We start from the raw sequence: 230,686 nt of genomic DNA on the forward strand, positions 1-230,686 counted from the left end.
ATACCAAGGAACTCACTTTAAAGACCGTTCAACCACCAAAACCCACAAAGGTAAATGGATAAATTTACATCATTCCAATAAAACCTTTAAAAATAAAAAGAAATTATCTAAAAATAAATGAATAAATTTTATAAAAATTATTAAGAAAGTAGGAAATAATGTGGATTTTTTCAATATTTACAATAATTAGTAATTTTATATTAAATTACACTAAAGGATTTACCGCTGCTGAAATCATGGAAAGAAGATTGGATGGAATACAAACAACTCTATTTACAATATTAATCATTACTGGTTTTAAACCTATTTTTAAATTAATTAAAAATACAATTGTTTTTATTAAACAAACTATTATAAACATATTTTTTCCTAATAAAAAACTTCAAACTTTAGAAATCAAAAACACCAAACAAGAACATCAAGAACAATTATTACTTCAAAAACTAGAACAAATAAAAACTGCACAAGAAAAAACATTATCTCAAATAGAACAACAAAAACATAAAGTAGCCATTTGGCAATCTAAAAAAGAAAGAAAAAGATTGTTAAAATCACAAAAACACAACAACACCTCAATCGGAAAGGACAATGAAAATGACTGATTCAAATTTTACTATTGGCTTCATGACGGGCGCAGTTTTTGTTACCGTTTTATGTTTTATATTTAAACATCTATTTTTTAGTTTTCTTCAACTATTCAACCCTAACGACACTCATCCGTTCAAAAGAAGAATACAAGAATTACCAACCCCAAAACCAAACAATACAAACAATAGCCAACCCAAACCCCAAACCCCACAATCAACTCAAAACCAACAAAAACCCCACTCACAAACAAACAACCCAAATCATCCAAAAACCAACCATCCAACCCCTGGAAAATAAATAACAACCAAGACTCTCACCACGAGAGTCTTTTTTTTGTACCAATTCACACGAAAGGAGAAAACATGAAAACATTAACAAAAATATATCTTAGTTTTTTATCAATATTTGTTTTAATCCTTATTGTTTTATTTATTATCGGATTAACCAAATCACCATTCACAACCAACAATAACCAAAATACACCACCAAACACTCACACACACCACCACGAAGAGGCAAAACAAAATAACAAAGAACTAAACCCCAAAGAAAAAGAAGCACTTAGTGAAATCCAAACTCGTTTACAAGAATTAGAATTATTCAACCAAAAAAATATAGAAAAATCAAAAAAAATAAAAGAAGAAGACAACATTTTATCTCAACAAATTAATTCTAATTTAGCAAAAATCAACACTTTAAATCAAGAAATAAATACCCTGAAAAACCAATTAGAAGAAAAAACCAACCAATTAAATAACAAACAAACAAACTTAACTAATGATGAAAAAACAAAATTAGAAAATGATATAAACGCAATAAATCAAGAAATAACCAAAACAACCCAAAAACGAGATAAAATCAATGACGAAACCAAATCCCAAACTAAAAAACGAGTAGAAAACACACAATCACAATTAACTAATCAAAACAAAATCCAAACAACTAAATTAGAAATAGATAAAACCACCAACTTCAAAGATATTTATCAAAAAATAAACACCTTGCAACAATCAATTAATTACAATAACGCAAACAAAGAACAAATAAAAGAACTAATCACCCAACACCAAGATGACCCCCAAGAAATCCAAAACCTAAAAAGTTATGATTTATTCTTAGACGGACAATTAATCCAATTCGAAAAACAAATTAAACAACTAAAAAACGAAATTGAAATCATCCAAAACCCAAACACCCCAAAACTTGAAAAAAAGAAAGTCACATTCAAAGATGTATACGGAATGGAAAGGGAAAAAGAAGAATTAGAAGATTTAATTTATTATTTAAAAGATGATAACAACGATTTAGTTAACTATGACAAAATCAAACCCAAAGGGTACCTACTATACGGCCCTCCTGGAACAGGTAAAAGTTTTTTAATGAAAGCTTTATGTAATGAAACCGAAGCACATTTTATTGAATTTGAACCTTCTAAACTAGATAAGACTTACGTTGGTGAAGGCAATGAAGAATGGGAAAAAATTTGGAAAGAAGCAGAATCACATGGTAAAGCAATTATCTTTATCGATGAAATCAGTGGACTTGCTAATAGAGAAGACAAAAACACTAACAAAACAAGTCAAAATATAATTAATAATATATTAACTAAACTAGATGGATTTAACAGTAATAACAAAAAAATTGTCTTAATGGGGGCAACTAACTACCTTAATCAAATCGACAAAGCCCTAAGAAGTAGATTTAGCAAAGAAATCAAAATCGACTTAATCAAAGACCACGAAATTGAAGACTTCTTAAAATTCCTAATCACACCTTATCAAATTAGTTATCACACATATATACATTTAAATGATATCGCCAACAAATGTAAGGGTAAAAACTATTCAAATCGTGATTTAACAACTATCATCAACGAAGCATACAACAAAACTAATAAATATAAATCACAAAATAAAATTCATGAAGTAATGTTGCCTTCCGACCTAGATGAGGCAATAGACGTCAAACAAAATAAAAACAAAAACATGAACGATATCAAAAAACGCAGAAAAGAATGCGAAGAACAATATACAGCATGGAAACAAGGAATAATCAAATACCTAAAACCCCCAAAAGACCAAACAATGATTAAAAGAACTTACACCTTCTACGGCCTCTACGGCCTAGGACGCGGTCACCACCGCGAACACGAACCCGCCGACCTCGCCCTATTTGTAAAAAACCCATTTGACAAATGGTACGATGAGGGTATGCGAGTAGATGAGTTTGATGGTTTCTACACAAAAGAAAAACAAAATGATTCACAATTTGGTGGGGGCAATGGTGTTCGTATAGATCCATCAAATCATTACATAAAACTCAAATACGAAGGCCCCAAACACCTAATCGAAGAAGATAAAGACTTTTTCATGGATGAAGTAAACTGCACCTCAAACGAAAGAAGTCCTGAAGGCGTTTTGAAAAGCAAAACCTACTACCTACACTTCAACCCCAAACAAGGCTACATCACCCTATATACCCAAAAACACAACACAAAAGAAAATAAATAATTAGAAAGAGAGAAAATAATATGGCAAAAAAAATAATCATAATCAAAAAAACTAAAAAACAACAAACAACCAAAAAAACCACAAAAAATCAAAGAAAATTAACCCCAAAAACCACCAAAGCAACCATAATGAAAAAAACTTCAACAAGAATTACTAAATCAACCCCAAAAACTACAAAACCAATTAAACAACAAAGAACCGCACAACCTACTAAAATAATCGTTTCAACCCAACAAAAGCAAGATAATTGGTTTGTAAAAATAATCAAACCACTAAAAACTACAATCCTCATTTTATTACCACTCACACTAATTGTAGGTGGTATTTATTGGGTTCTTTTTAAATTCTTTCCTGAAATATTCTCCCAAATAAACGATTTTACAATCAATGCCGCTACCAAAACCAAATCGTTATACGATAAAATTACTCAACCAATTCGCGATTTTATCGAGTATATCCATAATAAAGCAACAGGCAATAATCAAAATCCTAATCAAACACCTTCACGCCAAAATAAATTAGGTTATTATCTCGCAACTACCCTGAGTATAATCGGTATTTGTTTGGGAATTGGTAAAATCGGTAATTGGTTAAAAGGTGGCACGAAAAAAGCTATCCGAAAAGGAACTAAAAAAATAATTCAAAAAAAAGCTACTTCCAAAATAGCGAATGTCGGTAGTAAAATATGTAAAATTGGTGGTAAAATTTTATTTTGGGTTTCTATAGCATCAACCGCTTATGAACTTTACCAATTTTATCAAGAAGGAACCCGAAATCCAAATCCACCTCAACAACTAGAAAATAAAAATAAAAACCCAAACACTCACACACACCGTCACGAAGAGGCAAACCAAACCACAAAAGATGAACCTCAAGAAAGAGAAACTCAAAAAAAAAAAAAACAGCCAAACCTCCTGAACTAAACAATAACGAACAAACTCCTCAACTAACTACACAACAACCAATTCATAAACAAAAAATAGAAAACAAGAGAAATGAATTAAATCCTGAAATGCAAAAACAAGTTGAGGAGTTAATCCAACAAGAAAAAGCAAAAACTCAACAATTAGAACAAGAAAAAAACTATCTAGAAGCTAATTTACAAGCTCAACAATTAGAAATGTTAAACATCAAAAATCAAAAAGATAACTTAGAAAATCAACTCACATCAAAAGAAAAAGAATTAGCAAACAATCAAGAATTAACAGAAGAAACCAAAAACAAATTACAACAAGAAATTAACGATATCCAAACTAATTTAAACCATCAAATTGAAAATACCCAAAACAAAAATAACGAAATCCAAAATTTACAAACCCAAAAAACTCAATTAGAAAATCAATTGTTTTCAAACAAACAAGATTTAGAAAAACTACAGCAAGAAATTAACCAAAAAGAAGAACAACTACACATCAAAGAACAACAATTAATCAGTCAAATTAACTTATCTAATGAAGAAAAACAACAACTAAATTCAGAAATTAACACCTTAAAAACTGATATTAACCAAGAAAAGGTTAATTTCGAAGCTCAACTAGCACTCAAAGAAGAAGAAATCAAACAATTAAAACAAAATGAAGATAAACTAAAACAACAATTAACCCAAAAACAAGAAGAAACCACAAACTTAAGAGAACAACATTTAAAAACTTTGGAAGAAATCCAAAAACAAATTGCAAATTACAAAAACATGGTTTCTGAACTTGAACAAGAAACCAAAAAACTAAAAGAACAAATTGCAAAAAACAATGAAAATACTAAACAATTACAAGAAAAATTATTAACTAAACAAACACAAATCAATAAAATTAACCAAGAATTAGTTAGTCTTTCAAATCAACAAATTTCTTTACAACAAGAATTAAATAATTTAACACAACTTTTTGATGAATGGGAAAAGAACTGTGAAATTAAAGCTAATGAAATAGCATCAAACCTAGATTTAAAAAATGTCAAAAGAGTTATTGACCAAAAAATATATTATTCTACCGAGCCTTTTACAGTTGAATTAAAACCATTCAACCCTTACCAACCCCAAAAAAACGAAAATAAACAAACAATAAATAGCCTAGAAATAAAAATTAACAATGTCAAGTATTACTATATTAAATTTTCTTTTTACTCTAATTTTTTCTGCATAAAAGACAAAGACCTAAATGAAATACACTGAATATACAATATCACAAAAAGTCCAACAGATTGGATGTTTCAATTTAGTCATAACGTAAGCGAAACTCTTCCACCAACTAAACTCAATAATTATAAATCCCTATTAGAACAAAAAAATAATGATTTATCTGAAATTAAAAAACAACTAACCAAAAAACAACAAGAATTAAATAAATATCAACAAGAATGCACTGATTTAATTATCAACCAAAAACCTGATGACACTCTACAACAAGAACTAAATAACAAAGAAACGCATATCAAAACCTTAAAAAACGAAATGCAACAACTAAAAATTAAAGAACAAGGATTTAGAAGTGAAATAGATACTTTGAAACTAGAAAACAAAAACCTAAAAGAAAAATACACTAACGATTTAAATAAAATCCAAGAACAACTAAACACATCTAAAACCGAAAACGAACAACTAGAAAAAGAAATCAAAGAAATTCAAGATGAATTAGTGAAAAACGGCAATGCAAACGAAGCATTAGTTAACCAATTAAATAATAAACAAACTCAAATTAAAGACTTAAAAGGCAAAATCAACATCTTAGAAGCTAACGAAATTCAACTACAAGAAATAATCAACCAAAAAGATGAAGAAATAGCAAAACTACAACAAACCATCCAAGAACAAGCAGAACAAATCATCAAACTAACCGCCGAAATTGAAACCAACATGAAAACCTTTAAACAACAAGCAATCAAAATCCAACAACTAGAAGGTGCAATCTCAGGACTTGAAGGCGCAAGCGGTTCATTAGGATTCGAAAACAAAGAACTACAACACGAAATCGAAAAACTAAAAGAGCAATTGAGAACCGAACAACTTGCTCACAAAGCAATGAAAAAGCAATTAGATGACCAAATCCTTAGATTAGAAGAAGACAAATCAACCCTAACCACCAAAGCCGACCAACTAAAAATCAAAACCTCCAAATGGGACAAAAGCGTAGAAAGAACAGGTGCAGTAGTAAACACAGTTATTTCAACGAAATCAGGAGCCATAATAGGAGCTTCATTGGGCTCTGCCATTTTACCTGGTGTCGGTACGATTATTGGCGGAGGCATAGGTGGTTTAATTAGTGGTGCCGCATCTGTTGCATCAAAATGGGACACATACAAACAATGGCTTGGATGGTAACAATAATGAATATTTTTTTGCATTATTGTTCTATTTATGTTAAAATAAAAGTAAGTTAAAAAAAGGAAATTTAAGATAGAATGGAATTATTTAAGATATTAACTATTGTATTTTTTTTGGGTATCATTTTTGGGTCAATCCCTTTATGGATTTGGTTTATTCAAAAACGAGAAAATACAAATAGGATTAAAAAAGTCAATATAAAGACGGGTTTGATTATTTATTATGTCATGATGTCTGTTTCAGTTTTTGGATTTGGAGTATTTTTATTTTTAGATAATAAATATGATATAATCAAATCAAAACCTAAAATCTACGAAATTCCCTCAACCAAAATAGAAACCCAAGAGGAGTGGTTTCAAACAAAAAGCGGTGCAAAATACACATATAATGAAAATAATTTACAAAAAAATAATAATAAAAGTTGGCTATTAACCGATATCGCGCAAGAAGGTGTTCCGATGATTAAAAGAACTTACACCTTCTACGGCCTCTACGGCCTAGGACGCGGTCACCACCGCGAACACGAACCCGCCGACCTCGCCCTATTTGTAAAAAACCCATTTGACAAATGGTACGATGAGGGTATGCGAGTAGATGAGTTTGATGGTTTCTACACAAAAGAAAAACAAAATGATTCACAATTTGGTGGGGGCAATGGTGTTCGTATAGATCCATCAAATCATTACATAAAACTCAAATACGAAGGCCCCAAACACCTACTCGAAGAAGATAAAGACTTTTTCATGGATGAAGTAAACTGCACCTCAAACGAAAGAAGTCCTGAAGGCGTTTTGAAAAGCAAAACCTACTACCTACACTTCAACCCCAAACAAGGCTACATCACCCTATATACCCAAAAACACAACACAAAAGAAAATAAATAAAAAACAGAAAAGAGAGAAAAATGTTAATTTTTAGATTAAAAAAACAATTATATTTATTAATAATAGTTCTATTTACTTTTTTAGGATTATTTTTTATCACCAATAATCATCAAGTAATGGCAATGGAAAAAAATAAACCCCTTCAAACGATTTATAACATTGAAACCAAAAATGTTAGAATAAATCCAAATAAACCCATAAAAATTAGTTATTATGTTAAAGATAAAAATTTATCATTAGAAGATATGGCGAAAAACATAAATATAATAAATAAATTAAAATAATCCCAATTAAAAAACAATTTAATATATATTTAATACAAATATTAACAACCCCCAAAACCAACAAATAAATCCAACCCAAGACTCTCATCACGAGAGTCTTTTTTTATACCCAACCTCAACCAAAGAACCTCAACAATGGTACCAACATCGCCAAAAATACATTAACGCCTCCGAAATAGTTAGCATCACGGGCAATGATAAATTTATAACCTTAGCCGCCCAATTAGTCCGTGACAAAATATTTAGAACTGCTTTTACCACCAACAAATACACCTAACATGGAAACAAAACCGAACCCTTAGCGTGTAGTTTCTTTGAAAAAACCACTAATCTAAAATTTCCCGATACCATCTTTACCGACGATAAAGTCCAAATGTTTCCATCCTCACTTGATGGATACAACTCAAAAACCAACACTTTATTAGAAATCAAATTCCCTTATGTTAACGAATTCAACACCACACCCCCATCTTGGAACGGCTTTTTTGCAAACAAAGAAGTCCCTAAAAACTACTGGGCTCAAGTTCAATGTCAACTCTACTGTAGCCAAGTTAAATTCGCTTATTTTTTAATTTATTTTAATGACACAAATTATCATGTAGTTCGCATTTACCAAGATAATAACTTCATTAATAAAATGATTAAAGACAGTAAAAAATATTTAGAATTACTACATAACACAAAAAAAGAATTATCACAAACAATTTATTTAAAACAATTAACCAAACTAAATCACAAATAAGACCTTCAAATTGAAGGTCTTTTTTTATACCCAAAATTAGATTAAAAGGAGAATTACAATGAAATTAATTATATTCGAAGGATTAGACGGTAGCGGAAAAACAGGTTTAATAAAAAGCGTTAAGCACGGATTAAAAAAACAAGGAAAAGAAGTAATCGTTATTCGCGGATTAGGAAGTTCTACAATTGGGGAATCCATACGCGAAACATTTTTAACGCATAACAAATTACACAATTTAACTAGATATTTTTTAAGTTTCGCCAATATGATTCAAACCCAAGAAGAACTCATCAAACCCCACTTAGAAACAAACAAAATCATTTTAGTTGACCGTTGGTTAGGCTCTAATTTCGCCTATCGCGTATATCCTAATCGAATTGATAAAAAATATTATTTTTTTAACAATTTAACTAAATTATTTATTAAACCAAATTTAACAGTTTATTTAAAAATCGACCCACAAACAGGGCTAAACCGCAAAGCAAATCAAACTAATCACACACTCGATGTTATTGAAACAAGCCCATTATCATATTTTTATCAAGTAGAAAAAGGTTTTCAAGAGTTTTTAAACAAAAAACTAGGTCCCCAAATTATTTTAAATGCAATGGAACCCAAAACTTGGAAATCCAACACAAAACAAATAATCAAAAAAATAGGAGAAATATCAAATGGAAATAATAATTAAGAAAAAATACCAAAACGGTAATCTATATATCCATTATAGCAACGGTAAAATCAAAACTATTAAAAAAGATGGCACCATTCGATGGCGTACTAAAAAAATAAATTTCAAAAACCCCAAAAGACTCTAACCAAGAGTCTTTTTTTTATTTAGAAAGGAATAATCAAATGAATCAATTAAATAATTTACATTTCAACAATATCAATGTTTTTAACCACCAATCTTTATGTGTTGACATCACCAAACTTATAATCCAACCCTCATTATTCAACCAACCATTTAATGAGTATATGACACAAACCCACAATCTCCTAAACGAATATCTCCAAAACAACCACTACAATTCACAAAGTCAAAAATCAATCCGTGGTAAAATCAATGAATATTTAATTTTGTTATATCTAAACAATAAAGGAATCACCCATTTATACCCCCAATCACATTTATTTTTTATACCTGACATTAAATTCGATTTGGTTTTATTCACTAAAACCAAACGAATAATGGCCTTCAATTTCAAAACCTGCCTCCGAGACCGTTATAAACAAGCCATGGTAGAAGGTCAACAATTAAAAAAACTAGATACACGCTTTGAATTCTATCTATTAACTAATAATGGAACGGAAACCCAAAGACTCAACAACAAAATAAATCAAGGAAAAGTCCAAGGTATAAACGAGGTAATTAATCTATTTTCCAATTCAGCCGATAAATTCTTACAAAACTTACTTACCAACGAATTCATCCCCTTTTCTAATATCAATATAATTAAAAAATAATAACCAAGGAGTAAAAAATGAATCAATTAACTAACGAACAACGCGCTTTACAACAATTAATAACTTATATCGAACAAGGCCAATGGGAAAAGTTGAACCTTTACTGTCAAATAATCAACCCCAAAACTCTGCTTAACCCTCAAAATACAAAAATATTTTCAGCTTTTAAATATTTGTTTTTAGAAAAACAAACAACTCATCCATTTGACAAAATTACTACCAAATCCGTTATTATCCAAGAATTACTAACATATCTACAAGCTAATTTCCCAAAAGATAAATTCACTTTGGAATCATTAAATTATTTGAATGATGATTTTAATAACCAAAACAACACTCATGTGTTAGACAACCTTAAACACACTTACACCCAAGAAAAACTATTTCAAAAATTAATAAAAATCATCAGCCCCACATACGAAAACCAAGACCCATACCACAAAAATTTATATTACCAAGAAATATTTGATAAATTAAGAAACTTTATCTCTTCAATCCCCCACAAATCTGATAAAACACTATTTAATCTAAACCAAATGGTCTCTTTACATCCTGAATTTTTTGACACCGACAACCAAGCAAAACAAAAAATCCAAGAAGAATATTACCGCTTATCGGAAACTTTTAAAGGACTTAACCAATCTACAAATGGATTTAAAAAAGGCCAAATAATAACTATTGGAGGCTATACTGGTTTAGGAAAAACAACTTTTGTTTACAATCTTCTTTTAGATATCGCCAAAACCAAACACCAAGAAAATTCTTGCTATCCTCATATGTTGGTTTTTTCTTATGAAATGACCTTAGAAGAAAATTTAAATCGTTTATTAGCCCACCAAACTCAAATTCCTCTAGATGTTATTTTAGATAAAAATTTTGAAGATACCAATATCACACCTCTCAAATACACGGAAAGGATGAAAATAGCAAAACAATTTTTCGCCAACATAAATTTATCATTTAGTTATGATAAAAGCAAAAATATTGATTATGTAATCGATTTAGTTTATCGCCTTCATTTTGAAAAACAAGTAGAAATTATCGTCATTGACCACCTTCAAATAACCAAAACTACAAATCACTTAGAAAACGACCGTCTAGCCATTGACGAAATTATGACTAAACTCAAACAATTAGCCATTGAATTAAACATTGTTATTGTCATTTTATCTCAATTTTCAAGAGATACATACAGCAATTACCAAGGTAAATCACCAGAAATAACAGCATTAAAAGGAAGTGGGGGAATTGAAACTAACTCCGATATCGTCTTAATGATGTCTGAATTCCAACCCAAACTATTCAAAGACAAAGAAAAACCCATAAATATATATAATTCAACCTTAGAAGAAATATATTCAGACTATAATGACAATGAAAATCAAAAAATAATCGAAGTATGTATCAAAAAAAATAGAAGTGGTACCAAAAAAACCTTAGTTTATCACTTTGAAATGACCACTCAAACCTTCCAAGAAATCGGTTATGTTTTGCCTTATAAAATAGAAACTTATTATTAATCAAAAAAACTAGGAGTTAAAATAAATGAATTATCAAGAAAAAATAAAACACATCCAAACTAATTTCCCTATGACTGTTTTATTAAAAAAACTAAACATTATACCCACAAACTTCAATACCAAATATCGTTTCCCTTGTCCCATCCATCAGGGACAAAACCCAACTTGTTGCCATTTAACTTCAGATAATAAAATTCATTGTTGGAAATGTTGTAAAGATTACGATATTATTGATGTTTATATGGAAATAAGAGGAATTAAAACCTTCAATAACGCTCTTGAAAAAATCAATAACTTTATGAAAAATCAAGAATTTAAAAACTTAATCCAACAACAAACTTCAACCCCTAATATTTCTTGCGAACCTTTTAAATATCAATTCCACCACAATAAAATCAACAACCCAATTGATGAAAAAGAAATTAACGCTACAAAAACACAATTATTTAAAGAAATATCACCTTTATTTAACCAAATTAGAGATTATTATCATTATTTATTAACCACTAACCGAAATAATGAATCTCACCTAGGATTAGAATATTTAACCCAAAAAAGAAAATTAACTCTAGAAACTATTAAAGAATTTAAACTAGGTTATGCCCCATTATCTGATAAACCTTTGTCCTTTCGTTTAGTAAATTATTGTAAAAAGCAAAATATCGATACAACAAAATTAATCGAATATGGTTTTATCAAAGATAAAACCAATCAACAAAATAAAACATATTATCACGATACTTTTCATGGTTCCATCATTATCCCCATTGAAAACGGATATAATAAAACATTTCATTTTTATCAAAATAACTTTCGCGAAGTTTCTTATTTCCAACCTAAATATAAATCACTCAATAATTTTAGTCAAACACCTACTTTTCATTTCAGTTATCGTTTTTTTGAAGCGTTACCTTCTATTAAACAAACGAAAACCATCATTATTCATGAAGGTTTTTTCGATGTCATTAGTTGTTGGCAAAACAATATTAAAAACGTTGTCGGTCTCATTTGTGTCACTCAACTACTTTCTAAATCACAAATAGAAATTCTAAAAAAAGAAAATATCAAAGTAATTATTGCCTTAGATAATGATGAAACAGGTCAAAAACGAAGTGAAGCCTTAGGAGAACAACTTAAAGAAGAAAATATTATTTACGAAATTAGACGTATTTTACCACCTTATGATAAAACTTGTAAAGATGTTGATGATTTATTACGCCAATTCGGAAAAGAAGCATATCAAAAATGTTTTTTAGACCCATACATTACTTATGAAGAGGCTAAAAATAAAATCATAGTCGATTTAGCTATTTATTTTTTTGGAAAAGACAAAGTAGAAATAATTGATTAAAATTATTGCTTTTTAACTAATATATTAAACCTTACATGTATAATAACATTAAAATACCCCCAAACACGCGCATATACCCTAAATTTTGCGATTTTATTTTTCGCAAATTTGGGGATTTTTATTTTTATAACAAAAAACCAAATAAAAAGGAGAAAAAAATGAAAAACGAAACAAATCAAGGAATCATTAGGGGCGGTTGGGAAACAAAATCAACACCTAACGACTTAGTTCAAATCAAAAACTTTTTACAAATATTAAAAGGAGAATTATTAAATATTACAATTGTTTCTCATTCTAAAAAGAAAAATTCCTATCAACAAGCAAACTACCGCCCAAAAAACCAAACTCTATTTGTAGACCCTCAAATCTTAGATGAAATGAAAAAGTATAGAATAGAAATAATCAAAACTCACTCTCCCGAAAATAATAATAATAATCAAACCCTAACCAACCCCATAACACCCCCAAAACACCAAAATAATACCCTTAAAACACAATTCCCTATCTTCCAAATTAATTATCTCAACGAACAAAAAGACTATATTAAAGAATTAATAAGTAAGATACCCATAGACAAACTAGACACTTTGAAATTATATAAATTAGATGACAAAAAAGTAGATAAATATAACAATCCTATAAAAACAAATTATAAAAAAGGATTAAATGTTATTTATTATCAATTGGAAGATTTAAAACACATCAAATTATTTTTAACCAAAAATAAACAAGGCTATCGGGTTAAAAAAATACATCCCATGTATAAATATATATCCAAAATCAAATAAACACTTCACTAACAGTTTTATAACACTTCACTAACAGTTTTATAACACTTCACTAACAGTTTTATAACACTTCACTAACAGTTTTATAACACTTCACTAACAGTTTTATAACACTTTCAATATCTAAAATACTTTAAAAAACCAACCTTTTTAAGGAGTGATATTTTATATATTATATCGATAATGATAATGATACTCGATATTTGATATTATCGTTGTATCTTTTATCTATCATTATTATTTTTCGATATATAAATAACTCCCTATTTTTCCTTTCCATTATAAATATAGTTGTTTAAAATTATCCAAACACAATACCCTAACGCGCTGAAGCGCTAATAACAATCATAAGTACACACAAACACAATAAAGAATAAATAAAAATCCCCCAGTTGCGCGCGACCCCCTTTTTTAAATAAATATAATCATTCAGAGTTATAATGGTTATGTATATGATATAAAAAAAGGAAACAATATTTAAATCATGAAAAAAATAGCTAAAATAATAGAAAAAGAAATCCACAAAAATAAATTATTACAAACTCTAATGAAAAAAAATCAAAAAACTGATAAAAAAACAGTTTTTGAATTAGTTAAACAATTTAATCAAAAACTAAATTTAACAACCATTTTAAAAACTATCCGAACAAAAAGAAGCACTTATTATTATTGGTTGAAAGTCGAAAATCAAATCAAAGCCAAAAAAGAAAAATATTTATTACAACAAAATCGCATTAAAGCTTTATGTTTACACGAACAATATTTTTACGGTCATCGTAAAATCACTGATTTATACCAAAAAACTTTTAATGAACTCATTACCAAGAAAAAAGTTTATACTATTATGAAAGAAAACGGTATTTTTTGTCGTTTAAGAATTAAAAAAAATAAATATAATTATAAAAATAATTTAAAAGCTAAATTAAAAGTAGTAGATAATTTAATTAATCAAGATTTTATATCAATAGCCCCTTTACAAAAACTCTTTACAGATATCACTTATTTCAAAACTCCACAAGGATTTTTATATTTTTCTTGTATTATTGATTCTTTTAACAACCAAATCATCGCTTCCCACACTTCAAAATATCAAAATAAAGAATTAGTTTTAAATACAATCAAAAAATTACCTCCATTAAAAGAACCTTGTATTATTCACTCAGACCAAGGAACAGTTTATCAATCACAAAAAGTCCAACAAACTTTAACGAAAAAAGGTTTTTTAATCAGTATGTCAAGAAAAGCAACTCCACGTGATAACGCCGTAATTGAAAACTTTTTCGGCCAAATGAAAACAATCTTACAACATCAACATCCTTTTTTATTTCAAAAATCAACCAAAAAAGTAAAAAAAATAATCAATTATTTCCCTAATTTTTGGAATAATCAATGGATTTTAGCTAAATTAAATTATTTATCTCCTTCTCAATATTGTCAAAATCTTATATAAATTATTTTTTAATTTATTTTAATGTTTAGCCTTGAAAAAGAGGTTACCTTTTTGCACATTTTTTGACCAAAATAACATAATTACGTAAAAAAATAATTATAATTTCATTTTCTTAACGGAATTTTAACTTTTTTTACTTAAATATATAGTGTAAGGTAAAATATTTAAAAAAAATATCTTTTTGAAACTAAAGAATTATCAAAAAAAGTTTATACACTTTTTTAAATAAAAACAATATTTCCTTAGTTTGAAAAGATATGAAATTATCTAATTATTTTTAAGTCTTAAAGAATAATTTTAGAGACAAAAGTTGTCTAAAAAAAACGTAACAGTGCAAATATACTCATAAAAAAAATTTAATTAAAATCTAAATATACAAAGGAAAGAAAAAATGTTCAAAAAACCATTAGCATTTGCTTTGCGTCCGTCAACAATAACTGATATCATTGGACAAAGTCATCTTATTAATGATCAAAATGGTATTATTTCGAGAATGTTAAAAAATAATTACGCTAGTTCTTTAATTTTTTATGGTGTTCCAGGTATTGGAAAAAGTAGCCTTGCCCAGGTATTAGCTAATGATTTACAAATTAAGTATGATATTTTTAATGCTGCAATTGATAAAAAATCTAAGTTAGAAAAAATTATTCAACAAGCATTAAATTTTAAAAAATTTATTCTTATTATAGAAGAAATCCATAGAATGAATAAAGATCGTCAAGATATTTTATTGCAATACTTAGAAAACGGTCATTTAATTATGTTTGCTTGCACTACTGAAAACCCATATTTTGTAATTAATCCGAGTATTCGTTCAAGAGTTAACATCATTAAATTAGAAAGAATTACGACCGAAGAAATGTTAACAGGATTAAATAAGTTAATCGTTAATAAAAAACTACCATTAAATATTCTACAAGATGCTTTATTATTGATTTGTCAATTGTCTAGTGGGGATTTACGTATTGCCATTAATATGTTAGAATTGTGTTTACATTTATATCCTGGAGAAGAAATTACAAAAAAAATTATTAAAAAAATTTCTTCATCAGCTAATTTAATAAATTTTAAAGATAACGATGAGCATCACAATTTAAAGTCAGCATTACAAAAATCTATTAGAGGTAGTGATGTTGATGCAGCTTTACATTATTTTGCAAGATTATTAGCAAGTGGTGATCATGAAGCGTTAATAAGAAGAATGTTAATTACCGCTTATGAAGATATTGGATTAGCTAATCCAATGATTATTATACATGTAAAAACAGCGATTGATGCTTTTCGTCAAATTGGATTACCAGAAGGACGTATTCCTTTAGGATTGGCAATTATTGAAATGTGTTTAAGCGAAAAATCAAATAGTGCTTATTTAGCATCTAATAAAGCTTATGAAGATGTTCTGCAAGGTAATGTTTTTAATATACCAAAACATTTACAAGATACTAGTTATAATTCAGCAAGTAAATTAGGTATTGGTTTTGATTATAAATATCCTCATAATTTTCCAAATAATTATGTTAATCAACAATATTTACCACAAGAAATAAAAGAATTGATTTATTATATACCTAAATTACACAGCGAGTATGAAAAAAAAATTAATAAAATACATGAAAAATTTAAACAAAATATATAATGTTTTAAAATTTTTTAATAATTCCGAACAAGGTTTCTGATTATAATGGTTATCTTTGGTAACAAAATTTACAAAAAAAGTTTTTAATTAGTATCTATCGTACTAGTTGTCTCAATTATAATTAGATGAACTAATATTAATTTAGCAATTTAAAATAGTATTTTCAAGAATTTAAACGTTTTTATAATCAAAAATGGTTAATTAAAAAAACTTAATTAACAAAACTCCTTAATTTTTTTAAAAAATCAAACTATTAATAATAAAATAAAGATTTAATTAAATAGATTATATTTTATCTATTTATAGTTATTAAATAAGCGCTTTAGCGCGCTAATCTTTTTGTTTAATATATAATAATCAATACTTGGTAAGGCAATTAATTTAAAAAATTAAAGTTGATTTGATGATTGAAATAAATTAAAAAAATAAAATTACCTAAAAAGAGGTTTCTATTATATCAATAAATAATAATGATATAAAAAAGGGAAACGATATTTAAATCATGAAAAAAATAGAAAAAATAATAGAAAAAGAAATCCACAAAAATAAATTATTACAAGCTCTAATGAAAAAAAATCAAAAAACTGATAAAAAAACAGTTTTTGAATTAGTTAAACAATTTAATCAAAAACTAAATTTAACAACCATTTTAAAAACTATCCGAACAAAAAGAAGCACTTATTATTATTGGTTGAAAGTCGAAAATCAAATCAAAGCCAAAAAAGAAAAATATTTATTACAACAAAATCGCATTAAAGCTTTATGTTTACACGAACAATATTTTTACGGTCATCGTAAAATCACTGATTTATACCAAAAAACTTTTAATGAACTCATTACCAAGAAAAAAGTTTATACTATTATGAAAGAAAACGGTATTTTTTGTCGTTTAAGAATTAAAAAAAATAAATATAATTATAAAAATAATTTAAAAGCTAAATTAAAAGTAGTAGATAATTTAATTAATCAAGATTTTATATCAATAGCCCCTTTACAAAAACTCTTTACAGATATCACTTATTTCAAAAATCCACAAGGATTTTTATATTTTTCTTGTATTATTGATTCTTTTAACAACCAAATCATCGCTTCCCACACTTCCAAATATCAAAATAAAGAATTAGTTTTAAATACAATCAAAAAATTACCTCCATTAAAAGAACCTTGTATTATTCACTCAGACCAAGGAACAGTTTATCAATCACAAAAAGTCCAACAAACTTTAACGAAAAAAGGTTTTTTAATCAGTATGTCGAGAAAAGCTACTCCACGTGATAACGCTGTAATTGAAAACTTTTTCGGCCAAATGAAAACTATCTTACAACATCAACATCCTTTTTTATTTCAAAAATTACCTGAAAAAGTTAAAAAAATAATCAATTATTTCCCTAAATTTTGGAACAATCAATGGATTTTAGCTAAATTAAATTATTCATCACCTTCTCAATATTGTCAAAATCTTATATAAATTATTTTTTAATTTATTTTAATGTTTAGCCTTGAAAAAGAGGTTACCTTTTTGCACATTTTTTTAATTAAAATAACATAATTATGTAAAAAAATAATTATAATTTCATTTTCTTACCACTTTTTTAACTTTTTTTACTTAAATATATAGTGTAAGGTAAAATATTTAAAAAAAATATCTTTTGAAACTAAAGAATTATCAAAAAAAGTTTATACACTTTTTTAAATAAAAACAATATTTCCTTAGTTTGAAAAGATATGAAATTATCTAATTATTTTTAAGTCTTAAAGAATAATTTTAGAGACAAAAGTTGTCTAAAAAAACGTAACAGTGCATGATTTCATTGCTTGCGCAACTCCAACAATAAAATCAGCAATCAACGAATTAATAAGAAAAAGCTATTCCCCTTCAATCACCCAAAAGAATCATAAATCTAATAACACTTCTTTTCAAAAAGAAAACCACACACGGCATTATCAAATTCCTAATCCTCATCAAATATATATTAAACAAGTTCATCATGAATTTTTATTAAATAAACTCAAAACCAAATTAAGCAAAAAGAAATTTAATATCATTAGATTAAGTTTTGGCATTCCTTAAGAAAAATGTTATTCATCTATTAAAATTGATTATAAAGTTTTAAAAAAATCTTTTGAATTGTTATTAAATTTGTATTATGAAAAATTAAATTATTATAATTTAATAACTTTGGATGTTTTATTAATTGAAACTAGTGATTTTATTGAATTTGTTGAAAGAAATAATGGTTTAATTTATAATCGTCCTGTTTTTATTGATGAATTTCAAGATTTAAATTATTTTTATTATTTTATAATAAAAGAACTTTTATTTAATAAACCAAATTTTTTATATTGTTTTGGTGATTATACTCAAAATATTTATAGTTCTTTTGGTTATAGTGAACGTATTTTGAAACTTTTTGTAAAAGATTTTATATCTCAAAAACATTTTTTAAATTTTAATTATCGTTCTAAAGGCATTAATATTGTTAAAGCAGCTAATGAATTAATTGATAATAAGGAATATTTACAATTATCTTTTAGTGAAAAAAAATATAGAGATTTTATAAATTTTTCTTTTTTTGATAATTTTTATCAACAAGTTAATTATTTGTGCGAAAAAATTAAAAAATCTTTAATTTATTCTACAACTGTTCTTTGCGGTAGTAATGGTAAATTACAAAAACTTAAACATGAGTTTGAAAAAACCAAATTCCTTTTACTATATCTGATAATAATAGTAAAGAAAATGAAATTGTTTTGTCAACGATACATTGATATAAAGGATATGAAAATGAATGTGTTTATTTAATTGGTTGGCAAAATCGAAATGAATCACAAGATAAAGTTTTAGAAAAAAAATTAATTTATACTGCAATAACTCGCGCTAAACATGATATTGAAATTTTAACTTTAAATGATTCTTCTATTTTTATAGATTATTTTTATTCTTTAATAAAAAAAGAATTAATTTCTGATAATTTTACAAAAGGATTAAATGATAAAATTTTTGATTTAGATTATTTAAAAATTTGTTTACCTAATTCAAAAGATATAGAAATTTATGATGAATTATCTACTACTATTAAAATTTATAATGAAAAAGTTAACCAATTAGAAAAAAACATAAAATTTAATCAAATTACTGAATCTTATTATAAGAAATGTTATTTAAAATTATGTGTTTTATTTAAGAAAATTTATAAAAATATTTATAAAGTACAAAAAAAAGATAATGGCTATTAGACTCGTTTAAAAAGGTTTAATTATTCTATGTTTGAACTTTTGGAACGAATTAAATGTTATAAAAAACATTTAAAAGAAAAAAAAGAAGAAAGGTATTTGTCATTAAGTGATGATGATTTGAAATTGGATTATTCTTTTAAAAAATAATTAAAAGAAATTAAACCAAAATCAAAAATTTTAAGGAATTATCGAGATTCTTCACAAAATGCTAAGGATAAACTTTTATATAATTTTAAAGATTCTAAAAAAATATCTTTTATTACTTTGACAGCTACTTATGATGATTTAAAAGGTAAAACTATAAAATATACTCATGAACCTGATATTATGGGGCAGGTAAGGAAACGTTTTATTCCGTTTAGTGATAAAAAATTATTTATCAAATTTATTTCAACAATTCTCTTAAAAATATTTGGTTTATTCCAAAATGCAAGATTTTCGTTATTTTTGGTCTTTGGAAACTACTAAATTAGGAGTTATTCATTATCATATTATTTTTAATATTGATGTTTTAAATTCTTTTGGTGTATATTCTCGTTATTTGTGTACTGATAAAGATTATGCTTTGGGTTTGAAAAACCAACCTATTAAAGGAAATAAGAGTATTTTTTATGATGATTATTTAATGCATAAAATAGATGAAAAAGGTAATATTAAAATACCTCAAAATTATTATGAGAAAAAGAATTTTAAAGTGTCAAAAATTACTTTGCTTTGGGCTAATGCTTATTCATCTGTTATGAATAAAAATAATATAAAACATTTATTTGAAAAAATTGAAATTAGTAAATGTAAAGTTTTTTATAAAGGCACTTTTGATAAAAAAGATTATGTTAATAAAGTTGTTTCATATGTTAGTAAATATTTTTCTAAAAATGATAAACAAATTGAATCAAATTCTAATAAAGGAATTGATTTTTATAGTCGTCATTTGTAAAGAAATAAGAAATAGAATTAAGTTCATTTCCGATGGTTAATTTTAATTTTTCTAATATATTTTAATGGAATATTAAACAAATAATTAATGATTTGTTTTTGGAAAAAATAAATAAAATTATTTATAAATTACAAAAACTTAAAAAACTTTAAATTATTGAAATTATTAATGCTATAATATAAGTAATAAGAAAAAGATTTTTTTTAAAAGAAGCAATATTTTGAAAAAAATCAGCAATCGCTTACAAAAAACCCCTTGAAAGAAAAAAGATAAAGATTATTACTTTGTTGTCGTGCATGGGTGGAAAATTCAGCATTTAAAAACGAAGATTTTCGCCTCCACTTCCACCCTGTCCTTAAAACTTTATCCATCTTCAAAGACAAACATAACAATAATAAAACCAAAGAAGTAGAAATGAAAAGAACAATCCCTGATTGGGAATAAAAAAATTAAAGGAGTTTTAATAAATAATGTTTGAATTTAAAAAACAATGTAAAATAATTTATTTTTTTTTAATAATTTTCTTAGGAATATCATTTATTTTTAGTAATAATAGAGTTATGGCAATGAATAATAATGAAGTTAGAAATATTAATGATTTATCGATTGAAGAAATAAAGAATAATATAAAAAATAAAATTGATGAAATTTTATCTCAAATTAAAAAATTATCTGATGAAATTTTACAATATGATCGACTTAATCTAAATACAATGAATTTAAAAAAGAAATTAAAATATCTAGATATAAAAATCAAAAAGTTTTATATACAAATTGGATTATGTAATACATTAATTGAAATAAATCAACAAATTTGGGATTTTTCATATAAAAGACAACAATTAATTATAAAAATAAATTCACCCGATAAAGAACATTTTGATATAGAAAATTGTAAACAAATAACAATTAAAGTTATTAAATTACAAAATAAACAAAAAGAATTAATAAAAAAATTAAAACATTAATTATTTAACAAGGCCCTCTTTGGGGTCTTTTTTTATTATCTCCAAACAACTTCAAAAAAAGAAACCTAAAACTATGTTCATAAAAAAAGATTATGTTACTTTGTAAAGGTGGTAAGATTTCTTTGATGAACATAATTTAGTTTTGCTTTCGTTTTAGATATTTTGTCAATAAAAAAAGACCATGAGGAAGGTCTTAATTAAAATAGTAAAATTTATATTAAATTATTTTTATTTATTTAGATTGTTTTGTAATATTTGTTCTAATATTAAAAGAATTTGATTTTTATCTTCTTTATCGCCATTCAACACAATCCATTTGGTTAAATTTTTAATATCGTTATTAATTAAATTTGAATATTTTTGTTTTGAATTTTCAACAAAATCTATTATTTGTTTTTCTATAACATTAATTGTATTCATCTTGTATGAAATTGATTCATTTTCATAATTAATCGCCATAACGGAATTATTATTAATAATTAAAAATAATTCTAAACTAATAAATAAAACGATTTTAAAAAATAATAAATTTGTTTTTAATTTAAACATTATATGAAATTTCCTTTGATATTAATAATAACAAATAAAATATATTTTAAATTATTTAACGTCTTCTAGGATTGTTTTGTTGATTTTGATCGTTTTGTTGCGCCATGGCGTTATGGACAATGATTTGCTGAGAAAGCGATACGACTACTTAATTCAATATTTTGTCTCACAAAATTGTTAATAACTTCTTCAGAAGAGTTATTATTTCTAGCATTAAAAATTTGTTGAACTATTCTAGTTTGTTGAAAATTTAAGTTTTGTAAAATACGAGCTTGATTTTGAAAATTAACATGATTATTATCATGTCCTTTATTTTTAGAATTGTTCTTTTTAGAACTTTCTGTTTTATCAACCGAATATATATTAGAATTGTTTTTTTGTTAAATCAATATATTGAAGATCATCATCTGATGGATTATTTTTTAACCTCTATTATTGAATTGATATTTTGTCGAGAACTTGATGTTTGGTTATCATGGTTTGTTGATACTTGATGATTATTTTTTCTTTTATTATATTTTTTGATTGCTGCTGTGATACAATTTTGTTTATGCAAAATTTCGGTTTTTTTCATTATTGAATTTGAAGTTTGTTAGTTCGTTTAGTATTGCAAATTCTGCTTGTACATATAAAGCATACTCTTCATCATTGACAATTTCGTTATTATTACTATTTTTATTTCTCATCGCCATAATATAATTATTACTAGTAATTAAAAATAATCCTACGAAAATTAATAAACAAAAATAAAATATTTTAAATTGTTTTTTGCTTTAAACATTAATTAAATCTCCTTTCAGTAATTTAATTATTTTCGTTTCGGTTAAGATAATAAAACCAATAATAGCTACCACAAGAAAAATAATTATTAAGAAAAACCATTTGATTATTTTTTTAATTTTAATCATAAGTTATTAATTTTTTCGAAGAATTTTTAATATACAGGTATTTTAAAATATTTAATTTTTTAATTAACCTTAAAACCATTTACGGAACCAAGTTCTTACAGATTTAACTTTATCATTTATTTTATCCCCTATTTTTTGGTTTATAGGTTGGAAAGAGCCTTTCTAGGTTTTTTGGTTTTTTTATGGTTTTTTGATTTGTTAATATTCTGTTTTTTTGGGTTGTTAATAAAATTTCTTGTTTTTTCAACTCGTTTTTTTAGTTACTTCATGGGCTTTTTGTTCGTCTTTTATTTGTTCTTTGAATTTGTTGATTTCATAACGGAGTTCGGCGTTTTCTTCGAGATATTTGCCAGAGGCGTTTTCTTAAAGCCTTAATGGTTCCTTCGAGAGCTTGAATATGTAGGTTTTGTTGGACCCATTTATCAATTTGTTGTTCTAATTCATCACTTAAACGATTAATTTCTTCAGCTTGTTGGTTAATGATTTGGTTTAGTTGGATGATTTATTTATCTTTTTGGGTGATTTTTTCTTGAAGGTAATAGTCTTTGTCTTCTTGTAAGAAGTGTTTAGGACCTTTGTATTTAACGATTAAGTTATTTCCGCCTGGACCTTTGTGTTTTTGTTTTTTGAAGTAGATGCAAAGAAATAATTGGCTGTTGTTTTGTTGATTGAAAATAGCATTATCAAATCCGTCTAAAGTGGTGCGGTCATAAGTTTTACCATCTTCATTCCAACGGCCAAAAGGGTTGGAGGTTTTTTTTGATGTAAATTAGTAGATTGGAAGGTTTAGTTTGAATTTCACGACGATTTTCGACCAGCTTTAATTCTTTTCTTAAACTTTCTTCTCAAGGGCCAAAACTAGTTTAGTATTTTGTAACAATATAATGGATTGTTTCTGAAATTTCTTCTTTTTCATTGTATTTATCTATGTAATCAATGTCAACGCCGTTTTTGAGATAATAAGTGTGAGAAATCTTTTTTCCAGTTTGAAGGCTATATTTGGATTCGTTGTCTATTTTGTTATTATCTTGGTAATAAATTATTTTTGTTATTTTTTGAGTATTATGATCAAGATATATGACACAAAATAAAGTTCCTTGTTGTGTAAAGTGTTTTATTTGTAGGCATTTTTTAGTTTGGGGGTTGTATTTTTCAATTAAATTAATAGTTTTTTGATCGGGGTAAAAAGTAGTTTTTTTGATTAAATTGTTTGTTATTGAACCGTATATATTTATTATTTGGGTATTTTCATTTGAGTTTATATCAATTAAATTATTTTTATTTTCATTTGGAGTTAATTTATTTTGATTAACTATTTCATTATTATTTGCTTTATTTTTTTGGATAATGGGATTTGGCATTTTAAATAATTCTTTTTTGTTAGTAAATATTTTATCTTTTTGTTTTTTATTATATAAAATAAAACCACTTAAAAATATTGTAATAACTATTAAAATAAGGCACAATATGTTAATCAATTGCCATTTATGCTTTTTTTGTTTTTGTTTGCTTTCTTTTTGGTCTTTTGTTTCTTTTTTTAAAAATTTCATAAAATTACTTTTCTTTTTTTGTGTTATAATTTGTCAAAACTCATTTACGCTAAAATTGCTAAATTGTAATTACTAAATCTTAAAATCAAAAGCACAAATCATAGATCACAAATAAGTACCCTTATTATACAACATATATTGTTATTTGCATCAATATTTTTAAAATTACTCAATATTTTGATATTTTAAAAGTTTTTATTTGCAAATTGTTAAGTTATCGACGCTTAATATACAATAAAAATAAAAGAAAGGGTTTTTATGTAAAAGTAATAATTCAACTATATATTAATTTACAAACTGGTTTGCATAAATTTTTGGTTTTATTTATTTGTTTTTCAAAATTAATAACATTATTGCAAAATAAAACTGGGTTCGTTTAATTCGTTTTGACAAAGTTTAATTAAATTAATACCATTGTCGTTTAAAATAGTTTTTTAGGTTTTAAAGTTTGAAATAATATCACACTTCCTAAAGAAGGGTTCATAATAGGTGTTGTTTCGCTGTTCCGTTTTTTTAGACAACTTTTGTCTTTAAAATTGTTCTTTAAAACTTAAAATTAAGTGATAATTTCATATCTTTTCAAACTAAGGAAATATTTTTTTAAAATTTCAAAAAGTTTCTAAAACTTTTAATAATTCATTAGTTTCAAAAGATATTTTTTTGTCATATTTTATCTTTACACTATATAGTTAGGTAAAAAAAGTTAAAAAAGTGGTAAGAAAATGAAATTATAATTATTTTTTTACGTAATTATGTTATTTTGATTAAAAAAATGCGCAAAAAGTAACCTTTTTCAAGGTTGAAAATTTGAAATAAAAAATTATTATCTAAAATTTTGACAATATTGAGAAGGTGATGAATAATTTAATTTAGCTAAAATCCATTGATTGTTCCAAAATTTGGGGAAATAATTGATTATTTTTTTAACTTTTTCAGGTGATTTTTGAAATAAAAAAGGATGTTGATGTTGTAAGATAGTTTTCATTTGGCCGAAAAAGTTTTCAATTACGGCGTTATCACGTGGAGTAGCTTTTCTTGACATACTAATAAAAAACCTTTTTTAGTTAGTGTTTGTTGGACTTTTTGTGATTGATAAACTGTGCCTTGGTCGGGATGGTGTTTAAAACTAATTCTTTATTTTGATGTTTGGAAGTGTGGGAAGCGATAATTTGGTTGTTGAAAGAATCAATAATACAAGAAAAATATAAAAATCCTTGGGGAGTTTTGAAATAAGTTATGTCGGTAAATAGTTTTTTCATGGGTTTAGTTGATATAAAGTCTTGATTAATTAAATTATCTACCACTTTTAATTTAGCTTTTAAATTATTTTTACAATAATATTTTATTTTTTTTAATTCTTAAACGATAAAAAATACCGTTTTCTTTCATAATAGTATAAATTTTTTTCTTGGTAATGTTTTCGTTAAAAGTTTTTTTGGTATAAATCAGTGATTTTACGATGACCGCAAAAATATTTTTCTTGCAAACATAAAGATTTAATGCGATTTTGTTGTACATAAGTATTTTTCTTTTTTTGGCTTTTATTTTATTTTCGACTTTCAACCAATAATAATAAGTGCTTCTTTTGGTTTTGATAGTTTTTAAAATGGTTGTTAAATTTAGTTTTTGATTAAATTGTTTAACTAATTCAAAAACAGTTTTTTATCAGTTTTTTGGTTTTTTCATTAGAGTTTGTAATAATTTATTTTTTTGTTTCTCTTTTTCTATTATTTTAGCTATTTTTTTCATGATTTAAATATTTTTTCATTTTTTTTATATCATATACATAACCATTATAACTCTGAATGATTATATTTATTTAAAAAAGGGGGTAGCGCGCAACTGGGGGATTTTTATTTTTCTTCTTCTTTTATTTATGTGTACTTATCACTTTTGATAAAAAAAATATGTTAATAAAGTTGTTTCATATATTAGTAAATATGTTTCTAAAAATGATAAACAAATTGAATCAAATTCTAATAAAGGAATTGATTTTTATAGTCGTCATTTGTTTGGATTTTCTCGTACATGTTTTTCTTGTCCTCAAGAATCTTTTTTAGCATTATTCCCTTATGATATAATTAAAGAAATAGAATTAAGTTCATTTCCAATTGTTAATTTTAATTTTTCTAATATATTTGAATGGAATATTAAAAAAATAATTAATGGAAGAAATATTAAAATTCCACATAATTTAACTTTATTGTTTAAATCTTATATGACTCCAAACCAAGTTCAAAATTCTAATTATTTTTTAGTTTAAATTTATCTAGTATTCAACCAAAAAATTATTTTCTTAATAAGAATTTTAAAAAATATTTTAAATTACAAAAACTTAAAAAAACTTTAAATTATTGAAATTATTAATGCTATAATATAAGTAATAAGAAAAAGATTTTTTTTAAAAGAAACAATATTTTGAAAAAACTCAGTAATCGCCTACAAAAATCCCTTGAAATATTTAATTTCCTTTGATTTTAGCAAAGTTTTAAAAAAACTGCTCGTAAAACAGAAAAACTCCTTAATTTTGGAGGAGCTGATGCTGAAAATATTTTAGCCAAAAACTATCAAATGAAACTTTGCAAATAGGAAAAGGTTCTGTTTCTGACCACAATATCGCTAAACATAACTTAAATAAATTCTCTCCTTATCCTTAAAAAGATTTTAATACCTTTTTACAAAAAAACAGAACATTTATTACAAAATAATAAAGATGCCTTAGATGAAATAGCATGTAAATTATTAATTAAAAAACTTTATCTCAAAAATATTTAGATGAAACTACTAAAAAATATTCTTTAAAAAATGTTATAATAAATAATATTTATAATTTTATAATAATCAAATGTTTGAAATAATACAAAACCCTTTTGTTGAGGGGATTCCTTTTTGAGTTATTATAATATTTTCGCATTTTTCACAACTAATATAAAAGTCAATATTTTTGAATAATCAAGTATTTTTAGTAGCTAAAATTAGTAAATTACTAAAAATTACCTTTTTCTCAAATTACAAAACAACAATAAAAATGAAAAAAAGTTAGCAAAAAATAACATAATATTAAAAAAAATGCTAAAATAAAATAGTAAGTATAATTTTTTTAGTTTTGTCATCTTTTATTTTGTTTGTTAAAGCGCCATTTCACTAAGCTTTCAAACAAATACAAAAAAAACTATCCTAAAAAATATTGGGAGGAAAAATATTAGCGAAAAATTAACCATTCATTAAACAAATATTTATAATAAAACAAATAATAATTGTAAATATTTTTACAAAAAATTTATTATTTGCAATTTCATTTACCTGCTATTTATGTTATCTACACTTTTTACTAATTTTACCAAAAGTATTTATTCCTTAATTCAAAAATAACTTTTTGACAATATTGACAATATTAAAATAAAAAAGCTAAAATTAAAAAAATAAATTAAAAAAGAAAGAATAGAAAAAGGTTTTTTAAATGAGCAACTATATCAACAAATTGCGCCAAAAAATTGGAAAAGACCCTTTATTTTCTCCTGGGGCTTCCGTTATTGTTTATGAAAATAATAAATATTTATTGCAATTCCGCAAAGATTTTAATGTTTGGGGGCTTCATGGTGGAGCAATGGAATTAGGAGAAACTGGAGCTGATGTTTGCGCAAGAGAACTAGAAGAAGAAACAGGTCTTAAAGCTTTAGAAATTCATCCCTTTCGTACCTATTGTGGAAAACATTTTGTTATCAATTATCCTAACGGAGATGTTGTCTATCCAGTTGTTATGGCTTTTTTAGTAACTAAAACACAAGGAAAATTAAGTCCACAAGATGATGAAGTTGCCGAACTAAAATGGTTTGATGAGGCCTCTTTGCCAATTGATGCTATGATGGAAATTGACAAAACCTTTTTAAAAGATTTTTTACAACACAAAAACCAAAACCAACCTAAAACATACAAAACCAAATTTTGTCAGGCAAAATGTTTTTTCTAAGAAAAAAATTAAAACACATTCCAAATTATTTAAAAATTATCTAGGTAGCATTTATTGTTCAAATTTTTAAAGCAATTTTTAAAATCACAAAATAAATTGTTTTAACTAAAAAGACTATCTAATGGCGGTAGTCTTTTTTTGCATTTTCTCATCGCGCACTTTTTGTTTTTTCAAACAACACCACCAAATCCACAAACAGCAAAAAATAATTAAATGATGTCCACAAATTAATAAATATATGTTAAAATAAATAATAATTGGATTATAAATAAGGGCTTTTGCTACCCAAAATATTGCCCAATTATTTTCATTTTTTCCTAAAATTGTTAATTTTTGTTTTTTCACTCAGGTTTTTGATAAAAATTAACATTATTTTATTTTCATTGCGTTTTCATTTTTTATTTTCATTTTTTAATATTGAACCAAAGCAAGAATTATTAAATACAAATTAACAACCCAAAAATTACAAATTCAAAAACTAAAAATATAAAGGATTAAAACGGTTATGTTTAATTTTTTAAAAAAAATATTTAATTCTTCCAAAAAAGCTTTAAGAAAAGCTAGAACTATAGCTAATAAAGTACAAAATTTAGAAGCCCAAATAGCTTTATTAGATGACAAAGATTTTGCTACAAAAACCGCAGAATTAAAAAAACTCTTTCAAGAAGGGAAAACCCTTAACCAACTGCTCCCCGAAGCCTATGCTCTTGCCAAAGAAGCTACCAAAAGAGTAACAGGACTTACTCCTTATTACGTTCAAATTTTGGGCGCTGTAATTTTGCACCAAGGAAATATTGCCGAGATGAAAACTGGAGAAGGAAAAACCCTTACTGCCATCATGCCTGCTTATCTTAATGCTTTAAGTGGTAACGCCGTTCACATTGTTACAGTCAACGAATACCTAGCTAAAAGAGAATTTGAAGGTAGCATCGGTGATGTTTTTCGCTTTTTGGGAATGACAGTAGGACTTAATACCAAAGACAAAGACCAAACACAAAAACAACAAGCCTATTTATGTGATGTTCTCTACACTACTAACAGTGAATTAGGTTTTGATTATTTAAGAGACAACATGGAAATTGAAGCTTCCAATTTGGTAATGAAACGCCCTTACAGCTACGCTATTGTTGATGAAGTAGACTCTATTTTAATTGATGAGGCAAGAACGCCTTTAATTATTTCTCAAAGTGTCAAAGAAACTAAAAATTTATACAAAGAAGCCCAACGTTTTGTTCGTACACTTAAAAACAGCCATTATCTTATTGAATTAGAAACTAAAACAATTGAACTTACAGAAGAAGGAATTACCAAAGCTGAAAACTTTTTTCAAATTGATAATTTATACAACATAGAACACGCCTCCTTGCTCCACCACGTCAAAAACGCCCTTAAAGCAGCTTTTACGATGCACAAAGACAAAGATTACTTAGTTGATTACAAAGATGGTCAAGTTCTAATTATTGATCAATTTACTGGACGCGCCTTGCCAGGACGACAATTTAGCGATGGTCTTCACCAAGCATTAGAAGCCAAAGAAGGGCTATTAATTAAAAAAGAAACTTCCATTGGAGCTACTATTACTTATCAAAATTTTTTCCGTCTTTATCAAAAATTGTCAGGGATGACAGGAACTGCCAAAACTGAAGAAGACGAATTTAGAGACATTTATAACATGGAAGTTATCGAAATCCCCACTAATGTTCCTATGATAAGAATTGATGAACCCGATTTTATTTTTGTTTCTTTAAAAGAAAAATACGATGCTTTAATTGAAGAATTAACTTCTCGTCACAAAAAAGGACAACCCATTTTAATTGGGACAACTACAGTAGAAGTTTCTGAAATTATTTCTAAAAAATTAAAAAAACATTCAATCAAACACGAAATTCTAAATGCCAAAAATCATTCTAAAGAAGCAGAAATTATTGCTAAGGCAGGACTTAAAAACGCAGTTACTATTGCTACTAATATGGCAGGACGTGGAACTGATATTCGTTTAGGCGAAGGTGTTAAAGAATTAGGCGGACTTTCTGTTTTAGGTACTGAAAGACATGAATCACGAAGAATTGACAATCAATTAAGAGGGCGCGCTGGACGTCAAGGAGATCCTGGTTATTCACGCTTTTTTATTTCTAGCGAAGACGAACTTGCCCAAAGATTTGGTGGCACTAGAATAGAAAAAATTATTTCTTTGCTCCAAAAAATAAGCGATTCTGAAACCAAAACTTCATCTAAAATGGTGACTAAATTTTTTACTAAAATACAAAAAAAAGTAGAATCTTCCAATTTTGACTATCGCAAATACCTCTTAAAATATGATGATATTTTACGTATTCAAAGAGAAATCATTTATAACCAAAGAAAAGAAATTTTAGTTAGTGATAAAGTAGAACAAATCGTTCAAGATTTAATGAAAAAGACCCTTAATAAAGCTATTTTTACACATTTTACCAATAAACCTAACAAATGTCAAACTCAAGCTTTAATTACTTTTTTAGAAAATAAATTTTTCCCTAAACAAACCTTTGATTTAGAAGAAGTACAAGAATTATGCAACAATCCCAAAACGAACTCTCTTGATTCTTTTCAACAATATTCATTTCAAAAAGTAAAAGATATTTTACAATCCCAAAAAGATTTTTTTGTAAAAGACCCTGAAAAAGCTCAATATTTTGCAAAAGGTCTTAAATGGATTACGTTAAAAATAATTGATAATTACTACCAACGCCACATCAATGACATGAGTTCTTTAAGGCAAGGAATTGGATTTGTAAGTTATGGACAACAAGATTCTTTCATTGAATATCAAAAAGAAGGACAAGTTTTATTCAATAACATGATTACAAAAATTGCAAACGACATTACTGCTACCATTTTAAAGTTTTCTTTTGCAGATAGTTTTCAAACGCCTCCCAAACAAAAAGTTTTTTTCAAAAATGATTCAAGTGATGATGAATCTTCTAAAAAAAGAAGAACTAGAAAAGTAAGAACTTCTAAAAAACCTTGGAATTAATTTATGGAAAAATATGAAATTAATCAAATTTTACAAAACTTGTACCAAAATCTCCAAGATTTAAAACAAGCACTTAATTTAAAAAAAACTAATCAAACAATCGAGAAATTAAATTGTGCCATGCAAAAAGAAGATTTTTGGCAAAACCCAAAAAAAGCTGTCACAATAAGCCAACAATTCAACGACTTGCAAGACAAAAAAAATACTTTAGAAATTTTAGAACAAAATTATTTAGATCTAGAAACTTTTTTTAACTTAAATGAAAGCCCAAATGAAGCTTCTGCTTTATTAGAAGAAGAACTAAAAAACCTTACTAAATCTGTTTTTGACTTCAAAATTAAAATTTTTTTGAATCAACCTTATGATATTAATAATGCTATTTTGTTATTTCATCCAGGAGCAGGAGGTACTGAATCACAAGATTGGTGCGAAATGCTTTTCCGTATGTATCAAAAATACGCTCAAAAAAAGAATTTTAAAACCGAAATTCTTGATTATCAACTAGGTGAAGGAGCGGGAGTTAAATCAGCTACTTTATTAATTAAAGGAACTTATGCTTATGGTTATCTAAAAGCGGAAAAAGGAGTTCATCGCTTGGTAAGAATTTCTCCTTTTGATTCTAATTCCAAAAGGCATACTTCTTTTGTAGCTTGTGATGTTTTACCGGAAATTAACGAAGAAATCAAAATTAATTTAAAAACAGAAGATTTGAAAATCGATGTTTTTAGAAGTAGTGGTGCAGGCGGACAACACGTAAATACTACAGATTCGGCAGTAAGAATAACTCATTTGCCAACAGGATTAGTAGTGGGTTGTCAAAACGAACGTAGTCAGATCAAAAACAAAGAAAAAGCTTTGCAAATGCTAAAAACTAAGTTATTTCAATTAGCATCAAAACAACAAAAAGAACAAAATGCTAAAAAATTTCAAAGTGATCAAAAAGAAAATGGTTGGGGTTCTCAAATTAGAAGTTATGTTTTTCACCCTTACAAAATGGTTAAAGATCACCGCACTAATCAAGAAATTTTTCAATTAGAACAAGTAATGGATGGAAACATCGACGAATTTATTAACGGATATTTAACTAAAATACCTATTAGTTCTTCTCATGAATAAAAAAAAAATACAAAGTTAATTGAAGTTTTTTAATCAATAACCCAATATTAAAAAAATAATTATAGGAAAAGCCAAGACAAAAAGACATTCCAAAGAATAAATATTTCCCCCAAAGACTTGTTTTGGTTTTTCTTTTTGGCTTTGTCTTGGAATGATTTTAATATTTTATTTTTTTTGAAAACAACAAAGCACACTATTTTCATCAAAATCACTCCCTTTATTATTTAATTGTTATTGATTTTTAAACATTTTTTAATGTACTGAAATATCTTTCACCTTAATTAAAATCTCCAAAAGATTTTATTTTTTAAGAATTCATCAAAAAACATTTTTTCCATCTTTTTTATCAAAAACACTTGACAATTCAGTTATTTTATGTGATAATATTTAAGATGAACTTTTTAATTTACGATTAATAAAAAAATAGAAAGTGGGTTTTTATTATGGCAATAAAAATGCGTTTACAACGTTTCGGAGTGCATAAAAGACCTTTTTACAGAGTAGTTGCAAGTGAATCTAAAAATGCTAGAGATGGTAAATTTTTAGAAATTTTAGGAACTTATGACACTATTTTAGATATTGTTGAATTAGACCACAACAAAGCACAAAAATGGTTATCAAATGGCGCTCAACCAACCAAAACAGTCAAAAAAGTATTTAAAAAAAGCAAATTTGTTGCAAAAAATAAAACTAAATTTGAAAAATAATTTTTTTTCAATTTCAAAAATAAATGAAAGTGCCTTTAACGGTTAAAAACTAAATTTTATGATTATTGAAATTATAACTATTTTTCCGTCTTTTTTTAAAAGTTTTTGTGAAACTTCCATTATTAAAAGAGCTTTAGAACAAAAAAAAGTTCAAATAAAAATTCATGATTTAAGAATTTATAGTTCAAATAAACATAATCAAGTAGATGATAGTGTTTATGGGGGAGGAGTTGGAATGTTGCTTTCTTTCCCTCCTTTTTTTGATTGTCTGCAAAAAATAAAAACCCCCCAAAGTAAAGTTATTTTATTATCTCCTCAAGGACAAATTTTTAATCAAATACATGCCACTAATTTTGCCCAAAAAGAAACTCATTTAATTATTTTATGCGGTAATTATGAAGGAGTTGATGCAAGAATATTGCAATATATTGATGCAGAAATTTCCATAGGTGATTATGTTTTGACAGGAGGAGAAATCGCTGCTACTGTTTTGGTTGATGCAATTACAAGACTGATTCCAGGAGTTATCAAAGAACAATCTTATCTTGAAGATTCCCATCAACAAGGCTTGCTTAAATATCCTCAATATACCCGCCCGCAAAATTATTTTAATCACGTAGTACCTACTATTTTGTTATCTGGAAACCATGCTAAAATAAGATCTTGGCGCCAAAAAGAAAGTTTAAAAAAAACTTTGCAAAAAAGACCTGATCTTTTGGAAAATAAAAAATTAACTTTAGAACAAACCAAACTTTTAAAAGAAATTAAACAAGAATTACAAAAATAATGCAAAAAATTATTTGTTTGAATTAAACAAAGGAGCAAAATTATGTCTCAATTAAAAGGACAAAATTTAATAGAATCAGTTAACCAACATCAACTTAAAGATGTCCCTTTTTTCAAACCTGGAGATACAGTTAAAGTATTGATCAAAATTGATGAAGGAAACCGCAAAAGGGTTCAAATTTTTGAAGGTTTAGTTATTAAACGTCAAGGAAGATTAGTTACAGAAACTTTTACTGTAAGAAAAATATTTGCTGGTGTAGGAATTGAATTAACTTTCCCAGTACATTCCCCTACTAACGAGAAAATAGAAGTAGTTAGTCGCGGTATCGTTCGTCGCGCGAAATTGCATTATGTTCGCAACCTTTCTTCTAAAGCTTCTCGCATTAAAGAACAAAGATAAAATGTCTTTTTATGAAGAATTAAAATGGCGTAATTTAATTAAAGATTGTAACAATGAAATACAAGTTAAAGAATTATTAGACAATAACCAAGTTAAGTTTTACTGTGGGTTTGATCCTACTTCTCATTCTTTAACAGTTGGTCATTTAATTCAAATAACAATGATTTTATTAATGCAAAGACAAGGGCATCTACCCGTTATTTTAGTTGGTGGGGCTACGGGTTTAATAGGAGACCCCAAAGAAACCGAAGAAAGAAAATTACTATCCTTAGAAAATTCATTGCAAAATGCTAAAAGTATTGAATCTCAACTCAAAACCATATTGTTAAACAAACAAGTAGAATTTGTTAATAATTATCAATGGCTTTCTCAAATAGATATCATTTCTTTTCTCAGAAACTACGGAAAATTTTTTAACATTAACTATATGCTTTCCAAACACGTAGTAGCCAAAAGGCTTGCTTCTGGTATCTCTTTTACTGAATTTTCTTATATGATTTTGCAATCTTTAGATTTTCATCATTTATACAAAAATCATAAAGTTAGATTACAATTAGGTGGTTCTGATCAATGGGGAAATATTACAAGCGGACTAGAAATAATTAGAAAATTAGAAAAAAAATCTGATGCCCTAGGAGTTAGTACTCCTCTTTTGTTAAATTCAGATGGCACTAAATTTGGAAAAAGTGAAAAAAGGGTTTTATGGTTAAATCCTTTAATGACTTCACCTTATGAAATTTATCAATATTTTTTAAATGTTTCTGATAAAGAAGTAATCAATTATTTAAAAATGCTTACTTTAATCCCCAAGAAAGGAATTTTGGAATTAGAAAAAAAAACCTTAGAAAATCCCCAAAAAAGATTAGCTCAAAAAGCTCTCACCCAAAGCATTATTAATTTAATTCATTCCTCAGATATTTTACAAGAATGTATAAAAACTAACCAAATTTTATTTTCTAATGCTAAAAAAGAATCTTTCCAAGAGAAAGATTTTATTTTATTGCAAAAAACTTTGTTTTGTCATTCTATAAAAGAAGATATTTTATTAGTTGATGCTTTAGTTCAAACAAAACTGGCAACTTCTAAAAGCGAAGCTCGTGAATTTATCAAAGACAACACAATTAAATTATTTAATCAAAAAATCAAATCCCTTGATTTTATAATAACAAAAGAAAACACTTTATTTGGTAAATATATCCTTTTAAAAAAAGGAAAAAAAAATAACGCTTTAATAGTCTTTTAATTATTAATAACTTTTTATTTATTTTATTAATTTATTTATAAAAAAAATATGTTTTAACAAATTAAGAGGTTTCCAAAATGCAAAATAATCCTTTTCGCTGTCTTTTCCCGATTTTCAAAACTAACCCTAAGCTTGTTTACTTTGATAATGCTGCTACTTCTTTAAAACCTCAAAAAGTAATAGATGAATTGACTAGATTTTATAACACAAACGGACTTAATACCAAATCTTTTGGAGTTTTGACTAATCAAAACACTTTACTAATTAACGAAACAAGAATTAAAACAGCTAATTTTATTAATGCTAAACCAGAAGAAATTATTTTTACCAAAGGAACTACTGATTCTTTAAATATATTATCTCAAAATTTAGGAGAAACCCTTCAAGAAGGTGATGAAATCATTACATCAGAATTAGAACATAATTCTTCTGTGCTTCCTTGGATTAAACAAGCTAAATTAAAAAAAGCAAAATTAATTTTTGTTCCCCTAAACGAACAAAATCAAATAACTGTAGAAAATTTTGCTAAGGTTTTAACAAGCAAAACTAAAATAGTTGTTTTAACTCATGTTTCTAATTTACTAGGGTACGAAACTCCCATTAAAGAAATAACAACTTTAGCTCACCAAAAAAACATTTTAGTTATTTTAGATGCTGCCCAATCATCAAGCCACCTACCCATAGACGTTAAATTTTTAGACGTAGATTTTTTAGCATTTTCATCACACAAATTATACGGTCCTTTTGGAATAGGGATTTTATTTGGTAAAAATCATTTATTAGAACAATTACAACCTACTTTATTTGGAGGCGTTTCAATTAAAGAATTTTCTTTAAAACATTTTTTACTCAACGAAGTTCCTAATAAATTCGAATCAGGAACTCCTAATATTTCAGGAATTCTTGCTTTCAAAAAAGCTTTAGAATTTGTGGAAGAAATTGGTTTTGAAAACATCCAAAAACATGAAAAAAAGATTTATCAAAATATAATGAAAGAATTAAAGCAAATTCCTAATATTACAATTTACAATCCCCAAAATTTTTCTAATATCATTACTTTTAACTTTAATCAAATTCATGCTCACGATGCAGAAGTTTTTTTATCTCAGGAAAATATTTATGTAAGAACTGGTAGATGTTGTGCCTTTTTAGCTACTCAAAAAATAAAACAAACAAGTATAATTAGGGTTTCTATAGGTATCCACAACAACCAAGAAGACGTTGGTATTTTAATTAAAAACTTAAAAAAAACGCAAACTTTCTTCTCCAAATTTAATATAAATAAATCAAGGCATTAAAATGTTAGAAATAAATAAATTATATCGTGATTTAATTATTAAACATTATCAAGAACCTCAAAATTGGGGGCTTTCTCAAGACCCTGATTTTATAAACATAACTAATAAAAATGTTTCTTGTGGTGATTCTATTTCGTTACAAATCAAAATCTTAAATTCAAAATTAATAGATATTAAATACGAAACTCAAGCTTGCGCTATTTGTTGTGCTTCAGCAAGTTTGATGTCTATAAATTTTAAAAATATAGAAATTTCAAAAATATTAGAAAAAATAAACCATTTTTTAGCTATGATTAATAATCAAATGTATGATGAAACTCAACTCGACAAAGAATTACTATTATTTAAACATTTTATTAATTTTCCTGGAAGAGTTACTTGTATAAGTCTTCCTTGGAAATCTTTACAAGAATTAATTAAAACACACAATAAAAAAAGTTATTAAATAAAAAAGACAACCTTTTTAAGGTTGTCTTTTTTATTTAATAAATATATAAATCAAAATCTCGAAATACCTAATTTTTTTCGCACCTGTTCGATTTTTTTCTCTGCAATCAAGGAAGCTTTTTGGGCTCCTTTATTTAAAATATCATCCAATTTTGCACTATTAATTAATTGATAAAATTTTTGTTGCAAAGGCACAACAAAATTAATTATTTCTTCACCAATTTTATCTTTAAAATCTTTATAATTACTTTTTTGAAAAAGTTTTTCACTTTCAAAAATACTAATTTGCTTTAAAGAAGCATAAATGGTTAAAAGATTGGAAATTCCAGATTTATTTTCCGGATCATATTTAATTATTTTTTGGGAATCTGTAACAGTTTGGGCAATTTTAATTTTAATTATTTGAGGATCATCTAAAAGTAAAATATAGCTTTTTGGATTTTCCGTATCACTTTTACTCATTTTTTTCAAAGGATTTTGCAAAGATTTTATTTTTGAACCCAAAGGATTAAAAAAAGGTTTCGGAACAACAAAAGTATTACCATATAAATTGTTAAATCTTGTAGCCAAAGTTTTAGTTAATTCTAAATGTTGTTTTTGATCTTTTCCGATAGGCACTAAATTTGCATCATACATCAAAATATCAGCTGCCATTAATGTGGGGTAAGTAAATAAAGAAGTTCTTATATTTTTTGAATTAATTTTGTTTTTTTCCTTATATTGAATCATTCTTTGTAGTTCAGAAAAATAAGAAGTGCATTCCAAGAGATAACACAAATAAGTATGTTGTGATACTTCAGATTGAACAAACAAATTTATTTTTTCAGGATCAAGTCCTGCTGCCAAATAAAGAGCTGCTATTTTTTTGATTTGTTTTTTAAGTTTTTGAGGTTCTTGATAAAAAGTAAGGGCATGCAAGTCAGCTATAAAAAGATAAAAATCAAAATTTTTTAAGTTTTTTTGTAAATATAATAAAGGTTTCAAAACTCCAATATAATTTCCTAAAGTAAGATCCCCTGTTGGTTTGATGCCTGACACTAATCTTTTATTTGGTATCAATTTTAGCACCTCCTTTTTGATTTTTTTGAAAAATGATTTATTATAGCAAAATCATCTTTAATATTTTTGTGGATTGAATCAAATTTATTTATTATTCGTTTTTTTATTTTCATTCATCTTCTAAAGATTCTAAAAGATTTTCTTGTTTTGCTTTGGCTAAAATAGTTTTGTTAATTTTAGAACGAGTTGCAAAATCCGCTTTAGTAAATGGTTTTTCTTGACGCGCCTCTACAATTTTATTAGCAGCAATCAAACCTAGACCATCAAGCGAAAGCAATGGCATCCTTAAAAATCCACCATCTTCTATTTTTAAAACACTAACATCTGATTTATTAAAATCAACAGTTAAAAATTTAAAACCACGATGTACCATTTCTTCGGCTATTTTTAAAGTATTGATTAAAGCTTCTTCTTTGGCTTTGATCTTTTTGCTTTTTTTTAATTCTGCAAGCTTATTTAACTTTTCTTTAATAATTTTTATATCGTTGCTAATCATTGTTTGGTGGTCGAATTGTTCTGTTCTTTTAGAAAAATAACCACTATAAAAAGCTAATGGTGCATGCATTTTAAACCATGCAATCCTCAAAGCCATAATAACATAAGCAGTGGCGTGCGCTTTAGGGAATAAATATTTAATTTTAGCTGCAGAATCAATGTACCAAGCTTCTACTTTGTCTTTCATTTCTTGTTTGTATTTTTTCCATGTTTGAAAATCATCTTGGGGTTTGCCTTTGCGTATAAATTCCATAATATCAAAAGCTTTTAAAGGATCAATCCCTTTTTCTTGTAGTTGTAACATAATATCATCACGGCAACCAATTATATCATCAAAAGAAATAGTTTTGTTTTTGTATTTTTCAAATTCGCCTGTTTTGTTGATAGCATCTCTGGCGTTTTGGTTCCAAACATCAGTTCCATGTGAAAGTCCTGAAATTTTTACTAAAGCAGCAAAATTAATTTTAATTGCTTTTTTTTGTGAATTTTGTTTAGTTGTTGTTAAATCTTTTAACATTTGTTTGACAAAAATAGTTCCAAATTCAGGAATACCCAAAGAATCAATAGTTATTTTGTTTCCTGAATTTACAGAAGAATTAATTTTGAACTCGTTGGAAAACAATTTATAAACTTCAGGATCATCTACAGGAATATCTTGGGCTCTTGTAAAAGGGAAATTCCCTGAATTTTCTTTAACATAATCCATCAAAAATTTAATCATCATAGGATCATCGTGTCCTAAAATATCTAATTTAAAAAGATTTTGCTCAAAAGAGTGATAATCAAAATGAGTAGTTTTCCAATTGGTGTCATTAGCTGGATATTGGACAGGAGTTACTTCATAAATGCTTCGATCAGGCGGTACAACAACAATTCCTCCTGGATGCTGGCCATTAGAACGTTTAACCCCTTGGATTTTGTTGGCAATTTGGGCTACTTTTTGTTTACGCCATTGTTTTTGTTTTTCTTCTACGAAACCCATTGTATAACCATAAGCGTTTCTTTGTGCAACAGTCTGGATGGTTCCTGCTCTAAAAGCGTGCTTTTCTCCTAATAATTCTTTAATGTAATTGTGGGCTTGGCTTTGGTAATCGCCTGCAAAATTTAGATCAATATCAGGAGTTTTATTGCCTTCAAAGCCTAGAAAAGTTTCAAAAGGAATATCATGGCCGTTTTTTTTGAATTGGGCGTTGCATTTGGGGCAAGGCATGTTTGGCAAATCATATCCCGAAAAAACATTATCAAGCTCTTTGTGGTATTTTTCCTCTTCTGGTTTGTAATATTGTTCTTTTTCTTGGGGTTTTTTTAATTGGACAATAGTGTAGTTGCATTGAGGGCAATAATAATGCGGTTTTAACGGATTTACTTCGGTAATTTCTAACATAGTCGCCACTAAAGAAGAACCAATTGAACCACGTGATCCTACTAAATAACCTTTTGCCAAAGAATTTTTAACTAATAAATGTGATAAATAATAAACAGGAGCAATATTTTGATTAGTTTTTTCGTTTTTTGTCTCTCCGATAATGCTTTTTAACTCTTGATCCAATCTTTTTTTAATTAAAGGGTGGGGGGGTGAACCGTACATTTGTTTAACTTTTGCATCAACTAAACGTTTAATTTCTTCTTTAATGCTTGGTATTTGTAAGTTTTTTTTGAAAGCATCATCTTTGAAAGAAAATAGTTCCGAAGAAAAAGATTTTATTTTTTCAATTTTGGAATTAAGCAAATGAGTATTTGAAATTACAATTTTATAAATCAAGTTTTCATCGTGTAAAAAAGCAAATGCATCTATCATTTCTTGGGTAGTTAAAAGGTGGTTTTCTGGTAAGTTTTTATTTTCGTATCTAGATAATTTGTGTAAGCCGCCTCCTACCATTTTGGCACTAATATAAATTTCACGATAATCTTTTTCCCAAGGATGAATATAATGAACGTCTCCGGTGGCAATTACTATTTTTGCTTGTTTTTGGGCTTCTGTTATGATTGTTTTGAGAGTAGTTTCAATTATTTGAATCCCGTTTTTACCTAAATCATGAATTAAATGTTTATAAGCTTGTGGAGGTTGTACTTCGATGTAATCATAAAAAGAAATAGCTCTTTGTAATTTGAAAATATTTTGATTGAGAGCTATTTCAAAAATATTGCTATTCATGCAACCACTACCTACTAAAAGACCTTGTCTTAAATTTGCTAAATTAGATTTTAAAACACGAGGTCTTTTGTTAAAATCTTTAGTTAAAGCGTTGCTTAAAAGTTCAAAAAGATTGCGATAACCCGTTTGGTTAGCCACTAAAATATTGATGTGATAAGGTCTTTCGTATTTGTGATCAATTTTTTCTTGTAATTCAAAAAAATTAATTACTTGTTCGTTTTTGGGATCTTTGGTTGGATCTGCTAATTGATCAATCATTTTGATAAAAATTTCTGATGTGGCAGTGGCATCCGCAAGTGCACGGTGATGGTCTTCTAATTTGACTTTGAAAACAGTTGCTAATCTTTTTAAAGAAAAATATTTTAATAAATTGCTGAAATAACGTTGAGACAATGCCATGGTATCAATAATAGGTTTTGGTTCTAAAGATATTTTTAGTTCTTTTGCTTTTTCTTTTAAAAAATCAACATCAAAAGAAGCGTTGTGAGCCACCAAAACACAGTCTTTGGCAAAAGCTAAAAATTGTGGCAAAACTTGGTCAATTGTTTGTTGTCCTTGAAGCATTTCATCCGTAATATTGGTAATATTTGTGATAGTTTTGGTTAGTTTTTGTTGCGGGTCAATAAATTTTTGGAACTCGCCTATTTTATTTCCGTTTTTGATTTTTATTCCAGCGATTTCAATAATTTTGTCACGAACATTAGATAATCCAGTAGTTTCCAAGTCAAAAACCACATAAGTAGCTTCTTTTAAAACAAAATCTTTTTCTAAATTATCTTCTTTTTGATTGGTGATATAAATAGGTTTTTCTTCAATAAAATCAACTTCCACTCCATAAATAGGTTTGATTTTTTTATTTTTGGAATGTTGGTTAATTTCAGGATAAGCATAAATGCCGTCATGATCTGTAAAAGCGATCGCTTCGTGTCCCCATGATTCTGCTATTTGTAAATATTCTTTGGCGCTGTTAATGGCGTCTAAATTAGACATTTTAGTATGAGTGTGAAATTCAATTCTTTTTTTGCCTCGAAAACCCAAGTCTTTGCGGATTAATGAAGGCGAAATTGAATCTGATTCTAAGGTTTCGTATTTTTCCATAATTAAATGAACATCGTCCCAAGCACTATAATTAATTCGAGCTGTGATTCTAAATAATTGTCCAGTTTGGTAATTGGATTTTAAAAATTGTTCTTTTTCATCTTTGGAAACTTTTTTTTGAATTAAAATAGCATCTTTATTTTCGATAGAAAAATCATTGCTGTTTTCTTCTATAACAAATTTTAAATAAGAATACTGAAAATTAATTTCTTTAATAGGGTGAGCTAAAAAACCTTCAACAATTACATAAGTATTGGGGTTTTGGCATTTTAATTCTTCAAGCTCTTGTTTATTTTTAGGAAGGTCTTTTATTTTTGTTTTTTTAGTTGTCATTTTAGAATTGCTATTATAAGCTCCTTTATTATAATTATATTTTTTTTGTTGGGGTGTTGTTTTTACTTGTTTTGTTTGTTCTGTTTGATAAGTTTGGTTTTCTTTGTTATTTAGATTTTTTTCTTGATTTTGTTCGTTGGAGTTGGTTTGATTATTTGGATTTTGTTGCGACTCTTCGATTTCAATATTTGTGGATTTTTTTCTATTTATATCAATTTTTCTATCTGTTGATAAGATAAATTCATTTTTAAAACCATAAAATTTAGAAAAAAAATCTTTAAGAATTCCTATTTTTTTGTTTAAACATTTAAATGCATTAGGATTTACAAAAATGATAAATTTGCCATTTTGAAAATTTACTTGGTGATTTTGAATTGCAAAATAATCTAAATCATGATATTTTTTTTTAAAACTGGCTTGGGTTATAATATATTTAAAATAACTTTCTGCCAAAGATTCTAGATAATCCCAATTTTCAAAATCGATGTGGTATTCAATTTGGGGTAAATTAGGTTTGTTTTCATCTTGTTTTTTCCATAAAATAGTTAATTCTTGGAGTAATTGTTCTAAAAAAAATTCTAAATCACAAATAAAAGGCAAATGTTTAAATGTGATTTGTAAAACCCATTTTGGTTTTTTTTGGCAAACTGATATTTTTTTTACTTGAGGATTTTGAAAATATTTTTTGCAAAAACCTTTTTTTTTGATAAAATGTTTAAATGAATGATTATACACAATAAATACCACCTAATAGTTGATCAGGAAAAGATCCTATAAATCAAAATTTTTTGTTTCAAATCGTTTTTTAAAAAATAAAACAAATAAAAATTACATGAAATTCATGTAATTTTTATTTGTTTTATTTTTTTTCATAGATGTAATTATAAATAAAAATAAATTAATGGTACTGATGGTCGGACTCGAACCGACATGAGTATTGCTCGCTTGATTTTGAGTCAAGTGCGTCTACCATTCCGCCACATCAGCTTTTGTTTTTTTTAAATGATAAAAATATCATACTTATATATTATATCAAGTTTTATTTTGATTTTTATTTTTTTTCATTAAAATCATAAACCAAAATAATATTTACACGTATGTGCCACCCAAAAAAGACCACATTAGCTAATGGCCTTTTATCAAGTTTAGTTGTTAAATCTTTGGAAAATTATTTATTTATAAATGATATTTTTATTAAATATTTTGTTTAATAAATTAGCAATACTAATGATGCTTAAATAAAAAAAAGATATCATCACAAAAGGAAGAATCGGATTAAAGGTAGAGCCCATATTGCTTTGCGCTTGCCAAGAAAGTTCGGTAATTCCTATAATGGCAAAAAAAGAACTATCTTTAATGTTTGTTATGAATTGTTGGACAATAAAAGGTACTGATCTTTTTAAAGTTTGAGGAAAGACAATAGAGAAAAAAACTTGCTTTTTTTTCATCCCCAAAGAATGAGCGGCTTCAATTTGTCCTTTATCTAAGAATTTAATATTTTGCATTAAAATTACAGTAATGTTTGCTAAAGAATTAATTACTAAAACAAAAAGCCCTGCATATAAACGTTTAATTTCAAAAAGATCTTTGCAAAGATAGCCAATACCATAAAAAACAAGCATTGCTTGGGCAGCTACAGGAATTCCTTTTAAAATAAAAAATAAAGTATCTAAAAAATAAGTTATTCCTTTATTAATGTTAGATATTATTTTATTATTGGATTGAGAGTTTTTAATTAAAATATATAAAGTTGCTAATAAAAAGCCAATAATAAGACTGTCAATGGCTAAAATTAAAGTAGTTTTGAGGCCTTCTAGATAAGATGGAAAAGTTTCTTTGATTTGATACCAAGTAGTATTTTTAGAAAGTATGTCTTTGTTGTTGCCAAAAACTCTTTTTAATCTTGTTTCTGATTCGCCTTCTAATGTTTTTATTTGATTGTCTATTTGGTTTTTTGTTTTAGTTGAAAAATGCCATCCAAATACTGAAAAATGTAACCATATTAAAAATATAGAACTAATTGATAATGTAATAATTTTGAATATTTTTATATTGTTTTCTTTTTGGAAAATATTTTTTAAAAATGAGTTTTTATTAATAAAATTAATGAAATTGTTCACTTCCTTTTCTATTCTTTTTCTTTTATTTTTTCAATTTGTTAATATTTTTTTCTAAAATTTTGCTTAAAAAACCAGTCATACTAATAATTATTAAATAAAAAAAAGATATCATCACAAAAGGAAGAATCGGATTAAAGGTAGAGCCCATATTGCTTTGAGCTTGCCAAGAAAGTTCGGTAATTCCTATAATGGCAAAAAAAGAACTATCCTTAATGTTTGTGATTAGTTGTTGGAAAATAAAAGGCACTGATCTTTTTAAAGTTTGAGGAAAGACAATAAAGAAAAAAACTTGCTTTTGATTCATCCCCAAAGAATGGGATGCCTCAATTTGTCCTTTATCTAAGAATTTAATATTTTGCATTAAAATCATTGTAATACTTGCTAAAGAATTTAGCATCAAAACAAAAATTCCTGCGTGTAAAGGATTTGAACTTCCTTTAAAAAGAAAGGTAATGCTGTAATAAATAAGCATTGCTTGAGCGGCTACAGGAATGCCCTTTAAGACAAAAAACAAAGTATTTATGGAAGTATTTATCATTTTTATTATAGCAACCATCAATAAATTATTTTTGTGAGAATCTAATTTAATATTTTTAATTAAAGTGCATACAATAGCTAATAAAAAACCAATAATAAGACTATCAATGGCTAAAATTAAAGTAGTTTTGAGTCCTTCTAGATAAGATGGAATGGTTTTTTGGGCTTGGATGAAAATGTTTTTTATTGGTAGTTCAATTGTTTCTTTGTTTTCATCAAAAACTTTATCTAGTCTTTCTTTTACTTGTTTTTCTATGTTTGTAATTTGTTTTTCTATTTTCTTTTGATCTTCTACATTAACTTCTTTGCTAGTTTCTTTTAATTCATGAATTTTTTTCTTTAAGTCTATGATGTCTTGGAATTCGCCTTTTTCATCTTTTTCAACTAAATTCAATTCTAACAACGCTTTATTTATGTCTTTTTGTAAATTTGTCATTCTTCTATCTTCATCATTTTTTTTAGGTAAAAATATTCCTAAACCTTGGGGACAAGTAGAATGTTCTAAGTTATCAGAATACACATCAAAATATGTCAAATCTTGATTTATTTCGCAAGCCCATCTAGCTAAACAATTATCTGTTATAAATATATCTGATTTTCCTTGTAAAACATCAGTAAAACATGCAGGCGAACTTGTTAATTCGTTATTTTTGATTACATATTCTTTTTCTTTATTGGTATCTGATTTGATTTTTTCAATTACTGGGATTGCGACAGTATTTAGAAATGTTATAAATTTAATGGGTTTTTCTTTTCCTAAAACTTTTAATTTTTGGCAAAATTCATTATAATTTATTTTTATTTCTTTGATATTTTTTTTGTTTTGTTTGTTTCTTAAATCATCAAATAAATCATCAAATCTTTTGTTGTTTTTTACTACCATGCTAGTTCCAGTTTGCATATAGGTTTTAGAAACATCGTATTTTTCTTTTCTTTTGTCTGTAATACTCAAAGACGAAACTGCGATGTCAATTGTTTCTTGCTCTAAGGCATTAAGAAGTCCTGCAAAATCAAAGACATGAAATTCTAATTCTAAATCTTTAAATTTGTCTATTTTTTTTAATTCTTCTGATATATTGTTTATTAAATCAATATCAAAACCTGCTATATATTCGCCATTTACAGCTTTTTGGGCTCCCTTATTTGGCTCTAAAACTTTAAAAACATTAGGAGCAGAATTGTTGTTAACTCCTACTTTTAAAATGATTTTCTTTTTAAAATGTTTTTTTATATGAAAATATCCAAATGTTGATAAATTCAACCATATTAAAAATAAAAAACTAATTAATAATATAGTAATTTTCAATATTTGGGTTTTATTGGTATTTTGGCAAATGTTTTTAAAAAAATGTTTTTTATTAATGAAAATAATCACTTCCTTCTTTTAATTATTGGGTCGTTGTCTGGTTTTTCTTTTTTAGTTTTTTAGTTTTGTGTTGATTTTTTTGTTTTTTCCAAACCAAAATATTTATTTGTAACAAAATAAAAAAAGTCTTTGCAGACTTTTCTTTGGGATTTAATTGTTTTATGATTTTTTTTTTTAAAAAAAATTACTACATATTTTCTAAAAAAGGAACTCCTAAAATTCTTAAACTTTCTTTAAGAGTAATAAAAACTGCTTGGATCAATAAAAGATTAGTGTTTGTAGTGGTCTTATCATCTGTTAAAATCTTTTCTTGTGAATATAAAAAGTTAACATTTTGAGTTATTTTTAACGTGTATCTTGCCAAAATGCTTGGCATATTGTCTTTTTGGGCTTTTTGCAAAATTAAAGGGAAATAGTCTAATAATTTTGCTAAAATAAAATAATGGCCTTTTTGATAAATGGTTTTGTCAATCAAGCTTATGTCTAGTTTTTCTTTTTTTAAAAGGGAATTTAGACGTGCTGCTGTGTATTGGAGATAAGGGCCTGTTTGTCCTTTGAATTGTAAAATAGTTTCTAAATTAAAATCAATATCTAGATGTCTATCGTTTTTAAGATCATTAAAAATGATGGCTCCTACAGCGATTTTTCGTGCATTTTGGTTGATATCTGATAAATGAGGATTTTTTTCTTCGATGATTTTTTTAGCTAAAATAGTAGCTTGATTAATTACTTCAATTAAGGTAGTAAATTTGTGATTTCTAGTAGAAATTTTTTTCCCATCCATCAAAACTAAACCAAAATTGATGTGTTTTATTTTGGTGTCGCAGTATCCCATTTTTTCAATTATTTGGGCTAATTGTTTAAAGTAAAGTTTTTGTTCGTTTCCTACAACATATAAAATATTTTGACAATTAAAAGTGTTGTAACGATATTTAAAAGTAGTTAGATCTCTTGTTAAATACAAGTTGCTTCCATTAGTTTTTTTCACTAAGCCAGGAGGTAAATTATCAAGTTCTATAAGTAAAACTTTGTCTTCTTCTTTTAAAAGCTTTTTTTGTTCTAATTCTTCAAAAAGATGAGCAATTTTGTCATTATAAAAAGATTCTCCCAAGTAAAAATCAAATGAAATCCCCAAAATATCATAAATTTTGCAAAATTCTTGTAAAGAAACTTCGCGGAACCATTTCCACAAATCGAGATATTTTTGGTTTTGTTGTTCTAATTGCAAAAAAGCAAAATTGGCTTGTTCGTTTAATTCAGGATTGGTTTTAGCTTTTTGATGAAAAAAAACATATAATTTTTGTAGTTCGTTAATTGGGTCTTTTAGTGTTTTTTCTTTATTACCCCATTTTTGATAAGCTACAATCATTTTGCCAAATTGGGTTCCCCAGTCTCCTAAGTGATTTATGCCCACTACCTTAAAACCTAATTTTTGATAAATATTTTTGAGAGCGTTTCCAATAACAGTAGAACGCAGATGACCAACAGAAAAGTTTTTAGCAATATTAGGAGAAGAATAATCAATGACTATGGTTTGATTTTGATTGGGCGAATTACCATAATTAGTTTGTAATTTGTTGATTTTAATTAATATTTTGTGAGCTAATGAAGCTCTTTTAAGTTTGATATTTAAAAAACCGTTTAAAAAAATTAAATCTTGAATTTCGTTTATTGCGACAATTTTTTTTTTTATATTTTCAAAAATAATATGAGGATTGGTTTTGATTTTTTTGGCATAAGCGAACAAAGGTAAAGAAAAATCAAATTTGTCATTTTCCGGTTGTTCTTGTAAAACTAATTCTTCTAATAAAACTTTTTGGATTGCATTTTGGATTTTGTTTTTGGTGGTTTGTAAAATCATGATTGCATTTCCTTTCTTTTTGGATTTTAAAATAAAAATTGATTCCTGAATGACGATAATAAATGATAAAATAATGAAATTATTAAAAACTTTTTTACTTAATTTTTTTCTTGTTATTTTTTTGATAAACATTTTTGATATTTTAAGATATATAAATATATTTTATAAAACTATTATAGCATTTTTTATATTTTGAAATTCCTAATTAAAATTAAAAAAACAACCCTTTAATTTGCAAAAGAGTTGTTAAATAATAAATTATTTTTTTAATTAGGAAAGCAAATATTTTATCTAGTTTTATTAAAGTTTAGTTAATATTTCTTAAAAAATCAACTTTTAAACCAAATTTTAATATTAAAATTAATAAAATAATACCAATAATTATTTTGATGATACTACGCAAAAAGAAAAAAAATAATCCAATGATGAAAGCAATAATTATCATTTGATAATTGGCACTTAATTCATTCCAAAAAGAAAATGTATTGCTTATAATTTGTTTTTTATCGATGATTTCAAAACCTCACTAATAATTGTTTTTTTTTTTTTTGATGTTTAACAATATTAAAATTCTAAAATAGTTTTAGAAAATATTTTAATAAACAATAAACACCAATATTAATTATAAGGGATTTTGGTTTTTTTTCAACTTGTTTTAATGATTGGGGTGTTTTTTAAAATAAATTTTTTAATTCAGGGTTAAAATTTTTGGTTTTAATCATTTCAATTTCATGTTTATAAGGTTCTTTTTCGTTGATATAGGGAGTTTCTAAAATTTTAGGGATACAAACAAAAGCGCGATGATAGATAATTTTGAGTAAAGTTTCAAAACCGATTTTGCCAAAACCGATGTTTTCGTGGCGGTCTTTGTGACTATTACATTCGTTTTTAGAGTCGTTAATATGAATTACAGAGACATTTTGAAAGCCTAAAATGGAATCTATCTTTTGGATAATTTCTTCTAAGTTTTCTTTTAAATCATAGCCAGCATCAAAAAGATGACAAGTATCAAGACAAAAAGAAACTCTTGTTTTGTTTTTAACTAGAGTTCTTATTTGTTGCAATTCTTCTAGTCTTTTACCAATTTCAGTTCCTTTCCCTGCCATAGTTTCTAAGGAAATTTGGGTTTTTAAATGTTTAGTTTTTGCAAAAATTAAATCAAGACTTTGAGCAATTAAACTAATTCCTTCTTGGGGATTTGTTTTGAGATAGTTTCCTGGATGCAAAACCATTTTATTAATTTTCATTGCTGCAAAACGTTCTAATTCTTGTGATAAAAAATCAATTGCAAAAGCTCTTTTAGTTTTGTCGGGATTAGCAAGATTTATAATATAAGGAGCGTGTCCTACCAAATTATTTAAAGATAAATTGTTGTTTTGGGCAATTTTTAAAGCTTCTTTAATTTTTAATTCTTCGGTTTTGCTTCTTATCGTATTTTGTGGAGCACCGCTATAAACCATCAAAGCATTAGCACCATAAGAAATGGCAGTTTGGATGGATCCTTGAAAATTATGTGGTTTTTTCATGGCAACATGGCTTCCTAAAAATAACATAATAAAAGCTCCTTATAGTTATTTTTTTAATTAAGTAATTTATTTTTTTGATGGCTTTTGTGATTTGTATTTGTTTTTTTGATTTAAATTTTATTTGAAAAAAAGTGCTTTTGTTTTTGGGGCTTGGTTTTCTTTTTGATTCTTTTTTTATAATTGGGTTTTACTTGTTTGCTTTTATTTTTTTTATTGTTATTGTTTTTTTCTTGGGCTTTTTTTTGGGTTTCATTTGGTGCTTCCAAATTGGAATCTTTGGTAAATTTGTTTTGTTTGAAATTTTTTTTTTGGTTAGTTTGGTTGTTTGTGATATTTTTATTTTTTTTATTTGGCTTATAAGCTTTGGTAGTTGTAACAATTTTTGAATTTTGATTTCTTATAAAACCACCTTTGCTTAAAGAGGATTTATGGAAAGTAATTCCTAATTGGATTAATTTATTAATTTTTTCTTTTTCTTTAATTTCTTGGGGATCGTACAAAACAATTATTTCACCTTTTTTTCCCATTCTTGATGTTCTACCACTTCTGTGAAAAAAAAATTCAAGGTGTGAAGGTAAGTTGTAATGGATGACACAAGAAGCATCAAAATCAATTCCTCTGGCTGCAAGATCTGATGCAATTACGTACTGATATTTTAATTTATGAATAGCTTTAAGGCTTTTTTTTCTTTGTTTGACTGATAAATCAGAGTTGTAATTAAGTAATTTGAGACTGTCATTTTGTAAAGTTTGAAATACTAATTCTTGTTCTTTTTTTTCATTGACAAATATGAGTGCTAAATAAGGATTAAGGACTTTGGTTAGATGAATTAAGGTCTGTATTTTACTTGTAGTTGTTTCTAATAAATAAAAAGTACGGTTAAGATTACTTTGATTATAAACATCAATAAAAGTAGATTTGCCAAAATAACGATTAATAAAAGGCTTTAATTGTTCGTTAAATGTAGCTGAAAATAATAAAATTTTGGCTTTAAGATGGCTAATTAAAGGGTCTAGTGAATTTAAAAATAATTCATCAAACATCATATCAGCTTCATCAAGGACTAAATAAGATACATATTTTAAGTTAATTTTTTTAAGTTTAAAAGCGTATTCTAATAACTTATCGGGAGTTGCAATGATTAATGGAGGTTGTTTTTTTTCAAAAGTGGTAATTGCTTTTTGTTTATCCATTCCTCTGTAAAGAATTTTGGTAAAATTAGTTTTTTCAATTTGTTTAAACATTTCCCATACTTGAAATACTAAATCATTGGTAGGTACTAAAATAATTGCTTGAGTAAATGTTTTTTGAAAATCAATTTTACTTAATATCGGTAAAAGATAAGCATGAGTTTTGCCTGTTCCTGTAGGAGCAATTCCTACCAGATTACCTGGTTTTTCAAATTGTGAAAAGACTTCTTTTTGGATGGGAGTTAAAGTTTGGAATTGAAGCTGTAATATTTTTTTTTGAATATAGTTTTGCAAGTTAAAAACCTCCTTAAATCATATATATTATATCAGTATTTTTGTAATTTAGAATTATTTTAGTAATAAAATAATTTTGTTGTAATAAATTGTTGAAAAAAACTTATTTCCAGTTAAAATATAAGTAAGTCTTTGACTTTATTATAAATTATAATGACGTATATTAAGGAAAGAAAATAGTGTAATGAAAACAAATAAAAATAATAAGAATAACATTAAAAAGAAAAAACAAAACAATAATGTTTTAAAACAAAGTAATAAATATAATAATAAAATTAAATTAATCAAAGATAATAAAAATGTTAAAACAAATAAAAAAGGTTTTAACTTTAGTTTTTCTAATTTATTAGCTTGGGTTGTTGTTGTTTGTTTGTGTATGAGTTCTGTAGCTTCTATTTTTTTATATTTTTTCAAATAAAGAAATAATTAAAATTTAATCTAAGATATAAAAAACTATTTTCATTAAAAAATAGTTTTTATCTTTATATAAGGGTTTTTTTAGTTATTATGTTTATTATTCTTTTAGTTCTTTTTCTAATGTTTCTTTTTCTTGGGGAGATAATTGATCTTATTTTTTTTATAACGATTTTTTGCATCTTTTTTGTCTCTTTTTGATCACGTATGTTCTATTTTGATTTTTTTTATTTCTTTTTCTAGATTGGATTTTACTCACCTTATTATTGTTATACCTTTTTTTACTTTATTTTGCTTCAAAAGGTTTTTTTTGAGTTTAGCTAAGTATCATCAAAACAACAACTACGATAGGCTCCTTAGTGGACCTGCAGATTCCAAAATAAAACAAAACAAAGAGAAAGTGAAGATTATTCGTATTCATACAGAATTGATAATAGCGAAGAAAATAAAGAAAAAATAAAAATTATGAAAGCAAGCGAAATAATACTTTATGCTGTTTAATTATTTCTTGCAAAATATTAGTTTTTCCAACTTTTCTTCTACAATAAATTTTTGTAACTATAAAAATTTTCTCCTTAATGAAAATTGCAAAACATACTTATTATTATAATGTTTTTTTAAAAAAATAACAAATAAACTTTGTTACAAATTAACTTTATTTTATTAATATATTTAACAATTCCCTATTTTCAATCTTTTTTTATCTGACAATTTTATTTAATTTTGACAACCAAAAACCTCATTATATTAAAAGAAAAGTAAGTTTTGTGGTAAAATTATATAGTAAATTTTTTGTTTTATAAAAATATAATTATTAATTTTTTTATAAAACAAAAAACTAAATTAACAACAAATACAAATAATAATTACAACTTAAAAACTCATTAAATAAATGATAAATTTTTGAAACAATAAATGAAATGAAGGTGCAAAATGAAAAAATTATCGTTTTTATTTTTATTTTTATTTTTTTATATTTTGGGGTCAATTCCTACAGGATTAGTTATCGGAAAATTGACGCAACAAAAAGATTTGCGCAACAAAGGTTCTGGCAATATTGGAGCAACTAATGCTTTTAGAGTTTTGGGGAAAAAATGGGGAATATTAGTATTTTTGTTAGATTTTTGCAAAGGATTTGTGCCACTTACAATTTTTTTGCATTTCTCAGAATTTTGGCCAACAGAACCATCCACACAAACTTTTTTACAACCTCATCTCACAATGAAAATATCTCTTTTGGCGATATCTCCTATTTTAGGACACATGTTTTCTTTATTCAATAAATTCAAAGGCGGCAAGGCAATTGCAACTTCGGTAGGCATTATCACTTCTTTTAATCCTTTGATTGGCATTTCTGGTATCATTTTTTTTGCTATTTTTTTAAGACTTTTTGGTTATGCTTCATTATCTTCAATTATGGCAAGCACTTTAGTTAATATTTTTTTATGGCTAAATTATTTGTATTGCGACAATTTTGGAACTTTGGTACCAATTCAAAACCAGATCCAAAAACCAGAATTATTTTACTTTTCGATCAATTTTGCTACCTTAATTATTATAGCTAAACATTATTCTAATATTTTACGCCTTATTAAAGGAACAGAAAATAAATTTAATTTCAAAAAATAAACAGCATCAACACAAAATATTTTGAAAAAAACAAACATCTAAATTAAAACCTAAAAAAACCAACTAAAAAACTCTCAACCAAAAACTACTTTTATTTATAAAAAGGTGCAAAGAAATGCAAAATTGTGATCCAATCAAACAAAAAATTAAATCATTGGTAAAACAACTCAACAAAGCCAATTACCAATACTATAATTTAAGTGATCCCGATTTAAGCGACCAACAATACGACGCTTTAATCAAAGAGCTAATCAATTTAGAAAACCACTATCCCCAATTTAAACTTCCTTATAGCCCCACTTTAAAAATCGGTGGTTTTGTAGAAAAAAAATTTAGCACCATTAAACACAAAACTCCAATGATGTCTTTGGCAAATGTTTTTAATATTGAAGAACTCAAAGCTTTTTATGACCGCATTGTCAAAAAAATTCCTACTTTTTCTTTGTTAACTGAATTAAAAATTGACGGCGTAGCGATAAGTTTAAAATATCAAAAAGGCATTTTAGTGCGAGCTTTAACAAGAGGAAACGGCATTTGGGGCGAAGATGTTACCAAAAACGCCCAGACTATCAAAACCATTCCTTTAAGATTAAATGAAGACCTTGATTTAGAAGTTAGAGGAGAAATTTATTTATCCCACCCTGATTTTGAAAAACTAAACGCCCAAAGAAAACAAGAAAACAAACCCCTTTTTTCCAATCCCAGAAATGCTGCTTCAGGAACTTTAAGACAACTTAATTCGGCAGTAGTGGCTAAAAGGAATCTATCTATTTTTGTTTATGGTATTGCAGATCCTTATTTGACCAAACCCACCCAAAAAGAGACTTTGGTTTTTTTAACTGCTTTAGGATTTGCCACAAACCCCCATCATTATTTCGTCTCTAATTTTGAAAATTTGCTTAGTGTAATTGAAAAATACAAATCCATTAAGGAGCAACTTACCTACGATACTGATGGCATTGTCATTAAAATTAACGAGCTTGTCTTTCATTCTTTAATAGGTGCCACTGCCAAAGCTCCCAGATGGGCAACTGCTTACAAATTTGCAACTATCACAAGCCAAAGCATAATTCAAAACATCATTTTTCAAGTGGGACGCACTGGTGTTATAACTCCAGTTTGTGAAATTATGCCTGTTATGGTAGATGGAAGTTTGGTCTCAAAAGTGTTTTTACACAATTATGACTACATTTGCAAAAAAGATATCAGAATAAAAGACCATGTCATAGTTCATAAAGCAGGCTCGGTTATTCCTGAAATTTTAGAAGTTATCAAAAGCAAAAGAACTGATTTGCAAAAACCCACTTTAATGATCGAAAAATGTCCTTCTTGTAAAACAATTTTAGAAAAACAACCAGGCGGAATTGATTATTTTTGCCTCAATCCAAATTGTCGCGAGCAAAAAATCCAAAAACTCATTCATTTTGTATCTAAAAATGCTATGGATATCAATGTTTTAGGAGAACAAACCATCATTACTTTTTTTGATAAAAATCTAATTACTAAACCTTCTGACCTTTATTTATTGAAAAACCACCAGCATATTTTACAAGAAATTTCAGGCTTTGGCGCTAAAAAAATTACTAACATTTTGGATGCAATCGAAGCAAGCAAGCAAAAGGGATTTGAAGATGTTTTGTTTGCTTTAGGCATCAAACATATTGGTAAAAAAGTCTCTCAAGTTTTGGCAAAATATTTTCAAACTATCGAAAATCTCCAACAATCCACATCAGACACAATTACTCAAATAAGAGAAATAGGAATCAAAATTGCTCAAAGCATCCAACAATATTTTTCCAATTCTTGTAATTTAGAAGAAGTCACCAAACTCAAAAAACTAGGAGTTTCTTTTCAAAGTACTAACTCCCAAAAACCAACTACCCAAAATATTTTTACCAACAAAAAAATTGTTTTAACAGGAACTCTACAAAAATATTCCCGCCTTCAAATCCAACAAATCTTAGAACAAATGGGAGCAATTATAACTAACAGTTTATCTTTGAAAACCAATTATTTAATAGTTGGCATCAATGCTGGTTCTAAATTAACCAAAGCCCAAAAACTCCAAATTCCTATTATCGAAGAAAAAGAATTACAACAAATTATAGAAAATAACCAAATTAAATCATAAAAAAATTACCGTTATTTTTCCCAAAACTCAAACCATAAAACAAATAAAAACAAATCCAAGAAGGTTCCAATGTCTTTTAACATTAAAATCAAAGAAGAAATTGCTTGTCAAAAATTCTTGCACATAGAAAATTTTTTTGAATTGACAGCTTTATTACATTTTGGCTGTGAATTAGAAAAAAACCACCAAAAAACTTTATTGTGGTTCCAAACCAAAAGCATCAAAATTGCTAGGCGTTTTCTGATTTTAATCAAAACTTTTTATCCTGATACTAACTCTTTTTTGATGACTAGCAAAGAATATAATTTACCGCATTTAAAAAGCATTCATGTAGGAATTGAAAAAGACATCCCCTTAATTTTAGAAAAACATCATTTTTTTACTCAAAATTCAAGCGTTTTTTTACCTTTGATCAAAAGCCAAAAATCCAAAAAAGCATTTTTAAGAGGTATTTTTTTATGCATAGGTTTTGTAAACGATCCTAAAAAAACTAATTATCATTTAGAATTTTTTCACAAAGACAGCAATAAAATTGAATTAATTAAAACGTTGATGCTTCATTTTGGTCTTAATGCCAAACAAATTAATCACAAAAAAGGTTTTTTAGTTTATTTAAAAGAATCTCAAATGATTATTGATTTCTTAAGGTTAATTGGCGCTTTGGAAATGGTTTTTCAGTACGAAAAAACAATAATTCAAAAAGACTTAAACCACATTATTAAATCCTCTATTAATTTTGAAATCTCAAATGAAAAAAAAATTCTTACTTCTGCCAATTTACAATTAAAACAAATTAATTTGATTGAAAAATACTTTCAAACCCCAAACCTCAAACCCAAAAATACAAATATAAAAAATCTCAAAAGCAAAAAACAACTTCCCAACCTTGAACCCAAATTATTGCAAATCATGTTATTAAGAAAAAAAAACCACGACGCAAGTTTGCAAGAATTAACTCAAAAATATTATCACAAACACAAGCAACAAATCACCAAATCAGGATTAAATTATTATTTTCAAAAAATCAAAAAAATAGCTTGTGAAATCGAAACTGCCCAAACTTTGGCACCATATAAGGAAAAAAAATGAATATGGAAAATATTGGCATAGATTTAGTTGAAATTAAAAAAATTAAAAAAATAGGTAAAGACATTTTAGCAGCAAGGATTTTATCCTCAGAAGAACACCAAATTTATCAAACCATACCAAATACCCAAAGCCAACTTACCTTTTTAGCAGGAAGATGGGCTTCTAAAGAAGCTCTTTTTAAAGCTTTTCAAAAACCCTCAAAAATCAATCCTACTTGCCAAAACTATTGCAACTGGTCTATTCTTAACGACAAAAACGGAGCTCCTTATGTGAAAAACAATACATGCGACACTTTTTCCAACCCCATTTTAATTTCCATCACTCACACTGATAATTACGCCTTAACTCTTGTTATTGTAAAAAAATTGCTACAATAGCGCTCCATAATCAAATTCGTTTTTTGATTATCCCTTGATTTTATTTATTTTGTGGGGTGTTTTTTAGGTATAATTAAAAAGTGTATAGTAAAAATAAACTTAAATAAAAAAAACAAAGAAAAAATCCAAAGGAGTTAATAACAAAAATATGAAAGTTATCGTTGTTGGTTGTACTCATGCAGGAACCGCTGCAGTAAAAACAATTAAAAAAAACAATCCCCAAGCTGATGTTGTTGTATATGAAAGAAACGATAATATCTCTTTTCTTTCTTGTGGAATTGCCTTGTATGTTGGAGGAGTTATCAAAGACAGTCTAGGGCTTTTTTATTCAAATCCTGATGAACTGGTAAGTATGGATGTTTGTACCAAACTTAAACATGAAGTATTAAAACTAGATTTTGACAAAAAAGAAGTTTTAGTTCAAAGTTTAGAAACCGGCAAACAGTTTAAAGAAAAATACGATAAATTAGTAATTGCTACTGGTTCTTGGCCTGTTATTCCTCCTATTAAAGGAATTGATTGTAAAAATGTTTTAATGTCTAAAAACTTTGATCATGCCAAAGATATTATTAATTACAGCAAAAATGTTAATAAAATCACAATAGTAGGTGCTGGCTATATCGGAATTGAATTAGCTGAATCATTCGCGGTACAAAAAAAAGAAGTAGTTTTAGTAGATGCAGAAGATAGAATTATGTTTAAATATTTAGACAAAGAATTTACAGATGTAGCTCAGAAAACCTTAACTGACCACGGAGTTACACTAGCATTAGGACAAAAAATAGCAGGATTCAAAACTAAAGATGGTTTAGTGACTCACGTAAAAACTGATAAAAACACCTTTGAGACCGAAATGGTAATTATGTGTATCAGTTTTAAACCTAACACCCAATTATTTGCTCATCATCTCGAAACATCCTTTAATGGTGCTTTAGTTGTTAACGAATATATGCAAACTTCAGACCCTGATGTTTATGCTTGTGGCGACTGTGTTAACGTTTATTACAATCCTACCCAAGAAGTAAAATATATGCCTTTAGCAACTAATGCTATCAGAATGGGAACACTTGTAGGACTTAATATTAAAAAACCTTGCATAAAATATTTAGGAACCCAAGGAACAAGCGGTATTAAAATTATTGATTTGAGCATTTCTTCAACAGGAATTACTGAAAATGTAGCTAAAAACTTAGGTAAAAACTATGGCACTGTTACAATCAAAGATGCTAACAGACCTGAATTTATGCCTGATTATGATGCTGTAATGTTAAAACTTGTTTTTGATAAAGACACTCGCAAAATTTTAGGAGGACAAATTGTTTCTCGCGTTGATTTAACTGAAAAAATGAATACTTTAAGTGTTTGTATACAAAACCAAATGACAGTAGAACAACTTGCTTTTGTTGACTTTTTCTTCCAACCCCATTTCAATAAACCTTGGGGATTGCTAAATTTAGCAGGACTTAAAGCTTTAGAAGTTAAGTCTCAATAACTATTACTCAAAATACCAAATGCGCGAAAAAATAAATTGGATAAAAAAACATAAAAGACAAAAAACATCGTTTGTTATAATTGTAGACAGTGTTCTTATTCCGTTTTATCACAATTCAAACCCCCATTCCAACACACTACCTCAAAAAATCTTTTCATCAACCATTAAAGGAGCAAACAAATGAACTTTACTCTACCTTCTATTCTTTATCATTATAACGCTTTAGAACCTTTTTTTGACACCCAAACTATGCAATTACACCATCTCAAACACCATCAAAAATACATTAACAACCTCAATGATGCTCTCCAAAAACACCCTCAACTAAATTTATCTTTGGAACAAATGCTAACTGATTTATCGTTAGTACCACAAGATATCAGACAAACAGTTAGAAACAATGGAGGCGGACATTTTAATCATTCTTTTTTTTGGACAATTTTAAAAGTAAATAATGGCAACACTCCTCAAGGATTATTAAAAGAAATGATTGTCTGTGAATTTGGTTCTTTAGAAACTTTCAAAGACAAATTTGCTAACACTGCTAAAACCATTTTTGGAAGTGGTTGGGCTTGGCTTGTATTAACCCCACAAAAAAAACTTTCAATTACTTTTACTCCTAATCAAGATGTAGTTCTAAACCAAGGAACTCCTCTTTTAGGCCTAGATGTTTGGGAGCATGCTTATTATTTAAGTTATCAAAATCGTAGAGTTGATTATATTGAAGCTTTTTTTAGTGTATTAAACTGGGAAAAAGTAAAAAATAACCTCACTCAAGCATTAAAATAATTTACCATGAAACGTCCTCCAAATAAAAAAGAATCGCGTTTATTACGAATTGAATTGATGAAATTATTATATCAATATGATTTTTACCAAAATAATTTGACTTTGTCACAAACAAATACCAATCCCATTTTTACTTTTTTTCAAAAAATTATTACTAAGCTTAAATTTATTGATGAAATTATTACCAAAAGTTTATATGATTATAAAATAAATCGCCTTAACAAAGTAGACAGAGCAATCATTCGCCTAGCTACTTATGAATTGTTAGAAACAAACATTTCTCACGCCATTATAATCGATGAGGCAATAGAAATTACCAAACAATTCTGCAATTTAAACGATGAAAAACAACATAAATTCAACAATAAATTATTAGATCAAATATATCGACAATTACAAATGTATAAAAAACTTATTACCTAATTGAATTTAAAAACTACCCAAATAATAAATAATTTTTTAAAGACCTTTCTAATTGAAAGGTCTTTTTTTATTTTTTTTTGATAGCGCATCTATAAATAATTATGAAAAATTCACAATAATTCTATACCAAAAATTAAAAACAAAAAACTTTAAAATAACAAGTTTATTAAAAATTCCTTTTTCTTTAGAAAGCATAATGAATGGCTAATTTTTATAATAATTTTTTTGATTTGATAACAATAGCAAAAACCAAACTTGCCAAACTAAAAAAATATAGATATCCTCCTTAAATCTTTTTAATTACAGAAACATTCAAAAAAATTTAGCTTGAGCAGTTAAAAAAAATAAATAAAATAATTTATTTAATATTCATTTAACCCTATTATTTTATTTTTTATTAAGGAAACAAATCTTTTGAATATTAAATTATTTAACCAAAAAAATAAATTAGTGTCTTTTTTATGTTTTATTTCATCAATAATACTAATATTATTATTATTATTAATATTAAGTTTACAAAAAAGACATTCAATCTGTAAACCATCAGAAAAAATACAATTAACTAATAACCAAAATCAAAACCCCAATCAACAAAATTTGGTCAAAACTTCTAATTTGGAAAAATCAAAATCACAAGAAACAAAACAAATTCAACCCCAAATTAAAAACCCCAAACAAATCATTGAAGAAAAAGACACACTACCTCTTTATATTCAAACAGTAAATGGCAAAAAACATTATCATTTTATATTACCTGATAGTGAATTTATGCAAGATGGCACTCTTAAAAATTCTGAAACCCATGTTTATATGGAAAATTTAAAACCTACTTTAATGCATCAAATGATCTGCAAAATACAACCTCAATATGATGGTTGGATAGCTTGTTTCCCTTCATTTAATGGACAAGATCTTTCAGGCGTTTTTTTATATAGCGTTATGACGGGAATCAAAACTCCTCCTTTGGATTTAGTAGGGATTTATTTTGAATCTCCTTTTGATAACTTTGATGTTGGTGATTGGAACAAATACACTTTAGATGATATTTTACAAATGAAAAATGAAAGCCAAAATATTTATTTTTTTTGGAGAACCCCAAAAATGACTAACATTTACAAAAAATATCATTTATTTAAACCAGGCAAGGAAAAATACCATCCTACATTTAATAAACCTAGAAGTCCTCAAAATTCCTTAATGCTTACCGAAGAATTTATAGATAAATTCATCCCAAATTCACCTTCAAAAAATCTCAAAGAAACCAAAAAATAAAATATTTAGTTAGTTCCAATACTTTTCAAAAACTTTCAAACTTGCCATATTTTCAAATTAAAAAAACAAATTAAGATCAACTTTAAGTTGGTCCTTTTTGCTACTTATTTATTCTTATTTTATAATTTTTGAGCCAAAATAAAATTTTGATTTAATTGAATTTTAACCATAGTTTATAATTTTAATAACTTTAAAATTACAAAAAAACTAATTTTGCACCTAGAACCTTTTTTTTTGTTATAATAACTTTTGAATTAGATATTAAATAATTTGGCTTTGCAATGATTTATAATTGTTATTTTAAAAAACTTAAGAAAGAATAAAACCACCTTAAAAACTAACTAAAACCAGCCAAATTATAAAGGAAACAAACAAAAATGAATATAGAACAATTAAAAGAAAGGCAAAAATGCATCCGCAATTTTTCCATTATCGCCCACATTGACCACGGCAAATCAACTCTAGCCGACCGTATTTTAGAATTTACAGGCACGATTGACAAAAGAATAATGAAAGAACAAATTTTGGATTCTATGGATTTAGAACGCGAGCGCGGAATTACTATTAAATTAAATGCCGTAGAAATTAACTACCAGTCCAAAGATGGCAAAAATTACATTATGCATTTGATTGACACACCGGGACACGTTGATTTTAGTTATGAAGTGTCACGTTCTTTGGCAGCTTGTGAAGGTGCTCTTTTAATTATTGATGCTTCCCAAGGCATTCAAGCCCAAACTCTTGCTAACGTTTATTTAGCTGTTGAAAACAATTTAACCCTTATTCCTGTTTTGAATAAAGTTGACTTGCCAAGCGCAGATGTGCCCAAAGTTAAAGAAGAAATTAAAGAAACTTTGGGACTTGACCCCGAAAAAGCCTTAATTGCAAGTGGAAAAACAGGGCTTGGAGTCATTGATATTTTAGAACAAATAGTAACTAGAATATCACCTCCTCAAGGAGACATTCAAAAACCTTTACAAGCCTTAATTTTTGATTCTTATTTTGATTCTTATAAAGGAGTTGTGCCTTCCATTAGAATCGTCAATGGCACAGTTAAAAAAGGCGATCAAATTCGTTTTATGGCAAGTAATAGTGTTTATGAAGTAGTTGAAGTAGGAGTTTATAATCCTAAACAAATTGTAAAAGATTTTTTGGCACCAGGTGATGTAGGATATATTACTGCTGCTATTAAAAGTATTAATCATGTAAGAGTTGGAGACACCATTACTTCGCAAACCAATCAAGCTTTGCTTCCTTTATTGGGATACAAACAAATGAATTCAGTAGTTTTTTGTGGACTTTATCCTGTCGAAACTAATAAATATGACATTCTCAAAGAAGCTTTGGAAAAACTAAAACTCAATGATTCTTCCTTAATTTTTGAGCCTGAAAGTTCTAATGCTTTGGGACTTGGTTTTAGAACTGGTTTTTTAGGACTTTTGCATATGGAAATTATTCAAGAAAGAATTAGTCGTGAATTTGGAGTAGAAGTAATTGCTACTGCTCCTTCTGTTATTTATCATGTTTATTCTACCAAAGGAGAAAAATTTTTAGTTGATAATCCCTCCAAACTACCATCCACTCAAATGATTGATCGCATTGAAGAACCCTTTATTAAAGCTACTATTATGTGTCCTGAAATCTATATTGGTAAAGTAATGAAGCTTTCCCAAAACAAAAGAGGAGCCCTTCAAAATATTGAATATATCGATAGTCAAAGAGTAATGATTAATTATTTACTACCTTTTTCAGAAATTATTTATAGTTATTTTGATAAGTTAAAATCATTAACCAAAGGCTATGCTTCTTTTGATTATGAAATAGATAAATATCGTGTTTCTAAATTACAAAAAATGGATATTTTATTAAATGGAGAAATTGTTGATGCTCTATCTTTAATTGTTCATCATGATTTTGCCTATGAAAGAGGAAAGGCTATTTGTGAGACTTTAAAAGAGTTTATTCCTAAACAAATGTTTGAAATCCCTATTCAAGCAGCTTTAGGAAAAAAAATTATTGCCAGACAAACTATCAAAGCTATGCGCAAAGATGTAACAGCTAAACTTTATGGAGGCGATGTTACGCGTAAAAAGAAATTATTAGAGAAGCAGAAAAAAGGCAAAAAGAAAATGAAAACATTAGGAAAAGTGCAATTACCTCAAAAAGCCTTTCTTGCTATTCTTGCTACTAAATAATTATTTGTTTCAAAGATATAAAAGAATATTTAAAAAACTCCTTTTAATATATAAGGAGTTTTTGTTTTATTTAATTGTTTTCATTTATTTTTGTTCTTTTTTTGGGGTATTTGTATTTTTTTTTTTTTTGGATTGGTTATTTTTACCATTGGGAGCTATTTGTGGGTTTTCAATATATTTTACTTAAAAAATTAATTGACTAAATGTTCTTCCTTTCATTACTATATACACCCTTTAACAAAACGAATAAAAAACAAATGGAAGAGATAAAAGCGAACATATTCAAAAAAATATTTCTACTATAATAAGAATTTTTTTATTAAGGGTATTTAATATGGTTTTTTTTAAAATGCTATCTATATGAAATGTAATAAATCCCCGAATATAACAAAATCACTAAAAAGAAAAAGAAATTAAAAATTATTTTTCATTTGAGTTTTCCAAAAATATATTTGACTTCCTACTTGTTTAACTAATTCTGGTTTAAAAATAATAAATTTGATTCCAAATATTTACTTGCATCTTTTCTTTTTATAATATTAATAATGATTTAAAAAATAAATATTTATATTATATACAGTTTTTTTAAAGTTAATATTTAATGATGAAACAGAATAAATGAATTAAAAAATGCTTATTTAAATGTTTCATGCTTTTATATGCTCCCCCTTATTGTGTTTTTATTATAATATATTTTTTATAAAAACAAACAAATTAAAATAATAATAATAAATATCATTTGGGAAATTTTTATATAATATGCTTAAAAATCTTAAAAAAATGATAAAATAAAAGAGATTTGCAAACAATATAAAGGAGAATATTATTTGATGTTAAATAAAGAAGATATTCAAAAAATTCTAAATTTATCTTTAGATGAAGGAGCTGATTTTGCAGAATTATTTTTTGAAAATACTTATTCTCACACTCTTAAAGTAATTGGCAAAGATGTAGTTTCTGCTGATACTTATAATACTTTTGGAGTAGGCATTCGATTATTAAAAGGCTTTGATGAAGTTTATGGCTACACTAATAAAACTGATTATCAAAATGTTTTATCCTTGCTTTTAAAATTAAAAAAAACTTTTCAAGGAAAAGCAAATAAAGTCATTGCCTTGCAAACCGAAAAACCTCTAAAAAATACTATCCAAAAACATTATAACAGTATGACTCAAGAACAAAAAGCCCAAAAATTACTTAAATTATCGGCTATTATTCAAAATTATGATCCTCAAATTATTCAATCCATAACCTCTTTAAGCCAAAAAGAACAACATGTTTTAATTGCTAATACTTTAGGCGTTTATCAAAATGACACACGTAGTTATATTAGATGTGGACTTGTAGGAGTGGCACAAAGAGGACAAGAAATGCAAGAAGCCTTTGAATCTCCTGGACGCGCAATGGGATTGGAATTCTTGGATTTAATTGATTTAGAAACAATTGCCAAACAAGTAGCGAAACAAGCAGTTGATTTGTTGGATGCTAAATCTTTAAAACCTCAAACTATGCCAATTATAATTAATAATGGTTTTGGAGGTGTTATTTTCCATGAGGCTTGCGGACACCCCCTTGAAGCTACTGCAGTTGCTAAAGGTCTTTCTCCTTTTTGTGACAAATTAAATCAAAAAGTTGCTTCCGAAGTTGTAACTGCTTATGATGATGGAACTATTCCGGGAGCTTGGGGAAGTATTAATTTTGATGATGAGGGCAACCCCACCCAAAAAAAACTTTTAATTGAAAAAGGCATCCTTAAAGATTATTTAATTGATTTTAGAAACGGACGCAAAATGAAGATGCAATCGAACGGTTCTTCTCGCAGACAATCTTATAAATACTCTCCTACTTCACGCATGAGTTCTACTTACATCGAAAAAGGCACAGAAACGCCCGAACAAATTATTGCAGATACTCCTTACGGTCTTTATGCCAAAAGTCTAGGTGGTGGCACAGTTGTACCTGCTACTGGCGAATTTAATTTTGTAGTTAACGAAGGCTATTTAATCGAAAATGGTAAATTAACAACCCATGTTAAAGGAGCAATGTTGGTTGGTCATGGATCAGATATTTTATTTAAAATTGACCGTGTTGCCAATGATTTAGTTTTAGGTCAAGGAATGTGTGGTTCTTGTTCTGGTTCTCTACCAGTTGATGTAGGACAGCCAACTATTAGAGTAAAAGAAATGATTGTAGGAGGAAATCAAAAATGATAAACGATTTAACAAAAACAACAAAACAACAAAACCAAACCATCCACACAAACCCTACTACTAACAATTATCAAAAGTGGTTAGAAAAAGGAATGCAACAAGGTTTTGAAGCATTAGAAATTGCAATTCATGAAACCCAAACTTTTAAACTATCTTTGGAAAAAGGCAAAATAGATGCTTGTGTTTGGAGCGATGTCGCTTCTGCAGTTATAAGGGGTATTTTTGTCAACAAAAAAACTTCTATTGCTTTAGAACATTTAACTGACAGCGCTTTTGATAATGCTTTTACAACCCTCAAAGAAAATTGCCAAACAATTACTTCCAAAGAACCTGCTCTTATTTTTGAAGGGTCTTCCAGTTATCCTGAAGTATTGGAAAATAACTTTGATTTTGGAAAAGTTCCATTAGAACAAAAACAAAATTTGTTGTTGCAGTTAGAAAAAATAATGTTGCAAAGCTCCTATTTTCAAGCTACTAACGGCATTGTTTATCAAGAAGTTTGTTATAAAAAAACATTGTTAAATTCCAAAGGACTCAATTTATCGCACAAAAACAGCTATGCTTATTTATATGCTTCTGCGGTTTTTCAAAAAGAAGGTGAAGTTGAAATTTATGGCAAAAGTGTTTTAGCTAAAGATTTTGTAACCTTTAATCCTGTTAAATTAGGTAACGAAATTGTTGAGATGGGCGAAAAAAAATTAGGATCTAAATCTTTGGTATCTCAAAAATATCCAGTTGTTTTTTCTAATGAAATGTTTGCAGACCTTTTGGAAAGTTTCAGCGATATTTTTACTGGAACAAGTGCTTATCGTAACTTAACTAAATTAAAAGATAAAGTTAATTGTTTAATTGCTTCTGAAAAAGTTAGCATTATTGAAGATCCTTTAAACGATGGGGCTTATTTTAAAGAAAAATTTGATGATGAGGGAGTAGCTTGCCAAACCAAACCAATTATTACTAAAGGAGTTTTTCAAGGATTTATTCATAACTTAAAAACTGCTCGTATTTTTAAACAAGCCCCGACTGGAAACAGTTTTGGTGGTAGCACTTCTATGATTAATTGTTATTTGGTTCCTGGCACAAAAAATTTTGCAGAAATGATTAAATCTATTCAAAATGGTATTTATATTACTGATTTAGTAGGGATGCATGCAGGAATTCAAACTGTTAGTGGAGATTTTAGTCTACAAGCTAGTGGTTTTAGAATTGAAAAAGGAAAAGTTACAACTCCTGTTAAAATGATTGTTGTTTCTGGTAATTTTTTTGATATTCTTAAAAATATAGAAACTATTGCTAATGATTTTGAATTTCAAACTTCAGGATTTGGTAGTTCTAGTGTTTTTGTGGGGGATTTAAATATTGGAGGAAAGTAATTTTCTTTGTATTCTTTTAGAATTCTTATCGAAAAAATAAATATTAAAATAATAATTTAAGTTTTCAAAACCTTTTAATTATTTATATAAAAAACACCATCTTAAAGATGGTGTTTTTTATATAAATAATTAAACAACAAACACTTGTGAAAAAACATCAGAAATATTTGATACAGGAATAATATTTAATTTATTTCTTACTTCTTCAGGAATATCTTCAATATCTTTTAAATTTTCTTGAGGAATAAAAATAGTGTCAAGACCGCTACGATTAGCAGCAATAGCTTTTTCTTTTAAACCTCCAATAGCTAAAATATTTCCTCGTAAAGTAATTTCTCCTGTCATTCCTAAACCTTTTTTAATATATTTTTGGGTAATTGCAGATACAAGGGAAGTAGCAATAGTAATTCCAGCTGAAGGACCGTCTTTAGGAATAGCTGCTTCTGGAAGATGAATGTGAAAGTCGTTTTCTGCAAAAATATTGGCATCTATTCCTAAATTTTGACAGTTAGCTTTGATGAAACTTAAAGCAGTATAAGCGCTTTCTTTGAGGACTTCTCCTAATTTACCTGTAAGGACTAATTGTCCTTTACCTTTATAATAAGTAACCTCTACTGGAAGTAAATCGCCTCCAAAATAAGTATAGGCAAGCCCGTTAGTAGAACCTATTTTTTCTTTTTGTTCATCTAAAAGATTTAGGTATTTTTCTTTACCTAAGTATTTAGTAACGTTTTTAGTAGTAATAATTACTTGTTCTTTTTTTTTAATTAAACATTCTTTAACTGTTTTTCTAGCTAGTTCTGCGAGGATTCTATCCAACTCTCTTACTCCTGCTTCTTTGGTGTAATGTCTAATTAAATAAAGGATAGTATCATTATCAATAACTAAATTTGTGTCAGTGATTCCATGGTTTTTAAGTTGTTTTTTTAAAAGATATTTGGAAGCTATGTTAATTTTGTCTTTTTCAGTGTAAGAGCTTACTTCGATAATTTCCATACGGTCTTTTAAAGCTTCTGGAACGTTATCAAGATAATTGGCAGTAGCAATAAACAATACTTGGGATAAATCAAATGGTTCGGATAAAAAATGATCCATAAAATTAATATTTTGTTGTGGGTCAAGTACTTCTAATAAAGCTGATGCAGGATCAAAGTTATAATTGGTTACTAGTTTGTCAATTTCGTCTAATAAAAAGACAGGATTAACTGTTTTGGCGTCCCTAATGCCTGCAAGAATGCGACCTGGCATAGCTCCAATATAAGTTCTTCTGTGACCTCTAATTTCTGACTCTTCCTTTAAACCACCTAAAGATTGTCTGACAAATTGGCGTCCTAAAGCTTTGGCAATAGAAGAGGCAAGTGAGGTTTTCCCCACTCCTGGAGGTCCTACAAGACATAAAATATTTTGAGGGTTTTTCTTAGTCATTATTTTGACTGCTGCATATTCTAAAATACGTTCTTTGACTTTTTGAAGTCCGTAATGCTGGTTGTTTAAGGATTTTTCAATGGCAACTAAATCATTTTCATCTTGGCTGGTTTTGCCCCAAGGTAATTCCAGTAAAAAATCAAGATAATTTTTAATTACAAAAGATTCTGCCATTAAAGATGATGTTTGATAACGTGATAATTCTTGTAAAGCTTTTTTTTTGATTTCAGGAGGTAAAGGAGTTTTTTTTATTTTATCGCGTAATTCTGCAATTTCTTCTTCTTTTTTGGCTTTGTCCCCTAATTCTAGTTGAATTGCTTTCATTTTTTCTCTTAAATAAAATTCTTTTTGGTTTTCATCAATACTTTGTTTTACTTTTTCATTGATTTTTTGTTCTAAATCGAGTCCTATAAGTAAACTTTGGATGTCTTGAAGAATGTAAAAAATTCTTTTATTAAGGTGAGATTCTTTAAGATATTTGTATTTATCTAAATCATCAATTTTTAAATTAAAGATAATGATATCAGTGATATTTTCTGTTTCTGGTTCTGTTTTGATGATATCTAAAAAATTATTGGTGTTTTGAACAAGCAATTGAAAAGGTTTGTCCATAATTTTTTCTATAACTAACTTAATTAAGGCTTTTTCTTCTTCGATGCTTCCATAAACGGTTTTGACTTTTTCGTATGAGACTTTTAAAAAAGGTTCTTTTTGCAAAAATTTATCAATTTTTACTCTTTGTAAAATACGAAATCTCACTTTAAAATCGCCATGAGGGATTTTTACTTTGGTAATTATTTGTGCCAATACACCGTAACGTTGAAGGTTAGTTAGTTTTGGTTTGTTGTGTGATAAACCTTTTTGAGTTAAAAGAATAACGAAAGAATTTGCGTTAGTTTCTGACTCTTTTAAAGCTTTTAAATAAGAATTGTCTGATACTTCGATACGAAAATCAACATTTGGAATAGGCATTATTTCGCTTATAACTACAACTGGGAGTTGTTCAGGAATTTCTTGAAAAATATCTTCAAATTCGCCAATAGAAAGATCTGATTTTAATTTTTTGCTTTTGGTTTTCATATATTTTCATCCTTTCGATATTTTTTTAACTTTTTTATTTTTAAATTGTGGAATGAATTTTTTTGGTGGTTTGATAAATTATTTTATTTAGTAACAACAACAGCTTTATTAATAACAAGGTCTAAGGCTTCATCCATCAAAAGAGAATGTTGTAAGTTTTTTTCAGGAAGGTTTTGTTTGATTTGATTAACTGGAACTTTGTAATGGTTACTTAAGTTTTTGTATTGTTGTTCGATTTTTTCTTTGGAAATAGTTAATTTTTCTTGAAAGGCAACTTGTTCTATAATAAGTCGGTATTGGAGGTTTTTTTGTGCTTGTTGGTTGAATTCTTTTTCCATTTTTTCATCACCAATACCTAAATATTGTTTGTATTGTTCCAAAGTTAAATTTTGTTGTTTTAATTGTTTTTCAAATTCTTTTTGGAGGTGAGTTTTTTCTTGGGAAATAATTTCCTGAGGAATTTGTAATTCGGAATTTTTAACTAATTGTTCTATTACTTGTTTTTTAATGTTTTCTTTTTCTTTGTGTTTTTTTTGATCTAAAAGAGTTTTTTTAGTATTGTTTTTTAATTCTTCTACGGTTGAAACATTGGCGAGTTTAAGTAATTTTACCAAATTGTCTGTTAATTGAGGTATTTTTTTAGTTTTGATTTGGTGTAGAGTTACTTTAAAAATAACTTTTTTATTAGCTAGTTTTTTTTGGTGGTAATCGCTTGGGAAAGTTATATTAATGTCTTTGTTTTGTCCTTGTTTCATCCCTAACATTTGGTCTTCAAAACCAGGTAAAAATTGACCAGAGCCAATTTTTAAACTAAAATTTTTGGCAGTGCCGCCTTCAAAAGGTTTTTCATCAACAAAACCTTCAAAATCAAAAACAGCAGTGTCTGTTAATTCTAAAGAATTGTTTTGGGTTTTGGATTCCAAAGTTGCTTGTTTTTCTAATAAGGAATTTATTTTTTCTTCCACTTCGCAATCTTTTACTTCGAGTTCGTCTTTTGTAATTTCTAACCCTAAATATTTTTTTAAAATAACTTTGGGTTTAACGATAAATTCCAATCCAAAAGTAAAATTTTGATTGTCTTTAAGTTTTTTTTCGTTTAAATCAATTACTTGAGGCATTCCCATGCTTTCAAAATCTTTTTTTTGTAGGATTTCTTGATATTTAGTTTGTACGATATTTTCTAATGCATCAGAGTATAAATTGTTTTTGCCGAAATGATTTTCAAAAATTTTTCTTGGAACGTGCCCTTTTCTAAAACCTTTAATTTCTACTTTTGATTTAATTTTTTCATAAGCGCTAGACAGTTGGGTTTCTAATTCCTTTGAAGAAACTTTAAAAAAATATTGTACTTTTTGATTGTTGATTTTTTTAATTTTCATTTTTAATACCTTTTCCTTTGTGTTTTTTTGGGATTTGTTTTATGTTTTAGGGTGTTTTTTATTTTGATTATGAAGCATTAATAAAAACTAAAAAATATTGTTTTTGGGTGTTGCAAATAGTTACAAATAATTATTAGTTTTTGTATTTATATATTAATTATATAAGCGAATTCCAATTAAATTATTATTCATTGTTTTTTGGGTTAATGGGTTTATTCAGATTATTTTTTTAGCTTTTTTAATTCATTTAACCTTTTTTATAAATATTTTGTGGTAGAAAAATAATTGTCATTTATAAACTTTGTAATTGTGTAAATTACTTTTCCCTTCCTACTATTTATTATACCATAATAACTAAATATTTCTTGGAATTATTAGTAATTTTTGCTTTCTGATTAAATGGTTTTTTGATGTGTTGCGATTTAAAATATTTTTTTTGTAGAATGCTAAAACATTTCCTAAAATTGTTTTGTTGGTGTGAGTTAAAAGTGGTTTTTTGCTTTTACCCATTTTGCAATTTTTTGATGGCCATAAAGTTTTTAAGATTTGTGAATTTTTTTTAAAATTGCTTTATCTAAATTAAAAATTTGTTTGCATTTTTGGATTTATTTTTTTTCATCAAGAATCTTCTTTAAATATTTACCAGTATAACTTTTTTCATTTTGACTTACTTGTTCTGGGGTTCCTGTTGCAACTACATATCCACCACAAGCTCCTCCTTCAGGACCTAAATCAATTATATAATCAGCGTTTTTAATTACATCTAAATTATGTTCAATTACAACAATAGTAGCTTTTTTATCTGTCATTTGATGTAGAACTTTAAGTAATTGTCTAACATCTTCTGAATGAAGTCCTGTGGTAGGTTCATCTAAAATATACAAAGCACCTGGAATAACTTTTTTGTGTAGTTCGCTTGCTAATTTAACTCGTTGGGCTTCTCCTCCAGATAAAGTTGGTGAGGACTGTCCTAATTTAATATAACCAAGCCCTACATTTTGTAAAATTTCTAATTGATGTTTAATTTTAGGATGATTTTGGAAAAATAAAACACCTTCTTCAACACTCATAGCAAGAATATCTGCAATATTTTTATCTTTGTATTTGATACTTAAAGTTTCTTTTTGATAACGAGTTCCTTTACAAGCTTCGCACATAACATAGACATCTGGTAAAAAATGCATAGATATTTTTTTGACTCCATCTCCACTACAAACCTCACATCTACCGCCTTTAACGTTAAAAGAAAAACGCCCTTTTTGATAACCTTTCATTTGGGCTTCTTTGGTTTTGGAGTAAAGTTCTCTAATTTCATCAAAAACACCAGTATAAGTAAGGGGATTGCTGCGAGGAGTTTTACCAATTGGGTCTTGTGAAATTTCAACTATTTTTTTGACTTTGTTAAAATCATTAACTAAATGACTAAAATCTTTTTGTTGGTTTTTATTTTTTTTGCTGTATTTTTTTTGTAAGCAATCAAGCAAAACATCATTTACTAAAGTAGATTTTCCCGAACCAGAAACGCCTGTAACTACAATTAATTGTTGCATAGGAAAGCAAACATTAATTGATTTAAGATTATTTTTGGAAGCTTTGGTTACTAAAATATGATCTTTATTACCTTTTCTTCTAATTTTGGGAACTTTAATTTGGATTTTTTTGGATAAATATTTTCCTGTAAGACTATTTTTGTTTTTCATTACTTCTTGGGGCGTTCCAAAAGCTTGTACTTTTCCTCCAAAAATACCTGCTTGAGGGCCAATATCAATTAAATAATCGGAAGCAAGCATTGTATCATGATCGTGTTCTACTACAATTAAAGAATTACCTAAATCTCGCATTTTTTTAAGTGATTTAATTAAAAGATCGTTGTCTTTTTGGTGCAATCCAATTGAAGGTTCATCAAGGACATAAAGCACTCCTGAAAGTTGGGAGCCAATTTGAGTAGCTAACCTAATTCTTTGTGATTCTCCTCCCGAAAGAGTTGTTACACTACGCGATAAAGAAAGGTATCCTAACCCAATTTCTTTTAAAAAAGTAAGACGATTAATAACTTCTTTGAGGGCTAAATTAATAATTTTTGTATCTTTTTTTGACAATTCTAAATTTTGGAAAAAAGCAAGGGTTTGTTCAATTGATAAATCAGTTATTTCATAAATATTTTTGTTATTGATTTTAAAAAGTAAAGCCCCTTGATTAAGTCTTTGTCCTTGACATTTTTTGCATTTTTTTTCCATCATATAATTAGAAAGCCATTTTTTGAGCCATTCGCTTGTTGTTTCTTCAAAACGTCTTTTAAGCATAGAAGCTATACCTTCAAAAAAATCACATTTAAGAGTTTTGGTGGTGGTATTTTTGGAAAAACGAGAAAAACACAAAGGAGGAGTTAAAGGTATTTGGTCAGGTGAACCATAAAGAATAATATTTAGTTTTTGGGGATCTATTTTTTTTAAAGGAACAGTCATATCAATTTGATAATGATTGCATACAGCTTTTAATTCTTGTTCTTTGCTAGCGAAATTATTATATTCATTATTGCTTTTAAAAATTAAAATGGCATCTTTATTTAATGGTTTTTCATAATCTAGAATCATATCACAATCAATTTCTGCTGTTTTTCCAATCCCTTTACAAATTTGGCAAGCTCCTAAAGGAGTATTAAATGAAAAAAGTCTTGATTCACGTAAAGGAATATCAAAATTAATACCTTCTAAATGATAATTGCAATTTAGTTTTAATATTTGACATTTTTTATTTTTATTATCATCCTTATTACTATCATTACTATTTTTACTTTTATAATCCATAATAAAAACTTTTCCTTGAGCTAAATTTAGAGCTTGCTCTAAGGCTTCAAAAAGACGAGTTTGATTATCTGAATTAACTTCAAAACGATCAATTACTACATAAATATTATGATATTGATTTTTTGTTAAAGAAGGAATATCGTCCATTAAATAAATAATATCATTAATTATTACTCTATTAAAACCATCTTTGGCAAGAGCTTCTAAGGTTTTTTGATGGGTTCCTTTTTTTCTTTCAATTATAGGAGCAAGGATTAAGACTAGTTGTTTGGGAAAAGTTTGATTAGTTTTATTAATCATTTGTTCGATGGTTTGTTTTTCTAAAACAATATTTTTTTCAGGATGAAAAGGAAATGCAATATTGGCATAAATTAATCTTAAATAATCATATATTTCTGTAATAGTTCCCACAGTAGAACGAGGATTATTAGAAGTTGTTTTTTGGTCAACGCTAATAGAAGGGCTCAAACCTTCAATACTATCTACATTAGGTTTTTCAAAACTACCTAAAAATTGTCTAGCATAAGCACTTAACGATTCTACATACCTTCTTTTTCCTTCTTGATATAAAGTATCGAAAGCTAAAGAAGATTTTCCAGAACCTGATAATCCTGTTATAATAACTAATTTATTTTTAGGAATATCAATATTAATATTTTTTAAATTATTTTGACGAGCCCCGCGGACTTTAATAAATTGATTTTTATTATTTTTCATTTTAATACCTTTATATTTAATATTAGCTTATATATATTTATTAAAATATAATTTCTTTGTTAATTATAACAAAAAATATTAGTAAAAATTAAAAAAAGATATGAAATTATTTTTTTTAGTCTTTGAAACAAAAAAAGACTAACCAATTCACCATAAAAACGATAACACACACTTTACTTTAAACCAAATGGCCTCTTTGCATCCTGAATTTTTTGATACCCGATCAACAATCAAAACAAAAAAGCCAAGAAGAATATTGCCGTTTATCAGAAACTTTTAAAAAGGACTCAACCAATCCACAAAAGGATTTAAAAAAGGTCAAATCATAACTATTGGGGGGTATACTGGATTAGGTAAAACAACTTTTTTCTACAATCTTCTTTTAGATATAGCAAAAACCAAACACAAAGAAAGTTCTCATTATCCTCATATTTTGGTATTTTCTTATGAAATGATCTTAGAAGAAAATTTAAATCGTTTATTATCCCACCAAACTCAAATTCCTCTAGATGTTATTTTAGAAAAATTTTTTGAAGATGCCAATATCAAACCTCTCAAATAAACAGAAATGATGAAAATAGCAAAACAATTTTTTGCCAACATAAATTTATCATTTAGTTATGATAAAAAGTAAAAATATTGATTATGTAATTGATTTAGTTTATCACCTTAATTTAGAAAAACAAGCAAAAATTATTGTCATTGACCGCCTTCAAATAACCAAAACCACAAATCACTTAGAAAATTACCGTCTATCCATTGATGAAATCATGACTAAATTAAAATAGCCATTGAATTAAACATTGTTATTATCATTTTATCTCAATTTTCAAGAGATACAGAAATAACAGCTTTAAAAGGAAGTGGTGGAATCGAAACTAACTCAGATATCGTCATTTTTATTAAACAATCAAAGGATATCATTTTATTATTAAAACAAAAAAGCGTCCGTCTTGTTCAATATCAATTTAATGATGTCTGAATTCCAACCCAAACTATCCAAAGACAAAGAAAAACCCATAAATATATATAATTCAACCTTAGAAGAACTATATTCAGACTATAATGACAATGAAAATCAAAAAATAATCGAAGTATGTATCAAAAAAAGAAGTGGTACCAAAAAAATCTTAATTTATCACTTTGAAATGATCACACAAACATTTAAAGAAATTGGTTATGTTTTGCCTTATCAAATGGAAACTTATTATTTAAACATAAGAGATGAGGTAAAAATAATAAGATAATGATTAATAAAGCTAAATTAAGCCACTTATTTTGATGATTAAAGAAATGATTACTGATATTAGTAAACCAATTATTTAATTTTGTTAACCAAGTATTAATTAGGTTCCACATGATTATTAGTTTTAGTAGTAGTTAGATATTGATAAAATTGAACCACTATTCCTTGCTTTAATCTTTTGATGCTTAATCGATAGGTAAAAAGATAGAATTTAATTAAATAATTAATAAAAATTAAAGGGATTAAAAAAATAAAGATAATGATGTTGCTAGATAAAGATGATAAGATTTTTTTAATGAACATATTTAATAGTTCCTTTCTTTTAACTTTTAAAATAAAAAAACTCTCTATAAGAGAGAGTCTTTTTTTTGTAATATAATTTTTTTTATTCTTTTAAATTTTTTAAATATTAAAATATTTTTTTATACAATGAATTAAAAATACCCATATAAGTAGTTGTTTTTTGATTTAATTCTTGTTGTAATTTATTTATATTATTTTGTTGATTTAAAAATTTTTCTTTTTCTTTTTGTAATTCTATATAGTTTAAGTTTAATTGTTGTTTTAATTTTTCATTTTCTAAATTAATATTTTGGTTTTTTTTGTTAATTTCTTCTAAATTGTTTATATCATTTTCTAGATTTAGAATAATTTTTTTTGTATTAAGATAAATATTTGTTTGGTTATTTATTTCTTTTTCTAATTTTAATTTTATTTCTTTAAATAAATTTAATTCAATATTTAATTTTTCTATTTCAATATTTTTCAATTTTATTTTTAATTGGTAAAATATTTCTTTATTTATAATATCTTTTTGAGTTTTAATTTGTGGATATAATGTTTTTGTTAACCAAAAAATATACATATTTTTTGCTCCATTGCCCATTTCATTTAGATCTTCTAAAGAATAAAATTCATCTTCATTAGATCTAATTCCGCTATCAAAAAAAACAAATAATAGATTATTAGGAGGTTCTTTGATACGCCAACAAAGATCATTTTCATTATTAGTGGTGCTATTATAACAAGGATAATCTAAAGTTAAATAACTAAATATTTGATCAATATTTTTATTTATAACATGAGAAACAATATCTTCTTTTTTTTGAATCCAAATATTATGAATTTTCATATTTAGATTGCATATTTTTTTATTTTCTATTGCCATCAATGGATGATGATTAACCAAAAACAACAATCCTAAGCTAATAAAGAATAAATTTATTCTACTAAATTGATTTTTTAATTTAAACATTAATTAATCTCCTTTTGATATTTATAATAAAAATAAAACATGCTTTAAATTATTTTAACGTCTTCTATGATTATTTGGTTGATTTTGGTTGATTTGTATTTTTAGATTTTATTGGTTTCGAGCAAAAATTTGTTGATTTATCATTTGAAGATTATTTCCTACAATATTTATTCTGTTTGAAATTAAAGAAATTCTGTTGAAACGTGTTTGAGATTATAAATTAGTATCATTAAAAACGTTAGTTAATTCTATTATTAAAGTATTTATTTCTTCTTCAAGTTGATGTTTTCTTGCGTCTAAATCTATACCAGGGAAAGCATGCAAACATTTAGTATTAAAAATTAAAAAAAATCCTAATAAAACAAATAAATAAATACTTATTATTTTAAATTGATTTTTTAATTTAATCATTAATTAAATTTCCTTTTGTTTTTATTCCTTTATATTTTAAAATATTGGAACTTGTTAAATTTTTATCACCAGTCAGTGCTGGTTCTTTTATTATTTTCAGCTTCTTGGGTTTTATCATAGTTGTGTTTATCTTTAAAGATTGATAAAGTTTTACGGATAGGATTGAAGTGGAGGTGAAAATCGGTTAATTTGAAGTTTTCATTGTGAACGAAAGCATCACCAAGGTAATAGTCTTTGTCTTCTTGTAAGAAATGTTTAGGGCCTTTGTATTTTAGGATTAAGTAGTTACCACCTGGGCCTTTGTGTTGTTTTTTTTCGAAGTTAATGTAAGAATATAATTGGCTGTCGGCTTTTGCGTCAAAAGATGCACTGTCGAAACCGTCTAAAGTAGTATGATTATAAGTATCGCCATCTTTATTCCATCGGTCGAAAGGATGGCGGTTTTTGATGAAGATAGCTAGGTTGGAAGGTTCGGGTTGGGTATTTAGACGATATGATATATTATCGTTATTAACAGATGATATTTTATTTTCATTAAGATATTTATGATCAATCTTGTCAAAGAAAATTTCACCATAAGTAGCCATACCGATATTTTCGAGTTCGTTTTTTAATTCAAGAATTTTAAAGGGATTGTTTTTACCTTTAATTTCTTAATCGATTTTTTGTTTTAATTTTGAGATTTGAGTTTCATTAATCTGTAATTGTTGGTGATAATAACCGATGCCATTAAGTCCATCGAAAGTATATTTAATTTGAATCATAGGAATGGTTCTGCCACGACTATCTGTTTCTTTCCCATTCTTTGAAGATAGCAGATTTAGTTTCTTGAAAGGTAGGAATTGGGTCTTTAGGGAGTTTGATGACTCCTGTTTCAGTTAAGATGATAAACCCAATAAAAGCTGCCACGATTAAAATAATTATTAATAAAAACCATTTGCTTATTTTTTTAATTTTGATCATGTTTATTAATTCCTTTGGAAGAATTTTCAATATATAGGTATTTTAACATATTTAACTTTTTAATTAACCTTAAAACCATTTACGAAACCAAGAAGTTACTTTATCGATTTTTTTGTTTACGTCGTCTTTAATTTTTGTAGTAAAAGGTTGGATTGAACCTTTCCAGGTTTTTTGTTTGTCTATGATTTCTTTGGTTTGGTTGTATTCTGCTGTTTTGTCGGTTAATTTATTCATATTATCTTTCAAAGTTTTTTTAGTTGCTTCATGGGTTTTTTTTGTTCGTCTTTTATTTGTTCTTTGAGTTTATTTATTTCATGACGGAGTTCAGCGTTTTCTTCGATATATTTACCTGAAGCGTTTTCTAAAGCTTTGATTGTTCCTTCAAGGGCTTGAATATGTAGGCCTTGTTGTACCCATTTATCGATTTGTTGTTCTAATTCGTCGCTTAAACGGTTTATTTCTTCAGCTTGTTGGTTAATGATTTGGTTTAATTGACTTATTTCTTGGTCTTTTTGAGTGATGATCGTTTGATATTCCTTTTCTTTTTGTTGAAATTCAGTGTTTAATTGGTTAATTTCATCTTGGAGGGTTTGTTTTTCTTGTGCGGATAGAGCTTGATTAGTTATTAATTCCTGGTTTTTAGTTTCGATTAAGGATTTTTGTTCTTGGAGTTGGTTTTGGAGATTTTCCATATTTTGATGTTGTTCGTTAATTTGTTCGATTAATTGATTAATTTGTTGGGTCTTTTCCGTGTTGAGAGTTTTTTCTTGGTGCAGATCAGTTTCTAGTTGATTAATCTTTTGATCTTGGGTAAAGATTTCCTTTTCTTTAGAACGGATTTTATCGGTTTGGTGATTGATTTCCTTTTGAAGTTCTTGTTTTTCTTGTTCCGATAGAGTTTTATTAATTTCTAGTTCTTGTTGTTTTTGATTTAAATCATGTTCTAAAATAGCTTTTTGGGTTTCTAAATTAAGACTATTTATTTTTGCTTGTTGGAGGTGAATTTCTAATAAGTTTTTGGCTTTGAGTAATTCTTCAGGAGTTTGTTGGTGAGTTTCGTTTACTTTGTTAGTTTCTTTTATTTCCTCACCAAGTGGTGGTGTTTGTTGGAGTTGTTCTTGTTGGAGATGTTTTGGTTCAGTTGTTGGTTTATTAACTGAACCATTATCAGGGATTGTTAAGGTTATCAGTTATACTTTCGTTAATTGTTGTATCTACGATGTCGTTAGTTTCTTGTGTTTCTTTTTTATTGTTTCTTCTTTAATTTCGTTATTATTAGTTAAAGTTGATTCTTCATTTTCGATAATAGTTGTATTTGGTGCTTGTAAAATGGGTGTTGGGGGATTTTCTATTTTATTAGTTAATTGTTGTGGTGGATTAGGAGTTTTCGTTTCTTCGTGATAAAATTGGTAAAGTTCGTAAGCAGTTGAAGCTAAAGAAACTCAAAATAAAGCTTTACTACCAATTTTAAGGATTTTACCACCGACATTCGCTATTTTAGAAGTAGCTTTTTTTGAATGATAGTTTTAGTTCCTTTTTTAATGGTTTTTTTCTTCCCACTTTTTAACCAATTACCGATTTTGCCTAATCCTAAACAAATGCCGATCACACTTAAAGTAGTCGCTAAATAATATCTAATTTCGTTTGTGGCGAAGGAATGTGATTAGGATCTTTATCATTACCTGTTAATTTATAATAGATATATTCGATAACTTTACGAATTGGTTGAGTAGTTTTATCGTATAACGATTTAGTTTTAGTCACAGCATCACTGGTAAAAGCGTTGATCTGGTCTAAAACTTCAGGGAAGAATTTGAAAAGTGTCCAATAAATTGCCCCTCCGATTAGGATAAATGGTAATAAAAACAAGATTATTTTTATAATTGATTTTAAGATTTTAAGAAACCAATTTTCTTTTTTAGTTTGTGTTTCGATAACTATTTTAGGAGGTTCGGTTATCGGTTTTCTTTTAGTAATGATTATTTTTCCCGTTGATTTTTTTGTATTTTTTTTTTGTTATTTTTTTATTCATAGTTTTTCTCTCTTTCTTTTAGTTTTAAAAGTTTTTTTAAAATAAAAAAAGACTCTATTTAGAGTCTTTTAATGTTGGTGAAATTATTTTTAATTATTATTTTGAGGTTTTACATGATGTTTATCTTTGAAGATGGATAAAGTTTTACGGATAGGATTGAAGTGGAGGTGGAAATGGGTTAATTTGAAGTTTTCATTGTGAACGAAAGCATCACCAAGGTAATAGTCTTTGTCTTCATCTAAGAAGTGTTTCGGGCCTTTGTATTTAAGGATTAGTTTGTTATCACCTGGGCCTTTGTGTTGTTTTTTTTCGAAGTTAATGTAAGAATATAATTGGCTGTCGGCTTTTGCGTCAAAAGATGCACTGTCGAAACCGTCTAAAGTAGTATGATTATAAGTATCGCCATCTTTATTCCATCGGTCGAAAGGATGGCGGTTTTTGATGAAGATAGCTAGGTTGGAAGGTTCGGGTTGGGTACTTATACGATTTTCACAAAGGTGTAATTCTTTTCTTAGTTTTTCTTCTCTAGTTTTTAATCTTTGCATTTTATTTTTAATATCAATGATTTCTTGGTTTTTGTCTTTGATTGTTTGTTCGTATTTTTCAGGATTTTGTTTTCTTGGTGGATTTGGGTTAATTTTTTTGTTGTATTTTCTAAATCAGTTTTAGTTTGAGAATGTTGTTGACGGTAATAGTTAATCCCGTTTAAACCATCAAAGGTGTAGTGACATTCTATCTTAGTTTCATCTTTGGATTTAGCTAAATATTGATTAATTCCTTGACTCCATTGATAATATTGATTTTCACAAGCTTCGCGGCGTTGTTTGGTTTGTTGATAATCAGGGTTAATTTTTAATTTAAGTTTTAAGGCTTCTTCCAGATCGGAAGGTAACATAACTGCGTGATTTAAAGAATTTTTAGTTTGCCATTTAGCGGTTTTTTGTAGGCTTCTTCAATGATTGTGGTTAAATCCCTATTTGATAATTTTTTGCCTTGACATAGTTGGGCGATATCTTTTAAAGCTAAAAAAGTATGATAACTAATTTGATAAGGGATAATGTTATGTTTTAAATAACCTTCAATTTCGCTATCTTTTAAATTACCCACATAGATTTCTTTACTAAAACGACTCCTTAAAGCACTATCAATTTTATCAAGGTTGTTAGTGGCGCCCATTAAGACAATTTTTTTATCAGAACGTTGAAATCCATCAAGTTTATCTAATAAAGTGTTGACAATATTGGCACTGACTGAGGAAGTATTTTTATCACTACGGTTAGGTAAACCATCGATTTCGTCAATAAAGATAATTGTTTTATCATTTTCTTCGGCTTCTTGCCAGATTTTTTCTAAGGCAGCTTTGCCTTCGCCAATGTATTTTTTGGTCTAATTTAGCAGGAATTAAGTTAATAAAGTGAACATTAGCCTCACCACATAAAGCTTTGATTAAAAAAAGTTTTACCTGTTCCTGGTGGTCCATATAAAAGATAGCCTTTCGGACGTATTTTATCAAAGTTAATCAAAGATTGATTGTTTTGAAAATAAGTTAATAAATCTTCTAATTCTTCTTTTTCATTTTCCATTCCACAAACGTCTTTAAAAGTAACTTTATGCTTAATATTTGCTAAAGGTTTATTAGCTTTTAAGAGATTTAATTGAGTGGTTAAATTAGTTTTTTGTTTGGTAAAATAAAGTTTTTGACCTGTTAAGAAAAGATTAAAAGCATTTAAATTTTTTAATTCGGTTTGATTTTTTTGGGTTTCTTTTTTAGTTTTTAATTCTTCGATATTTTTTTGATTAGCTTCGACATAATTAAGAGCTTGATTTAATTGAAAAATTTGTTGTTGGAGATTTTCTTGAGTTTGTAATTGGGTTTTTTCTTCAGCTAATTTTGCTAATTCTTCTTGTTTTTCTTTTTCATTTTGGTTTAAAGCTTTTCTTTGTTCGATTAAATTATTGACTAAGGTTTGTTGAGTTTGTTGTTGATTTTTCAGTTCCGTTAATTGTTGTTGTTTTTGGGTTTTGATCTCAAGGGATAAAGATGGATTGTCTTTTAATTCTTCTTGGCTATTTTTTATTTTTTGGATGATATCAGTGTAATTTTGAGTTTTCGTTTCGATTTGAGTTTTTAATTGTTGATCTTGCTGTTGGAGTTTTTGGATTTTTGTTTGTTGGTTAATGATTTGTTAATCAAATTCTTGTTGTTTAGTTGAATCCAGTTGGGGATGATTAGTTACTTTTCCAATTTTGTTGGGTGTTTGATTAGTTTGATAAAGTCCTATAATTAATAAAATAATTAACCCCAACAGAAGAAATCCTAAAAAACTGAGATAAATTTTGGTTTTTAATTTCATCATTTACCTCCTTTCTCTATGGATTAATTGTAATGTTCTTCGGCTGGCCGCCTAGTTCGCTCTGCTCGTCTTTGAATGCTTTTCTATTATCTAAAATTTATATATCCAGCAATTCTTAATTTATTTAAATCATATGAAGGGAAAAAAATTATTATTTGTAAAACACTAATATATCCCATAGTTCTCAATTCATACAAATTATATCCAAGATTTTCAAACTCTTCTATACTAATATATCCAGCATCTTTTAAATCTTGCAAACTATATCCAAAAGATATTAATTGTTCCAAAGTATATCCAGAAGCTTTTAAATCTTTTAAATTAAAAATACGAGATTCTAATAAATTTATTTCTAAACCTTTATCATTAATAAATAATTTCTTAAAATCCGAAATATTTTTATAAATTTTAGTTTTAAAATATTTAACTTTACCATTTTTATCTATTTCTTTAAATCTTTCTGCATTATCATCAAATTCTTCAATAGAATCATCAATATTTTTACGTTTCATTAATTTTGAATTAATAGGATTATATTCCATCTAAACGCCATCTGATAAAGTTTTTTTTAATTAATTTACCATGTAAACCGTACTCTTCAACATTATTATATTTATCAGTTTTTCAACAAAAGACCAACTTAAGAGTTAGCCTTAAAGAGTTTTTAAAAAATAAAAAATATTTTCTTAAACATTAATTAAATGGATTCATTAATTATTTATCGTTATTTAATAATATTATTATATTTTTTATAAATTTAAAGATTTTTATTTAAAATCTTTAAATAAAATAAGAAATTAAGTTTATTCTTTATAATTCACTCTATAAAATTTATATGTTTTATATAAAATAAAAATATTTAAAAAAAGTAAATTTATTATAGTTAATATTGTAAAGAAAAAAAATTTATTTTTGTGGGAATAATTTAGTTGATTTTTTTCTTCTTCTAATTCTAATTCTAATTCTTTTTCTTTAAATTTATCTGTTAAAGTTTTAATTGAATTATCTTTTGTTTTTAATTCTACTTTTGCTGTTATAAGTTGATTTTTTTCTTCTTCTAATTCTTCTTTTGCTGTTATAAGTTGATTTTTTTCTTCTTCTAATTCTAATTCTTTTTCTTTAAATTTATCTGTTAAAGTTTTAATTGAATTATCTTTTGTTTTTAATTCTTCTTTTGCTGTTATAAGTTGATTTTTTTCTTCTTCTAATTCTAATTCTTTTTCTTTTAATTTATCTGTTAAAGTTTTAATTGAATTATCTTTTGTTTTTAATTCTTCTTTTGCTGTTATAAGTTGATTTTTTTCTTCTTCTAATTCTTCTTTTGCTGTTATAAGTTGATTTTTTTTTTCTTCTAATTCTAATTCTTTTTCTTTTAATTTATCTGTTAAAGTTTTAATTGAATTATCTTTTGTTTTTAATTCTTCTTTTGCTGTTATAAGTTGATTTTTTTCTTCTTCTAATTCTTGTTTTGCTGTTATAAGTTGATTTTTTTTTTCTTCTAATTCTAATTCTTTTTCTTTAAATTTATCTGTTAAAGTTTTAATTGAATTATCTTTTGTTTTTAATTCTTCTTTTGCTGTTATAAGTTGATTTTTTTCTTCTTCTAATTCTTGTTTTGCTGTTATAAGTTGATTTTTTTTTTCTTCTAATTCTAATTCTTTTTCTTTTAATTTATCTGTTAAAGTTTTAATTGAATTATCTTTTGTTTTTAATTCTTCTTTTGCTGTTATAAGTTGATTTTTTTCTTCTTCTAATTCTTGTTTTGCTGTTATAAGTTGATTTTTTTTTTCTTCTAATTCTAATTCTTTTTCTTTAAATTTATCTGTTAAAGTTTTAATTGAATTATCTTTTGTTTTTAATTCTTCTTTTGCTGTTATAAGTTGATTTTTTTCTTCTTCTAATTCTTGTTTTGCTGTTATAAGTTGATTTTTTTTTTCTTCTAATTCTAATTCTTTTTCTTTAAATTTATCTGTTAAAGTTTTAATTGAATTATCTTTTGTTTTTAATTCTTCTTTTGCTGTTATAAGTTGATTTTTTTCTTCTTCTAATTCTTGTTTTGCTGTTATAAGTTGATTTTTTTTTTCTTCTAATTCTAATTCTTTTTCTTTAAATTTATCTGTTAAAGTTTTAATTGAATTATCTTTTGTTTTTAATTCTTCTTTTGCTGTTATAAGTTGATTTTTTTCTTCTTCTAATTCTTGTTTTGCTGTTATAAGTTGATTTTTTTTTTCTTCTAATTCTAATTCTTTTTCTTTAAATTTATCTGTTAAAGTTTTAATTGAATTATCTTTTGTTTTTAATTCTTCTTTTGCTGTTATAAGTTGATTTTTTTCTTCTTCTAATTCTTGTTTTGCTGTTATAAGTTGATTTTTTTTTTCTTCTAATTCTAATTCTTTTTCTTTTAATTTATCTGTTAAAGTTTTAATTGAATTATCTTTTGTTTTTAATTCTTCTTTTGCTGTTATAAGTTGATTTTTTTCTTCTTCTAATTCTTGTTTTGCTGTTATAAGTTGATTTTTTTCTTCTTCTAATTCTAATTCTTTTTCTTTTAATTTATCTGTTAAAGTTTTAATTGAATTATCTTTTGTTTTTAATTCTTGTTTTGCTGTTATAAGTTGATTTTTTTCTTCTTCTAATTCTAATTCTTTTTCTTTTAATTTATCTGTTAAAGTTTTAATTGAATTATCTTTTGTTTTTAATTCTTCTTTTGCTGTTATAAGTTGATTTTTTTCTTCTTCTAATTCTTGTTTTGCTGTTATAAGTTGATTTTTTTTTTCTTCTAATTCTAATTCTTTTTCTTTAAATTTATCTGTTAAAGTTTTAATTGAATTATCTTTTGTTTTTAATTCTTCTTTTGCTGTTATAAGTTGATTTTTTTCTTCTTCTAATTCTAATTCTTTTTCTTTTAATTTATCTGTTAAAGTTTTAATTGAATTATCTTTTGTTTTTAATTCTTGTTTTGCTGTTATAAGTTGATTTTTTTCTTCTTCTAATTCTAATTCTTTTTCTTTTAATTTATCTGTTAAAGTTTTAATTGAATTATCTTTTGTTTTTAATTCTTCTTTTGCTGTTATAAGTTGATTTTTTTCTTCTTCTAATTCTAATTCTTTTTCTTTTAATTTATCTGTTAAAGTTTTAATTGAATTATCTTTTGTTTTTAATTCTTGTTTTGCTGTTATAAGTTGATTTTTTTCTTCTTCTAATTCTAATTCTTTTTCTTTTAATTTATCTGTTAAAGTTTTAATTGAATTATCTTTTGTTTTTAATTCTTCTTTTGCTGTTATAAGTTGATTTTTTTCTTTTTCTAATTCTAATTCTTTTTCTTTTAATTTATCTGTTAAAGTTTTAATTGAATTATCTTTTGTTTTTAATTCTTCTTTTGCTGTTATAAGTTGATTTTTTTCTTCTTCTAATTCTAATTCTTTTTCTTTTAATTTATCTGTTAAAGTTTTAATTGAATTATCTTTTGTTTTTAATTCTTCTTTTGCTGTTATAAGTTGATTTTTTTCTTCTTCTAATTCTTCTTTTTTTTCTTTTAATTTATCTGTTAAAGTTTTAATTGAATTATTTTTTGTCATTAAATAATCCGTTAAATATTTCACCAAAAGATGTTTTTTGTATAATTGTTCATGTTTGTCTTTTAAAGCATTTATAACTGTTACAACTGCAGGTTCAGACATATATTTAGATAGTTTTAATTCTTCTATTGGATCATATTCTTCTAAAGGAATTATTGGTTTTTGACACGTTTTAGGATTTTGTTTTTCGCATTTTTCTTCTGTTTTTTTATTATATATATTTGGATTATATTCATTTTTGTAATTAATTTGTTGGATTTGTTTATGCATTTTATTTGTTTTTTGGAACTTTAATATTTTTTGTTTAGATAAACAATATGATATCCAAAAAAAGAAAATAAAAAAAAATATTATTGAAAATAAACAAAAAAATATTGAACAAAAATAATGCTTAATTTTATAAATATTTAACATGATGTATACTTTCTAAAGTGTTGTAATTATTATTTTTTAAATTATAAAAAATTCAATATTATTAAAAACTTCTTTGATTTGTTTTTTAGTTGTTTTTTAAAATGGGGATTTAATTTTCTGAACAAAGGGACAAATTTTTTTGTAAATAATGTAATTGATTATTATCTTTTATAAAGGTAATTATTATTTTTTAACCACCTAATTTATTATAATTAAATTTTTTTATTTTTTAATATTTTTTTTTAATATTTTTTTAAAAAATTTATTTTATATATAACACAAAACTAATTTTTGAGGACCTAATTAGTTTAGGTTTATTTTAGTTTATTTAATTTTCTGCTTAAAACAAAAAGAGTTTTATGTTTCGTCGATAATTACCTTTTTAGTAGGTATTTTTCTTTTTGAAATTATAAATAATATCTAAAACAATTTTTTGTTTCTTGTCAGCTCATTCATAGGATATATAAGGAGCTAAAAAAATGTTTTTAGAGAGGAATTGAATGTTAAGACAAAAATTATTTAAAGATTTTTTTAAAAATAAAAAGAATTTAGAAATTCGTAATCAATTAATCGAACTTCATTTGCCTTTATTAAAAAAACTAGCTTATCATTTTAAATATTACCCTAAAGTTTTAACTAAGGAGGATTTATATCAAGAAGGGATTTTAGGATTAATCAAAGCTCTAAATAATTACCAAGATTTAGGTTATGACTTTATCGCCTATGCAACACCAACAATAAAAAAAGCCACTCACCTTCAATTCCCCAAAAAACAAACAAACTACCGCCCAAAAACCAAACTCTATTTGTAGACCCTCAAATCTTAGATGAAATAAAAAAATATAGAATAGAAATAATCAAAAATCATCATTCCGAAGAACATAATAATATAACTCTAAACAAACACATAAAACCCAAAATAATACCCTTAAAAAAAACATTTCTCTATCTTCCCCAAATATAAATATCTCAACGAACAAAAAGACTGCATTAAAGAATTAATAAGTAAGATAACCATAGATAAACTAGACACTTTAAAATTATATAAATTAGATGCTAAAAAAGTAGATAAATATAACAATCCTATCAAAACAAACTATAAAAAAGGTTTAAATGTTATTTATTATCAATTGGAAGATTTAAAACACATCAAATTATTTTTAACCAAAAATAAACAGGGCTATCGGGTTAAAAAAATTAGGTCTGGTTATTTATCAAATTTTAATAAAAAATAAATAAACAATTTATTATTACCATCTTATTACCATTTGACCCCTTTAATTTCTTTGACAAAACCAAACATTTTTAAGGAGTGATATTTTATATATTATATCGATAATGATAATGATACTTGATATTTGATATTATCGTTGTATCTTTTAACTATCATTATTATTTTTCGATATATAAATAACTCCCTATTTTTCCTTTTCATTATTAAAAATAGTTGTTTAAAATTATCCAAACAAAATACCCTAACGCGCTGAAGCGCTAATGACAATTATAAGTACACATAAATAAAAAAAGAAGAAAACTAAAAATCCCCCAGTTGCGCGCGACCCCCTTTTTTAAATAAATATAATCATTCAGAGTTATAATGGTTATGTATATGATATAAAAAAAGGAAACAATATTTAAATCATGAAAAAAAAATAGCTAAAATAATAGAAAAATAGAAACAAAAAAATAAATTATTACAAACTCTAATGAAAAAAACCAAAAAACTGATAAAAAAACTGTTTTTGAATTAGTTAAACAATTTAATCAAAAACTAAATTTAACAACCATTTTAAAAACTATCAAAACCAAAAGAAGCACTTATTATTGGTTGAAAGTCGAAAATAAAATAAAAGCAAAAAAAGAAAAATACTTATTACAACAAAATCGCATTAAAGCTTTATGTTTACAAGAAAAATATTTTTGCGGTCATCGTAAAATCAATGATTTATACCAAAAAACTTTTAACGAAAACATTACCAAGAAAAAAATTTATACTATTATGAAAGAAAACGGTATTTTTTGTCGTTTAAGAATTAAAAAAAATAAATATTATTATAAAAATAATTTAAAAGCTAAATTAAAAGTGGTAGACAATTTAATTAATCAAGACTTTATATCAACTCAACCCATGCAAAAACTATTTACCGACATAACTTATTTCAACTCCCCAAGGATTTTTATATTTTTCTTGTATTATTGATTCTTTCAACAACCAAATTATCGCTTCCCACACTTCCAAACATCAAAATAAAGAATTAGTTTTAAACACCATCCAAAAATTACCTCTATTAAAAGAACCTTGTATTATTCACTCAGATAAAGGAACAGTTTATCAATCACAAAAAGTCCAACAAATTTTAACGAAAAAAAGGTTTTTTAATTAGCATATCGAGAAAAGCCACTCCTCGCGATAACGGTGTAATTGAAAACTTTTCCGGTCAAATGAAAACTATCTTACAACATCAACATCCTTTTTTATTTCAAAAATCACCTGAAAAAGTTAAAAAAATAATCAATTATTTCCCCAAATTTTGGAACAATCAATGGATTTTAGCTAAATTAAATTATTCATCACCTTCTCAATATTGTCAAAATTTTAGATAATAATTTTTTTATTTCAAATTTTCAACATTGAAAAAGGTTATCTTTTTGCGCATTTTTTAATCAAAATAACATAATTATGTAAAAAAATAATTATAATTCCATTTTCTTACCACTTTTTTAATTTTTTTTACCTAACTATATAGTGTAAAGATAAAATATGACAAAAAAATATCTTTTGAAACTAAAAGTTTTAGAAACTTTTTGAAATTTTAAAAAAATATTTCCTTAGTTTGAAAAGATATGAAATTATCTACTTAATTTTAAGTCTTAAAGAACAATTTTAAAGACAAAATTTGTCTAAAAAAACGGAACAGCGCAAGTGTCTAAACTTTTGGAACACCTCATCATTAAGAGAAGATTATCCTTCTTATAATGATGAAAATATTTTAACATAAATAATTTTTTAGTATTATTAGTAGCTACCAAAATTAAAGGTTTTTCTTTTTATCTTAATTTTTCAATTAAAATGGTAGTTTTGCCAGAACCAGCAAGGGGACTTTATAGGAGGGGTGTAATAGGTTAATTGTAATGTTCTTCGGCTGGCCTCCTAGTTCGCTCTTCTCGTCTTTGGATATGAATATAATATTATTAATGATTTATGATTTCTTTAATAGTTCCATCAGGGTTATAATAAATTTTATTAATTCTTTTACCTGTTTGGGAGTCGTTTTTCTCAATATAATTAATTGTTTTACCATCGGATTCAAATGTTGTTTCTTTAATTATTTTACCTGTTTGTTGATCGTATTCCTCAATATAATATATTGTTTTACCATCAGGTCTATAAATAGTTTTTGTAATTAATTTTCCTGTTTGTTGATCGTATTCCTCAATATAATATATTGTTTTACCATCGTAATAATCAATTTCGGACGGATATTTATAAAGTTTGGTTTTAAAAAATTTAACTTTACCGTTTTTATCTATTTCTTTAAACTTTTCTTCATTATCATCAAATTCTTCAATAGAATTATCAATATTTTTTCTTTTTACCATTTTATCATTAACTGGATTAAATTCAGTCCAAACGCCATCTGATAAAGTTTTTTTGATTAATTTACCATGTGAACCATACTCTTCAACATTATTATATTTATCAGTTTTTTTTAATAAAAAACCATTATTTTTATCATATTCAAAAATATTATTATCATTATCAATTTTTTTAACTAATTTATGAGTAAATAAATTATAATATTGTTTTTCTCCGTTACCTCTTATAAACTCATAAGGAACATTTTTTAAATGTTCGTTTTCTTCTTTAAGTTTTTTATTTTCAATATATATATCATTATTTAACTCTCTTGCTTTTTCTTTAATATCTACTTCTTGTAATTTACGTCTTTCTTCGGTTTCTAAAAAATATTCATAAGCAAGTCCACCTATCCAAAACACAAAAAAAAGGAATGTTCCAGTAGTAATTAAAAAAGGAATTATTTTATAATGTTTATTGCCTATTCTAAAACTTGACATTTTTAAATCTCTTTTTCTCTATTATCAAAAATAATTAAAGCATTTTTTTATCATTTTCAAATACCCATAAATATAGGAAATTAATAAAAAATGATAAAATGAAACTCAATATTATTATAACCTTTTTAAACAAAAATAAAAATAATTTTAAAACAATTGAAATAATATCTAATATTCTTAAAACAATTTTAAACAACAAATCACCTATTTTAATGAAAGAGTTTAAAACAAAATTTTTAATTTCTTTCAAAAAATAAATAACAGAGCCACCAACAGCAACACTAAAAATCATCTTTGCTATTTCTTTTATTTTCCCCCACATACTTTCACTAGGATCCATTAATTTTTGACCAGTAAGACTTGTTATATAACTTTTAATATATCCTATAATAGTATAAAAAACATCAATAAAAATTTTTAATATTTGCATTAAAAAATCAAAAAATGAACTAAATAATTTTAAAGGATAAATTAAAGTTGTCAAATGTTCCCATATAAAAATAAATATAGTTTTTATAATATTATAAATATTAATAAAATTAATATTCCAACCAACATTAAAACCAAATAAAAAAGATGATTTAGTAAGAAAAATATTATAAAATAAATCATATAATAAATAAAAAAAACTTTAAAATCAAAAGAAATTAAATATTTTAAAAAATTAAAATTAAAAATCATTTTCAGTATCATCAATAGATTCCGTAATTAAAGGATTTTTTATATTATTTAATTGTTTTTTTAATTTTAAATTCTCTTTTAAAATTTCATCTAATTTTTTATTATTATCTTTTTCATCAAAAATACCCTCAGAAAAATTAAGACCTCCATGTTGAGGTGTTCCAAAAGTTTAGACACTTTTTACTTTTTAAAAATTCTTTAAGGCTAACTATTAAGTTAGTCTTTTTTGTTTCAAGACTGAAAAATAATTTCATATCTTTTCTAAAAAAATGTTTTTAGAAAGGAATTGAATGTTAAGACAAAAATTATTTAAAGATTTTTTAAAAAATAAAAAGAATTTAGAAATTCGTAATCAATTAATCGAACTTCATTTACCTTTAGTAAAAAAAATAACTTATCATTTTAAATATTGCCCTAAAGTTTTAACTAAGGAGGATTTATATCAAGAAGGGATTTTAGGATTAATCAAAGCTCTAAATAATTACCAAGATTTAGGTTATGACTTTATCGCCTATGCAACACCAACAATAAAATCAGCAATCAATGAACTAATAAGAAAAAGCCATTCACCTTCAATTCCCCAAAAAACAACCAAACCAAACAATATCAGTTTTAAAGAAGAACAATACAAACAACCTAATTGGGATAAAATCCTTAATCCGCATCAATTATGGCTAAAACAAGTAAAACATGAATTATTAATAAAAAAACTAAAAACTAAACTAAGTAAAAATGAATTCAATGTTATTTGTTTAAATTTTGGTATCTCATTAGAAAACAACAACAAACCTAATCAACAACCCCTATCCAATCATGCAATCGCCCAAAAACTTAATTTAAAACTCTCACAAATTGAAGATTTAAAAGATAATGCAATTAGAAAACTAAACCCAAATTATAAAAATAAGGAGAAATAAAATGTTAAATAAAGTCCAATTAATCGGTAATATTGCGCTGTTCCGTTTTTTAATACAACTTTTGTCTCTAAAATTATTCTTTAAAACTTAAAATTAAGTGATAATTTCATATCTTTTCAAACTAACAAAGTATTTTCATTAGACGAAAAAAGTGTCTAATGTTTTTTATATAATTTGCTAGTTTCAAAAGATATTTATACTAATATTTTACCCCTTCACTATATAGTTAGGTAAAAAAAGTTAAAAAGTCGTCAACAAAATGAAAAGAAAATGATGTTTATTATTAATAAAAACATTTTATTGAAAAAAAGGCGCAAAAAAGATACCTTTTTAAAAGGTCTATTTTGAAAGCTATTTTTTTAATTGTTTTATCTTAAACTTTACGCATATTGGATAGGTGAAAGATAGTTTAATTTAGCTAAAATCCATTTTTTATTCCAAAAAGCAGGAAATTGGTTAATGATGGTTTTCATTTTTGTCATTGGATTTTGAAATAAAAAAGGATCGCGATAAAATAAAATACTTTTCATTTGGCCGAAAAAGTTCTCAATGACGGCGTTATCACGAGGGGCGGCTTTTCTCGGCATGATGATTAAAAAAACCCTTTTTTCGTTAAATTTTGTTGGACTTTTTGTGATTGGTAAACTGTTCCTTGATCTGAGTGAATAATACAAGGTTTTTTTAGTTTTGGCATTTTTTTGATAGTATTTAAAACTAAATTTTTATTTTGATGATTAGAAATATGAGAAGCGACTATTTGATTGTTAAAAGAGTCGATAATACATGAAAAATATAAAAAACCTTGTGGAGTTTTAAAATAAGTGATGTCGGTAAATAGTTTTTGCATCGGTTTATAAGTTTTAAAATCTTGATTAATTAAATTAGGAACTATTTTTAATTGAGATTTTAATTGTTGATAATGATATTTATTTTTTTGCTTCTTAAACGACAACAAATCCCTTTTTCTTTCATGATGAAATAAACTTTTTTCTTAGTGATGGGTTCATTAAAGATTTTTTGATATAAATGAGTGATTTTACGATGGCCAAATAAATATTCATGCATTTTACATAAAGATTCAATACGTTTTTGTTTTAAAAGATATTGTTCTTGTTTTATTTTAATTTTATGGTTAACTTTTAACCAATAATAATAAGTACTCCTTTTAGACTAAACTAACCAATTATGGGACTAAGAATCCATAATATTAATAAATGCCATCCAACATATACCTAAAAAATATTTCAATATTCAAACTTGACCTTCAATTGAAGGTCTTTTTTTTATATCAAAAATAACAAAAAACTAAAAAACTAACTAAAAGGAGAAAAATATGAAAAAAGAAATAAATCAAGGAATCATTAAGGGCGGTTGGGAAACAAAATCAACCCCCAACGACTTAGTTCAAATCAAAAACTTTTTACAAACATTAAAAGGAGAATTATTAAATATTACAATTGTTTCTCATTCTAAAAAGAAAAATTCCTATCAACAAACAAACTACCGCCCTAAAAACCAAACTCTATTTGTAGACCCTCAAATCTTAGATGAAATGAAAAAGTATAGAATAGAAATAATCAAAAATCACTCTTCCGAAAACGATAATAATCTAACCCTTACCAACCCAATAACACCCCCAAAACACCAAAATAATACCCTTAAAACACATTTCCCTATCTTCCAAATTAATTATCTTAACGAACAAAAAGATTATATTAAAGAATTAATAAGTAAGATAACCATAGACAAACTAGAAACTTTAAAATTATATAAATTAGATGCTAAAAAAGTAGATAAATATAACAATCCTATAAAAACAAATTATAAAAAAGGATTAAATGTTATTTATTATCAATCGGAAGATTTAAAACACATCAAATTATTTTTAACCAAAAATAAACAGGGCTATCGGGTTAAAAAAATACATCCCATGTATAAATATATATCTAAAATCAAATAAACACTTAACTAACAGTTTTATAACACTTCACTAACAGTTTTATAACACTTTCAATATTTAAAATTCTTTGACAAAACCAAACATTTTTAAGGAGTGATATTTTATATATTATATCGATAATGATAATGATACTCGATATTTGATATTATCGTTGTATCTTTTATCTATCATTATTATTTTTCGATATATAAATAACTCCCTATTTTTCCTTTACATTATTAAAAAGAGTTGTTAAAAATTATCCAAACACAATACCCTAACGCGCTGAAGCGCTAATAACAATCATAAGTACACATAAATAAAAGAAGAAGAAAAATAAAAATCCCCCAGTTGCGCGCTACCCCCTTTTTTAAATAAATATAATCATTCAGAGTTATAATGGTTATGTATATGATATAAAAAAAGGAAACAATATTTAAATCATGAAAAAAATAGCTAAAATAATAGAAAAAGAGAAACAAAAAAATAAATTATTACAAACTCTAATGAAAAAAAACCAAAAAACTGATAAAAAAACTGTTTTCGAATTAGTTAAACAATTTAATCAAAAACTAAATTTAACAACCATTTTAAAAACTATCAAAACCAAAAGAAGCACTTATTATTATTGGTTGAAAGTCAAAAATAAAATAAAAGCCAAAAAAAGAAAAATACTTATTACAACAAAATCGCATCAAAGCTTTATGTTTACAAGAAAAATATTTTTGCGGTCATCGTAAAATCACTGATTTATACCAAAAAACTTTTAACGAAAACATTACCAAGAAAAAAATTTATACTATTATGAAAGAAAACGGTATTTTTTGTCGTTTAAGAATTAAAAAAAATAAATATTATTATAAAAATAATTTAAAAGCTAAATTAAAAGTGGTAGACAATTTAATTAATCAAGACTTTATATCAACTAAACCCATGAAAAAACTATTTACCGACATAACTTATTTCAAAACTCCCCAAGGATTTTTATATTTTTCTTGTATTATTGATTCTTTCAACAACCAAATTATCGCTTCCCACACTTCCAAACATCAAAATAAAGAATTAGTTTTAAACACCATCCAAAAATTACCTCTATTAAAAGAACCTTGTATCATTCATTCCGACCAAGGCACAGTTTATCAATCACAAAAAGTCCAACAAACACTAATTAAAAAAGGTTTTTTAATCAGCATGTCGAGAAAAGCTACTCCACGTGATAACGCTGTAATTGAAAACTTTTTCGGCCAAATGAAAACTATCTTACAACATCAACATCCTTTTTTATTTCAAAAATCACCTGAAAAAGTTAAAAAAATAATCAATTATTTCCCTAAATTTTGGAACAATCAATGGATTTTAGCTAAATTAAATTATTCATCACCTTCTCAATATTGTCAAAATTTTAGATAATAATTTTTTTATTTCAAATTTTCAACCTTGAAAAAGGTTATCTTTTTGCGCATTTTTTTAATCAAAATAACATAATTACGCAAAAAAATAATTATGTTTTCATTTTCTTAACGGAATTTTAACTTTTTTTACCTAACTATATAGTGTAAAGATAAAAATATTTAATAAAAATATCTTTTGAAACTAATGAATTATTAAAAGTTTTAGAAACTTTTTGAAATTTAAAAAAAATATTTCCTTAGTTTGAAAAGATATGAAATTATCTACTTAATTTTAAGTCTTAAAGAACAATTTTAAAGACAAAATTTGTCTAAAAAAACGGAACAGCGCATTGATTTTAATCATGATTTGTTTGCCTCCTTTGGTTTTTAGTTTAATGACCTTGTAAGTTGTTGTGTGTTTGGGTAAAAGAAAAAGACCCTGGGAGAGGTCTTTTTTGTGAATATTATTTAATTTTATTTTAGCGTTTGGGTGTTATCGATTTAGGGGGTTATTTGGTTGATTAGGGTTGATGGGTTGTTGCCCGATAATTCTTAATCTATCATAAAGATTGTTTAGCTCTAAATATATCGCTCGGTTTCTGATATTTAATTCTAAGTTTGCAAAAGATCTTATTGGATTTAAACTCATTTGGTTGGATAACTGTTTTTTTTCTAAAGCTAATTCCAAAATTCTATTATTAATTTCTCTTATTTCATTTCTTATTTCATTATTGTTATTATCGTTATTCATCGCCATTAATTGTTGATTATTTATTATAAATAACAATCCTACAAAGATTATTAAACAAAGATAAATTATTTTACATTGAGTTGTTGATTTTAACATTAATTAAATCTCCTTTTATTTATATTTAATTAATATATTTAATTATTATTTAATGTTTTATTAGAATTATTCGATTGGCCTTGGAATGTTTTGGGTTTCTTGTGTTTGGGGGTTTATTGTATGATGTCTCGCATTTGAATCTGTTGCATTATCATATATATTTCCATATTTATCTTAACTATTTCCGTTCTAACATGACATAATCTTTCAATATTTACATTATTTCTTGGTTCTTGAGATAGTACTATTTCTTGTGACTTTAATTCATTTTTTCTTTCTTCTAATCGGATCTTTTGTGTTTCTAAAGTTATTCCAGGTAAAGCATACAAACATTTAGTATTAAAAATAAATAATAAACCTATAAAAGTAAATAAAAAAACACTTATTATTTGAAATTTATTTTTTAATTTAATCATTAATTATCACTCCTTTATTTTTAGAATCATTCTTTTTATAACTTTCTGGTTTATCAACCGAATATATATTAGAATTGTTTTTTGTTAAATTAATATATTGAAGATCGCCAGATAAATTATTATTATTTTCTGTTAAAGAATGTAAATTATTTTGAAAACTTTCTGGTCGATTATCATATGGCGTTGATAATTGATGATTATTTTTTCTTTTATTATATTTTTGAATTGCTTTTGTAATACAAGTTTGTTTATACAAAAGTTCTGATTTTTTTTCATTATTGAATTTGAAGTTTGTTAATTCGTTTTGTATTGAAAATTCTGCTTGTACATATAAGGCATATTCTTCATCATTGGAAATTTCATTATTATTGCTATTTTTATTTCCCATCGCCATAATATAATTATTACTAGTAATTAAAAATAATCCTAAACCAAAAAATACAAATATATTTAAGAATAATAAATGATGTTTAATTTTAAACATTAATAATGCTCCTTTTATTTTTAATCCCTCAGTTGAGGTGATTTAGTAGAGGGAATTGAAATTTTAATAATTGATGTTGATTATTCAACGTCTTCTGTTATTAGAGTTATTTAATTGATTGCGATTGTTTTCGTGAGGCATAGCATTATGTAAAATAATCTGTTGATTTGAGATACGTTGACTTAATTGTATATTTTGTCTTACAAGATTATTAATAATTTCTTTGGAAGCATTATTATTTCTAGCATTAAAAATTTGTTGGACTATTATAGCTTGTTCGCGATTCATTTCTTGTAAAATGCGCGCTTGAGTTTCAAAATTAGTGTTATGATGACCGTTATTTGGTGTTGCATTACCATTATGCATCGCCATTAATGGATTATTAAAAATAAATAATATTCCTATAAAAGTTATTAAACAAAGATAAATTATTTTAATTTTTTTTTGTAATTTAATCATTTTCAAATATAACTCCATTCTTAATTCGTATAAAATTATTTTTTAGAATCATCAGGTTGTTTTGAAGAAGAACCTTCTTCTTTTAAATTTTTCGTTTCCTCTTCGGCTTTTTGTTTTAATATTTCCATTAATTCAGGGTTTTCTAAAATTTTTATAATTTCATTATTTTTTTCAATTGAATATTCTTTAAATTCTTTATGTATTGTATAAAATCTTTTTATATCTTCTTTTTGTTTTTTGTTTTTTTCTTCTGATTTATTAATTTTCGGAATATCTCTTTTTTTATCACTAGATTCTTTTTTAGGTGAAGCTATTACTTGATTTATATTAATAAATAATAAACCTATAAATACAAATAAATAAATACTAATTATTTTAAATTGATTTTTTAGTTTTAACATTAATTAAATCTCCTTTTGTTTTACCCCTCATTTGGGTTGATTTCGTAGAGGGAGTTGAGAGAGGATAGGGCTGATTGTTTGTATTCTTTTAACCTTCTATCGAAAGATTTAATAGAATTATTTTTCAAGCCTTCAGCACCTTCGAGTTGGTTGGTTAAGGATTTTATTTTTATTTTATCAAATTCATCTTGGGGGTTAAGTTGGCTTATTTTTTTATTATAATCATCGCATTTTTGTTGATATTCGTTGATCCATTTTTGATGTTCATTTAAATAATCTAAACACTTTTTCCAACTGTTTTTAATTTTCTCAATTTCATTTTTTTCTTCTTCTGGGAGATTTAAGGTTAAAACTTCATTTTCGTTTTCTGATAAGATATAAGATTTAATTTGTTCATAATTCGTTTGAGTTATTTGAATTTTAGGTTTTGGTGGTTCTATGTCTCGTTTGGTTCTTGGTGGATGATTTATTTTTGGATTGTTATCTAATTCTTCATGAAAATTTGATAATGATTTCAGTTCTTGTTTGGTTTCGTAAAGACCTTCAAAAATTCCAATAATAAAAGAAATGACTAAAACGGTGATAATTAAAATAGCTATCCGATATTTTTTAAAAAAGTTCATCATTTCATAGCCTTTCCGATAATAGGAGTAATTGATATTATCTTTTAAAGAAATTAATTACTGCTATTATAACATTTTTATTGTTTTAATTTTAAAGAAAAAGTTTTTTTACGCTGGGATAGATATTAATTCAGGTATTTTGTTTTGATTAGTTTGTTTAATTCTTTTTTGGGTTCTTGTGTAGTTAGGGTTTTGAAGTTTTAGTTCTTCTTTGATTGTGTTTATTTCTTCGTCGATGGGTTCTAGTTTTATTTCTAGTTGTTCTTGTTGTATATTTTCTTGTTTCATTCGATTATTATATTCTTCTAGTTTTTTTTGGTAGTCTTTGTGGTCGGCGTCGATTTTGGCTAGGTCGCGGTCGATGTCTTTGGTATACATTTCTAAGGCTTCTTTGGTAATCATTGGGAGTGATTCTTTGTTTTCATTCGCTACTTCGTTGTACATATGCCATAAACGGTGCCCTTCGTGAAGAATTAAAGTGGCTTTCGTCATCCCTTGTGAGAATTTACGTGTAAAAGTAATCGATTTGCCTATGATTTTCATACCATATTTTGCAGGGATTAAGTCAGTTATTTTGTCAAAGGTTTTGAATCCCCATTTGATGATATTACCAGCCGATGCTTCGTTTTCTTTTTCATAGGTTTGCATTCGAATATGCATTGCTTGGTATTTTTCTTTTAGAGATTTATATAAATCTTGTTCTAATTTGATTTCAGCAATTTTTTGATTTACTTGGTTGATGTTTGTTTGAATGTCGTCGCGACGTTGTTCGACGGATTGGATTAAATTAAAATAAGATTTTTCATCAGCGTTTAATTCATTAAATCTTTTTTTAAATTATTTTTCAAGCCTTCAGCGCCTTCGAGTTGGTTAGTTAAGGATTTTTATTTTTATTTCTAATGTTCCTATTTGGCTTTTTATTTCGGTAATTTGTTTAACTAATGCAATCTTTTTGTCATAAAGGATATCTAATTTAGTGCGTAATTTTTCTTTTTCAGTTAAATCAGTCGATTCCGTGATTTGTTTTTCTGTTAGTTTTATTTCTTTTTCTTTGTTGGCTAATGCTTCTTCTTTTTGTTTTAGTTGTTCTTTTAAGACATTAATGTTATTTTCAGTTTCTTGTTTTTGAGTTTTGATTTCGTTAATCTTTGTTTCTGTTTGGTTTATTAATTCTTTGATTTTTTCTTTTTGTTCTTGGGTTATTTTTTGTTCTTCATAGAGTTTTTTTAATTCGACCTCTACTTTGGTTAATTCTTGTTCCCAATTATCTTTTAGTCCTTGGTAATTGTTGATGACTTCATCGTACTTATCAATGGCTTTATCAATTTCTTGGGCTAATTGGCCTGCGTATTTACTAGATGGTTCTTTTGGTTTATGAAAGAAACATAAGTAAATGAAACTTAAAATACCGATAATAATTAAAAAATAAGTTAAATAGCCTTTCCATGTATGGTTGTTGTATGTTGTTTGGTTGGTGGAAAGTTTTCTTTTAAAGAAAAGGACGATGCCAAAGATGGCGGAAGCCATTAAAAACCAAGTGAAATAAGATTTAAAGGTTAGATAAGTTTTAATTAAGTCTAAAGGTGTTTTCATAATTATTTACCTCCTTTCGCTTTAATTTCTTGTTCGATAGTGTTTAAAATGGTGTCATCTTGTGAGATTATCATTTTGTAAGCTTGTTTTAAATCTTCTTGATTGATTTCGTTTCTTCGTGTTTCTCCTTGGCCTCGGTTTTTAGCGAAGGTTGCTACTGTTGTTTTTAAGAGGTTTTCTAGAGTACGATTGGCTTTTTTAAATTGGTGGTTAACTGGTAACCTTTCTAAGGATTCATTGATAATATTGTATAAATATTTTTTCGCTTCTTCACTGTAAGGGTTTTTACGTTTGTTGATTAAGAATTCTAAAAAGGCTTTTCTTTCTTCTTTATTGCCTGGTTTAACTTCGATGTTATAAGTGAATCTTGATTTGATAGCTTCATCGATTTGGGCGATATGGTTTGTAGCGCCAATGATGAAAATTGGTTTGTCTTTGTTGTTTTCGAATGATGTCATTTCGGTTTTGAATTGGTTAACGATATTTGCATCTTCAGATCCAGGTTTTAAAGTGTTTATGGCTGTAAAGATAGTTTCACACTCGTCTAAGAAGATAATAGCTCCTTTTCCTTTTTGAGTTTCTTCACGTGCTTTGATGAATAATTCTGTTACCATTCTAGGACCTATTCCACAATATGTTTGTGAAAAAATAGCACTACTTACTTCAAAAAGGGGAGATTAGTTTCTTTAGCTAAAGCTCTGGCTAAGGTTGTTTTCCCAGTACCAGGAACTCCATACATTAAAATGCCTAAGGGCGAATCAACCTCACCAATATTGGTATAGTTTTCTTTATTGTTAAGGTAATCAATAAAACCTTCTACGGCTTGTTTTTCTTCTTTGAAACCGATTAATTGGTTGAAAGAAGGGAATTTTTGGTTGTTAGAAGGAGTAAATAATGATTCTTCTTGATTATTTAATTGTTTTAAATTAGTTTTTGTTTCTTCTTGTGATTCTTTATTTGTATTGGTAATTTGGTTTTGAATTATATCTTTGTTTTGTTGGAGTTTGTATTTCATTTCTTGGAGATTTTTATTTTGATTTTCTAATTTTTTATGATGGGTTATGAGATTTTTTTCAGTTTCTGTTAAAGTTTGATGATGAATCCAAACATAAGTACTTAAAAATAAGACCATAGATGTTATGATGATTATTATTAAATTAGTTGAATTTTCATTATTTGTTTTTGATAGTCATTTTAGTTCCTTTCTAACAAAAAAAAGACCAATTAATGATTGGTCTTTTGGATGTTTTATTATGATAAATTAGAGATTTTATTTTCGATTGTTTGACTTCCTCCGTCGAAGGCTTTTCCTTGGGAATCGACTAATTCGTAATCACAAATTAACTCTAATTGAGGGTTTTTATTAGTAATGATTTCTTTTTGTTCGATGCTAATTTGGATCTTAAGTGAACCAATGCCCTTATCATTTAATCTTATTTGTGGGCGTTTAGTATCATTGTAATCATTATTATCCACTTTTAAACCAACATTTAAATATTTTTCAGGATTGGTAAAAGTTTGAAGCGTGTCATATTTAGTTGATATTTTCAAATATAAAGGAACATTAATATCCATTCCGTCGGAGTTAAGAGTTGCTTCGTGTTCGATCGTAATTAAGTGATTATATTTTTGTTCGTTTAAGTTTGGAATGGGAATTGGTAAAAGGGTTTTATCTTCATTATTGCCGCCTGTTCGTTCAATAGTGAAAAAAGGAAGATTGTTCATTAATTGAATTTTTTCTTTTCTTTGTTTAGAAAAGTAATTAGTTAAAGCGAAAATGGATGTGGTAGTGAAAAAGATAGCGATAATAATTGTGATAATAGTTAATATTTTATTTTTGTTTTTTATTTTTTTATTCATATTATTTAGTTCCTCCTGGGATGAGAGATTTAATCAATTCAAGAGAATTATTAATTCCTGTTGTTAACCAGGGAATTTTATTATCGTAGTAAATAATAATGACTTGTAAAATAAAATGTAAAATGATCGTTATGTAAGCTATTTTTTTTAATAAATTGCGTTTTTTTATTGGGATAATAGTTATATTTTCTTGTTTGGGGTTAGTTATTGTTTTTATTTCTTGGTTTTGGTTTGTTTCGTGAGTATTGGGTTTTGTTTTTTCTTAATGATTTTATTCATATTTAATTTCTCCTTTGTTGGTTGATATTGGTTTATTCTAATGTTAAATCTTTTACTTTATCTTTAATGGTTTTAGATAATTTGAAAGAGACAACGGTTTTCGCAGAGATTTTGAGTTTTTTGCCTGTTTGGGGATTTCTACCAGTGTAGGCTTTACGAGTTTTTAAGATGAATTTACCTATTTTAGAGGATAAAATTACTTCTTCGTTGGAAGTAATGGATTCTATTAGGGTATGTTCGAATGAATGGTAAAATTCTTCTGTTTTTGAAATTGAGGTTTTATTTACCTCAGCTATGTTTTTAATTAATTCTTTTTTAGTCATATTTTTTTCTCCTTTTTGTTTGGTTTATTATTTTTTTTAGTTTTAGATTTTAATTTGCTGCGGTCTTTGAAGTAAGTACCGCGGGCGATTTCAGTAATGGCGTCGCTCATATGATTTTTTATTCTCCTTTCTGGTTTTCTTTTAAAAAGTTAAGATGTTTAATATCAATGTTCTTTTATTTTAAAATGGTAAATTATCAGTTTGAGATTTATTATCTAAAAAGATGACTTTATGTACGATCACTTTTGTATTTGTTTTCTTTTGGCCTTCGTTATTGGTATATTTTTGGATGGATAATGTTCCTTCGAGATAAATTTTCGATCCTTTATGTAAGTATTTATGAAAATTTTCAGCTTGGGTTCTAAAAACTACACAAGGAATATATTGAACTTTGTCTTTGGTTTGGTTAACAGCTAATTGAAAATCTATTTTTGTAATTTGTTCGTTATTACTGTTAATGTATTGTTTTTCGAGGTCATGTGTAATTCGACCGATTAATTGAATGTTGTTTAACATAATTTTATTTCTCTTTTCTTATTTTTTATTTTTTTAATAATTGGTAATAATGATTTCATGATTATTGTTTTTATTTGTCAAATTATGGCTAGTACTAGATTTGATACTTTGGAAGTAATAATTTTTAAATAATGCTCTAATTTCGGGAGTATCATAATTGGTGTATAACCATTTAACTCCTCTTTTATCAGCTTTTTCGAGACAGTTGAATAATTTAACTTGTTCAGTAAAACCAAAAACTCCTTTGTCAAAAGATGATATAGTGATGTTTTTGCCGTTGTAATAAGGTGGATCGATAAACAAAAAATCATCTTTCTTGGTGGCGGCAATTATTTTTTGATAATCAGTACATAACAAGACATGTTTATTTTTTTGAAAATGTTTTTGTAAGGAGAATAAATCATTTAAATTTAATAGGCTAGTTTTATATTTAGACTTATAACCAAAATTTGTATATAAGGATGTATTATCTTTGTATCTTAAAATGCCACGAAAACAATATTTACTTAAAATAAAGAAAAGCGATGCTTTGGTTGATCTATTTTTATTTTTAGTTAATAAATGATTATATTGGTTTAATAATGTTTTAAAAGCTTCTTTTTGTTGTTTTTGTTGTGATTTGGGATATTGATAAATAAAGTTTTCAAAAGCTAATGCTTTATTATAAAAATCTTGAGGATTATATAAAATACTTTTCCATATTTGGATGAGTTGTGTGTCATTATCGTTTAAAATGGCTTTTTTAGGCATTAAGGATAAATATAAAGCGCCGCTCCCTAAAAAAGGTTCGTAATAAGTTTTAAATTTTTTAGGAATTAAAGGTAAAAGATGTGGTAATAATTTCTTTTTACAACCAACCCAATTAATGAATTTTTGCATTTTTGTATTCCTTAATCCATAAATAAAATAAAAAGACAATATACGAAATAAGGCTTATCGTTGTGTTAGCTTTGATTCCTAAATTAAAATCAAAAAATAACGTCATAAGATTTGTAATTATAAAACCGATATAGGTTAAAGTTAAGATAATTAAAATATTTTTAGGTTTTAAGTTCATTGATATTTCCTTTCTTAATATAAAAAGACCTTATTCGGGTCTTTTTATTTTTTTAATTTATTGATGGCGATGTTTTTAATATTTTCTACTTGTCTTAAGGTTAAATTTAGTATTTGGGCTATTTCGTGATTAGAATAACTAGGTTGATAATCTTCGTTGATATTTCCTAAAGGAACTCCAAAATTTAATCTTATGACATTAAACTCCTTTTTACTTAATTTGGTTTTTTAGCTTTTTTAAAAAGAGTTCATGATGAATTTGTTTTAACCATAATTGATTAGGGTTAAGGATTTGATAATGCCATGTATGTTTTTCTTCTTGAAAAGAAGGATTATTGGTTTTATGAATCTTTTGAGGAACGGAAGGTGAATGACTTTTTCTTATTGATTCTCTGATGTCTGATTTGATAGTTGGCGTCGCATAAGCGATAAAGTCATAACCTAAATCTACATAATTATCTAAAGCCTTGATCAATCCTAAAACTCCTTCTTGGTATAAATCTTGTTTTTGAAGTACGCATGGATAATATTTAAATTTAGAAACTAGTTTTTTTACTAAGGGCAAATGTAAATCGATTAATTGATTACGAATTTCTAAATTCTTTTTATTTTTTAAAAAATCTTTAAATATTTTTTCTCTTAACATTTAATTCCTTTCTAAAAATATTTTTAGAAAAGATAGGAAATTATTTTTTAGTCTTTGAAAAGAAAAAAAGACTAACTTAATAGTTAGTCTTAAAGAATTTTTAAAAAGCAAAAAGTGTCTAAAGTTTTGGAACAGTTCATATCGCCCATAACCTAGAAAAACAACATATCAATAGCAACAACGAACAAATCCCAAAAATAGATTTCAATTTAGCAATTAACAACAAGGATAAAGTGCAATACATCCCTTGTGTAGTGTTTCGTAATCAAGCTGAAAACATGAGTATGTATTTACATAAAGGTTCAAAAATATATGCAGAAGGCGCATTATTAATCCCAAAATATACCACCAACGAAGGTAAAACACGAACCACCACCAAAGTAATTATCCAAAACGTCATCTTTTTAGACAACAAATCCAAATAATATTAATACAATTAAGTCCCCAAAAGGGACTTTTTTTATAAACCAAAAGGAGAAAAAAATATGAATAAAAAAGAATTAATTAAATCAATAGCTGAGGTAAATAAAACCTCAATAACCCAAACCGAAGAGTTTTACAATTCATTTGAGAATGCTCTAATTAAAGCAATTACATCAAATGAAGAAGTAGTTTTATCCTCTAAAATTGGCAAATTCATCTTAAAAACTAGAAAAGCCCACATAACACCCGAAACTAAATTCATCATCAATAAACAAACAGGAAAAAAACAGTCAAAAGAACTGGTAAAAATTTAAAAATACCTGCAAAAACGGTTGTTAGTTTTAAAATGTCAAAACCAATCAAAGACGAAGTCAAAAAACTTCAATTAAAATAAAAGGAGAAATAACATGAGCGACGCAATGACTGAAGCATACCGAGGAACTTACTTTAAAGACCGTTCAACTGCCAAAACTCCCAAAGGTAAATGGATAAATTTACATCATTTACATAAAACCTTTAAAAATAAAAAGAAATTATCTAAAAACAAATGAATAAAATTTATAAAAAATTATTAAGAAAGTAGGAAATAATGTGGATTTTTTCAATATTTGCAATAATTAGCAATTTTTTATTAAATTACACTAAAGGATTTACCACTGCTGAAATCATGGAAAGAAGATTGGATGGAATCCAAACAACTCTATTTACAATATTAATAGTTACTGGTTTTAAACCTATTTTCAAATTAATTACAAATATAATTGTTTTTATTAAAGAAACTATTTCTAATAAAAAACTTCAAACTTTAGAAATAAAAAACAACACACAATCGGAAAGGAAAATCAAAATGACTGATTCAAATTTTACTATTGGTTTTGTATCGGGGGCATTATTTGTTACTGGTTTATGTTTTGTATTTAAATATCTCTTTTTCAGTTTTCTTCAACTATTCAATCCCAACGATACTTACCCAATTATAATACAAGGTTCTTTTAATGGAGGTAATTTTTTGATGGTGTTTAAAACTAATTCTTTATTTTGATGTTTTGAAGTATGGGAAGCGATGATTTGTTTTTTAAAAGAATCAATAATACAAGAAAAATATAAAAATCCTTGGGGAGTTTTGAAATAAGTTATGTCGGTAAATAGTTTTTGTAAAGGGGCTGTTGATATAAAATCTTGAATATTGTAGGCGATTTTATAATTTTTGTTAGCGCTGAAGCGCGTTAGGGAATTGTGTTTGGTTAATTTTAAACAACTCTTTTAATAATGGAAGGAAATTTGGGAGTTATTTATATATCGAAAAATAATAATGATAGATAAAAGATACAACGATAATATCAAATATAGAGTATCATTATCATTATCGATATAATATATAAAATATCACTCCTTAAAAATTTTTGGGTTTGACAAAAAAATTAAAGGGGTCAAATGGTAATAAGATGGCAATAATAAATTGTTTATTTATTTTTTATTAAAATTTGATAAACAACCAGACATAATTTTTTTAACCCGATAGCCCTGTTTATTTTTGGTTAAAAATAATTTGATGTGTTTTGAATCTTCCAATTGATAATAAATAACATTTAATCCTTTTTTATAATTTGTTTTTATAGGATTGTTATATTTATCTACTTTTTTTGTCATCTAATTTATATAATTTTAAAGTGTCTAGTTTGTCTATAATTATCTTGCTTATTAATTCTTTAATGTAACTCTTAGAACTTTTAATATAACCTATAATAGGATGAAAAAAACATTAATAATAAAACCCATTAACCTGAAAAAATAAAATCAATTATTTTATCTATAAAATGAGAGATATAAAATAACCAAAATAAGAGCGCAAATAAAGAAGAAATATGTGATGACAAAATAAAAATAAGAATACAAAATAACAAAGATTTAAAAACAAAGATAATATTTTTATTAATAAATTCATATTTTTTCCTTTCGTAAAAAATGGTATAAAAAAAAGAACTTCTATTTGAAGGTCTTAGTTGTATTTTATTTTGCTTAATTGTTTTAAATAAGTTTTTTGTGATAATTCTTGTTTTACTTTGTGTAGTAATTATAAATATTTTTTTAACATCTGCAATCATTTTATTAATGAAGTTATTGTTTTGGTAAATTCGCACTACATGATAATTAGTGTCATTGAAATAAACCAAAAAAGTAAGTGAATTTAGTTTGACTACAATAGAGTTGACATTGAACTTGGGACCAGTAGTTGATGGGGCTTATTTGGTTTTAAAAAACCATTCCAAGATGTTGATATGGTGTTGTTTTCATTAACATAAGGGTATTTGATTTCTAATAAAGTGTTGGTTTTAGAGTTATATCCATCAAGTGAGGCTGAAAACATTTGGACTTTATCATCCGTAAAGATGTTGTCAGAGAATTTTAGTTCAATGGCTTTTTCAAATAAAATGAGTGATAAGGGTTCGGTTTTGTTTCTGTGTTCGGTTATTTGTTGCTTTTAAAAGTAGTGCCGAATATTTTATCATGGACTACTTGTTCTGACGATTTCGAGGTGCCATTGTGATGTTCTTTGGGTTAGGATGGTTTTTTGAATTTTTTTTGATTTTCCTTTTCATGTAAATTGTTAATAAAAAAAAGAATCTAATAAATAGAGTCTTAGTTGTTATTTATTCTGCTTAATTTTTTTAATCAAAATATTTCCCTTTAAAACAATTTAATTATGTTATTTGAGGTTTTTTTATAATTTAAATAAATTATGTAAAACGTTATTAAAGGGCAAAATAATGTGTAATAATACTTTTTAACAGTATTTTATGTTTTTAAAATTATGACCTTTACCAATTGAAAAATATTTATTAAATAAAAAAAACCCTAAAAAGGGCCTTGCTTTATGATTTAAAATTTATATTGTGAATTAAAATTTTTTTTTTGTATATTGGTTTTTGTAATATTGTTCGGATATTTATTGTCAATTTTTTAGCAATCTGTTTTTAATAAGAAAAACTAATAATTTTTATTTTTATGAATATCAAAATTTTTAAAAGTTTATTAAGTATAAAATTATTTACAAGTTATTTTTTTTCTTAATTTAATTTCTAAATCTATTTGTTCTAAAGTTATTTCATATAAATTTTTTTTAAGAGAAGATTTTTTGTCTTTTAAAAAAGATATTTGAAATTTTAAAAAACTTGAATTTCTTTCTGAAGTGTTAGGATTTTTCTTATTTCTAATTTCTAAATGAAATGATAATGTTTCTTCTAATCTAGCAATTTCTTTTAATATGGCATTTCTTTTTCTTGATAAATCATCTATTTGAGATCTTAAAAGCTCAATTTTTGTTTCTGAAGAATCAAATAATTTTTCCGAAGAATCTGTTTTTTTAATTTCTGAATAAACTTGACCAGCATAAACCAAATTAGATTTTTGAGAATAATTTATAAATATGAAAAGTAAAAATATCATAAATAAAAAAAATGAAGTATAGTGGACTTTTTTTAAATTTAAATTCATTTTTTGAATAAACTTTCTAATATAAATTTGCTATTTTTTGATTTTTATTTTTTTTAATTTAAAAATTCTTATATTTGTTAATTTTTTAAATAATAATCTTATTATTTAAATTTATTATTTTTATTGCTTGTTGATTGTTAAAAAAATTAAATAATTCCTAAAAAAGAAAATAAATCAACACCTATTATTTATCATCAGTCTCAGTTCAGAGTTAGTTCTTTTATTATTTTCAGATTCTTGAACTTTATCGTTGTTCTGTTTATCTTGAAAAAGAGATAAAGTTTTTCTTTTTGGGTTGAAGTGAAGGATTAAATAGTTACTACCTGGGACTTTGTGAATTTGTTTTTCTAAGCTTACATACAAATATAATTGACTATCATCTGCTCTATTGGCTATGGTCATATCATAAGTATCGCCATCTTCATGCCGCCTATCAAAAGGATGACGGTTTTTGACGAATGGGCGAGGTCGGTGGGTTTTTTTTGGATTTAGGAGGCGATCTTTTATGGTCATCAATTCAAAAGGTCCGATATTGGTTTTTTATCTGACTTTTGTTGATAATAACCGATTCCATTAAAGGTGTATTTGGCTTAAATCATGGTGCATTTTTTTATTAACTTCATACCATTCTTCAATGTTTTCGAATTTGGTTTTATTTAAAATAGGAATTTCTTCGCGGCGGCGATAATTTTTGTAGTCAAAGGTTTGAATAGGCTACTATAGATTTTTATTTGGGGAATTTATAGTTTTTTGAATTTCATCATATCTAATTCTTTTTTGTCTTCTAAAACTTATTTAGTTGCTTCATGGGCTTTTTGTTCGTCTTTGGTTTATTATTTGAGTTTATTGATTTCATGACGGAGTTCGGCGTTTTCTAAAGCTTTAATAATTCCTTCAAAAAGGGGGGTAGGTGATAACTTCTGATAATAAATAAGAAAATAAAGGATTAAAAATTATTTTAATTTAATAGTATTTTTTTCTTAGAAATATCTAATTTTTATTATAACATATTTTTGCATTTATAAAACATAAAAAAAAAAAAAATATACCTTTATCTTTCTTTTTTTAATAACAAAAATTGGATTAAACAGAATAAATGTTATATTTTATTTTTAAGGATTAATATAATTGATTAAAACAAATTAGAAAATGACCGTCTAGCAATTGATGAAATCATGACTAAATTAAAAAAATTAGCCATCGAATTAAACATTGTTATTATCATTTTATCTCAATTTTCAAGAGATACATACAGCAATTATCAAGGTAAATCAACAGAAATAACAGCTTTAAAAGGAAGTGGCGGAATTGAAACTAACTCAGATATCGTCTTAATGATGTCTGAATTCAAACCCAAACTATCCAAAGACAAAGAAAAGCCCATAAATATATATAATTCAACCTTAGAAGAACTATATTCAGACTATAATGACGATTAAAATCAAAAAATAATCGAAGTATGTATCAAAAAAAATAGAAGTGGTACCAAAAAAACCTTAATTTATCACTTTGAAATGACCACTCAAACCTTCCAAGAAATCGGTTATGTTTTACCTTATAAAATAGAAACTTATTATTAATCAAAAAAACTAGGAGTTAAAATAAATGAATTTTCAAGAAAAAATAAAAAATATTCAAATCAACTTCCCTATGTCAGTTTTATTAAAAAAATTAAATATAATACCACCAAAATTCAATCCCAAATATCGTTTTCCTTGTCCCATTCATCAAGGGATTTTTGTAGGCGATTACTGAGTTTTTTCAAAATATTGTTTCTTTTAAAAAAAATCTTTTTCTTATTATTTATATAATAGCATTAATAATTTCAATAATTTAAAGTTTTTTTAAGTTTTTGTAATTTATAAATAATTTTATTTATTTTTTTCCAACAACAAAAGCCGTCTAATAATTAGACAGCAAAATTAATTAAAAATATTTAATTTAAACTAATTTAATCAAATTAAATTAAGGAGAAAGTTGAAAACTTTGAATATAATTATTTTCAAGATATCTATACCAATATTGACATTCAACTTTATTTAATATTTTAATATCTTTTTTTTCATAATCTTTTTTAAGTTTTAATTTAAGTTTTTGTAATTTAAAATATTTTTTAAAATTCTTATTAAGAAAATAATTTTTTGGTTGAATACTAGATAAATTTAAACTAAAATAATTAGAATTTTGAACTTGGTTTGGAGTCATATAAGATTTAAACAATAAAGTTAAATTATGTGGAATTTTAATATTTCTTCCATTAATTATTTTTTTAATATTCCATTCAAATATATTAGAAAAAATAAAATTAACAATTGGAAATGAACTTAATTCTATTTCTTTAATTATATCGTAAGGAAATAATGCCAAAAAAGATTCTTGAGGACAAGAAAAACATGTGCGAGAAAATCCAAACAAATGACGACTATAAAAATCAATTCCTTTATTAGGATTTGATTCAATTTGTTTATCATTTTTAGAAACATATTTACTAACATATGAAACAACTTTATTAATATAATCTTTTTTATCAAAAGCGCCTTTATAAAAAACTTTACATTTACTAATTTCAATTTTTTCAAATATTATAGGCGATTAAAGAACCATTAAAAAAAATACCAACTTTTAAGTTGGTTTCCTTAAATAATTAATTTCAAAAATTTAATTGTTTGATTTCGTTTGTTGATAAGTTTTTCTGGTCTATTAATTTTTGTTCTTTGTTTTCTAATTCTATTTGTTTTTGTTCAATTTCAATTTTTAATTGATTTACATCTTTAATATTTGAAGCTAATTATTTTTCTAAAGTTGTTATTTTTTCTTTTGAAAAAATCAACTCATTATCTTTTTTTACTATTAATTCATTCTGGTTTGTAATATTATTTTTTATTACTTCGATTTCTGATTGTAATTTGTTTTTTTCTTCTTCGGATAAATCTTTAGTTTGTTGGAGTGTTATTTCTTTAGTTTTAAGTTGAGATTGTAATTCAATTATTTTTCCTTCAAGGGATAATTTTTCTAGTTGTTGAGCTTGAAGGTTAATGTTTAAATATCCCTTTTCGGTTTCTAAAATCTTTTGTTTTTCTCTTTCTTGTTGAATTATTTTTTCTATTTGTTGTTGAAGTTCAGGATTCCATAAACTTTTTGTATTTTTTTCTTTTTTGGTTTGAGTTTGGTTGTTGAGGGGTTTGTTTAGAATCCCTTAATTCAGTTGTTTTTTTAATTCTTTGGTTTTTTCTATTCTTTCATTAATTTTTTGTTCAATTTCTTTTGGGGTTTTTCCTTCTTGAGAAAGTTTTGTTGCATATTCTGTTAACTCTTTTTTTTAGTTTTGATTCTTCTGTTGCTTTGATAGCATCTAAATCATAAACTTCTACTAAATTTGGGGGTGGAGTTTTGGCTTTGGGTGTTGGTTTCGTTAAAATATCCAATCATTCAAATATAAATACCTGTTGCAATTAATATTGTTAAACCTATGCAAGGTCCTATAACTGGTATTCCAAGACAAGATAAACCCAAAATGAGGCCAAATGCAATAATAATACTATTAAATATGTAAGGAATTAGTTTCAAAGGAAATCCTAACCATTCTAAAAAATTCTTACAGCGTTCATTTATATAATGAGCAAAATCTTTGGTTTTTTCCCAAGCAGCTTTAGCCATTGGTCCAATTTTAGCTGCTGTTTCAGGGAAGAATTTAGAAATTATTAACCATATTGCCCCTCCAATTAGTGTGATTAGTAATAAAGTAAGGATTGGTTTTGTTATTTTTTTGATTATTTTTACAAACCAATTATCTTGTTTTTGTTGGGTTTCAACAATTATTTTTGGAGGTTTTGGATTGTTTTTGGTAATTTGTTTTGAAGGTTTTTTGATTATAGGTGATTTTGTAATTGTTTTTATTTGAGGTTGATTTATTTTTTGATTTTTTTATAGGTATTTTGGTTGGTTTTTGAGTTGGTGGTTGTTTAATAAGGGATTTTGTTTTGGGTTTTTTTACATTGGGTTTATTTGGTGGTTTTGGTTGGGATTTTTTTGTGATAATTATTTTTTTAGCCATATGATTTTACTCGCTTTCTTTATTTGTTTCATTTAATTTATTGATTATTTCTTTGTTTTCGTTATTTCTTTTAAATCTTTTTTCATTTTTTTCTAATTCATCAATTAATTTATCTAAATTTTTATTAATTTTATCAAATCTTTCTTGAAATTCATCAATAAAAACAGGACGATTATAAATTAAACCATTATTTATTTCAACAAATTCAATAAAATCACTAGTTTCAATTAATAAACCATCAAAAGTTATTAAATTATAATAATTTAATTTTTCATAATACAAATTTAATAACAATTCAAAAGATTTTTTTAAAAAGTAAAAAGTGTCTAAACTTTTGGAACACCTCAGGTTTTACAACCGAAACAACAAAAACAAGGTTTTAGAAATTTTGGAAGAAAATGATGCAGTTACTAAAGAAGTTGTAAAAGAAACTAAAGACAGAGTTAAATAACAAAATTTTTACTAAATCTTACACAACATATGAACTTTAAAAGAAAAATACGACCAAACATTTCAAAAATTACAAGAAAAAGAAAAAAAAGAAGATAAAACTAAAGACCAAAAAAAACAAGATAATAAATAAAAACTTTTAAACAATTATAATAATTAATAAATTAAACTAACTTAACTGGCTTTTTTCTTTTTTTATGTTATAATATTATTTAATAGCAATCATTAATCGCTTAATGATTGCTATTACAAAGAAGGAAAGGTGTATAACACGACAAATGAAAACAAATAATTTAAGTAAGAAGAGCAAATCTCTTTTAGTTTTTAGTTTATTATTTTTGGTTAGTTTATTTTTTATTTTTAATATTATTAATAGCAATATTATGGCAAATGGAGCAGATGAAGAAACTCCAAAAGATACAGCAGTTGATGATACATTATCAAAATTAGTTAATGAAGCAGTTGATGCGGAAGTATCTCAATGGGTTAAAGATGAAGATAAAGATGCAGTTACTAATAAAGTTGATAAAACTGAATTAGTAAATGATGCAAAAGTTTTACAACAAGTTAAAGATAAAGTTACAACTTTTGCAGCACAAGTTAAAAAAACTTTTGTTGAAAAAGAATTAAATCAAGTATTAAAAAGTTCAGAAGTTAAAACAACGTTTAAAACAAATGTAACAAAAAAAGTTAAAACTGCTATTAAAGTTTTATTTGATGAAAAAGTAGTTGCTTTATTGAAAGAAGATGAAGAAGAAGAAGTTAAAACTGCTATTAAAGGCAAAGCTCCAATTGTAGAAAACAAATTAACAAAAACTGTTGATGAATTAGCAAAAGAAGCTATTAAAGCTTTAGTTCAAGACAAAGCAGTTACTTTGCTTGATGCAAATACAGAAAAAACAGTTAAAGATGAAGTTAAATCTGAAGTTAAAGAAGTAACTCAAAAACTTGATAAAAAAGTTGCTGAATTAGCTCAAGAAGCTAAAACTGCAGGAACAGAAGATAAAGTTGCAAAAGATACAGTAGTTAATGATGTATTATCAAAATTAGTTAATGAAGCAGTTGATGCGGAAGTATCTCAATGGGTTAAAGATGAAGATAAAGATGCAGTTACTAATAAAGTTGATAAAACTGAATTAGTAAATGATGCAAAAGTTTTACAACAAGTTAAAGATAAAGTTACAACTTTTGCAGCACAAGTTAAAAAAACTTTTGTTGAAAAAGAATTAAATCAAGTATTAAAAAGTTCAGAAGTTAAAACAACGTTTAAAACAAATGTAACAAAAAAAGTTAAAACTGCTATTAAAGTTTTATTTGATGAAAAAGTAGTTGCTTTATTGAAAGAAGATGAAGAAGAAGAAGTTAAAACTGCTATTAAAGGCAAAGCTCCAATTGTAGAAAACAAATTAACAAAAACTGTTGATGAATTAGCAAAAGAAGCTATTAAAGCTTTAGTTCAAGACAAAGCAGTTACTTTGCTTGATGCAAATACAGAAAAAACAGTTAAAGATGAAGTTAAATCTGAAGTTAAAGAAGTAACTCAAAAACTTGATAAAAAAGTTGCTGAATTAGCTCAAGAAGCTAAAACTGCAGGAACAGAAGATAAAGTTGCAAAAGATACAGTAGTTAATGATGTATTATCAAAATTAGTTAATGAAGCAGTTGATGCGGAAGTATCTCAATGGGTTAAAGATGAAGATAAAGATGCAGTTACTAATAAAGTTGATAAAACTGAATTAGTAAATGATGCAAAAGTTTTACAACAAGTTAAAGATAAAGTTACAACTTTTGCAGCACAAGTTAAAAAAACTTTTGTTGAAAAAGAATTAAATCAAGTATTAAAAAGTTCAGAAGTTAAAACAACGTTTAAAACAAATGTAACAAAAAAAGTTAAAACTGCTATTAAAGTTTTATTTGATGAAAAAGTAGTTGCTTTATTGAAAGAAGATGAAGAAGAAGAAGTTAAAACTGCTATTAAAGGCAAAGCTCCAATTGTAGAAAACAAATTAACAAAAACTGTTGATGAATTAGCAAAAGAAGCTATTAAAGTTTTATTTGATGAAAAAGTAGTTGCTTTATTGAAAGAAGATGAAGAAGAAGAAGAAGTTAAAACTGCTATTAAAGGCAAAGCTCCAATTGTAGAAAACAAATTAACAAAAACTGTTGATGAATTAGCAAAAGAAGCTATTAAAGCTTTAGTTCAAGACAAAGCAGTTACTTTGCTTGATGCAAATACAGAAAAAACAGTTAAAGATGAAGTTAAATCTGAAGTTAAAGAAGTAACTCAAAAACTTGATAAAAAAGTTGCTGAATTAGCTCAAGAAGCTAAAACTGCAGGAACAGAAGATAAAGTTGCAAAAGATACAGTAGTTAATGATGTATTATCAAAATTAGTTAATGAAGCAGTTGATACGGAAGTATCTCAATGGGTTAAAGATGAAGATAAAGATGCAGTTACTAATAAAGTTGATAAAACAAAAATAACAGCTAAAGGCAAATTTGCAAATGTAACTCAAAAACTTGATAAAAAAGTTGCTGAATTAGCTCAAGAAGTTTTTAAAACATACAAAGATAAAACTAAATTACTAGTTGCATTAGGTGTTTTTTTAGCGCTTTTAGTTTTTGCAGCTTTTGTTCTTTATTTTATAAAAAAAAACAAAAAGCTAATTAAATAATTAAATATATTTTTAAACTAAAAAAACTACCTAAATTAGGTAGTTTTTTATTATATTTCACACATTTTTTGCATAATAACAAAAACGCCAACACGTTTTTTTAGACAATTTTAAAGACAAAAGTTGTCTAAAAAAACGGAACAGCGCAACTTTTTAGGCCAAATAAAGACTATCTTACAACATCAACATCCTTTTTTATTTCAAAAAACAAACAAAAAATATTAATTTTTATACTTTACAAACAAAACATATTATATTATAATATATATGTAAATATATATAATATTTGTGGAACTAAAAATTCCTAACCACTTTGATTACTAACACATCAATTTATACTCTATTTCTACCACTACTTCACATAGTGGCTTTTATTTTATATTTTTATCTAAAAATGTATTTAAAACATTAAATAACTTTTTTAAAAAACGAGTTAAAGCAGTAAACAATCCCAAATTTCAATCCTAGGGAGGATAAAAAATGAATGAAAACGAATAAAAATTAAACAAAACTATATTAGTACAAATAAAAACTTTTTAAAAGTGATTTATTTTAACTGGGGATTTGGTATTGCAATTAAAAATTTTCTAATTCACTCCCAAACTTTAGAAATCCCAATTATAGATAATTTTCCGGAAAAAGAAAAAGAATACAACAATATAGAACAATTTTTAAATAGACAAACAGCTGATTCGTTGTTTGAATTAACAATTTTATCCCACAAAGACCAAAAAACTAACTATGCATGGTCTTTACAATATCTTTATGTTCCACAAGATTTTTTGAACCAACTAAACACCTATTAACAACAATTTTTAAGAGCAAAATGGTACAAAACAAAAACCAACAAGTCCCACAAACTCAAACATACACTTCAACCCAAACAACTGCCAAACAACCAAAAAGACTAAATTAAAGATTTTTTAAAAGTAATTTCCCCTGGACAAACTAGAAATATTAAAATGAATAAAACCAAATGCCCAAACAAGTTAGATAAGTACGAAAACCCCACTAAAACTAATTTTAAAAAAAGGCTTAAATTTTTATTTACTTGGCAAATGACCTAGCCTATATTAAATAATTTCTAACCAAATACAAGTGGGGTTTGGGTTATAGGATTAAAACCAAAAGACAAAAAAAGAAAATGTATTTCTTATAAAAAAAATTACGGAATTTCAAATGAGTTTGTAGTTAAAAAAGAAAATAAAATATACTTATATTGACACAAATGGAAAAAATACTACAAATTAGCAATTAAAGCCCCTCAAAAAACTAAATTTGATGATTGTATAGTAATTAATTTTGTAGTAAAACTTAGTAAAATACAACAAAAAGGGTTTTAAAACCTTACAAATAAACTAAAAAAACCAATTTCACTTTTGAAAAGTTTCAAAAAATGTGTCAATTAATTTCTGAAAATATTTAAAAATAAAAAAAATTGCAAATTTGAAAAAAATAACTCTAATTTTATTAAAAAAACATTTTAAAAATCAAAAAAAGATAAAATTAGGGTTTATTAAAAAAGGGATAAACTACAAAATAGGCTATTTTTATCCTATTTTTGTCTAAAAAAACCATAAAAATAGTATATTTGATATATTAACATAACATTTTTCCTTTGATTTTATAACTATTTTTACATGATAATTTATTATAATTGAGTTTGGTTACCTTTTTTATAAAATTTAAGTATATTTTTATGTTTCAACTCATAATATATTTGATAATTTGAATTAAATTGGATTGGAGGAGTTTTTATGGATTTTTTAAAAATTAAAAGTGTGCGTCAATTTTGTGCAAATCATGAAATACAAAACAACATTTTAGAAGCAATTTTGGGTACAGTTTTCCAAGCACCCTCTGCTTTTAATTTACAACCATGGCGTTTTTTTGTTTTTAAAGGCGAAAAGAGTAAACAAAAAATAGCTCCTTTTTTATATGGTAACAAAACTCAATTAGAAACTTGTTCTGCTATGATTTTGTTGTGTTGCGATACTCAAAAAAATACCTTAGCTGAAAAAATTTATCAACAAGAATTTTTAAAAAAACAAATATCTGATACAACCAAATTACAAATAATTACAAAAATTGATGATTATTACAAACAAATTTCCCAATCAAAACTAAAAAATGAGTTATTTTTAGAAGGTGGTATCGGAGCGTTGCAATTGATGTTAGCTGCTAAAAAATATGGTTATGATGTTTGTCCTATGGGAGGGTTTAACGCAAAAAAAATCAATGAAGGACTAAATATTGATTTTCAATATTTGCCTGTATTGTTGGTTGCTATTGGGAAATCACAAGAAAAACCCAAAAATAAAGCTTTTCGAATGGATTGTAAAGATTTTATTTTTTGGATGTAGTTAAAATTGCAAAAAATAACTGTATTAAAACACTAAAAAATTAAAATATTCACAAAAATAACATTATGGCTGACTTAAAAAGTTGGTCTTTTTTTTATAAAAAGGCATTTTTTTATTTAATAAATAATTTAATAGTTAATTTCTATAAATTGAGGTATTTTTGCTGAATTAACTTGTTTGTATAAAACAGAAAAACATTGCAATTCTTGTTGCTTAGATAAAAAAGTATTTTGAACAATTTTATTAAGATAAAAAAAAAAAAAACAGCATGAGCCAAATCATTTTTAATATTTCTTTCATATTTCAAATAAAAACCTAGAAAAAGATTAGCAAAAAAAATCTCCTGTACCTGCAATATCAATGTTTTTTCTTTGTTATAGGACTGCACCAAATATTTTTTAGTATTTAGAAAACAATAGATTATATTCCTTAATATAATCTATTGTTTTGCTATCAGGATTATAATAAAATGTACGACTATAATCTTTAATTAAACAACATTTTTCATAATTTTTTTTAATAGTTCCATCATCTCTATAAATAATTTTTTTGATTTTTACAATTCTTTTTTTATTATTTAACTATTAATAAATAACCTTTTGAAGCAAAATAAACAGCAGCAGAATAACAAGACCTAATTTAGGTGAAAACCAATATTGAAAAAAATCCTAAAGTTAATTTATTTATTCTAAAAGATTTTTTACTGGAATAATAACGTCTGTAATTTCAAGCCATTTTAATCTCTTTTTTTTATTTTTTTTATAAATAGGGTGGCAATTTGTTCAATTATCACCTATTCTTTCAAGTCTTTTAGTTTTGATATTTTTTCATTATTATTTTAGTTTGAAAAAAATAAGTTTATTATCGCAAATGCTTTAAAAATTTTAAATAATTTCAAAATAATAATATTAATTTTGATATAATAAAGTTAATGAAAACAAACAAAAAAACAAATATTCCAAAAATCAACAAACAAAGCAAGAAAATAAATTTTTTTACAAAAAAATAAAATAAATAAAATGAAAAAAGCCAAATTCAAACCTGAAAAATAAAAACACTATTAAATTGGATAAAAAATCAAAAAAAACAATTCAATAAACGGAAGCAATTTAAAATGTCAATTCTTTTAGAAAAAATAAAAACTTTACCGCCCAATCCTGGTTGTTATCTTTTTAAAAACACAAAAGACACAATCATTTATGTTGGTAAAGCCAAAAATTTAAAAAAACGCGTCCAAAGTTATTTTACCAAAAGAAACAACTTAAAAACAGCGATGTTAATTGAAGAAACCCAAGACTTTTTCTACATTATTACTAACAACGAACAAGAAGCCTTAATTTTAGAAGCTAACTTAATCAAAACACACACTCCTAAATATAATTTCAAACTTTTGGATGACAAAACTTATCCTTATATTGAAATTACCAAAGAAAAACACCCACAATTAAAAATTTCACGATTCAAACAAATTCCTCCAGGAAAAATAATTTTTGGTCCTTATCCCAATCTTAAAAGCACCAAAGAAACCTTAAAATTGTTGCATCTTTTGTATCCTTTAAGGAGATGTCAGTTAGCATCAAAAAAACCGTGTCTTCATTTTCACATCAATCAATGCCTCGGCGCTTGTGCAGGAAAAACAATTAATTATAAGCCTAATATTGATGCAATTACTAAATTTTTAAAAGGCAATATCAAAGATATTTTAAAAAAATTACACCATTTAATGCAAAAAGCCAGCGAAAAAATGTTTTATGAAAAAGCCCAAGAATACCGCGACATTATTGATTCAATCAAACAGACCACAAAAAAACAACTTATCAGTAATCAAAAACTCAAAAATTGCGATATTTTTGCCTATGCATTTAATCAAGACCAAATAGCAATTCAAATTTTAAAAATTCGCCAAGGAAATATCGTTGATTCTTATCGGAGTGTTTTTTCATATGTTGGCTTTGTATGCGAAAATATTTTAACTTATCTTAATTGTTATTATCAAAAAAACATTAAACCAGATATAATTATTACAGGAAAAAACCAAGATGAAAATATTTTGCAACAAACGATAACTAACCAAACTTTATTGGAACAAATCTTGCAAACCAAAGTAAATATTTATCATAAGGGAGACAAAAAGAAACTTTTTTTACTAGCCTTAAAAAACGCCCAAAATGATTTATCTCACAATAATTTAATCTATCAATCCAAAGACCAAAAAATACAAGAAGCATTAAACAAATTGGCAATTATTTTTAATAAAGATATCAAAAGAATTGATGTTTTTGACAATTCTCAACTATTTGGAAAAGCCTTTGTGGCGGCAAGAATTGTGTTTAATCATTTTGAATTTGACAAAAAACTTTATCGAACTTTTCACATTAAAGGTGAATTACCTAACGAATATCAAGCTTTTGAAGAAACACTTACGCGTTGTTATAACAAAGGCAAGGAAGCTGAAAATGATGCAACAGATTTAATTTTGGTTGATGGCAGTTTAGTACAGCTAAGGCAAAGCCAAAAAACTTTAAAGAAACTGGGCTATGAAATTCCTTTAGGAGCATTGCAAAAAAATAACAAACATCAATTAACTCATCTTGTAACTTTTCAAGAAAAATTAATGTTGGAACAAGATCCTAATTTATTTCATTTTTTAAAAAGTTTAAGCGAAGAAGTCCATCGTTTCGCCGTTTCTTTTCACCGCAAAACCAAAAAAAAACTGGATTATAAAACCACTTTATCAAACATAAAAGGAGTTGGCGTTGTTAGAAAAAAAGCCATATTAAATCATTTTGAAAGTTTAGAAGCCATCAAAAAAGCTACTTTGCAAGATTTTCAAAAAATAGGAATTAATCAAAAATTGTTTTTGTTAATTAAAAAGAGTTTATAGAAGTGGGCAAATAAATATTCATTAAAAAAATATTAACAAAATTTTAGAACAACCATCTAAATATTTTGAAATTAAACCACAAAAATAACCAAAATCAAAAAAATGCAAGGAGCAACAAATGAGTTTAACAAATTTATTTAAATTGCAAAGTTCTTTAAAACCAAGTGGCGACCAACCTCAAGCAATTCAAAAATTAGTTAATAACTTTAAACAAGGTTTAAAAGAACAAATTCTTTTGGGAGCTACTGGCACTGGAAAAACTTTTACCATTGCAAATATTATTCAACATTTACAACAAAAAACTTTGGTTATTGCTCATAATAAAACATTAGCAGGACAGCTTTACAACGAATTAAAAGCCATGTTTCCCAACAATCGAGTAGAATATTTTATTTCTTATTATGATTACTACCAACCAGAAGCATATGTAGCATCAAGCGACACTTACATCGAAAAAGACTCCAAAATCAATGATGAAATTGATCAGTTGCGTCATAGTGCCGCAGGTTCGTTAATTAACCGAGATGATGTAATTGTAGTTGCTTCTGTTTCGTGCATTTATGGAGTAGGTGACCTTAAAGATTATCAAAAATCAACACTACATTTACAAATTGGAGATAAGTACGAAAGAAAAAATTTAATTAACAAGTTAATAGAATTAAAATACCAAAGAAACGAAATTAATTTTCAAAGAGGCACTTTTCGAGTAAGAGGCGACATTATAGAAATTATTGCTTCATCTAGCAAAGAAATTGGTATCCGCATTATTTTTTTTGGCAATGAAATTGAAAATATTCAAAATTTTTATGTTTTAAATGGCAAAGCAATTGCTAACCTTAAATTAATTACTCTTTTCCCTGCTAGTCTATATGCTACAAATAACCAAAAATTACAAGAAAGCATCAAAAGAATTCGCCAAGAATTAAAGGAACAAATTAATCATTTTGAAAAAACTAACCAACTTTTAGCAGCTCAAAAAATTAAAATGCGTACTTTACACGATTTAGAAATGTTAGAACAAATAGGCAATTGCAATGGTGTTGAAAATTATTCAAGACACTTGGCACTCAAAGGAAAAGGCGAGGCGCCATCCACTTTAATTGATTTTTTTGGAAATGATTTTTTAACCATTGTTGATGAATCTCATGTAACTATACCCCAAATTAAAGGAATGTATTTTGGTGATTTTTCTCGCAAAAACAACTTAGTAAATTTCGGTTTCAGACTACCAAGCGCCCTTGATAACAGACCTTTAAAATTCAATGAATTCCAAGAGAAAATGAATAAAGTTATCTATCTTTCAGCTACTCCTGGAGACTATGAATTAACTAAAAAAATCCCCATTGTAGAACAAATTATAAGACCTACTTTTGTTCTTGATCCAGAAATTGAAGTGAGACCCACCAACAACCAAATGGACGATCTTTACTTTGAAATTAAACACCAAACTAAAAACAATCAAAGAATTTTGATAACAACTTTAACTATTAATATGAGCGAAGACCTAACTACTTATTTAAAAAATTTAGGCATCAAAGTAGCTTATTTACATAGTGAAATTAAATCTTTGCAAAGACTTGAAATTTTAAAAGATCTAAGATTGGGAAAATACGATTGTTTGGTGGGAGTTAATCTTTTGAGAGAAGGACTTGACTTACCTGAAGTAGCTTTAGTAGCTATTTTGGATGCTGATAAACAAGGTTTTTTAAGAAACGAAAGAAGCCTTATCCAAACTATTGGAAGAGCAGCTAGAAACATTACAGGAAAAGCTATTATGTATGCTGATTGTATTTCTCCTGCTATGCAAATTGCCATTGAAGAAACTTATCGTAGAAGAAAAATCCAAAAACAATACAACGAAACAATGAAAGTAACACCAACTGCTCTTAACAAAACTATTTTAGAAACAATTTCAATAAAACAAAAAGAAAGGATCAAAAATGAAAAGGGTAAGAGTAAGGTGCAAAAAAAGTTGCAAATAAATACAAATATGACAGCTAAAAATAAAGAAATTAAACGTTTACAAAAAACGATGAAAGAAGCTGCCAAAGCCCTTGATTTTGAAAAAGCAGCTACATTAAGAGATTTGATTTTAGATTTGGAGAAAAAAGAAAAAAGATAACAATTAAAATAATAAAAAAGATGAGGTGTTCCAAAAGTTTAGACTAATATTTCTTATGATATCTTTAACTTTGCTTTAAATATCAATTGATGTCAGTTCATCTTTATTTTCAGCAATCATTAAACAAATAAATTTATGAGTTTTTTTAAAAAAGTTTCTTAGTTTTATTTCTTAAAAACAAATAATATTTATCAGACATAGGTCTCATATGTAATTTAATAAATTCTATTTTTTCTTGGATTTCTTTTTATTCATAACTAATATTAGCCAATAGTGTGAAGACATAATCTTAGAAAAAAACCTTGCCCGAAATCAGTAGTCTTAACAAAAAATAAATATTATCAAAAGCTTTAATTTGTTCTTTATTAAAAGTACCTCTTTTAATTGCATTAAATGTTTTAAGAACATGAAAAGATAAACTAATAAACTCTTTATTCATAGTTAAATCATTTAAATGTAGCATTGTTTGTTCTCCTTAAACACAAAACTACTCCTTTACTGAGATAGTTCACGGTAAAGGCGTTTTTTGGTATAATAAAGGGACACTTTTTAAATATTCGTTTTCTTCTTTAATTTTTTTATTTTCATTATATATATCGTTATTCAACTCTCTTGCTTTTGCTTTAATATCTACTTCTTGTAATTTACGTCTTTCTTCGGTTTCTAAATGATATTTATAAGCAAGCCTACCTATCTAAAACACAAAAAAGTAAAATAGCAGCAGTAATTAAAAAAGTAATTAAAAGATATTGACTATTATTAAATTTAATTATTTTCATAATTATTTTTTATATTCCTTTATAATTTTGTTTCATTTTAACAATGTAAAAAAAAGAAAAGCCAAAACTCAGCATTATTATAACATTTTTTAATAAAATAAACAATATTTAAGAATAATTAAATAATATCTAATATTCTTAAAACAATTTTAAATAATAAATTCCCTATTACAACAACAGTATTTAAAAGAACTACCAACAATTCTAAGAGCAATTACAGTAACACCAACTAAAACAGTTTTACCAACTTGTTTTGCTCCCTTCAATAAACCACCATTGGGATCTAAATCTTTGAGAATAAGAACATCAACACTCTGAGAAAGAAACTTTATAATAGGGGGGCATCATCTTTAAAAATCGTTAATATTTTCATTAAAAAATCAAACAATGAACTAAATAATTTTAAAGGATAAATTAAAATTGTTAATTTTTCCTATATAAAAAAAATTATTGTTTTTATCATATTAAAAATAATTAAAAAAATATTATTCCAACCAACACTAAAATCAAAAAAAAAGATGATTTAGTAAAAAAAATACTATAAAAAATAATATACAATAAATAAAAAAATCTTTAAAATTAAAGGAAATTAAATATTTTAAAATAATAAAACTAAAAATCATTTTCAGTATCATCAATATATTCCGCAATTAAAGGATTTTTTATATTATTTAATGCTTCTGCTGGGGTGGTTGTTAACAAAATCATATACGCATGGAAAGCTCTAAAACTTTGGTGGCAACAATAATGCAATTTTCTTTGCATTATTGTTTTTGTTTATGTTAAAATAATGATAAGTTAAAATAATAAAAAGGGGAGTATTTTCAATATGGAACTATTTTAAAATTAATAATTATAGTTTTTTTATTTCTTCTTTTTGTTATAATTTCTTTATGTTTTTATTTTTATCAAAAACAAACAAAATAAAAAGAGAATTACAAAAACTAATTTAAAATCAAATTCATTATATTAAAATAATTTTGGGTACGTTGGTAATTGGAATAATTGCTTTCATTTGGTATAATAAAAATCAATACAACCAACCAAAGTGATTCACATACAATTAAAAACAACAAAATAGAAACTGAAGATGAATGGTTTCAAAGCAAAAATCAACAAAGAGAAAGTAAAAGTTATTACGATTCAAAAACCTACTAACCTCCACTTCAACCCAGTCAAACAATGTATCAACTTTTATACTAAGAAATTTAACACTAAAGAAAATATAAATAAAAATTAGAAAAGAGAAAAAAATGTTAATTTTTAGATTTAAAAAACAATTATATTTATTTCAAATAGTTTTATTTACTTTTTTAGGATTATTTTTTATCACCAACAATCCTCAAGTAATGGCAACTTGTAATAATAATTCTGAAGGCAAATTAAAGAAAAATATCGATATTATAGAGGAAGCGGTAGATACATTAGAGGAAAATATTAAATTTTTTAACAAAAAAGGAATACAAATTAATTTAAACAAATTAACTAAATTGTTTTATAATGACAAAAAAAGGAATACATCGACCCAAAATATATCTTCAACTTCAAAACCTAATAAAAAGAAAAAATAATTTAATATAAAATTTTAATCCTTTAAATTAAGATCTTTCTTTATGCCCAATTTTAAAAAGGAGCAAGAAAATGCAAAATTTATTTTTTAAAAAAAATAAAAAGGATTAAAATAAAATGAAATTAAGAATTTGTGAACTTGTTATCAATGCTTATATAATTACCAAAGATAAAAATTATCAAACTTATATTTCATCCGGTAGTAATGATGTTTTATATGATTGCCAAGGTCAAGAATGTATTATTTTAGATTATTTGCGTTCTAATTGTTTAGGGTTTATCAGATTTATTTAAAATGTTAGATAATAATACTTCATCCTAATTTAAATCTAGTTATAAAATAAAGTTTTAGAATGTAAATTAAATTATTATTACTACCTTTAAAAGTATTGATAATTTCTTTGGGGTTATTTTTAAAAAAAGATTAAAGAATTATTCAATAAAAAAAGACGTTGTAAAATACTTATTATTTTAGATTCAAAATATATTTATTATAACGTTTGGAATTCAGTAGAAATGAAATATAATTTAATAGAAAAAAACCAATACTTTATTAAAACAATTTCAAATAAAAACTTTAAGTAAAAAAGAAACAAAAGAGTTTATTAAAAAAATAACTAATATAAACAACTTATAAAAAAATTATATTATTAATATATAGCAATATTAAAAGGAATCTATTAAAATGATAAAAACAAATAAATTAGTTAAAATTGGTTGTTTTTTTTGTATTCTTTTTCAATCAATTTTTTATTTTTTTTTAATATTTTTATTATCACAGCTTAAAATTTTATCTTTTTTAGGTTTTAAAAGGTATTATATAGAATTTTTATCATCAAAGTTTCAAATTTTATCTTTTTTAAATGTTAAAGTTTATGATATAGAAATTTTTGGAAAAAAATATTATTATGAATTAGAAAATAACTTATTTCATTCATATTTTTTAGAATTATTTTTTGGTTTATTTTTTTTATTAATTCCTTTTTCTATTTTTTTATATATAAGATTATTTAATTCAAAATCTAATAAATTTACAAAAAGATTTTGTGGTATATATGGTCTTATTTGGGGATTGTTTCCTGGCATTTTTATCTTGTTTGGAACCTATAAAAAAGAAAGCCGTTGGTTAGTTTATTATTAATATTTTTATTTATCTTTTCAAATAATTTTTTTGTTAAAATATAATTTTATTTACTTAGAATTTGATTTAAAGTTTATTTTTTTACATCTAAAAAAATGTTAAAATAATTAATGACTCTTATGTATACGTTTGTCCGAACTTGCGTATATGTAGGGTCATTTTTGTTATATTAAGCTCACATTAAAATATAAAAAAATAGTTATATAAATCAAAGTCCTACCAAAAACAACGTTTTATATAACTACCATGAAAGGATGCATTATTCATGCATAATTTTAATTTTAACATAAGCGCTTTTATTGATAAAATAAATGATTACGCTATCTTCATTATATCATTCCTTAAAACAACTTTCAACAATATAATTGCTATTAAAGATGTTGATTTTTCTTTTGGCAATATTTTAAATAGTTCAGGAATAATTATCAGTTTTGTTTCATCTATATTTTATATTTTAATCTTTATTACCTTTTTAGTTTTTATCGGTTCTATCTTTAATATTATAAAAACAATAATAAAATGGATTTTATTTCCATTTAAATTATTAATTATAGGTTTATGTAAATCAATTAAAAATATAATTTTTATAAAAATCAAAATCCACCCAGTTGCGCTCGAAGCCCTTTTTTAAAATAAATATAAATCATTTAGATTTATAATGGTTGATGCATGGTATATAAAAAGGAAAACAATATTTAATATTATAAAAAATTAAAAGAAATATTAAAACAAATAAAAAAATTATTAAAAACTCTAATGAAAAAAACAAAAAAATGATAAAAAAAACAGTTTTTGAATTGGTTAAACAATTCAATAAAATACTAAATTTAAAAAAACATTTTAAAAACTATCAAAATCAAAAGAAGCGATTATTATTATTGGTTTAAAGTCGAAAATAAAATAAAAGACAAAAAAAGAAAAATACTTATTACAACAAAATCGCATTAAAGCTTTATGTTTACACCAAAAATATTTTTACTGTCATCGTAAAATCACTGATTTATACCAAAAAACTTTTAACGAAAACATTACCAAGAAAAAAATTTATACTATTATGAAAGAAAACGGTATTTTTTGTCGTTTAAGAATTAAAAAAAATAAATGTTATTTTAAAAATAATTTAAAAACTAAATTAAAAGTAGTAGACAATTTAATAAATAAAGACTTTTTATCAACATCCCCTTTACAAAAATTATTAACCAATATTACTTATTTAAAAAACTCCCCAAGGATTTTTATATTTTTCTTGTATTGTTGATTCTTTTAACAACCAAATCATCTCTTACCAAACTTCAAAACATCAAAATAAAAAATTGGTTTTAAACGCCATCAAAAAAATACCTCCATTAAAAGAACCTTGTATTATTCATTCCGACCAAGGAACATTTTATCAATCGCAAAAAGTCCAACAAACACTAACTAAAAAAAGGTTTTTTAATCAGCATGTCAAGAAAAGATACTCCACATGATAACGGTGTAATTGAAAACTTTTTTGGTCAAATGAAAACTATCTTACAACATCAACATCCTTTTTTTATTTCAAAAATCAACCGAAAAAGTTAAAAAAATAATCAATTATTTCCATAAATTTTAGAACAATCAATGGTTTTTAGCTAAATTAAATTATTCATCACCAACTCAATATTCCCTAAATTTTAGATAATAATTTTTTTATTTCAAATTTTCAACCTTGAAAAAGGTTATCTTTTTACGCATTTTTTTAATCAAAATAACATAATTACGTAAAAAAATAATTATGTTTTCATTTTTTTAGGGGTTTTTTAACTTTTTTTTACTTAAATATATAGTGTAAGGTTAAAATATTTAAAAAAAATATTTCCTTAGTTTGAAAAGATATGAAATTATCTACTTATTTGGAAGTCTTAAAGAACAATTTTAGAGACAAAATTTGTTCTTTAGATTTAAGTTGGGATTGTAATTCAATTATTTTTCCTTCAAGGTATAATTTTTCTAGTTGTTGGGCTCGAAGGTTAATGTTTAAATATCCCTTTTCGGTTTCTAAAATCTTTTTGTTTTTATGTTTATTTGTTAAATTATTTTTTCTATTTGTTATTGAGAGGTTTGTTTAGAAACCCTTAATTCAGTTGTTTTTTTAATTCTTTGGTTAATTTTTTGTTTAATTTCTTCTGATGATTTTCCTTCTTGAGAAAGTTTTGCTGCATATTCTGTTAACTCTTTTTTTAGTTTTGCTTCTTCTGTTGCTTTAATAGCATCTAAATCATAAACTTCTACTAAATTTGGGGGTAGAGTTTTAGCTTTGGGGGGTGTTTTATCTGTTAATAAAACTGTTGCTAAAAAAGCAATAGCACTAAACAAAACTACTTTTCCTAAAAATGGTCCTATACCAGAGATGAAAAAACATGCACCTGCAAGTAGAAAACCGCCAATAAACCATAAAGCTTTTGAAACATTAGAAGAATATTTAGGATTAATACCTATTTTTTCTAACCATTCTTTAGTTTTATCATCTAAATTATGACATGTATCTTTGATAAAAACCCAAATTTTTGTAGCTCCTTCACCAAATTGGGCTGCTACTTCAGGGAAGAATTTAGAAATGATAAGCCATAATGCCCCACCGATTAGTATGATTGGTAATAAAATAATGATTGCAGTTATTGATGATTTAATAATTTTTACAAACCAATTAGCTTGCTTTTGTTGTGTTTCTACAATTATTTTTGTAGGTTGTAGATTGCTTTGGGCAATTTGTTTTGAAGGTTTTTTGATTATAGATGACTTTGTATTTTTTTTTCTTTGAGGTTGATTTATTTTTGATTTTTTTATATTGGGTTTAGTTGGTGGTTTAGATTGGGATTTTTTTGCCATATTATTTTTTACTCGCTTTCTTTATAGGTTTTATTTTGATTTATTATAATTTTCTCTAATTTATCTATATTTTCATTAATTTTTTAAAAATTGCTTTGAGGTTTCTTGTTTGAATTCAACTACTTTCTTTTCAACTCTATTGATGTTGTCTTTTAAATATTAACTTTTTGAATTGAAATGTTCTTTTAAATTATTATGATTAGCAAAATAAAAAGTAATACCCATGGAAATAAAAATACTGATTAATTAAAACAATATTTTAAAATATTGTTTTAATTCTTGCATTTTTTAAATTCTCCTTTATTTTAGTTATTTGCATTTTCTTTAGTATTAAATTTCTTAGTATAAAGGTTGATGCATTGTTGGACTGGGTTGAAGTGGAGGTAGTAGGTTTTACATATAGCATGATTATCTTCATCTTTTTTGTTTGTAGGACAATCAACTTCATCCATGAAAAAGTCTTCATCTTCTTCTAGGAGATATTTGGGGCCTTTGTAGTTGAGGTATATGTAGTAATTCGATGGGGATACAATAGGACTATGAGGGTAAAATTGTGAGTCTTTGTATTTGTTTTTTGTGTGGAAAAAATTGAAATATTGTCCTGGGGTGAATTCGAGACTTAGGATATGCCATTCATTGAATGGGGTTTTGCAGAATGTGGCGAGGTCAGTTGGTTCATATTCTTGGTGTTGACCTTTGCCTAGTCCATTTAGTCCATAGAAGATGTATTTTTTGTTTACTTGAGTATTATCTTTAGAGGGAGTTAAGTATTTTAATAATCCTTCCTTCCATTCTACATATTGTTCTTCACACTCTTTTCTTCTATTTTCTTTTTCAGTGTCAGAAAGTTTAATGTTTTGGAAAGTATTAATAGCTTCATCTAAGTCTGAAGGCAATATAACTTCGTGTTTAGGGTTTTTGCGTTTGTATTTTTTGGCTTTAATAAAAGCACTTTCAATTATTTTTTCTCTTAAATCTCTGGTAGAAATTGTTTTGCCTTTACATTTGTTAGCAATTTCTTTTAAATGAATATATGTTTGATAAATAATTTTATAATCAGTTACTAAAAATTGTAAAAAACCTTCAATTTCATCATCTTTTAATAAATCAATTTTAATTTCTTTGCTAAATCTACTTCTTAAAGCGCTATCAATTTTATCTAAATGATTGGTAGCTCCCATTAAGACAATTTTTTTATCGCTTCTTTTAAACCCATCTAATTTAGTTAATAAATTATTAACAATATTGATACTTGTTTTGTTAGATTGATTATCTTCCCGATTAGCTAGTCCACTAATTTCATCAATAAAGATAATGGTTTTTTTGTGTGATTCCGCTTCTTGCCATATTTTCTCTAATTCTTCATTACCTTCACCAACATAAGTCTTTTCAAATCTTGATGGTTCTAATACAATATAGTGTGTACCTAATTCATTACATAAAGCTTCAATCAAAAAACTTTTTCCTGTTCCTGGGGGTCCATATAGTAAATATCCTCTAGGAATTACTTTATCAAAATTAACCATATCAAAATCATCATCTTGAAAATATTCAATCAAATCTTCTAATTCTTCTTTTTCTTGTTTCAAACCATATATATCAGAAAACATAACTTTCTGTTTGGGGGAGTGATAAGAAATATTGTTTTGTAAAGATTTGATTTCTTCTTGTAATTGTTTAATTTGTTTGTCAAAATGTATTAATTGACCATCTAAGAACAAATCATAACTTTTTAATTTTTGAAATTCTTCAGTATTATCTTTGTTTTGAATCATTAAGTCTTTAATAATATTTTTATTAGCGTCATTCAAAGCCATTGTTTTTTGTAAACCTTGAATTTTTTTGGTAATAAATAAATTATTGTTATTTTTGATAATTCGGAAATTTGTTTCTTTGAATTGTTCTTTAGATTTTGATTTTGTAGTTAATAATTGTTTTTTTTGTTCTATTAATTCCAAAGTTTGTTTATGAATTGGTTCTTTTTTTTCCTTAATTTCTTGTATTTTTTTGTTTAAAGAAATAATTTCTTCTTGTAATTGGTGCTTTTCTTCTTCTTTTAAGTCTTTATTTTGGAGATTATTTTCTTTATCTTCTTTGGTGGTTGTTAATTTTTTAAGTTCAATATTAAAATCATTCATTAACTCTAAATTTAATTTAATTTGTTGAGTTAAATGTTCTATTTGTTGATTTCTTTGGTTATTTTCATTAATTTTAGCTTCGCTAGTTTTTTTTAACTCTTTGAGATATTTTGATATTTCTTCAAAAGATTTGTTTTGATTGGTTGACGGATGATTATTTTGAAATAAATTATTATTGTTATAATTTTTTAAAAAAAAACCATAAATCCATAAACCTAAAATGGCAAAACCACATACAACTAACAAATTTAAATAAATTTGTTTTAATTTCATATTAGTTCCTTTCTTTTATCTTTTTTTTATTCAACATCATAATATAAAGTACGATTTTGTACAGAACGTTTTTCATATAAATAAATTTTTTAAAAGATTTAATATGACTATTCGACCACGATATTCCTTATTGAATATAATTATAAAAAGGAAATTTTAAAACAAAATAATAATTACGAATATAAAAAGATTCTTCAATTTTTTGATTAATCGGGCAAACAGCTACAATTTTATCTTTTTGAATATCTTTAATAATTTATATTATCTATTTCTTTTGCTTTTATTGGAATGATTTTATCATAAAAATAATTATCTATTTTTTTAAATGAGGGTTTAAATACATAGTCTGTTGAATTAACAAGTTGGATAAAGTCATATTTTGGAGGTTTTTGAATAATATTTGCAAATCCAAATGCAATAAAAAAAACAAAGAAAACAAAGAAAGTTTTTTTTAATAAGTGTTAATGTAATCATTTATTTTATTAGATTTCTAAATTAGTTATTTGTTTTTCGGTATTTTATTCATATTTAAACCATGAAAAATCAAAAAAAGCACTTATTATTATTATTATTGGTTGAAAGTAGAAAATAAAATCAAAGCCAAAGAATAAAAAACACTTATTGCAAAAAAACGCATTCAATCTTTATGTTTACACGAATAATATTTTTGCGGTCATCGAAAAATCACTGATTTATACCAAAAAACTTTTAACAAAAAACATCACAAAGAAAAAAATTATACTATTATGAAAGAAAACTTTATTTTTTGTCGTTTAAGAATTAAAAAAAATAAATATTATTATAATAAAGAAAAGCTAAATTAAAAGTAGTAAGCAATTTATTCAAACAAGATTTTATATCAACAGCCCCTTTAAAAAAATTATTCAAGGATTTTTATATTTTTCTTGTATCATTGACTCTTTCAACAAACAAATAATCGCTTCCCACACTTCAAAAATCCAAAATAAACAATTATTTTTAAATAAAATCAAAAAAATACCTCCATTAAATAAACCTTGTATTATTCATTCCGACCAAGGCACAGTTTATCAATCACAAAAAGTCCAACAAAATTTAACGAAAAAAGGTTTTTTAATCATCATGCCGAGAAAAGCTACTCCACGTGATAACGCCGTAATTGAAAACTTTTTCGGCCAAATAAAAAATATCTTACAAAATCAACATCCTTTTTTATTTCAAAAATCAATCGAAAAAGTTTAAAAAATAATAAATTATTTCCCTAAATTTTGGAACAATCAATGGATTTTATCTAAATTATTCATCCCCTTCTCAATATTCCCAAAAAAACATATAAATTTATTTTTAATCATTAATTTATTTTAATATTTAGCCTTGGAAAAAGTTTTATTTTTGCGCATTTTTTCATCAAAATAACATAATTACGCAAAAAAATAATTATAATTTAATTTTCTTGGAGTAATTTGAACTTTTTTTACCTAACTATATAGTGTAAAGATAAAATATAACAAAAAAATATCTTTTGAAACTAATGAATTATTAAAAGGCTTAGAAACTTTTTGAAATTTAAAAAAATATTTCTTTAGTTTGAAAAGATATGCAATTATCTAATTAATTTTTTAGTCTTAAAGAGTAATTTTTAAATCAAAAAATGTCCAAAAAAAAACGAAACAGCGCATTTTTGATAGATTATGAAAATTTAATTTATTTGGCTTGGATAATCTTATATAATTCTTACAATTTCATTCCCCCATTAACAAGACATTGCCATTTTTTTATAACTATTCTCACTTAAATATTAAAATGTAGTATTCTTGTTCTCTTAAAAATGTTTCATGTTTTGATAAAATTAAATAATCATACTCTTTATTTTCCATTTTTTTGTTGGCTTGAAAATAATCTATATGAGGATAATTATTTAAAAAAAGTATGGTTAAAAACATAAATTAAATAACTAAGAAATGCAATATAAGTAACAATAAAAAAACATTTTAATTAGTTTTTTTATGAGACATTAATTTAATCATTAGTAAACCCTTCTTCTAAATTTTGTAGTTTTTGCAAAAAAGAAAACAACCATACTAGCTATAGCACAGTAAAGCTTACAAAAATTTTAGTTTTGTATTTGGTGAAAAAAATAGTTTGAAAAGTGTCTTTTAATAAAGCTACCGAAGTTTTGTCTTTTAAAACGTATTTAACTTTAACTATAGAGTATCTTCAATGAATTTTTTAAATTGTGCCTCAGTTAATGTTTTATTATTTTCTGGTTTTAATAAAACATTTTTTAATAAGCTTATTGTTTTGTTTCTTCTTCAAATAATTCTTTTGTAGACATTTCTTCTGTTTTATTGTTCATTTTCATCAAAAGTTACATCCCAAGTATCTTTATTAACCGAATCAACTTCACCAGAATCATTGTAAAATCTTTTTTTGTAATAATTGTTTGTCTTTTCATCTAATTCTAATAATTCAATTAATTTTTTTATTGTTTTTTGATATATTTTTTTTAAAAAACTTTTGAAAAAGTTTTTCATCTGTACCTGTTTCATATTCAAAATCAAAAGAGGGAATGGGTGATAACTTCTGATAATAACTAAAAAAAATAAAGGATTAAAAATTATTTTAATTTTAATTGTGCTTTTTTTCTTAGAAATAACTAATTTTTATTATTTAAAGAATTATTATAATATTTTTTTATATTAATGAAACAAAAAAAACTATAAGAAAAACCCTTATCAAAAAAAGGGTTTTTGCTGTTGTTTTTTGTTTTTTAACGTTAAAAAACAAAAAAAATAAAGTACAATATAAGTATAAAAAGTGAAAAATAAAGAAAAGTTTCAATTTTAATTCCCAAAGCAAAAATCAATAACTTTCAAATTATTTAGTAATTATCACCTATTCCTCTTTGAATAATTGATTTGCATTTTTTTATTACATCCATCCCATTTTTTTAAATTTTTTTAACAGCAATTTAAAAATAAAAAAACTTGCTATTAATTTCATTTTATCACAAAAGACAAGTTTTTTTGCTAACTAATATTTATATAATGAGCGTTTCCGTTGAATTTTGTATATTAAAAAAAGAGGCTTTTTTAAGCCTCTCAATAATTTTATTTAATTTATAGCATTTTTTTTGACTAAAATAAAATTTATAATACCTTAAAAGGGGATTTTATTATGATTTTGATTAAAATTAATCGTATCTGCGACCTAAAACCTTATTTTTATTACACACTAGAACAATACGTCCTTAATCATTTATTAAAGCAAAACCATGAAAAAACCTTCTTTTTTATTTGGAAAATCAAAGGAGTTGTAGTTGGCAAAAATCAAATAATTGAAAACGAAGTTAATTTAGATTATATCAAAGAACATAAAATTCCTTTATTTAGAAGACCTACTGGTGGGGGATGTGTTTATAACGACCCTCAAACTCCTCTTTTTAGCATCATTGCCAAAAAAGAAAAAAATTTCAGTTTTAAACCTTTTTTAGCTAAAATTGTTGTTGCATTACAAAAATTAGGACTTAATGTTGAATTTAGCGGCAGGAACGACATTTTACTAGAAGGCAAAAAAATTTCTGGAAATGCCTTTATGCAAAACAAAAATGGAATGGTAACTCACGGAACACTTCTTTATAATTGCGATTTTAAAACTATGATAAACACAATTACTCCAAACGACCAAAAATTAATTTCTAAAGGAATTGCAAGTGTACGTTCCAGAGTAACTAATCTTAAAGGCTATCTTCCAGATATGTCACAAGAAAAGTTAATGCAGTATTTAATTGAGGCTTTAACTGACCAAACTTATGTACTTAGCGATCAAGAAATAAAATTAATAGAAAAAGAATCTCTTCAATTTGCTTCTAATGAATTTTTATTTTTAACCCAACCCCATCACACGAAAATACTTAAAAAACGTTTTTCTTGGGGCGGATTAGAAATTTTTTTAGATATTAGATTTGGTTTAATTGAAAAAATGACTTTGATTGGAGATTTTTTTCACAAAGAAGATAATTTAGAACAATTTAGCAAACTTTTTGAAGGAATAACTTATCAAACTGAAAAACTACAAGAAGTTTTGAAAAAAACAAACATCAGTTTTTATATTTTGGATGCTACTAATGATGATTTTTTGAACTTACTTAAAGAAGGTATTTTAGAAGAAAAACTTAAAAATTTAATTTATTAGTAATTACTAAAATAATTCTAAATTTAAAAAAAATTTTATAGACTAGCAAAATAAAATATGGAAATAAAATCAAAGGTATATTTATGTTAAATAATCAAAAAAATGTTTTAAGAAAAATCATTGCCGTTTCTTTCTTGTTATTTTTGGCTTTTGTTTTGGAACTTCTTTCTCGTTATACTATTAATGCAGGAATCCCTTGCAATTATTCTTTTTTTCGAATTGAATTAATTTTTATCATTTTAATAGGTTATCTTTTTGGACCCAAATACGGATTTTGGGCTAGTTTATTTTATCTTTTAATTCATTATGTTTTAGAATTTTATTTTATGGAAATGTTATTAAACCATACACACCAAAATCATAATCACAGTCATCATCATAAAAATGAAAATGCAAGCAAATCCTTTATTTTCCTTTACAGATTTTTTCTTCCCTATTTTGTCTGCTCTTTTTCGGGTTTGTTTTATCGAAAAAACTTAAATCATCTCACCAAAAAAACACCTATTATAATAACTTTGGTGTTAATTAGTGTAGTTCAAATTACTTCAAGCATTTTATTTATTAATTTATTACAAGAAAACTTTACCAAAAAAACTTTTTTAAAGTGGTTCATGCAAAGCCCTTATTATTCTTGGTCGTTTAATCTTATTTATAGTTTTTCATCAGTTATTGTAAGCAATACTATTATAGGAGCTTTATTTTATTTAATTAATTTACGCCTTAAAGATAATATGGAATTTTTATATGGTTTTTCCAAGGAACATTAAATTTTAAAAAATCTTTTTTTAAAATCCCAACAAAATAATTTTTTTGTATAATATTTGTTTTTATTAATTTAATTACAATAATTTATAACCTTTTCTTTTATAAATTTCATCATGGAGCCTCTACTTAGTGTTTTTCAAATTTTTTAACAAAAACAAAATTATTATCTGCTTTATTTTTCCATTATTTTTAATTTTATTATTTTTAATTAGTCTAGAATTATCATATTTTTGGATAGAAAAAAATCAATTAAAAAACGCTTCTTTAATAAATATGTACGAAATGTTTGCAAAATTTAAAACAAACGAAATTAAAAAAATTAATTATACTTATAAAAGCCAATACAGCATTTGGACCAAAGAACATTATTTAATCCAAGCAGAAAGTTTTAATAATCAAAAATATTATTGTAAAATTACAGTCTCCAATTATGATTATTTAGTGCATGCTTTTTATTTATATAAAGATGTTTTGGTAGAAGCCAAAGAAAATATCCAATTTAATTTTTTAGAATTATATTTCAAATTTATAAGTTATTTTGTTTCTTTTATTTTTGGATGTTATATTTTAATTCATCTTAAACAAATGTTATCAAAAAAAATAAATAGATTTGATGCGAGCAATGGTTTTTCCAAAGACAAAATAACTTTTGCAGATGTAGCGGGTCTTGAAGAAGAAGAAAAAGAAATCCAAGAATTAGTTGATTTCTTAAAAGATCCTCAAAAATATCATAAAATGGGGTTTGCAATCCCTAAAGGAGTATTATTAGAAGGTCCTCCAGGAACAGGTAAAACATTACTTGCAAAAGCATTAGCTAATGAGGCAAAAGTCCCTTTTTATGCTGTATCTGGTTCTGAATTTGTCGAAATTTATGTAGGAGTTGGGGCTTCTAGAATAAGAGATTTATTTCAAAAAGCCAAAACTACTACTCCTTGCATTATTTTTATTGATGAAATAGATACTTTAGGAGCTAAAAGAAAAAACAATCCTATCATAGAATCACGCGAACACGACCAATCCTTAAACCAACTTTTATTAGAGATGGATGGTTTTTTTAAACTTTCACAAATCATCATTATTGCTGCTACTAATAGAATAGATATGCTAGATCCTGCTTTGATTCGTCCGGGTAGGTTTGACCGTAAAATCAAAATTAATTTACCTAATCTAAAAGCTAGAGAAGCTATTCTAAAAGTTCATGCAAAAAATAAAAATATTTCTTTGGATGTTGATTTTTACAAATTAGCTTTAATTACTGAAGGTGCATCAGGTGCCCAACTTGCAGCCATCCTAAATGAGGCTTTAATTTTGGCTATCAGAAATAACAAAGACCAAATTAATAAACTTTTTTTAGAACAAGCAATTAAACGAATATTAAAATAATATTATAAAAACACTAAAATATAAAAAAAGTTAACTGAGAAAATAAGTTAACTTTTTTTATTTTATTTATAAAATGATATTTTTTGTAGTATTAGTAGCAGCAAAAATAAAAACTTTGGTTGGTAAAATTGCACTAGAAACAAAAATTTGATTTTTAGTATCTTTAATTTCTTCTACACCATCTCCAATATTATGTTTTTCAAGTAAAAATGGCAAAAAGCGATATTCAACAAACCTAATCTTATTTTGTTTAATTACTGTGGCAAGATTTTTATTTAGTTCTTGCAATTTTTCTTGTGAAAAAATACTCAAAGGCAAAGTAGATACTATCCCTTTTATTTGGTCTAGCAAAATTTTTTGTTTTTTTAACAATTCAATAAAATCACAAGCATCTCCTTCGATAACTGTCAAATCTGGAAATTTATTTCTCAAAACATTACATAATTCTTTATCAAATTCCAAAGCGATAACATTTTTGACTCCAAACTTTTGTACTAAATATTTAGTAACATTACCGCTGCCCGCTCCTAATTCCAAAATTTTTTCACCTGTTTTTGAATCTAAGTCTTGTTTTTCTTCAAACACCAAATTACTTAATTGTTTAGCAATATCTTGTGATTCGGGGAAAAGAGAAGATCCCATTTGTTGAGGATGAAACACCAATTCTTTGGCATGATTCCAATCACTTGTTTCCCTAGTAATAACACAAATCAAAAATGCTCCCAACACTAAAAGTGCACTTTTATAAAAAGGATGAATTTTTATTTTTTGCACTCCTATTAAACCCATTGCCAAAAGAAAAAAAGAGACAAAAAGTTTAAAATAAGCTAATATTAAATGGTTTTGGTAATAAGGATTAATAAAATGCGATTTCAAATCCACTTTAAAACCAAAAATAATAGAAGATAACAAAAAGTAGCAAAAAGGATGAACAAAAACTATCCACACTTTTTTCCAATCCAAAAAAGTAATTGATCGTTTCCAAAAATAAAAACAATAAACCAAAGGAAAAAGGACATATTGCAAATAATAAGGAATAAGCTGTATTTGCCAATTTGCAGAAATAAAATACTGTCTGCGATCTTCAATAAAATCACAAAAAACCAAACTTATAATTAAAATATTTACCAAAGCAATAAAACTTAATATTTGATAAAATTTAGTATTTCTATATTTAGTTAAAGCAAGTATTGCAACTATCAAAATTAAAAAAATACTTTGTCTTGTGTAATGAAAAATATTTTTAAAATAAGCAAATAAGTCTAGATGCGTTTGCAAACAACTATCAAAAATCGCCCAAATTAAAGTTATTGAAGAAAAAAGCACTAACAATAACGAGCTTAAATTTTTTTTAATTTTAAAAAAATAAATTGAAAAAAATGAAGAATTAAAAATTTTGTAAAAAGATGTGATTTTCACTTTTGATACCTTTACTTTTTGTTTTTTTGTGTTATTATAATTATTTTTTTGGCTCAAAAAAGAAAAAAATTAAGTTAATAAAAAATATTAAATTAAAATTATTTTGTTATTTCAAAACAACAATTAAATTATATCATTTTTTAAAACAATCCTTTTTATAATTATAAACAATTAAAAAAAAATATTTTTAGCTTTTACAAAACCAAAATAAGTTAAAAATAAAGAAAAAATGCAAAAAAATAAAGAAAAGCCATAAAAAAATGTTAAAATTAAGTTTGATCGGTTTTCTAATTTTATATATTTTAGACATCAATTATATATTAAAAATCAAAATTAAATCAAAATATATTTTAATAAAACTAATTATTTTTTGGCATCATCAAAGACCAAATCAAAAACCAAATTAATATCAAATATCACCCCAATTTTCCCCAATTAAAGGAGTTTTAATAATGACATCTTTTGAAATTAGACAAATGTGGATCAAATTTTTTGCAAGCAAAAACCATCACATCGAAAAATCATTTTCTTTGATACCGCGAAACGAAGATAACTTATTGTGGGTTAATGCAGGCATTACCCCTTTAAAAAAATATTTTGATGGCACACAAACGCCTTCTTTTAGACGCATTACTAATGTGCAAAAATGCATTCGTACCAAAGACATCAAAAACGTAGGCAAAACATCACGACATCACACTTTTTTTGAAATGTTAGGCAATTTTTCTATCGGAAATTATTTTAAAAAAGAAGCTATCCATTACGCCTTTGAGTTGTTAACTTCGCCTAAATGGTTTGGTTTCCCATTAGAAAAACTCTACATCACGTATTTTTTTCAAGACCAAGATACTTATCAATATTGGCTTGACTTAGGAGTCAACAAAAACCACCTTATTCATTTAAAAGACAATTTTTGGCAAATAGGTCCTGGTCCTTCTGGTCCTTGCACCGAGATTTTTTTTGACAGAGGCAAAACTTTTGACCCTCGCAACAAAGAACTAATTATCGAAGATTTAGAGAACGACCGTTTTATCGAAATTTGGAATATTGTTTTTTCTCAATATAATTGTGACCCTAAATTACCTATCGAAAAATATCAAGAACTACCAAGCAAAAACATTGATACTGGGGCTGGTTTAGAACGTTTAGCCTGTATTTTACAAAACACCAAAACCAATTTTGAAACAGACCTTTTTTTTCCTTTAATAAAAGCTTTGGAAAAAATGACACAAATCACATACACAGGACAAGAAAGTTTTAAAATTATTGCAGATCACTTAAAAACTTTGGTTTTTGCAATCAATGACGGAGCAGTCCTCACTAACGAAAAAAGGGGCTATGTCTTAAAAAAATTATTACGAAGAGCTGCTAACGAAGGCAAAAAACTAGGTTTAGAAAAACCTTTTTTATATAAATTGGTTCCTCCAACAGTTGCGATGATGAAAGATTTTTACAAAGAACTATGCACCAACCAAGAAATGATTGCCAAAGTTTTATTGCAACAAGAAAATATTTTTGAAAAAACTCTCAAAACTGCGGAAAAAACTTTTTTACAACATCTCACCCAAAACACTTTATCAGGAAAAAACTTTTTCAAATTATACGACACTTACGGTATTCCCGAAAATTTAATTTTAGATTACGCTAAAAAGAAAAACATTACAACAGACTATCAAAAATTCCAAGAATTACTCCACGAACAACAAAATTTAAGCAAAAAAAACCAAACATCACAAACAAATATGAACAAACAAGAAGAAGCGTTTCTCCATTTTTTAACTCCCAGCGAATTTATAGGTTATACAAATTTTGCTTGTAAAACAAAAGTAATCAAAGTTTTTGATGAAGGAATAGTGCTTGAAAAAACACCTTTTTATGCTAATATGGGAGGACAAATAGAAGATGAAGGTTGGATTGACAACAACAAAGTTACCAAAATAACTAAACTACCAAACGGACAAATTTTGCACGAATTTAAAGGAAACTTTTGTGAAGGTCAAGAAGTTTATGCCTGCATTGACAAAACTAAACGCAAACAAATTTCTTATCATCACACAGCAACACATCTTTTGGAAGTAGTTTTGCAAAAACAATTAGGCAATCACATCAAAAAACAAGGTTCATCAGTAGGATTTAGCTCTTTGCGTTATGATTTTAATCATTTTGAAAAAATCACTCCCCAAACTTTATTACAAATAGAAAAAGAAGTAAACCAACTAATTCAAAAAAGAGTCCCAGTCAAAATTGAACAACTTTCAATCCAAGACGCCCAAAAAAAATACGCCACTCTTCTAGAACAAAATCAAAAAGCCAAATACAAAGACAAAGTAAGAATCGTAAATATTGATACTTTTTCAGTGGATTTATGCGGAGGAACACATGCCACAAACACTAAAGATTTAGAACATTTTACTATTTTGTCGTACGAAAGCATTAGCTCTGGCATCTACCGCATTGAGGCAGTTTGTAATAAAAATTGCCAAGAAAGTCTCAACGCCAAATTAGCTCCTTACCAGAACGAATTGCACCAATTAACTCAAAAAGCAAAATCCTTACAAACGCAAAACCTCGATTTTGAAATTAAAAAATTCCCTCCAATAACCAAAAGTTATCAAGATATTATCAATTATCAAAAACATATCAAAACACAACAACAAGCCTTAGTTCTTTTTGAAAAAAAAGTTTTAGAACATCATCAAAAAAAGATGATACAAGCAGAATCTAATTTTTTACCGCCACAAATTAACAAAAAAATGATGTTAACCATTAAAGAAGAAAAACCTTTAGAAGTTATCAAATTTTTTATGAATCATATTTTTTATAAATATCATTTAGAAGTTTTATTTTTATCTTATGTGCAACCTGAAAAAATTGTTTTTTTATGCCAAAGCAAAACTCTACATGCAGGCAATTTGATTAAAGAAGGTGTGTCCTTGGCTTGTGGTTCAGGCGGCGGAAATGCCAGTTTAGCTCAGGGTGGCACTAAAAAAACTCAAAATTTAGAAAAAATGCTTAATTTTGTAAAAAACAAATTAAAAATAAATTAAACTGTTAGAAAATTTTATAATAAAAATCCTCAAAGAAAAAATTCTAAAATTATTGAAAACCCTAAAATTCCTAAAAATTGTTAAAAGGTGTTTGAAATGACAAAAAACAACAAAATAAAAAAGGAAAAAAATTAAAGTGCAAAAAAAGTTAAAATTAAATATTTTTAAAACCCCAAACCCGATATTTTTCAATTATTTTGAACAATTATTAATAAAATTATTTGCCTCAAAATACAAAAAAATTGATAAAATGAAGTTGAGTCCAAACCAAGAAGAAAAGAATAATTTTTATCATTCAAACCATTTTTTAAAAAATGAGAATGTTTTATTATGTTAAACTGCCAAAATAATGCATCTTTGGGGTTGGATTTAGGTGAAAAAACTTTAGGAATTGCTTTATCACAAACAGGAATTATTGCCCAAAACCTCAAAACAATTTTTTTTGACACCCACAAATACGATCAATTGATTGCACCTTTACAAAAAATCATTTCTCAATATCAAATTAAAAAAATTATTTTGGGATACCCCAAACACATGAACAACGACATAGGAATTAAAGCCAAAATAAGTAATTATTTTAAAAAAACGCTAGAAAACAAGTTTGGTCAAGTAAAAGTAATTTTATGGGATGAACGATTATCTACCGTACAAGCAATCCAAATATTAAAAACCAATAACAAAAAAAAAGGCAAAATTTTACAAATGAAAGACGAAATTGCAGCATCCATCATTTTACAAAATTATCTCGATTATATTAAATTACACCCAAACAAAGAGAATTGAAATGTTTGATTTTGAAAAAGAAAAGCGCTTAAAAAAATTAAAAAAATACGCCCAAGAAAACAAAATCCCCATTATTCAAGACCAAGGATTAGCTTTGTTGCTTGATGTAATTTCACAAAACAAAATCAAAAATATTTTAGAAATCGGAACTGCCATTGGATATAGTGCTTTGGCTATGAGTTCTCTTACAACTAAAATTGATACCTTAGAAAGAGATTTTATAAATTATAATTTAGCTAAAAACTTTTTAAAAGAAACTCCTTATCACATAAATGTCATTTGGGCAGAGGCGTTAATTTATCCTACTTGCAATTTAAAAAACTATGATTTAATTTTTATTGACGCTGCCAAAGCCCAATATCAAAAGTTATTTTACAAATATGTTCCTTTACTCAAAAAACAAGGAATTATCATTTTTGATAACCTCAATTTAAGTTGTTTTAAAAAAGCAAAAACGACTAAAAATAATAAAGGGATTTTCAAAAAAATGCATATTTTTCAAACTTTTTTAACAAATCACCCAGATTTTACCACCACTTTTCAAGATGTAGGCGATGGGTTAATTATTTCTTATCTCAAAAAAAATTTAGTAATTTTGAAAAAACCACCAAAAAAATAAAAAAAGAAGGTCTTTTTTATGAATAATAAAATTTATGAACTTACCCAAACAGGAATAGAAAAATTAAAAAAAGAATTAACTTTTTTAAAAGAAGTTAAAAGAAAAGAAAATTTAGAAGCTTTAAAAGAAGCGCGCGAACAAGGGGATTTATCGGAAAACGCTGATTATGATGCTGCTAGAAACGAACAAGCTTTAATAGAACATCGCATTTCAGAAATCCAAAATATTTTAAAAAATGTCCGTGTAGTTAAAGTTTCCAAAGAAAGAGAAGTAAGTATTGGGAAAAAAGTATCTTTGGAGCTTTTACACACCAAACAACAACAAGAAATTGAATTAGTAAGCACCTTGGAAGCAGATCCCTTTACAAACAAAATTTCGATTGAATCTCCTTTGGGGCAAAACATCAAAGGGCATCAAATAGGAGATATTGTTTTTGTTACCAGCGAAACTGGAAACACTTTTAGAGTCAAAATTGTAGATGTCCAATAAAATGACTTGTCCCAACAAACTTTTCATACCTCAACACTATTTTCCTTGTGTCTTGCAAATTCCTTTTGGCTTGTTTCAAAAAAAAGGCATTAAAGCGTTAATTTTTGATCTAGACAACACTTTAATTGAATGCAACAAAAATATTCTAGATGAGCAAATTAAAACCTTTTTAACTAATTTATCTCTTGTTTTCAAAATTGTTATTCTTTCTAACGCCTCTAAAAAACGACTCCATAAAGTTTTAAAAAAAGATTTTACTTTTATATATTTGAATTTTTTAAACAAAAAACCATCCCCTAAAGCTTTTCAAAAAGCATGCCAACTTCTCAATTTAGAGCCCATACAAATGTTGATGATAGGAGACCAACTCCAAACAGATATAAAAGGAGCTAATCAAGCAGGTTTTTGTTCTTTGTTAGTGAAACCCCTAAATCGCCTTCAAGAAAGTGCGTTTACCAAATTCAATCGTTTTTATCGTGAAAAAAAGTTTTTAACTAATCTCAAAAAACAAGATTATCACCTTTGGAAAGAAAAATTTCAAGACTTTGAAGAAAAATGAAAATAATATATTTTTTGCACAAAATTCGTCAAGACATTATAACAAACCTTTATTACATATTCAAATTGCAGTTTTATTTCATAATTACAACAAAAACGATACCTTAGTACAACAAAAACCCCATCTTACTCAAGTCAATATCCAAAAATACAACAAAAAAAAAACCTACCATTTTTCGCGTTCTATCTGCTGAAAAAATATTAAAAAAAGAATTCGGCATCACAAATATCGCTATTCTTAATGCCATCAAAAAAAAACATTTTTGGAGTAATAAAAAATGAATTATTGCAATAAAATTATATTATTAAATGATAAATTAGAGCCTAAACGAAATTTTTTTCAAATAAAATATTTTCAAAAGCTAACTTACCTTAATCTTAATCAAGCTGTCTATAAACTTCTCAAAAGTAATTTTAATTATTTGAGTCAAAAAGGGTGCCCTTTAACTTTTAATTATCAAGAAATTTTATCCTCTTTAAAAAACTCCATCAAAAGAAAAATAGTTTCATGACAAAGACAACAATTATCATTGGAGGAAAATTCAAAGGGTGCAAAATCAAACTAGTACCATCACCCCAAACCAAAGCCACTAGCTCTTTGGTTAAAGAATCTCTCTTTAATACTTTGGGAAACTCAGTAAAAAACAAAATCTTTTTAGATTTATTTGCAGGCAATGGTTCTTATGGTTTTGAGGCTTTAAGCAGAGATGCTAAACAAGTCTATTTTGTTGATGCTTCCGTAAAAGCTTTTCAAACCTTAAAAGAAAATAACCAAAAATTAAAAATTAATTTGCAACAAAGCATTATTTTTTATGGTCATTTTATTAAAGCTTTAAAAAAATTCCAAAAAGCCAACTTGATTTTTGATTTTATTATTTTAGACCCTCCTTATTTTAAAGATTTTTATTTACCTGCTTTTGAATATTTGAACAAATTAACACATAAAAATAGCATTATTATTTGCGAATTACATCAAAAAATTGTTTTACCTACACAAATTAAAGAATTTGTTTTACAAAAAGAAAAACAATACGGTAATAAAAAAATCCAATTTTATCAAAAAATTTAGACTTTAATCAAGAAAAGAAAAAACAAAAAGGAGTTCAAAATGAACAATATTTGGTTATATATAAATCCAATTATAGGATTTTTATTAGGTGGAGCTTTCGGAGCTTTTTTAATGTTTCGTTGGTTTAAAAAACATTTACAAAAAAATCCTCCAATCAGTGAAAAACAAATCAAAGAAATGTTTCGTCAAATGGGACGTACCCCTTCTGAAAAACAAATTCGTCAAATTATGAACAGCATGAAACAAGGCAAATAAAATAATGTTTGAAAGTTTCCTTTTTACATTTATTTTTATTGTTTTTATTTGTCTTTTAGTTATTTTTATAATGAATTATTTTTATAGCAAAAATGTTAAAAACAAAATTATAAATTATTTATTGTCTTGTAGCAATTTAGAACAAGAAATATTAAAAAGTTTTTTGCAAAATCCTCATAAAACTTTTACCTTAACAAAAGATGCAAACATTACTAAAAATCTATTACAATTGAATATCATTTTTTTAAAAGAAATAGTTTCGGATGCTAAATATAATAATTATGTTTTTAACCCTTTAATAAAAAATATTATTCACAAAAATAAAGATTTAAAAAAAATTTACCATTAATAATATTTTTTAAATCATTTAAAATTTTTCAAGTTTATATAATAAAAAACACCTTTTATAACAAAAGGTGTTTTTTATTATATAAACTTGAAAAATTTTATTCTGTAATCAATTCATTGTAATTTACAACTTTAACAGAAACATTTTCATCAGCGCTAATTAAACGAGAAATAGGGCATCGTTTATGAGTTGCATTTGCAATTATTTCAGTTTGTTCCAACGTCATATCTTGGATTCCTAAAATAGCAGTAGGTTTGAAATAAAAACCTTTATCATCTTTTTGCATTTCTAAAGTTACTTTTACTTTTAAATCTTTATTTGTGTAATCTTGTTCTGCTAAAATCTTTTTGGAAGTTTTATAAAAACAAATTGCCCAACAAAGACAAAATAAATCAACAGGCCCTGATTGTTTGTTGCTTGGTTCTAAAGCTGAAACTAGTTTTTTAGTGATTCCTTCTTTTTCTTCAAAAAAACATAAATCATCTAAATGGGGATTAAAATAAGCAATTGTTTTAAAAATAATCATATTATAAACCTTTCTTTATTAAAAAAAATATTTCTTTTTTATGCATTTCTTTAAGCATCTATTTTATTATAACACCAAAATAAGTTAAAATATAATTATTTTAATTAAAACTAGAGTTAATAATATTTTGCACATCAATAGCTAATTGATGCATATTTGTATTGCAATAATTATCGTATTTTAAAGGAGGGTGAATAATTATTTCCACTACTTTTTTTTGCCAAAAGCGCTTATTTTTGATTTGACTGGCTCCTTTGATAGTTAAAGGCAAAATGGAAGCTTGACTTTTGCAAGCAATTTTGAAAGCCCCTCCTAAAAGTGGCATTGCTTGTTCATTATTTCTATCTTTAATACCTCCCTCAGGAAAAACTACCATCACCATACCATTTTTAACTTTGGGAACTGCATTTATTAAATTTTGGGCAGTTTTTCTGATTTCATCCCTTGAAATTACCATACAATCCAAAGACAAAAAAGCTAATTTTAAAAACCATGCAGTTCCAAAAAAACAATTAAAATTTTGTTTGGGAGAAAACGACAAAGTTCTCGGAATAACACTTGCAATAACAAAAGGATCAGTGTACGACTTGTGATTGGCATAAATAACAACGTTTTCTTTTGAAGGAATCAAATGGGGATTTTGAACTACTACTTTAATTCTTAAAAAACGGTTAACAAAACGCGACAAATTAAGAGAAACAAACCCTTTAAAATAATGGTTAGGAGGTAAAAAGGTCATCAAAACGAGACAAAAAACCAAAATTATAAACGTTATAAAAAAAGACAACAACAAACCAAAAATTAAATTAACTGGCAGTTTGTAGCAAAAAGAAAAATCAACTGGCATAGTTTTGGGAATTTGAAAAAAAACAAATGTAAACCAAATGGCAAAAAAAATAAAAGTCAACATTTGGGCGTATCTAATTTCTTTTGATAAATGGCAAAAATTAATTGTGGATGAATTTCTTTTTGGATTAATTGGTATTGTGATAAATCAATTTTGGGGAAAAAAACGTTTCCTTGATGTCTTTGTAAAATGTGTGTGATGTATAAAGTTGTTACCCAAGGTAAGGTTTGTTGATAGATTTTTCCTCCACCAATAATAAAAATTTCTTGGGCAACATCACTTTCCAAAAAAGATTGCAAATCAGAAACTACAGTAAAATTAGGCAATTCTAAATCATGCTTTAAAGAAGCTACATAAGTGTTTTTAAAATTAAAAGGCTTGTTTTTGAAATAACTTTTTAAAGATTTATAAGTTTCATACCCCATTAAAACATTTTTATTGAGGGTAATTTTTTTAAAATATTGTAAATCTTGGGGATAATGCCAAGGTAATTTGTTGTATTTGCCAATCAAATAATTGCCATCAAAGGCAGTAATTAAATTAATCATACAGCAATATCACCTTTCAAAATGCCATCACATTGATAATTTTTTAAAATAAAATCAATAAATTTAAAATCATCAATATTTTTAATGTCAGGATTTAAAATCATTTGAGGTAGTTTTTTAGGGGTTCTTTGAATTTGGGTCTGAACTTGTGTTATGTGATTGGAATAAATGTGGGCATCTCCTAAAGTGTGGATAAATTCGTAAGGTTGTAAGTTAGTTACTTGTGCTACCATCATAAGCAATAAAGAATAAGAAGCAATATTAAAAGGTATTCCCAAAAAAACATCTCCACTACGTTGATATAGTTGCAAGGAGAGTTTGCCTTGGTGAACGTAGAATTGAATTAAGACATGACAAGGCGGCAATGCCATTTGATTTAATAAGGAGGGATTCCAAGAATTAAGAATCAAACGCCTCGAATTGGGATTGGCTTTGATTTCAGAAATTAAAAATTTAATTTGATCAACGCCATTAAAATCGCGCCATTGTTTACCATAAACAGGACCTAAATTACCGTGTTTGGTGGCAAAAAGGGGATCATTTTTGATTTTTTTCACAAATTCTTTCAATGTTTCATTTTGAAAAAAATCTGATTGTTGATATTTTTGATAAGGCCATTCATTCCAAATATTAACATTATTTTGTACCAAATAAAAAATATTAGTATCCCCTTTTAAAAACCATAAAAGTTCGTGGATAATTGATCTAAGATTCATTTTTTTAGTAGTTAACAAAGGAAAACCTTCTTCAAGATTAAAACGCATTTGGTAACCAAAAACACTTTTGGTACCTGTATTAGTGCGGTCTTTTCTGAAACTGCCTTTTTGAAAAATAAAACGACATAAATCTAAATAAGTATTCATAATTTAAAACTCCTTGTTTTTTAATTGAACAAATGTTTGTTGTTTACAGGGACAAAAGATATAAAGCTTCTGTGTAAATGGCAGTTAAAGCAATTAATTGGTCAATTGAAATAGATTCATTTTTTTGATGAATTAAGGAAACTTCATCGACAAAAGTGGGTCCAAAAGGTACTAAATTAGGAGCACATTTAGCAAAAGAACCACCACCAACACACATAGGTTTGGAAAATAAATCATTAGTGTGTTTTTGATAAACTTTCAATAACGTTTGCATCAATTCACTTTTAGGATCAATATACATAATGGGATGATGAAGAGTAGTTTTGAGGCAAAAATGTTGATTATTGGCTGCTTTTCCTAATTGAAAAAGGATTTTTTCAAATGTAATTCCTTTAGGATATCTTAAATTAAGAGTGAAGAAGGTTTGATTATTTTCTAATTTTAAAACTCCAGAAAAACAAACTAAATTATAAGTTTCTTCATCAAAGTGATTAATGCCTAATTTTTTTCCATCCAGACTATCTAACAAATATTGGTCAAAAAAATCAACCAAATTATTTTTAATTCCCAATGATTTAAGGACTTTCATCAAATCATAAAGGGCATTTTCCCCTGTTTCAGGAGTCGAACCATGAGCAGAAATGCCATGCACTTCGATTTTTAACAAATCTCCTTGGGTTTCTAATGTGGCTTTGATATTTGTAGTTTGAACAAAATTATGGAATAAATCTAGGTAATTAGGATCAAATTTTAGAACTGCTTGTGCCAAATCAGGAACTACATTAGAGGCTTGTCCGCTTTGAATGCTTACAATTCTATTATCTAAAACTTCACCTTCAAAAGTCAAATCCCCAATTCCTTTTTCGCAATAAATAGCAGGAAAATGGCTGTCCGGAACAAAACCAGATACAGGTAATTCAGGAATTTGTTTAAAATAGTGTTTCATACAACGAAATCCAGTTTCTTCATCGACACCCAAAATTAATTTAATTCTTTTGGAAAGCGGTAAATTTAGTTCGTGCAATATTTTCAAAGCCCAGAAAGCTGCCATTGTAGGACCTTTATCGTCTTGTGTTCCTCTGCCATAAAGTGTGCCATCAACAATTAAAGCCTCATAAGGCGGATAGTACCAGCCGGTTCCTGCAGGAACAACATCCAAATGACCAATCATACCAACCCATTCTTTTTGGTCTCCGTATTCAATATGACCAGCGTATCCTTCCAAATTAAGGGTTTTAAAGCCGCTTTGGGATCCCAAATCAAGCATAAAATTAAGGGCTTGTTGGTTGCCTTTTCCAAAAGGAGCGCCTGTTCTATTAGGGTCAAAAGTAGTAAGTTCGGTGTTAATTTTTAATAATGTTTGCAAAGCCTCAATTAAGGCGTCTTTTCTTTTTAAAACCTCTTTTTTAAAATCAATCATTTTATAACCTCTTTTTTTATTATTTTTATTTTTTTTGGTAATTTTGTTAATTTTAATTTTTTGTTCGTTTTTTGTGTTGTTTTTTGTTTGTATATTTTATTGGAGGCACTTGCAAAATATAAAAACCAAAAATGTAAGCATAGATAAAGACATTTTTTATTAATAATTCTTTCATAACATCAATAATTTATCCACATAATAATCATATTTTTGCACGAAAATAAGGGAAAAAGGCATAAAGCAGAAAAACAAAAAATATTAATTCTACATTTATTTTTATATTTTATCTACACCCTAATACTTAAATTTTAACATTATTTTTAGCATTTAAAAAAAAGAAAAATATTTTTTTTATAAAAAAAAAGTGTTTCTTTTTCGTTTTGATTAAGTTATAATATTAGTGGATTTTAAAGGAATTCAAGAAATTTTAAAAAACCGCTAGTAATAAATTCGTTTAAAATTCTTTAGTTCATCTTAAAATTTTTGCATTTTACAAATTTGTGTATTTTGCAAAGATTAAGATATTAGAAAGAAAAATATAAAATCATTGAAAAATATTTACCAAAAACAACCTTGTTTAAAACAAAGGTTTATTTATTGTTTAAGTGCATTATTACTTTTGATCTTATTTGTAATAAGTTTTAATTGCACTTTAAAAGCTATTACAACAGAACCAATAGATATCAATACTATTGAAAAACATATAGGATCTTTTGAAAATACACCAAATGAAAAAAAAATAATTGAAAAATTTGCAAAAAATTACAAAAATAAAAGTGGTATTTCTATTGGAGAAGATTTAGAAGTTATTTCGATAATCAATAACAAAGCAATTATCAAAGCACAAGAAAATTCTAAAAAAATTAAAGGTCAAGTGGAAGTTATTTTTAATGTCAAAGAAGACCTAAATGATTTAATTAAAAATAAAGCTTTAGGGGAAATAGAATTAAGTAAAATGCACAGTGAGGCATTAGTTTCTAATGAGGATTTATTAAATGCAATCAAAGATAAAAATGATGGTTTAATAATTACAAAAGAAGATATTGATTTCCCTAAAAAAGATCGCGTAAAAGGTGTTATAACCATTCAAGCATTGGAAAAATCTCCTAAATATAAAGGAAAAGCTAAATTAAGTTATCAAATTAAAAAAATAAATAAAGAAGAGTTCATTGAAGAAATTAAAAAAAGTTATAATATTCCAATTGATTCATCCATAACAAAAAGTCAATTAGATGAAACAATTGAAAATGTAATTGCAGAAGAAATAGGAAGCCCAGATTCAACTAAAGAATTAGTTGTAAAAAGAGTTAAAGAAGCAGTAACGCTTTTATTAAGTGATAGCAATACTTTATCTGAAAAAATAACAACTTCTATGTCAAATGAAGAAGAGTTGCCAAATAACTCACAAACAATATTAACTCCTAAAATAACAAACGAAAAAACAGATAATAACGAAAATAAAAATTATGGATTTTATATTGTTATTGCTTCCATTATATTCATTTCAATCACTTTTTTAAGTTTGCTTTTTGTTATTTTTAAAAAAAGAAATATTCAATCATAATTAAAAAATATCAAAGAGGTTTATAACCTCTTTTTTATTTTATATTTATAAAAATATAAAAAATAAAATAGAAATGTTGGAAAAAAAGATAAGTGAAAATACCATCTTTTAAAAAAAACATAATTATTGCAATAATAATCTTTTCTATACTTTTAATAATGTTTGGTTGGTTAGGATGGCAAAATAACTTTTTTGCTTTAGAAGCTTCACAAAATTCTAATAAAAATACTTCTTTATCCTCCAAAAATTTTAATTATAATGATTTACAAGTTTTACCAAAAAAACAAAATGAAAAAATTGAAGAACAAGTTCCAGAAGCCAAAGAAAACAATTTAGATAATCCCAATCAAAAATCCCCAAAAACATTGTATCCACAAATAAAAGAAATTGAAGAAATAAAAGAACCACACAAATACAGACCAAAATCAACTCCCAAACCAAACCAAAACAACAGATCACAAACTATCAAAAAAAATCCTCATTTACAAAAAGCCAAAAATAAAAGAAAAATGATGCAAAAAAAACTAGTTTACCAAAATCAAAAAATTATAGATTTAAAAGAAAAAATCTTAATTTTGGAAAATGAAAAAAACAAACCCAAGGAACTAGAAAAACAATTTAGTGAACAAATTAAACCTCAATTAGAATCTCAAATCCAAGGAATGAATATTTATAATGTATATTTAGGAAAAAAAAGCGATAAAGATATGGCGTTAGGATGGTTACGAAAAAACTTTTCTAATCAACATTATCAAATTAACTTTTCTTATGGTTTGTATAATTCTCAAATTATCCAATCCACAGTTTTTTTTGATTCTCGCATCAAAGAACCACCACCCAAAAACCTTTTATTAGTTTATTTTGATGGAGGCACAAGAGATAAAGCTAATAATTGCTATTCTTTGGAGGCATTAAAAACTTTAGGTAATGGCGCTCAAAATATGTATATTCTTTGGCAAGATGAAAACCCTTTTAATGACAAAAACTTTATTCAAAACAACTTTTGCACTGACCTTATTTATGAAAAAGGCTCTTTTTTAGGTGGACCTTCTTATTTGAATGTCAAACATATTTCTTTAAAAAAAATTAATACTAATGAAATTATTGCCACTTTTCCTGTTGAATGTCAAATTGAAGTACCTTGTTCACTTGATGGACTAAATTTAGAGTTAAAATTTCCTTTTTATAATTACAAAACAGAAGGTTTGTTTTCGAATACTCATATCAAAAGTCTTAGAAAAATTAATGTATATTCTAAACACACAGGACAATCAAAAACACTTTATTACAAAATTTAAAAAAAACAGTAGATTGTAAATTCAATCTACTGTTTTTTAATATTTATTTAATTTGTTATTATTTAAAATAAATCTTCCCATCTTTAATAACAATACAATTACTAATTTGCTTTTGGGTAAGTTCTTCCAATTTGGTTTGTAATTTATTTTCAGAAACAAAAGGAAAAACACCAAAATTTAATAATAAACGACGAGCTTCTTGTTCAGTTTTAACTAAAGCCAAAACAGGGACGGATGGATGAAATTTAGAAACATTATAAGCATCTTCTAAATCATAAACAACAATTGCTTTAACAAAAGTGCGAAAAGCCAATTCAACAGCACTTAATAAAAGATTTTCTTTGAAGTTTTTAGGTTGATATACTTGTGATAAAGCTTGATAATTAACTACTTTTTCAGCTTGATAGTTAATTTTTTTCATATAAGTTACAGCTTCTACAGGATATTCACCTGAAGCACTTTCGCCTGATAACATAGTAAAGGTTGTACCTTCTTTAACTGCATTAAAAACATCAGAAGTTTCGGCTTTGGTTGGGCGTGGGTTTCTTTGCATGGATTCTAACATTTGAGTAGCTACTACAACTGGTTTACCGTATTCTAAACATTTATTAATAATACGCGTTTGGTAAAGCGGTACTAATTCACCATCAACTTCTATTCCTAAATCACCTCTTGCAACCATAATGCCGTCTGATTCTTGAATGATTTCTTCTAAATTATCAACACCTTCTTGATTTTCTATTTTAGAAATAATTTGGATGTTTGAATTTCCTTGTTCTTGTAAAATTTTTCTAATATCTTGGACATCTTGAGACTTTCTAACAAATGAAGCAGCAATATAATCAAAATCTTGTTGGGCAGCAAAAACAATATCTTGATAATCTTTAGGAGAAATAAAGTCCATTTCTAAATTAACTTTAGGAACATTTACACCTCTGCGAGATTTGATGGAGTGAGTATTTTTGGCTTTAGTAACTAATTGTTGTTTGGATTCATCTTTGCCTACAACTTCCAAAGATAAATATCCATCATCAATATTAATCATATCGCCAACTTTTAATTCATTGTATAAATTAGTATAACTAACTGAAAAAAGTTTAGCATTACCTAAAACTTCTGTCATAGATATTCTTACTTCAGAATCTTTTTGAATTGTTACTAAACCATCCAATTTGTGAGTTCTAATTTCAGGCCCTTTGGTATCTAACATAAGTCCTGTATGTTTGTCTAATTTATCGCTAATAGTTTTAATAGTTTTCATTAAAAGTTTAGTTTGTTCGTATTGAGCGTGAGAAAAATTAAATCTTGCTACATTCAAACCTGTTTGAATTAAAGCTTGTAAAATGTTTTTTTCATAAGAAGCAGGTCCTAAGGTACAAATTATTTTAGTTTTGTTCATGAATAGCTACATCCTTTTTTGGTTTTAAAAATATATAAAAATAATTGTCAAAATTAGTTAAATTAAAACATTATGACATATAAAAAAACTTAAATAAGAAATAAGCCAAAGTATAAATAATAGGTCCAATAATTCTAGTAGCAATCATAATGAAAGGTAATAAATTGTCTCTTTTACTTATTGACATTATTCCTAAATGTCCGGTTCCTCCTACACTTAAAGCACCTAAACCAGCTGTAAGAGATGTTTCAAAAGGATAAAAACCAAAAGCTTTAGAAAGAACAAAGGATATTAAAACAACTACCAATAAAGCAGTTAAAACCATAGTTAAAACAGGTATTTGTTTTATTCCTCCCATTAATTGTTGCCATTTAACTGTCATCCCTAAACCTGCTAAAATAGGAGTAGTGAAATTTTTAGATATTACTTGTCCTGCTTGAGAAATATGACTTTGATTTTCTTGTGATAATAAATTAAAAATTCTAATCAAAATTAAGAAAAGAATAAAATAAACTAACGATTCTAAATAAGCCCATAATAATTTATTTAAAAGACCACTTAAACTAAATAATACAAAAATCATTGTTAAACCCATGCCGATATTTTTATATTCTAAAGGAATTTTTTTCTCTGTTGGTTTGGGTGTAAGTTTATTATTTTTATATTCTAATTTTCCTTTGCCACTAAATTTAGTTTTATCAAAAACAACATACATTAAGCCAGCAAATAAAATACTTAAACATCTAGCCATAATTAAAGGCACTATAATTGCTGTTCTAATAGTTTTTTGATCTAATTGAGGAAAAGCTTCTTTATAAATGCCATTTGCAAAACCATTAATACCTAAATTGGTTCCCCCATTTGTTAACGGAACAGCTACATAAAAAATAGAGTCTAAAAACGAACCTTGAGTGCTAAATCCTTCTGGTTTTTGATAATTAAATAAATACCCCACAAAACCAACATTTAAAATAGCTATTAAACAAATGATTAATGTTAAAGGAAGAAACTTAGAAAGTGATCTTTTTAATAAATTTCTATCAACACTTAAAATACTTCCAGCAATAACACAAGTTATAAAAAAGTTAGCAAAATCAGATCCTAAATGATTATTTGGTGTTTTGGTACTGAAAAAATTTTCATTACATTTATCTGCTAAATCTTTCGGTATCCACCCTCTATAAACCAAATAAGAAGGAACAAAAATACAAAGCAAAAATCCTAATCCTATTTTATTTAAATAAGGGACACTATCACCAATAAAGTTAAGCCCGTATCCTAAGATAAAAATAATAAATAAAGGGGTTAAAAGAGGGTGATATAATTTTTTTATTCCCCATTCTTTAACTGCAAAAAGATGTAAAGCATAAACAACTACAAAAAAAAGAAACATTAAAGGGTGAAAACCAAAAATCTTTATTTGCTTGTCTTTTTTCATTATAAATTACTCCGATTCTTCACAAAAAATAAAATAACTAATAAATTCATAAATATGATGTAATATAAATAATTAATTTTATAAATGATTGATAAATTATTTTTTGTGATTTTTTTATTTTCAAAATTATTACCTAAATAATTAATTATGCATTCTTAAATAATAAAGTTAACAATCAAACTAGTTTTTTAATTAAACTATTTCCTGTCATTTCTTGAGGTTTTTTAATTTCCAATAAATCTAGCATTGTGGGCGCAACATCACATAAAGACCCTGGTTTTAAGACAACATTTTTATCTGTAACAATGAAAGGAACTAAATTAGTAGTATGAGCTGTGTGTGGATTCCCTTGGTTATCTTTCATTTTTTCGGCATTTCCATGATCTGCTACAATACAAGCTTTGCCTTTAACTGCAAAAATAGCGTTTAGAACTTCTTTAAGACAACTGTCTACTGTTTGAACCGCTTTAATAGTAGCATCTAAAAAACCAGTATGTCCTACCATATCAGGATTTGCAAAATTAAGAATTAAAGTATCGTATTTACGAGAAAAAATAGCAGTTTTAGCAGCGTTGGTAATTTCTAAAGCACTCATTTCGGGTTTAAGATCATAAGTTTTTACTTTGGGAGAAGGAATTAAGATTCTATCTGCATTTTTTAATTGTAGTTCCTTGCCACCATCAAAGAAAAAAGTTACATGAGGATATTTTTCAGTTTCCGAAATTCTTAGTTGGTGCATTCCTAAATTGGCAATTACTTCACCATAAATATTTTTTAAAGTTTTTTTTTCAAAAGCAACTACACTTTTAACTTGAACGTTGTATTGAGTCATTGTTACCAAAAAAAGATTATTTACTAATTTATTACCGCAAAAATTGGTTTTGCCCTCAGAACAAAAAGCATTAGTGGCACAAGGATTAGATAGAGCAGTTGCAAGACGCATAGCGCGGTCAGGACGAAAATTAACAAAAATAACTGCATCATTATCATCAATTAAACCATTTGGATCAGTAATGAAAGGAGTAATAAATTCATCTGTAATTCCTTGATTATAAAAATTTTGCATAGTTTTTTCTAATGACAAGGTAATAACAGGGGCTTGTTTGGATGTAAGCATATTATAGACTAAATTGATGCGGTCCCAATTATTATCACGGTCAAGAGCATAATATCTACCAGCAACAGAAGCAATATTAAAGCCGTAATCAAGAAGGTTTTTAATGTAATTAATGCCTGAATGAGTGCCTGTGTCTCTTCCATCAGTAAAAGCGTGTAAAAAGGTGTTGTTTGCTAAGTTATTTTCTTTTAATAAATCAAATAAAGCTTTAAAATGATCTAAATGAGAATGAATTCCTCCATCAGAGATAAGCCCTAAAAGATGAATTTTACTGTTATTTTTTTTAACATGTTCGATGGCTTGGAGAAATTGTTTGTTAGTAAAAAAAGTTTTATCACGAATAGCTTTATTAATTTGAGTAAGTGATTGATAAACAACTCTTCCTGCTCCTAAATTAAGGTGTCCTACTTCACTATTTCCCATTTGACCCTGGGGAAGGCCCACTTCTTCACCTGAGGCTTTAAGAGTGGTGTTGGGAAAGTTTTTTAAAAGATAATCTAGATAGGGAGTTTTTGCCAAATGAAAAGCGTTATTTTCTTTTTGGTCGGTTAAGCCTAAGCCATCTAAAATAATTAATCCTACAAATTTTTTAGTCATATTCCCAAACTCCTTACATCAAAAGACCATCTTAAACGATGGTCTTGTCAACAATAATGTTATTTTGTTTTTAGTTGGGATTTATTTTTTCAAATTATAAAAAGTTTTTAATCCTAAAAAGGGAGCTTCTACTAATTGGTCTTCAATTCTTAATAATTGATTGTATTTTGCAATACGATCAGTACGCGAACAAGAACCAGTTTTAATTTGACCCGAATTAGTAGCAACAGCTAAATCAGCAATAGTTGTGTCTTCAGTTTCGCCACTACGGTGAGAAATAACAGCGGTGTAAGAAGCTTTTTTTGCCATTTCAATTGTTTCTAGGGTTTCTGTTAGAGTTCCTATTTGATTTAATTTAATTAAAATAGAGTTTCCTATTTTGTTTTCAATTCCTTTAGCTAATTTTTGGGTGTTAGTAACAAATAGGTCGTCTCCTACTAATTGAATTTGGTTACCTAATTTTTGGGTTAAGTATTTCCATCCATCCCAATCATTTTCATCAAGTCCGTCTTCGATTGAAATAATTGGATATTTAGCAACTAAAGTTTCGTAATAATGAACTAATTCTTTGCTACTAAAAGATTTATTATTTTCAGATGCAAGAACGTATTTTTGAATTTTTTTATCATAAAACTCGGAAGCTGCAACGTCCATTCCTAAAAAAATATCTTTTCCTGGCTCGTATCCTGCACTTTTGATAGCTTCCAAAATGATTTGTAAGGCTTCTTCGTTAGAATTAAGGTCAGGTGCATATCCACCTTCGTCTCCTACTGTAGTTGGAAGCCCTTTTTGTTTTAAGATTTTTCCTAAATGGTGAAAAACTTCAGCCCCGTAACGTAAAGCTTCTTTAAAAGATGGTGCTCCAATTGGTAAAATCATAAACTCTTGAAAATCAACACTGTTAGAAGCGTGAGCTCCGCCGTTGATAACATTCATCATAGGAACTGGCATTTGTTTAGGCCAAACGCCTCCTACATATTGATAAAACTCAAGATTTAAGTAGTTAGCTGCAGCTTTAGCACAAGCCAAAGAAACACCTAAAATAGCGTTAGCACCTAAATTAGATTTGTTGGGAGTTCCGTCAACTTTAATTAATAATTTATCAATTAAAGTTTGTTCTAAGACAGAATAACCTTCTAATTCTGGTTGAATAACTTCAGTAACGTTTTTAACAGCTTGCAAAACACCTTTACCTAAAAATCTTTTGGCATCACAGTCTCTTAGTTCAACTGATTCGTGTTGTCCGGTAGAAGCTCCTGAAGGAACAATAGCTTTTCCAAACGCTCCTGATTCTGTATAAACTTCCACTTCTACTGTAGGGTTTCCTCTTGAATCTAGCACTTCGCGTGCTAAAATGCTTTCAATATATGGCATAATTAATACTCCTTTTTTAAATTAGTTTTTAATTATAAAATGAAAAATAAAATAAATTTTGTTTGTGGGACAAATATTTAAATTTACTAACCATAAATATTATAATGGTTTTTTGCTAAAAAATGTATTTTAATGTGTAATAAATGAATATTTTTGTAATAATTGCAATTATGGTTTTAATAAAGCAAACATTTTTTGTTTGTATATTTCTACTCCGTGTTGATTAAAAGGGTTAATTCCTAACAACAAACCTGACATTGCACAAGCTTTTTGGAAAAAATACGCTAAATATCCAAAATGATAGGCATCCAAAGTAGGAATGACAATTTCTAAATTAGGAACTTTTCCTTCAATGTGGGCTTGTCTAGTGGCTTGAAGAATTTTTTGATTAATTTGAGAATAAGTTTTTCCAGCTACATAATTAAGATTGTCAAGTTCATTTAGAATATGAGGAACAACACAATCATCTTTTATTGATGAAACATTTAAAACTGTTTCAAAAAGCATTTTGGTGCCTTCTTGGATAAATTGCCCTAAGGAATGCAGATCAGTAGAATTATTGGTGGCTCCTACAAAAAGCCCTTTTTCTTCTTTGCCCTCAGATTCAGCAAATAATTGTTTCCACCATTCAGAAAAAGAAAGGAGATTTGGTTCGTAACTTACCAATATTTCCATTTTTTTGTTTTGTTGGGTATGGAATAAATACCTTGCTAAAGCGTACTTATAGGCTTGATTTTGCAAAAGGTCTTCTTGAAAAGTATCGTGATAAGATTGCAAAGCACCTTTCATCATTGAGGCAACATCTAAATTAGCAAAAACAAAAGGAAGGATGCCTACGCTTGTAAAAACACTAAATCTTCCGCCCACAGAATCAGGAATAACAAATGTTTGATAACCTTCTTTAAGAGCTAAATTTAACAAAACGCCTTTTTGGCTGTCGGTAGTTACAAAAATACGATTTTTGGCAAGTTGTTTGCCATATTTTTCTTCTATTTCTTTTTTCAAGATTCTAAAAGCAAGTGCTGGTTCCAAAGTGGTGCCTGATTTTGAAATAACATTAATTGCCCAATTTTTGTTTTTAAGAAAATGGAGCAAATTAGTTAAGTAATTGCCTGATACTTGATGACCTGCAAAAAGAATTTCTGGCTTAGTTTTTTTAAAGGGTGTTTGCAAAAATTCAATTCCTGCTTTAGCTCCTAAATAAGAACCTCCAATTCCAATTACTACTAAAACATCTAAATTGGGGTGGAAATTTTTTAGTTGTTTCATTTTTTCAATTTCTTTAAAATCAAAATGTAAAGGTAGTTCTAACCAACCCAAATATTTTTCTTTTAGTTGTTTGTCTTGATGTAATTTTTGGTGTATGGACTTAATTTGAGGGGCATAAGTTTGGGTATGTTTGCGCCAATCTAAAAAATTATAAATCCCTTCAAGGTTTAATTTCAACATTGTGTAATTTTACTCCTTTTATTTTTTTTTATTTGGTGCTTTATTCTATTTTTATTAAATATTTTATTCTCATTTTATTTAAATATTTTAACATTTTTTAATATTGTATTAGTTTTTAATTAATAGTTTTGGTTTGTAAAGCATTATTTTTATTTTTCTTAAAACGTGGGATTTGGTTGGTTTTGTTTTGGCGCAAAAAAGAGTAAAATAAATAAGTGGTTGTAAAAAAGACAATAATATTGCTTCCAAAAGTACTTAAACCACATTGAGTAGCATCAGAAATTGAAACATCTAAATTTAATTGGGGTAATATATCATGCAAAAACCATAAAATAGTTATCCTTAAAACAACTCTTAAAAGATTAATTACAAAAATAAGATTAGCATTTTTTTTATAAGATACGACATAACCCATCATTAAAGAAGTCCATACAGAAAAAAACAAAGAAGTTTGTTCCCAATTGAGGATTTCTTTAAAGGATGTTATTTCTTTTTTGGTAAAATCTTTTTCGGGTTTTAAGACGCGCAATAATTGTTCACCACAAAATTGATTTATAAATACTCCAATAATTCCTATAATAAAAGTAATTACAACAATATTTTTAAAGATTTTAAAAGTTTTGCTATTACTTTGAAAAGTAACACTTTGAGATACTATAGCAGATTGACTATCTTCAAAAGAATTAGAAATAGCATAAAAAATACCATTAACCGCCATAACAAATCCAAAAATATCTACTAAGTTTTCTTGAGCTTTGGTAAAATAATTGTCCATCATATCAAGAATAATGAGTTTTCCAATTTCATAAGTAGATTTGGCAATAATTAATGTTCCTGCTAATTTAAGGATAGTTTTTACTGTGCGTTTAGAAAAGACTAGGTTTTTTAATTGCAACTTAAAAATATTTTTAGAACTAAACATACAATAAAAAGTTACCAAAGTAAGTAATAAATTAGCAATTAAATCAGATAGGGCTAAATCAATTAAATTAACTTGGTTTTGTTTGATTGCTTTAAAAGCAAAAGAAATACTAATTCTTGTAATGATAAGGCAAATATTAAGGATTAAAACAAATCTAGTTTTTTCCTTGGCGCGTTCCAATCCAATAAAAACTGCATTGATAGTAATAGCTACAAAAGTAATTAAAATAAGATAATAATATGTAAGTCCGTTTTGGCTACGATAACTTTTATTTAAAAATATATCTCCAAATGGAGCTGGCAAAAGGACACCTAAACCCAAAACCAATAAAAAGAATAAGGAAGAAATAATTGCCAATAAAAAAGCTAGGGTAGCATATTGTTTGGCTTTGGTAAAATTCTTTTTTTTATATTCTCTAGCTACTAAAATAACACCCGCTCCACCCAAAGCTATAGCAACACTTTGCAAAATTTTTTTAATTTGTGCCATATAAGAAATGGTTTTATCTAAATTGGTGCTGGAATTGGGTTCGTTTCCGATAATATAAAAATCAATAGATACAGATAATTGTTGAAATAACAAATAAATAGCAATGGGAAAAGTAAGAATAATTAAATTGATCCAAATAGGTCTTTTAAATGATTTAGGGGTTTGGTTGGTGGGTTTGGAAAAGTGTGGCACATGATTTTTTTCAGCAGACATAAATATACTCCGTTTTATTTTTTTTAGTATTTATATCAAAATCAATTGTGATTTATTTGGGGTTTCGAATTTGGAAGTACAAAAGTTAATTTTGATAAATAAAATATTTTATTCTACAATCATTTTACAACAATTTAGATACCACATTAAATAATTCATTTTTTTCATAAGTTTTTTCAAAAAGATCACCAAAAGTAGTGTAATGCAAATTAAGTCCACAAGTGCCAACAGCACAATTAAAAATGTTTTTTTGCAATAAAGAAACGGCATAACTTCCCATTCTAAAAGCAAGTAATAAGTCTTCTGCAGTTGGTTTACCACCTCTTTGAATGTGTCCTAAAACTTGGGCTCTAGTTTCAAAACCACTGTAATTTTCTACCTCTTTGGCTAAACTTAAAACATCAAAAATGTGTTCAGTGACAACTACAATAGCATGTCTTTTGTTTGCTTGGCGCAAATCTTTAATTTTTTGGCAAATAGTTTGTTGGGATAAAAGATTTTCGCGAGTAACAATAACGTCTACTCCTGCAGCAAGCCCACCAAATAAAGCCAAATCTCCTTTGTTGCGACCCATAACTTCAATAATACTGCATCGTTTGTGAGAAACAGAAGTATCGCGCAATTTTTCGATGGCATCTACAATATTATTGAGGGCAGTGCTAAATCCAATAGTAAAATCAGTGGTGTAAATATCATTGTCAATAGTTGCTGGCAGTCCTACGCATTTGATGCCAAGTTCGTTCAATTTGGATGCTCCTTTATAAGAGCCATCACCACCAATTACAACTAATTTATCAATTCCTAAAGTTTTTAAATTTTTTGCACATTGTTTGCGCACATCTAAATTATTTGGAAAATCTAAAAAACGCGCAGTTCCCAAAAAAGTACCTGATACGTTAAGAACGCGAGGAAATGTTTGAGGATTTAGGAGTTCAATTTGGTTATTAAAAAGCCCTAAATAACCATCTTTCACGCCGAAAACTTCAAATCCTTGTTTTGAACTTTCAAAAACTAAAGCACGAATAGCTGCATTCATTCCAGGAGCATCGCCACCTGAAGTTAACACAGCAATTTTTTTGTTTTCTTTTGTTTTTTGGTTTTTATTTTTCATTTTAAAATTAAGTCTCCTTTATTTTTTTAAATATTGTTTTATCATTTTTTTGGTAATTGTTTTTTAACAAAACCGCGTACGCGAGTTAAAATGAAAATAAATGAAATAAATAGGTTGTTAAATGTTAATAAGTAAAAAAATAGTATACTTGAAAAATTTCCAAAGTGTTTTAAAAAATAATAAAATATAATATGATTGGTTTGGTTTGGTTTTAAAATGGCTTTCTTTTATCTTTATCCAAAATATAAATTATTATTTTAAGTAAATTTTTGGGCATTTCAAAAACTAACTAATATTTTTTTATGAAAAAACTTTTTATGCTAGTCTTAGGATTTTTTGATTTATTAACAGCTACATTTAAATTGTATACGAATTAATCAAATATTGCAATTAAAACGTATTATTTTTATGCTTTTTGTAAAAATTTTGTGATATTTGGGTCTTTTTCGAAAAATAAAACTAAAATATTGCAAAAAAATATTTATTGTCTAAAAAAAGTTTGCAAAAAAATAATGAAGTTGATTTTTGGAATAATTTTATTAGCTTTTTGGGTTGGGGTTTCATTTTTTTAGTTGTTTTTTATCTTTAGGAGTAGCAAAAATATTAACACTTATTTTTTTATATGTTATACTTAAAGAGTAGTTAAGAAAACAATTTGCAGTTATTTTAGATTTAATAAGTATTTTTTTGTTATGTTTTTTCATTAAAGATGCTTGATAAAAGAAAACAAAAAAATTTAAACTAAATAATCCTAAAAATTTTTTTTGAAAATCTTTAAAAATCCTTAAATAACTGCCATTTGTTTTTTAAATTTATACTTTTTTTGCACAATAAATGCAATAAAAAATAAATATAATAATTTATCAATTTATTTCAATTAATTTTAAATCAAAAGGAAGGTTTTTTAAATAAATGACGAAAAACAAATTAATTAATAAAAAAGATAAAATAAGTAGGTTTGTTTTGGAGGGAAACTTATTAAAAGCTTTATGGATTATTTCTTTTCCTATTGTTGTTTTTAATGTTTTTAAAGCTTGTTTCGGTAGTGTTGATACTTTTTTTGCAGCTGGTCTACCAGAAGGAGTTCAAAGCTACATTCAATTTTCCAAATCTGCTCAAAGCATTGTAGAAGCAGTAGGGGTTTGTTTAGGGATTACAGGAGTTGCATTAATTTCACGCGAAGTGGGCAAAAACAAAAATATCAAATCTTTAAAAGCTCGTAAAATAGCATCTAGCGTTTTTGTTTTATTATTCGTAGTAAGTTTGATTGTAGCTTGTGTTATGATTGGTTTCTCAAGTCCTATTTGTGGTCTTTTTTTAAAAGAAAAATTAATTAACGGAGTGTCAATGCCAATCACAACAGAGGAAAAAAACCTTTGCATTAACGCTTTTAGATTACAAATGTTGGGAACTATTTTAGCCGCTATTAATGTTTTCTTTTTAGGAACTGAAAGAATTTTGGGAAAACTTAAAAAAATTTTGGTTCTAAACTGTATTATGATGGGTTTAAAAATTGGATTAAGCACTTTATGTTTTGGCATTAAAGGAATTGGTTTAGAAGCATTGTGTCCCAACGTTTTGGGGTTGCAAACAGCTTCATGTCTTGCTTATTTATCTATTACAATGGTTGCTTTTTTCACTCTTTTTAACAAAAAAAATCCTTTATTTTTAAGTTTAGGTGATTTTTCTTTTAAAACTTTTTTACAAGACAAAAAATTACTTAAAACTATTTTGAAATTAAGTATTACTTTAACATTAGGAAAATTTATTTATGAAGGCGGAAGAATGTTTACCTTATTTATGGTAGATAGCACATATGATAAACCATTTTTAGCTGGAACGCCTTTCGAATTTAAAGGTTTGGGCGGCTTAGGTGCAATTGGAGTTGCTGATAGCATCATTACTTTATTTGCTCAAATATCTTTTTCGTTAAAAGAAGGGCAATTAATGATTGTTTCTGAAAACTTAGGAAACAAAAATAACAAAAGAGCGATTAAAACTTTAATTCTTACCTCATTGTGTTGTTTTTTAGTATTTGCAGTTATGTATTTAATTTGTGCTCCTAAAGAATATTGGGGACTTGGTTTTGGTGATGATTTATGCTTATTTTTTAAAAATTTAGGTAAAGCAGAAAAAGACCAAATGACATTAAATATGTTGCATGAAAAAAACCCAGGATTTAAATCTTTTTTGTTAGGTGCTCTTTTAACAACTGGTCTATTAACTACACAATTAGAAGTTTTTTCTACTTTTTTAATTGCAGCTAAACAACCTAAATATGATTTATTTTTAAGTTTTGGTCGTGTTTTTCTTTTTAGAATACCTGCCCTTTATTTCTTTAGAAATGTTTGGCTTGGAAATGAAGAAAAAACAAGCATTAAAATAAATAATGCATATGGATTTGCCAATTTCAGTGCTAATTGCATTATGTTGATGTTTATGGTTTTTGTATGTGTTCGTTTTGTGTATAAATTAAAAAAAGAAAAGAAACCAAAAAATTTCAAATAAATTCATAAATCAAAAAAGACTATCAATTGATAGTCTTTTTTTGTTATATAAATGACTTGAAAATATTGCAAATAGTAAAATAAATTTTTTATTTTTTTAATGAAAAAAACTTTAATTTTTTTGAATTTTAACAATATTTTTGCATTCAGGAAAACGACTGCAACCTAAAAAATTACCATAGCGTCCTTTTTTAATGAGCAAAGGGGCGTTGCATAAATTACATTTTTGATCGGTTTTCATATCGGGATTTGTTTCCAAAGAGCTTGTTTTTTCTTTTAAAGAAACAATATTTTTGCATTCAGGAAAACGACTGCAACCTAAAAAATTACCATAGCGTCCTTTTTTAATGAGCAAAGGGGCGTTGCATAAATTACATTTTTGATCGGTTTCGATATCTTTTGTTTTTTCTAATTTTTGATCGGCTATTTGATAAAGTTGCTTAAAAGCATCATAAAATTCTTGCAATAATTCTTTTTTATTGACTAATCCTGAAGAGATTTTATCTAAATTTTCTTCCATTTTGGCAGTATATTTGACATCAATAATTTGTTTAAAAAACAATTCTAGGTTTTTAGTGGTCAAAATTCCTTGTTCTGTAGGAACAAAACGTTTTTCTACTAAATCAACATAGATTCTTTTTTTGAGAGTAAAAATGATTTGAGAATAAGTAGAAGGTCTTCCGATATTTAGTTTTTCTAAAGTTTTAATCAAAGTGGCTTCAGAAAAGCGTGATGGAGGATTAGTAAATTTTTGTAAATTTTGGATTTCTTGAGGCAAGTAAGTTTCATTTGATTTAAAAGAAGGAATAATTTTATCTTTGTCACCATCTTGCAAAAGTTTTTGATAGCCATCAAAAGTTTTTATCAAACTTTCAGTTAAAAAAAGATGGTTTGCAACTTCAAAAAAAACTTGAGTTTTTTGAAATATAGCAGGCGTCATTAAAGAAGCCAAAGTTCTTTGATAAATAAGTTTATAAAGTTTATTTTCGTATTTATCAAGATGAGGGGCTAAACTTTCGGGCGTTTTAGATAAATCAGTAGGTCTTATAGCTTCATGAGCATCTTGCGACTGGGGTGTTTTAGAATTTTTGTAAGTACCTAAATATTCTTCACCATATTGCTTTTTAATTAATTTTTGAGCATCTTTAACAAAAATGTCTGCAAGTCTTTGCGAATCTGTTCTCATATAAGTAATTAACCCTTTAGATTCGCCTAAAATATCAACTCCTTCATAAAGTTTTTGAGCAACTCTCATAACTTGATTAGAAGTCATATTTAGACTTTTAATGGCTTCTTGTTGAAGTGTAGATGTAATAAAGGGCGGTTTAGGGAATTTTTTGGTTTCTTGTTGTTTTAATTCTTTAACTAAAAAAGATTTGTCTTTGATTTGTTGGACAATTGTAAAAGCTTCTTGGGCTTTGATTTTTCCTTTGTAAGGATTTTGGTATTCCGCTTGAAAATCTTTAAAAAAAGCAGTAATAATATAGTATTCTTCAGGGACAAAAGCTTTTATTTTTTCTTCTAAATCAACAATTAATTTAAGGGCAACTGATTGCACCCTTCCTGCTGATTGCGATTTAAGTCTTCTTACCAAACGCGACAGTTTAAAACCAATGATGCGATCTAACATTCTACGAGTTTCTTGTGAAAAAACTAATAGTTCATTAATTTTTCGAGGTTGTTGCAAAGCTTTTAAGACTGCTTCTTTGGTAATTTCTCGAAAAACAATTCTATTGGTTTTTTGGGAATCTAAATTAAGAATTTGTGATAAATGCCAAGCAATTGCTTCTCCCTCGCGGTCAGGATCGGTTGCTAATAGAACCTCTTTGCCTTTAGTTTTTTGGATAAGAGTTTCTACAATGTTATCTTTTTCTTTAATAATGCTGTATTTAGGAATAAAGCCTTTTTCGATGTCAATTCCCATTCTGTCTTTGCCTTTTAGCGACAAATCTCTAATATGACCTTTGGAAGATAAAATTAAAAAATCATCATTTAAAAAACGGCTTAAAGTTTTGGTTTTAGTAGGAGATTCTACTATAATAACTTTTGATTTCATTTTTTGGGCTCCCTCTCAATAATAAAGATATGTTTGGTTTGGTAATTAATTGTTTTTCGTTTCTATTTTTTGGTTTGGTAGTTTGTTGGTTTTTTTATAAAAGTTTTTCAAAGAGGGATAAAACATCTAAGTCAAAATTTAATTTTCCTAAGTTACCTTGCCTTATTTCTTGCAATAACATTTGATAAACTCTAGATTGATCAACTTTTTGATTTTTATTACAAATATTTCTTTTTTGTCCGATAATATCAACTAAATTAGTGTTTGATAAGTCATTTTGGTTTAAATTGAAGCGTTTTTGTAAATTGCTGCCATAATGTTTTGTAAGATAGCAAAGTGCGTGAATGCCTAATTTTTCTAAAGGAAAAATGGAATCTTTAAAACAGCCTGCAAGCGCTAATGCCAAACTTATGCGAGGATCAGAAAAATTGTGCCATAAAACTCCTGGAGTATCCAAAAACTGGATATTGGGTTTAGCAATATCAATCCATTGAATGCGTTTGGTAGTGCCTGCTAAATTAGCTGTTTTTAAAACTTTTTTTTGTGCAAAGCTGTTAATTAAAGTTGATTTCCCAACATTGGGAGTTCCTACAATCATAGCTTTAATGTTAGGAGTTTGGGTTGCTATTCTTCTAGATTTAAAAAGGGAGTTCTTGGCTTTGATTGTTGTTAAAGCTTTTTGATATATTTCTTGAATTTTAGGGGATTTAATAGCATCAATTGTTAAAACAGGAATTTGTTTTTTGTTATAATTAGCGATAAAATTATTGATTTTGCAAGGATCAGTTAAAGAAAATTTATTTAGCAAAATAAGGATTGGTTTTTGGCGTTGGTTAATTAAAGAAAAAATTTGAGAATTGAGACTTGACAGAGGAATTCTTGCATCCAAAATTACTAAAACAATATCAACCAAAGATAAATTATTTTTAATTTGGTCAAAAGTTTTTTTCATATGACCAGGAAACCAATTAAATGTTTTCATTGTTAAACCTATTTCTTTTGTTAAGTAAATTACTCTTTTGCACTTTGATCTGAGTTTAATTTATAAATAGTATCAAAAACTTTTTGTAGATCTTTTTCAAGGTCTTCTTCAGTTTCAAAAATCTTTTTACTGTAAATTTTATAAACTTCTTCGCCTGTAATTGCAATCAAAGAAACTCCTATTTGATGATAAATTAGTTCTAAGGGTTTGTCAAAAATTATTTTTTTAAACCAATGAAAAGGATTTAAAAAATTTCTGATATTATTAAAAGTATTAGTTACTTTGGCAACTTTTTGATACTTTTGAATCATGTTTTTTTTAACAACCATTTCTCTAATTACAAAGATTCTTTTTAAAGTCATTTTGCGAAACATTCTCAAAATTTTGTTTTGGAATACTTTGTCAACTCTTTGATTTATGTAAAACATCAAAATAAGACTTTCATCAATGGTAAGTTCCAAATAGGGATATTTGGAGCTGGGATAAAATTGGCTTGAGATTTCTAAAATTAATTCTCGGATAGAAGTTATCAAAAAAATCCCAAAATTTCCTTTATCCTTTTTAATTTTAACTTTGAAATCTTTTTTCTTAGCTTCAATTAATTTAATTATTTCTTGTTGACTAACATCTGTTTTTTCTAGTCTATGAGCTGATAAAGTTTTTTTCACACTACGCAAAGAAAGAAGACAATAAGTAAAAGAGCTTAAAATAACACCAGAAAGAATGCCAATAAAGAAAGTGTTAAAAAAAGCAAATTGTTTTGTTATGTTGAAAAATTTTTCCCAAAAAGACACACTATCATTATCCTTTTTTCATTTTTTTTATAATTTTTATAAATGGATTCAAACATAAAACACTATATAAAGGCAAAATGTAGAAGGCATGAACTACCTATAATTATATAACAAACAAAGAAATTAAAAAACATAATTTATAAAAAATATAAGAAAAGGGTTCAAATGTTGTTGATAAAACAAAAAAGCAGTTTAAAAATGCAAAAAAATAAGGTTTTTTATTTATTGTTGTCTCTTGATAAATAAAGTCCTGTTTCAGTATTGATAATAATTTTTTCTCCAATATTGATAAAAAGAGGAACTTTAATTACTAAACCTGTTTCTAAAGTGGCATCTTTTAAAGAATTAGTTTTGGTATCTCCTTTGGCTCCAGGTTCGGTGTAAGCTACTTTAATAGAAATTTTTTCAGGTAAACTGATGCCTACAATTTCATCATTTTCATAAAAAATAATATCTACTAAAAGTCCTTCATAAAGATATTTAAGAAAATCTTTTAATTGATATTTGTTAATTTCTAATTGTTCGTAATTTTGAGTATTCATAAAGATATAATTATCTTCCAAAACATAAATCAATTGCATCTTAATTTTAGTAATTAAGGCAGGTTGCACTTTGATACCGGCGTTAAAAGTGTAGTCAATGACACTACCTGTTCTTAGGTTTCTTAATTTGGTTCTTACAAATGCAGAACCTTTACCAGGTTTAACATGTAAAAATTCTAGAATTTGATAAATTTGGTTGTTGAATTTAATAGTTTTTCCAGTTTTAAAATCGTTTGTATTAATCATATTTCTAATTACTTTCTTATTTTTTGGAATTGTTTTTTGTTGTTTTAATTAATTAATCGGTTTTTAAAAAATTATTAATAAGGCCAATAGTGGTTTTTTCTAAATCAGGGGATAAGGCGTCTAGAATCATGGGCTTAATTTGATTTTTAAACCAAGTTTTTTGGCGTTTGGCATATTGCATAGTTTTTTGAATAATTAAGGTTTTGGCTTGGTCTAAAGTTATTTTTCCTTCTAACAAAACTTTAATTTCGCGATAACCAATAATATTAAAATTGGCGTTTGGAAAAAAAGTTTGAATTTGGTTAACTTCTTCTATAAAACCTTTTTTTAACATTTGTTCCAATCTTAAAATAACTCTTTTTTTTAAAATTTGTCTATCAATATCAAGATAAAAAATTAGAGAAGAATATAGAGGATTGTGTTTTTTATTTTTTTGTGATCTTAAAGTGCCTGAAAGTAAATCTTGATAAGCGCTTAGGATGCGACGAGGATTTTTCAAATCTAGGTTCGCAATTAATTGAGGATCTTTTTTTTTAATAAAATCAACCATATTTTCTATTGCAGTCAAAGAAATAGGTGGCAAAAACAAAGATTTAGGAGTTAATTCATAATCAAAAAGAACTGATTTAAGATAAAGCCCGCTACCGCCCACAAATAAAGGAAGGGGCATTTCTTCGATTTTTTTGCGTGCATCTTTTTGAAAATAATAAATATTATAATTTGTTCCAGGGGTAAGAAAATCTAAAAGATGATGTTTAATTCCTTGGGCTTCTTCGATAGTTATTTTGGCAGTTCCAATATCGTATTTTTGATACATTTGAAGAGAATCGCAATTAATTATTTCTAAATTAAATTTTTTAGCTATTTTAATAGAAAGGCTTGTTTTTCCTGAAGCAGTAGGACCTGTAATAGCGATTACTTTTTTCATAATTTTCCTTTATAAGGGTAGAAGTGTTTTTAGGGGGGGTTATTAAATAATTAAAAAACCAGAATAAAATAAAAAAATGCAAAGTGTTGAAAAACAAAAAAAGTTTAAAGAAATACAGAAAATAATTTTGATTCTTTATCGCTTAGTTTTAATAAAACAAATTTTATTTCATTCTGATAAATTAATTTTTTCAATAGTTTTATTAGGTTTAAGAGTGACAAGTAAACCGTTTAATTGTCTTTTTCCTTCGGCATTAGGCCTTGAAACAACGCGATTCCCTAAAAAAGATTCAATTATAGGTTGTTTTTCTTTACCAATAACACCATCTTTGGCTCCTGTCATTCCTGCATCAGAAATATAAAGAGTGTTGTGAGGGAAAAGGCGTTCATCATTAGTTTGGACGTGGGTATGAGTGCCTACAATAGCATCAATTCTACCATCAAAATAATGAGTTAAAGCAATTTTTTCACTAGTAGCTTCGGCGTGAAAATCCAAAAAAGAAAAATCATATTTAGCTTTATTCTGTTCCAAAACATTATCAATAGTTTTGAAAGGGCAATACAATTTGGGGTTAATAAAAACACGCCCTAAAGCATTCATAACTAAAATTTTTTTATCTTCGCAATCAATAATTTTATAACCTTGTCCTAATTGTTGAGTGTCATTGATGGGACGAATTACATTTGATTTGTCAATAAAATTTTTGATTTGTTTATTTTTCCAAACATGGTTTCCCATAGTCATCAAATCAACACCTAATTTTTGTAATTTTTTATAAATTTTAAAACTTAAACCTTTACCATTATCAGCGTTTTCAGCATTAGCAATAATGAGATTAGGTTTATAAATTTCTTTTAAAAAACCCACTTTTTCGGCAAAATAACTAATTCCTGGGTTTCCGTAAATATCTCCAATAAACATTATTTTCATGAATTAATTATCTCCTTTGGTGGATTATAATTTAGCCATTTCCACAGCTCTGGTTTCTCTTAAAACAGTAACTTTGATAACACCATTGTAAATAATTTCTTTTTCAATTTGTTCTTTAATGGTGCGGGCAGTTTGGAAAATAAAATTGTCTGCGATTTTGTCTGGTTCAACGATAACACGAATTTCGCGGCCAGCTTGAATAGCATAAGATTTGGCAACTCCTTTTGTTGAATTGGCAATAGTTTCTAATTTGGTTAGTCTTTGAATGTAGTTTTCTACTGATTCTTTTCTGGCTCCTGGTCTAGCGGAAGATAAAGTGTCTGCTATTGCAACTAAAGCAGCGATAATTGATTGGGGTTCTTGATCTTCGTGATGAGAAGCAATAGCATCGATAACTTCTTTTTTTTCTTTGTATTTGGAAGCAATAGAAACACCAATTTCTACGTGGCTTCCTTCCATTTCGTGGTCTAGAGCTTTACCGATGTCATGAAAAAGCCCTGCTCTTCTTGCAAGAATTTCATTTTCGCCAATTTCAGAGGCAAGTTTACCAGCTAAAAAAGCTACTTCCAAAGAGTGTTTTAAAACATTTTGACTGTAACTAATGCGGAAGTGCAGTTTTCCCAAAATTTTAATTAAGTCAGGGTGAACTTCGCCTATTTTAGTAATAAAAGTAGCTTCTTCGCCCATTTCTTTAATAAAATTGTCTACTTCTATGGTTGAAGTTTCTAAGGCTTTTTCGATGCGAGAAGGGTGAATTCGTCCATCAGAGACCAAAAATTCTAAAGTTTTTTTGGCAATTTCTCTTCTAATGGGGTCAAAACTACTTAAAATAACGGTGCAAGGCGACTCATCAATAATTAAGTCTACTCCAGTTAAAACTTCCAAAGACTTAATATTTCTGCCTTGGCGTCCAATAATCCGTCCTTTCATATCTTCGTTAGGAATGTTGACAACGCTAATATTTTTTTCTCCTGTAATATCACCAGAATATTTTTGCATGGCTAAAACTAAAAGAGTTTTGGCTTTTTTGGATGCTTCGCTTTTGGCTTTTTCTTCTTCTTGTTTAATATATGACATCATTTCATAAGTGGTTTGGTCTCTTGTTTCTTTCATTATGATTTGTCTGGCTTGATCTTGTGTTAAGGAAGCTATTTTTTCTAATTGTTGTTTTTGGGTGTTTAAAATTGTTTCTTGTTCTTTGATTTGTTGTTCTAGGTTTTTTTTAGTGTGGCTAATTATTTGTTTTTCAGAATCTAAATGTTCTTCTCTTTTATTTAGACTCTCAGTTCTATTGTTAAGCAATTCTTCACGACGATTATTTTTGGATTCTAAATCAACAATTGTATTAGTTCTTTGTTCTAAATCCAGTTCTAATTTTTGTCTTAAAGAAGCTATTTCTATTTTGGCATTACGCATCATTTCTTGTTCGCGTTTTTGCAAATCTTTTTCTTTTTCTTTTAGTTTGTTATCAAATGCTTGTTTTTTTTCTTCTAATTTCTTTTGATTAAAAAAAGAATACAAAAAATAGCCGATAATTGATCCACAAATTAAAGCCAAGAAAAAAAGAGAACAACCCATTGTACAATGGTCTCGCCAAGAAGCATCTTTCATATCCTTGATACCTTTCTTTTCAGGAGGTTAACAAATATAAAATAATTGTTTTGCCTCTTTTTCTTTTTGAATTTAGTTTAATGATTTTTAATACAAAACAAAAAAATAGTGAAAATAGATGTTTTGATGCAATTTTATCATTAAAACGATAAATAAGTTTGGTTTTTTAAATATTGATAATTAATTTATAATTAATTTTGAATGGGGTGGGTTGAAAGTTTTATTATTTTTTTTAATTTTTTTCAGTACAAAATTTCATCACTAAATGAAAAAAATAAAAATGTATAAATTGGAGTTTTAAAAAAAATAATAAAGTTTGGTTTTGCAAAAAAATTCATCAAAAACCATGAAAAAATCAATGGTTTAGTGATGAATAGTGGTAAAAATAAAAAAACTTAAAAGCTAACCTTAAAAAGGTTAGCTTTTGTAATAAAAAATATTGAATTATTATATATTAGAAAAATATTTGAATTTTTTAATGTAATTAATAATCAAACTTTTTTTGGTAATTTTTTTTTAGTTTCCGTAAAGCTTTTGCTAAAAGCGCTTGATAATTTATCAGAAAAAGATTCTATTGATTTAGATACTTTCGGAGAATTAATAACTTTTTCAGCTATTTCTCCTGATTTTTCAATAAATAAATCTTTCCAAGTTTTTTTTTCTAAAATAGAAGGGGCTGAGTTTGGGTTTTGTGTTTCATCAGAAGATGATCCTTGAGGCGTTTCTTCTTCTAAAGAAAAAAATATAATAATAGGAATGGCAAGTAATATCAAAATAAAAACGCTAGTAATAATGATTTGCTTGGAAGTAAATTTAATAATAAAATGATATCCTTTGATTGTTTAATAAAAATTATGCAAAAAATTCAAATAAAGAATAATAATAAATAATACAAATTTGAATGCATAATTTTTTGAATTTTAATTTGAAAAATATAAATAATTTTAATAATTTAATTAATAAAATATATAAGATCCTAAAAAAAAAATTAGTATCCGTAGATATTATATAATAAATCAAAAAAATATTTGCAAAATAATGTTAAAAAGTGGTTAAAAATGATTTAAAAATCTATCTTTTCGTTTTTGGTGTTATTTTTGGAATTTTTATTTTCTTTTTTGCGAACTTCTAACAATTTTTGATAACGTTGGTCTAAGGTTTTTTCTTTTTTTTGAATATCTTCAATTACTTTGAGAACTTTTTCCAAAGCAGCTTTCAAATCACAAATAAAGACTTTGTCAAAATTTTTCATCGCTTGTAGCACATTTTCAATGCATTCAAGTTTTTCTTCGTTGTTTTGAACACTTTCAAAAATTTGAAAATAATAATCAACTGAATTAAGAATAGCAAGCAAAATAGAAGGGCTCGTAATGATAACATTGTGTTTAAAAGCATATGATATTATTTCAGGATCGCAATTAATTTGGGCAAAAATACTTTCAGAAGGAATAAACATAATGGCATAAGGGCAGTTGTCTTCTTTGCTGACGTATTTTTGAACTTCTTTAATTCTTTCTTTAACGTGAAATAAAAAACGATTCTTTAATTCTATTTGGTTGAAAGTAGCGTTAATATAGGATAGAAAGTCTGTGGTTGGGAACTTCGAATCAATAGGAATTTGAATAAATTTACCATATCCCTTACACATCACATCAACTTTAAGACGGTTACCGTTATTGTTTGTTTTTTTCATTAAATATTGTTTTTCAAAAACTAATTTATCTTTAAAATGAGAAATATTTTCCAAAATGCGTGCCAACAAAAATTCTCCGGCTTGTCCTGTTTTATCGTTTTGACACAATAATTTATGAATATTTTGCACTTCTTGAAAACCACTTGCATTTTGTTCTCTTAAAACTTTTAAAGAATTTTCCAGATTACTTGTTAAATGTTGACGAGTATCTTTAATTTCTTTAGTTAAAATGTCTTGACTTTGATGATTTAAATTGTTAATTTTGTCATCCAAACGACAAATAACCCTAGATTCTGACTCTAAAAAAGCTTGTTTAAAAAAATCTTTGATATTGACTTGCGTTTTTTTCGGTTTGGCAACAAAAAAATAAATAATGAAAGTTGCACCACCCAAAATAAGAATCAAAATAACGGATAAAATTAAGATTAATAAAATAATAATTTGATCTTGAGACATTTATTTTGTTATTCCTTTTTCTTTTTTTCTTTTTTAGTGTCTTTTAGTTTTTGAGTGCGTTAAAGTTGATATAAAAAATAAAAAAACAAAACAAAAATAAAAAAAGGATCATTATTGAGATTTGTTTTTTAAATATTTTTAATATTTATTTCTTATTTAGAAAAACAAATAACATAAATAAAATAAAAATGTTTGAAAATGTTTGTGGATAAGAAATAAATATTAAAAATAAATATCTAAGTGCTAAAAATTACTAAATTAAGGGAAATGATACAAAAAATAAAAGATAAAAACTGGCGTTTGAGAAGGGATTCGAACCCCCGACCGACGGCTTAGAAGGCCGTTGCTCTATCCAACTGAGCTACTCAAACAAACATACAACAAATATTATACTATAAAATCATTGTTTTTGACAAAAAAACAATTAAAGTAGTGAAAATAGTTTATTTATTTAAATTATAAAAGAAAAAACGATCCAAAGTCATTTAAATATCTATTAAATAAAAAAGTTTGCACAAACACAGAAAAAAAGTATATAATAATAATGTTGATTTTTAATTTCTAAATTAAAATAAAAAAATACAAAAGTTTTTTAAAATGTTTTCAATCAAAAAAATAATTAACGAAAGACAAGTATTTTTATCAAACAAAACTAAGGTAACCTTTTCAAACCTTATCATTCAACAATAAGATACGAATTTGGTCAGGTCTTGATTGAAGCAGCCATAAGTTATTTTTATTGTGTGGAAGATAGGGTTTGAAAAGGTTATTTTTTATAAAGACCCCAAAAAAGCAATTTTCAAAACAATAATTCAATGCATAAAATTAAAAAAAACAAAGGAAAAGAAACAAGCATATGAATTTTTCATTTTTTCAAAAAGAAAAAGATTTTAAATTATTAACTAATATTTACAACTCTTTACAAGGAAAACCATTTTTAAACCAAGAAACAACATTAAGAGGAAAAGAAATCAAAGTAGAATTTTATTATTTAGATCAAAGCAAATATTATAGTACTCTTTTTCAATCACGCCAATTTGCTGTTTGGACAGTTGATAAAGGAGTATGCCGACTTTTGGTTGAAAGAAAATATTACAAAAAATTTGGAGCTTTTTATCAAAAAGATATAAACGATATGTGGTTAGATTTTATATGGCAGATTTTCCAAAAAGAAGCTACTTTAATCAAAACAATAAAATTATTATTTGTGGCAGTTTTATTACCTATTTTATTAAATGTTTTTTTACTTAACGGACATTTTTCAGGTTGGGTAAGGGTTCCTGCTTTTTTTGTATTAATATCTTCTTGTTTTTCTATGAATTATTGGATGAAAAAACAACAAAAAAAATTACACATCTTTAGAGATCAAAAATTACAAGAAACATTAGAAAAAATCAAACAAAAATTAGGAAAAGAGCTTTACGAATCATTAAAAGAAAAACAAAAACAATTCAATCCTACTTTTGTTGAACCCAAATCCGATCAAAACCCCAATGAAGACAATACCGGAAGCAAAGACAACACAATAGATAAAATAAATGAATTAAATTAAACAAATGATAAATAAATGATTATAAAACCAAAAAAAAAAAAAACAATCAAGAAAGGTAATCAAATGATCTACGATAGCATTGTTATTGGAGCAGGACATGCAGGTATTGAATCTGCTTTAATATTGGCAAAAAAACATAATACTTTACTCATTACAGGCTCCTTAAAACAAGTTGCTTCCTTACCTTGCAATCCTTCTATCGGAGGTCCTGCCAAAGGTGTTGTAGTGCGTGAAATAGATGCTTTAGGCGGTATCATGGCAAAAGCTACAGATCTTGCACAAATTCAGATCAAAATGCTTAACTCTTCAAAAGGTCCTGCAGTAAGAGCTTTAAGAGCACAAATTGATAAATTAGAGTATCCTCAAATTATTTTAGAAATATTGCAAAACACTCCCAATTTAACTTTATTGGAAGGACTAGTAAACAACCTAATTATCCAAAAAAACCAAGTTCAAGGAGTCTGTCTTATTGACGGAAGAAAAATTAATGCCAAAACTGTCATTATCACTACAGGAACTTATTTAGCCAGCCAAATTTTAATTGGAGATACCAAAAAAGCCTCAGGACCTAATGGTGTTCCTACAACTTACGGTATCAGCACTCAATTAAAAGAAATAGGCTTCGAAGTCATTCGTTTAAAAACAGGAACCCCACCAAGAGTTAAAAAAAACAGCATTGATTATAGTCAAACCAAAATACAAATGGGAGACAATTTAGAACAAACATTTGGTTTTTTAACGCCCCAAACAACCAAAAGACCACAAGAACCTTGTTTTTTAACTCACACCAACCAAACCACCCACCAAGTTATCCGAAAACATTTAAACCAATCGGCTATGTATGGCGGTTATGTTGAAGGCATAGGGCCTCGTTATTGCCCTTCTATTGAAGATAAAGTAGTAAGATTTTGCGATAAAAACAGTCATCAAATTTTTATTGAACCAGAAAGTCTATATTTGAATGAAATGTATCTACAAGGACTTTCCACCAGCATGCCTCAACACGTTCAACATGAAATCCTTAAAACTATTCCAGGATTACAAAACGCCAAAATCACTAAATATGCTTATGCTATCGAATACGATGCTTTTAATCCCAACCAACTCAAACACAGTTTAGAGACTAAAAAAATACAAAATCTCTTTTTAGCAGGCCAAATGAACGGCACCAGCGGCTATGAAGAAGCTGCTTGTCAAGGGCTTATGGCAGGAATTAATGCATCTTTAAAACTCCAAAATAAACCTCCTTTTGTGTTAAAAAGAAACGAAGCCTATATTGGTGTTTTGATCGATGATTTGATTACTAAGGGTGCAAAAGAACCTTACCGTCTTTTGACATCACGCGCGGAATTTCGTTTGTTATTAAGACACGACAACGCCGATTTACGCCTCAAAGATTACGGATATCAACTAGGTTTAATTGATAAAAAAGATTATAACAGTTTTCAAAACAAAAAAGCCAAAATCAACCTTTTATTGGAAAAAAGTAAAAATTATGAAATTTTAGTCAATTCAGATAATCTATCTTATTTAAAACAACAAAACTCAGCTAGTCTCGGAGAAAAAACCACATTAGCGCAACTAATAAAAAGACCAGAATTAAATTTTTGCACTTTACAACATTTTTTACAAGAAAAAGCAGATAAAACCATTTATGAACAAGTAGAAATACAAATTAAGTACGAAGGTTATATTGCTAAAGCCCAAAAAGAAGCTCAAAAATTAGCAAGATTAGAACAAAAAAAAATTCCTAGCAAAATAAATTACGCAGATATTAAAAATTTATCAAAAGAAGCTAAAGAAAAACTTGATTTAATTAAACCCCAAACTTTAGGACAAGCCACAAGAATATTAGGAGTCAATCAAGTTGATATTTCGATTTTATTAGTTTATTTGGAAAAACATCATGCTTTACTTTGAATCATTAAAAGACAAATTTAAACTCAACAAAAAGCAATTAAACAAGTTTGTTTTTTACTATGAATTTTTAAAAAAAGAAAACCAAAAAATGAACCTTACTTCCCTGATATCTTTATCTGATGTTTGCTATAAACATTTTTATGATTCTTTAATTTTAAAAGAAATATTTGACTTTAATAATGTAACTAATCTTTGTGATGTTGGCTCGGGAGCTGGCTTTCCTAGCTTTCCTTTAAAAATTCTTTATCCTCATTTAAAAATTATAATCATAGAATCATCTTTAAAAAAAATCAATTTCTTGAAACAATTAGCAAGCCATTTGGAATTAGATAATGTATGTTTTTTTCACAAAAGAGTAGAACAACATGACATAGCCAAAAATGGAAGTTATGATTTTGTTGTTGCTCGCGCTTTGGCTAGATTAGAAATTATCTTAAAATGGTGTGTTCCTTTAGTAAAAAAAAGGGGTTATTTTATTGCTATGAAAGGCAAAAACTTTCAACAAGAATTAGAAGCTAGCAAAAAGATAATTAAGCAGATGAAAGTTAAATTAGTTAGCGCAAAAGTATTTGAATTACCAATGCAATTAGGAACAAGAACTAATTTATTATTCCAAACCGAATAAAAAAAGGTAATATAATAAAAAAAGATCACGAATATTCGTGATCTTTTTTATTTTCTTTCTTGGCCAAATAACCTTAACAAAATTAACATTATTCTTAAAAAAATTTCAATTAAAATTGTTGCAAAAGCCAAAGAAACTTGCCATTCATATTTTTTAGGCATTCCTTGTTTAATCATTTGTTCGGCGTAATCAAAATGAAATGCCAAAAACATAGACACAAATCCTAACATAATTAAACTAATAGGGAAGGTTAAAAAGCTATTGTAAATAATATTTTCAATTGTCCAAATGCCACATAAAGACAACACTAAACGAACTATATAAGAAACTATCAAAGCAAAAGAGCAATATAACATAATTTGTCTAAATCTATTTGTTACTTTTATAAATCCCTTATAATAAGCTTGGGACATCGCAACAAAAAGGATAAAGGTTGCAAAAATAGCCATAAAGGCAATTTCAACTAAATTGGCATAAACTAAATTTAGAAAAACAAAAAAAATTGATAAGATTATTCCTTCTATAAAAGAATAAATTAATCCACAAGCCTTAGAAATTTCAACTTTTTTTAACCCTGCAAAATAAATACCATAATTTAAAAATCCTAGCGTAATCATGGAAAAATAAATTGTATGAATATTTAGTTTTTTTAATATCACAGGTTTTAGAATTGGATAAAAAAACATTGAAGTGATTGCTGTAACACATAAAAGCAAAATTGTTTTTAAAGAAATTCCTTTACGAGTAGCAATGTTGTTATAAGTATTTTTTTCAAATAAAGAAAGAAAGTTATTTTTAATTTGGGTAAACGAATTATTTACTTTATTGGATTCCATTTAAACCACCTTTTTAAATTTTATTTATTATTAAAAATTAAATTTATTTTATTATTCTTATTATTTAAAAAAATATTTTCATCTTTTTTAAATTGCTTAATAAACAAGCACATATATATTTTACCTTTTTTTAAAATTAATTGGAAGGTATTTTGCTTTTTTATTGAAAAAAATAGTGTGTTTTTTGTTGGTGTTGCGAAATTTAATAATAAATAGCGTTTTTTTTGGCGCATAACTAATTTTTTTATGAATGTTTAAAAAATATCACATCATTAGGATAAAAAAGGGGGAAATACAAAAAAAGATAAAAAACCCACATTATGTGGGTTTTTATTTATTAATAAGGTTTCAGTATAGTGAATTTTTAGTTAAGAAGTTTGGAAACTGATCCTGCACCAACTGTTTTTCCACCTTCACGAATAGAAAATTTAGTTCCTTCTTCTATGGCAATTGGGTTGTTCAGGGTAACTACTAATTCAGCGTTGTCTCCTGGCATTACCATTTTTACATCACCTTGTAATTCAACTACTCCTGTAATATCTGTAGTACGGAAATAGAATTGAGGACGGTATTGAGAGAAAAAGGCAGTGTGACGTCCTCCTTCTTCTTTAGTTAAAACATAAACTTGAGCAATAAATTTAGAATGAGGTTTGACAGAACCTGGTTTAGCTAAAACTTGTCCACGTTGTACATCTTCACGGTTAATTCCGCGTAATAAAGCTCCAACGTTGTCACCTGCTTGAGCAAATTCTAGATCTTTTTTAAACATTTCTACTGCAGTTACAATAGTTTTTCTAGTTTCTTTAAGTCCTACGATTTCTACTTCATCACCAGCTTTTACTTGGCCTCTTTCTACTCTACCAGTAACAACAGTTCCTCTACCAGTAATAGTGAAAACATCTTCTACAGGCATTAAGAAAGGTTTGTCAACTTCACGCACTGGGTCTTCAATGTAGGTGTCTAGAGTTTCGATTAATTTATTTACTTGAGCAACGTAATGAGCATCACCTTCTAAAGCTTTTAATGCAGATCCTCTAATGACAGGGATGTCATCTCCTGGGAAATCGTATTGAGATAATAATTCGCGAACTTCCATTTCTACTAATTCTAAAATTTGTTCGTCTGGGGAAAGATCACATTTATTTAAGAAAACAACAATTTTTGGAACACCAACTTGGCGTGCTAATAAAATGTGTTCTCTAGTTTGAGGCATAACACTATCTGCACCAGAAACAACTAAAATAGCAGCATCCATTTGAGCAGCTCCAGTAATCATGTTTTTAACATAATCGGCGTGTCCAGGACAGTCAACATGAGCATAATGACGTTTTTCTGTTTCATATTCTACATGTGAAGTTTTAATAGTAATTCCACGTTCTCTTTCTTCAGGAGCATTATCAATTTGGTCATAAGCTCTACTTTTAGCCAAGCCACGAGCAGACAAAACTTGGGTAATAGCTGCTGTAAGAGTAGTTTTGCCGTGGTCTACATGTCCAATAGTACCCACATTTAAATGTGTTTTATTTCGTATAAATTTTTCATTAGCCATTTTTCAAAGGCCTCCTTTTTATTATGTTTTAAGGTTTGTTTTAATAAATAATATTTACCATTTAAATTTTAACTTATTTTTTGGCTTTTCACAACTATTTTGTAAAAAAAATGTTTTTTTGGTTTAAAGGTTGTCTAAGCGCGTTTTTTAATAATTTCTTCAGTAATACTTTTAGGAGCTTTTTCATATTTAGCAAATTGCATAATAAAAGTAGCTCTTCCTTGGGTATTGGATCGCAAAACAGTAGCATATCCAAACATTTCAGAAAGGGGCACAAACGCTCTAATAGCAACAGCGTTGGTGCGTGATTCTTGGTTTTCTAATCTACCTCTTCTAGAAGTTAAATCGCCAATAACATTTCCTACATAATCATTGGGAGTAACTACTTCCACGTCCATAATAGGTTCTAAAATAACTGGGTTACCTTTAGTTTTGGTTTCTTTTAATGCCATGGAAGCAGCAATTTTAAAAGCTATTTCGGAAGAATCGACATCATGGTAAGAACCATCAAATAAAGTTGCTTTAACATCAATAATTTGATATCCAGCTAAAATACCACCAGCAAGAGCTTCTTGAATTCCTTTTTGAACTGCAGGAACGTATTCACGAGGAACCACACCACCTACAATTTTATTAACGAATTCAAAACCTTTTCCTGGATTTGGTTCAAAACGCATCCACACGTGTCCGTATTGTCCGCGACCACCTGATTGACGAATGAATTTTCCTTCTGTCTCGGTTTCTTGGGTGATTGTTTCGCGGTATGCTACTTGAGGTTCTGTAACATTTGCTTGCACTTTGAATTCTCTTTTAAGGCGTTCAATAATGATATCTAAATGAAGTTCACCCATCCCAGCAATAATAGTTTGCCCGGTTTCATGATTGGAAAAAACCTTAAATGTAGGGTCTTCTTCAGCTAATTTTGCAAGGGCAATTCCCATTTTATCTTGATCAGCTTTAGTTTTTGGTTCTACTGCAATTTCAATTACTGGTTCTGGGAAATTCATTGATTCTAAGATGATGGTTTGTCCTTCTGATGCTAAAGTGTCTCCTGTAGTAGTTGCTTTTAATCCTACAACTGCTAAAATATCGCCTGTGTAGGCTTCTTTTACTTCTTCACGAGAATTAGCATGCATTTGTAATAAGCGTCCAAAACGTTCTTTGGTTCCTTTAGTGGTATTAGTTACGTAAGAGCCAGCTTTAACTGAACCTGAATAGATACGGAAAAAGGTTAATTTTCCTACATAAGGATCAGTCATCACTTTAAAAGCTAAAGCTGTGAAAGGTTCTTCATCTAATCCGGTGCGCACAATTTCTTGGTTGTCAGAATCAAATCCAACAATAGCTGCAACATCACAAGGAGCAGGAAGGTAGTCAACAACAGCGTCTAACATTTTAACAACACCCTTATTTTTGAAAGAAGAACCACAAAGAACTGGGAAAAAGGAAGCTTGTAAGGTTGCTTTTCTAATGGAATTTTTCAACATTTCAGAAGAGATTGGTTTTTCTTCTAAATAATAAATCATTAATTCTTCGTCTAGGGTAGATAAAGTTTCTATTAATTCTTTTCTTTTAGTTTGGGTAATTGATTCTAAATCGCTAGGAATAGAAACAACTTTTCCTGTTTCTTGGGAAGTGTTATCATATTCAAAAGCATTCATTTCTACTAGATCAATGATTCCATTAAAGTCATTTTCTGATCCAATTGGCCATTGAATAGCGCTTGCATGAACTCCTAAGCGTTGTTTAAGAGTTTCAATTGCATAAGCAAAATCAGCGCCTACTTTATCCATTTTGTTAACAAAAATAACTCTTGGAACTTTATATTCACTAGCTTGACGCCAAACAGTTTCAGTTTGTGGTTCTACTCCTGCTTGAGCATCAATAACTGTTACTGCGCCATCCAAAACTCTAAGAGAGCGCGAAACTTCCACCGTAAAATCAACATGTCCGGGAGTGTCAATAATATTGATACGGTGGTTTTTCCAAAAAGCAGTAGTAGCAGCAGAGGTAATAGTGATTCCTCTTTCTTGTTCTTGTTCCATCCAATCCATCTGAGAGGCGCCATCATGGGTTTCTCCGATTTTATGAATTTTTCCGGTGTGGAACAAAATTCTTTCTGTAGTGGTGGTTTTCCCTGCATCAATATGAGCAATAATGCCAATATTACGAGTTTTTTCTAATGAAAACTGACGTGCCATCTTTTTTATTCTCCTATAAGTTGCAATCACCAACGATAATGAGCAAAGGCTTTATTAGCTTCTGCCATGCGATGCGTTTCTTCTCTTTTTTTAACTGATACTCCGTTACCTAAAGAAGCGTCTACTATTTCTTTGGCAAGTCTTTCTTCCATTGTTTTTTCGTTGCGTTCTTTAGTGTATTTAACAAGCCATCTTAATCCTAAAGAATGGCGTCTTTCGGGACGAACTTCGGAAGGCACTTGGTAATTTTGACCACCCACACGACGCGTGCGTACTTCCAGAACAGGCATAATGTTGTTTAGGGCTTCATGAAAAACTTCAATAGGATCGCGGTTAGTAATTGTTTTGACTTGTTTTAAAGCTTGATAAAAAATAGTTTGAGCTTTGCCTTTTTTGCCATCTTCCATAATTGTGTTAATGGTTTTAGTAACTAATTTAGAATTGTAAATAGGATCTGGCTGTACATCTCTTTTTTTAATATGACCTTTGCGGGACACAAAAATTCACCTACTTTCTTTATTTTATTTATTTTTTTGGGTATTTTTGATTTATTCTTTTTAATTGTAATTATTTTTTTTCTTTAGGTAATTTAGAGCCGTACTTAGAACGACCCTGTTTGCGGTTAGCAACACCAGTAGCATCTAGAGCACCACGAACGATATGATAACGCACACCAGGAAGATCTTTTACGCGTCCACCGCGAACTAAAACAGAGCTATGTTCTTGTAATGAGTGTCCCACGCCTGGAATATAGGCAGTTACTTCAGAACCGTTACTTAGACGTACTCTTGCAAATTTACGTAAAGCTGAGTTAGGTTTTTTTGGGGTCATAGTAGTTACACGGAGACAAACTCCCATTTTTTGAGGAGAACTGTAATGTTTATTTTTTTTTTGCAAAACATTAAAACCGTAACTTAATGCAGGTGCTTTAGTTTTGGAAGTTTTACTGCTACGACGTTTTTTGATTAATTGAGAAACAGTAGACATTTTTTATTTCCTTTCTTTTTTTAATTTTGGTTGGTTTTTTTAGTAAGTTCAGAAGTGGTTGCAGGTTCTTTTGGATATTTAAATAAAGTAGTTTCTAAAATTCCTGTTCCTGCAGGAATTAAGCCACCAATAATAACATTTTCTTTAAGTCCGTAAAGATGGTCAGTTTTCCCTTTGATGGCAGCATCGATTAGAATTTTGGTAGTTTCTTGAAAAGATGCAGCTGAAAGTAAAGAATCACTTCTTAAAGAAGAACGCGTAATTCCTAAAATAATAGGGCGTCCCACCGCTAAACGTTTTTTTTCTTCTAACATTTTTAAATTAGCTTTTTTAAATTTATTAATAGTAATTTCTGTGCCAGGTAAAAGATGAGTATCACCTTCATCAATAATTAAAATTTGTTTAAACATTTGGTGAATAATAATTTCGATATGTTTGTCGCTGATATAAACATTTTGGGCGCGATAAACTTTTTGTACTTCTTCTAAGATGTATTTTTGAACCTCTGTTGTTCCTGCCACTCTTAAAAGTTCTTTTAGATCAACCGAACCAGAAGTTAGTTTTTGACCAGGATAAACAATGTTGTTTTTGCTTACTAAAATATCAACATTAGGTTCCAAAATATAACGGTGTTCTGTGTCAGGGTCATTTTCTTCTGTAATTACAATTTCTGGATTTTGGGAACGGATTTTATCAATTTTTTTGATTTTTCCTTTTAATTCACTAATTAGCGCTTTTCCTTTAGGTTTGCGTACTTCAAATAATTCTTCGATCCTTGGAAGACCTTGAGTAATATCTGAGGCAGAAGCAACTCCACCAGTATGGAAAGTTCTCATAGTTAATTGAGTTCCTGGTTCACCGATGGATTGAGCAGCAATAACACCAACAGCTTCGCCAATTTCTACTAATTTGTTAGTAGCTAGATTTACGCCATAGTCTTTGGCACAAATACCATATTCACAATTACAAGTTAAAATACTTCTAATAGGAACTTTTTTAATTTTGGCAGTAATAATTTCTTGTGCTTTAGACTCGATAATTAATTCATTACGCGCTACAATAAGGGTGTTGGTTTTGGGGTGACAAATGTCGCAACTAGCAAAGCGTCCCATAATGCGTTTTTTGAGAGATACAATTTCTTTGCCATCACTCATCATAGCTTCCACAATAAACCCGCGGTCACTATTACAGTCTTCTTTAATAACGACAATATCTTGAGTTACGTCAACTAAACGACGTGTTAGATAACCTGACTCAGCTGTTTTGAGGGCAGTATCAGTTGAACCTTTACGGGCGCCGTGAGTAGAGATAAAAAACTCAGAAACTTTCAGACCTTCTCGGAAAGAAGCTTTAACAGGGACTTCAATAATTTCACCTTTAGGGTTATTCATTAATCCTCTCATCCCTGCTAATTGAGTAAAGTTAGAAACACTACCACGCGCTCCACTTTCGCTCATCATAAAAATGTGGTTGTCTTGTTTGAATTCTTTCATCAAACCTTCTTGAATTTCATCACGAATAGTTTTCCATTCGTTAATTACTAAACGACGACGTTCGGCATCTGTTAAAAAACCATCTTTATGCCAAGTCTCAATTTGAATATTGCGGGTTTCTACTTCTTGTAACAATTCTTGTTTATTGGAGTAAGTATTGATGTCTGCAAATGAAACTGTAATTCCTGCAATGGTGGAATACTTGAAACCTAAGTTTTTGATATGATCTAGCATTTTAGAAGTTTCTGTAATTTTCATTTGTTTGAAAAAACATGCAATAATCATAGATAGGAATTTTTTGTTGAAAGGTTTGGGGGTGGGAAGTTTTTTTAAGAATTGTTTGGGGTTGGTTCCTGGGGGTAAAAAATAAGCATCAGGGGTTTTAACATCCAAATTAAACTGGGTTGGTTCATTAATGTAGGGGAAGCTTGGAGGCAAAATGTCATTAAAAATTAATTTTCCTAAAGTAGTCATTAAATATTTTTGACGTTGTTCTTCGGTAAATGATAAATTAATTGTTTGTGGTTTGATAAAAATTCTTGTATGAAGATGGATTTCTTTATTTTGATAAGCAGTTTTGGCTTCGTTGATATCAGCAAAAAAGGTTCCTTCATTACGATGTTTGAATTGGTGTTCTGCAGTTCTTTGGGCAGAATCATAACTGTTTATAGTACGATCTTTTTTTTCTTCAATCGTTAAATAGTAATTCCCTAAAACCATATCTTGTGAAGGAGTTACTACTGGATTACCATTTTTAGGGTCTAAAATATTGTTCGAAACAAGCATCAATAAGCGTGCTTCAGCCTGCGCTTCTAAAGAAAGAGGAACATAAATTGCCATCTGGTCGCCATCGAAATCGGCATTAAAGGCAGGCGTAACTAAAGGATGTAAGCGAATGGCTTTGCCGTCAATTAATTTAGGATCAAAAGCTTGAATTCCTAAACGGTGTAGCGTTGGGGCGCGGTTTAAAAGAACTGGGTGTTCTTTGACTACTTCTTCTAAGGCGTTCCAAACCTCTTCATTCATTTTTTCATAAATGGTGTTAGCGTTTTTTTTATCGATACCTTTGGTTTCTTGTAATTTTTTCAAAATGAAAGGTTTGAACAAAATAATTGCCATTTCACGAGGCACGCCGCATTGGTGCATTTCTAAATCAGGACCTACAATAATTACGGAGCGTCCCGAATAATCAACTCTTTTGCCTAAAAGATTTTGACGGAAACGCCCTTGTTTGCCACGTAGCATTTCGGATAAAGATTTAAGTGGACGGTTTTTTTCGACATTGTTAACGTTTTTTTTGCTAGTTTTGGTATTATCAAACAAAGCATCAACTGCTTCTTGTAGCATTCTTTTTTCGTTTTTAATGATTAAACGAGGAGCTTTTTGGAGCATTTGTTTTTTTAAACGATTGTTGCGATTAAGGATACGGCGGTAAAGATCGTTAACTTCAGTAGTGGCAAAACGACCACCATCTAAAGGAACCATCGGTCTTAATCCTGGAGGCAATACAGGAATAACATCCATTACCATCCATTCAGGTTTGTTGTCTGATTGATGAAAAGATTCGATGATTTCTAGTCTTTTAATGATGCTTTCTCTTTTTTGTTTGGAATTTTCCGATAAAGATTTGCGAAGGACTTTGATAGTTTTTTCTAAGTTGAGATTTTCTAGTAATTTTTTAACCGCTTCGGCACCTGTTAAAGCTACAAAAGTGTTTCCAAATTCATAAAGAGCTTCACTGTATTGGGTTTCTGTAATAATTTCTTTAGGTTTGAATTCAGTTTTTCCAGGATCAATTACAACGTAAGAAACATAATAAACTATTTCTTCTAATTGTTTAGTTTTGATATTTAAAAGAATAGCTAAACGGCTGGGAGAAGAATTAAGGTACCAAGTGTGAACGATTGGAGTTTGTAATTCAATGTGCCCCATTCTTTCACGACGCACTTTGGTTTCGGTAAATTCAACTCCACATTTGTTACAAAATTGACTTTTGATACTGACTTGTTTTTTAGAACAAGCACATTGGAAATCAACTACTGGGCCAAAAATCTTTTGACAAAATAATCCTGATATCTCTGGTTTATAGGTCCGATAGTTAATTGTTTCGTAGCTGGTAACCTCACCATAAGACCACTGTCTGATTTCTTCAGGAGCAGCTAAACGGATTTTAAAATAATCATAATCTCTACTACCGTATTCTTTATCAGATGAAATAGAAGGAAAATGATTATATAACTTAAATAGGTCGTTTAGTTTTTGAAAAGCAAGGGGATTGGTTTCAAATGATTTTGTAAGGACAGCCATTTTAGTTTGCAAAAGATCTTGAAAATCTTCCATTCCTAGTTCAGTAAGGATGTTAATAACAGCCTCACTCAAATCTAGATTTTGTAAATTGCGAGGTAAGGCAAAGTTTTTGAGGATAGGCAAAACCTCTAAAAAAGCTTCTTGCAGTAAAAGCCTCAACTCTTCTAAAGTAAAAGTGTTAAAATCCTCCAAAGTATTGATTCCAGAAAGTTTTAATTTTTCTAAAACTGGAGACGAAAGATTTAAAGTTTCTACTGAAGTAAATAATCTATTATCACTCATCTTTTAATTATAACCTTCCTTTTTGTAATCAATTAAGGATTTATTAACTTCATTTTCTTTAGTATCGGTTTTAATTAATTCTACGTACAATCCTAAAGATTGCAATTCTTTAATAAAAACTCGAAAACTTTCAGGAATACTTGGTTTAGGTAGTTGAGTTCCTTGAACGATGGCGCTATAAGTTTTATTTCTACCTACAATATCATCGCTTTTGACTGTTAAAATTTCTTGTAAGGTGTGAGCAGCTCCATAAGCATAAAGTGCCCATACTTCCATTTCACCGAAGCGTTGTCCACCGTTTTGAACTTTTCCTCCCATAGGTTGTTGGGTAACTAAAGTGTATGGTCCTACGTTTCTGGCGTGGAGTTTGTCATCTACCATGTGAGATAATTTAACCATATACATAACTCCTACAGAAATACGACTGTCATAAGGTTCGCCGGTGCGTCCGTCATATAAAACCATTTTGCCATCAGGTTCTAAATTGGCTTCTTTCATGATTTCTTTAAGGTCGTAGTCATTAACGCCATCAAAAACAGGAGTTGCCACTTTGATGCCTAATTTTTTGGCAGCCATTCCTAAATGGATTTCTAAAATTTGTCCAATGTTCATCCTACTAGGAACCCCTAAAGGATTTAACATGATGTCAATTGGAGTTCCGTCTGCCATATAAGGAAGATCTTCTTTAGGTAAAATACGAGAAATTACACCTTTGTTCCCGTGACGTCCTGCCATTTTATCGCCTTCGTTGATTTTACGTTTTTTAGCGATGAAAACACGGATGTTTTCGTTGACACCAGCAGGAAGAACATCACCATTTTTTCTGGAGAAATAATGAACACTTTGGACGATGCCTCCTTCACCAAAAGGAACTCTTAAAGAAGAGTCTTTATATTCGCGGGCTTTTTCACCGATTACGATTTGAATTAATTTTTCAGAAGGAGAAGGCTCGATATTTCCTTGAGGAGTGATTTTACCTACTAAAATATCGCCTTCTTTAACTTCAGAACCAGGAATAATAATTCCTCTTTCGTCAAGGTTTTTAATAGCATCAGCGCCCACGTTAGGGACTTCTCTAGTGATTTCTTCTTGACCGCTACCTTTTTTTAATTCTCTAGTTTGGACTTCATATTTATCAATGTGGATGGAAGTGTAGACATCGTGTTTGACTAATTCTTCTGACATAATGATGGCATCTTCATAGTTATAACCTTCCCAAGTCATAAAAGCCACTGTAACATTTCTGCCAAGTGCTAATTCGCCTTGAGATGTAGAAGGTCCACTTACTAAAATATCGCCTTCATTGATATGTTCTCCCAAAACTACAATCGGTTTTTGCAACACTAAAGTATCTTGATTGGATTTGGCAAAGTTGATGAGGGTGTATTCAGCTTGGTATTCTTTATGGTTGTTTTCGTATAAAACCTTGGCTTGGGTATAGGTAAATTCTTGGGTGGTATCGTAAAGGGTTTTACCATTTAATGAAACAGTTTGGTTGGGTTTTTTGGTGATAATTATTTTTTGAGCATCAACATAAGTAACAAACCCTGATTCACGGGCAATAATTAAACAACCTGAGTCTTTGGCAGCGCGATATTCAACACCTGTTCCTACAATAGGCGATTCAGGAATTAATAAAGGGACTGCTTGACGTTGCATATTAGCTCCCATTAAAGCTCTGGAAGCATCGTTGTGTTCTAAAAAGGGAATCGAAGAAGTTGCAACAGAGACAATTTGTTTAGGGGAAACGTCAGCATATGTTATTTGGTTTCTTTCGAAAATGCCTGTTTCGCCGTTGCTACGAGCAATTATTTTTTTATCTTGAAAAGAATTATTGGCATCCAAAACAAACCCAGCTGAGGCAATAATTTCTTCTTTTTCTTGGTCAGCTGTTAAATAGTCTATGTCCCGCGAAAGGGTAGTTTTTCCGTCTTGTTGCAAAACCTTAAAAAAAGGAGTTTGGATAAAACCGTACTTATTGACTTTGGCATAAGTGGAAAGGGATGTTATAAGTCCAATGGAAGGTCCTTCGGGAGTTTCGATGGGACATAATCTGCCGTAGTGGGAATTGTGCACGTCGCGAACTTCAATGCCTGCGCGGTCACGATTAATTCCTCCGATACCTAGAGCTGATACCCTTCTTTTTTGCGTCAATTCTGCTAAAGGATTGATTTGATCCATGAATTGTGATAAACGTGAGTTTGTGAAAAAAGTTTTGATTACACTCATTAAAAAAGTAAAATTAACTAGGTCACCTGGACCGTTAACTTCACCGAATTTGCTAGTAGAAATCATATCTTTGATATTTTTTTCAGCTCTGGTAAGACCAATTCGAAATTGGTTTTTTAACAATTCTCCAATTAATCTTAAACGACGATTACCTAAATGATCGATATCATCAACAGTGCCTACGTTTTCATAAAGATTCAAATAATAATTAATGCTTGCAATAACATCTGATAAAGTAATGTGTTTTTTGGTTTCTCTTTGGTCGTTTCCAATAAGTTTGACTTTGTTATATAACTTGCCTGATTCGTCTTTTGAAGTATAGACTTCTAAAATTTCGTTAAAAACTCCTTGACGGTCTGCTTCTTTTTGATAAATATCTTTAGTTCCTAAGAAAAATTTAGATACTTTTTCGTCAAGAGTGTGAATATTGTGCCTTAAATGATTGATAATATCGTCGTTAACTAAAGTATCTTTAGCTACTAAAACTTCACCAGTACGAGAGTTGATGATGTTAGTTTTGGTGAATAATTCATTTTTTTGAGGATATTTTTTATATGCTAAAATCTCTTCATCAGTTTCGTTTTCTAAATTGTGTTTAGCATCAAAGATTTCTTGAAGCAAAAAATGACGATTTTGTTTCAGGATTGCAATTTTTTCTTTGGTTAAAAGTTCATCTTGTGCAATCATTATTTCTTGGTTTTCAGGATTGACAAAATCACAAGCTAAATAAGTGTTTTCAGCTCGAGTAAGAACGTCTAGTTTTTTGTTAAATTTATATCTTCCAACTTTAGCCAGGTCGTATTTTTTTTGATCAAAAAGTCTTGTTCTGATGAAATCTCTGGCAGTGTCGACAGGAACTTTTTCGCCTTGACGGATTTTAGAATACAACTCTACCAAGGCGTTATCTGAGTCCATATCAGTTTCTTTATCAAAAACAGAATCAAGAATAGCACTTTTACCAAAAACATTTTCGATTGCTTCTTTGCTGTCAAATCCTAGAGCATAAATAAAATTAGACAAAGGGATTTTTTTGGAACGATCTAGTTTGGCATACAAAATTTCTTTAGAACCTTCTTCGTATTCGATCCAAGCACCACGTGAAGGAATTACTTGTCCAGAATAAATGGTTCTATTGAGTTTGATGTCAAAATTGCCTGCAAAATAAACACTAGCGGAACGTACAATTTGAGAAACTACTACTCTTTCAGTACCATTGATGATAAAAGTGCCAGTAGAAGTCATTAGAGGCAATTCAGTAAGCAAAATATTGCTTTGTTTAGTTTCGCCAGTTAAAACATTTTCTAAAGTAGTTTTGACAAATAATTGGGCAACATAACTTATATCTTTAATTTTAGTTTCTTCAATGCTATATTTTGGAGGCGTTAAAAAATAATCATCAAAGTGAATTTTTAAATCCCCATTGTAACTTTCAATAGGACAAAAATCCTGCAATAATTCTTTAATACCGTGTTTTAAAAACCAATCAAAAGATTGGTTTTGAATTTCAATTAAATTGGGCAAATCAACATCATAAATTGTTTTAGAATAATTACGACGTTGTGCTTTTTTGCCATATTTGACATTATGATAACCCATCTTATGCTCCTATAAATTATTAATTGGTAGTTTATTTTGCCAAAATTTTTATTTTTAATTGTGTCTTTGCAATTTTTTTTGGGGTTGAGGTATAAAAATAAAAACAATGCAAGACTAAAAAACCTGAGAAAACTCAGGTTTTTATATTACTTACAAGATAATAATTTATTGAAGTTCAACAACAGCTCCAGCTTGTTCTAACTTGTTTTTAATATCTTCTGCTAAAACTTTAGAGACATTTTCTTTTACTTTGGAACCAGGAACTTTAACAAAATTAGCAGCATCTAGCAAACCTAATCCCGTTACTTCGCGTACTGTTTTGATAACAGCAAGTTTCTTTTTTTCATCAAAACTTTTCATAACTACTGTGAATTCGGTTTTTTCTTCTACTTCAGCTGCATTATTTGCTCCAGGAGCTGCAACTGCTAAAGCAGTTGGGTCAATTCCAAAATCTTCTTTTAAACCATCTAATAATTCTTTAATCTCTAATAAAGACATTTCTTTTAAAGCTGATACAAAAGCTTCTTTCGTTAACTTAGCCATGTCAATCTCCTTTGTTATAATCTTTTCACTCATAAATTATTTGTTTATTGTTCGGGGTTTTCTTGTTCTTTTGTTTTTGCTAACATATTTAGGCCAATTGCTAAATATTGCAAAGGCGCAAACATTGAAATAGCTAAAAGCGTTAACATTTGTTCTTTTGAAGGCAAAGTAGCTAAGGTGTTTATTTCTTGCAAGGAGACAATTTTTTGTTCCACGACGCCAGAAACTATTTTAACTGCTTTGGTTTTTTTAGCAAAATTATAAATTGTTTTGATTGGTTCTAATAATTCTTGAGGACTAATAATTAAAGCTTTTGTTCCTTTTAAAAAGTTAACTAAATCAGCTTGTTTGGCATTAGCAACAGCTCTTTGCATGATGTTTTTGGGATATACTTTTACTTCGCAAGTAGATTTTTTTAACTCACGACGCAGTTGCATAAAAGAGCTTACCGGCAAACTTGAATATTCAAAAATAATAACTGTTTTAGCAGTGCTAATTTTTTCTTGCAAAACAGCAACTGAATCTATTTTTTTGGCTAACTGAGGTTTTATCATGATTATGCCCTTTCCTTCCTTCAAAATTTTTATCTTGATTATTGTGAAATTGTAACAGGGTCAATTTTAATACCTGGTGCCATAGTTGTTGAAATAGTAACACTTTTAATGTAAGTGCCTTTCACTGTACGAGGTTTAACAGCCATCAATTGAAGATATAAAGTTTTTAAGTTTTCTAGTAATTTTGCCTCATCAAAAGAAACCTTACCTAATATGGTATGAATATTACCACTTTTGTCTAGGCGGTATTCAATTTTACCATTTTTAATTTCTTTGACTGCTTGTAAAACATCATTTGTTACAGTGCCTGTTTTAGGGTTAGGCATTAGCCCTTTGGGTCCTAAAAGACGCCCTAATTTACTTAATTGTGGCATCATTTCAGGAGTAGCAACTAAGACATCAAAATCAAACCAGTTTTTGGCAATTTTATCAATTAAATCTTGATCGCCTACGTAATCGGCTTGAGCCTCTTGTGCTTGTTTTGCTTGTTCTCCTTTAGCAAGAACTGCTACTTTTAAGACTTTACCAGTGCCATGTGGCAAAACCAAGGCTCCTCTTAAATTTTGATCAACTTTTTTAAGATCTAAATTTAGATGAAAAGCGCATTCTACCGTAGCATCAAATTTAGCAACTTGAGTTTGTTTAGCTAAGCTAATAGCTTCTTGAAGCGGATATGTTTTTTTAACATCAAAAATTCGTAATGATGTTAAATATTTTTTGCCTCGTTTCATTGCAGTAATTCCTTTCACAAAACAACTTGATATTTTTTAGAAATTTTTTTTAATTTGAAATTTGAATAATTGGGGGTAAAAAATTATTTTAATCTTTTACTAAAATTCCCATATTGCGAGCTGTGCCTTCAATGATTTTGCAAGCTTTTTCAACGCAATAAGCATTTAGATCTGAAAGCTTTAAATTAGCAATTTCTTCTACTTGTTTGTGTGTTATAGTAGCTACTTTAGTTTGGCTTGCATTGGCAGAACCAGATTCAATTTTAGCAGCTTTTTTTAAAAGATCGCTTGCTGGAGGAGTTTTAGTTACAAAAGTAAATGTTCTGTCCTCATAAACAGAAATGATAACAGGGATAACGAAACCCATTTGATCTTTAGTTGTTTCGTTAAATTGGGAACAAAAAGAAGGAATATTAACTTGGGCTTGTCCTAAAGCAGGTCCTACTGGAGGAGCCGGATTAGCTTTTCCTGCAGGAATTTGTAATTTTACCGTTTTAACAACTTTTTTAGCCATAAAAAACCTTTCTTTGGAACGAGGACTTTAAATAAAAAACTTAATAATTTGAGTCGTTTATTCTTTGTTTGCGTTTCATTAAATTTAGAATATTGTTGATATTGTCACATAAAAAAATATGATAAAAATTTTTAGACAACTTATTTTAACATAAATTTTAAATATTTGTTAAAAAAATGTTAGAAATTGTGAAAAAAGTTAAAATATTTCTTTGAAGTCGTTGAAAGAAATTTCTACTGGAGTTGCTCTACCAAACAAATCTACTTCCAATATCATTTTTTCACGGTCTGCATCAATACTTGATACTTGCCCTATTTGACCCACAAAAGAACCAGAAATGATTTCTACTTTTTTGCCGATGAATTTTTTATAATCGGGTTTGTTGATGATACCCATTTTTAATAAAACGGGATTGATTTCGTTTTCAGATAAAGGAACTGGTTTAGAACCCATCCCGCTTGAACCTAAAAAACCAGTAATTCTCGGAGTGTTTCTGACAACAAACCAAGATCGGTCAGTAATCATCATTTGAATAAAAACGTATCCAGGATACATTTTACGCTCTTTTTTAACCTTTTTTCCATCCAAACGAGTTTCATAATATTCTTCTTTAGGAGACAAAACATTAGATACTAAATCACCTATGCCAATGCTTTCGACTCTTCTTAACAAATCATCTTTTACAACGTTTTCATAACCTGAATAAGTTTGGGCAATATACCATTTAAGGTGGCATGTGTTTTGGAATTCTTTTTCTTGCGCTTGTGTCTCTTTTATTTGTTTTTCCGCTTTATTCATTTTATTTGCTCAACAAATTTTTGATTTCGACACAAAATTTGGTTAATTTGCCAATAACATAAGAATCTATGGTATGAACAAAAAGGATTAAGAACAATGTGAAAAAAATAACTTGTAATGTGTTAAACAAAATTTGTTTTAAGGAAGGCCAGATAATGTTACAAATTTGCAAAAATGCATCTTTGAAAAAAGAAAATGAACCTATCGCGAAAATAAAAAAACTCAAAAGAACTAAAGCACAAGGAAATGTCCAATGCATAGTTTCAAAATGTTTTGTTTGCCATAATTGTCCACAAAGAGCAAGAGACAAAATAGAAGTGATAATTAGTAAAATATTGAGCCAACTATATTCTCTTTTGATTACTTCTAATAACTGATTTTTTTTGTTTTCGCTTACTATTTTAATTCCCATAAAGTTAAAAAACTCCTTTACTTGGTTTCTTGATGCAAAGTGTGTTTGTCGCAATAAGAGCAATATTTTTTTAAAGTTAAACGTTTTGAGTTTTGATTTGCTCGTGGTTTGGTGTTGTAATTTCGGTTTAAACACAAAACACAAACTAAAATATTTTTTTTCAAAAAAATAGCTCCTTTTATGTTAGAAAGTTTAAAAAAATTAATTTAATTTTCAAAACATCTTTTTTTATTATATCATAAATCAGTGTTTTTATGAAAAAAATAAAATACAAAAATTGCTTTGTGCAAAAAATTATACCGCAAAAAGAAAATATTTGGAATATTGGATGAAAGATGTTAAGAAAACTAAAAGCAAACCCAAATTAGATTAATGATTAACTGCTTAAAAAAATAAGTTATTGATTGGTTTGCTTTTTGGAGAGGGGCTAAGGGTTAATTATCACCAAAAATAAAAGTGGAGTAGATCATTAGTGCAGCAGCAACACTTACATTTAAAGAATTGATTTTTCCATACATAGGAATTTTAACCAACAAATCACATTGCTTTTTTAATAAATGTCTAATGCCCGTTCCTTCGTTACCAACAATAATGCCCAAGGAACTGTTTTTAGGGATTTGGTGAAAGGATTGGGAAGAATTGCTATCGGTGCCAACGATTAAGACTTGATTTTTTTTCAGTTTTAAAATGGTTTGATGCAAATTGGTAACTAAAAAAACTTTAGTGTATTCCAAAGCACCACAAGAAATTTTGGCAACTGTAGAATTGAGTGGGACTTGATTTTTTTTACTCATAATAACACCATCCAAAGCACAAGCTTCAACAGTTCTTAAAATCGCTCCTAAGTTATGAGGGTCATTAATTGCGTCTAAAATTAAGAATTTTTGGAATTTAGTAGAATCTAGATAAGTGTCTAGATCGTAAAAAGTGTAATCACAAACATTGGCAGCGATTCCTTGATGGGTTTTTTGTTTGGTTAGATCATATAAAAACTTTTTGTCAACTAATTGATAAGCGATATTGTGCTTTTGCAAAAACATTATAAAAAGATGGTCTTTAATTTTTTCATCTAAATATAGTTGATAAATTTTTCTCTGAGCTTTAATTGCTTCTTTGATGGGGTTTTTTCCGTAAATAATCATATTAATTATTTGTTTTCTTTCGATTTTGTAGTTTTTGTTGGGCGTGTCTTTTGAGAGATTTGGGTTATGATAAGGGATAAAATGATGATTAAAACTAATAAAAATTTTTCAAGATTACCAAATTGCGACATTTCTTCAAAAACATCCAAAATAAATGAAGCTGTAGTAAATCCCGTTAACATTGCTAAAAATAAAAGTAATTTAGTTAGATTCAAAGGTTTAGAAATTCTAAATAAAACAATAAATAAAATGAAAGTGGAGAGTAAAATTACAAAATTAGAAACTATTTCTAATTGTTTGAAATCGGGAGAGTGGGTTGATGTAAAACCAATTTGCAAACCAAAAGTTAAGACATAACTAATAAAAGCTAGACTTGCATAAGGAAAGGCTTTTTTGAGATTATTAAGTAAAAAGTTTTCACTGATAATTTCGTTATTTTTTTCAAAAGATAAAAAAAGCGAAGGAATGCCAATTGACCAATAGTCCATGACAAATTGCAATTTCAAAGGGGATAACGGATAGTAGCAAGGAAGCCTTAAAAAATTAAAGAAAATAACAGCAATTGCAAGCATAAAAGCAATAATAGTTTTGGTAAAAAACAAAATAGAGATTTTATCTAAATTGTTAATAATTCTTCTACCTTCAAAAACTACTTTAGGCATGGAAGAAAAATTAGAATCCATCAAAACTAAATTAGCAATATTACAAGTAGCTTGGCTACCTGATGCCATTGCAATGGAAAGATCGGCTTCTTTTAGGGCTAAAATATCATTTACACCATCGCCTGTCATGGCAACTTTTTGTCCTGTTTGTTTAAAAGTTTGAATTAAGATTTTTTTTTGTTGGGGTGAAGTTCTTCCAAAAACATTGTATTGAGTAGCTATTTGGATGACTTCTTGATCAGAAAGCCCTTCTAAACTGATGGTTTTATAAGCATCAATAATACCTACTCTTTGAGCTATTTGAGAAACTGCAACATGATTATCACCAGAAATTACTTTAACACAAACGCCATTTTTCTGAAAAAAATCAATGGTAGTGACTGCGTCTTTTTTAATGGTATCTTCAATGATAATTAAAGCTAAAGGGATGCATGGTATGTCATGTAATTTTTGGTGTTTACAATTTATTTGAGAAATACAAGGCTCAGCGCTTTTAGCTAATAAAAGTACTCGATAACCTAATTGGGTATGAGTTTCAAAATCTTTTTTAATAAGATGAAAATTGTTTTTTAAAATAAATTCAGGTGCGCCCAAAAAAATGGTTCCTAAATTTTTAAACTCAACTGCACTATATTTTCTTGCGCTGGAAAAAGGAAGGCTTTGGGAGATTTGATAAAGGGTTGAAGGAGCAAAAGTGTTGGGGCTAAATTTGTTTATTAAAGCATTATAAGTGCTATTAGAAGTGGGACAAGCAGATAAAAAAGAGTTCATTAATTTAGCAAAATCAAATTCTTTAGGGTGATAAGGAATAACTTTTTTAACTTGCATAGTACCATCAGTAATAGTTCCTGTTTTGTCGAGGCATAAAGTGTTTATTTGAGCTAACATTTCGATTCCAAATAGATTTTGGGCATAAGTTTTTTGTTTTGCTAAACGTACAAAACCTACTGCCAAAGAAATGTTGGTCAGCAAAAAAAGCCCCAAAGGAAGCATTGCTATCATCATGCCACACAAACCTAGTAAGGAATTTTGCCTGAAATCTGATATTTTATTATTTTCTTTATTAAAAGCAAAAAAGGCTAAAATAATAGCAAAAAGTGTGACAAAAATAATGATTGTTTTGATTAACGAAGATAAACTTTGCATCAAAGGAGTGATCGGTTTTTTGTATTTTTTAGCTTCTTGAGAAACTTTTTCAATATACATATCACTTCCTACGGCTACAATTTCGGCATAACTTTGACCTGATACCACGTAGCTACCAGAATATAAAAAATCGTTTTCTTTTTTAACAACTAATTTAGATTCACCAGTTAGAAGCGATTCGTTAACTTCTAAAACACCCGATTTTACCTTGGCATCAGCTACAATTTGTTCGCCTGCTTCCAAAAATAAAAGATCTTCTAAAACCAAATCAGAAGAAAAAACTTTTTCTTTTTGGCTATTTCTTATTACTTGGGAATAGCTTTTCATCAACAAAGATACTTTGTCAAGAGTTATTTTAGCTTTAATTTCTTGAATAACGCTAATAAAAAAATTGGTTAAAGAAACTACTAAAAAAAATAAATGTTCATATTGTTCTATGAAAATAATGATTAATGCTACAATTAAAATCAACAAATTAAGATAATTTAAGAAATTACTAAATAAGATATCTTTAATGCTTTTAGAATTTTTATAGTTAGAAGCATTAACTTGACCCGCATTTTTTTTTTGTTCTACTTGCTTGTTAGTTAGCCCTTTAAGGTTTTTTTTTGTTGCGATATTGGGATTATTTAAAGATTCATTCATGCACAAACCACCACACTTTTCTTAAATAATATCGGCATTTTTAATAAATTAATGCGTATTGGTAATAATTTTTGAAAGCAAAACTAAGAGTTTTTTTCTTGTGTTTTTTTGGGCAAAAGCAAAAAATCAATTCTTCCGCGTTCGTTGATTTTGGTGCATTTAACCAAAACTGTTTCACCTATTTTTAAAACATCGGTGATTTTTTGAAATTTCATTTTATTAACGTGGATAAGCCCTTCGATTCCTGGACAAACTTGTGCCACAGCTCCAATCATTTTTCCTTGTTTATCACTTAAAAAACGTAAAATAGAGGCTTGATAGCAAGTGCCTACTTGAATTTCTTGGATTAAACTTTCAATAAAAGCGACTGTTTTTTTAACTGTTTCTAAGTTGGAATGCATTACAAAAACGCGTCCGTCTTGTTCAATATCAATTTTTACACCATCATGAGATTCAATAATTTGATTGATGATTTTGCCACCACTTCCGATAATATCACGAATTTTTTCTGGTTTTATTTGCATCATACAAACTTTAGGGGCGTACTTTGAAACTTCTAAACGAGGTTGAGAAATTGTTTGGTTCATTTGTTCTAAAATATGAAGGCGTCCTTTTTTGGCTTGTAAAAAAGCTTCTTGCAAAATTTTAAAAGGGATCCCTTGGATTTTAAGATCCATTTGTAAAGCAGTAATTCCTTTGTTGGTACCTGCTATTTTTAAATCCATGTCTCCAACGTGGTCTTCTAAACCTTGGATATCACTTAAAATAACGTATTTATTGGTTTCTTGGTCAAAAACTAATCCTACTGAAATTCCTGCAACGGCTTTTTTTAAAGGAACCCCTGATGCCATTAATGCCAAAGAAGAAGAGCAAACAGTGGCTTGAGAAGAAGAACCGTTAGATTCTAGAATTTCAGAAACTACTCTAATAGTGTAGGGAAAATCTTTTTCTTCGGGCAAAACTTGAGATATGGCTTTTTCGGCAAGAGTGCCGTGTCCGATTTCTCGTCTGCTAGGAGCAGTATAACGACCAACTGCACCAACTGAAAAAGGAGGAAAGTTATAATGAAGCATAAAACGTTTATTTTGTTCGTCACTTAGACCGTCAATAATTTTGCTTTCTGATAAACAGCCCAAGGTCACTGCAGCAAGGCTTTGAGTTTTTCCTCTGGTAAACAAAGCAGAACCATGAGCGCGGGGCAACAAATCAATTTGGGATTCGAGGGTTCTTATTTCTTCTAATTCTCTTTTATCTGGTCGTATTTTTTCTTGTAAAATTAAAGAACGCATTTCTTGTTTGGATAATTTTTGAAATAAGTTTTCTGTTATTTGTAAATGTTTTTTGTGGGCTTCGTAATCAAAAACAGTAATAGCGTCAATAGTTTTGAAAAAAGGAGTTTGTTTGGCTTGGTCTAGGATTTGTTCTTTTAATTGTTGTAAATCATTTTTGCTATTGCAACTTAAAATAGCTTGTTTAACTTGGGAATGGTTTTTAGCAAAAAAGGATTGTTGTTGAATTTGTTCAGTTTGATGCAAGGTTTTTGTCATTTTGACAGGTGCAAATTGTTGCTTGATATTTTCTTGAAATAAGCACAGTTTTTTAATGTATTGGTGTGCAAAATTAATGGCTTCTAAAAAGTCTTGTTCGCTAACTTCATTGGCGTGTGCTTCTATCATAGTAACGTTGTGTTTGGTGCCTGCAACAATCAAATGTAGAGTAGAATTGGCAAGTTGTTGCAAAGTGGGATTGATGATAAATTCATTGTTGATTTTTCCTACATAAACTCCAGAAATGGCTTCAAAAAAGGGTATTTCAGAAATCAATAAAGAAAGAGAGCTTCCAAGCATAGAGGCAAGTTCGCTTTTAAAATCAGGGTCTAAGCTTAAAACTGTATTAATTACTTGAACTTCTTGTTGAAAATAATCAGGGAATAATGGGCGTAATGAACGGTCAATGAGGCGTGAAGTGAGGATTTCGTGGTCGTTGGAACGCCCTTCGCGGCGTAAAAAACTGCCAGGAATTTTTCCAGCAGCGTATAATTTTTCTTGATAAATAACAGTAAGAGGTAAAAAATCAAGATTATTGGGTTTACGACTAAAAACCATAGTTGTAAGAACCACTGTATCTTGGTAGCGCACTAAAATAGAAGAATCAACGTTTCTGGCGTAAGTTCCTATTTCAACTTGAAAAGAATCTTTTAAATTAGTAGTTTCAAAAACTTTTTTTAACACTTGAGATACTCCTTTAAGTAACTTGGTTGGGGTGACAATTTTGGATGTGATAAAAAAATATATAAAAATAAAAAGCTAGAGTTTGAATTGATTTCAACAAACTAGCTTAATAATTAGATAATTATTTTAATTTTAAGTGATATTTATAAAAAATCAATTTAAAATTATTTTCTTAAAAAAAGAGAATTTTGTTAAAAAAATAAGTCAATTATTGATTGTAAAATTGACTTAATAAATTAGAAAATACTAATTTAAAAAATGGGTTTCAAGGACAAAAGAAAAAACACAACAAAAGATGGCGCCCACGCTAGGACTCGAACCTAGGACCCTCTGATTAACAGTCAGATGCTCTAACCAACTGAGCTACGTAGGCAAATTTTTGGTAGAGGATGAGGGACTTGAACCCCCGACATTCTGCTTGTAAGGCAGACGCTCTCCCAACTGAGCTAATCCTCTTTTTTATTCTTTTTTATAAAGCAAACCTTGGCACTCCCTATCTTCGCTCAATAAAGAACTATTGTCAGTACTAAGGACTTAACTGCTGTGTTCGGGATGGGAACAGGTGTTGCCCCTTAGTTTTATGCACCAAGGATCTTTCAAAACTAGATAAACGTTGGTATTTAAAAAATCAAAGTCAATGGGTCTATTAGTACTAGTCAGCTGAAAAGATCACTCTTCTTACACCTCTAGCCTATCAACCTGATAGTCTTTCAGGGACCTCATAGGGAAATCTCATCTTAAGGGGGGCTTCACACTTAGATGCTTTCAGTGTTTATCCCTTCTATACATAGCTACTCAGCTGTGGCTCTGGCGAACCAACTGAAACACCAGCGGTATATCCATCCCGGTCTTCTCATACTAGGGACAGTTCCTTTCAAATTTCCAACGCCCACGACGGATAGAGACCGAACTGTCTCACGACGTTCTGAACCCAGCTCGCGTTCCGCTTTAATGGGCGAACAGCCCAACCCTTGGAACCTTCTCCAGCTCCAGGATGCGATGAGCCGACATCGAGGTGCCAAACCGCTTCGTCGCTGTGAACGCTTGGAAGCGATAAGCCTGTTATCCCCAGGGTAGCTTTTATCCGTTGAGTCACGGCCCTTCCATTCGGTACCGTAAGATCACTAAGTCCGACTTTCGTCCCTGCTCGACTTGTAAGTCTTGCAGTCAAGCTCCCTTATGCCTTTATGCTCTACAAATGATTTCCAACCATTTTGAGGGAACCTTCGAACGCCTCCGTTACTCTTTAGGAGGCGACCGCCCCAGTCAAACTGCCCACCAAACACTGTCCCTCACATTACACATGTGCAGGTTAGAAACTAAAAATAACAAGGGTGGTATCCCAAGGACAACTCCAGAAAAACTAGCGTTTTTCTCTCACAGTTTCCCACCTATCCTGTACATCTTATTTCCAATTTCAATATTAAGTTGCAGTAAAGCTCCATGGGGTCTTTTCGTCCTGTCGCGGGTAACCGGCATTTTCACCGGTAATTTGATTTCACCGAGGCTCTTGTTGAGACAGCGCCCAAATCGTTATGCCTTTCGTGCGGGTCGGAACTTACCCGACAAGGAATTTCGCTACCTTAGGACCGTTATAGTTACGGCCGCCGTTTACTGGGACTTCAATTCAATGCTTTGTTGCCTGACATCTCCTTTTAATCTTCCAGCACCGGGCAGGCATCAGCCCCTATACATCACCTTACGGTTTAGCAGAGACCTATGTTTTTGATAAACAGTCGCTTGGGCCTATTCTCTGCGGCTTTTAGTTTTAATAAAAGCTCTCCTTATCCCTAAGTTACGGAGTAATTTTGCCGAGTTCCTTAACAAGAGTTTGCTCGCGCGTCTTAGTATACTCTACCTACCCACCTGTGTCGGTTTGCGGTACGGGTAGTTAATCAATTAGCCCTAGAAGTTTTTCTTGAAAGTATGACATCAATCACTTTACTTTCAAACCTTATCTTTTAAATGAGAAAACGGATTTGCCTGTCTTCTCAGACTTAGTTTTTCTGCCCCAATCCAATAAGGGGGGTGTTTAGCCTGCTTTGTCCCTCCATCAGTTGATTAACTAGTGCAGGAATCTCAGCCTGCTTGCCATCGATTACGGATTTCTCCCTCACCTTAGGACCCGACTAACCCAGGGAGGACGAACCTGGCCCTGGAAACCTTGGGTTTTTGACGGATAGGATTCTCACCTATCTTTTCGTTACTTACACCGGCATTCTCACTTCTGACCTCTCCACCACTGCTTCCGCTATGGCTTCACTGATGTCAGAACGCTTCCCCTACCATTCAAATAACTAAGAAGTCATTTGAATCCGTAGCTTCGGTATGATGTTTTAGCCCCGGTACATTTTCGGCGCAGAGTCATTCGACTAGTGAGCTATTACGCACTCTTTAAAGGATGGCTGCTTCTAAGCCAACCTCCTAGTTGTTTAAACGTCTTCACTTCCTTTGCCACTTAACATCAATTTTGGGACCTTAGCTGACGGTCTGGGCTCTTTCCCTTTTGACCATGGACCTTATCACCCACAGTCTGACTGCTGATTTTATTTGGTAACATTCGGAGTTTGATTGAGTTCGGTACCCCGAGGTGGAGCCCTTACTCATTCAGTGCTCTACCTTCACCAAATTACTAAATCAACGCTAGCCCTAAAGCTATTTCGGGGAGAACCAGCTATCTCTGAGTTCGATTGGAATTTCACCCCTAGCCACAAGTCATCCAAACACTTTTCAACGTGTCCTGGTTCGGTCCTCCATTTAGTTTTACCTAAACTTCAACCTGCTCATGGCTAGCTCACTTCAGTTTCGGGTCTATGACATGCAACTAAACGCCCTATTAAGACTCGCTTTCGCTACGGCTCCGTTCCTTAAAACTTAACCTTGCTCCATATCATAACTCGCCGGTTCATTCTGCAAAAGGCAAGCCATCACACATTAACGTGCTTTGACTAATTGTAGGCACACAGTTTCAGGATCTATTTCACTCCCCTTTCGGGGTTCTTTTCACCTTTCCCTCACGGTACTAGTTCACTATCGGTCACTAAGAAGTATTTAGCCTTAGGAGATGGTCCTCCCATCTTCCGACAAGATTTCTCGTGTCTCGCCGTACTTATTGATACCCTAGATTTTAACTTACGTTTACGGGACTGTCACCTTCTTTGGTGCTTCTTTCCAAAAGCTTCTACTTCGTTAAAATTTTATAACTACAAATGATATCAGGCTGTTCTGGGTTCGCTCGTCACTACTACCAGAATCGTTATTACTTTCTTTTCCTGCGGTTACTTAGATATTTCAGTTCGCCGCGTTTCCTTTCTTCTAACAAGATAAATCGGATTAGAAGAATATTACATCTTCAATGTAATGGGTTTTCCCATTCGGAGACCCACGGATCTTCACTTATTTACAGCTTCCCGTGGCGTTTCGCCGTTAATTGCGTCCTTCATCGGCTCTTAGTGCCAAGGCATCCGCTGTGCGCCCTTAGTTCCTTTGATTTTTTAACCTTCGTTTATCTACTTTTCAAAGAGCTTTTTTAAGATTTTGCCTATTTTTGGTTATGGTGGGCCTAAATGGACTTGAACCACCGACCTCACACTTATCAGGCGTGTGCTCTAACCAACTGAGCTATAGGCCCTTAATCTTAAAAAGATTTAAATGTTGCAAATAAAATTTGCAAGGAATTTAAAATGAAAAACTTTCTTAAGTCTCTCAAAACTGAAGATGATAATTGTTTCCTTAGAAAGGAGGTGATCCATCCCCACCTTCCGGTAGGGATACCTTGTTACGACTTAACCCCAATCATCGACCCTACCTTAGACGGTTCCCTCTTCTTGCGAAGTTAGGCCACCGGTTTTGGGTATTGCCAACTTTCGTGGTTTGACGGGCGGTGTGTACAAACCCCGAGAACGTATTCACCGCGACATGCTGATTCGCGATTACTAGCGATTCCAACTTCATGAAGTCGAGTTGCAGACTTCAATCCGAACTGAGACTGTTTTTTTGAGATTCGCCAAAAACTTGCGTTTCAGCTACCCTTTGTAACAGCCATTGTATCACGTTTGTAGCCCAGGTCATAAGGGGCATGATGATTTGACGTCGTCCCCACCTTCCTCCAATTTATCACTGGCAGTCTTGCTAAAGTCCCCACCATTACGTGCTGGCAACTAACAATAAGGGTTGCGCTCGTTGCGGGACTTAACCCAACATCTCACGACACGAGCTGACGACAACCATGCACCACCTGTGCAACTGATAACCTCCACTGTGTTTCTACAGCTTTGCAGAAGCATGTCAAGACCTGGTGAGGTTTTTCGGGTACCTTCGAATTAAACAACATGATCCACCGCTTGTGCGGAGTCCCGTCAATTCCTTTAAGTTTCATACTTGCGTACGTACTACTCAGGCGGAGTACTTAATGTGTTAACTTCAACACTGGTTTTACCCAACGTTTAGTACTCATCGTTTACGGCGTGGACTACCAGGGTATCTAATCCTGTTTGCTCCCCACGCTTTCGTGCCTCAGCGTCAGTAAAGACCCAGCAAGCCGCCTTCGCTACTGGTGTTCCTCCATATATTTACGCATTTTACCACTACACATGGAATTCCACTTGCCTCTATCTTACTCTAGCTAAACAGTTTTTATAGCATCACAATGTTGAGCATTGCACTTAGACCATAAACTTATTTAACAGCCTACGCACCCTTTACGCCCAATAATTCCGGATAACGCTTGCCCCCTATGTATTACCGCGGCTGCTGGCACATAGTTAGCCGGGGCTTATTCATTAGGTACCGTCAGAATGATTTTTCCATCATTTATTCTTCCCTAATAAAAGAACTTTACGTACCGAAATACTTCATCGTTCACGCGGCGTTGCTCGGTCAGAGTTTCCTCCATTGCCGAAAATTCCCTACTGCTGCCTCCCGTAGGAGTTTGGGCCGTGTCTCAGTCCCAATGTGGCCGTTCAACCTCTCAGCCCGGCTACACATCATAGTCTTGGTAGGCCTTTACCCCACCAACTAACTAATGTGACGCAAGCTCCTCCCTAAGCATACCTATTAATAGGTCTTTTAAAAACAAGAAGATGCCTTCTTGTCTACTATCCAGTCTTAGCAGTCGTTTCCAACTGTTATCCTCGTCTTAGGGGTAGATTGCTTACGCGTTACTCACCCGTTCGCCACTAAAGTTTAATTGATTAAACTTCCGTTCGACTTGCATGTATTAGGCACGCCGCCAGCGTTAATCCTGAGCCAGGATCAAACTCTTCGTATGTTACAAAATTGATTCATCAAAAATTGCTTTTTGGTGTCAATTTTAAGGTGTTAAAAAAATAATTGAAAATATTCGTTAATTATCATCTTCAGTTTTCAAAGATTAAAAAAATTAATGGTGAAGGGAGGTGGATTCGAACCACCGTACCTTACGGAACAGTTTTACAGACTGCTGCGTTTAGCCGCTTCGCTATCCCTCCTAAATTGCTTAACAATTTCAAATTTATTTACCTTAGATATTATAGCACATATAAAAATGAAAAGCAAGCTTTTTTGTTTTTTTTTAAAATTTTTAATTTGGGTTGTCATTTTTGATAGGAATTTGGGGTTGGATAATGGCGTTTAAAATAGTTTTTTTACAAATAAATATTTTTTATTTTGTAAAAAAAATTATCTTAACTAAATATGAAAAAATATAAAGATATTATTTGTTTTTTTACTTAGTTTGTTTTTTTGACTTGTTGGAAGCATCAATGAAGACAAAAGTTTTTATAAATTGTTTTGTTTTAATGCAAAATATTTTTTTTGTATTTTTTTTCTAGTGAGCAAAGTTTGGAAAATAGTATAGGTATTCCCAACAATCCAATATAAAGACAATATTGGGTTAGAACGCGAGAAAAACACCATCATTAAAATCATAAAAACACTCATAATTTTAATGCTTTTTTCTGATTGTTTAGCTTTTTGTTTTTGTTCTGAAGTCAAATGATAAGAAGGAGTTTTTAAATAATCTGGTTTTTTAAAACTAATTTTATTCAAAATAAACATCGTTGCTCCAACTAAAAAAGAAAGCAAAAAGATAACAAAAGCGTTGTTGGGATTAGAAGGTTTTAAATTAATTAATCCTAAAAAGGGCTTTTCAATTAATTTATCAGTTGCAAAAATACCTCCAGGAATAATAAAACGACTTAGGGTTTGATTAATTGCAATAAATAAGGGAAGTTGTAAGAAAGATAGCAAAAAACCCCAAAAAGAAAAATTATTTTTGCGATAAACTTTTAAAATTTCTAACTGCATTTTTTGAGCAGAAGCAAGATCTTTTTTGATAGCATATTTTTGCTTTACTTTTTCAATTTCGGACTGAATTAAGCTCATATTCATACTCAAAGTACTTGTTTTAGTATAAATAGGCCAAGTTAAAGTACGGATGAAAACGGTAGCCAAAACGATTCCTAATCCTAAGTTTCCAAAAAACATACCAGAAGCACCATAAACTAAGAAAGTTGAGAAAAAATATAAAAAAGAACCAATTGAAATTATTAAAATATTCCAAAAATAACCAAAGAGACTCCATTCCAGCCTAGAAGTAAATTGAATTGGCACTGAAAAATTGGTTATAAAAAGTTTTCTAGGCATTAAACGGCCATTATTAAATCTAACATTAATTTTAGATAAAACATTATTTGAAGTGTTTTTGATATTTTCTGCATAATCATCTTCTAATTTTATATTTTCTAAAGAAACCGAAATAAGTTTATTAGACGAATCAATTTTTTGAAACTCTAATGCGTCTCTTAATTCTTTTTTTTGATATTTATTGTTTTCAATATAATCATCATTAGTGCCTGCAGCAACTGTTAAAAAATCCTTCATTAATTTATTTTTGAATTCGGTTGTTTCTTTATCAGTTTTAAAAGTTAAAAAATATTCTTCTTTATTATCTAATTTAGAAAAATTAAATTCATCTTTTAATTTAGGATCTGGTTTTTTTATTAAACTAAAAAAATATTTTGCTTCTTTTTTTTTAGCTAACATGCCTTTAAATTCGTCTTGCGTAGATATTTGAATTTCTTTCTTTTTGTCATTGATGACATAAACTACAAAAATATCAGCATAATCAGATAATAGCTTAGAAGAATCAACAGGATCAAAATATTTTTTATGTTTTTCGCTATTTTTAAAAACAACAACTTTGTCTAAAACTTCTATTTTTTCAGGCTTTGGAGGAGTAAGGAGCCAAAAAAATAACCCGAATAGAAAAATTGTTAAAAATAAAAAAAAATTTTTTGAAGAATGATTTCTAACATCCATTTTAATTAACTCCTTATTTTAGTTATTTGAAAGTAATATGCGAGTTTTGGTAGCGAATTGAAAAAAGAAAGTTTTTAATTGTTTAAAAGTTAGGGTTTTGGCTGGAGCTTTAATAACAATAACAAAACACATTTTGGGGTTAAGGCAAGGAGAAAAACTACTAATAATCGCTCTTAAACGACGTTTGATTAAATTTCTTTCGTGGGCTTTTCCATATTTTTTGCCAACACTTAAAGCAAATTTAAAATGAGGAAAGGTAGTTTGTTTGACATAATAAATAATAAAAAAAGAGTTTCCGTATCTTTTTTTAGATTTAAAAACAGGGGTGATTTCGTTTTCTTTTTTAAGAATATATTTTCTTTTCATCTTATTAATGATCCTAAAATTCTTAACTTTTATATTCAAAACATCAATTAACCATTTTAAAAAATATAAATTCCATAATTATTAATGGCGCAATAACAATAAAAAGAAATTTATCAAAAAAACACCGAAAAAGCGGTGTTTATTTTTGGTTTGAATATAATCAAAATCAAGTTAGTTTTATTTTAAACTGTTATTTGCAAACGTCCTTTAGCTCTTCTTCTAGCAAGAACTTTGCATCCTCCAACAGTTGACATTCTAGCTCTAAAACCATGAGTTCTTTTTCTTTTGATTTTGCTAGGTTGATATGTTCGTTTCATAAAAAAACCTCTTTTCTATTTAACACACTTTCCTAATTATAGCTTTTTTAATATGAAATGTCAAGTCTAAAAGTTTTGAATAATTAAAAAGTAGTGGTTGTGGGGGGTAAAAAATGTAAAAATTAAAATATTTATAAAAAGAAAGAAAACATTTGGATAAATGATTTTTAATAAGCTCTAGCAAATAAAACAGTTTGAAGGGCTTTTTTGTTAGTAACAGGGCAATTAGCAGTAATTAAATTAGTTTCTAAAATAACTCTTGCAGTAGCTCCTGTTTCTTGTTTAATTTGCAATTCGGCATCAGTTCCTGAAATGCTCATCGCTACATAACCGCCTTGTTTGAGGTAAGTTTTAAATTCTTCATAAGTAGTAGCTTGTTTGCGATTTTGTTCTAAATGTTGCAGTGCTTTTTGATACATGTTGTTGTGCATGGTTTCAAATAATTGCGGGATTTGAGATGGAAAATCTTTAATTTTGATATTTTGTTTGGCGAAGTTATATCTTTGAAAAATAGTAACTTCATCATTTTCTAAACCACGTTTACCAATTTCTATACGTAAAGGAACACCTTTAAGCTCATATTGACTAAATTTCCAACCAGCAGTTTTGTCTTGTAGATCAAGATGAACGCGATAGTTTTTTTGAAGGATGGAAAAAAGATTTTCGGATACTTGTTTTACCGACTCATCTTGAGTTTGCAAAGGAATAATTACAATTTGCATAGGAGCAACATAAGGCGGCAGAACTAGTCCTTCATCATCGCTGTGAACCATAATTAAAGCTCCAATTAAACGTGTAGAAACACCCCAAGATGTTTGATGGGCATATTTTTTTTGATTGTCGCAATCTTGAAATTGTATTTGAAACGATTTAGCAAAAATAATACCTAAGTAATGAGAAGTCCCTGCTTGAAGAGCTTGTCCGTCATGCATTAACGCTTCGATAGAATAAGTGATTAGGGCTCCAGCAAATTTTTCTGTTTCGGTTTTTTTGCCACACACAAAAGGAAGAGCTAAAAGGTCTTTACCTAACTTTTGATAAATATCAAGGATGGATAAAGTTTGTTGCATCGCTTCTTGTTCGGTGGCATGCACAGTGTGTCCTTCTTGCCACAAAAACTCTTTACCTCTTAAAAAAGGTTTAGTTGTTTTTTCCCAACGAACCACATTGCACCATTGATTATATAACTTAGGTAAATCACGATAAGAAGTGATTGTTTTAGAATAATATTGCGAAAATAAAATCTCTGAAGTAGGACGAATTACTAGTTTTTCGGATAAGTTTTTTTTGCCTGTAGTTGTTATCATTGCTGCTTCTGGAGAAAATCCTTGAATATGTTCTTTTTCTTTGTGAAATAGTTTTTCTGGAAAAACTAACGGAAAATAAACATTTTGATGCCCTGTTTTTTGCAAAGTACAATTAAGATGTTTTTGAATATTTTCCCACAAAGCATAACCATAAGGAAGATATATAATAAACCCTTTTGCCTCAGAATAAGCTATTAATTCAGCTTTGAGACAAATATCTGTATACCATTTTCCAAAATCAGATAAGCGAGTAGCAACTGTTTTAACTCGTTTCATTGTCTTCATTTTTAATTACCTTTGTTTAGTTATAATATATTATAAATATTTAAATTAAATGTATGATTTTTGTTGGTTTTTAAAAAACAAACTATAAGCAAAAATATTATAACATGAAAAAATAATAAAAAATAAATATTTAAAAGTATAATGATGGTTTGTAAATGGAGGTCTTTTGAAAATATTTATTTTTTAAAGAATATAACAATTCTTTTATTTCAATTTATAATAATGTTGTTGTAGTTTGGAAACGAAAAGAAATAATTGTAGGTGGAATTAGAATTTGGCAATCCGTAATAAAAAAAGGGGGGACAAAAGTTTTTTATTGATTAAAAAATGTCAAATATCTATTAAAAAAGAAAGGATAAAAAAAATAAATTTAAAATGGCGGAGTAGAAGGGATTCGAACCCTTGAACCGATTTCTCGGACTACGTCCTTAGCAGGGACGCCTCTTATAGCCACTTGAGTACTACTCCTAAATTATATAAAAAATAATAAATAGATGAATATAAACAAATATAAAAAGTAAAAATAAAAGGAGGTTTGATGAAAAAATAGTAATTGCAATTTGTTAAAAAATATCAAAAAAAGTGTATTAAAAAAATGGAGGCCCTGAACGGATTTGAACCGTTGATCAAGCTTTTGCAGAGCCATGCCTTACCACTTGGCTACAGGGCCAAACATCGCTTTAATGCGATTTGTTTGTAATTAAATTAATGAGTGACAAATGTCTTTGACTTCTTTAGGGATATGTTTTGATAAATTAAGAGCTCCTTCTTGAGTGATTAAAATGATTAAAAGGTTGTCTTAAATTATTGCCCCAAACCCTAAAAATCTTTTAATATAGACCTGGTTAGGCATTAATTGCGCTGTTTTGTTCATATAACACATATATAATTGCAAACGTCATGAATATCTAATCTTAAATGATGTCATAAGTCGTGATAGCAATATTGATGGATTTTTTCGTCTTATTTAAGTAAATACAGTTCTTTTAATCCTTGTAAAATAAAATATCTTTACCACATCAGTTTAATTGCGCAAAAGTGTGATGCGGTTTATCCCAAGCAATGATTTCTTTATTAGCTTTAAGAACTAAATTGTCCGCTTATAAAAATAACAACGAGCAATATAAGAGTAATAAAATTATTATAAGTAACATCAATATCAAATAATAAAAAGGTCATTGGGTTTTTAATTGGCATTTAGGTTTATTATAATGCAAAATTAACGTATTTTCTCCTTAAGCAGCAATGATTTCAAAGGTTTTTTAAGTTTGGTTATTTTCCAAAAATAATGGAAAAGAGAGGCTATTTGATATCCACACATTACAGTTTTTAATTTTTTAAAATAATTAAGGATTTGATGATTGATATCTAGCAGATATTATAAATTTTTAAAAAGGTTATAAAGAAGCAATTTTTTGATAATATTATAAAGCCTAACTTGCTTTTTGGTATAAGGTTTTTTTGGATAGGCCAAAATAAAAACCCTCTAAAGAATCAATAAAAGAAACACCTTTGAGATATCGAAGAAAAATCATAAAAACTCAAAATATCTACATCCCACAAGGTTTTAATAGGGTCATTTTATTCTAAAAATAAAAAAGTATGAGATAAATTATGTGTTTTTACCAAAAATAAAATGGTTTTTGGTTAGTTAATTCCTGTCGAATAATAAAAATTATGATCGAATTCAAAAGGAAAAGCTTGACCACAACTCTTAGTAATTGCTTTTCCAGAATAAAAAAGAATAGCGTCGTTTGGTTTAATTTTTAGTATGAAATTATTTCTATTTTGCAAAAACATAAAAAAACGTTTTCCCCTTTTTAAGATAGAAAGGAGCAAATAAGTTCATAAAGCAAACGTAAAAATGTTTAATATTAAAAAAATTAATATTAAAAAAAGAAGGCAAAAAATTGTTTTATTTTTTTTCTCTATGTAGAGTGTTAGTTCTAGAAAAAGGACAGTATTTTTTTAATTCTAAACGTCCTGGAGTCTTTTTTTTATTTTTATCAGTATGATAATTTTCTCTTTTGCACTCTGTGCAAACTAATTTTACTAAATCACGCATGTTAATTTTCTCCTAACTAATTAAGCAATATAGTACTATTATATCAAATTTTTTGATAAATAATAAAGAGTTTTTAAAATTATTATTATTTAGTTTTTTTATAATTAGTAGTAGTTTTTTTATTAAGTAAACGTTTTTTAATCCATAAAAGAGTATAAGTCATCAAAACTGTAAAGACAAAAAGGCAAGAAAAGACCAAACAAACAAATTCATAACCTGAATAAACAAAACGATAACGTTTATGATGACGATTTTCATTATCTTCTAACTTTTTGGCATTTGCAGGATTATTTAATTTTTGTTTAAAAGGAGAAAAGAAAACATAAGGAAACATTTTAAAAGGATCTCTTTTAGCTGCTTGTTTTTCTGAAATTATAATTGGTTTATCTTTTTGCAGATCTTGAAAATAATCTTGCATAGAAAAAAAGCCAAATAAACTAAAAAAGGTCATATAAAGCAAGGGATGAATAAAAGCTATCCACATTTTTTTATAAGGAATAGCATAAGAATTGACTTTAAAATAAAAATATAGATAACATAAGGGAGATAAGGTGTGATGCAAATGAGAAAGAAAAAAAGAAAGACTAAATTTAGGTTCATAAAAATGTCTACCTTTATCAATTAAAGTGTGAAAAATTAAACCTGTCATCAAAGCACTAACTAAACATGCAAAAACTAAATAATGATAACATTTTTTTTGTCTTAATTTGGTAAAAAATAAAGCATAAACAATTAATAAAAATAAATTAACTTGATGGGTAAAATACCAAAATGTTTTGATAAAAGTGTGGTGTCCAGGATAATAACCGTATTCGTAATCTAAAATGTTGTCTTCTTTTCCTGTGGATTCAAAATCAATTTCAGGCATAAAAGTAGGAGCTTTGTACTTATATTGCCAATAACTTTGTCCTTTATTAACACATTCTTTAAAATCATGAAAAAAAACAAGCATTAAAGTACAAATAGACAACATTAAAAAAAGAAAAACAACATTGGTCTTTTTAAAATAATTTATTAAAACAATTTTTTTAAATCTTAATTTTCTTTTCATATTGTTCCTTTTTGGTTTAACATTTAAATATTCAAAAATGCAATTAAAATAATGGATAATGGAAATAAATTATAAACTGAATTAATGATAAATTATTGCTGATGAGATTGATTTTTAGAAACAATAGGTTGAATAATGTTTTGATTTAAGGATTGAAGAAAAGGATATTTTTCTTCTCTCATTCTTTTAAATAACAAGTAAATAAAACCCCTTTGATAATCAATGCGAGTAATAACCGCTATTTGGGTTTCGTTTTGAACTTTGGCGCGAGTTCCTATTAAATAATTTTTAGCTATGGGTTGCAAAATCACTAACCTACTTCCTTATCGGTTCACTTTATCAAAAATTGTAAATAAAAAAACAAACTAACTAGTTTGTTTTTTTATTTTAAAATATTAAAAAAATTAATAATAAAGATTTTATTCAATAAAAAGATCTTTAAAAGTTTGCTAAATTTGAAAGTAGGAACCTTTTTAGCTGGAATGTAAATAGTTTTACCAGTTCTTGGATTTTTTCCTTCGCGAGCATTTCTGTATTTTGCTCCAAAGGTGCCAAAACCTGTTAAAGTAACTTTTTTATATTCTTCGGTTTCTTCAAAAGTTTGATAAATAAGTTCAATAAAGTTATTAAGAAATTTATTAGCTTCTTTTTTAGTAATACCATTTTTTTCAGCTAATTTTCTTAAAAATTTTAATTTGTTCATTTTTTGCCTCCTTTTCTTTTTATTTACGTACTTATTATAACATCAAAAAAAATAATTTACAAGCGAAAACCAACAATCATTTGCAATTATTTTCGTTTTATTCTTGATTGGTTTCGGGGACGTTTGCAAAATTGAATGGTAAAAAATAATTTAGAATTCGCTTTTGTAAGGTCTTTGAATTAAAGTTGCAAAAACAGTGTCAAAAGGTTTGGATTCAAAAATTAATTGATAAGAGGCTTGAATAATGGGAAGATCTAAATTATGTTTTAATTGCAATTGATAAAAAGCATTAAGAGTTTGGAATCCTTCGACGGTTTGCAAAGAAGAGTCAATAATTTGTTGATAAGGAATTCCTGCAGCAATTTTGGCGCCAGCATTAAAATTTCTGGAATATTTGCTAAAAGCAGTCACAATTAAATCACCTAATCCTGGAAGTCCCAAAACAGTTTGGGGGTTTCCTTGATAAAAAGTAACTAACCTCGACATTTCTAAAATACCACGGCTCATCAAAGCTGCTTGAGAATTAATTCCAAAGTCCTTGGCTACTAAAATACCATTAATGAGGGCTAAAATATTTTTAAAAGCACTGCAAATTTCATTTCCTACCAAATCAGAAGAAGTATATACTTTCAAATAATTAGGGCAAGAAAATAATTTTTGAATTTCCAAGGAAAAAACGGGATTGGAAGAAGCTGCAGTCAGCAGAGTTAATTTACGCAAAATAACTTCTTCGGCATGCGATGGGCCCATTAAGGAAGCAAAATTAGCTAAAAGAGGAGCAGGAATAACTTGTTTGACAATTTCAGAAACACGCAAAAAAGTTAAAGGTTCAATGCCTTTGGAAACATTGACAAACGATTTAGGATTAGTTAACATAAGGGTAATTTTTTTTAGAAGATGACGCATGAATTTCATAGGAACTGCCAAAACTATCAAATCAGAATATTCAAGGGTTTGTTTAAGGCAAGAAACTGCTTTGACATTTAATAACGGAGTATTAAAAATAGGGTGTTTTCCTTGATTTATTTTTTCCACATAAGAAAGGTTGGTGTCATAGAGTAAAACTTGATTGTTGTTATCAGTTAAAACTTGTGCCAAAGTAGATCCCCAAGCACCACTGCCAATAATAGTAATTTTCATAAAATATAGCTTCTTTCTTTTAATCAAAATAGCAAAAAGAGTAATGAAAAAAATTATAGAAAAAAGAAAAAAGGTTTTTTGATAATTAAAAATAAGGTTGAATTTTCTTCAACCACTTATAATTAAATCACAAAGTAAGAACAAATAATAAAATACTTTCAAATAAAATGCAAAAAGAAGGTGGGAGGGGGGTTCAAAATAGTTTTAAAAATTAGACTTTTTTTTATGAAAAATAATTTTAAGGGGCGTTCCTTCTAAATCAAGGTTTTTTCTAAATTGATTTTTTAAAAATCTTTCATAAGAAAAATGAATATATTTAGGGTCATTAACAAAACAAAGAAATTCAGGAGCTTTAGTTTTAGTTTGAAAAATATATTGAAACTTAGCTTTTTTTTGATTAAAGAAAGTGGGGGGTGTAATAAGAGTTGCTTCTTGCAAAATATCGTTTAAAAGACTAGTACTAAACTGACTTTTATAATTGTTAAAAACTCGTTTTAAAATAGCAAAAATTTGAGTAAGACGACTTTTTTTCAAAGCTGATAAGAAAATAACAGGCGCATAAGATAAAAAAACAAATTCTTGACGAATTTTTTGCTCAAAGTTCTTTAGGGTATTTGTATCTTTTTCTAACAAATCCCATTTATTGACAATAATAATGCAAGCTTTGTAATTTTCTAAAATAAACCCTGCAATATTTTTATCTTGTTCTAAAATACCTTCTTTAGCATCTAGAACTAAACAAGCAATATCTGCTTTTTCCAAAGCACCTAAAGCACGCAAAAAGCTGTATTTGTCTTCTTGTTCATAAATTTTACCTCTTTTTTTAATACCTGCAGTATCAATAATTTGGTATTTTTGCCCATCATTTTCAAAAAAAGTATCAACAGCATCGGTGGTAGTTCCTGCCATATCAGAGACAATCATTCTTTGGGATGCTAAAAGAGAATTAGTAAGAGTTGATTTGCCAACATTGGGGCGTCCCACAACACAAAATTTAATAATTTTGTTTTCTTCTTTTTCTTGGTTTTGTTTTTGTTCTGGTTCTAACAGTTGTTTTTCTGGGATTTCATAATTCGATTCAAAAAGCGAACTTTGCAAAGATTTATCTGTTGGAAGTGCTTCTAAAAAGGAAGAATCAGAAGTTAAAGAAGCATCACGCAAAAGAAAAACAATTTTATCTAACAAATCACCTATACCAACGCCATGTTGAGTACTAATTGCAAAAGGAGTATCGAATCCAAGAGCATAAAATTCATAAGTATTGAATAATAAATTGTGGTTGTCAATTTTATTGACTGCCAAAATAACTGGTTTTTTTGTTTTATACAAAAGTTTAGCTAAATAACTATCATTTTGAGTAAGTCCTATTTGACCGTCAACTACAAAAACAATTACATCAGCTTCATCAACTGCAAGTTGGGCTTGTATTTTAATTTGTTCCAAAAAGGGAGTTGATTTAATTTCGATACCACCCGTATCAATAACGCCAAATGTTTTAGTAAGCCAATGGGCAGTAGCATAAATACGGTCCCGAGTAATGCCTTTTTTTTGATGAGTAATAGCGTGTCTTTTTCCAATAATGCGGTTAAACAAACTTGATTTGCCGACATTAGGACGACCCACAATAGCAATTTTAAAAGACATTTAAGCTCTCCTTTTTTTTTCAATTAAGGTAGTAATTTTGGCAATTAATTCATCAATTGATAATTCGGTAGTATCTAGCAAAATGGCATCTAAAGCTTTAGACAAGGGTGCAAGATGGCGATGATAGTCTTTATGATCGCGTTCCTTGAGTTGTTTCATAATTTGAGTAATATCTGTGATTTTGCCGTTTTGGGCATCTTCTTGTTGTTTTCTCAAAGCTCTTTTAGTAATGTTGGCAGTAAGAAAAATTTTTAAATTAGCATCTGGCATTACAACTGTTCCAATATCTCTTCCATCCATAATTAAATTAGGAGTATTGGCGCAAATTTCTTTTTGCAATTTCAATAATTTAGTTCTTACACCAGGAATCAAAGCTACAGAAGAGACATGTTTTTCGACATCCAAAGACTTAATTTTTAAAGAAACATCTTCTTGATTAAGAAAAATTTTATTACAAGAATAAGAAAGATTGATTTTGTCTAAAATTTGATTAAGGCTTTTTTCATTATGCCATGAAACTTCATTTTCTAACAAATATAAAGTTAGCGCCCGAAACATTGCTCCGGTATCAATGTGATTCCAACCTAATTTTTGGGACAACTTTTTACTAATAGTACTTTTGCCCGACCCTGCCGGACCATCAATGGCGATTTTAAAACTTCGCATATGCATATATAACTAACTCCTTATAGCGATCTTAAATTTACTTAAAATTAATTAGGTATTTGAGTAGTTAAGGTTTTTAATTTTTTAATTTCATGAATTTTTAAAGGGCGATAAGCACCTATTGTGAGATTTTCAATAGTTAAAAAAGAATAACGATAACGCTTTAACTTTAAAACTTGATATCCTAAAGCTTGCATCATTTTGCGAACTTGCCTGTTTTTTCCTTCAGTTATTACCAGCTTTAACCAAGTAGAAGGTTTAGGCATATAAGAAATTTTCAAAATATCAATTTCTTTACAAACAGCCAAATATTTTTTATCAATGATAATTCCTTTGCAGAATGTGGAAAGGTCTTTTTTTTGCAAACAAGCATTAATTTTAACATGATATTCTTTAGGAATACAAAAGGAAGGATGGGTTAATTTTTGAGTAAGATCGCCGTCATTAGTAATTAAAAGAAGCCCTGTAGTATTAAAATCAAGGCGCCCTATCGGATATAATCTTTGTATACTTGCTTCTTCAATTAAATCCAAAACAGTAGGGCGATTTTTTTTATCTTTGGCAGTGGAAAGAAATCCATTAGGCTTGTTGAGCAAAAAATAAGAATAAGTGGCTTTGGTGATCGGTTTGTCATCCAAAGTTATAATGTCGCTGGAAGATACTTTGGTTCCTAATTCAGAAATAATTTTGCCATTGACTTTAATGCGTTTTTCCAAAATTAAAATTTCTGCTTTTCTTCTAGATGCGACGTTTGCATAAGCCAAAACTTTTTGTAATCTTTGCATTATTTTCCAATTCTTCCTTGTTTAATTTTGTATTTGCGTATTTAAAACGCATTATTAAAATATTGTTAAAAAATGTTTTTTGTTTTTCTAATAGTTAAAAATATTGTGGATTAAAAAAAATAACGCGGATAGTATTTATTTTCATCCAAGATATCATAATAAGCAACAAAATTTTTATTACTATCTTTAACTATAAAAGGTTTTTGGGTAATTATTTGTCTTTGGTCTAAATAAGTGCCGTTTTTTACTAACTTAATTAAATAATCATTTAAAATAAGTTCATCATAAGAAGCAAAAAAAATACTATCCAAAATCAAATCATTGAGTTCTAAATTTTCAATAGTTTTAGCATTTTGTAATAAATGAGTGCCAATTGCAGTTCTTTGCAAACGAAGAAGAGCTCCATAAGTATTTAATTGCAAAGCTAGATCACGAGCAAGACTTCTAATATAAGTTCCTTTGGAAACATGTACCAAAAAATCTACTTGGTCGTGACAAAACAAAGATTTTTTTTCAAAATGATGAATAAAAACTTCTCTTGGAGGTATATCTACAACTTGATTTTGGCGTGCTAAACGATACATTTTTTGACCTTTAATTTTGACTGCTGAAAACATAGGAGGTATTTGCCAATACTTTTTTTGATGAAAAGATGCAAAACTTGTTTGGATAGCAAAATCATTTAAAGGGATATTTTTAGTATCCAACAATTTACCTTTCACATCCAAAGTATCATAATGTTTATTAAAAAGAAAGGTTCCTTGATAAGTTTTTGAAAGTTTATCGAACAAAAAAGCCAGTTTAGTGGCTTTACCCACACAAACAATTAAAAGTCCTGAGGCTAAAGGATCAAGCGTTCCTGTGTGTCCTACTTTGTCAAAATGAAATTTTTTTTTAATTTGAAAAACTACATCATGTGATGTCATCTTTTCTGGCTTGTTGACTAAAAAAAAACCGTTCATAACGTTTGATTTTGCTTTCGTTTTGTGGTAAAATTATTTATAAGAATGTAAAAATTTAAGCAAGTCTTCTTTATTTAGAAATCCGCTATGTCTTGCTAATTCTTTTTTATTTTTGTACAAAATAAGGGTGGGGAACCCAGAAACGTCTTTTTCTAATGCTAATTGTCTAAAAAAATCAACGTCTACTTTGTAAAAAAGAATGTCTTGTTCTAAAGTGCAAACTTCTTCCAAAACAGGCAATAATCTTTGACATGGAGGGCACCATGTAGCAAAAAAATCAACAACTACCAATTGTGGGGTAGCAGTTATGGTCTCAAAATCTTGTCCTTGATAATTCATTAAATTACTCATCATATTTAAAACTCCTTTTGTTTTTTTGGTATTTGGATTTTGGCATACACCAATTTATTATAATTTAAAAAAATGTTAATTAATAAGGATATGTTTTAGTTATTTTAATTTTTTAAAAAATGAAAAAATGATTTTTTTATGCATCATATTTTTTTTGGAACTTTGTTCGTTTGAGAATTGTTTTATAATGCGTTTAATATTGATGCAAACATAAAGCAAAAACGCAAATGAAGACAAAGGAAAGGATTATTTTAATTAATAATTTTATACAATCAAAATATTTTTCTTCTTGGATAACAAAAACTTTGTATTTAAGAGAAGCTATTTTTTGTTACAAAATGTTTTGCGAAATGGGTTTTAGTTTGCAATAAAAAGTGGTTACGTTGCAGGTTTGAATGGTTAAATTTTAATTTCTTTCATATCTTTTATTTGTTTGCTTTGTAAAAATTCTTTGATTCTTTGATTAAAGGTTAGTTTAATTTCACTAAAGTTTTGGAATAATAAAAACATTTTTTTAAAATATCTCTTTTTAAATCTTCTTTATAATTAACCGATATCGAATTGTAACTAAAAAAACGTGTTAGTTCTTGGGATTTGTGAAAAGCCTCAACAAAATCAGAACAAGCTTTATCAATAATTATTTCGCAAATCACTTATTTAGCAGCTTTTCCTGCTAAAAAAACGATAATTTCTTAGATTAAAGTTTCTTTTAATAAAATATTAGGATTTTGTTCTTTGGAAAATAAAGTAAATAATTTTATCCGAAGAGTGTGGAATCAAAGAAACTGAACTTAAAAAAAGAGTGTTTTTGACTTAGCTGATAATTATTTTAGCAGCTTCATTAGTAGCAATAATTTCTTTTTCTTTTTTTTCTGCTTGCAGCATCAGCTATATTTTTGCCTTTAGCAAATAATTCTAAAATAGCTTTTTGTGCTTTAAGGTCAGGTAGTAAAATATTAACTACATAATTAAAACGTCCTGGACGAAGCAAGGCATAGTCTAGAGCTTCTACTCTGTTAGTAGCAACTATCACAATGAAAGTATTTTCATTATCTCCGGATTTAAATACCATCCATTTGATGTTGTTTCCTTTTTCTTGTTGGCTAAAATCGTTTCTATCAATAACAAAAGAATCAATTTCATCAATAAAAAATAATGCTTGTTTTATGGGTTTTTATTTTTCCAAACAAATATCTTACTTTTTTTAGCACCATCCCCACGAATTCTTTGCAAAAAATCAGTAAAAATAAAAGCATAAAAGGACGCATCTGATTCGCCCGCCAGTACTTTGCAAGCAAGGTTTTTTCCTGTTCCTGGAGGACTGTGATAATAATATAATTCCTTTGTGAATTTTGACTACTGCTTAAAAGTTCTTTTTTAAAAAATATAATTATTGTAGCCATAACCATTCTTCGAGAAATTAAATTAATTATGAATCTATTATTAAATGTGAACATATAAATGTAATAATATAAAAAAAGAAGCATCAAAATAAATTAAGTCCAAACTCATTAAAATAAATAAAATTATTGTGTGTTAATAATTTAATTATATAGGCAAAATCTCATCAATTTCCAAGCGATTAAATAAAATATGATAATTGTCTAATTTTTGACTTGGAAGAATCCCGAAAGTATCTAAGCTTTTAAAAGTAATATCCGAGGCTTTGAGTTGAGTTAAAATTTTATTAGCTGTTTGAGGTAAAAAAGGTTGTAATAAAACCCCTAAAAACCTTAAAGCTTCTACCAAAGAATATAGTGTGTGGTCTAATAGTTGTTGTTTTTCAGGATTTTTAAATAAATTCCAAGGCTCTACTAAATCAATGTATTTATTAGCAAAACGAGCCAAATTAATAATTTTTTTAAGGGCATCTCCCACTTTGTAATCTTGCATTTTGAGACGAACTGAAGGAAGAGTTGCTAAAGTTTGTTTGGATAAATCAAATTTAGGGTCTAAATTAGATGTAATTAAAGTTTTAGATAAATTATTTTGACGATAAATTTTTATCATCCCAAAAACTCTATGAACTAAGTTTCCCAAAACATTAGCTAGATCACTATTGTGCCTTTCTACTAACAATTCATAAGTGATATTACCATCTTGAGCATAAGGAATTTCTGATAGAACAAAATAACGAATGGAATCCACCGGAAAATGCTTTAACAAATCATCAACGTACAAAACGTTACCTTTAGATTTAGACATTTTATTTTTATCAAATAAAATCCATGGATGGGTTAAAAACTGTTTGGGCAGCGAAATTTCAAGTGCCATCAATAAAATAGGCCAGTAAATGAGATGAAACCTTAAAATATCTTTACCAATGACATGCATATCGCAGGGCCAATATCGATTAAACTGGCTATTTTCAGATGTAGGATTGTAGCCTAGTCCGGTTAGATAATTGCTTAGAGCATCAATCCAAACATAAATCACGTGTTTGGGATCAAAAGGAACGCGAATGCCCCACTTAAAAGAAGTTCTAGAAACAGACAAATCTGATAATGGTTCTTTTAATAAATTTAACAGCTCTTTTCTTTGGGCATCAGGTTTAATCAAGGAGGGGTTGTTTTCTAAATATTTCAATAAATGGGATTGGTATTTGGAAATCTTAAAAAAATAAGTTTCTTCACTGATTAAAATAGGAATTTCACCATTAGAAGTTTTTCCATCAATTAAATCTTTGGGAGCCACATAAGATTCTTCAGAAACTGAATAAAGTCCTTGATATTTTCCTAAATAAATATCTCCTTTTTTCCATAACTTGTCAAAGATGGCTTGAACTGTTTGTTTATGGTTAGGGTTGGTAGTTTTGACAAATTTATCATAACTTACTTGCATTAAATCATAAATTCTTTTTATTTCCAAAGATATTTGGTCTACATATTCTTGTGGATTTTTACCTTGTTGCAAAGATTTAGCAGCAATTTTTTGTCCGTGTTCATCGGTTCCTGTTTGAAAAAAAACATCAAATCCTTCTAGGCGTTTAAAACGAGCAATGGCATCAGCTAAAATGCATTCGTAAACGTTGCCAATGTGTGGAATGCCAGAAGCATAGGCAATCGCTGTGGAAAGAAAAAATTTAGGTTTTTGTTTTTGGGTTGTTTTCATAAAAACTCCTTAAATAAATGGTGGCAAAAAATATTTTTAATTATGGGTTGTTAGAAAAAATCTGCATGTGGTTTGAAAAATCAAATCAAGATTGGTTTTTTTTGATTTTGTATTGGCGATAAATTTCTTTTTTGGTAATGTTTCTTTCTTGAGCAACTTTGCTAAAAGCCTCTTTTTCGTTAAAGCCTAATTTGAGGTAAAAAAGAACGTGATCGTTTATGCTTAGAACAAGCAAATGTTCGTTGGGATTGGGATTGCCTGCAACAACAATGACATATTCTCCCTTATTAATTAAATCAAGTTCTAAAATAGAGTCAAGATTACCATTGATAATGGTTTCAAATTTTTTAGTCAGTTCACGTGCTAAAGAAATTTTTCTATTACCATATAATTTGTTTATTAAAAGTAAAGTCTTTTTAATTCTATGAGGAGATTCATAAATAACAAGGCTTTCGGAGGTATTTTTATATTGGAGTAAATATTTTTTCAAAGCTTGAGACAAACGAGGTAAAAAAGCCAAAAAGATAAAAGGTGAAGGGATAGCAGAAGTCATAAAAGCAGTTAAAAAAGCAGATACTCCTGGGATTGCTACCACATTAAAACCATGTTTTTGCACTTCACAAACTAAAGAAAAACCAGGATCGCTAATAAGAGGAGTGCCCGCATCGCTAATTAAGGCGATATTTTTTCCTTGTGATAAAAGTTCTAAAATTTGAGGTAACCTTCTTGTTTGATTGTGTTCATAATAAGAAAGTAGAGGTTTTTGGATTTGGTAAGTGTGTAAAAGTTTTTTGGCTCTTCTAGTATCTTCTGCTAAAATTAAAAAAACTTCTTTTAAAGTATAAAGCGCTCTTAAGGTGATATCTTCTGAATTACCTATGGGAGTTGCTACTAAATATAAAATAGGCTTAGCATTGCGAAAACTTTGTTGTTGAAATAACATATTTTTTTACCTTATTTGTTGGGTTTTGGTGTTTACAAAATTTTATATTGCTTTAATATAGGGGGGTTGTAAATTTGTAAAGATTTAAAATGAAAGTCTTTGAGCTTCTAATTGAATTAACAAAGCCATTAAAAGATTTTCTTGATTAGATAATATATATTGTTTTTTGTAAATTTGATGAATAATTTTTAAAATATCGAAAGCAGTTGTAAGGGGTAAAGTTTGATAATATTTTCGATATTCTGGATTTGTTAAAATTTGTGTTTTGGAAAAATAAATGGGTAACTGGTTTTTGGGTATTTTTTCATATAACACATCAGAAAAAAAATGTAATAACGCTGATAAAAAATCATTTAAAAAATGAGGAAAAGAAGTAAGTTTTGCAAACACAGGAGAGGCAAAAACCGCTAATTTTAATGAAATTGTTTTTGGAAATTGAATAAGAAAATCCAAAAAAAACTGTTTAAAATTTTGATAATAATCGCTGGCAATGAATAAATCCATTTGATCGGGATTTTTATTTATTAAATTGCTTAAGTAAAAATCAAAAACATCTATTTGGGGTTTAGCTTTGGGGTCTAAATTTTGTGTTTTTGCATCCACGGCATCAAAGATATTAATAATTTGACAGCGAGAAACTATGGTTGGTAAAACTTTTTCTAAATTATTGGTTAATAAAAAACCTATAGTGTTGTTGGAAGGATTTTCAAAAAAATGCAATAAACTATTGGAAGTTTGGGTAGTTATTTTTTCTATTTCTTCGATTACATAAATTCTTTGGGTTCCGAATAAAGAAGTTTTCAAAAAGTTTTTTTGAAATTGCAAAATTTGTTCTTTGGTAAAAAGATGGTTTTGTTTGGTCAAATAATAAAAATTGGGGTATTGCGAATTAAGTAAGGTATCTTTTGACAAAAGATAAGGGTCATGGGGTTTAAAAATGCGATAGGCAAGTTCTAAAACAAATTCTTTTTGTTGGGAAAGGGTGGATCCAACAACTAAATAAAGATGGGCGAGTTTTTTATTTTGGATAATTTGATTAAATTTGGTTAACAAAGATTGGATTTTTTTCATAAATCTATTTGGAAGACTTCTTTGAGTTTTTGTTCAATGATGTTATAAATCTTTTCCAAGGACTTACTTGCATCAATTAAAAAAATTCTTTTTTGTTGGTCTTTTTGATAAAGGTCAAGATAACCTTTGCGTACTTTTTTATGAAAAGATAATTTTTGTAAATCAAATGAATTAATTTCTTTAGGTCTAAATTGTTTGACTCTTTGAATTCCTATTTTAGGATCTAAATCTAGATAAAAAGTAATGTTGGGCATATAATTTAAAGCCAAATTATTAATATTTAAAACAAAATCTTTACTTAAACCACGAGCATAAACTTGATAAGCTATAGTAGAATCCAAATAACGATCACAAATAACTATTTTATTTTGTTGTAAGGCAGGAATAATTAATTTGCTTAAATGTTCTGCTCTATCTGCTGCAAATAACAAAGCCTCAGTGTGAAAATCTATTTGTTTATTATAAGAATGCAACAAAATATTTCTAATTACTTCATTAAATAAACCACCACCAGGTTCTTTGGTTAAAACACACGAATATTTTTTACTTAATTTTTCAAATAAATAACTTGAATGGGTGGTTTTTCCGGTGCCTTCACAACCTTCAAAAGAAATAAACATTTAGTATAAATTCTCCTTTTTGTGTATTTTTATTTATTGTCACAAAATCAATAAAAAATTTTTTTTAAAACTAAGGCTTTGGCAGGAGCCAAAAGGGTGGCTTTTTTAGTTTTGTTACCTAATAACATCGCTTGAAATTGTTCCAAAGAAAATTTATTTTTACCAATTTCAATTAAACTTCCCACCAAAAAACGAATCATATATTTTAAAAAACCATTACCATGAAAAACTAAAATATATTTGTGTACAGTTTCTTTGAGAGAAGCTTGAAAAATTGTTTTAGAAAAATTTTTAGGCTGGGTCTCACTAGTAAAAGCAAAAAAATTATGAGTGCCTTCGATAAATTTTAGGGCTTTAGTGATTTTGACAAAATCAAACTTGTCAGCAAAAATTTGAAAATGATGGTTAAAAGCATTAAGGGGTTTTTTAGAAAAAACATATTGATAAATTTTTGATTTCGCTGAATAACGAGCATGAAAATTAGGAGTGGCAAAATGCATTTGTCTAACTCTAATATCAGGAGGCAAAAGATAATTAAGAGTTTTTTGGAAATGTTTAGGTTTTAGAGAAAAAGTGGTTTGGAAATGGAGGGTTTGTCCTTGAGAATGGACTCCTTTATCGGTTCTACTAGCTGCAAAAGTGGGGATGTTTTGATGGGTCATTTTTTTTAAAGCTTTTTCAAAAGTTTGTTGCACGGTTTTTTTTTGAGGTTGTTTTTGATATCCACAATAAAAAGTACCATCATAGCTTAAAATTAATTTATAAAAAAAGTGTTGCAAAAATGCCTCCTTGTGTAACTACAAAATATTTTTAAAAAATTTAAAAATGTAAAATAAGGAACGAAGAAAAAGGTGTTAATATTAAAAAACCTCCTTAATCCTTAAGATAAGAAGGTTTTGATAATTGAAGCTTTTTGTGAAAGAAACTAAAAATGCTCGGTTAATTGTTGTTAAACAAAAGCGATAATTGCCATTGGAGCACTATCACCACGACGAGGAACAGTTTTAATAACTCTAGTGTATCCACCTTGACGATCAAGATATTTAGAGGAGATATTTTTAAATAGTTTTTGTAAAACTGTAGTGTCATCGTTGATTTTTTCATCAAAAAGATGTCTTTTGGCTTGGCGTCTAGTATGCAAAGTATTTTTTTTAGATAAAGTAACCATTTTATCAGCTAATTTTTGTAATTCCTTAGCTTTAGATTCAGTTGTCATAATTTTTTCTTGCACAATTAAATCAGTCATTAAAGTTCTTAACAAAGCTCTTCTTTGAGATTTATTGCGTCCTAATTTGCTAAAAGGCATAAAATTTATCTGTCCTTTCTATTTTCTAATGTGTTTTTTAGTTTTAATGTTTGTCTTTGTCTTCTTCAACGCTATGATGCAAAGCTTCTTTGAGGTAATCGTTGAATTCTAAACCATATTCTAAAAATTTATCTTTTAATTCTTGGAAAGATTTTCGTCCTAGGCTTTTCAGTTTGACAACTTCTTTTTCACTTAATTTCACTAAAGAAGCAACTGTATCAATCCCTGCTCTTTTAAGACTGTTGAAAAGTCTTACAGATAAATCTAATTGTTCAATTTCTAAATCTAGCACGTAATTATGGGCTTCTTTTTTAGATTCAGAAACAAATTCTACATGAGCAGGTTTTTGGCTTAATTCTACTAAAACATTGAAATGATCTACTAAAATGCTAGCTGCAGTTGCTAAAGCTTCTTTAGCTAAAAGAGCGC

189 protein-coding genes, 8 tRNA genes, 3 rRNA genes, 1 other RNA gene and 20 pseudogenes (2 of these 221 running past the window's edge) are annotated in these 230,686 nt (G+C 27.4%); 89 read left to right on the forward strand and 132 right to left on the reverse strand.

The features are described from left to right. The 23 genes and pseudogenes from AYWB_RS04045 to AYWB_RS03665 form a co-directional block, all read left to right on the forward strand. Positions 1-121, forward strand: the 3' portion of a protein-coding gene (locus AYWB_RS04045) for a hypothetical protein (protein ID WP_187321650.1). Its footprint begins 23 nt before the window's first position; 121 of the gene's 144 nt are visible here — the last part of the coding sequence; its start codon lies off the left edge, out of view; it ends in the stop codon at positions 119-121. 37 nt (positions 122-158) lie between these two features. Beyond that, positions 159-602 carry a hypothetical protein gene (locus AYWB_RS01340; RefSeq protein WP_011412554.1) on the forward strand — a complete coding sequence of 148 codons (444 nt, stop codon included), beginning with the start codon at positions 159-161 and terminating at the stop codon, positions 600-602. Continuing rightward, positions 595-885, forward strand: a complete 291-nt coding sequence (locus AYWB_RS03910; protein WP_156956356.1) for a hypothetical protein — start codon at positions 595-597, stop codon at positions 883-885. Before AYWB_RS01340 ends, AYWB_RS03910 begins: the two co-directional genes overlap by 8 nt. A gap of 65 nt (positions 886-950) precedes the next feature. After that, on the forward strand, positions 951-3,098 hold the full coding sequence (locus AYWB_RS01350) for an ATP-binding protein (protein WP_011412556.1): 2,148 nt from the start codon (positions 951-953) through the stop codon (positions 3,096-3,098). 20 nt (positions 3,099-3,118) lie between these two features. Next, positions 3,119-4,021: a hypothetical protein gene (locus tag AYWB_RS01355; RefSeq protein ID WP_011412557.1), complete on the forward strand. Its 903-nt coding sequence runs from the start codon at positions 3,119-3,121 to the stop codon at positions 4,019-4,021. 89 nt (positions 4,022-4,110) lie between these two features. Next, positions 4,111-6,414: pseudogene (locus AYWB_RS04515) on the forward strand (hypothetical protein). An 80-nt stretch (positions 6,415-6,494) separates the two neighbouring features. Continuing rightward, a complete protein-coding gene (locus AYWB_RS01370; RefSeq protein ID WP_011412560.1) occupies positions 6,495-7,301 on the forward strand; it encodes a hypothetical protein in 807 nt (268 codons plus the stop codon). 20 nt (positions 7,302-7,321) lie between these two features. Then, positions 7,322-7,585: an SVM family protein gene (locus AYWB_RS01375; RefSeq protein ID WP_011412561.1), complete on the forward strand. Its 264-nt coding sequence runs from the start codon at positions 7,322-7,324 to the stop codon at positions 7,583-7,585. A 105-nt stretch (positions 7,586-7,690) separates the two neighbouring features. Further along, positions 7,691-8,327: pseudogene (locus AYWB_RS04520) on the forward strand (lambda-exonuclease family protein). Between the two features lie 58 nt (positions 8,328-8,385). Beyond that, positions 8,386-9,015 carry a dTMP kinase gene (tmk, locus tag AYWB_RS01385; protein WP_011412563.1) on the forward strand — a complete coding sequence of 210 codons (630 nt, stop codon included), beginning with the start codon at positions 8,386-8,388 and terminating at the stop codon, positions 9,013-9,015. After that, on the forward strand, positions 8,999-9,142 hold the full coding sequence (locus AYWB_RS04050) for a hypothetical protein (RefSeq protein WP_187321651.1): 144 nt from the start codon (positions 8,999-9,001) through the stop codon (positions 9,140-9,142). The genes tmk (AYWB_RS01385) and AYWB_RS04050 overlap by 17 nt, the downstream gene beginning before the upstream one ends. Before the next feature lie 37 nt (positions 9,143-9,179). Next, positions 9,180-9,791 (forward strand): hypothetical protein, encoded by a 612-nt coding sequence (locus tag AYWB_RS01390; RefSeq protein ID WP_011412564.1) that lies wholly within the window; start codon positions 9,180-9,182, stop codon positions 9,789-9,791. 17 nt (positions 9,792-9,808) lie between these two features. Further along, on the forward strand, positions 9,809-11,311 hold the full coding sequence (locus AYWB_RS01395) for a replicative DNA helicase (protein WP_011412565.1): 1,503 nt from the start codon (positions 9,809-9,811) through the stop codon (positions 11,309-11,311). A gap of 25 nt (positions 11,312-11,336) precedes the next feature. Continuing rightward, a complete protein-coding gene (locus AYWB_RS01400) occupies positions 11,337-12,662 on the forward strand; it encodes a toprim domain-containing protein (RefSeq protein ID WP_011412566.1) in 1,326 nt (441 codons plus the stop codon). 158 nt (positions 12,663-12,820) lie between these two features. After that, complete coding sequence (locus AYWB_RS01405; RefSeq protein WP_041639824.1) at positions 12,821-13,450, forward strand: hypothetical protein; 630 nt, start codon at positions 12,821-12,823, stop codon at positions 13,448-13,450. Between the two features lie 484 nt (positions 13,451-13,934). After that, positions 13,935-14,900 (forward strand): IS3 family transposase, encoded by a 966-nt coding sequence (locus AYWB_RS01410; RefSeq protein WP_011412568.1) that lies wholly within the window; start codon positions 13,935-13,937, stop codon positions 14,898-14,900. Between the two features lie 391 nt (positions 14,901-15,291). Then, positions 15,292-16,536: a replication-associated recombination protein A gene (locus AYWB_RS01415; protein WP_011412569.1), complete on the forward strand. Its 1,245-nt coding sequence runs from the start codon at positions 15,292-15,294 to the stop codon at positions 16,534-16,536. A gap of 502 nt (positions 16,537-17,038) precedes the next feature. Beyond that, a complete protein-coding gene (locus AYWB_RS01420; protein ID WP_011412570.1) occupies positions 17,039-18,004 on the forward strand; it encodes an IS3 family transposase in 966 nt (321 codons plus the stop codon). Positions 18,005-18,337: 333 nt separating this feature from the next. Next, positions 18,338-18,604: pseudogene (locus AYWB_RS04250) on the forward strand (sigma-70 family RNA polymerase sigma factor); the annotation flags it as partial. A 60-nt stretch (positions 18,605-18,664) separates the two neighbouring features. Continuing rightward, positions 18,665-19,339 carry a UvrD-helicase domain-containing protein gene (locus AYWB_RS04255; RefSeq protein WP_011412572.1) on the forward strand — a complete coding sequence of 225 codons (675 nt, stop codon included), beginning with the start codon at positions 18,665-18,667 and terminating at the stop codon, positions 19,337-19,339. An 861-nt stretch (positions 19,340-20,200) separates the two neighbouring features. Continuing rightward, positions 20,201-20,710 (forward strand): hypothetical protein, encoded by a 510-nt coding sequence (locus AYWB_RS04260; protein ID WP_011412574.1) that lies wholly within the window; start codon positions 20,201-20,203, stop codon positions 20,708-20,710. 300 nt (positions 20,711-21,010) lie between these two features. Further along, positions 21,011-21,154, forward strand: coding sequence for a hypothetical protein (locus AYWB_RS03915; RefSeq protein ID WP_160122694.1), 144 nt, complete (start codon positions 21,011-21,013; stop codon positions 21,152-21,154). Positions 21,155-21,180: 26 nt separating this feature from the next. Beyond that, the gene (locus tag AYWB_RS03665) at positions 21,181-21,678 is read left to right on the forward strand and encodes an SVM family protein (RefSeq protein ID WP_011412575.1); all 498 of its coding nucleotides are present in this window, start codon (positions 21,181-21,183) and stop codon (positions 21,676-21,678) included. A 228-nt stretch (positions 21,679-21,906) separates the two neighbouring features. Here AYWB_RS03665 and AYWB_RS01440 read toward each other — a convergent pair whose 3' ends face one another. The 5 genes and pseudogenes from AYWB_RS01440 to AYWB_RS03675 all read right to left on the reverse strand — a co-directional run bounded on the left by AYWB_RS01440 (position 21,907) and on the right by AYWB_RS03675 (position 26,434). Next, positions 21,907-22,227: an SVM family protein gene (locus AYWB_RS01440; RefSeq protein WP_011412576.1), complete on the reverse strand. Its 321-nt coding sequence runs from the start codon at positions 22,225-22,227 to the stop codon at positions 21,907-21,909. A 548-nt stretch (positions 22,228-22,775) separates the two neighbouring features. Next, positions 22,776-22,919: a hypothetical protein gene (locus AYWB_RS04265; protein ID WP_238374424.1), complete on the reverse strand. Its 144-nt coding sequence runs from the start codon at positions 22,917-22,919 to the stop codon at positions 22,776-22,778. Positions 22,920-23,000: 81 nt separating this feature from the next. Then, positions 23,001-23,135 carry a hypothetical protein gene (locus tag AYWB_RS04400; protein ID WP_274376787.1) on the reverse strand — a complete coding sequence of 45 codons (135 nt, stop codon included), beginning with the start codon at positions 23,133-23,135 and terminating at the stop codon, positions 23,001-23,003. Between the two features lie 863 nt (positions 23,136-23,998). Further along, on the reverse strand, positions 23,999-24,685 hold the full coding sequence (locus AYWB_RS01450) for a DUF2963 domain-containing protein (RefSeq protein WP_011412578.1): 687 nt from the start codon (positions 24,683-24,685) through the stop codon (positions 23,999-24,001). Between the two features lie 823 nt (positions 24,686-25,508). Beyond that, positions 25,509-26,434: pseudogene (locus AYWB_RS03675) on the reverse strand (IS3 family transposase). A 259-nt stretch (positions 26,435-26,693) separates the two neighbouring features. Here AYWB_RS03675 and AYWB_RS04270 point away from each other — a divergent pair. The 10 genes from AYWB_RS04270 to sufU all read left to right on the forward strand — a co-directional run bounded on the left by AYWB_RS04270 (position 26,694) and on the right by sufU (position 37,663). Continuing rightward, on the forward strand, positions 26,694-26,948 hold the full coding sequence (locus AYWB_RS04270) for a hypothetical protein (protein ID WP_011412582.1): 255 nt from the start codon (positions 26,694-26,696) through the stop codon (positions 26,946-26,948). A 1,197-nt stretch (positions 26,949-28,145) separates the two neighbouring features. Then, positions 28,146-28,655: an NUDIX hydrolase gene (locus tag AYWB_RS01475; RefSeq protein ID WP_011412583.1), complete on the forward strand. Its 510-nt coding sequence runs from the start codon at positions 28,146-28,148 to the stop codon at positions 28,653-28,655. A 505-nt stretch (positions 28,656-29,160) separates the two neighbouring features. Further along, positions 29,161-31,668, forward strand: a complete 2,508-nt coding sequence (gene secA, locus AYWB_RS01485) for a preprotein translocase subunit SecA (RefSeq protein ID WP_011412585.1) — start codon at positions 29,161-29,163, stop codon at positions 31,666-31,668. Positions 31,669-31,671: 3 nt separating this feature from the next. Beyond that, positions 31,672-32,784, forward strand: coding sequence for a peptide chain release factor 2 (gene prfB / locus AYWB_RS01490; protein WP_011412586.1), 1,113 nt, complete (start codon positions 31,672-31,674; stop codon positions 32,782-32,784). A gap of 443 nt (positions 32,785-33,227) precedes the next feature. Continuing rightward, positions 33,228-33,491, forward strand: coding sequence for a 30S ribosomal protein S16 (rpsP, locus tag AYWB_RS01495; RefSeq protein WP_011412587.1), 264 nt, complete (start codon positions 33,228-33,230; stop codon positions 33,489-33,491). 58 nt (positions 33,492-33,549) lie between these two features. Next, positions 33,550-34,278 (forward strand): tRNA (guanosine(37)-N1)-methyltransferase TrmD, encoded by a 729-nt coding sequence (trmD, locus tag AYWB_RS01500; protein WP_011412588.1) that lies wholly within the window; start codon positions 33,550-33,552, stop codon positions 34,276-34,278. A gap of 42 nt (positions 34,279-34,320) precedes the next feature. Further along, entirely contained in the window at positions 34,321-34,677 is a 357-nt protein-coding gene (gene rplS, locus AYWB_RS01505; RefSeq protein ID WP_011412589.1) for a 50S ribosomal protein L19, read from the forward strand. A 1-nt stretch (position 34,678) separates the two neighbouring features. Beyond that, positions 34,679-35,920 carry a tyrosine--tRNA ligase gene (tyrS, locus tag AYWB_RS01510; protein WP_041639831.1) on the forward strand — a complete coding sequence of 414 codons (1,242 nt, stop codon included), beginning with the start codon at positions 34,679-34,681 and terminating at the stop codon, positions 35,918-35,920. Positions 35,921-35,997: 77 nt separating this feature from the next. Then, the gene (locus AYWB_RS01515; protein ID WP_011412591.1) at positions 35,998-37,218 is read left to right on the forward strand and encodes an aminotransferase class V-fold PLP-dependent enzyme; all 1,221 of its coding nucleotides are present in this window, start codon (positions 35,998-36,000) and stop codon (positions 37,216-37,218) included. Between the two features lies 1 nt (position 37,219). Next, positions 37,220-37,663, forward strand: coding sequence for a Fe-S cluster assembly sulfur transfer protein SufU (gene sufU, locus AYWB_RS01520; protein ID WP_011412592.1), 444 nt, complete (start codon positions 37,220-37,222; stop codon positions 37,661-37,663). A gap of 53 nt (positions 37,664-37,716) precedes the next feature. Here sufU and trpS read toward each other — a convergent pair whose 3' ends face one another. The 8 genes from trpS to AYWB_RS01560 form a co-directional block, all read right to left on the reverse strand. Beyond that, the gene (gene trpS, locus AYWB_RS01525) at positions 37,717-38,721 is read right to left on the reverse strand and encodes a tryptophan--tRNA ligase (protein ID WP_041640005.1); all 1,005 of its coding nucleotides are present in this window, start codon (positions 38,719-38,721) and stop codon (positions 37,717-37,719) included. Between the two features lie 112 nt (positions 38,722-38,833). Next, a complete protein-coding gene (locus AYWB_RS01530; protein ID WP_238374425.1) occupies positions 38,834-43,540 on the reverse strand; it encodes a PolC-type DNA polymerase III in 4,707 nt (1,568 codons plus the stop codon). 167 nt (positions 43,541-43,707) lie between these two features. Then, positions 43,708-43,792: transfer RNA gene (locus tag AYWB_RS01535), tRNA-Leu, on the reverse strand. 185 nt (positions 43,793-43,977) lie between these two features. Continuing rightward, on the reverse strand, positions 43,978-44,925 hold the full coding sequence (locus tag AYWB_RS01540; RefSeq protein WP_011412595.1) for an ABC transporter permease subunit: 948 nt from the start codon (positions 44,923-44,925) through the stop codon (positions 43,978-43,980). 22 nt (positions 44,926-44,947) lie between these two features. Continuing rightward, positions 44,948-46,837: an ABC transporter substrate-binding protein/permease gene (locus AYWB_RS01545; RefSeq protein WP_011412596.1), complete on the reverse strand. Its 1,890-nt coding sequence runs from the start codon at positions 46,835-46,837 to the stop codon at positions 44,948-44,950. Positions 46,838-47,015: 178 nt separating this feature from the next. Further along, a complete protein-coding gene (argS, locus tag AYWB_RS01550; protein WP_041639833.1) occupies positions 47,016-48,689 on the reverse strand; it encodes an arginine--tRNA ligase in 1,674 nt (557 codons plus the stop codon). 674 nt (positions 48,690-49,363) lie between these two features. Continuing rightward, a complete protein-coding gene (locus tag AYWB_RS01555; RefSeq protein ID WP_011412598.1) occupies positions 49,364-50,242 on the reverse strand; it encodes a deoxyribonuclease IV in 879 nt (292 codons plus the stop codon). An 83-nt stretch (positions 50,243-50,325) separates the two neighbouring features. Beyond that, positions 50,326-51,699, reverse strand: coding sequence for a DEAD/DEAH box helicase (locus tag AYWB_RS01560; protein ID WP_011412599.1), 1,374 nt, complete (start codon positions 51,697-51,699; stop codon positions 50,326-50,328). A gap of 184 nt (positions 51,700-51,883) precedes the next feature. Here AYWB_RS01560 and AYWB_RS01565 point away from each other — a divergent pair, with 184 nt between their 5' ends. The 12 genes from AYWB_RS01565 (at position 51,884) to AYWB_RS01620 (ending at position 67,093) form a co-directional block, all read left to right on the forward strand. Next, entirely contained in the window at positions 51,884-52,117 is a 234-nt protein-coding gene (locus AYWB_RS01565; RefSeq protein WP_041639835.1) for a hypothetical protein, read from the forward strand. 929 nt (positions 52,118-53,046) lie between these two features. Further along, positions 53,047-53,742 (forward strand): glycerol-3-phosphate 1-O-acyltransferase PlsY, encoded by a 696-nt coding sequence (plsY, locus tag AYWB_RS01570; protein ID WP_011412601.1) that lies wholly within the window; start codon positions 53,047-53,049, stop codon positions 53,740-53,742. Between the two features lie 115 nt (positions 53,743-53,857). Next, positions 53,858-55,873 carry an NAD-dependent DNA ligase LigA gene (gene ligA, locus AYWB_RS01575; protein WP_011412602.1) on the forward strand — a complete coding sequence of 672 codons (2,016 nt, stop codon included), beginning with the start codon at positions 53,858-53,860 and terminating at the stop codon, positions 55,871-55,873. Positions 55,874-55,942: 69 nt separating this feature from the next. Continuing rightward, positions 55,943-56,962, forward strand: a complete 1,020-nt coding sequence (gene whiA, locus AYWB_RS01580; protein ID WP_011412603.1) for a DNA-binding protein WhiA — start codon at positions 55,943-55,945, stop codon at positions 56,960-56,962. 2 nt (positions 56,963-56,964) lie between these two features. Beyond that, positions 56,965-57,339, forward strand: coding sequence for a holo-ACP synthase (acpS, locus tag AYWB_RS01585; RefSeq protein ID WP_041640010.1), 375 nt, complete (start codon positions 56,965-56,967; stop codon positions 57,337-57,339). Between the two features lie 148 nt (positions 57,340-57,487). Next, the gene (locus AYWB_RS01590) at positions 57,488-58,831 is read left to right on the forward strand and encodes an FAD-dependent oxidoreductase (protein WP_011412605.1); all 1,344 of its coding nucleotides are present in this window, start codon (positions 57,488-57,490) and stop codon (positions 58,829-58,831) included. A 180-nt stretch (positions 58,832-59,011) separates the two neighbouring features. Continuing rightward, on the forward strand, positions 59,012-59,620 hold the full coding sequence (locus AYWB_RS01595; protein WP_011412607.1) for a superoxide dismutase: 609 nt from the start codon (positions 59,012-59,014) through the stop codon (positions 59,618-59,620). Between the two features lie 6 nt (positions 59,621-59,626). Then, positions 59,627-60,043, forward strand: coding sequence for a transcription antitermination factor NusB (locus AYWB_RS01600; protein WP_011412608.1), 417 nt, complete (start codon positions 59,627-59,629; stop codon positions 60,041-60,043). Between the two features lie 414 nt (positions 60,044-60,457). Beyond that, positions 60,458-61,315, forward strand: coding sequence for a hypothetical protein (locus tag AYWB_RS01605; protein WP_011412610.1), 858 nt, complete (start codon positions 60,458-60,460; stop codon positions 61,313-61,315). A gap of 377 nt (positions 61,316-61,692) precedes the next feature. Beyond that, positions 61,693-63,510, forward strand: coding sequence for a translation elongation factor 4 (gene lepA / locus AYWB_RS01610; protein WP_011412611.1), 1,818 nt, complete (start codon positions 61,693-61,695; stop codon positions 63,508-63,510). An 830-nt stretch (positions 63,511-64,340) separates the two neighbouring features. Then, on the forward strand, positions 64,341-65,720 hold the full coding sequence (locus AYWB_RS01615) for a TldD/PmbA family protein (RefSeq protein WP_041639838.1): 1,380 nt from the start codon (positions 64,341-64,343) through the stop codon (positions 65,718-65,720). After that, complete coding sequence (locus tag AYWB_RS01620; RefSeq protein ID WP_011412613.1) at positions 65,717-67,093, forward strand: TldD/PmbA family protein; 1,377 nt, start codon at positions 65,717-65,719, stop codon at positions 67,091-67,093. Before AYWB_RS01615 ends, AYWB_RS01620 begins: the two co-directional genes overlap by 4 nt. A gap of 129 nt (positions 67,094-67,222) precedes the next feature. Here the strand turns inward: AYWB_RS01620 and lon are convergent, their stop codons facing one another. From lon to uvrA, 3 genes are all read right to left on the reverse strand, one after another. Further along, positions 67,223-69,598, reverse strand: a complete 2,376-nt coding sequence (lon, locus tag AYWB_RS01625; protein WP_011412614.1) for an endopeptidase La — start codon at positions 69,596-69,598, stop codon at positions 67,223-67,225. An 83-nt stretch (positions 69,599-69,681) separates the two neighbouring features. After that, complete coding sequence (tig, locus tag AYWB_RS01630; protein WP_011412615.1) at positions 69,682-70,977, reverse strand: trigger factor; 1,296 nt, start codon at positions 70,975-70,977, stop codon at positions 69,682-69,684. A gap of 605 nt (positions 70,978-71,582) precedes the next feature. Next, positions 71,583-74,501, reverse strand: a complete 2,919-nt coding sequence (uvrA, locus tag AYWB_RS01635) for an excinuclease ABC subunit UvrA (RefSeq protein WP_011412617.1) — start codon at positions 74,499-74,501, stop codon at positions 71,583-71,585. 145 nt (positions 74,502-74,646) lie between these two features. Between uvrA and AYWB_RS04275 the strand changes: the two are divergent. Further along, a pseudogene (locus tag AYWB_RS04275) lies at positions 74,647-75,748 on the forward strand (DnaB-like helicase C-terminal domain-containing protein); the annotation flags it as partial. A gap of 95 nt (positions 75,749-75,843) precedes the next feature. Here AYWB_RS04275 and AYWB_RS01645 read toward each other — a convergent pair. The 7 genes from AYWB_RS01645 to AYWB_RS01670 all read right to left on the reverse strand — a co-directional run bounded on the left by AYWB_RS01645 (position 75,844) and on the right by AYWB_RS01670 (position 79,068). Next, positions 75,844-76,050, reverse strand: a complete 207-nt coding sequence (locus tag AYWB_RS01645) for a hypothetical protein (RefSeq protein ID WP_041639841.1) — start codon at positions 76,048-76,050, stop codon at positions 75,844-75,846. A gap of 106 nt (positions 76,051-76,156) precedes the next feature. After that, positions 76,157-77,002: an SVM family protein gene (locus tag AYWB_RS01650; protein WP_011412620.1), complete on the reverse strand. Its 846-nt coding sequence runs from the start codon at positions 77,000-77,002 to the stop codon at positions 76,157-76,159. Positions 77,003-77,215: 213 nt separating this feature from the next. Next, entirely contained in the window at positions 77,216-77,413 is a 198-nt protein-coding gene (locus AYWB_RS01655) for an SVM family protein (protein ID WP_011412621.1), read from the reverse strand. 65 nt (positions 77,414-77,478) lie between these two features. Next, positions 77,479-78,000: a hypothetical protein gene (locus AYWB_RS01660; protein ID WP_011412622.1), complete on the reverse strand. Its 522-nt coding sequence runs from the start codon at positions 77,998-78,000 to the stop codon at positions 77,479-77,481. Between the two features lie 196 nt (positions 78,001-78,196). Continuing rightward, on the reverse strand, positions 78,197-78,376 hold the full coding sequence (locus AYWB_RS01665; protein WP_041639843.1) for a hypothetical protein: 180 nt from the start codon (positions 78,374-78,376) through the stop codon (positions 78,197-78,199). A gap of 69 nt (positions 78,377-78,445) precedes the next feature. Then, the gene (locus AYWB_RS04280) at positions 78,446-78,610 is read right to left on the reverse strand and encodes a hypothetical protein (protein WP_238374400.1); all 165 of its coding nucleotides are present in this window, start codon (positions 78,608-78,610) and stop codon (positions 78,446-78,448) included. An 8-nt stretch (positions 78,611-78,618) separates the two neighbouring features. Then, entirely contained in the window at positions 78,619-79,068 is a 450-nt protein-coding gene (locus AYWB_RS01670) for a hypothetical protein (RefSeq protein ID WP_011412625.1), read from the reverse strand. Between the two features lie 373 nt (positions 79,069-79,441). Between AYWB_RS01670 and AYWB_RS04525 the strand changes: the two genes are divergently transcribed. Next, positions 79,442-79,777, forward strand: coding sequence for a hypothetical protein (locus AYWB_RS04525; protein WP_011412626.1), 336 nt, complete (start codon positions 79,442-79,444; stop codon positions 79,775-79,777). A gap of 222 nt (positions 79,778-79,999) precedes the next feature. Here AYWB_RS04525 and AYWB_RS04530 read toward each other — a convergent pair whose 3' ends face one another. From AYWB_RS04530 to AYWB_RS01695, 4 genes and pseudogenes are all read right to left on the reverse strand, one after another. Then, a complete protein-coding gene (locus tag AYWB_RS04530) occupies positions 80,000-80,245 on the reverse strand; it encodes a hypothetical protein (RefSeq protein WP_011412627.1) in 246 nt (81 codons plus the stop codon). 252 nt (positions 80,246-80,497) lie between these two features. Next, a pseudogene (locus tag AYWB_RS04535) lies at positions 80,498-82,762 on the reverse strand (AAA family ATPase). Between the two features lie 86 nt (positions 82,763-82,848). Beyond that, positions 82,849-83,386: pseudogene (locus tag AYWB_RS01690) on the reverse strand (hypothetical protein); the annotation flags it as partial. Positions 83,387-83,565: 179 nt separating this feature from the next. After that, positions 83,566-86,610, reverse strand: coding sequence for a hypothetical protein (locus tag AYWB_RS01695; RefSeq protein ID WP_160122696.1), 3,045 nt, complete (start codon positions 86,608-86,610; stop codon positions 83,566-83,568). Between the two features lie 644 nt (positions 86,611-87,254). Between AYWB_RS01695 and AYWB_RS04540 the strand changes: the two are divergent. Next, positions 87,255-87,989: pseudogene (locus tag AYWB_RS04540) on the forward strand (sigma-70 family RNA polymerase sigma factor). Positions 87,990-88,460: 471 nt separating this feature from the next. After that, positions 88,461-89,358: pseudogene (locus tag AYWB_RS03700) on the forward strand (IS3 family transposase). A 588-nt stretch (positions 89,359-89,946) separates the two neighbouring features. Here the strand turns inward: AYWB_RS03700 and AYWB_RS01715 are convergent. Further along, positions 89,947-90,831 carry a DUF2963 domain-containing protein gene (locus AYWB_RS01715; RefSeq protein WP_011412638.1) on the reverse strand — a complete coding sequence of 295 codons (885 nt, stop codon included), beginning with the start codon at positions 90,829-90,831 and terminating at the stop codon, positions 89,947-89,949. 34 nt (positions 90,832-90,865) lie between these two features. Then, the gene (locus tag AYWB_RS03940) at positions 90,866-91,315 is read right to left on the reverse strand and encodes a hypothetical protein (protein WP_011412639.1); all 450 of its coding nucleotides are present in this window, start codon (positions 91,313-91,315) and stop codon (positions 90,866-90,868) included. Positions 91,316-91,802: 487 nt separating this feature from the next. On the opposite strand from AYWB_RS03940, the gene AYWB_RS01725 reads away from it, so the two are divergent. Beyond that, the gene (locus AYWB_RS01725) at positions 91,803-92,429 is read left to right on the forward strand and encodes a sigma-70 family RNA polymerase sigma factor (RefSeq protein WP_011412640.1); all 627 of its coding nucleotides are present in this window, start codon (positions 91,803-91,805) and stop codon (positions 92,427-92,429) included. A gap of 380 nt (positions 92,430-92,809) precedes the next feature. Here the strand turns inward: AYWB_RS01725 and AYWB_RS01735 are convergent. Then, positions 92,810-93,596, reverse strand: a pseudogene (locus AYWB_RS01735) (IS3 family transposase); the annotation flags it as partial. A gap of 166 nt (positions 93,597-93,762) precedes the next feature. On the opposite strand from AYWB_RS01735, the gene AYWB_RS01740 reads away from it, so the two are divergent. Together AYWB_RS01740 and AYWB_RS01745 are read left to right on the forward strand one after the other, a co-directional pair. Continuing rightward, positions 93,763-94,389, forward strand: coding sequence for a hypothetical protein (locus AYWB_RS01740; protein ID WP_011412644.1), 627 nt, complete (start codon positions 93,763-93,765; stop codon positions 94,387-94,389). 422 nt (positions 94,390-94,811) lie between these two features. After that, positions 94,812-95,778 (forward strand): annotated as a pseudogene (locus AYWB_RS01745) (IS3 family transposase). A gap of 474 nt (positions 95,779-96,252) precedes the next feature. On the opposite strand, the gene AYWB_RS01750 reads toward AYWB_RS01745, so the two are convergent. The 14 genes and pseudogenes from AYWB_RS01750 to AYWB_RS01815 all read right to left on the reverse strand — a co-directional run bounded on the left by AYWB_RS01750 (position 96,253) and on the right by AYWB_RS01815 (position 105,262). After that, a complete protein-coding gene (locus tag AYWB_RS01750; RefSeq protein ID WP_011412647.1) occupies positions 96,253-96,606 on the reverse strand; it encodes an SVM family protein in 354 nt (117 codons plus the stop codon). 113 nt (positions 96,607-96,719) lie between these two features. After that, positions 96,720-97,022 (reverse strand): SVM family protein, encoded by a 303-nt coding sequence (locus tag AYWB_RS01755; protein ID WP_011412648.1) that lies wholly within the window; start codon positions 97,020-97,022, stop codon positions 96,720-96,722. Beyond that, positions 97,015-97,506 carry an SVM family protein gene (locus tag AYWB_RS01760; protein ID WP_011412649.1) on the reverse strand — a complete coding sequence of 164 codons (492 nt, stop codon included), beginning with the start codon at positions 97,504-97,506 and terminating at the stop codon, positions 97,015-97,017. Before AYWB_RS01760 ends, AYWB_RS01755 begins: the two co-directional genes overlap by 8 nt. A gap of 84 nt (positions 97,507-97,590) precedes the next feature. Continuing rightward, the gene (locus AYWB_RS01765) at positions 97,591-97,965 is read right to left on the reverse strand and encodes an SVM family protein (RefSeq protein ID WP_041639848.1); all 375 of its coding nucleotides are present in this window, start codon (positions 97,963-97,965) and stop codon (positions 97,591-97,593) included. Between the two features lie 35 nt (positions 97,966-98,000). Next, positions 98,001-98,366 (reverse strand): SVM family protein, encoded by a 366-nt coding sequence (locus AYWB_RS01770; RefSeq protein ID WP_011412651.1) that lies wholly within the window; start codon positions 98,364-98,366, stop codon positions 98,001-98,003. Positions 98,367-98,386: 20 nt separating this feature from the next. Next, a complete protein-coding gene (locus AYWB_RS01775) occupies positions 98,387-98,989 on the reverse strand; it encodes a hypothetical protein (RefSeq protein ID WP_238374402.1) in 603 nt (200 codons plus the stop codon). A 108-nt stretch (positions 98,990-99,097) separates the two neighbouring features. Continuing rightward, positions 99,098-99,649 carry a hypothetical protein gene (locus tag AYWB_RS04460; RefSeq protein ID WP_011412653.1) on the reverse strand — a complete coding sequence of 184 codons (552 nt, stop codon included), beginning with the start codon at positions 99,647-99,649 and terminating at the stop codon, positions 99,098-99,100. Positions 99,650-99,859: 210 nt separating this feature from the next. Beyond that, positions 99,860-100,582 carry a hypothetical protein gene (locus AYWB_RS04465; protein WP_011412654.1) on the reverse strand — a complete coding sequence of 241 codons (723 nt, stop codon included), beginning with the start codon at positions 100,580-100,582 and terminating at the stop codon, positions 99,860-99,862. Between the two features lie 2 nt (positions 100,583-100,584). After that, positions 100,585-101,714, reverse strand: a pseudogene (locus AYWB_RS01785) (AAA family ATPase). Between the two features lie 119 nt (positions 101,715-101,833). Continuing rightward, positions 101,834-102,442 (reverse strand): hypothetical protein, encoded by a 609-nt coding sequence (locus tag AYWB_RS01790; RefSeq protein ID WP_011412657.1) that lies wholly within the window; start codon positions 102,440-102,442, stop codon positions 101,834-101,836. A 311-nt stretch (positions 102,443-102,753) separates the two neighbouring features. Beyond that, on the reverse strand, positions 102,754-103,044 hold the full coding sequence (locus AYWB_RS01795; RefSeq protein WP_011412658.1) for an HU family DNA-binding protein: 291 nt from the start codon (positions 103,042-103,044) through the stop codon (positions 102,754-102,756). A gap of 180 nt (positions 103,045-103,224) precedes the next feature. Then, positions 103,225-103,560 carry a single-stranded DNA-binding protein gene (locus tag AYWB_RS01800; protein WP_011412659.1) on the reverse strand — a complete coding sequence of 112 codons (336 nt, stop codon included), beginning with the start codon at positions 103,558-103,560 and terminating at the stop codon, positions 103,225-103,227. A gap of 33 nt (positions 103,561-103,593) precedes the next feature. After that, positions 103,594-104,439, reverse strand: coding sequence for a DNA adenine methylase (locus AYWB_RS01805; protein WP_187321644.1), 846 nt, complete (start codon positions 104,437-104,439; stop codon positions 103,594-103,596). A 222-nt stretch (positions 104,440-104,661) separates the two neighbouring features. Further along, positions 104,662-105,262: pseudogene (locus tag AYWB_RS01815) on the reverse strand (sigma-70 family RNA polymerase sigma factor). Positions 105,263-105,402: 140 nt separating this feature from the next. Here AYWB_RS01815 and AYWB_RS01820 point away from each other — a divergent pair. The 4 genes and pseudogenes from AYWB_RS01820 (at position 105,403) to AYWB_RS04310 (ending at position 106,727) form a co-directional block, all read left to right on the forward strand. Beyond that, a complete protein-coding gene (locus tag AYWB_RS01820) occupies positions 105,403-105,687 on the forward strand; it encodes a single-stranded DNA-binding protein (protein ID WP_041639852.1) in 285 nt (94 codons plus the stop codon). Positions 105,688-105,747: 60 nt separating this feature from the next. Next, positions 105,748-106,079: pseudogene (locus AYWB_RS01825) on the forward strand (HU family DNA-binding protein). 13 nt (positions 106,080-106,092) lie between these two features. Next, positions 106,093-106,236 (forward strand): hypothetical protein, encoded by a 144-nt coding sequence (locus AYWB_RS04065; RefSeq protein ID WP_187321645.1) that lies wholly within the window; start codon positions 106,093-106,095, stop codon positions 106,234-106,236. 38 nt (positions 106,237-106,274) lie between these two features. After that, entirely contained in the window at positions 106,275-106,727 is a 453-nt protein-coding gene (locus tag AYWB_RS04310) for a hypothetical protein (protein WP_011412664.1), read from the forward strand. Here AYWB_RS04310 and AYWB_RS04315 read toward each other — a convergent pair. From AYWB_RS04315 to AYWB_RS01850, 4 genes and pseudogenes are all read right to left on the reverse strand, one after another. Next, positions 106,661-106,873, reverse strand: a pseudogene (locus tag AYWB_RS04315) (DDE-type integrase/transposase/recombinase); the annotation flags it as partial. The gene AYWB_RS04310 and the pseudogene AYWB_RS04315 sit on opposite strands and share 67 nt — an antisense overlap. A gap of 279 nt (positions 106,874-107,152) precedes the next feature. Beyond that, a pseudogene (locus AYWB_RS01835) lies at positions 107,153-107,408 on the reverse strand (phase variable surface lipoprotein); the annotation flags it as partial. A gap of 1,322 nt (positions 107,409-108,730) precedes the next feature. Further along, positions 108,731-109,180: a hypothetical protein gene (locus AYWB_RS01845; protein WP_011412668.1), complete on the reverse strand. Its 450-nt coding sequence runs from the start codon at positions 109,178-109,180 to the stop codon at positions 108,731-108,733. A gap of 174 nt (positions 109,181-109,354) precedes the next feature. Next, positions 109,355-109,693, reverse strand: coding sequence for a hypothetical protein (locus tag AYWB_RS01850; protein WP_049749268.1), 339 nt, complete (start codon positions 109,691-109,693; stop codon positions 109,355-109,357). A gap of 623 nt (positions 109,694-110,316) precedes the next feature. Between AYWB_RS01850 and AYWB_RS03720 the strand changes: the two are divergent. Both AYWB_RS03720 and AYWB_RS03945 read left to right on the forward strand, forming a co-directional pair. After that, a pseudogene (locus AYWB_RS03720) lies at positions 110,317-110,760 on the forward strand (DnaB-like helicase C-terminal domain-containing protein); the annotation flags it as partial. Positions 110,761-110,785: 25 nt separating this feature from the next. Then, positions 110,786-110,935, forward strand: coding sequence for a hypothetical protein (locus AYWB_RS03945; RefSeq protein WP_160122698.1), 150 nt, complete (start codon positions 110,786-110,788; stop codon positions 110,933-110,935). A gap of 210 nt (positions 110,936-111,145) precedes the next feature. On the opposite strand, the gene AYWB_RS01860 is transcribed toward AYWB_RS03945, so the two are convergent. The 5 genes from AYWB_RS01860 to AYWB_RS01875 all read right to left on the reverse strand — a co-directional run bounded on the left by AYWB_RS01860 (position 111,146) and on the right by AYWB_RS01875 (position 113,528). Next, complete coding sequence (locus tag AYWB_RS01860; RefSeq protein ID WP_011412671.1) at positions 111,146-111,595, reverse strand: hypothetical protein; 450 nt, start codon at positions 111,593-111,595, stop codon at positions 111,146-111,148. 839 nt (positions 111,596-112,434) lie between these two features. After that, positions 112,435-112,605, reverse strand: coding sequence for a hypothetical protein (locus AYWB_RS03950; protein ID WP_011412672.1), 171 nt, complete (start codon positions 112,603-112,605; stop codon positions 112,435-112,437). Positions 112,606-112,609: 4 nt separating this feature from the next. After that, a complete protein-coding gene (locus AYWB_RS01865) occupies positions 112,610-112,837 on the reverse strand; it encodes a hypothetical protein (protein WP_011412673.1) in 228 nt (75 codons plus the stop codon). 151 nt (positions 112,838-112,988) lie between these two features. Then, positions 112,989-113,234, reverse strand: coding sequence for a hypothetical protein (locus AYWB_RS01870; protein WP_011412674.1), 246 nt, complete (start codon positions 113,232-113,234; stop codon positions 112,989-112,991). Positions 113,235-113,240: 6 nt separating this feature from the next. After that, positions 113,241-113,528, reverse strand: coding sequence for a hypothetical protein (locus tag AYWB_RS01875; protein WP_011412675.1), 288 nt, complete (start codon positions 113,526-113,528; stop codon positions 113,241-113,243). Between the two features lie 28 nt (positions 113,529-113,556). On the opposite strand from AYWB_RS01875, the gene AYWB_RS04405 reads away from it, so the two are divergent. From AYWB_RS04405 to AYWB_RS01890, 4 genes are all read left to right on the forward strand, one after another. After that, on the forward strand, positions 113,557-113,685 hold the full coding sequence (locus AYWB_RS04405) for a hypothetical protein (protein ID WP_274376781.1): 129 nt from the start codon (positions 113,557-113,559) through the stop codon (positions 113,683-113,685). A 277-nt stretch (positions 113,686-113,962) separates the two neighbouring features. Next, a complete protein-coding gene (locus AYWB_RS01880; protein WP_041639857.1) occupies positions 113,963-116,359 on the forward strand; it encodes a hypothetical protein in 2,397 nt (798 codons plus the stop codon). 542 nt (positions 116,360-116,901) lie between these two features. Further along, on the forward strand, positions 116,902-117,165 hold the full coding sequence (locus tag AYWB_RS01885) for a hypothetical protein (RefSeq protein ID WP_011412677.1): 264 nt from the start codon (positions 116,902-116,904) through the stop codon (positions 117,163-117,165). Between the two features lie 951 nt (positions 117,166-118,116). After that, positions 118,117-118,722, forward strand: a complete 606-nt coding sequence (locus AYWB_RS01890; protein WP_011412678.1) for a nitroreductase family protein — start codon at positions 118,117-118,119, stop codon at positions 118,720-118,722. Positions 118,723-119,120: 398 nt separating this feature from the next. Here the strand turns inward: AYWB_RS01890 and AYWB_RS04545 are convergent, their stop codons facing one another. Beyond that, positions 119,121-119,285: a DUF2963 domain-containing protein gene (locus AYWB_RS04545; protein WP_425303928.1), complete on the reverse strand. Its 165-nt coding sequence runs from the start codon at positions 119,283-119,285 to the stop codon at positions 119,121-119,123. Between the two features lie 551 nt (positions 119,286-119,836). Between AYWB_RS04545 and uvrC the strand changes: the two genes are divergently transcribed. Beyond that, on the forward strand, positions 119,837-121,606 hold the full coding sequence (gene uvrC / locus AYWB_RS01895; protein ID WP_011412679.1) for an excinuclease ABC subunit UvrC: 1,770 nt from the start codon (positions 119,837-119,839) through the stop codon (positions 121,604-121,606). A gap of 118 nt (positions 121,607-121,724) precedes the next feature. Further along, positions 121,725-123,728: an excinuclease ABC subunit UvrB gene (gene uvrB, locus AYWB_RS01900; protein ID WP_011412680.1), complete on the forward strand. Its 2,004-nt coding sequence runs from the start codon at positions 121,725-121,727 to the stop codon at positions 123,726-123,728. A 289-nt stretch (positions 123,729-124,017) separates the two neighbouring features. Here uvrB and AYWB_RS03955 read toward each other — a convergent pair whose 3' ends face one another. Continuing rightward, positions 124,018-124,191: a hypothetical protein gene (locus AYWB_RS03955; RefSeq protein ID WP_160122700.1), complete on the reverse strand. Its 174-nt coding sequence runs from the start codon at positions 124,189-124,191 to the stop codon at positions 124,018-124,020. Between the two features lie 928 nt (positions 124,192-125,119). Next, complete coding sequence (locus AYWB_RS03960; protein WP_011412681.1) at positions 125,120-125,272, reverse strand: hypothetical protein; 153 nt, start codon at positions 125,270-125,272, stop codon at positions 125,120-125,122. Between the two features lie 325 nt (positions 125,273-125,597). Between AYWB_RS03960 and AYWB_RS03965 the strand changes: the two genes are divergently transcribed. From AYWB_RS03965 to AYWB_RS03735, 4 genes and pseudogenes are all read left to right on the forward strand, one after another. Beyond that, positions 125,598-125,747, forward strand: coding sequence for a hypothetical protein (locus AYWB_RS03965; protein WP_160122702.1), 150 nt, complete (start codon positions 125,598-125,600; stop codon positions 125,745-125,747). Positions 125,748-125,760: 13 nt separating this feature from the next. Beyond that, positions 125,761-126,078, forward strand: a complete 318-nt coding sequence (locus AYWB_RS01910) for an SVM family protein (RefSeq protein WP_011412683.1) — start codon at positions 125,761-125,763, stop codon at positions 126,076-126,078. Between the two features lie 1,404 nt (positions 126,079-127,482). Continuing rightward, positions 127,483-127,848, forward strand: a complete 366-nt coding sequence (locus AYWB_RS01925) for a hypothetical protein (RefSeq protein WP_011412686.1) — start codon at positions 127,483-127,485, stop codon at positions 127,846-127,848. Between the two features lie 142 nt (positions 127,849-127,990). Next, a pseudogene (locus AYWB_RS03735) lies at positions 127,991-128,880 on the forward strand (IS3 family transposase). Positions 128,881-129,287: 407 nt separating this feature from the next. Here AYWB_RS03735 and AYWB_RS01940 read toward each other — a convergent pair. Together AYWB_RS01940 and AYWB_RS01945 are read right to left on the reverse strand one after the other, a co-directional pair. Then, on the reverse strand, positions 129,288-130,067 hold the full coding sequence (locus tag AYWB_RS01940; protein ID WP_011412689.1) for a hypothetical protein: 780 nt from the start codon (positions 130,065-130,067) through the stop codon (positions 129,288-129,290). A 305-nt stretch (positions 130,068-130,372) separates the two neighbouring features. Then, on the reverse strand, positions 130,373-132,478 hold the full coding sequence (locus AYWB_RS01945) for an AAA family ATPase (protein WP_011412690.1): 2,106 nt from the start codon (positions 132,476-132,478) through the stop codon (positions 130,373-130,375). Between the two features lie 539 nt (positions 132,479-133,017). On the opposite strand from AYWB_RS01945, the pseudogene AYWB_RS03750 reads away from it, so the two are divergent. Beyond that, a pseudogene (locus AYWB_RS03750) lies at positions 133,018-133,793 on the forward strand (transposase); the annotation flags it as partial. 1,009 nt (positions 133,794-134,802) lie between these two features. Here the strand turns inward: AYWB_RS03750 and AYWB_RS01955 are convergent. Next, positions 134,803-135,006, reverse strand: coding sequence for a hypothetical protein (locus AYWB_RS01955; RefSeq protein ID WP_160122704.1), 204 nt, complete (start codon positions 135,004-135,006; stop codon positions 134,803-134,805). A gap of 628 nt (positions 135,007-135,634) precedes the next feature. Between AYWB_RS01955 and AYWB_RS01960 the strand changes: the two genes are divergently transcribed. The 3 genes from AYWB_RS01960 to AYWB_RS01970 all read left to right on the forward strand — a co-directional run bounded on the left by AYWB_RS01960 (position 135,635) and on the right by AYWB_RS01970 (position 138,799). After that, on the forward strand, positions 135,635-136,651 hold the full coding sequence (locus AYWB_RS01960) for a lipoate--protein ligase (protein WP_011412693.1): 1,017 nt from the start codon (positions 135,635-135,637) through the stop codon (positions 136,649-136,651). Between the two features lie 83 nt (positions 136,652-136,734). Beyond that, entirely contained in the window at positions 136,735-137,418 is a 684-nt protein-coding gene (locus tag AYWB_RS01965; RefSeq protein WP_011412694.1) for an ECF transporter S component, read from the forward strand. Positions 137,419-137,545: 127 nt separating this feature from the next. After that, positions 137,546-138,799, forward strand: coding sequence for an AAA family ATPase (locus tag AYWB_RS01970; RefSeq protein WP_011412695.1), 1,254 nt, complete (start codon positions 137,546-137,548; stop codon positions 138,797-138,799). 66 nt (positions 138,800-138,865) lie between these two features. Here AYWB_RS01970 and AYWB_RS01975 read toward each other — a convergent pair whose 3' ends face one another. Further along, positions 138,866-140,125 carry a methyltransferase domain-containing protein gene (locus tag AYWB_RS01975; RefSeq protein ID WP_238374403.1) on the reverse strand — a complete coding sequence of 420 codons (1,260 nt, stop codon included), beginning with the start codon at positions 140,123-140,125 and terminating at the stop codon, positions 138,866-138,868. Positions 140,126-140,670: 545 nt separating this feature from the next. On the opposite strand from AYWB_RS01975, the gene alaS reads away from it, so the two are divergent. The 10 genes from alaS (at position 140,671) to AYWB_RS02025 (ending at position 147,390) form a co-directional block, all read left to right on the forward strand. Next, the gene (gene alaS, locus AYWB_RS01980; RefSeq protein ID WP_011412697.1) at positions 140,671-143,265 is read left to right on the forward strand and encodes an alanine--tRNA ligase; all 2,595 of its coding nucleotides are present in this window, start codon (positions 140,671-140,673) and stop codon (positions 143,263-143,265) included. A 330-nt stretch (positions 143,266-143,595) separates the two neighbouring features. After that, on the forward strand, positions 143,596-144,051 hold the full coding sequence (ruvX, locus tag AYWB_RS01990; protein WP_011412699.1) for a Holliday junction resolvase RuvX: 456 nt from the start codon (positions 143,596-143,598) through the stop codon (positions 144,049-144,051). Position 144,052: 1 nt separating this feature from the next. Continuing rightward, a complete protein-coding gene (locus AYWB_RS01995; protein ID WP_011412700.1) occupies positions 144,053-144,670 on the forward strand; it encodes an O-methyltransferase in 618 nt (205 codons plus the stop codon). Positions 144,671-144,688: 18 nt separating this feature from the next. Beyond that, positions 144,689-145,159, forward strand: coding sequence for a transcription elongation factor GreA (greA, locus tag AYWB_RS02000; RefSeq protein ID WP_011412701.1), 471 nt, complete (start codon positions 144,689-144,691; stop codon positions 145,157-145,159). Beyond that, the gene (locus tag AYWB_RS02005) at positions 145,149-145,718 is read left to right on the forward strand and encodes a YqeG family HAD IIIA-type phosphatase (RefSeq protein ID WP_011412702.1); all 570 of its coding nucleotides are present in this window, start codon (positions 145,149-145,151) and stop codon (positions 145,716-145,718) included. Before greA ends, AYWB_RS02005 begins: the two co-directional genes overlap by 11 nt. Further along, positions 145,705-145,911, forward strand: a complete 207-nt coding sequence (locus AYWB_RS03455) for a hypothetical protein (protein ID WP_011412703.1) — start codon at positions 145,705-145,707, stop codon at positions 145,909-145,911. Before AYWB_RS02005 ends, AYWB_RS03455 begins: the two co-directional genes overlap by 14 nt. Positions 145,912-145,995: 84 nt before the next feature. Next, positions 145,996-146,229 (forward strand): hypothetical protein, encoded by a 234-nt coding sequence (locus tag AYWB_RS03460; protein WP_011412704.1) that lies wholly within the window; start codon positions 145,996-145,998, stop codon positions 146,227-146,229. Beyond that, positions 146,226-146,786 carry a 16S rRNA (guanine(966)-N(2))-methyltransferase RsmD gene (rsmD, locus tag AYWB_RS02015; protein WP_011412705.1) on the forward strand — a complete coding sequence of 187 codons (561 nt, stop codon included), beginning with the start codon at positions 146,226-146,228 and terminating at the stop codon, positions 146,784-146,786. Before AYWB_RS03460 ends, rsmD begins: the two co-directional genes overlap by 4 nt. A 39-nt stretch (positions 146,787-146,825) precedes the next feature. After that, positions 146,826-147,041: a YneF family protein gene (locus AYWB_RS02020; RefSeq protein WP_011412706.1), complete on the forward strand. Its 216-nt coding sequence runs from the start codon at positions 146,826-146,828 to the stop codon at positions 147,039-147,041. A gap of 4 nt (positions 147,042-147,045) precedes the next feature. After that, positions 147,046-147,390: a super-infection exclusion protein B gene (locus AYWB_RS02025; protein ID WP_011412707.1), complete on the forward strand. Its 345-nt coding sequence runs from the start codon at positions 147,046-147,048 to the stop codon at positions 147,388-147,390. A 97-nt stretch (positions 147,391-147,487) separates the two neighbouring features. On the opposite strand, the gene AYWB_RS02030 is transcribed toward AYWB_RS02025, so the two are convergent. The 5 genes from AYWB_RS02030 to pepV form a co-directional block, all read right to left on the reverse strand. Next, a complete protein-coding gene (locus tag AYWB_RS02030; protein ID WP_011412708.1) occupies positions 147,488-147,916 on the reverse strand; it encodes an OsmC family protein in 429 nt (142 codons plus the stop codon). A 100-nt stretch (positions 147,917-148,016) separates the two neighbouring features. Continuing rightward, the gene (locus AYWB_RS02035) at positions 148,017-148,826 is read right to left on the reverse strand and encodes a lysophospholipid acyltransferase family protein (RefSeq protein ID WP_011412709.1); all 810 of its coding nucleotides are present in this window, start codon (positions 148,824-148,826) and stop codon (positions 148,017-148,019) included. Then, positions 148,820-149,311 (reverse strand): dihydrofolate reductase, encoded by a 492-nt coding sequence (locus AYWB_RS02040; protein ID WP_011412710.1) that lies wholly within the window; start codon positions 149,309-149,311, stop codon positions 148,820-148,822. The genes AYWB_RS02035 and AYWB_RS02040 overlap by 7 nt, the downstream gene beginning before the upstream one ends. After that, positions 149,308-150,174, reverse strand: a complete 867-nt coding sequence (locus tag AYWB_RS02045; RefSeq protein WP_011412711.1) for a thymidylate synthase — start codon at positions 150,172-150,174, stop codon at positions 149,308-149,310. Before AYWB_RS02045 ends, AYWB_RS02040 begins: the two co-directional genes overlap by 4 nt. Positions 150,175-150,217: 43 nt before the next feature. Continuing rightward, positions 150,218-151,594, reverse strand: a complete 1,377-nt coding sequence (gene pepV / locus AYWB_RS02050; protein WP_011412712.1) for a dipeptidase PepV — start codon at positions 151,592-151,594, stop codon at positions 150,218-150,220. A gap of 547 nt (positions 151,595-152,141) precedes the next feature. On the opposite strand from pepV, the gene AYWB_RS02055 reads away from it, so the two are divergent. Further along, complete coding sequence (locus AYWB_RS02055) at positions 152,142-153,158, forward strand: hypothetical protein (RefSeq protein WP_011412713.1); 1,017 nt, start codon at positions 152,142-152,144, stop codon at positions 153,156-153,158. Positions 153,159-153,250: 92 nt separating this feature from the next. After that, positions 153,251-154,456, forward strand: coding sequence for a hypothetical protein (locus tag AYWB_RS02060; RefSeq protein ID WP_011412714.1), 1,206 nt, complete (start codon positions 153,251-153,253; stop codon positions 154,454-154,456). A 58-nt stretch (positions 154,457-154,514) separates the two neighbouring features. On the opposite strand, the gene pyk is transcribed toward AYWB_RS02060, so the two are convergent. The 7 genes from pyk to AYWB_RS02095 form a co-directional block, all read right to left on the reverse strand. Beyond that, positions 154,515-155,855 (reverse strand): pyruvate kinase, encoded by a 1,341-nt coding sequence (pyk, locus tag AYWB_RS02065; RefSeq protein WP_011412715.1) that lies wholly within the window; start codon positions 155,853-155,855, stop codon positions 154,515-154,517. A 70-nt stretch (positions 155,856-155,925) separates the two neighbouring features. Further along, positions 155,926-157,293, reverse strand: coding sequence for a 2-hydroxycarboxylate transporter family protein (locus tag AYWB_RS02070; RefSeq protein WP_011412716.1), 1,368 nt, complete (start codon positions 157,291-157,293; stop codon positions 155,926-155,928). A gap of 175 nt (positions 157,294-157,468) precedes the next feature. Beyond that, a complete protein-coding gene (gene gpmI / locus AYWB_RS02075) occupies positions 157,469-159,007 on the reverse strand; it encodes a 2,3-bisphosphoglycerate-independent phosphoglycerate mutase (RefSeq protein WP_011412717.1) in 1,539 nt (512 codons plus the stop codon). 81 nt (positions 159,008-159,088) lie between these two features. Next, positions 159,089-160,381: a phosphopyruvate hydratase gene (eno, locus tag AYWB_RS02080; RefSeq protein ID WP_011412718.1), complete on the reverse strand. Its 1,293-nt coding sequence runs from the start codon at positions 160,379-160,381 to the stop codon at positions 159,089-159,091. A 168-nt stretch (positions 160,382-160,549) separates the two neighbouring features. Next, positions 160,550-161,830, reverse strand: coding sequence for a glucose-6-phosphate isomerase (locus AYWB_RS02085; protein ID WP_011412719.1), 1,281 nt, complete (start codon positions 161,828-161,830; stop codon positions 160,550-160,552). A gap of 115 nt (positions 161,831-161,945) precedes the next feature. Beyond that, positions 161,946-163,454 carry an MATE family efflux transporter gene (locus tag AYWB_RS02090; RefSeq protein ID WP_011412720.1) on the reverse strand — a complete coding sequence of 503 codons (1,509 nt, stop codon included), beginning with the start codon at positions 163,452-163,454 and terminating at the stop codon, positions 161,946-161,948. Positions 163,455-163,578: 124 nt separating this feature from the next. Then, entirely contained in the window at positions 163,579-164,565 is a 987-nt protein-coding gene (locus tag AYWB_RS02095) for an ATP-dependent 6-phosphofructokinase (RefSeq protein WP_011412721.1), read from the reverse strand. 912 nt (positions 164,566-165,477) lie between these two features. On the opposite strand from AYWB_RS02095, the gene AYWB_RS02100 reads away from it, so the two are divergent. Further along, positions 165,478-167,073: a multidrug transporter gene (locus tag AYWB_RS02100; protein WP_011412722.1), complete on the forward strand. Its 1,596-nt coding sequence runs from the start codon at positions 165,478-165,480 to the stop codon at positions 167,071-167,073. A gap of 111 nt (positions 167,074-167,184) precedes the next feature. Here the strand turns inward: AYWB_RS02100 and topA are convergent, their stop codons facing one another. The 10 genes from topA to AYWB_RS02150 form a co-directional block, all read right to left on the reverse strand. After that, on the reverse strand, positions 167,185-169,128 hold the full coding sequence (gene topA / locus AYWB_RS02105) for a type I DNA topoisomerase (RefSeq protein ID WP_011412723.1): 1,944 nt from the start codon (positions 169,126-169,128) through the stop codon (positions 167,185-167,187). A gap of 94 nt (positions 169,129-169,222) precedes the next feature. Beyond that, entirely contained in the window at positions 169,223-170,110 is an 888-nt protein-coding gene (ylqF, locus tag AYWB_RS02110) for a ribosome biogenesis GTPase YlqF (RefSeq protein WP_011412724.1), read from the reverse strand. A 29-nt stretch (positions 170,111-170,139) separates the two neighbouring features. Beyond that, positions 170,140-170,904 carry a hypothetical protein gene (locus AYWB_RS02115; RefSeq protein WP_011412725.1) on the reverse strand — a complete coding sequence of 255 codons (765 nt, stop codon included), beginning with the start codon at positions 170,902-170,904 and terminating at the stop codon, positions 170,140-170,142. 218 nt (positions 170,905-171,122) lie between these two features. Then, on the reverse strand, positions 171,123-171,692 hold the full coding sequence (efp, locus tag AYWB_RS02120; RefSeq protein WP_011412726.1) for an elongation factor P: 570 nt from the start codon (positions 171,690-171,692) through the stop codon (positions 171,123-171,125). Positions 171,693-171,744: 52 nt separating this feature from the next. Beyond that, positions 171,745-172,620, reverse strand: coding sequence for a tRNA (adenosine(37)-N6)-dimethylallyltransferase MiaA (miaA, locus tag AYWB_RS02125; RefSeq protein ID WP_011412727.1), 876 nt, complete (start codon positions 172,618-172,620; stop codon positions 171,745-171,747). Between the two features lie 168 nt (positions 172,621-172,788). Beyond that, positions 172,789-173,550 (reverse strand): TIGR00282 family metallophosphoesterase, encoded by a 762-nt coding sequence (locus AYWB_RS02130; protein ID WP_011412728.1) that lies wholly within the window; start codon positions 173,548-173,550, stop codon positions 172,789-172,791. Positions 173,551-173,574: 24 nt separating this feature from the next. After that, on the reverse strand, positions 173,575-175,161 hold the full coding sequence (rny, locus tag AYWB_RS02135; protein ID WP_011412729.1) for a ribonuclease Y: 1,587 nt from the start codon (positions 175,159-175,161) through the stop codon (positions 173,575-173,577). Between the two features lie 491 nt (positions 175,162-175,652). After that, the gene (locus AYWB_RS02140) at positions 175,653-175,934 is read right to left on the reverse strand and encodes a hypothetical protein (RefSeq protein ID WP_011412730.1); all 282 of its coding nucleotides are present in this window, start codon (positions 175,932-175,934) and stop codon (positions 175,653-175,655) included. Positions 175,935-176,224: 290 nt separating this feature from the next. After that, complete coding sequence (locus tag AYWB_RS02145) at positions 176,225-177,310, reverse strand: DNA recombination protein RmuC (protein WP_011412731.1); 1,086 nt, start codon at positions 177,308-177,310, stop codon at positions 176,225-176,227. Positions 177,311-177,604: 294 nt separating this feature from the next. After that, positions 177,605-177,681: transfer RNA gene (locus AYWB_RS02150), tRNA-Arg, on the reverse strand. Positions 177,682-177,979: 298 nt separating this feature from the next. Here AYWB_RS02150 and ffs point away from each other — a divergent pair. The 4 genes from ffs (at position 177,980) to rsmG (ending at position 181,407) form a co-directional block, all read left to right on the forward strand. Continuing rightward, positions 177,980-178,071: signal recognition particle sRNA small type (ffs, locus tag AYWB_RS03755), an RNA gene on the forward strand. Positions 178,072-178,166: 95 nt separating this feature from the next. Next, the gene (locus tag AYWB_RS02155; protein ID WP_011412733.1) at positions 178,167-178,862 is read left to right on the forward strand and encodes a hypothetical protein; all 696 of its coding nucleotides are present in this window, start codon (positions 178,167-178,169) and stop codon (positions 178,860-178,862) included. A gap of 63 nt (positions 178,863-178,925) precedes the next feature. Further along, positions 178,926-180,782, forward strand: coding sequence for a tRNA uridine-5-carboxymethylaminomethyl(34) synthesis enzyme MnmG (gene mnmG / locus AYWB_RS02160; protein ID WP_041640020.1), 1,857 nt, complete (start codon positions 178,926-178,928; stop codon positions 180,780-180,782). Continuing rightward, positions 180,769-181,407: a 16S rRNA (guanine(527)-N(7))-methyltransferase RsmG gene (rsmG, locus tag AYWB_RS02165; RefSeq protein WP_011412735.1), complete on the forward strand. Its 639-nt coding sequence runs from the start codon at positions 180,769-180,771 to the stop codon at positions 181,405-181,407. Before mnmG ends, rsmG begins: the two co-directional genes overlap by 14 nt. Positions 181,408-181,454: 47 nt before the next feature. On the opposite strand, the gene AYWB_RS02170 is transcribed toward rsmG, so the two are convergent. The 50 genes and pseudogenes from AYWB_RS02170 to AYWB_RS02425 all read right to left on the reverse strand — a co-directional run. Beyond that, complete coding sequence (locus tag AYWB_RS02170; protein WP_011412736.1) at positions 181,455-182,243, reverse strand: Bax inhibitor-1/YccA family membrane protein; 789 nt, start codon at positions 182,241-182,243, stop codon at positions 181,455-181,457. A gap of 364 nt (positions 182,244-182,607) precedes the next feature. Further along, complete coding sequence (gene tuf, locus AYWB_RS02180) at positions 182,608-183,792, reverse strand: elongation factor Tu (protein WP_011412737.1); 1,185 nt, start codon at positions 183,790-183,792, stop codon at positions 182,608-182,610. Between the two features lie 134 nt (positions 183,793-183,926). Then, the gene (fusA, locus tag AYWB_RS02185) at positions 183,927-185,993 is read right to left on the reverse strand and encodes an elongation factor G (protein ID WP_041639868.1); all 2,067 of its coding nucleotides are present in this window, start codon (positions 185,991-185,993) and stop codon (positions 183,927-183,929) included. Positions 185,994-186,019: 26 nt separating this feature from the next. Continuing rightward, entirely contained in the window at positions 186,020-186,490 is a 471-nt protein-coding gene (rpsG, locus tag AYWB_RS02190) for a 30S ribosomal protein S7 (protein WP_011412739.1), read from the reverse strand. Between the two features lie 70 nt (positions 186,491-186,560). Then, the gene (gene rpsL, locus AYWB_RS02195) at positions 186,561-186,980 is read right to left on the reverse strand and encodes a 30S ribosomal protein S12 (protein WP_011412740.1); all 420 of its coding nucleotides are present in this window, start codon (positions 186,978-186,980) and stop codon (positions 186,561-186,563) included. A gap of 20 nt (positions 186,981-187,000) precedes the next feature. Further along, on the reverse strand, positions 187,001-191,062 hold the full coding sequence (rpoC, locus tag AYWB_RS02200; protein ID WP_011412741.1) for a DNA-directed RNA polymerase subunit beta': 4,062 nt from the start codon (positions 191,060-191,062) through the stop codon (positions 187,001-187,003). Between the two features lie 3 nt (positions 191,063-191,065). Next, positions 191,066-194,887 (reverse strand): DNA-directed RNA polymerase subunit beta, encoded by a 3,822-nt coding sequence (locus AYWB_RS02205; protein WP_011412742.1) that lies wholly within the window; start codon positions 194,885-194,887, stop codon positions 191,066-191,068. A gap of 165 nt (positions 194,888-195,052) precedes the next feature. Further along, a complete protein-coding gene (rplL, locus tag AYWB_RS02210) occupies positions 195,053-195,430 on the reverse strand; it encodes a 50S ribosomal protein L7/L12 (protein WP_041639870.1) in 378 nt (125 codons plus the stop codon). Positions 195,431-195,474: 44 nt separating this feature from the next. Then, the gene (gene rplJ / locus AYWB_RS02215; RefSeq protein WP_041639872.1) at positions 195,475-195,984 is read right to left on the reverse strand and encodes a 50S ribosomal protein L10; all 510 of its coding nucleotides are present in this window, start codon (positions 195,982-195,984) and stop codon (positions 195,475-195,477) included. Positions 195,985-196,022: 38 nt separating this feature from the next. Continuing rightward, entirely contained in the window at positions 196,023-196,715 is a 693-nt protein-coding gene (gene rplA, locus AYWB_RS02220) for a 50S ribosomal protein L1 (RefSeq protein WP_011412745.1), read from the reverse strand. 88 nt (positions 196,716-196,803) lie between these two features. Next, the gene (rplK, locus tag AYWB_RS02225; protein WP_011412746.1) at positions 196,804-197,229 is read right to left on the reverse strand and encodes a 50S ribosomal protein L11; all 426 of its coding nucleotides are present in this window, start codon (positions 197,227-197,229) and stop codon (positions 196,804-196,806) included. Between the two features lie 198 nt (positions 197,230-197,427). Beyond that, positions 197,428-198,027 (reverse strand): transcription termination/antitermination protein NusG, encoded by a 600-nt coding sequence (gene nusG / locus AYWB_RS02230; RefSeq protein WP_011412747.1) that lies wholly within the window; start codon positions 198,025-198,027, stop codon positions 197,428-197,430. A 1-nt stretch (position 198,028) separates the two neighbouring features. Continuing rightward, positions 198,029-198,439, reverse strand: a complete 411-nt coding sequence (gene secE, locus AYWB_RS02235; protein WP_041639874.1) for a preprotein translocase subunit SecE — start codon at positions 198,437-198,439, stop codon at positions 198,029-198,031. Between the two features lie 17 nt (positions 198,440-198,456). Further along, the gene (gene rpmG / locus AYWB_RS02240) at positions 198,457-198,603 is read right to left on the reverse strand and encodes a 50S ribosomal protein L33 (RefSeq protein WP_041639877.1); all 147 of its coding nucleotides are present in this window, start codon (positions 198,601-198,603) and stop codon (positions 198,457-198,459) included. Between the two features lie 270 nt (positions 198,604-198,873). Next, on the reverse strand, positions 198,874-199,581 hold the full coding sequence (rlmB, locus tag AYWB_RS02245) for a 23S rRNA (guanosine(2251)-2'-O)-methyltransferase RlmB (RefSeq protein WP_011412749.1): 708 nt from the start codon (positions 199,579-199,581) through the stop codon (positions 198,874-198,876). 5 nt (positions 199,582-199,586) lie between these two features. After that, the gene (locus AYWB_RS02250) at positions 199,587-202,034 is read right to left on the reverse strand and encodes an HAD-IC family P-type ATPase (protein ID WP_041639879.1); all 2,448 of its coding nucleotides are present in this window, start codon (positions 202,032-202,034) and stop codon (positions 199,587-199,589) included. A gap of 83 nt (positions 202,035-202,117) precedes the next feature. Beyond that, the gene (locus tag AYWB_RS02255; protein WP_011412751.1) at positions 202,118-204,265 is read right to left on the reverse strand and encodes a polyribonucleotide nucleotidyltransferase; all 2,148 of its coding nucleotides are present in this window, start codon (positions 204,263-204,265) and stop codon (positions 202,118-202,120) included. Between the two features lie 296 nt (positions 204,266-204,561). Continuing rightward, positions 204,562-204,638, reverse strand: a tRNA-Asn gene (locus AYWB_RS02260). Between the two features lie 7 nt (positions 204,639-204,645). Continuing rightward, positions 204,646-204,721: transfer RNA gene (locus tag AYWB_RS02265), tRNA-Val, on the reverse strand. 25 nt (positions 204,722-204,746) lie between these two features. Continuing rightward, positions 204,747-204,855, reverse strand: a 5S ribosomal RNA gene (rrf, locus tag AYWB_RS02270). 35 nt (positions 204,856-204,890) lie between these two features. After that, positions 204,891-207,756 (reverse strand): 23S ribosomal RNA (locus AYWB_RS02275). Positions 207,757-207,819: 63 nt separating this feature from the next. Next, positions 207,820-207,896: transfer RNA gene (locus tag AYWB_RS02280), tRNA-Ile, on the reverse strand. 105 nt (positions 207,897-208,001) lie between these two features. Continuing rightward, positions 208,002-209,534: ribosomal RNA gene (locus AYWB_RS02285) — 16S ribosomal RNA — on the reverse strand. Together the 16S, 23S and 5S rRNA genes with 4 tRNA genes alongside form the textbook arrangement of a ribosomal RNA operon. A gap of 115 nt (positions 209,535-209,649) precedes the next feature. Beyond that, positions 209,650-209,733: transfer RNA gene (locus AYWB_RS02290), tRNA-Tyr, on the reverse strand. Positions 209,734-210,022: 289 nt separating this feature from the next. Then, positions 210,023-211,564, reverse strand: coding sequence for a YidC/Oxa1 family membrane protein insertase (locus tag AYWB_RS02295; RefSeq protein WP_011412752.1), 1,542 nt, complete (start codon positions 211,562-211,564; stop codon positions 210,023-210,025). A gap of 18 nt (positions 211,565-211,582) precedes the next feature. Continuing rightward, positions 211,583-211,930 carry a ribonuclease P protein component gene (gene rnpA / locus AYWB_RS02300; protein WP_041639881.1) on the reverse strand — a complete coding sequence of 116 codons (348 nt, stop codon included), beginning with the start codon at positions 211,928-211,930 and terminating at the stop codon, positions 211,583-211,585. A 182-nt stretch (positions 211,931-212,112) separates the two neighbouring features. Continuing rightward, positions 212,113-212,247 (reverse strand): 50S ribosomal protein L34, encoded by a 135-nt coding sequence (rpmH, locus tag AYWB_RS02305; protein WP_011412754.1) that lies wholly within the window; start codon positions 212,245-212,247, stop codon positions 212,113-212,115. Positions 212,248-212,414: 167 nt separating this feature from the next. Continuing rightward, positions 212,415-213,839, reverse strand: coding sequence for a proline--tRNA ligase (gene proS, locus AYWB_RS02310; protein ID WP_011412755.1), 1,425 nt, complete (start codon positions 213,837-213,839; stop codon positions 212,415-212,417). Positions 213,840-214,215: 376 nt separating this feature from the next. Continuing rightward, positions 214,216-214,307 (reverse strand) — tRNA-Ser (locus tag AYWB_RS02315). Between the two features lie 128 nt (positions 214,308-214,435). Continuing rightward, a tRNA-Cys gene (locus AYWB_RS02320) sits at positions 214,436-214,509 on the reverse strand. 977 nt (positions 214,510-215,486) lie between these two features. Continuing rightward, positions 215,487-215,639 carry an aminopeptidase P N-terminal domain-containing protein gene (locus AYWB_RS04325; RefSeq protein WP_238374404.1) on the reverse strand — a complete coding sequence of 51 codons (153 nt, stop codon included), beginning with the start codon at positions 215,637-215,639 and terminating at the stop codon, positions 215,487-215,489. Between the two features lie 115 nt (positions 215,640-215,754). Further along, the gene (rpmG, locus tag AYWB_RS02330) at positions 215,755-215,904 is read right to left on the reverse strand and encodes a 50S ribosomal protein L33 (RefSeq protein ID WP_011412756.1); all 150 of its coding nucleotides are present in this window, start codon (positions 215,902-215,904) and stop codon (positions 215,755-215,757) included. Positions 215,905-215,989: 85 nt separating this feature from the next. After that, positions 215,990-216,955 carry a hypothetical protein gene (locus AYWB_RS02335; protein ID WP_011412757.1) on the reverse strand — a complete coding sequence of 322 codons (966 nt, stop codon included), beginning with the start codon at positions 216,953-216,955 and terminating at the stop codon, positions 215,990-215,992. Positions 216,956-217,047: 92 nt separating this feature from the next. Next, entirely contained in the window at positions 217,048-217,266 is a 219-nt protein-coding gene (locus tag AYWB_RS02340) for a hypothetical protein (RefSeq protein ID WP_011412758.1), read from the reverse strand. A gap of 71 nt (positions 217,267-217,337) precedes the next feature. Next, positions 217,338-217,658, reverse strand: coding sequence for an HU family DNA-binding protein (locus AYWB_RS02345; protein ID WP_011412759.1), 321 nt, complete (start codon positions 217,656-217,658; stop codon positions 217,338-217,340). A gap of 150 nt (positions 217,659-217,808) precedes the next feature. After that, on the reverse strand, positions 217,809-218,798 hold the full coding sequence (locus AYWB_RS02350; RefSeq protein WP_041639883.1) for an NAD(P)H-dependent glycerol-3-phosphate dehydrogenase: 990 nt from the start codon (positions 218,796-218,798) through the stop codon (positions 217,809-217,811). A gap of 204 nt (positions 218,799-219,002) precedes the next feature. Continuing rightward, on the reverse strand, positions 219,003-220,442 hold the full coding sequence (gene der, locus AYWB_RS02355) for a ribosome biogenesis GTPase Der (RefSeq protein WP_011412761.1): 1,440 nt from the start codon (positions 220,440-220,442) through the stop codon (positions 219,003-219,005). Continuing rightward, complete coding sequence (gene cmk / locus AYWB_RS02360; RefSeq protein ID WP_041640024.1) at positions 220,443-221,108, reverse strand: (d)CMP kinase; 666 nt, start codon at positions 221,106-221,108, stop codon at positions 220,443-220,445. It abuts the gene before it with no gap. Between the two features lie 47 nt (positions 221,109-221,155). Beyond that, positions 221,156-221,893 carry a pseudouridine synthase gene (locus tag AYWB_RS02365; protein WP_011412763.1) on the reverse strand — a complete coding sequence of 246 codons (738 nt, stop codon included), beginning with the start codon at positions 221,891-221,893 and terminating at the stop codon, positions 221,156-221,158. Between the two features lie 110 nt (positions 221,894-222,003). Next, the gene (gene truB, locus AYWB_RS02370) at positions 222,004-222,855 is read right to left on the reverse strand and encodes a tRNA pseudouridine(55) synthase TruB (RefSeq protein WP_011412764.1); all 852 of its coding nucleotides are present in this window, start codon (positions 222,853-222,855) and stop codon (positions 222,004-222,006) included. 33 nt (positions 222,856-222,888) lie between these two features. Beyond that, the gene (locus AYWB_RS02375) at positions 222,889-223,209 is read right to left on the reverse strand and encodes a thioredoxin family protein (protein WP_011412765.1); all 321 of its coding nucleotides are present in this window, start codon (positions 223,207-223,209) and stop codon (positions 222,889-222,891) included. An 838-nt stretch (positions 223,210-224,047) separates the two neighbouring features. Then, positions 224,048-224,374 (reverse strand): AAA family ATPase, encoded by a 327-nt coding sequence (locus AYWB_RS02385; RefSeq protein ID WP_083755012.1) that lies wholly within the window; start codon positions 224,372-224,374, stop codon positions 224,048-224,050. Further along, positions 224,371-224,523: pseudogene (locus tag AYWB_RS04550) on the reverse strand (hypothetical protein); the annotation flags it as partial. The gene AYWB_RS02385 and the pseudogene AYWB_RS04550, both read right to left, overlap by 4 nt. 231 nt (positions 224,524-224,754) lie before the next feature. Further along, complete coding sequence (metG, locus tag AYWB_RS02395; RefSeq protein ID WP_011412769.1) at positions 224,755-226,317, reverse strand: methionine--tRNA ligase; 1,563 nt, start codon at positions 226,315-226,317, stop codon at positions 224,755-224,757. 85 nt (positions 226,318-226,402) lie between these two features. Continuing rightward, entirely contained in the window at positions 226,403-227,260 is an 858-nt protein-coding gene (gene rsmI / locus AYWB_RS02400) for a 16S rRNA (cytidine(1402)-2'-O)-methyltransferase (protein ID WP_011412770.1), read from the reverse strand. Between the two features lie 84 nt (positions 227,261-227,344). Continuing rightward, entirely contained in the window at positions 227,345-228,331 is a 987-nt protein-coding gene (locus AYWB_RS02405; protein ID WP_011412771.1) for a DNA polymerase III subunit delta', read from the reverse strand. Beyond that, positions 228,328-228,951, reverse strand: a complete 624-nt coding sequence (gene tmk / locus AYWB_RS02410; RefSeq protein WP_011412772.1) for a dTMP kinase — start codon at positions 228,949-228,951, stop codon at positions 228,328-228,330. The genes AYWB_RS02405 and tmk (AYWB_RS02410) overlap by 4 nt, the downstream gene beginning before the upstream one ends. A 47-nt stretch (positions 228,952-228,998) precedes the next feature. Continuing rightward, positions 228,999-229,730: a tRNA pseudouridine(38-40) synthase TruA gene (gene truA, locus AYWB_RS02415; RefSeq protein ID WP_011412773.1), complete on the reverse strand. Its 732-nt coding sequence runs from the start codon at positions 229,728-229,730 to the stop codon at positions 228,999-229,001. A gap of 170 nt (positions 229,731-229,900) precedes the next feature. Continuing rightward, positions 229,901-230,257: a 50S ribosomal protein L17 gene (rplQ, locus tag AYWB_RS02420; protein WP_011412774.1), complete on the reverse strand. Its 357-nt coding sequence runs from the start codon at positions 230,255-230,257 to the stop codon at positions 229,901-229,903. A 43-nt stretch (positions 230,258-230,300) separates the two neighbouring features. Further along, on the reverse strand, positions 230,301-230,686 hold the final stretch of the coding sequence (locus AYWB_RS02425) for a DNA-directed RNA polymerase subunit alpha (protein ID WP_011412775.1). 607 nt of this gene lie beyond the right edge of the window; 386 of the gene's 993 nt are visible here — the last part of the coding sequence; the start codon falls outside the window, past its right edge — the gene reads right to left on this strand; its stop codon occupies positions 230,301-230,303.

Origin of the sequence: Aster yellows witches'-broom phytoplasma AYWB (assembly GCF_000012225.1) — a bacterium.
Taxonomy (GTDB): domain Bacteria; phylum Bacillota_I; class Bacilli_A; order Acholeplasmatales; family Acholeplasmataceae; genus Phytoplasma.

What these genes read in the sequence shown, in the direction of transcription:
- AYWB_RS01340 (WP_011412554.1), top strand. Translation starts at nt 159, where the DNA reads ATGTGGATTTTTTCAATATTTACAATAATTAGTAATTTTATATTAAAT.
- AYWB_RS03910 (WP_156956356.1), top strand. Translation starts at nt 595, where the DNA reads ATGACTGATTCAAATTTTACTATTGGCTTCATGACGGGCGCAGTTTTT.
- AYWB_RS01350 (WP_011412556.1), top strand. Translation starts at nt 951, where the DNA reads ATGAAAACATTAACAAAAATATATCTTAGTTTTTTATCAATATTTGTT.
- AYWB_RS01355 (WP_011412557.1), top strand. Translation starts at nt 3,119, where the DNA reads ATGGCAAAAAAAATAATCATAATCAAAAAAACTAAAAAACAACAAACA.
- AYWB_RS01370 (WP_011412560.1), top strand. Translation starts at nt 6,495, where the DNA reads ATGGAATTATTTAAGATATTAACTATTGTATTTTTTTTGGGTATCATT.
- AYWB_RS01375 (WP_011412561.1), top strand. Translation starts at nt 7,322, where the DNA reads ATGTTAATTTTTAGATTAAAAAAACAATTATATTTATTAATAATAGTT.
- tmk (WP_011412563.1), top strand. Translation starts at nt 8,386, where the DNA reads ATGAAATTAATTATATTCGAAGGATTAGACGGTAGCGGAAAAACAGGT.
- AYWB_RS04050 (WP_187321651.1), top strand. Translation starts at nt 8,999, where the DNA reads ATGGAAATAATAATTAAGAAAAAATACCAAAACGGTAATCTATATATC.
- AYWB_RS01390 (WP_011412564.1), top strand. Translation starts at nt 9,180, where the DNA reads ATGAATCAATTAAATAATTTACATTTCAACAATATCAATGTTTTTAAC.
- AYWB_RS01395 (WP_011412565.1), top strand. Translation starts at nt 9,809, where the DNA reads ATGAATCAATTAACTAACGAACAACGCGCTTTACAACAATTAATAACT.
- AYWB_RS01400 (WP_011412566.1), top strand. Translation starts at nt 11,337, where the DNA reads ATGAATTATCAAGAAAAAATAAAACACATCCAAACTAATTTCCCTATG.
- AYWB_RS01405 (WP_041639824.1), top strand. Translation starts at nt 12,821, where the DNA reads ATGAAAAACGAAACAAATCAAGGAATCATTAGGGGCGGTTGGGAAACA.
- AYWB_RS01410 (WP_011412568.1), top strand. Translation starts at nt 13,935, where the DNA reads ATGAAAAAAATAGCTAAAATAATAGAAAAAGAAATCCACAAAAATAAA.
- AYWB_RS01415 (WP_011412569.1), top strand. Translation starts at nt 15,292, where the DNA reads ATGTTCAAAAAACCATTAGCATTTGCTTTGCGTCCGTCAACAATAACT.
- AYWB_RS01420 (WP_011412570.1), top strand. Translation starts at nt 17,039, where the DNA reads ATGAAAAAAATAGAAAAAATAATAGAAAAAGAAATCCACAAAAATAAA.
- AYWB_RS04260 (WP_011412574.1), top strand. Translation starts at nt 20,201, where the DNA reads ATGCAAGATTTTCGTTATTTTTGGTCTTTGGAAACTACTAAATTAGGA.
- AYWB_RS03665 (WP_011412575.1), top strand. Translation starts at nt 21,181, where the DNA reads ATGTTTGAATTTAAAAAACAATGTAAAATAATTTATTTTTTTTTAATA.
- AYWB_RS01440 (WP_011412576.1), bottom strand. Translation starts at nt 22,227, where the DNA reads ATGTTTAAATTAAAAACAAATTTATTATTTTTTAAAATCGTTTTATTT.
- AYWB_RS04265 (WP_238374424.1), bottom strand. Translation starts at nt 22,919, where the DNA reads ATGGCGATGAGAAATAAAAATAGTAATAATAACGAAATTGTCAATGAT.
- AYWB_RS04400 (WP_274376787.1), bottom strand. Translation starts at nt 23,135, where the DNA reads ATGATTAAAATTAAAAAAATAATCAAATGGTTTTTCTTAATAATTATT.
- AYWB_RS01450 (WP_011412578.1), bottom strand. Translation starts at nt 24,685, where the DNA reads ATGAAATTTTTAAAAAAAGAAACAAAAGACCAAAAAGAAAGCAAACAA.
- AYWB_RS01475 (WP_011412583.1), top strand. Translation starts at nt 28,146, where the DNA reads ATGAGCAACTATATCAACAAATTGCGCCAAAAAATTGGAAAAGACCCT.
- secA (WP_011412585.1), top strand. Translation starts at nt 29,161, where the DNA reads ATGTTTAATTTTTTAAAAAAAATATTTAATTCTTCCAAAAAAGCTTTA.
- prfB (WP_011412586.1), top strand. Translation starts at nt 31,672, where the DNA reads ATGGAAAAATATGAAATTAATCAAATTTTACAAAACTTGTACCAAAAT.
- rpsP (WP_011412587.1), top strand. Translation starts at nt 33,228, where the DNA reads ATGGCAATAAAAATGCGTTTACAACGTTTCGGAGTGCATAAAAGACCT.
- trmD (WP_011412588.1), top strand. Translation starts at nt 33,550, where the DNA reads ATGATTATTGAAATTATAACTATTTTTCCGTCTTTTTTTAAAAGTTTT.
- rplS (WP_011412589.1), top strand. Translation starts at nt 34,321, where the DNA reads ATGTCTCAATTAAAAGGACAAAATTTAATAGAATCAGTTAACCAACAT.
- tyrS (WP_041639831.1), top strand. Translation starts at nt 34,679, where the DNA reads ATGTCTTTTTATGAAGAATTAAAATGGCGTAATTTAATTAAAGATTGT.
- AYWB_RS01515 (WP_011412591.1), top strand. Translation starts at nt 35,998, where the DNA reads ATGCAAAATAATCCTTTTCGCTGTCTTTTCCCGATTTTCAAAACTAAC.
- sufU (WP_011412592.1), top strand. Translation starts at nt 37,220, where the DNA reads ATGTTAGAAATAAATAAATTATATCGTGATTTAATTATTAAACATTAT.
- argS (WP_041639833.1), bottom strand. Translation starts at nt 48,689, where the DNA reads ATGATTTTACAAACCACCAAAAACAAAATCCAAAATGCAATCCAAAAA.
- AYWB_RS01555 (WP_011412598.1), bottom strand. Translation starts at nt 50,242, where the DNA reads ATGTTATTTTTAGGAAGCCATGTTGCCATGAAAAAACCACATAATTTT.
- AYWB_RS01565 (WP_041639835.1), top strand. Translation starts at nt 51,884, where the DNA reads ATGAAAACAAATAAAAATAATAAGAATAACATTAAAAAGAAAAAACAA.
- plsY (WP_011412601.1), top strand. Translation starts at nt 53,047, where the DNA reads ATGAAAAAATTATCGTTTTTATTTTTATTTTTATTTTTTTATATTTTG.
- ligA (WP_011412602.1), top strand. Translation starts at nt 53,858, where the DNA reads ATGCAAAATTGTGATCCAATCAAACAAAAAATTAAATCATTGGTAAAA.
- whiA (WP_011412603.1), top strand. Translation starts at nt 55,943, where the DNA reads ATGTCTTTTAACATTAAAATCAAAGAAGAAATTGCTTGTCAAAAATTC.
- acpS (WP_041640010.1), top strand. Translation starts at nt 56,965, where the DNA reads ATGGAAAATATTGGCATAGATTTAGTTGAAATTAAAAAAATTAAAAAA.
- AYWB_RS01590 (WP_011412605.1), top strand. Translation starts at nt 57,488, where the DNA reads ATGAAAGTTATCGTTGTTGGTTGTACTCATGCAGGAACCGCTGCAGTA.
- AYWB_RS01595 (WP_011412607.1), top strand. Translation starts at nt 59,012, where the DNA reads ATGAACTTTACTCTACCTTCTATTCTTTATCATTATAACGCTTTAGAA.
- AYWB_RS01600 (WP_011412608.1), top strand. Translation starts at nt 59,627, where the DNA reads ATGAAACGTCCTCCAAATAAAAAAGAATCGCGTTTATTACGAATTGAA.
- lepA (WP_011412611.1), top strand. Translation starts at nt 61,693, where the DNA reads ATGAATATAGAACAATTAAAAGAAAGGCAAAAATGCATCCGCAATTTT.
- AYWB_RS01615 (WP_041639838.1), top strand. Translation starts at nt 64,341, where the DNA reads ATGTTAAATAAAGAAGATATTCAAAAAATTCTAAATTTATCTTTAGAT.
- AYWB_RS01620 (WP_011412613.1), top strand. Translation starts at nt 65,717, where the DNA reads ATGATAAACGATTTAACAAAAACAACAAAACAACAAAACCAAACCATC.
- lon (WP_011412614.1), bottom strand. Translation starts at nt 69,598, where the DNA reads ATGAAAACCAAAAGCAAAAAATTAAAATCAGATCTTTCTATTGGCGAA.
- tig (WP_011412615.1), bottom strand. Translation starts at nt 70,977, where the DNA reads ATGAAAATTAAAAAAATCAACAATCAAAAAGTACAATATTTTTTTAAA.
- uvrA (WP_011412617.1), bottom strand. Translation starts at nt 74,501, where the DNA reads ATGAAAAATAATAAAAATCAATTTATTAAAGTCCGCGGGGCTCGTCAA.
- AYWB_RS01645 (WP_041639841.1), bottom strand. Translation starts at nt 76,050, where the DNA reads ATGTTCATTAAAAAAATCTTATCATCTTTATCTAGCAACATCATTATC.
- AYWB_RS01650 (WP_011412620.1), bottom strand. Translation starts at nt 77,002, where the DNA reads ATGTTTAAATTAAAAAATCAATTTAGTAGAATAAATTTATTCTTTATT.
- AYWB_RS01655 (WP_011412621.1), bottom strand. Translation starts at nt 77,413, where the DNA reads ATGATTAAATTAAAAAATCAATTTAAAATAATAAGTATTTATTTATTT.
- AYWB_RS01660 (WP_011412622.1), bottom strand. Translation starts at nt 78,000, where the DNA reads ATGGCTACTTATGGTGAAATTTTCTTTGACAAGATTGATCATAAATAT.
- AYWB_RS01665 (WP_041639843.1), bottom strand. Translation starts at nt 78,376, where the DNA reads ATGATCAAAATTAAAAAAATAAGCAAATGGTTTTTATTAATAATTATT.
- AYWB_RS04280 (WP_238374400.1), bottom strand. Translation starts at nt 78,610, where the DNA reads ATGAATAAATTAACCGACAAAACAGCAGAATACAACCAAACCAAAGAA.
- AYWB_RS01670 (WP_011412625.1), bottom strand. Translation starts at nt 79,068, where the DNA reads ATGGAAAATCTCCAAAACCAACTCCAAGAACAAAAATCCTTAATCGAA.
- AYWB_RS01695 (WP_160122696.1), bottom strand. Translation starts at nt 86,610, where the DNA reads ATGCATAAACAAATCCAACAAATTAATTACAAAAATGAATATAATCCA.
- AYWB_RS01715 (WP_011412638.1), bottom strand. Translation starts at nt 90,831, where the DNA reads ATGTCAAGTTTTAGAATAGGCAATAAACATTATAAAATAATTCCTTTT.
- AYWB_RS01725 (WP_011412640.1), top strand. Translation starts at nt 91,803, where the DNA reads ATGTTAAGACAAAAATTATTTAAAGATTTTTTAAAAAATAAAAAGAAT.
- AYWB_RS01740 (WP_011412644.1), top strand. Translation starts at nt 93,763, where the DNA reads ATGAAAAAAGAAATAAATCAAGGAATCATTAAGGGCGGTTGGGAAACA.
- AYWB_RS01750 (WP_011412647.1), bottom strand. Translation starts at nt 96,606, where the DNA reads ATGTTAAAATCAACAACTCAATGTAAAATAATTTATCTTTGTTTAATA.
- AYWB_RS01755 (WP_011412648.1), bottom strand. Translation starts at nt 97,022, where the DNA reads ATGATTAAATTAAAAAATAAATTTCAAATAATAAGTGTTTTTTTATTT.
- AYWB_RS01760 (WP_011412649.1), bottom strand. Translation starts at nt 97,506, where the DNA reads ATGTTTAAAATTAAACATCATTTATTATTCTTAAATATATTTGTATTT.
- AYWB_RS01765 (WP_041639848.1), bottom strand. Translation starts at nt 97,965, where the DNA reads ATGATTAAATTACAAAAAAAAATTAAAATAATTTATCTTTGTTTAATA.
- AYWB_RS01770 (WP_011412651.1), bottom strand. Translation starts at nt 98,366, where the DNA reads ATGTTAAAACTAAAAAATCAATTTAAAATAATTAGTATTTATTTATTT.
- AYWB_RS01775 (WP_238374402.1), bottom strand. Translation starts at nt 98,989, where the DNA reads ATGAACTTTTTTAAAAAATATCGGATAGCTATTTTAATTATCACCGTT.
- AYWB_RS04460 (WP_011412653.1), bottom strand. Translation starts at nt 99,649, where the DNA reads ATGCATATTCGAATGCAAACCTATGAAAAAGAAAACGAAGCATCGGCT.
- AYWB_RS04465 (WP_011412654.1), bottom strand. Translation starts at nt 100,582, where the DNA reads ATGAAAACACCTTTAGACTTAATTAAAACTTATCTAACCTTTAAATCT.
- AYWB_RS01790 (WP_011412657.1), bottom strand. Translation starts at nt 102,442, where the DNA reads ATGAATAAAAAAATAAAAAACAAAAATAAAATATTAACTATTATCACA.
- AYWB_RS01795 (WP_011412658.1), bottom strand. Translation starts at nt 103,044, where the DNA reads ATGACTAAAAAAGAATTAATTAAAAACATAGCTGAGGTAAATAAAACC.
- AYWB_RS01800 (WP_011412659.1), bottom strand. Translation starts at nt 103,560, where the DNA reads ATGTTAAACAACATTCAATTAATCGGTCGAATTACACATGACCTCGAA.
- AYWB_RS01805 (WP_187321644.1), bottom strand. Translation starts at nt 104,439, where the DNA reads ATGCAAAAATTCATTAATTGGGTTGGTTGTAAAAAGAAATTATTACCA.
- AYWB_RS04065 (WP_187321645.1), top strand. Translation starts at nt 106,093, where the DNA reads ATGAGCGACGCAATGACTGAAGCATACCGAGGAACTTACTTTAAAGAC.
- AYWB_RS04310 (WP_011412664.1), top strand. Translation starts at nt 106,275, where the DNA reads ATGTGGATTTTTTCAATATTTGCAATAATTAGCAATTTTTTATTAAAT.
- AYWB_RS01845 (WP_011412668.1), bottom strand. Translation starts at nt 109,180, where the DNA reads ATGAATTTAAATTTAAAAAAAGTCCACTATACTTCATTTTTTTTATTT.
- AYWB_RS01850 (WP_049749268.1), bottom strand. Translation starts at nt 109,693, where the DNA reads ATGACCATAAAAGATCGCCTCCTAAATCCAAAAAAAACCCACCGACCT.
- AYWB_RS03945 (WP_160122698.1), top strand. Translation starts at nt 110,786, where the DNA reads ATGAATTTTCAAGAAAAAATAAAAAATATTCAAATCAACTTCCCTATG.
- AYWB_RS01865 (WP_011412673.1), bottom strand. Translation starts at nt 112,837, where the DNA reads ATGGCTAAAGCTGCTTGGGAAAAAACCAAAGATTTTGCTCATTATATA.
- AYWB_RS01870 (WP_011412674.1), bottom strand. Translation starts at nt 113,234, where the DNA reads ATGGCTAAAAAAATAATTATCACAAAAAAATCCCAACCAAAACCACCA.
- AYWB_RS01880 (WP_041639857.1), top strand. Translation starts at nt 113,963, where the DNA reads ATGAAAACAAATAATTTAAGTAAGAAGAGCAAATCTCTTTTAGTTTTT.
- AYWB_RS01890 (WP_011412678.1), top strand. Translation starts at nt 118,117, where the DNA reads ATGGATTTTTTAAAAATTAAAAGTGTGCGTCAATTTTGTGCAAATCAT.
- uvrC (WP_011412679.1), top strand. Translation starts at nt 119,837, where the DNA reads ATGTCAATTCTTTTAGAAAAAATAAAAACTTTACCGCCCAATCCTGGT.
- uvrB (WP_011412680.1), top strand. Translation starts at nt 121,725, where the DNA reads ATGAGTTTAACAAATTTATTTAAATTGCAAAGTTCTTTAAAACCAAGT.
- AYWB_RS03955 (WP_160122700.1), bottom strand. Translation starts at nt 124,191, where the DNA reads ATGCTACATTTAAATGATTTAACTATGAATAAAGAGTTTATTAGTTTA.
- AYWB_RS03960 (WP_011412681.1), bottom strand. Translation starts at nt 125,272, where the DNA reads ATGCAAAGAAAATTGCATTATTGTTGCCACCAAAGTTTTAGAGCTTTC.
- AYWB_RS03965 (WP_160122702.1), top strand. Translation starts at nt 125,598, where the DNA reads ATGAATGGTTTCAAAGCAAAAATCAACAAAGAGAAAGTAAAAGTTATT.
- AYWB_RS01910 (WP_011412683.1), top strand. Translation starts at nt 125,761, where the DNA reads ATGTTAATTTTTAGATTTAAAAAACAATTATATTTATTTCAAATAGTT.
- AYWB_RS01925 (WP_011412686.1), top strand. Translation starts at nt 127,483, where the DNA reads ATGCATAATTTTAATTTTAACATAAGCGCTTTTATTGATAAAATAAAT.
- AYWB_RS01940 (WP_011412689.1), bottom strand. Translation starts at nt 130,067, where the DNA reads ATGGCAAAAAAATCCCAATCTAAACCACCAACTAAACCCAATATAAAA.
- AYWB_RS01945 (WP_011412690.1), bottom strand. Translation starts at nt 132,478, where the DNA reads ATGAAATTAAAACAAATTTATTTAAATTTGTTAGTTGTATGTGGTTTT.
- AYWB_RS01955 (WP_160122704.1), bottom strand. Translation starts at nt 135,006, where the DNA reads ATGAAACAGGTACAGATGAAAAACTTTTTCAAAAGTTTTTTAAAAAAA.
- AYWB_RS01960 (WP_011412693.1), top strand. Translation starts at nt 135,635, where the DNA reads ATGATTTTGATTAAAATTAATCGTATCTGCGACCTAAAACCTTATTTT.
- AYWB_RS01965 (WP_011412694.1), top strand. Translation starts at nt 136,735, where the DNA reads ATGTTAAATAATCAAAAAAATGTTTTAAGAAAAATCATTGCCGTTTCT.
- alaS (WP_011412697.1), top strand. Translation starts at nt 140,671, where the DNA reads ATGACATCTTTTGAAATTAGACAAATGTGGATCAAATTTTTTGCAAGC.
- ruvX (WP_011412699.1), top strand. Translation starts at nt 143,596, where the DNA reads ATGTTAAACTGCCAAAATAATGCATCTTTGGGGTTGGATTTAGGTGAA.
- AYWB_RS01995 (WP_011412700.1), top strand. Translation starts at nt 144,053, where the DNA reads ATGTTTGATTTTGAAAAAGAAAAGCGCTTAAAAAAATTAAAAAAATAC.
- greA (WP_011412701.1), top strand. Translation starts at nt 144,689, where the DNA reads ATGAATAATAAAATTTATGAACTTACCCAAACAGGAATAGAAAAATTA.
- AYWB_RS02005 (WP_011412702.1), top strand. Translation starts at nt 145,149, where the DNA reads ATGTCCAATAAAATGACTTGTCCCAACAAACTTTTCATACCTCAACAC.
- AYWB_RS03460 (WP_011412704.1), top strand. Translation starts at nt 145,996, where the DNA reads ATGAATTATTGCAATAAAATTATATTATTAAATGATAAATTAGAGCCT.
- rsmD (WP_011412705.1), top strand. Translation starts at nt 146,226, where the DNA reads ATGACAAAGACAACAATTATCATTGGAGGAAAATTCAAAGGGTGCAAA.
- AYWB_RS02020 (WP_011412706.1), top strand. Translation starts at nt 146,826, where the DNA reads ATGAACAATATTTGGTTATATATAAATCCAATTATAGGATTTTTATTA.
- AYWB_RS02025 (WP_011412707.1), top strand. Translation starts at nt 147,046, where the DNA reads ATGTTTGAAAGTTTCCTTTTTACATTTATTTTTATTGTTTTTATTTGT.
- AYWB_RS02030 (WP_011412708.1), bottom strand. Translation starts at nt 147,916, where the DNA reads ATGATTATTTTTAAAACAATTGCTTATTTTAATCCCCATTTAGATGAT.
- AYWB_RS02035 (WP_011412709.1), bottom strand. Translation starts at nt 148,826, where the DNA reads ATGTTGACTTTTATTTTTTTTGCCATTTGGTTTACATTTGTTTTTTTT.
- AYWB_RS02040 (WP_011412710.1), bottom strand. Translation starts at nt 149,311, where the DNA reads ATGATTAATTTAATTACTGCCTTTGATGGCAATTATTTGATTGGCAAA.
- AYWB_RS02045 (WP_011412711.1), bottom strand. Translation starts at nt 150,174, where the DNA reads ATGAATACTTATTTAGATTTATGTCGTTTTATTTTTCAAAAAGGCAGT.
- pepV (WP_011412712.1), bottom strand. Translation starts at nt 151,594, where the DNA reads ATGATTGATTTTAAAAAAGAGGTTTTAAAAAGAAAAGACGCCTTAATT.
- pyk (WP_011412715.1), bottom strand. Translation starts at nt 155,855, where the DNA reads ATGAACAAAACTAAAATAATTTGTACCTTAGGACCTGCTTCTTATGAA.
- AYWB_RS02070 (WP_011412716.1), bottom strand. Translation starts at nt 157,293, where the DNA reads ATGAAAAAAGACAAGCAAATAAAGATTTTTGGTTTTCACCCTTTAATG.
- gpmI (WP_011412717.1), bottom strand. Translation starts at nt 159,007, where the DNA reads ATGACTAAAAAATTTGTAGGATTAATTATTTTAGATGGCTTAGGCTTA.
- eno (WP_011412718.1), bottom strand. Translation starts at nt 160,381, where the DNA reads ATGCCATATATTGAAAGCATTTTAGCACGCGAAGTGCTAGATTCAAGA.
- AYWB_RS02085 (WP_011412719.1), bottom strand. Translation starts at nt 161,830, where the DNA reads ATGTTGAAATTAAACCTTGAAGGGATTTATAATTTTTTAGATTGGCGC.
- AYWB_RS02090 (WP_011412720.1), bottom strand. Translation starts at nt 163,454, where the DNA reads ATGTCTGCTGAAAAAAATCATGTGCCACACTTTTCCAAACCCACCAAC.
- AYWB_RS02095 (WP_011412721.1), bottom strand. Translation starts at nt 164,565, where the DNA reads ATGAAAAATAAAAACCAAAAAACAAAAGAAAACAAAAAAATTGCTGTG.
- AYWB_RS02100 (WP_011412722.1), top strand. Translation starts at nt 165,478, where the DNA reads ATGACGAAAAACAAATTAATTAATAAAAAAGATAAAATAAGTAGGTTT.
- topA (WP_011412723.1), bottom strand. Translation starts at nt 169,128, where the DNA reads ATGAAATCAAAAGTTATTATAGTAGAATCTCCTACTAAAACCAAAACT.
- ylqF (WP_011412724.1), bottom strand. Translation starts at nt 170,110, where the DNA reads ATGAAAACATTTAATTGGTTTCCTGGTCATATGAAAAAAACTTTTGAC.
- efp (WP_011412726.1), bottom strand. Translation starts at nt 171,692, where the DNA reads ATGATTAATACAAACGATTTTAAAACTGGAAAAACTATTAAATTCAAC.
- miaA (WP_011412727.1), bottom strand. Translation starts at nt 172,620, where the DNA reads ATGAAAAAAGTAATCGCTATTACAGGTCCTACTGCTTCAGGAAAAACA.
- AYWB_RS02130 (WP_011412728.1), bottom strand. Translation starts at nt 173,550, where the DNA reads ATGAAAATAATGTTTATTGGAGATATTTACGGAAACCCAGGAATTAGT.
- rny (WP_011412729.1), bottom strand. Translation starts at nt 175,161, where the DNA reads ATGAAAGATGCTTCTTGGCGAGACCATTGTACAATGGGTTGTTCTCTT.
- AYWB_RS02145 (WP_011412731.1), bottom strand. Translation starts at nt 177,310, where the DNA reads ATGTCTCAAGATCAAATTATTATTTTATTAATCTTAATTTTATCCGTT.
- AYWB_RS02155 (WP_011412733.1), top strand. Translation starts at nt 178,167, where the DNA reads ATGAATTTTTCATTTTTTCAAAAAGAAAAAGATTTTAAATTATTAACT.
- mnmG (WP_041640020.1), top strand. Translation starts at nt 178,926, where the DNA reads ATGATCTACGATAGCATTGTTATTGGAGCAGGACATGCAGGTATTGAA.
- rsmG (WP_011412735.1), top strand. Translation starts at nt 180,769, where the DNA reads ATGCTTTACTTTGAATCATTAAAAGACAAATTTAAACTCAACAAAAAG.
- AYWB_RS02170 (WP_011412736.1), bottom strand. Translation starts at nt 182,243, where the DNA reads ATGGAATCCAATAAAGTAAATAATTCGTTTACCCAAATTAAAAATAAC.
- tuf (WP_011412737.1), bottom strand. Translation starts at nt 183,792, where the DNA reads ATGGCTAATGAAAAATTTATACGAAATAAAACACATTTAAATGTGGGT.
- fusA (WP_041639868.1), bottom strand. Translation starts at nt 185,993, where the DNA reads ATGGCACGTCAGTTTTCATTAGAAAAAACTCGTAATATTGGCATTATT.
- rpsL (WP_011412740.1), bottom strand. Translation starts at nt 186,980, where the DNA reads ATGTCTACTGTTTCTCAATTAATCAAAAAACGTCGTAGCAGTAAAACT.
- rpoC (WP_011412741.1), bottom strand. Translation starts at nt 191,062, where the DNA reads ATGAGTGATAATAGATTATTTACTTCAGTAGAAACTTTAAATCTTTCG.
- AYWB_RS02205 (WP_011412742.1), bottom strand. Translation starts at nt 194,887, where the DNA reads ATGGGTTATCATAATGTCAAATATGGCAAAAAAGCACAACGTCGTAAT.
- rplL (WP_041639870.1), bottom strand. Translation starts at nt 195,430, where the DNA reads ATGGCTAAGTTAACGAAAGAAGCTTTTGTATCAGCTTTAAAAGAAATG.
- rplJ (WP_041639872.1), bottom strand. Translation starts at nt 195,984, where the DNA reads ATGATAAAACCTCAGTTAGCCAAAAAAATAGATTCAGTTGCTGTTTTG.
- rplA (WP_011412745.1), bottom strand. Translation starts at nt 196,715, where the DNA reads ATGAAACGAGGCAAAAAATATTTAACATCATTACGAATTTTTGATGTT.
- rplK (WP_011412746.1), bottom strand. Translation starts at nt 197,229, where the DNA reads ATGGCTAAAAAAGTTGTTAAAACGGTAAAATTACAAATTCCTGCAGGA.
- nusG (WP_011412747.1), bottom strand. Translation starts at nt 198,027, where the DNA reads ATGAATAAAGCGGAAAAACAAATAAAAGAGACACAAGCGCAAGAAAAA.
- secE (WP_041639874.1), bottom strand. Translation starts at nt 198,439, where the DNA reads ATGGGAATTAAAATAGTAAGCGAAAACAAAAAAAATCAGTTATTAGAA.
- rlmB (WP_011412749.1), bottom strand. Translation starts at nt 199,581, where the DNA reads ATGATTATTTACGGAAAAAACCCCATCAAAGAAGCAATTAAAGCTCAG.
- AYWB_RS02250 (WP_041639879.1), bottom strand. Translation starts at nt 202,034, where the DNA reads ATGAATGAATCTTTAAATAATCCCAATATCGCAACAAAAAAAAACCTT.
- AYWB_RS02295 (WP_011412752.1), bottom strand. Translation starts at nt 211,564, where the DNA reads ATGGATGTTAGAAATCATTCTTCAAAAAATTTTTTTTTATTTTTAACA.
- rnpA (WP_041639881.1), bottom strand. Translation starts at nt 211,930, where the DNA reads ATGAAAAGAAAATATATTCTTAAAAAAGAAAACGAAATCACCCCTGTT.
- rpmH (WP_011412754.1), bottom strand. Translation starts at nt 212,247, where the DNA reads ATGAAACGAACATATCAACCTAGCAAAATCAAAAGAAAAAGAACTCAT.
- proS (WP_011412755.1), bottom strand. Translation starts at nt 213,839, where the DNA reads ATGAAGACAATGAAACGAGTTAAAACAGTTGCTACTCGCTTATCTGAT.
- AYWB_RS04325 (WP_238374404.1), bottom strand. Translation starts at nt 215,639, where the DNA reads ATGTTTTTGCAAAATAGAAATAATTTCATACTAAAAATTAAACCAAAC.
- rpmG (WP_011412756.1), bottom strand. Translation starts at nt 215,904, where the DNA reads ATGCGTGATTTAGTAAAATTAGTTTGCACAGAGTGCAAAAGAGAAAAT.
- AYWB_RS02335 (WP_011412757.1), bottom strand. Translation starts at nt 216,955, where the DNA reads ATGAAAAGAAAATTAAGATTTAAAAAAATTGTTTTAATAAATTATTTT.
- AYWB_RS02345 (WP_011412759.1), bottom strand. Translation starts at nt 217,658, where the DNA reads ATGAACAAATTAAAATTTTTAAGAAAATTAGCTGAAAAAAATGGTATT.
- AYWB_RS02350 (WP_041639883.1), bottom strand. Translation starts at nt 218,798, where the DNA reads ATGAAAATTACTATTATTGGCAGTGGTGCTTGGGGATCTACTTTGGCA.
- der (WP_011412761.1), bottom strand. Translation starts at nt 220,442, where the DNA reads ATGTCTTTTAAAATTGCTATTGTGGGTCGTCCTAATGTCGGCAAATCA.
- cmk (WP_041640024.1), bottom strand. Translation starts at nt 221,108, where the DNA reads ATGCGAAGTTTTAAAATCGCCATTGATGGTCCGGCAGGGTCGGGCAAA.
- AYWB_RS02365 (WP_011412763.1), bottom strand. Translation starts at nt 221,893, where the DNA reads ATGCAAAGATTACAAAAAGTTTTGGCTTATGCAAACGTCGCATCTAGA.
- truB (WP_011412764.1), bottom strand. Translation starts at nt 222,855, where the DNA reads ATGAACGGTTTTTTTTTAGTCAACAAGCCAGAAAAGATGACATCACAT.
- AYWB_RS02375 (WP_011412765.1), bottom strand. Translation starts at nt 223,209, where the DNA reads ATGATGAGTAATTTAATGAATTATCAAGGACAAGATTTTGAGACCATA.
- metG (WP_011412769.1), bottom strand. Translation starts at nt 226,317, where the DNA reads ATGAAAACAACCCAAAAACAAAAACCTAAATTTTTTCTTTCCACAGCG.
- rsmI (WP_011412770.1), bottom strand. Translation starts at nt 227,260, where the DNA reads ATGTTATTTCAACAACAAAGTTTTCGCAATGCTAAGCCTATTTTATAT.
- AYWB_RS02405 (WP_011412771.1), bottom strand. Translation starts at nt 228,331, where the DNA reads ATGAAAAAAATCCAATCTTTGTTAACCAAATTTAATCAAATTATCCAA.
- tmk (WP_011412772.1), bottom strand. Translation starts at nt 228,951, where the DNA reads ATGTTTATTTCTTTTGAAGGTTGTGAAGGCACCGGAAAAACCACCCAT.
- rplQ (WP_011412774.1), bottom strand. Translation starts at nt 230,257, where the DNA reads ATGCCTTTTAGCAAATTAGGACGCAATAAATCTCAAAGAAGAGCTTTG.